This is a genomic window from Streptomyces sp. NBC_01214 (genome assembly GCF_026340975.1).
In the GTDB taxonomy this organism is placed as follows: Bacteria; Actinomycetota; Actinomycetes; order Streptomycetales; family Streptomycetaceae; genus Streptomyces.
The window spans coordinates 2,221,034-2,448,837 of sequence record NZ_JAPEOS010000001.1 but is presented as its reverse complement, the minus strand read 5'-3'; the positions used below and the strand labels follow the sequence as shown (position 1 = coordinate 2,448,837).

At 72.1% G+C, this 227,804-nt stretch carries 206 protein-coding genes, 1 tRNA gene and 3 pseudogenes (2 of these 210 running past the window's edge); 88 read left to right on the top strand and 122 right to left on the bottom strand.

All coding sequences use genetic code 11. The features are described 5' to 3' along the window. The 8 genes from gap to OG594_RS11695 all read right to left on the bottom strand — a co-directional run. Positions 1-82, bottom strand: partial view of a type I glyceraldehyde-3-phosphate dehydrogenase gene (gene gap, locus OG594_RS11730; protein ID WP_189973787.1) — the start only. It extends 926 nt beyond the left edge of the window; the window shows 82 of its 1,008 coding nt (coding positions 1-82); the start codon lies at positions 80-82; its stop codon lies off the left edge, out of view. Positions 83-314: 232 nt separating this feature from the next. Continuing rightward, positions 315-3,275: a M14 family metallopeptidase gene (locus OG594_RS11725; RefSeq protein WP_266597927.1), complete on the bottom strand. Its 2,961-nt coding sequence runs from the start codon at positions 3,273-3,275 to the stop codon at positions 315-317. Between the two features lie 196 nt (positions 3,276-3,471). After that, a complete protein-coding gene (gene whiA / locus OG594_RS11720) occupies positions 3,472-4,467 on the bottom strand; it encodes a DNA-binding protein WhiA (protein ID WP_266597925.1) in 996 nt (331 codons plus the stop codon). After that, positions 4,458-5,522, bottom strand: coding sequence for a uridine diphosphate-N-acetylglucosamine-binding protein YvcK (yvcK, locus tag OG594_RS11715; RefSeq protein ID WP_266597909.1), 1,065 nt, complete (start codon positions 5,520-5,522; stop codon positions 4,458-4,460). Before yvcK ends, whiA begins: the two co-directional genes overlap by 10 nt. Then, positions 5,519-6,466 carry an RNase adapter RapZ gene (rapZ, locus tag OG594_RS11710; RefSeq protein WP_030009073.1) on the bottom strand — a complete coding sequence of 316 codons (948 nt, stop codon included), beginning with the start codon at positions 6,464-6,466 and terminating at the stop codon, positions 5,519-5,521. Before rapZ ends, yvcK begins: the two co-directional genes overlap by 4 nt. Further along, a complete protein-coding gene (gene uvrC / locus OG594_RS11705) occupies positions 6,463-8,472 on the bottom strand; it encodes an excinuclease ABC subunit UvrC (protein ID WP_266597907.1) in 2,010 nt (669 codons plus the stop codon). Before uvrC ends, rapZ begins: the two co-directional genes overlap by 4 nt. A gap of 213 nt (positions 8,473-8,685) precedes the next feature. Continuing rightward, complete coding sequence (locus OG594_RS11700; protein WP_266602826.1) at positions 8,686-9,495, bottom strand: LPXTG cell wall anchor domain-containing protein; 810 nt, start codon at positions 9,493-9,495, stop codon at positions 8,686-8,688. Positions 9,496-9,500: 5 nt separating this feature from the next. Further along, the gene (locus tag OG594_RS11695; RefSeq protein WP_266597906.1) at positions 9,501-10,109 is read right to left on the bottom strand and encodes a papain-like cysteine protease family protein; all 609 of its coding nucleotides are present in this window, start codon (positions 10,107-10,109) and stop codon (positions 9,501-9,503) included. A 228-nt stretch (positions 10,110-10,337) separates the two neighbouring features. Here OG594_RS11695 and OG594_RS11690 point away from each other — a divergent pair, with 228 nt between their 5' ends. Next, positions 10,338-11,270, top strand: a complete 933-nt coding sequence (locus OG594_RS11690; RefSeq protein WP_266597905.1) for a hypothetical protein — start codon at positions 10,338-10,340, stop codon at positions 11,268-11,270. A gap of 62 nt (positions 11,271-11,332) precedes the next feature. Here OG594_RS11690 and OG594_RS11685 read toward each other — a convergent pair whose 3' ends face one another. After that, positions 11,333-11,764, bottom strand: a complete 432-nt coding sequence (locus OG594_RS11685; RefSeq protein ID WP_266597903.1) for a Rieske (2Fe-2S) protein — start codon at positions 11,762-11,764, stop codon at positions 11,333-11,335. A 118-nt stretch (positions 11,765-11,882) separates the two neighbouring features. Between OG594_RS11685 and OG594_RS11680 the strand changes: the two genes are divergently transcribed. Together OG594_RS11680 and OG594_RS11675 are read left to right on the top strand one after the other, a co-directional pair. Continuing rightward, positions 11,883-12,764: a carbohydrate kinase gene (locus OG594_RS11680; protein WP_266597901.1), complete on the top strand. Its 882-nt coding sequence runs from the start codon at positions 11,883-11,885 to the stop codon at positions 12,762-12,764. 423 nt (positions 12,765-13,187) lie between these two features. Further along, positions 13,188-13,388 carry an NAD(P)H-binding protein gene (locus OG594_RS11675; RefSeq protein ID WP_266602824.1) on the top strand — a complete coding sequence of 67 codons (201 nt, stop codon included), beginning with the start codon at positions 13,188-13,190 and terminating at the stop codon, positions 13,386-13,388. 112 nt (positions 13,389-13,500) lie between these two features. On the opposite strand, the gene uvrA is transcribed toward OG594_RS11675, so the two are convergent. Continuing rightward, positions 13,501-16,509: an excinuclease ABC subunit UvrA gene (gene uvrA / locus OG594_RS11670; RefSeq protein ID WP_266597898.1), complete on the bottom strand. Its 3,009-nt coding sequence runs from the start codon at positions 16,507-16,509 to the stop codon at positions 13,501-13,503. A 187-nt stretch (positions 16,510-16,696) separates the two neighbouring features. Here uvrA and OG594_RS11665 point away from each other — a divergent pair, with 187 nt between their 5' ends. The 3 genes from OG594_RS11665 (at position 16,697) to OG594_RS11655 (ending at position 19,624) form a co-directional block, all read left to right on the top strand. After that, positions 16,697-17,392 (top strand): maleylpyruvate isomerase family mycothiol-dependent enzyme, encoded by a 696-nt coding sequence (locus OG594_RS11665; protein ID WP_266597896.1) that lies wholly within the window; start codon positions 16,697-16,699, stop codon positions 17,390-17,392. Between the two features lie 9 nt (positions 17,393-17,401). Continuing rightward, entirely contained in the window at positions 17,402-18,058 is a 657-nt protein-coding gene (locus tag OG594_RS11660) for an MBL fold metallo-hydrolase (RefSeq protein WP_266597894.1), read from the top strand. A gap of 249 nt (positions 18,059-18,307) precedes the next feature. Beyond that, positions 18,308-19,624 carry an MFS transporter gene (locus tag OG594_RS11655; protein ID WP_266602822.1) on the top strand — a complete coding sequence of 439 codons (1,317 nt, stop codon included), beginning with the start codon at positions 18,308-18,310 and terminating at the stop codon, positions 19,622-19,624. Between the two features lie 14 nt (positions 19,625-19,638). On the opposite strand, the gene OG594_RS11650 is transcribed toward OG594_RS11655, so the two are convergent. The 4 genes from OG594_RS11650 to uvrB all read right to left on the bottom strand — a co-directional run bounded on the left by OG594_RS11650 (position 19,639) and on the right by uvrB (position 25,688). Beyond that, a complete protein-coding gene (locus tag OG594_RS11650; RefSeq protein WP_266597892.1) occupies positions 19,639-20,622 on the bottom strand; it encodes a TerC family protein in 984 nt (327 codons plus the stop codon). A 238-nt stretch (positions 20,623-20,860) separates the two neighbouring features. Further along, positions 20,861-22,822: a TerD family protein gene (locus OG594_RS11645; RefSeq protein ID WP_266597890.1), complete on the bottom strand. Its 1,962-nt coding sequence runs from the start codon at positions 22,820-22,822 to the stop codon at positions 20,861-20,863. A 43-nt stretch (positions 22,823-22,865) separates the two neighbouring features. Continuing rightward, complete coding sequence (locus OG594_RS11640) at positions 22,866-23,444, bottom strand: TerD family protein (protein ID WP_030762430.1); 579 nt, start codon at positions 23,442-23,444, stop codon at positions 22,866-22,868. Positions 23,445-23,531: 87 nt separating this feature from the next. Next, complete coding sequence (uvrB, locus tag OG594_RS11635; protein WP_266597887.1) at positions 23,532-25,688, bottom strand: excinuclease ABC subunit UvrB; 2,157 nt, start codon at positions 25,686-25,688, stop codon at positions 23,532-23,534. Between the two features lie 234 nt (positions 25,689-25,922). Here uvrB and OG594_RS11630 point away from each other — a divergent pair, with 234 nt between their 5' ends. The 3 genes from OG594_RS11630 (at position 25,923) to OG594_RS11620 (ending at position 29,135) form a co-directional block, all read left to right on the top strand. After that, the gene (locus OG594_RS11630; protein ID WP_266597885.1) at positions 25,923-26,855 is read left to right on the top strand and encodes a glycerophosphodiester phosphodiesterase family protein; all 933 of its coding nucleotides are present in this window, start codon (positions 25,923-25,925) and stop codon (positions 26,853-26,855) included. Positions 26,856-27,034: 179 nt separating this feature from the next. Further along, positions 27,035-27,598: a methylated-DNA--[protein]-cysteine S-methyltransferase gene (locus OG594_RS11625; protein WP_266597883.1), complete on the top strand. Its 564-nt coding sequence runs from the start codon at positions 27,035-27,037 to the stop codon at positions 27,596-27,598. 193 nt (positions 27,599-27,791) lie between these two features. After that, entirely contained in the window at positions 27,792-29,135 is a 1,344-nt protein-coding gene (locus tag OG594_RS11620) for an MFS transporter (protein WP_266597881.1), read from the top strand. Here OG594_RS11620 and OG594_RS11615 read toward each other — a convergent pair. Together OG594_RS11615 and OG594_RS11610 are read right to left on the bottom strand one after the other, a co-directional pair. Continuing rightward, on the bottom strand, positions 29,125-29,493 hold the full coding sequence (locus OG594_RS11615; protein ID WP_266597879.1) for a cupin domain-containing protein: 369 nt from the start codon (positions 29,491-29,493) through the stop codon (positions 29,125-29,127). The two genes, OG594_RS11620 and OG594_RS11615, sit on opposite strands and share 11 nt — an antisense overlap. Positions 29,494-29,590: 97 nt before the next feature. After that, entirely contained in the window at positions 29,591-30,361 is a 771-nt protein-coding gene (locus tag OG594_RS11610; RefSeq protein WP_266597877.1) for a class I SAM-dependent methyltransferase, read from the bottom strand. A gap of 82 nt (positions 30,362-30,443) precedes the next feature. On the opposite strand from OG594_RS11610, the gene OG594_RS11605 reads away from it, so the two are divergent. Both OG594_RS11605 and OG594_RS11600 read left to right on the top strand, forming a co-directional pair. Beyond that, positions 30,444-31,376 carry a pseudouridine-5'-phosphate glycosidase gene (locus tag OG594_RS11605; RefSeq protein WP_266597871.1) on the top strand — a complete coding sequence of 311 codons (933 nt, stop codon included), beginning with the start codon at positions 30,444-30,446 and terminating at the stop codon, positions 31,374-31,376. Further along, positions 31,373-32,272, top strand: a complete 900-nt coding sequence (locus tag OG594_RS11600; protein ID WP_266597869.1) for a carbohydrate kinase family protein — start codon at positions 31,373-31,375, stop codon at positions 32,270-32,272. Before OG594_RS11605 ends, OG594_RS11600 begins: the two co-directional genes overlap by 4 nt. 49 nt (positions 32,273-32,321) lie before the next feature. Here the strand turns inward: OG594_RS11600 and OG594_RS11595 are convergent, their stop codons facing one another. After that, complete coding sequence (locus OG594_RS11595) at positions 32,322-32,969, bottom strand: uridine kinase (protein ID WP_266597867.1); 648 nt, start codon at positions 32,967-32,969, stop codon at positions 32,322-32,324. Between the two features lie 93 nt (positions 32,970-33,062). Between OG594_RS11595 and OG594_RS11590 the strand changes: the two genes are divergently transcribed. Beyond that, positions 33,063-34,517 (top strand): WGR domain-containing protein, encoded by a 1,455-nt coding sequence (locus tag OG594_RS11590; protein ID WP_266597865.1) that lies wholly within the window; start codon positions 33,063-33,065, stop codon positions 34,515-34,517. Here the strand turns inward: OG594_RS11590 and OG594_RS11585 are convergent. Next, complete coding sequence (locus tag OG594_RS11585) at positions 34,470-34,907, bottom strand: cupin domain-containing protein (protein ID WP_266597863.1); 438 nt, start codon at positions 34,905-34,907, stop codon at positions 34,470-34,472. The genes OG594_RS11590 and OG594_RS11585 overlap by 48 nt on opposite strands. Before the next feature lie 106 nt (positions 34,908-35,013). On the opposite strand from OG594_RS11585, the gene OG594_RS11580 reads away from it, so the two are divergent. Continuing rightward, a complete protein-coding gene (locus tag OG594_RS11580) occupies positions 35,014-35,682 on the top strand; it encodes a DUF2293 domain-containing protein (RefSeq protein ID WP_266597861.1) in 669 nt (222 codons plus the stop codon). Here the strand turns inward: OG594_RS11580 and OG594_RS11575 are convergent. Continuing rightward, positions 35,675-36,355: a chaplin gene (locus tag OG594_RS11575; protein ID WP_323185193.1), complete on the bottom strand. Its 681-nt coding sequence runs from the start codon at positions 36,353-36,355 to the stop codon at positions 35,675-35,677. The genes OG594_RS11580 and OG594_RS11575 overlap by 8 nt on opposite strands. 163 nt (positions 36,356-36,518) lie before the next feature. On the opposite strand from OG594_RS11575, the gene OG594_RS11565 reads away from it, so the two are divergent. Beyond that, positions 36,519-37,058: a hypothetical protein gene (locus OG594_RS11565; protein WP_266597859.1), complete on the top strand. Its 540-nt coding sequence runs from the start codon at positions 36,519-36,521 to the stop codon at positions 37,056-37,058. Here OG594_RS11565 and OG594_RS11560 read toward each other — a convergent pair. The 4 genes from OG594_RS11560 to OG594_RS11545 form a co-directional block, all read right to left on the bottom strand. Beyond that, positions 37,048-41,985 carry a DUF3320 domain-containing protein gene (locus tag OG594_RS11560; protein ID WP_266597857.1) on the bottom strand — a complete coding sequence of 1,646 codons (4,938 nt, stop codon included), beginning with the start codon at positions 41,983-41,985 and terminating at the stop codon, positions 37,048-37,050. The two genes, OG594_RS11565 and OG594_RS11560, sit on opposite strands and share 11 nt — an antisense overlap. Positions 41,986-42,141: 156 nt before the next feature. Further along, positions 42,142-43,359, bottom strand: a complete 1,218-nt coding sequence (locus OG594_RS11555; RefSeq protein ID WP_266597855.1) for an SWIM zinc finger family protein — start codon at positions 43,357-43,359, stop codon at positions 42,142-42,144. After that, complete coding sequence (locus tag OG594_RS11550; RefSeq protein ID WP_266597853.1) at positions 43,356-46,238, bottom strand: DEAD/DEAH box helicase; 2,883 nt, start codon at positions 46,236-46,238, stop codon at positions 43,356-43,358. Before OG594_RS11550 ends, OG594_RS11555 begins: the two co-directional genes overlap by 4 nt. 98 nt (positions 46,239-46,336) lie before the next feature. Beyond that, the gene (locus OG594_RS11545; protein ID WP_266597851.1) at positions 46,337-47,638 is read right to left on the bottom strand and encodes a helix-turn-helix transcriptional regulator; all 1,302 of its coding nucleotides are present in this window, start codon (positions 47,636-47,638) and stop codon (positions 46,337-46,339) included. Between the two features lie 177 nt (positions 47,639-47,815). Between OG594_RS11545 and OG594_RS11540 the strand changes: the two genes are divergently transcribed. Then, on the top strand, positions 47,816-48,436 hold the full coding sequence (locus tag OG594_RS11540; protein ID WP_266597849.1) for a hypothetical protein: 621 nt from the start codon (positions 47,816-47,818) through the stop codon (positions 48,434-48,436). A gap of 40 nt (positions 48,437-48,476) precedes the next feature. Then, positions 48,477-48,737: a DUF6343 family protein gene (locus OG594_RS11535; RefSeq protein WP_266597847.1), complete on the top strand. Its 261-nt coding sequence runs from the start codon at positions 48,477-48,479 to the stop codon at positions 48,735-48,737. A 1-nt stretch (position 48,738) separates the two neighbouring features. On the opposite strand, the gene OG594_RS11530 is transcribed toward OG594_RS11535, so the two are convergent. The 4 genes from OG594_RS11530 to rpsA form a co-directional block, all read right to left on the bottom strand. Then, complete coding sequence (locus OG594_RS11530; RefSeq protein ID WP_266597845.1) at positions 48,739-49,170, bottom strand: tetratricopeptide repeat protein; 432 nt, start codon at positions 49,168-49,170, stop codon at positions 48,739-48,741. 116 nt (positions 49,171-49,286) lie between these two features. Next, positions 49,287-49,895, bottom strand: coding sequence for a dephospho-CoA kinase (gene coaE, locus OG594_RS11525; protein ID WP_266597843.1), 609 nt, complete (start codon positions 49,893-49,895; stop codon positions 49,287-49,289). Between the two features lie 31 nt (positions 49,896-49,926). Beyond that, on the bottom strand, positions 49,927-50,865 hold the full coding sequence (locus tag OG594_RS11520; RefSeq protein WP_266597841.1) for a PAC2 family protein: 939 nt from the start codon (positions 50,863-50,865) through the stop codon (positions 49,927-49,929). 209 nt (positions 50,866-51,074) lie between these two features. Beyond that, positions 51,075-52,583 carry a 30S ribosomal protein S1 gene (gene rpsA, locus OG594_RS11515; protein ID WP_030010959.1) on the bottom strand — a complete coding sequence of 503 codons (1,509 nt, stop codon included), beginning with the start codon at positions 52,581-52,583 and terminating at the stop codon, positions 51,075-51,077. 353 nt (positions 52,584-52,936) lie between these two features. Here rpsA and OG594_RS11510 point away from each other — a divergent pair, with 353 nt between their 5' ends. Continuing rightward, on the top strand, positions 52,937-53,785 hold the full coding sequence (locus OG594_RS11510; protein WP_266597839.1) for a class I SAM-dependent methyltransferase: 849 nt from the start codon (positions 52,937-52,939) through the stop codon (positions 53,783-53,785). A 1-nt stretch (position 53,786) separates the two neighbouring features. After that, positions 53,787-56,465, top strand: a complete 2,679-nt coding sequence (locus OG594_RS11505; protein WP_266597837.1) for an ATP-dependent RNA helicase — start codon at positions 53,787-53,789, stop codon at positions 56,463-56,465. On the opposite strand, the gene OG594_RS11500 is transcribed toward OG594_RS11505, so the two are convergent. From OG594_RS11500 to OG594_RS11485, 4 genes are all read right to left on the bottom strand, one after another. Further along, positions 56,455-57,414: a DUF3068 domain-containing protein gene (locus tag OG594_RS11500; RefSeq protein ID WP_266597835.1), complete on the bottom strand. Its 960-nt coding sequence runs from the start codon at positions 57,412-57,414 to the stop codon at positions 56,455-56,457. The two genes, OG594_RS11505 and OG594_RS11500, sit on opposite strands and share 11 nt — an antisense overlap. Before the next feature lie 14 nt (positions 57,415-57,428). Next, positions 57,429-57,569 carry an SPW_0924 family protein gene (locus OG594_RS11495; protein ID WP_150256957.1) on the bottom strand — a complete coding sequence of 47 codons (141 nt, stop codon included), beginning with the start codon at positions 57,567-57,569 and terminating at the stop codon, positions 57,429-57,431. Positions 57,570-57,670: 101 nt separating this feature from the next. Further along, a complete protein-coding gene (locus tag OG594_RS11490; protein WP_266597833.1) occupies positions 57,671-58,714 on the bottom strand; it encodes a hypothetical protein in 1,044 nt (347 codons plus the stop codon). Positions 58,715-58,784: 70 nt separating this feature from the next. After that, entirely contained in the window at positions 58,785-60,047 is a 1,263-nt protein-coding gene (locus OG594_RS11485; RefSeq protein WP_266597831.1) for a lytic transglycosylase domain-containing protein, read from the bottom strand. Positions 60,048-60,231: 184 nt separating this feature from the next. Between OG594_RS11485 and OG594_RS11480 the strand changes: the two genes are divergently transcribed. After that, positions 60,232-61,092, top strand: coding sequence for a DUF4184 family protein (locus tag OG594_RS11480; RefSeq protein WP_266597829.1), 861 nt, complete (start codon positions 60,232-60,234; stop codon positions 61,090-61,092). Between the two features lie 36 nt (positions 61,093-61,128). Here the strand turns inward: OG594_RS11480 and polA are convergent, their stop codons facing one another. Beyond that, complete coding sequence (polA, locus tag OG594_RS11475; protein ID WP_266597827.1) at positions 61,129-63,849, bottom strand: DNA polymerase I; 2,721 nt, start codon at positions 63,847-63,849, stop codon at positions 61,129-61,131. A 199-nt stretch (positions 63,850-64,048) separates the two neighbouring features. Between polA and OG594_RS11470 the strand changes: the two genes are divergently transcribed. Next, on the top strand, positions 64,049-66,334 hold the full coding sequence (locus OG594_RS11470) for an FdhF/YdeP family oxidoreductase (protein ID WP_266597825.1): 2,286 nt from the start codon (positions 64,049-64,051) through the stop codon (positions 66,332-66,334). A gap of 55 nt (positions 66,335-66,389) precedes the next feature. Continuing rightward, complete coding sequence (locus OG594_RS11465) at positions 66,390-66,863, top strand: PaaI family thioesterase (protein WP_266597823.1); 474 nt, start codon at positions 66,390-66,392, stop codon at positions 66,861-66,863. 50 nt (positions 66,864-66,913) lie between these two features. On the opposite strand, the gene OG594_RS11460 is transcribed toward OG594_RS11465, so the two are convergent. Next, positions 66,914-67,396 (bottom strand): hypothetical protein, encoded by a 483-nt coding sequence (locus OG594_RS11460; RefSeq protein WP_266597821.1) that lies wholly within the window; start codon positions 67,394-67,396, stop codon positions 66,914-66,916. Positions 67,397-67,542: 146 nt separating this feature from the next. On the opposite strand from OG594_RS11460, the gene OG594_RS11455 reads away from it, so the two are divergent. From OG594_RS11455 to OG594_RS11430, 6 genes are all read left to right on the top strand, one after another. After that, entirely contained in the window at positions 67,543-67,956 is a 414-nt protein-coding gene (locus tag OG594_RS11455) for a hypothetical protein (protein WP_266597819.1), read from the top strand. 542 nt (positions 67,957-68,498) lie between these two features. Next, on the top strand, positions 68,499-69,734 hold the full coding sequence (locus OG594_RS11450) for a branched-chain amino acid ABC transporter substrate-binding protein (protein WP_266597817.1): 1,236 nt from the start codon (positions 68,499-68,501) through the stop codon (positions 69,732-69,734). Positions 69,735-69,842: 108 nt separating this feature from the next. Beyond that, entirely contained in the window at positions 69,843-70,775 is a 933-nt protein-coding gene (locus tag OG594_RS11445; RefSeq protein ID WP_266597815.1) for a branched-chain amino acid ABC transporter permease, read from the top strand. A 5-nt stretch (positions 70,776-70,780) separates the two neighbouring features. Continuing rightward, positions 70,781-72,505: a branched-chain amino acid ABC transporter permease gene (locus OG594_RS11440; RefSeq protein WP_266597813.1), complete on the top strand. Its 1,725-nt coding sequence runs from the start codon at positions 70,781-70,783 to the stop codon at positions 72,503-72,505. 5 nt (positions 72,506-72,510) lie between these two features. After that, complete coding sequence (locus tag OG594_RS11435; protein ID WP_266602813.1) at positions 72,511-73,596, top strand: ABC transporter ATP-binding protein; 1,086 nt, start codon at positions 72,511-72,513, stop codon at positions 73,594-73,596. Beyond that, the gene (locus OG594_RS11430) at positions 73,593-74,309 is read left to right on the top strand and encodes an ABC transporter ATP-binding protein (protein WP_266597811.1); all 717 of its coding nucleotides are present in this window, start codon (positions 73,593-73,595) and stop codon (positions 74,307-74,309) included. Before OG594_RS11435 ends, OG594_RS11430 begins: the two co-directional genes overlap by 4 nt. A gap of 62 nt (positions 74,310-74,371) precedes the next feature. On the opposite strand, the gene OG594_RS11425 is transcribed toward OG594_RS11430, so the two are convergent. Continuing rightward, positions 74,372-75,025 (bottom strand): ANTAR domain-containing response regulator, encoded by a 654-nt coding sequence (locus OG594_RS11425; protein WP_030008501.1) that lies wholly within the window; start codon positions 75,023-75,025, stop codon positions 74,372-74,374. 92 nt (positions 75,026-75,117) lie between these two features. On the opposite strand from OG594_RS11425, the gene OG594_RS11420 reads away from it, so the two are divergent. From OG594_RS11420 to OG594_RS11405, 4 genes are all read left to right on the top strand, one after another. Next, positions 75,118-75,200 (top strand) — tRNA-Leu (locus OG594_RS11420). A gap of 86 nt (positions 75,201-75,286) precedes the next feature. Further along, the gene (locus OG594_RS11415; protein ID WP_266597809.1) at positions 75,287-76,066 is read left to right on the top strand and encodes a helix-turn-helix domain-containing protein; all 780 of its coding nucleotides are present in this window, start codon (positions 75,287-75,289) and stop codon (positions 76,064-76,066) included. Between the two features lie 74 nt (positions 76,067-76,140). Then, positions 76,141-76,647 carry a DinB family protein gene (locus OG594_RS11410; RefSeq protein ID WP_266597807.1) on the top strand — a complete coding sequence of 169 codons (507 nt, stop codon included), beginning with the start codon at positions 76,141-76,143 and terminating at the stop codon, positions 76,645-76,647. Positions 76,648-76,688: 41 nt separating this feature from the next. Beyond that, the gene (locus OG594_RS11405) at positions 76,689-77,792 is read left to right on the top strand and encodes a hypothetical protein (RefSeq protein WP_266597805.1); all 1,104 of its coding nucleotides are present in this window, start codon (positions 76,689-76,691) and stop codon (positions 77,790-77,792) included. Between the two features lie 10 nt (positions 77,793-77,802). On the opposite strand, the gene OG594_RS11400 is transcribed toward OG594_RS11405, so the two are convergent. Then, the gene (locus tag OG594_RS11400; RefSeq protein WP_266597803.1) at positions 77,803-78,267 is read right to left on the bottom strand and encodes a MarR family transcriptional regulator; all 465 of its coding nucleotides are present in this window, start codon (positions 78,265-78,267) and stop codon (positions 77,803-77,805) included. 72 nt (positions 78,268-78,339) lie between these two features. Between OG594_RS11400 and OG594_RS11395 the strand changes: the two genes are divergently transcribed. Next, positions 78,340-78,591: an EF-hand domain-containing protein gene (locus OG594_RS11395; RefSeq protein WP_266597801.1), complete on the top strand. Its 252-nt coding sequence runs from the start codon at positions 78,340-78,342 to the stop codon at positions 78,589-78,591. A gap of 49 nt (positions 78,592-78,640) precedes the next feature. On the opposite strand, the gene pyk is transcribed toward OG594_RS11395, so the two are convergent. Together pyk and OG594_RS11385 are read right to left on the bottom strand one after the other, a co-directional pair. Further along, positions 78,641-80,068 (bottom strand): pyruvate kinase, encoded by a 1,428-nt coding sequence (pyk, locus tag OG594_RS11390; protein ID WP_266597799.1) that lies wholly within the window; start codon positions 80,066-80,068, stop codon positions 78,641-78,643. Between the two features lie 166 nt (positions 80,069-80,234). Next, on the bottom strand, positions 80,235-80,936 hold the full coding sequence (locus tag OG594_RS11385) for an SIMPL domain-containing protein (RefSeq protein WP_266597797.1): 702 nt from the start codon (positions 80,934-80,936) through the stop codon (positions 80,235-80,237). 127 nt (positions 80,937-81,063) lie between these two features. Between OG594_RS11385 and OG594_RS11380 the strand changes: the two genes are divergently transcribed. Beyond that, positions 81,064-82,872, top strand: coding sequence for a bifunctional UDP-sugar hydrolase/5'-nucleotidase (locus OG594_RS11380; RefSeq protein WP_266602811.1), 1,809 nt, complete (start codon positions 81,064-81,066; stop codon positions 82,870-82,872). A 75-nt stretch (positions 82,873-82,947) separates the two neighbouring features. On the opposite strand, the gene OG594_RS11375 is transcribed toward OG594_RS11380, so the two are convergent. The 5 genes from OG594_RS11375 to OG594_RS11355 form a co-directional block, all read right to left on the bottom strand. Continuing rightward, complete coding sequence (locus tag OG594_RS11375; protein WP_266597795.1) at positions 82,948-84,117, bottom strand: ALF repeat-containing protein; 1,170 nt, start codon at positions 84,115-84,117, stop codon at positions 82,948-82,950. 166 nt (positions 84,118-84,283) lie between these two features. Then, complete coding sequence (locus tag OG594_RS11370; protein WP_266597792.1) at positions 84,284-85,693, bottom strand: lysine N(6)-hydroxylase/L-ornithine N(5)-oxygenase family protein; 1,410 nt, start codon at positions 85,691-85,693, stop codon at positions 84,284-84,286. Continuing rightward, on the bottom strand, positions 85,690-87,090 hold the full coding sequence (locus OG594_RS11365; RefSeq protein WP_266597790.1) for an aminotransferase class V-fold PLP-dependent enzyme: 1,401 nt from the start codon (positions 87,088-87,090) through the stop codon (positions 85,690-85,692). The genes OG594_RS11370 and OG594_RS11365 overlap by 4 nt, the downstream gene beginning before the upstream one ends. Positions 87,091-87,617: 527 nt before the next feature. Continuing rightward, positions 87,618-90,167, bottom strand: coding sequence for an aminopeptidase N (pepN, locus tag OG594_RS11360; protein WP_266597788.1), 2,550 nt, complete (start codon positions 90,165-90,167; stop codon positions 87,618-87,620). Positions 90,168-90,199: 32 nt separating this feature from the next. Further along, entirely contained in the window at positions 90,200-90,592 is a 393-nt protein-coding gene (locus tag OG594_RS11355; RefSeq protein ID WP_323185191.1) for a chorismate mutase, read from the bottom strand. Between the two features lie 146 nt (positions 90,593-90,738). Between OG594_RS11355 and OG594_RS11350 the strand changes: the two genes are divergently transcribed. From OG594_RS11350 to OG594_RS11340, 3 genes are all read left to right on the top strand, one after another. Beyond that, a complete protein-coding gene (locus OG594_RS11350; protein WP_266597786.1) occupies positions 90,739-91,158 on the top strand; it encodes a hypothetical protein in 420 nt (139 codons plus the stop codon). Further along, positions 91,155-91,493 (top strand): transcriptional regulator, encoded by a 339-nt coding sequence (locus tag OG594_RS11345; protein WP_266597784.1) that lies wholly within the window; start codon positions 91,155-91,157, stop codon positions 91,491-91,493. Before OG594_RS11350 ends, OG594_RS11345 begins: the two co-directional genes overlap by 4 nt. Before the next feature lie 475 nt (positions 91,494-91,968). Then, positions 91,969-92,544, top strand: a complete 576-nt coding sequence (locus tag OG594_RS11340; RefSeq protein WP_266597782.1) for a hypothetical protein — start codon at positions 91,969-91,971, stop codon at positions 92,542-92,544. A gap of 271 nt (positions 92,545-92,815) precedes the next feature. Here OG594_RS11340 and OG594_RS11335 read toward each other — a convergent pair whose 3' ends face one another. Continuing rightward, positions 92,816-93,589, bottom strand: coding sequence for a trypsin-like serine protease (locus tag OG594_RS11335; RefSeq protein ID WP_266597780.1), 774 nt, complete (start codon positions 93,587-93,589; stop codon positions 92,816-92,818). Positions 93,590-93,744: 155 nt separating this feature from the next. Between OG594_RS11335 and OG594_RS11330 the strand changes: the two genes are divergently transcribed. Next, positions 93,745-94,689 (top strand): hypothetical protein, encoded by a 945-nt coding sequence (locus tag OG594_RS11330; protein ID WP_266597778.1) that lies wholly within the window; start codon positions 93,745-93,747, stop codon positions 94,687-94,689. A gap of 110 nt (positions 94,690-94,799) precedes the next feature. Next, positions 94,800-95,483, top strand: a complete 684-nt coding sequence (locus OG594_RS11325) for an HAD family acid phosphatase (protein WP_266597776.1) — start codon at positions 94,800-94,802, stop codon at positions 95,481-95,483. A gap of 239 nt (positions 95,484-95,722) precedes the next feature. Here OG594_RS11325 and hsaD read toward each other — a convergent pair whose 3' ends face one another. From hsaD to OG594_RS11295, 6 genes are all read right to left on the bottom strand, one after another. Then, a complete protein-coding gene (hsaD, locus tag OG594_RS11320) occupies positions 95,723-96,583 on the bottom strand; it encodes a 4,5:9,10-diseco-3-hydroxy-5,9,17-trioxoandrosta-1(10),2-diene-4-oate hydrolase (protein WP_266597774.1) in 861 nt (286 codons plus the stop codon). Positions 96,584-96,895: 312 nt separating this feature from the next. Further along, positions 96,896-98,167, bottom strand: coding sequence for a Gfo/Idh/MocA family protein (locus tag OG594_RS11315; protein WP_266597772.1), 1,272 nt, complete (start codon positions 98,165-98,167; stop codon positions 96,896-96,898). Positions 98,168-98,317: 150 nt separating this feature from the next. Next, a complete protein-coding gene (locus OG594_RS11310; protein ID WP_266597770.1) occupies positions 98,318-98,560 on the bottom strand; it encodes a 2Fe-2S iron-sulfur cluster-binding protein in 243 nt (80 codons plus the stop codon). Further along, positions 98,557-99,003, bottom strand: coding sequence for a VOC family protein (locus OG594_RS11305; protein WP_266597768.1), 447 nt, complete (start codon positions 99,001-99,003; stop codon positions 98,557-98,559). The genes OG594_RS11310 and OG594_RS11305 overlap by 4 nt, the downstream gene beginning before the upstream one ends. Before the next feature lie 79 nt (positions 99,004-99,082). Beyond that, entirely contained in the window at positions 99,083-99,994 is a 912-nt protein-coding gene (locus tag OG594_RS11300) for an SDR family oxidoreductase (RefSeq protein ID WP_266597762.1), read from the bottom strand. 1 nt (position 99,995) lies between these two features. After that, entirely contained in the window at positions 99,996-100,760 is a 765-nt protein-coding gene (locus OG594_RS11295) for an SDR family oxidoreductase (RefSeq protein WP_266597760.1), read from the bottom strand. A 56-nt stretch (positions 100,761-100,816) separates the two neighbouring features. Here OG594_RS11295 and OG594_RS11290 point away from each other — a divergent pair, with 56 nt between their 5' ends. From OG594_RS11290 to OG594_RS11270, 5 genes are read left to right on the top strand one after another with little or no spacing between them, the layout of a single operon-like run. Further along, positions 100,817-101,566 (top strand): enoyl-CoA hydratase family protein, encoded by a 750-nt coding sequence (locus OG594_RS11290; protein WP_266597758.1) that lies wholly within the window; start codon positions 100,817-100,819, stop codon positions 101,564-101,566. Next, on the top strand, positions 101,563-102,435 hold the full coding sequence (locus tag OG594_RS11285; protein WP_266597756.1) for a CoA transferase subunit A: 873 nt from the start codon (positions 101,563-101,565) through the stop codon (positions 102,433-102,435). The genes OG594_RS11290 and OG594_RS11285 overlap by 4 nt, the downstream gene beginning before the upstream one ends. Next, entirely contained in the window at positions 102,432-103,178 is a 747-nt protein-coding gene (locus tag OG594_RS11280) for a CoA-transferase subunit beta (protein WP_266597754.1), read from the top strand. The genes OG594_RS11285 and OG594_RS11280 overlap by 4 nt, the downstream gene beginning before the upstream one ends. Before the next feature lie 4 nt (positions 103,179-103,182). Beyond that, complete coding sequence (locus OG594_RS11275) at positions 103,183-104,265, top strand: nitronate monooxygenase family protein (RefSeq protein WP_266597752.1); 1,083 nt, start codon at positions 103,183-103,185, stop codon at positions 104,263-104,265. A gap of 30 nt (positions 104,266-104,295) precedes the next feature. Further along, positions 104,296-105,231: a tyrosine-protein phosphatase gene (locus tag OG594_RS11270; protein WP_266597750.1), complete on the top strand. Its 936-nt coding sequence runs from the start codon at positions 104,296-104,298 to the stop codon at positions 105,229-105,231. 70 nt (positions 105,232-105,301) lie between these two features. On the opposite strand, the gene OG594_RS11265 is transcribed toward OG594_RS11270, so the two are convergent. Further along, positions 105,302-106,984, bottom strand: coding sequence for a DEAD/DEAH box helicase (locus tag OG594_RS11265; protein WP_266597748.1), 1,683 nt, complete (start codon positions 106,982-106,984; stop codon positions 105,302-105,304). A 101-nt stretch (positions 106,985-107,085) separates the two neighbouring features. Then, the gene (locus OG594_RS11260; protein WP_030010141.1) at positions 107,086-107,289 is read right to left on the bottom strand and encodes a cold-shock protein; all 204 of its coding nucleotides are present in this window, start codon (positions 107,287-107,289) and stop codon (positions 107,086-107,088) included. Positions 107,290-107,716: 427 nt separating this feature from the next. On the opposite strand from OG594_RS11260, the gene OG594_RS11255 reads away from it, so the two are divergent. Further along, positions 107,717-108,358 carry an SIMPL domain-containing protein gene (locus tag OG594_RS11255; protein WP_266597745.1) on the top strand — a complete coding sequence of 214 codons (642 nt, stop codon included), beginning with the start codon at positions 107,717-107,719 and terminating at the stop codon, positions 108,356-108,358. A gap of 51 nt (positions 108,359-108,409) precedes the next feature. Here the strand turns inward: OG594_RS11255 and OG594_RS11250 are convergent, their stop codons facing one another. From OG594_RS11250 to OG594_RS11235, 4 genes are read right to left on the bottom strand one after another with little or no spacing between them, the layout of a single operon-like run. Next, a complete protein-coding gene (locus tag OG594_RS11250; protein WP_266597740.1) occupies positions 108,410-109,567 on the bottom strand; it encodes an acetyl-CoA C-acetyltransferase in 1,158 nt (385 codons plus the stop codon). 27 nt (positions 109,568-109,594) lie between these two features. Beyond that, on the bottom strand, positions 109,595-110,212 hold the full coding sequence (locus OG594_RS11245) for a TetR/AcrR family transcriptional regulator (RefSeq protein WP_266602807.1): 618 nt from the start codon (positions 110,210-110,212) through the stop codon (positions 109,595-109,597). A gap of 47 nt (positions 110,213-110,259) precedes the next feature. Then, a complete protein-coding gene (locus OG594_RS11240) occupies positions 110,260-111,042 on the bottom strand; it encodes an SDR family oxidoreductase (RefSeq protein ID WP_266597738.1) in 783 nt (260 codons plus the stop codon). Further along, positions 111,039-112,187, bottom strand: coding sequence for an acyl-CoA dehydrogenase family protein (locus OG594_RS11235; protein WP_266597736.1), 1,149 nt, complete (start codon positions 112,185-112,187; stop codon positions 111,039-111,041). The genes OG594_RS11240 and OG594_RS11235 overlap by 4 nt, the downstream gene beginning before the upstream one ends. A gap of 63 nt (positions 112,188-112,250) precedes the next feature. Between OG594_RS11235 and OG594_RS11230 the strand changes: the two genes are divergently transcribed. Genes OG594_RS11230 through OG594_RS11220 form a run of 3 tightly spaced genes read left to right on the top strand, consistent with a single transcriptional unit; the run spans position 112,251 to position 115,296 of the window. Then, complete coding sequence (locus OG594_RS11230) at positions 112,251-113,147, top strand: enoyl-CoA hydratase (protein ID WP_266597734.1); 897 nt, start codon at positions 112,251-112,253, stop codon at positions 113,145-113,147. After that, positions 113,147-114,292 carry an acyl-CoA dehydrogenase family protein gene (locus tag OG594_RS11225; RefSeq protein WP_266597732.1) on the top strand — a complete coding sequence of 382 codons (1,146 nt, stop codon included), beginning with the start codon at positions 113,147-113,149 and terminating at the stop codon, positions 114,290-114,292. The genes OG594_RS11230 and OG594_RS11225 overlap by 1 nt, the downstream gene beginning before the upstream one ends. After that, positions 114,292-115,296 (top strand): acyl-CoA dehydrogenase family protein, encoded by a 1,005-nt coding sequence (locus OG594_RS11220; protein WP_266597730.1) that lies wholly within the window; start codon positions 114,292-114,294, stop codon positions 115,294-115,296. The genes OG594_RS11225 and OG594_RS11220 overlap by 1 nt, the downstream gene beginning before the upstream one ends. On the opposite strand, the gene OG594_RS11215 is transcribed toward OG594_RS11220, so the two are convergent. Further along, positions 115,277-116,002, bottom strand: a complete 726-nt coding sequence (locus tag OG594_RS11215) for a class I SAM-dependent methyltransferase (RefSeq protein WP_266597728.1) — start codon at positions 116,000-116,002, stop codon at positions 115,277-115,279. The genes OG594_RS11220 and OG594_RS11215 overlap by 20 nt on opposite strands. Before the next feature lie 46 nt (positions 116,003-116,048). Between OG594_RS11215 and OG594_RS11210 the strand changes: the two genes are divergently transcribed. Beyond that, the gene (locus OG594_RS11210) at positions 116,049-116,465 is read left to right on the top strand and encodes a hypothetical protein (protein WP_266597726.1); all 417 of its coding nucleotides are present in this window, start codon (positions 116,049-116,051) and stop codon (positions 116,463-116,465) included. Positions 116,466-116,481: 16 nt separating this feature from the next. On the opposite strand, the gene OG594_RS11205 is transcribed toward OG594_RS11210, so the two are convergent. The 4 genes from OG594_RS11205 to OG594_RS11190 are packed head-to-tail and all read right to left on the bottom strand — an operon-like array spanning position 116,482 to position 119,814. Next, entirely contained in the window at positions 116,482-117,030 is a 549-nt protein-coding gene (locus tag OG594_RS11205; RefSeq protein ID WP_266597724.1) for a hypothetical protein, read from the bottom strand. A gap of 7 nt (positions 117,031-117,037) precedes the next feature. Next, positions 117,038-117,961: an alpha/beta hydrolase gene (locus OG594_RS11200; RefSeq protein ID WP_266597722.1), complete on the bottom strand. Its 924-nt coding sequence runs from the start codon at positions 117,959-117,961 to the stop codon at positions 117,038-117,040. Then, positions 117,958-118,689: a glucose 1-dehydrogenase gene (locus OG594_RS11195; RefSeq protein ID WP_266597720.1), complete on the bottom strand. Its 732-nt coding sequence runs from the start codon at positions 118,687-118,689 to the stop codon at positions 117,958-117,960. The genes OG594_RS11200 and OG594_RS11195 overlap by 4 nt, the downstream gene beginning before the upstream one ends. A gap of 3 nt (positions 118,690-118,692) precedes the next feature. Continuing rightward, a complete protein-coding gene (locus tag OG594_RS11190; protein WP_266597718.1) occupies positions 118,693-119,814 on the bottom strand; it encodes an LLM class flavin-dependent oxidoreductase in 1,122 nt (373 codons plus the stop codon). A gap of 113 nt (positions 119,815-119,927) precedes the next feature. Here OG594_RS11190 and OG594_RS11185 point away from each other — a divergent pair, with 113 nt between their 5' ends. Then, entirely contained in the window at positions 119,928-120,521 is a 594-nt protein-coding gene (locus OG594_RS11185; protein WP_266597716.1) for a PadR family transcriptional regulator, read from the top strand. On the opposite strand, the gene OG594_RS11180 is transcribed toward OG594_RS11185, so the two are convergent. Next, entirely contained in the window at positions 120,434-120,793 is a 360-nt protein-coding gene (locus OG594_RS11180) for a flavin reductase family protein (protein ID WP_266602805.1), read from the bottom strand. The two genes, OG594_RS11185 and OG594_RS11180, sit on opposite strands and share 88 nt — an antisense overlap. 42 nt (positions 120,794-120,835) lie before the next feature. Here OG594_RS11180 and OG594_RS11175 point away from each other — a divergent pair. The 3 genes and pseudogenes from OG594_RS11175 to OG594_RS11165 all read left to right on the top strand — a co-directional run. Beyond that, positions 120,836-121,426, top strand: a pseudogene (locus tag OG594_RS11175) (acyl-CoA dehydrogenase family protein); the annotation flags it as partial. 30 nt (positions 121,427-121,456) lie between these two features. Further along, on the top strand, positions 121,457-122,185 hold the full coding sequence (locus OG594_RS11170; RefSeq protein WP_266597714.1) for a VWA domain-containing protein: 729 nt from the start codon (positions 121,457-121,459) through the stop codon (positions 122,183-122,185). 50 nt (positions 122,186-122,235) lie between these two features. Then, on the top strand, positions 122,236-122,736 hold the full coding sequence (locus OG594_RS11165) for a pyridoxamine 5'-phosphate oxidase family protein (RefSeq protein WP_266597712.1): 501 nt from the start codon (positions 122,236-122,238) through the stop codon (positions 122,734-122,736). Here OG594_RS11165 and OG594_RS11160 read toward each other — a convergent pair. Next, the gene (locus OG594_RS11160; RefSeq protein ID WP_266597710.1) at positions 122,733-124,046 is read right to left on the bottom strand and encodes a DUF1906 domain-containing protein; all 1,314 of its coding nucleotides are present in this window, start codon (positions 124,044-124,046) and stop codon (positions 122,733-122,735) included. The two genes, OG594_RS11165 and OG594_RS11160, sit on opposite strands and share 4 nt — an antisense overlap. Before the next feature lie 389 nt (positions 124,047-124,435). Continuing rightward, a complete protein-coding gene (locus tag OG594_RS11155; RefSeq protein ID WP_266597708.1) occupies positions 124,436-125,371 on the bottom strand; it encodes an NAD-dependent epimerase/dehydratase family protein in 936 nt (311 codons plus the stop codon). A 112-nt stretch (positions 125,372-125,483) separates the two neighbouring features. Between OG594_RS11155 and OG594_RS11150 the strand changes: the two genes are divergently transcribed. Next, positions 125,484-126,446 (top strand): GlxA family transcriptional regulator, encoded by a 963-nt coding sequence (locus OG594_RS11150; protein WP_266597706.1) that lies wholly within the window; start codon positions 125,484-125,486, stop codon positions 126,444-126,446. 63 nt (positions 126,447-126,509) lie between these two features. On the opposite strand, the gene OG594_RS11145 is transcribed toward OG594_RS11150, so the two are convergent. From OG594_RS11145 to OG594_RS11135, 3 genes are read right to left on the bottom strand one after another with little or no spacing between them, the layout of a single operon-like run. Beyond that, complete coding sequence (locus OG594_RS11145; protein ID WP_266597704.1) at positions 126,510-127,544, bottom strand: ABC transporter permease; 1,035 nt, start codon at positions 127,542-127,544, stop codon at positions 126,510-126,512. Beyond that, on the bottom strand, positions 127,541-128,434 hold the full coding sequence (locus OG594_RS11140) for an ABC transporter ATP-binding protein (protein ID WP_266602800.1): 894 nt from the start codon (positions 128,432-128,434) through the stop codon (positions 127,541-127,543). The genes OG594_RS11145 and OG594_RS11140 overlap by 4 nt, the downstream gene beginning before the upstream one ends. A 5-nt stretch (positions 128,435-128,439) precedes the next feature. Continuing rightward, on the bottom strand, positions 128,440-128,847 hold the full coding sequence (locus OG594_RS11135; RefSeq protein ID WP_266597702.1) for a GntR family transcriptional regulator: 408 nt from the start codon (positions 128,845-128,847) through the stop codon (positions 128,440-128,442). Between the two features lie 186 nt (positions 128,848-129,033). Here OG594_RS11135 and OG594_RS11130 point away from each other — a divergent pair, with 186 nt between their 5' ends. From OG594_RS11130 to OG594_RS47050, 5 genes and pseudogenes are all read left to right on the top strand, one after another. Beyond that, positions 129,034-129,363, top strand: a complete 330-nt coding sequence (locus OG594_RS11130) for a PadR family transcriptional regulator (RefSeq protein ID WP_266597700.1) — start codon at positions 129,034-129,036, stop codon at positions 129,361-129,363. 2 nt (positions 129,364-129,365) lie between these two features. After that, positions 129,366-129,764 (top strand): DUF1048 domain-containing protein, encoded by a 399-nt coding sequence (locus OG594_RS11125; protein ID WP_266597698.1) that lies wholly within the window; start codon positions 129,366-129,368, stop codon positions 129,762-129,764. Further along, positions 129,761-130,600 (top strand): alpha/beta fold hydrolase, encoded by an 840-nt coding sequence (locus tag OG594_RS11120; RefSeq protein WP_266597696.1) that lies wholly within the window; start codon positions 129,761-129,763, stop codon positions 130,598-130,600. Before OG594_RS11125 ends, OG594_RS11120 begins: the two co-directional genes overlap by 4 nt. Further along, positions 130,584-130,784: pseudogene (locus tag OG594_RS47055) on the top strand (UTRA domain-containing protein); the annotation flags it as partial. The gene OG594_RS11120 and the pseudogene OG594_RS47055, both read left to right, overlap by 17 nt. A 160-nt stretch (positions 130,785-130,944) precedes the next feature. Then, a complete protein-coding gene (locus tag OG594_RS47050; protein WP_323185190.1) occupies positions 130,945-131,124 on the top strand; it encodes a hypothetical protein in 180 nt (59 codons plus the stop codon). Here the strand turns inward: OG594_RS47050 and OG594_RS11110 are convergent. Both OG594_RS11110 and OG594_RS11105 read right to left on the bottom strand, forming a co-directional pair. After that, positions 131,096-131,296, bottom strand: coding sequence for a DUF397 domain-containing protein (locus tag OG594_RS11110; protein ID WP_266597694.1), 201 nt, complete (start codon positions 131,294-131,296; stop codon positions 131,096-131,098). The genes OG594_RS47050 and OG594_RS11110 overlap by 29 nt on opposite strands. Next, on the bottom strand, positions 131,281-132,117 hold the full coding sequence (locus OG594_RS11105) for a helix-turn-helix transcriptional regulator (RefSeq protein WP_266597692.1): 837 nt from the start codon (positions 132,115-132,117) through the stop codon (positions 131,281-131,283). The genes OG594_RS11110 and OG594_RS11105 overlap by 16 nt, the downstream gene beginning before the upstream one ends. A 172-nt stretch (positions 132,118-132,289) precedes the next feature. Between OG594_RS11105 and OG594_RS11100 the strand changes: the two genes are divergently transcribed. Further along, the gene (locus OG594_RS11100) at positions 132,290-132,721 is read left to right on the top strand and encodes a hypothetical protein (RefSeq protein WP_266597690.1); all 432 of its coding nucleotides are present in this window, start codon (positions 132,290-132,292) and stop codon (positions 132,719-132,721) included. A 428-nt stretch (positions 132,722-133,149) separates the two neighbouring features. Here OG594_RS11100 and OG594_RS11095 read toward each other — a convergent pair whose 3' ends face one another. The 3 genes from OG594_RS11095 to OG594_RS11085 form a co-directional block, all read right to left on the bottom strand. Continuing rightward, positions 133,150-134,610: a glutamate synthase subunit beta gene (locus tag OG594_RS11095; protein WP_266597688.1), complete on the bottom strand. Its 1,461-nt coding sequence runs from the start codon at positions 134,608-134,610 to the stop codon at positions 133,150-133,152. Then, entirely contained in the window at positions 134,603-139,144 is a 4,542-nt protein-coding gene (gene gltB, locus OG594_RS11090) for a glutamate synthase large subunit (protein ID WP_266602798.1), read from the bottom strand. The genes OG594_RS11095 and gltB overlap by 8 nt, the downstream gene beginning before the upstream one ends. 373 nt (positions 139,145-139,517) lie before the next feature. Beyond that, entirely contained in the window at positions 139,518-140,249 is a 732-nt protein-coding gene (locus OG594_RS11085; RefSeq protein WP_266597686.1) for a VIT1/CCC1 transporter family protein, read from the bottom strand. Between the two features lie 259 nt (positions 140,250-140,508). Between OG594_RS11085 and OG594_RS11080 the strand changes: the two genes are divergently transcribed. The 7 genes from OG594_RS11080 to OG594_RS11050 all read left to right on the top strand — a co-directional run bounded on the left by OG594_RS11080 (position 140,509) and on the right by OG594_RS11050 (position 149,096). Beyond that, positions 140,509-141,495 (top strand): ADP-ribosylglycohydrolase family protein, encoded by a 987-nt coding sequence (locus OG594_RS11080; RefSeq protein ID WP_266597684.1) that lies wholly within the window; start codon positions 140,509-140,511, stop codon positions 141,493-141,495. Then, complete coding sequence (locus OG594_RS11075; RefSeq protein ID WP_323185189.1) at positions 141,492-143,108, top strand: ADP-ribosylglycohydrolase family protein; 1,617 nt, start codon at positions 141,492-141,494, stop codon at positions 143,106-143,108. The genes OG594_RS11080 and OG594_RS11075 overlap by 4 nt, the downstream gene beginning before the upstream one ends. A gap of 7 nt (positions 143,109-143,115) precedes the next feature. Beyond that, entirely contained in the window at positions 143,116-144,261 is a 1,146-nt protein-coding gene (locus OG594_RS11070; protein WP_266597683.1) for an ADP-ribosylglycohydrolase family protein, read from the top strand. A gap of 494 nt (positions 144,262-144,755) precedes the next feature. Continuing rightward, on the top strand, positions 144,756-146,186 hold the full coding sequence (locus OG594_RS11065; protein WP_266602794.1) for an ADP-ribosylglycohydrolase family protein: 1,431 nt from the start codon (positions 144,756-144,758) through the stop codon (positions 146,184-146,186). Continuing rightward, complete coding sequence (gene rbsK, locus OG594_RS11060) at positions 146,183-147,094, top strand: ribokinase (protein WP_266597681.1); 912 nt, start codon at positions 146,183-146,185, stop codon at positions 147,092-147,094. Before OG594_RS11065 ends, rbsK begins: the two co-directional genes overlap by 4 nt. Then, positions 147,091-148,284, top strand: coding sequence for a CaiB/BaiF CoA-transferase family protein (locus tag OG594_RS11055; protein WP_266597679.1), 1,194 nt, complete (start codon positions 147,091-147,093; stop codon positions 148,282-148,284). Before rbsK ends, OG594_RS11055 begins: the two co-directional genes overlap by 4 nt. Beyond that, a complete protein-coding gene (locus OG594_RS11050; protein ID WP_266597678.1) occupies positions 148,281-149,096 on the top strand; it encodes a CoA ester lyase in 816 nt (271 codons plus the stop codon). Before OG594_RS11055 ends, OG594_RS11050 begins: the two co-directional genes overlap by 4 nt. A gap of 256 nt (positions 149,097-149,352) precedes the next feature. Here OG594_RS11050 and lgt read toward each other — a convergent pair whose 3' ends face one another. From lgt to hisI, 11 genes and pseudogenes are all read right to left on the bottom strand, one after another. Beyond that, a complete protein-coding gene (gene lgt / locus OG594_RS11045; RefSeq protein WP_266602792.1) occupies positions 149,353-150,321 on the bottom strand; it encodes a prolipoprotein diacylglyceryl transferase in 969 nt (322 codons plus the stop codon). A gap of 319 nt (positions 150,322-150,640) precedes the next feature. After that, positions 150,641-151,432: pseudogene (locus OG594_RS11040) on the bottom strand (DsbA family protein); the annotation flags it as partial. Positions 151,433-151,540: 108 nt separating this feature from the next. After that, positions 151,541-152,356: a tryptophan synthase subunit alpha gene (trpA, locus tag OG594_RS11035; protein ID WP_266597674.1), complete on the bottom strand. Its 816-nt coding sequence runs from the start codon at positions 152,354-152,356 to the stop codon at positions 151,541-151,543. Next, a complete protein-coding gene (gene trpB, locus OG594_RS11030) occupies positions 152,353-153,594 on the bottom strand; it encodes a tryptophan synthase subunit beta (RefSeq protein ID WP_266597672.1) in 1,242 nt (413 codons plus the stop codon). Before trpB ends, trpA begins: the two co-directional genes overlap by 4 nt. Positions 153,595-153,799: 205 nt before the next feature. Beyond that, entirely contained in the window at positions 153,800-154,009 is a 210-nt protein-coding gene (gene trpM / locus OG594_RS11025) for a tryptophan biosynthesis modulator TrpM (protein WP_266597670.1), read from the bottom strand. A 9-nt stretch (positions 154,010-154,018) separates the two neighbouring features. Next, entirely contained in the window at positions 154,019-154,828 is an 810-nt protein-coding gene (trpC, locus tag OG594_RS11020) for an indole-3-glycerol phosphate synthase TrpC (RefSeq protein WP_109782100.1), read from the bottom strand. Between the two features lie 172 nt (positions 154,829-155,000). Next, positions 155,001-155,507: a DUF2752 domain-containing protein gene (locus tag OG594_RS11015; RefSeq protein ID WP_266597666.1), complete on the bottom strand. Its 507-nt coding sequence runs from the start codon at positions 155,505-155,507 to the stop codon at positions 155,001-155,003. Between the two features lie 84 nt (positions 155,508-155,591). Then, positions 155,592-155,843, bottom strand: a complete 252-nt coding sequence (locus OG594_RS11010; RefSeq protein WP_266597664.1) for an HGxxPAAW family protein — start codon at positions 155,841-155,843, stop codon at positions 155,592-155,594. Between the two features lie 124 nt (positions 155,844-155,967). Continuing rightward, a complete protein-coding gene (locus OG594_RS11005; protein ID WP_266597662.1) occupies positions 155,968-156,648 on the bottom strand; it encodes a TIGR02234 family membrane protein in 681 nt (226 codons plus the stop codon). Positions 156,649-156,662: 14 nt separating this feature from the next. Then, a complete protein-coding gene (locus OG594_RS11000) occupies positions 156,663-158,153 on the bottom strand; it encodes an anthranilate synthase component I (protein ID WP_266597660.1) in 1,491 nt (496 codons plus the stop codon). Between the two features lie 14 nt (positions 158,154-158,167). Further along, positions 158,168-158,536, bottom strand: coding sequence for a phosphoribosyl-AMP cyclohydrolase (gene hisI, locus OG594_RS10995; protein ID WP_030012381.1), 369 nt, complete (start codon positions 158,534-158,536; stop codon positions 158,168-158,170). A gap of 91 nt (positions 158,537-158,627) precedes the next feature. Here hisI and OG594_RS10990 point away from each other — a divergent pair, with 91 nt between their 5' ends. Further along, positions 158,628-159,260, top strand: coding sequence for a TIGR03085 family metal-binding protein (locus OG594_RS10990; RefSeq protein ID WP_266597657.1), 633 nt, complete (start codon positions 158,628-158,630; stop codon positions 159,258-159,260). Between the two features lie 621 nt (positions 159,261-159,881). Here the strand turns inward: OG594_RS10990 and hisF are convergent. The 8 genes from hisF to hisD are packed head-to-tail and all read right to left on the bottom strand — an operon-like array spanning position 159,882 to position 165,577. Beyond that, entirely contained in the window at positions 159,882-160,637 is a 756-nt protein-coding gene (gene hisF, locus OG594_RS10985) for an imidazole glycerol phosphate synthase subunit HisF (protein ID WP_266597655.1), read from the bottom strand. Continuing rightward, positions 160,634-161,014 carry a RidA family protein gene (locus tag OG594_RS10980; RefSeq protein WP_266597653.1) on the bottom strand — a complete coding sequence of 127 codons (381 nt, stop codon included), beginning with the start codon at positions 161,012-161,014 and terminating at the stop codon, positions 160,634-160,636. The genes hisF and OG594_RS10980 overlap by 4 nt, the downstream gene beginning before the upstream one ends. Continuing rightward, positions 161,011-161,742 (bottom strand): bifunctional 1-(5-phosphoribosyl)-5-((5-phosphoribosylamino)methylideneamino)imidazole-4-carboxamide isomerase/phosphoribosylanthranilate isomerase PriA, encoded by a 732-nt coding sequence (gene priA / locus OG594_RS10975; RefSeq protein WP_266597651.1) that lies wholly within the window; start codon positions 161,740-161,742, stop codon positions 161,011-161,013. Before priA ends, OG594_RS10980 begins: the two co-directional genes overlap by 4 nt. Continuing rightward, positions 161,742-162,392 carry an imidazole glycerol phosphate synthase subunit HisH gene (gene hisH, locus OG594_RS10970; RefSeq protein WP_030009965.1) on the bottom strand — a complete coding sequence of 217 codons (651 nt, stop codon included), beginning with the start codon at positions 162,390-162,392 and terminating at the stop codon, positions 161,742-161,744. The genes priA and hisH overlap by 1 nt, the downstream gene beginning before the upstream one ends. Next, on the bottom strand, positions 162,389-162,556 hold the full coding sequence (locus tag OG594_RS10965) for a hypothetical protein (protein WP_030724515.1): 168 nt from the start codon (positions 162,554-162,556) through the stop codon (positions 162,389-162,391). The genes hisH and OG594_RS10965 overlap by 4 nt, the downstream gene beginning before the upstream one ends. Positions 162,557-162,558: 2 nt before the next feature. Continuing rightward, positions 162,559-163,152, bottom strand: a complete 594-nt coding sequence (hisB, locus tag OG594_RS10960; protein WP_030009963.1) for an imidazoleglycerol-phosphate dehydratase HisB — start codon at positions 163,150-163,152, stop codon at positions 162,559-162,561. After that, positions 163,149-164,258 (bottom strand): histidinol-phosphate transaminase, encoded by a 1,110-nt coding sequence (locus OG594_RS10955; RefSeq protein ID WP_266597646.1) that lies wholly within the window; start codon positions 164,256-164,258, stop codon positions 163,149-163,151. Before OG594_RS10955 ends, hisB begins: the two co-directional genes overlap by 4 nt. Beyond that, positions 164,255-165,577, bottom strand: coding sequence for a histidinol dehydrogenase (hisD, locus tag OG594_RS10950; RefSeq protein ID WP_266597644.1), 1,323 nt, complete (start codon positions 165,575-165,577; stop codon positions 164,255-164,257). The genes OG594_RS10955 and hisD overlap by 4 nt, the downstream gene beginning before the upstream one ends. 182 nt (positions 165,578-165,759) lie before the next feature. Here hisD and OG594_RS10945 point away from each other — a divergent pair, with 182 nt between their 5' ends. From OG594_RS10945 to ybaK, 3 genes are all read left to right on the top strand, one after another. Continuing rightward, a complete protein-coding gene (locus OG594_RS10945) occupies positions 165,760-167,298 on the top strand; it encodes an oxidoreductase (RefSeq protein WP_266602790.1) in 1,539 nt (512 codons plus the stop codon). Positions 167,299-167,394: 96 nt separating this feature from the next. Further along, on the top strand, positions 167,395-168,132 hold the full coding sequence (locus tag OG594_RS10940) for an LON peptidase substrate-binding domain-containing protein (protein WP_189736164.1): 738 nt from the start codon (positions 167,395-167,397) through the stop codon (positions 168,130-168,132). A gap of 10 nt (positions 168,133-168,142) precedes the next feature. Further along, positions 168,143-168,637, top strand: coding sequence for a Cys-tRNA(Pro) deacylase (gene ybaK, locus OG594_RS10935; RefSeq protein ID WP_266597641.1), 495 nt, complete (start codon positions 168,143-168,145; stop codon positions 168,635-168,637). A gap of 184 nt (positions 168,638-168,821) precedes the next feature. Here the strand turns inward: ybaK and OG594_RS10930 are convergent, their stop codons facing one another. From OG594_RS10930 to OG594_RS10915, 4 genes are all read right to left on the bottom strand, one after another. Beyond that, entirely contained in the window at positions 168,822-169,499 is a 678-nt protein-coding gene (locus tag OG594_RS10930; protein WP_266597639.1) for a hypothetical protein, read from the bottom strand. Positions 169,500-169,546: 47 nt separating this feature from the next. After that, positions 169,547-170,368 carry an ABC transporter permease gene (locus OG594_RS10925; RefSeq protein WP_266602788.1) on the bottom strand — a complete coding sequence of 274 codons (822 nt, stop codon included), beginning with the start codon at positions 170,366-170,368 and terminating at the stop codon, positions 169,547-169,549. Positions 170,369-170,415: 47 nt separating this feature from the next. Next, a complete protein-coding gene (locus OG594_RS10920; RefSeq protein WP_266602786.1) occupies positions 170,416-171,387 on the bottom strand; it encodes an ABC transporter ATP-binding protein in 972 nt (323 codons plus the stop codon). A 94-nt stretch (positions 171,388-171,481) separates the two neighbouring features. After that, positions 171,482-172,789: an NYN domain-containing protein gene (locus OG594_RS10915; RefSeq protein WP_266597637.1), complete on the bottom strand. Its 1,308-nt coding sequence runs from the start codon at positions 172,787-172,789 to the stop codon at positions 171,482-171,484. A gap of 220 nt (positions 172,790-173,009) precedes the next feature. Here OG594_RS10915 and OG594_RS10910 point away from each other — a divergent pair, with 220 nt between their 5' ends. Continuing rightward, the gene (locus OG594_RS10910) at positions 173,010-173,174 is read left to right on the top strand and encodes a hypothetical protein (protein WP_189736171.1); all 165 of its coding nucleotides are present in this window, start codon (positions 173,010-173,012) and stop codon (positions 173,172-173,174) included. Positions 173,175-173,248: 74 nt separating this feature from the next. Here the strand turns inward: OG594_RS10910 and dnaE are convergent, their stop codons facing one another. Further along, on the bottom strand, positions 173,249-176,794 hold the full coding sequence (gene dnaE, locus OG594_RS10905) for a DNA polymerase III subunit alpha (RefSeq protein ID WP_266597634.1): 3,546 nt from the start codon (positions 176,792-176,794) through the stop codon (positions 173,249-173,251). A gap of 173 nt (positions 176,795-176,967) precedes the next feature. Here dnaE and OG594_RS10900 point away from each other — a divergent pair, with 173 nt between their 5' ends. The 5 genes from OG594_RS10900 to OG594_RS10880 all read left to right on the top strand — a co-directional run bounded on the left by OG594_RS10900 (position 176,968) and on the right by OG594_RS10880 (position 182,845). Further along, positions 176,968-178,293, top strand: coding sequence for a DUF2252 domain-containing protein (locus tag OG594_RS10900; protein ID WP_266597632.1), 1,326 nt, complete (start codon positions 176,968-176,970; stop codon positions 178,291-178,293). Between the two features lie 39 nt (positions 178,294-178,332). Further along, on the top strand, positions 178,333-179,019 hold the full coding sequence (locus OG594_RS10895) for a hypothetical protein (protein WP_266597631.1): 687 nt from the start codon (positions 178,333-178,335) through the stop codon (positions 179,017-179,019). 48 nt (positions 179,020-179,067) lie between these two features. Continuing rightward, entirely contained in the window at positions 179,068-179,862 is a 795-nt protein-coding gene (locus tag OG594_RS10890) for a DsbA family protein (RefSeq protein WP_266597630.1), read from the top strand. Positions 179,863-179,992: 130 nt separating this feature from the next. Beyond that, entirely contained in the window at positions 179,993-181,654 is a 1,662-nt protein-coding gene (locus OG594_RS10885) for an alkaline phosphatase (protein WP_266597628.1), read from the top strand. A 237-nt stretch (positions 181,655-181,891) separates the two neighbouring features. After that, complete coding sequence (locus tag OG594_RS10880; protein ID WP_266602784.1) at positions 181,892-182,845, top strand: zinc metalloprotease; 954 nt, start codon at positions 181,892-181,894, stop codon at positions 182,843-182,845. A 67-nt stretch (positions 182,846-182,912) separates the two neighbouring features. On the opposite strand, the gene OG594_RS10875 is transcribed toward OG594_RS10880, so the two are convergent. Further along, entirely contained in the window at positions 182,913-183,482 is a 570-nt protein-coding gene (locus OG594_RS10875) for a dienelactone hydrolase family protein (RefSeq protein WP_266597626.1), read from the bottom strand. Between the two features lie 71 nt (positions 183,483-183,553). Here OG594_RS10875 and OG594_RS10870 point away from each other — a divergent pair, with 71 nt between their 5' ends. Next, a complete protein-coding gene (locus OG594_RS10870) occupies positions 183,554-184,609 on the top strand; it encodes a mechanosensitive ion channel family protein (protein WP_266602782.1) in 1,056 nt (351 codons plus the stop codon). Here OG594_RS10870 and OG594_RS10865 read toward each other — a convergent pair. Further along, positions 184,606-185,196 carry a TetR/AcrR family transcriptional regulator gene (locus tag OG594_RS10865; RefSeq protein ID WP_266597624.1) on the bottom strand — a complete coding sequence of 197 codons (591 nt, stop codon included), beginning with the start codon at positions 185,194-185,196 and terminating at the stop codon, positions 184,606-184,608. The two genes, OG594_RS10870 and OG594_RS10865, sit on opposite strands and share 4 nt — an antisense overlap. A 66-nt stretch (positions 185,197-185,262) precedes the next feature. Here OG594_RS10865 and OG594_RS10860 point away from each other — a divergent pair, with 66 nt between their 5' ends. Next, entirely contained in the window at positions 185,263-185,808 is a 546-nt protein-coding gene (locus OG594_RS10860) for an SRPBCC family protein (RefSeq protein ID WP_266597622.1), read from the top strand. 77 nt (positions 185,809-185,885) lie between these two features. On the opposite strand, the gene OG594_RS10855 is transcribed toward OG594_RS10860, so the two are convergent. The 5 genes from OG594_RS10855 to OG594_RS10835 form a co-directional block, all read right to left on the bottom strand. Beyond that, entirely contained in the window at positions 185,886-187,478 is a 1,593-nt protein-coding gene (locus OG594_RS10855) for a Na+/H+ antiporter (protein WP_266597620.1), read from the bottom strand. Positions 187,479-187,595: 117 nt separating this feature from the next. Continuing rightward, entirely contained in the window at positions 187,596-188,078 is a 483-nt protein-coding gene (locus OG594_RS10850) for a GNAT family N-acetyltransferase (protein WP_266597618.1), read from the bottom strand. Continuing rightward, on the bottom strand, positions 188,075-189,016 hold the full coding sequence (locus OG594_RS10845) for an RluA family pseudouridine synthase (RefSeq protein ID WP_030016867.1): 942 nt from the start codon (positions 189,014-189,016) through the stop codon (positions 188,075-188,077). The genes OG594_RS10850 and OG594_RS10845 overlap by 4 nt, the downstream gene beginning before the upstream one ends. Before the next feature lie 41 nt (positions 189,017-189,057). Continuing rightward, complete coding sequence (gene lspA, locus OG594_RS10840; protein WP_258309950.1) at positions 189,058-189,600, bottom strand: signal peptidase II; 543 nt, start codon at positions 189,598-189,600, stop codon at positions 189,058-189,060. A 181-nt stretch (positions 189,601-189,781) separates the two neighbouring features. Next, a complete protein-coding gene (locus tag OG594_RS10835) occupies positions 189,782-190,549 on the bottom strand; it encodes a TraR/DksA C4-type zinc finger protein (protein ID WP_266597613.1) in 768 nt (255 codons plus the stop codon). Positions 190,550-191,160: 611 nt separating this feature from the next. Here OG594_RS10835 and ileS point away from each other — a divergent pair. Further along, positions 191,161-194,307 carry an isoleucine--tRNA ligase gene (gene ileS / locus OG594_RS10830; RefSeq protein ID WP_266597611.1) on the top strand — a complete coding sequence of 1,049 codons (3,147 nt, stop codon included), beginning with the start codon at positions 191,161-191,163 and terminating at the stop codon, positions 194,305-194,307. Positions 194,308-194,769: 462 nt separating this feature from the next. On the opposite strand, the gene OG594_RS10825 is transcribed toward ileS, so the two are convergent. The 16 genes from OG594_RS10825 to rsmH all read right to left on the bottom strand — a co-directional run bounded on the left by OG594_RS10825 (position 194,770) and on the right by rsmH (position 213,180). After that, the gene (locus OG594_RS10825; RefSeq protein ID WP_266597609.1) at positions 194,770-196,014 is read right to left on the bottom strand and encodes a DivIVA domain-containing protein; all 1,245 of its coding nucleotides are present in this window, start codon (positions 196,012-196,014) and stop codon (positions 194,770-194,772) included. A gap of 82 nt (positions 196,015-196,096) precedes the next feature. Continuing rightward, positions 196,097-196,393, bottom strand: a complete 297-nt coding sequence (locus OG594_RS10820) for a YggT family protein (protein WP_030012625.1) — start codon at positions 196,391-196,393, stop codon at positions 196,097-196,099. 60 nt (positions 196,394-196,453) lie between these two features. Next, positions 196,454-197,071, bottom strand: coding sequence for a cell division protein SepF (locus OG594_RS10815; RefSeq protein WP_266597606.1), 618 nt, complete (start codon positions 197,069-197,071; stop codon positions 196,454-196,456). Positions 197,072-197,220: 149 nt separating this feature from the next. Continuing rightward, a complete protein-coding gene (locus OG594_RS10810; RefSeq protein ID WP_266597604.1) occupies positions 197,221-197,940 on the bottom strand; it encodes a YggS family pyridoxal phosphate-dependent enzyme in 720 nt (239 codons plus the stop codon). After that, positions 197,927-198,715: a peptidoglycan editing factor PgeF gene (gene pgeF, locus OG594_RS10805; protein ID WP_266597602.1), complete on the bottom strand. Its 789-nt coding sequence runs from the start codon at positions 198,713-198,715 to the stop codon at positions 197,927-197,929. Before pgeF ends, OG594_RS10810 begins: the two co-directional genes overlap by 14 nt. After that, positions 198,712-199,917, bottom strand: a complete 1,206-nt coding sequence (gene ftsZ / locus OG594_RS10800; protein ID WP_266597600.1) for a cell division protein FtsZ — start codon at positions 199,915-199,917, stop codon at positions 198,712-198,714. Before ftsZ ends, pgeF begins: the two co-directional genes overlap by 4 nt. A gap of 279 nt (positions 199,918-200,196) precedes the next feature. Further along, entirely contained in the window at positions 200,197-200,898 is a 702-nt protein-coding gene (locus OG594_RS10795) for a cell division protein FtsQ/DivIB (RefSeq protein WP_266602779.1), read from the bottom strand. A 201-nt stretch (positions 200,899-201,099) separates the two neighbouring features. Next, entirely contained in the window at positions 201,100-202,194 is a 1,095-nt protein-coding gene (gene murG / locus OG594_RS10790; RefSeq protein ID WP_266597598.1) for an undecaprenyldiphospho-muramoylpentapeptide beta-N-acetylglucosaminyltransferase, read from the bottom strand. 6 nt (positions 202,195-202,200) lie between these two features. Then, complete coding sequence (gene ftsW, locus OG594_RS10785; RefSeq protein ID WP_266597596.1) at positions 202,201-203,562, bottom strand: putative lipid II flippase FtsW; 1,362 nt, start codon at positions 203,560-203,562, stop codon at positions 202,201-202,203. Between the two features lie 70 nt (positions 203,563-203,632). Beyond that, a complete protein-coding gene (gene murD, locus OG594_RS10780) occupies positions 203,633-205,150 on the bottom strand; it encodes a UDP-N-acetylmuramoyl-L-alanine--D-glutamate ligase (protein WP_266597594.1) in 1,518 nt (505 codons plus the stop codon). After that, positions 205,132-206,202, bottom strand: a complete 1,071-nt coding sequence (mraY, locus tag OG594_RS10775; protein ID WP_030012327.1) for a phospho-N-acetylmuramoyl-pentapeptide-transferase — start codon at positions 206,200-206,202, stop codon at positions 205,132-205,134. The genes murD and mraY overlap by 19 nt, the downstream gene beginning before the upstream one ends. Beyond that, a complete protein-coding gene (murF, locus tag OG594_RS10770; protein WP_266597591.1) occupies positions 206,199-207,629 on the bottom strand; it encodes a UDP-N-acetylmuramoyl-tripeptide--D-alanyl-D-alanine ligase in 1,431 nt (476 codons plus the stop codon). The genes mraY and murF overlap by 4 nt, the downstream gene beginning before the upstream one ends. Continuing rightward, positions 207,626-209,350 (bottom strand): UDP-N-acetylmuramoyl-L-alanyl-D-glutamate--2,6-diaminopimelate ligase, encoded by a 1,725-nt coding sequence (locus OG594_RS10765; RefSeq protein WP_266597589.1) that lies wholly within the window; start codon positions 209,348-209,350, stop codon positions 207,626-207,628. The genes murF and OG594_RS10765 overlap by 4 nt, the downstream gene beginning before the upstream one ends. A 45-nt stretch (positions 209,351-209,395) precedes the next feature. Further along, positions 209,396-211,420 carry a penicillin-binding protein 2 gene (locus tag OG594_RS10760; RefSeq protein ID WP_266597587.1) on the bottom strand — a complete coding sequence of 675 codons (2,025 nt, stop codon included), beginning with the start codon at positions 211,418-211,420 and terminating at the stop codon, positions 209,396-209,398. Between the two features lie 285 nt (positions 211,421-211,705). Then, on the bottom strand, positions 211,706-212,143 hold the full coding sequence (locus tag OG594_RS10755) for a hypothetical protein (RefSeq protein ID WP_266602777.1): 438 nt from the start codon (positions 212,141-212,143) through the stop codon (positions 211,706-211,708). 107 nt (positions 212,144-212,250) lie between these two features. Continuing rightward, positions 212,251-213,180: a 16S rRNA (cytosine(1402)-N(4))-methyltransferase RsmH gene (rsmH, locus tag OG594_RS10750; protein ID WP_053702208.1), complete on the bottom strand. Its 930-nt coding sequence runs from the start codon at positions 213,178-213,180 to the stop codon at positions 212,251-212,253. A gap of 426 nt (positions 213,181-213,606) precedes the next feature. Between rsmH and OG594_RS10745 the strand changes: the two genes are divergently transcribed. The 4 genes from OG594_RS10745 to OG594_RS10730 all read left to right on the top strand — a co-directional run bounded on the left by OG594_RS10745 (position 213,607) and on the right by OG594_RS10730 (position 219,091). After that, complete coding sequence (locus OG594_RS10745) at positions 213,607-214,158, top strand: carbonic anhydrase (protein WP_266597585.1); 552 nt, start codon at positions 213,607-213,609, stop codon at positions 214,156-214,158. 138 nt (positions 214,159-214,296) lie between these two features. Next, positions 214,297-215,307, top strand: coding sequence for a MoxR family ATPase (locus OG594_RS10740; RefSeq protein WP_266597583.1), 1,011 nt, complete (start codon positions 214,297-214,299; stop codon positions 215,305-215,307). Then, a complete protein-coding gene (locus OG594_RS10735; RefSeq protein ID WP_266597581.1) occupies positions 215,307-216,683 on the top strand; it encodes a DUF58 domain-containing protein in 1,377 nt (458 codons plus the stop codon). The genes OG594_RS10740 and OG594_RS10735 overlap by 1 nt, the downstream gene beginning before the upstream one ends. Beyond that, positions 216,680-219,091, top strand: coding sequence for a transglutaminaseTgpA domain-containing protein (locus OG594_RS10730; protein WP_266597579.1), 2,412 nt, complete (start codon positions 216,680-216,682; stop codon positions 219,089-219,091). The genes OG594_RS10735 and OG594_RS10730 overlap by 4 nt, the downstream gene beginning before the upstream one ends. Positions 219,092-219,578: 487 nt before the next feature. On the opposite strand, the gene OG594_RS10725 is transcribed toward OG594_RS10730, so the two are convergent. Genes OG594_RS10725 through OG594_RS10715 form a run of 3 tightly spaced genes read right to left on the bottom strand, consistent with a single transcriptional unit; the run spans position 219,579 to position 223,175 of the window. Continuing rightward, entirely contained in the window at positions 219,579-220,211 is a 633-nt protein-coding gene (locus OG594_RS10725) for a TetR/AcrR family transcriptional regulator (RefSeq protein ID WP_266597577.1), read from the bottom strand. 29 nt (positions 220,212-220,240) lie between these two features. Next, positions 220,241-222,337 carry a YhgE/Pip domain-containing protein gene (locus tag OG594_RS10720; RefSeq protein WP_266597575.1) on the bottom strand — a complete coding sequence of 699 codons (2,097 nt, stop codon included), beginning with the start codon at positions 222,335-222,337 and terminating at the stop codon, positions 220,241-220,243. Beyond that, complete coding sequence (locus tag OG594_RS10715) at positions 222,309-223,175, bottom strand: ATP-binding cassette domain-containing protein (protein WP_266597573.1); 867 nt, start codon at positions 223,173-223,175, stop codon at positions 222,309-222,311. The genes OG594_RS10720 and OG594_RS10715 overlap by 29 nt, the downstream gene beginning before the upstream one ends. A gap of 180 nt (positions 223,176-223,355) precedes the next feature. On the opposite strand from OG594_RS10715, the gene OG594_RS10710 reads away from it, so the two are divergent. From OG594_RS10710 to OG594_RS10690, 5 genes are all read left to right on the top strand, one after another. Further along, entirely contained in the window at positions 223,356-223,850 is a 495-nt protein-coding gene (locus OG594_RS10710; protein ID WP_266597571.1) for an SAV_6107 family HEPN domain-containing protein, read from the top strand. Positions 223,851-223,923: 73 nt separating this feature from the next. Continuing rightward, on the top strand, positions 223,924-224,682 hold the full coding sequence (locus OG594_RS10705; RefSeq protein WP_266597569.1) for a methyltransferase: 759 nt from the start codon (positions 223,924-223,926) through the stop codon (positions 224,680-224,682). A gap of 291 nt (positions 224,683-224,973) precedes the next feature. Continuing rightward, positions 224,974-225,375: a DUF3040 domain-containing protein gene (locus OG594_RS10700; RefSeq protein WP_030012883.1), complete on the top strand. Its 402-nt coding sequence runs from the start codon at positions 224,974-224,976 to the stop codon at positions 225,373-225,375. Positions 225,376-225,457: 82 nt separating this feature from the next. After that, positions 225,458-226,084, top strand: a complete 627-nt coding sequence (locus OG594_RS10695) for a DUF4126 domain-containing protein (RefSeq protein WP_266597566.1) — start codon at positions 225,458-225,460, stop codon at positions 226,082-226,084. Between the two features lie 37 nt (positions 226,085-226,121). After that, positions 226,122-227,540, top strand: a complete 1,419-nt coding sequence (locus OG594_RS10690) for an NAD(P)/FAD-dependent oxidoreductase (protein ID WP_266597564.1) — start codon at positions 226,122-226,124, stop codon at positions 227,538-227,540. 4 nt (positions 227,541-227,544) lie between these two features. On the opposite strand, the gene OG594_RS10685 is transcribed toward OG594_RS10690, so the two are convergent. Beyond that, a protein-coding gene (locus tag OG594_RS10685; RefSeq protein WP_266597562.1) for a hypothetical protein crosses the window boundary here: on the bottom strand, positions 227,545-227,804 show its end. Its footprint extends 616 nt past the window's final position; the window shows 260 of its 876 coding nt (coding positions 617-876); its start codon lies beyond the right edge, outside the window — the gene reads right to left on this strand; its stop codon occupies positions 227,545-227,547.

Here is a 227,804-nt window from a genome sequence, read left to right as displayed (position 1 = left end):
TGTCCGCTCCCTGCTCCAGGAGCGCCCGGAAATAGTTACGGCCAATTCGGCCAAAACCGTTGATGCCTACGCGGATCGTCACGAACCGATCTCCTCGTTGGTGCGCCGGTAAGAGCGCCGGCGAGCTGTATGGGATGTCCCCGACCGCTTACGACCCTACCTCTCCGTGAGCTTTTGGGTGACATCGGTCGGGGCCTGACACTCCCCCTACTTCCCGGGGGTACTCCCGCGAGGGTCCCGTTCCGGACACTCCGGAACGGGACCTTCGAACTTCGGCCCCCGTCACTCAGGGTGAGTGACGACCGGGGCTCGGATCAGCGGTGCAGTGTGCGCAGTGCCTTACCGATGAGTAGGGCACGGTCCGCCGCGGCGGGCATGTGCTCCAGGCCGAAGCCCAGCAACACCGTGTCACGCGTGGTCACCGCAGCGTAGGACTTGAACAGTTCCCCGGACCGGGCCCATTCACCCGGAACCTCGGGGCTTCCGGCCGGCGCGGCCTGCGCCGTCCAGGCTCCGAGGGACGTCTCGAATCCCTCTACGGGCTGGTCCGCGCCCTTGACGGAGAGACGGGCCTCGTCCGCGAAGACGCCGCGGCCGCCCGACCCCGGGTCGGTGATGGAGGAGAGCGAGAGCTCAACGGTCTTGCCGGCGTAGGCGCTCAGGTCGAAGGAGACCTGCTTCCAGCCGCCGGAGGAACCGGTGAAGCTGTTCCACTTGCCGCTGGTGCCCTGCGGGGTGCAGCCGGCGGCGTCGAGCGTGAGGTAGCGGCGCAGGAACGGGTGTCCGTTGACGAAGAACCCGGCGGCGCACTCCTCGGGGACGGCGGAGCTGCTCAGGCCGCCCGCGTCCGGCAGGGTGGTCCAGTCGTCGCCGCCGGCGGTCCGGGCCTCCAGTGCGGCGTGGTCGTAGCCCTCCTCGACGTTCCAGTTGAGCGCCAGCTTCAGCTGCGGCTGGTCGGCCGCGGTGACCCCGGTGAGGTCGATCGTACGGACGAGGCGCTTCCAGTCGTCGTCGGCGTGCAGGGCCGCTGCCATGCCGGCGCCGGCGTAGGGGGCGTACGGGTTCACCACTCCGGTGAAGGCTCCCGCCTGAGCGCTCTTGAACTGCGGGAACTGTGCGGGCGCCAGGGTCTCGGAGGTCACGGTGTACCCGCCGGGGGCGTTCAGCGGGTTGCCCGCGGCGTCCCCGACGTTGCCCCGGGCGCCGTTCAGTGCGCCGGCGCCGGCGAAGCCGGTGGCTCCGGCGGTGCTCGTCCGGCTGTACGCACCGAGCCAGTACTGGCTGAAGTCGTTGGTCACGGCGCGGCCGACCTGGGCGTTGCCGCCCGCCAGCTCGCCGGCCTCGATCAACTTGCCGCCCTCGTTCAGGAAGTCGCGCACCGCCAACTGGGTTTCGCCGCCGGGGGTCTTGGCCCCCGTGTAGTGGACGGCCGTGCCGAAGTGGGACAGGACGCCGAGGTGGTGCGGGGCGCCCTGGACGGCGACGTCCCAGACCGCCGCGGACCTGCCGTTCGCGCGCAGGGCGTCGACGTAGGACTGGGCGTGCTGGGCCTTGGCCCCCTCTTCCGCGATCACCAGGACGTCCGCGCGCGGCCGCTCGGCCACCGTGTACGTGAAGTGCTCGCTGGAGACCTGCTTGCCGGAGCGGTCGCGGCCGGTGAACCAGACCTCGACCTTGTCGCCGGGCTTCGCGCCGTCGACCTCGGCGCGGTACTCGTCGAACCAGTTGTTGTCGTCGCCGCCGTAGACCTCGCCGCCCTTCCAGGGCCTCAGGTCCTCGTCGTGCGTGCGGCCGCCGTTGATCCGGAAGTTGAGTTCCTTGTCCTTCAGCGCCTTGCGGGCGGTGACGGAGACCCTCTGGTCCTCGCCGCGGGCGACGTAGGAGGTGGCGAAGGCGTCCACGGTGAAGTCGGCGGCGGTCAGGCCGAGCGAGGACTTCGGCCGGTCCGGGGTCGCGGCGCTCTCGCCGACGGAGAGGGCGAAGGGGACGTTCTTGGCGAACTCCGCCTGGATGAGCTTCTCGTCGTCCGGGAAGTTGAAGCCGGAGGCGCAGTCCTCGGGCTTCCACTGGTCGTTCGGGTCGCTCGCCGAGGCGGTCTGGCAGGTGGTCATCTCCGGCGTGAACATCATGATGCCGTTGACGTTGGAGGCGTGGCCGTCGGCCTCGCCGTTGGTGGTGTAGAGCTCGGAGGAGACCTGCGGGTAGTAGCCCGGGACGGCAGGGTTCTCCGGGGTGCCGGCGAGCGCCTCGTAGGCGACGTCGTCGGGGGTGGGGGTGGCGACCTGCCAGCCCACGCCGTAGAGGATCAGTTCGGCGGCGGAGTGGTAGTTGACGGCGTACTCGAAGCCGATGCGCTTCTCGAAGCGGTCGAGGGCGACGGTCTCGGGCTCGGAAGAGGCGCTCGGGCCGCGGTAGGTCTCGCTCGCCTGGTTCGGCGAGGAGCCCTCGTTGTCGTAGCCCCACTTGAAGGCGAAGTTCCGGTTGAGGTCGACCCCGTCGCCGGGGCCGGTCTTCCCGTCGCCGTTGTTGTCGCGCAGGTTCTTGCGCCACAGCCGCTGGCCGTCGGCCGCGTGCGTGTAGTCGTACCCGTCCGGGTTGGCGGAGAGCAGGAACCACAGCTCGCTGGAGTCCACCAGCTTGGTGATGCGCGGGTCCTTGCCGTAGTGGTCGAGGGTGTGGTGCATCAGCCGCCGGGTCATCTCGGGGGTGATCCACTCACGGGCGTGCTGGTTGGACATGTAGAGGACCGACGGCTTGTCACCGTCCTTGGTCTTCTTGGCGTTCTTGCTGACCTTCAGGGCGAGGATGTCCTTGCCCTGGACGGTCTTGCCGATGGAGACGACCTTGGTGAGCCCCGGGTTCTCCTGCGCGGTCCGCAGGATCTCCTCCTGGAGGCCGCCCTTGCCGCTGTACGGGCGGAACACCCCGTCCCCGGCGGCCTCGGCACGGGCCAGGCCCTGGGCGGGGACCTTGCGCTCGGCCAGCTTGACGCCCTGGGCCGCGAGTTCCTTGGCCTGCCCGCCGCTGAGGAAGAGCTCGACGTGGGCGGTACCGGTCTCCGGGGCCCGCTCGGTGAGCTCGTGCGCGTCCTGCCCCGCGGCGAGGACCAGCGGGACCTGCTCCCGGGTGATGTCGGCGTCGTAGACCCGTACCTCGTCGGCGCCGGATGCGGCGCCGGGTCCCGGCTGGGCCTGGGCCGCGGCGGGTAGCACGGCGAGCGTGGTTCCGAAGACGAGTGCGCTTGCGGCGAGGATCGATCTCGCGCGGTGACTCATGTGCCCCCCTGGGCGTCGTCTGCCACGAAAGCGTTCGGACGCCAGACTCAAGACCGGCCCATGCTCATGTCAATGGGGCGTGCGGCAAAGGGGCCCGCACGAGTGATCGCACGGGCCCCTTCAGCCGTACGGGACGACCTAGGAGGGTGTCTTGCCGATCAGGCCGGGCTCGCGGGCCTGATCGGCAAGACACCCCCTAACCGGCCATGTTGTCGGCCATCTCCTCGCTGAGGTCGAGGTTCGACTCGGTGCCCGGGACGCCGAGGTCCTGGGCCCGCTTGTCGGCCATCGCCAGCAGGCGGCGGATCCGGCCGGCGACCGCGTCCTTGGTCAGCGGCGGGTCGGCGAGCGCGCCCAGTTCCTCCAGGGAGGCCTGCTTGTGCTCCATGCGCAGCCGGCCCGCCGCGGCCAGGTGCTCGGGGACCTCCTCGCCGAGGATCTCCAGTGCGCGCTGCACGCGGGCTCCGGCGGCCACCGCGGCCCGCGCCGAGCGGCGCAGGTTGGCGTCGTCGAAGTTCGCCAGGCGGTTGGCGGTGGCGCGCACTTCGCGCCGCATCCGCCGCTCCTCCCAGGCCAGGACCGACTCGTGCGCGCCGAGCCGGGTCAGCAGCGCCCCGATCGCGTCGCCGTCGCGGACCACGACCCGGTCCACTCCGCGCACCTCGCGCGCCTTGGCGGCGATGGACAGCCTGCGGGCGGCGCCCACCAGGGCCAGGGCGGCCTCCGGGCCGGGGCAGGTGACCTCCAGGGAGGAGGACCGGCCCGGCTCGGTGAGCGAGCCGTGGGCCAGGAAGGCGCCGCGCCAGGCCGCCTCCGCGTCGCAGGTGGCCCCGGAGACCACCTGCGGGGGCAGACCCCGGATGGGGCGTCCGCGGCCGTCCACGAGGCCCGTCTGGCGTGCCAGCTGGTCGCCGCCGGCCACGACGCGGACGACGTAGCGGCTACCGCGGCGCAGTCCGCCGGGGGCCATCACCACGAGGTCCGAGGAATGGCCGAAGATCTCCAGGATGTCCTTGCGCAGGCGTCTGGCGGCGATGCCCGTGTCCAGCTCCGCCTCGATGACGATGCGGCCGCTCACCAGGTGCAGCCCGCCCGCGAACCGAAGGATCGCCGAGACCTCCGCCTTCCTGCAGCAGGTCCGGGTGACGGGCAGGCGGGAGATCTCATCCTTCACCGCAGGCGTCATCGCCATGGGCCGATCCTTCCATGCATCCGAAAAATACGGTCGTACGCGGCGGCCAGCAGCTCCGGGTCGTGCTTCGGAGAGCCGTCCTGCCTGGCCACGGGCGCCAGCTCGACCGCGGCACCGAACCGTTTCGCGGCATCGGCGAGGGACTCGCGGTCGGGCACGGCGGCCTCGTCGGCCAGCACCACGTCCAGGGCGAGTTTAGGGGCGTGTCGGGCCAAAACCTCCAAATGACGCTGCGGAGAGAAGCCCTCTGTTTCGCCGGGCTGCGGCGCGAGGTTCAGCGAGAGGACCCGCCGGGCCTTCGTCTCCATCAGCGCGTCCAGCAGTTCCGGCACCAGCAGGTGCGGAATGACCGAGGAGAACCAGGACCCCGGACCGAGCACCACCCAGTCGGCGTCCAGGACCGCGGCCACGGCCTCGGGCACGGCCGGCGGGTCGCTCGGCACCACCTGTACGGAGAGCACCTCGCCCGGGGTCAGCGCCACCGTGGCCTGCCCGCGGACGGTGTCCACGTCCTCGGGGCGGGCCGGGTCGTGCCCCCGGACCAGGGCTTGCAGCTCCAGCGGCACCGCCGACATCGGCAGGACGCGGCCGTGCGCCCCGAGCAGCTTGCCGACCAGGTCGAGGGCCTGGACGGGGTCGCCGAGCTGTTCCCACAGGGCGACGATCAGCAGGTTGCCGACCGCGTGCCCGTGCAGATCGCCCTCGGACTGGAAGCGGTGCTGGATGACCCGGGCCCAGGTCTGGCCCCAGTCGTCGTCGCCGCACAGCGCGGCCAGGGCCTTGCGCAGGTCGCCGGGCGGGAGCACGTCGAGCTCCTCCCGGAGCCGGCCGCTGGAACCGCCGTCGTCGGCCACGGTGACCACGGCCGTGAGGTCACCGGTGATCCGGCGCAGCGCGGCGAGGGAGGCCGACAGGCCCTGGCCGCCGCCGAGCGCCACCACCTTGGGCGTGGCGCCGCGCCGGCGGCCGGAACGGCCGGAACGGCCCGCGCCGTCCTCGCCCCGGCCCGGGGTGAGGCGGCGCAGGCGGCTCAGCCGCGGGGTCCGAGCAGTCACTCGCGCCCCATGTCCCGGTGGACTACGACGGTCTCGACTCCCTCGGAGGCGAGGCGGGCGGCGAGCTTCTCGGACATGGCCACGCTGCGGTGCTTGCCGCCCGTGCAGCCGACGGCGATGGTCACGTACCGCTTGCCCTCGCGGCGGTAGCCGGTGGCGATGAGCTGGAGCAGCTCGGTGTACCGGTCGAGGAACTCCTTGGCGCCGGGCTGGCTGAAGACGTACCCCGACACCTCCTCGTTGAGCCCGGTGAAGGGGCGCAGCTCCGGGACCCAGTGCGGGTTGGGGATGAAGCGGCAGTCGACGACGAGGTCGGCGTCGACGGGGAGGCCGTACTTGTAGCCGAAGGACATGACGGTGGCCCGCAGCTCGGGCTCCTCGTCCCCGGCGAACTGGGCGTCCATCTTCGCGCGCAGCTCGTGCACGTTCAGGCTGGAGGTGTCGATCACCAGGTCGGCGTCGCCGCGCAGCTCGCGCAGCAGGTCGCGCTCGGCGGCGATGCCGTCGGTGATGCGCCCGTCGCCCTGGAGCGGGTGCGGGCGGCGGACCGACTCGAAGCGGCGGACCAGCGCGTCGTCGGAGGACTCCAGGAAGACGATGCGGCGGGTGACGCCCTTGCTGTCGAGGTCGGCGAGGGACTCGCGCAGGGCGTCGAAGAACTGGCGGCCGCGGACGTCGACGACGACCGCGATGCGCGCCACGTTGCCCTGGGAGCGGGCGCCGAGCTCGACCATGGTCGGGATCAGGGCCGGCGGGAGGTTGTCGACGACGAACCAGCCGAGGTCCTCCAGACACTTCGCCGCCGTACTGCGGCCGGCCCCGGACATGCCGGAGATGATCACCAGCTCGGGGATGGCCGCCTCGGCGGTCTCGCCGGGCTCCACTGTCGTGCCCGTACTCACCTGTGCTCCGTCTCGGTCGTGCGCGGTCTCGTGCTCGGTCATTGCTCGGTCCCCCGTTCGGACGATGCTCCCGCGGGCGCGGGGGTCTCATCCTCAATGATCTCTCCTGTGGCCGTATTGACGGCAGGACCAGCGGGAACCGCCTGGGCGAGGGCCGCGGCCACGGTCTCGGCCGTCTTCCGACCTATGCCCGGGACCTCGCAGATCTGGTCGATTGTCGCCTGTTTCAGCTTCTTCACCGAACCGAAGTGCTTGACCAGGGCCTGCTTGCGGCTCTCGCCGAGTCCGGGCACCTCGTCCAGCGGGCCGGATTTCAGGCGCTTGCCGCGCTTGCTGCGCTGGTACTGGATGGCGAACCGGTGGGCTTCGTCACGTACCCGCTGGAGCAGGTAGAGGCCCTCGCTGGTGCGCGGCAGCACGACCGGGTCGTCCTCTCCGGGCAGCCAGACCTCCTCCAGCCGCTTGGCCAGGCCGCACACGGCGACGTCGTCGATCCCGAGCTCCTCCAGGGCCCGCTTGGCGGCGGCGACCTGCGGCTGCCCGCCGTCGACCACGACGAGCTGGGGCGGGTACGCGAACCGCTTGGGCCGCCCGTCGTCCTCGGGCAGCGCGCCCTCGCCCTCCTCCGCATCCCACTCGCCGGTCTTCAGCTTCTCCTGGAGGTAGCGGCGGAAGCGGCGGGAGACCACCTCGTGCATGGAGCGGACGTCGTCCTGCCCCAGATGCGATTTGATCTGGAAGCGCCGGTACTCGCTCTTGCGGGCCAGCCCGTCCTCGAAGACGACCATCGACGCGACGACGTCGTCACCCTGGAGGTGGGAGATGTCGAAGCACTCGATGCGCAGCGGGGCGCTGTCGAGCTCCAGTGCCTCGGCGATCTCCTCCAGGGCCCGGGAACGGGTGGTGAGGTCGCTGGCGCGCTTGGTCTTGTGCAGGGCGAGGGACTGGAGCGCGTTGCGGTGGACGGTCTCCATCAGGGCCTTCTTGTCGCCGCGCTGCGGTATCCGCAGGCTGACCTGGGACCCCCGGCGTTCGGCGAGCCACTGGTTCAGTGTCGGCGTGTCCTCGGGGAGGGCCGGCACCAGCACCTCCTTGGGCACGGCCTCGCCCTTCTCCTCGCCGTACAGCTGCTGGAGGGCGTGCTCGACGAGCCCGGCCGTGTCGACGGCCTCGACCTTGTCGGTGACCCAGCCGCGCTGGCCGCGGACGCGGCCGCCGCGGACGTGGAAGATCTGCACCGCGGCTTCGAGCTCGTCCTCGGCCACGGCGATCAGGTCGGCGTCGGTGGCGTCGGCGAGCACCACGGCGTTCTTCTCCATCGCCCGGCGCAGCGCCCCGATGTCGTCGCGCAACCGGGCGGCCTTCTCGTACTCCATCTCCTCCGCTGCCGCGTGCATCTCCTGCTCCAGCCGGGAGAGGTAGGTGCCGGTGCGGCCGGCCATGAAGTCGCAGAAGTCCTCGGCCAGTTCGCGGTGCTCCTCGGGGGTGACCTTGCCGACGCAGGGGGCGGAGCACTTGCCGATGTAGCCGAGCAGGCAGGGGCGGCCGATCTGGGCGGAGCGCTTGAACACGCCCGCCGAGCAGGTCCGCACCGGGAACACCCGGAGCATCAGGTCGACGGTCTCGCGGATCGCCCAGGCGTGCCCGTACGGACCGAAGTAGCGCACGCCCTTCTTCTTGGGCCCGCGCATGACCTGGACCCGCGGGTACTCCTCGCCCAGGGTGACGGCGAGGGAGGGGTAGCTCTTGTCGTCCCGGTACTTGACGTTGAACCGGGGGTCGAACTCCTTGATCCAGGAGTACTCCAGCTGGAGCGCCTCGACCTCGGTGGACACCACGGTCCACTCGACGGAGGCGGCCGTGGTCACCATGGTGGCGGTACGGGGGTGCAGGCCGGCGATGTCCTGGAAGTAGCTGGCCAGGCGCTGGCGCAGGCTCTTGGCCTTCCCTACGTAGATCACCCGGCGGTGCTCGTCGCGGAACTTGTAGACCCCGGGGGAGTCCGGGATCTGCCCCGGCTCGGGGCGGTAGCTGGAAGGGTCGGCCATGCCAACCACCCTACTTGCGCGCACCGACAACGAACCGTAAGCCTCCGGGCAGGAAATCCAGCCCGGCCAGGGGGCACCGCCCAGCGGTAGCTGGGGGAGCTTGAGGCGCGGGGTCCGGGGCGGAGCCCCGGGAAACGGCGAAAGGGCGGGGCGGGGAGAGCCGCCCGCAGGGCCCGGCCGCCGGCCGTAGCCGGACCCTGCGGGGTGCGGGGGCTACCCCGCTGCTACGGCCCGGCGCCGCCGCAGGGCGAGCAGGACACCGCCCCCGCCCAGCGCGAGCGCCCCGGCGACCGCCGCGACCGGAGCCCCGGCGTCCCCGGCCGCGGCCCGGGCCCCGGCTTCGGCGTAGCCGCCCGCCCCGCCCCGCGCGGCGTAGGCGGAGCCGGGGAGCTTGTCCCCGTAGGCGGCAGTCACGCGGGCCCGGTACCCGTCCACGCTGACGCCCCCGGCGCCGACGGCCCGCACGGCGTCCTCGTCCAGCGGCAGCACCCTGCCGTCCCCGGCCACGTACCAGGCGTCGATCTGCGGCTCCCGGAAGACCGTCCCCCCGGGGAGTTTCGCGGCGCCCAGCTGCGCGTAGCGGAACTCGTCGTCGCCGGTGGCGATGTTCACCACCTGCCAGCCGGCCTCCGTCCGCGCGGTCCACAGCGCGGCCTGCTGCCCGTCGGAGGAGACGGCCTTGCTGGCGAGGAATTCCAGGCGGGCGACGGGTGCGCCCGCTCTGCCCGCGACGAACTCCGGGGAGAGGTGGTTGACCGGTATCGCCTCTCCCTCGATCCGGGGCTGCGCGGCCGTGGCAGAGACCTTGCCGTCGCGGGCGAAGAAGCGGGAGAGGGTGGCCAGGGCATCAGGGGCGGTGGCCGCCCGCGCGGCGGCGGCCTTGTTCTCGGCGGTGGCGGTCCGGGGCTGCGGCACCGGGCCCCCGGGTGCCGCGGTGGCCTGCTGGGCGAGGCCGAGGAGGGCGGTGGCGGCGAGGACCGCGGCTGCAGCGGCGGTGGCGGTGGCGGTGGCGCGCAGGGTCATGGCGCTCACGCCCCGATCCGGTAGAGGGAGTGGGTCCAGGAGAAGGTGCTGTTGTTCACGTACCAGGCGTGCGAGGCCCAGTTGTAGCGGTCGCTGGAGGGCCAGGGGTCGCCCCAGTAGACCCAGCTGCTCGCGGTGTCGTAGCCGTAGACGACGTGCATGTGACCGCCGCCGTTCGACCACTGGATGCGGGTCTCGATCGGCCGGTCGGCGTTGATCTCGGTCTGGACCGTGGAGTACTGGAGCCAGCCGTTGACGTACGAGCCGGGGTTGATGCCGGCCCAGCGCAGTCCGGTCTGGACGTTGCCCAGGGTGGCCTGGTTGTTGGGGCATTCGCTGCCTTGCTGGCGGCCCAGGGCGGCGTTGCAGAACTGGTTCTGGCTGTAGTTCCGGCCGAACCAGGTGGCGATGGTGTTGCCGCCGGCGGCCCAGCACCAGTTGGTCTTCGCCTGGGCCTGCATGGTGATGTTCAGGCGCTTGGCGGCGAGGGCGGAATCGGTGCCGACCTCGGCAGCGGCGGCGGTGCCGGCGCCGAGGGGCAGGGTGAACAGCGCAGCAGTGAGCACGGCGGTGAAGCAGGCGGCTGGGGAATGCCGCCGGTTTCGGTTGCGCATCGCGTTCCTCCCGGTGTGGGGTGTGGGGGTGGAGGAGCGCGTCCGGACGCTGTTCAGGAGCATCAGGGAGTTGTCGCGATCAGGTCAACACGCTTCAATACGCGATGACATTGCTGTGTGAACGGTGGGGCTGCGGTGTGAACGGTTGCTGCCGTGTCACCTGGTCCCCCGGAGCCCCCGCCGCGAGACCCCGCGCCGGCCCGTGTGAACGTTCACGAAGGAGTCGCCGTGCGACCGACCGAGGACACGACGGAACTCGGCCAGTTGCTGCGCGGCGGCCCCTTCCACCTCGCCCTGCGCGCCGCCCTCGCCGCGCGCGGCCTGCCCCTGCACCGGGTCCAGCACCGGCTCGCGACCCAGGGCATCAAGGTCGGTGTCACCAGCCTCAGTTACTGGCAGCAGGGCGCGCGGCGGCCGCGTCACCCGGAGTCGCTGCGGGCGGTCAGCGCCCTGGAGCGGATCCTGGAGCTGCCCGACGGGGCCCTCCTGCGCCTGCTGGCCGCCCAGGATCCCGGGCCCGGGTCCGCGCGCCCGCCCACCCGCTCGTACCGGGCCCTGTTCAGCTTGGGCGGGACGGTGGAGCAGTTGCTGGACGGGATGGACCTTCCGCCGGACGGCGGGCTGCACTCGGTCGGCCACCACGAACGGGTCCGCATCGGACCGGCGGGTGAGCTACGGGTCCGCGAGTCGCAGCAGATCGTCCGGGCGCACCGCGACGGCGTCGACCGCTACCTGGCCGTCCACCACGGCGACCCCGGCTGCGACGTGTCCCGGATGCGCGTGACGGCGTACGAGAACTGCCGCACGGGCCGGGTGCGGTGCCATCCCGAGTCCGGGGTGGTGGTCGCCGAGCTGCTCTTCGACGCGCGGCTGCGGCGCGGGGACACCCACGTCTTCGGCTACGGGGTCGAGGACGGCACCGGCGCCCGCAGCGGCGAGTACGTGCGCGGGTTCAGCTACGCCGGCGGCCAGTACATGCTCCAGGTCAGCTTTGACGAGGCGGCCCTGCCGGTGCGCTGCCGACGTTTCGCCCGGGGCGGGCCCCAGGCCCCGCGCACCGGCCTCGTGGACCTGACGCCCAGCGGCCGGCACCGGGCGGTCCACCTGGTAGAGCAGTCGGTGCGGCGCGGGATCCTCGGGATCGCCTGGGACTGGGACTGAGGTCCGAGTGCGATCGCAGGTCCGGTCGCGGGTCCGGTCGCGAGTCCGGTCGCGGGCGCGGGTCAGCCCGCGACGAGCTTGCCGTTCTCGGCCCGGACCGGGACGGCGGGCAGCGGGGCGGCGGCCGGACCGCGCAGGACCTGGCCGGTCTTCACGTCGAAGCGGCTGCCGTGGCAGGGGCAGTTCCCCTCACCCTCGACGATCTTGTCCAGGACGCAGCCGGCGTGCGTGCACTGGGCGCTGAAGGCCTTGTACTGGCCCTCTGCCGGGCAGCTGACGATCAGCTTGTTCTCCCGGTACAGCTTCGCGCCGCCCACCGGGACATCGGCCGCGGCGCCCAGGTCCACCGGCGCGGTGGGCGTGGCGGGGGTGTTGCCGCCGCTGTTGGTTTCGGTGGAGCAGGCCGCGAGGGTCGCTCCGGCGCCCGCGGCCCCGGCGAGCGCGGCGGCGCCCTTGAGGACGGTACGGCGGGCGGGCGACTGCGGCGCGGGCATGCGGTTCTCCTGAGGTGCGGGCGCGGAGGAAGGGTGCGGGGCGGGGCGCGGGCCGGAACCCGGCCGGGGCACCGGCCCACCCGACGATACCTCCGTCGCATGAGGTAGCTTCCCCCGCGTGATCGTCGTCGGCGGAGAAGCCCTTATCGACCTGGTGCCCGTGGCGCAGCCGCCCGGGGCGCTGCTGCCCCGGCCGGGCGGCGGACCGTACAACACCGCACTCGCGCTCGGGCGGCTCGGCGCCGAGGTCGCCTTCTGCTCCCGGGTCTCCTCGGACGGCTTCGGGGAGGGCCTGCTGGCCGGGCTGCGGGCCGCCGGGGTGGACCTGTCGCTGGTCCAGCGCGGACCGGAGCCGACCACGCTCGCCGTGCCCTCGCTGGCCCCGGACGGCTCGGCCTCGTACGGCTTCTACGTCGAGGGCACGGCGGACCGGCTCTTCGCGCTGCCGCCCGCCCTCCCGGACGGGGTACGGGCCCTCGCGCTCGGCACCTGCTCGCTGGTCCTGGAACCGGGCGCGAGCGCGTACGAGGCCTTGCTGCGCCGGGAGTCGCGGCGCGGGGTGCTGACCCTGCTGGACCCGAACATCCGGCCGGCGCTGATCGCGGACCCGGCGGCGTACCGCGCCCGCTTCCTGGAGCGGCTGCTGCCGCACACGGGCGTCCTCAAACTGTCGGAGGAGGACGCGGCCTGGCTGGGCGGTCGGGTCGAGGACTGGCTGGCGGCCGGACCGTCGGCGGTGGTGCTGACCCGGGGTGCGGCGGGCCTGACGGCCTGGACGCGGGAGGGCGGAAAGTACTCGGCGGTGGCCCGCCCGGTGGCGGTGGTGGACACGATCGGTGCGGGCGACACCGTCAACGCCGCCCTGCTGCACCGGCTCGCCGCCCGGCCGGGCGGCCCGGTGGACTGGCCGGAGGTCCTGGCCCACGCCGCCCACGCGGCGGCCCTGACCTGCACGCGGGCGGGCGCGGAGCCCCCGTACGCGACGGAGCTCGGCGAATAGCCGCCCAGACGGTGCGGGCCACGGCCGGGACGAACTCCTCGACGGGCTGGACCCCGCGGGCCCCGGAGAAGTGCAGGAAGAAGGCCCGCTGGAAGCAGGCGCCGAGCAGCAGGGCCGCGGCGGCCCGCGGATCGGCACCGGGCCGCAGCCGTCCGGCGTCGAGCTCGCGCCCCAGCCGGCCGGCCAGCGCGTCGAGGACCAGGTGCGGTCCGGCCCCGATCTCCTGGACGCCCTCGCGACGGCGGGTGAGCAGGGCGGGCCCGGCGAAGAGCGAGGCGGCCATGGGCATGGCGTCGGCGTAGAAGAGCGAGGCGTGCCCCTCCTCGACCCCCTCCCCAGCCCCGGCCCCGTCCTCGGCTCCCCGCTCCCCGCTCCCCCGGACCGGCCTGCAGGGCGGCCAGGAGATCGGGGCCCGCGTTGGGGGTGCGCTCCAGCAGCACGCGGACGAGCGGCGTGGCCGCGAGCGGCACCCGGTGGACGGTCGTCCGGCCCCCGATGCGGCAGGACAAGCCGCACACCGGCACCTACCGCCGCGCGTTCGGCGCCAACGTGCGCGGCGGCCGGGTCATCCCGCGCGCGGACGTCGCGGACGCCCTCCTGGCCGTCCTGACGGACCCGGCCTGAACCGGCCGCGCGGTGGGCGTCGCCTCCTGAGCGGAGCCTGAACGGAGCCAACGCACGGGAGGGCCCGGCCAGGGGCCGGACCCTCCCGTGGGGCGTGGACGCGGCTCGGCGGCTACGCCTTGCGCGCCCGGGCCGTCGTCTTCTTGGCCGGAGCCGCCTTCTTCGCGGCGACGGCCTTGGTGGCCACCGCCTTCTTCGCCGGGGCCTTCTTCGCCGGGGCCTTCTTCGCCGGGGCCTTCTTGGCCACCGGCCGCGCCACGGGCGCCCCGTCCGACACCCGGTCCGCGCCCAGGATGTCCCGCAGGAACTTGCCCGTGTGACTGGCGCCCACCGAGGCCACCGCCTCCGGCGTGCCTTCGGCCACCACCAGACCGCCGCCGTAGCCGCCCTCCGGGCCCATGTCGATGACCCAGTCCGCGGTCTTGATGACGTCCAGGTTGTGCTCGATGACGATCACCGAGTTCCCCTTGTCGACCAGCCCCGACAGCACCTTGATCAGCTTCGAGATGTCCTCGAAGTGCAGACCCGTGGTCGGCTCGTCCAGCACGTAGACCGTCCGGCCCGTCGACCGCTTCTGGAGCTCGGAGGCCAGCTTCACGCGCTGCGCCTCACCGCCCGACAGGGTCGGCGCGGACTGGCCGAGGCGGACGTAGCCCAACCCGACCTCGTTGAGCGTCTTGAGGTGACGCGCGATCGTCGGCACCGCCTCGAAAAAGCCCAGCGCCTCCTCGATCGGCATGTTCAGGACTTCCGCGATGGACTTGCCCTTGTAGTGGACCTCCAGCGTCTCCCGGTTGTACCGGTCGCCGTGGCAGACCTCGCACGGGACGTAGACGTCCGGCAGGAAGTTCATCTCGATCTTGATCGTGCCGTCGCCGGAGCAGTTCTCGCACCGGCCGCCCTTCACGTTGAAGGAGAAGCGGCCCGGCAGGTAGCCGCGCACCTTCGCCTCCATCGTCTCCGCGAACAGCTTGCGGACGTGGTCGAAGACACCGGTGTAGGTGGCCGGGTTGGACCGCGGGGTGCGGCCGATCGGCGACTGGTCGACGTGCACGACCTTGTCGACGAGGTCGTCGCCGTCGACCCGCGTGTGCCGTCCCGGCACCGAGCGGGCACCGTTCAGCTCACGCGCCAGGTGGGTGTAGAGGATGTCGTTGACCAGCGTCGACTTGCCCGAACCCGAGACACCGGTCACGGCCGTCAGCACACCCAGCGGGAAGGACACGTCGATGTCCCGCAGGTTGTTCTCCTTGGCGCCGTGGACGGTCAGCTTGCGCTCCCCGTTGACGGGCCGGCGCACGTCCGGGATCTCGATGGCCCTCTTGCCCGACAGGTACTGCCCGGTCATCGACTCGGTGTTCTTCAGCAGGTCCTTCAGCGACCCGCTGTGCACCACCTTGCCGCCGTGCTCGCCCGCGCCCGGACCGATGTCCACGACCCAGTCGGCCACCTTGATGGTGTCCTCGTCGTGCTCGACCACGATGAGCGTGTTGCCCATGTCCCGCAGCCGCACCAGGGTCTCGATCAGCCGGTGGTTGTCCCGCTGGTGCAGACCGATGGACGGCTCGTCCAGCACGTAGAGCACGCCGACCAGACCGGAGCCGATCTGGGTGGCGAGCCGGATGCGCTGCGCCTCGCCGCCCGACAGCGTGCCGGCGGCCCGGTTGAGCGAGAGGTAGTCGAGACCGACGTCCACGAGGAAGCGGAGCCGCTCGTTGACCTCCTTGAGGACCCGCTCGGCGATCTTCTTGTCGCGGGCGTCGAGGCGCATCCGCCCCAGGAAGTCCGCGCACTCGCTGATCGACATGGCGGCGACCTCGGCGATGGACTTCTCCATCACCGTCACGGCGAGCACGATCGGCTTCAGGCGGGTGCCCTCACAGGTCGGGCAGGGCACCTCGCGCATGTAGCCCTCGAAGCGCTCGCGGCTGGCGTCGCTCTCCGACTCCGCGTGCCGCCGCTTGACGAACGGCACGGCGCCCTCGAAGGCCGTCGTGTACGCCCGCTCCCGCCCGTACCGGTTGCGGTAGCGGACCTCGATCTGCGTCTTGTGCCCGTACAGCAGGGCCTTCTTCGCGCGGGCCGGCAGCCCGGCCCACGCGATGTCGGTGCGGAAGCCCAGTTCCCCGGCGAGCGCGCCGATCAGCCGCTGGAAGTAGTCCTTGGTGTGGCCGAGCGACCACGGCGAGACCGCGCCCTCGTCCAGGGACTTGTCCTCGTCCGGAACGATGAGCTCCGGGTCCACCTCCATGCGCGTACCGATACCCGTGCACTCGGGACAGGCGCCGAAGGGCGAGTTGAAGGAGAAGGAGCGCGGCTCCAGCTCCTCGAAGGACAGGTCGTCGTAGGGGCAGTAGAGGTGCTCGGAGTACATCCGCTCACGCTCGGGGTCGTCCTCGGCAAGGTCGACGAAGTCCAGGATCACCATGCCGCCGGAGAGGCCGAGGGCCGTCTCCACGGAGTCGGTGAGCCGGCGCTTGGCGCTCTCCTTGACGGTGAGGCGGTCGATGACCACCTCGATGGTGTGTTTCTCCTGCTTCTTCAGCGTGGGCGGCTCGGAGAGCTGGATGGTCTCCCCGTCCACCCGCGCCCGGCTGTAGCCCTTGGTCTGGAGGTCGGAGAAGAGGTCGACGAACTCGCCCTTGCGCTCGCGCACCAGCGGCGAGAGCACCTGGAAACGGCTGCCCTCGGGGAGCGCGAGCACCTTGTCGACGATCGCCTGCGGCGACTGGCGCGAGATGGGACGGCGGCACTCGGGGCAGTGCGGCTTGCCGATGCGGGCGAAGAGGAGGCGGAGGTAGTCGTAGACCTCGGTGATGGTGCCCACGGTCGAGCGCGGGTTGCGCGAGGTCGACTTCTGGTCGATCGAGACGGCCGGGGAGAGGCCCTCGATGAAGTCGACGTCGGGCTTGTCCATCTGCCCGAGGAACTGGCGGGCGTACGACGAGAGCGACTCGACGTAGCGGCGCTGGCCCTCGGCGAAGATCGTGTCGAAGGCCAGGGACGACTTGCCCGACCCGGAGAGTCCGGTGAAGACGATGAGTGAGTCGCGGGGCAGGTCGAGCGAGACGTTCTTCAGGTTGTGCTCGCGAGCGCCACGAACGATGAGACGGTCGGTCACGCCGGTCCGCACCTTTCTTGAGAGAGCGGGGGCACGGGCCCCCGTCCCAGGGTATGGGGGGCGCCTCTGCGATGGACTTGGTCCTTGGACTTCCGAGCGTATAGCACGCACATTCGATTTACGGCACTCCGCAGACCGCTTCACCCAATCGTGTGGCGGTGCCCGGCGAGCCACTAGGCTCGCCGTCATGACTGATCATGTGCGCGACCTGCGATCTGTACGTGAAGCCACGGACCGGCTGCTGACCGCCGTCGCGAAACTGGACAACGCAGCCCTCGCCGAGGAGTCACACCTCCCGGGCTGGACCCGCGGCCACGTCCTGGCCCACCTCGCTCGCAACGCGGACGCGCTCGTCAACGTCTTCGAGGGACGCCCGATGTACGAGAGCGCCACCGCCCGCGACGCCGACATCGAGCGCGACGCCGGCCGCACCCTGGAAGAACACCTGACGGACCTCCGTGATTCCGCGGCCCGCTTCACGGCCACCACGGAGCCCGACCAGGACTGGTCGCGCACGGTCGAGCTGCGCAACGGCGTCACGGACCTCGCCGCCAACGTGCCCTTCCGGCGCTGGGTCGAGGTCGATCTACACCACGTCGACCTGAACATCGGCTACGAGCTCCACCACCTCCCGGAGGAGTTCACCGACCGCGAGATCGCCTTCCTCGCCGACCGCTGGTCCGGGCGTCCGGACGTCCCGCCGGTGACCCTGAACGCCTCCTACGGCGGCCAGGTCTGGCACACCGGCGGCACCGAGGGCACCCCCGTGGTCCTCGAGGGCCCCAAGAACGAACTGCTCGGCTGGCTGGCCGGGCGCGGTCTCCAGGGCGCCCACCTCGCCGTCATGGCCGGCGACGGCCTGCCCGAGCTCCCCCCGCTCTAGGATCAACACATGACGTACACCGGAGAGGTCAAGGTCGGCGGTCCGGCCGACGTGCACGAACTTGCGGACCTGATGATTTCCAAGGTCGCGGTGGGCCCCATGAACAACAACGCGTACCTGCTGCGCTGCCGCGCCACCGACGAGCAGCTGCTCATCGACGCGGCCGCCGAGGCGGGCACCCTGCTCAGCCTGATCGGCGACGACGGCATCGCGTCCGTGGTCACCACCCACCAGCACGGCGACCACTGGGGCGCCCTCGCGGAGGTCGTCGAGGCGACCGGCGCGCGCACCTACGCGGGCGCCCTCGACGCCGAGGGCATCCCGGTGGCGACGGACGTGCCGGTCGCCGACGGGGACACGATCACGGTCGGACGGGTCACGCTGACCGCCCGCCACCTGGTCGGACACACCCCCGGCTCGATCGCGCTGGTCTACGACGACCCGCACGGCCACCCGCACGTGTTCACCGGCGACTGCCTCTTCCCGGGCGGCGTCGGGAACACCCACGACGACCCGAAGGCCTTCGCCAGCCTGATCGACGACGTGCAGCACAAGATCTTCGAGCAGCTGCCGGACGAGACCTGGGTCTACCCGGGGCACGGCAACGACACCACCCTCGGCGCCGAGCGTCCGCACCTGGCCGAATGGCGCGAGCGCGGCTGGTAGGCACCGCAACGCGTCAACTTCCGGGCGCGACGCACTCCTTCCGGTCGCTTGCGGCCGAACCCACGCCCTGAGCGGCGGGGAACGGGTATCTGGTGCGGCATGCCACACGACCCGTCCCCGCCCCTGGCCTCCGCCGCCCCCGAGGCCTCCCCCGCCCCTTCGTCCGCACCTCCCTCCGCCGCACCGCCCGGCGACACCCCGCCCGCCGAGACCCCGCCCGCCGGGGCCGACGGCTCCGCCGGGCCCGGCATGCTGCGGCTGGCCACGGCCTCGCTCGCCGGAACGGCGATCGAGTTCTACGACTTCTTCGTGTACGGGACGGCCGCCGCCCTCGTGCTCGGCCCGCTCTTCTTCCCCTCCTTCTCCCCGCTCGCCGGAACCCTCGCCGCCTTCGGCACCTTCGGCGTCGGCTTCCTGGCCCGCCCGCTCGGCTCGGTGGTCTTCGGCCACATCGGCGACCGCTACGGCAGGCGCCCGGTGCTGCTCGCCTCCCTCCTGCTCACCGGCCTCGCCACGGTGGCCGTCGGCTGCGTGCCCTCGTACGGCTCGATCGGCATGGCCGCGCCCGTGCTCCTGCTCCTGCTGCGCTTCCTCCAGGGCCTCGGGCTGGGCGGGGAGTGGGGCGGCGCCGTCCTGCTGACCGCCGAGCACGCCCCCGAGCGGCGGCGCGGGCTGTGGTCGAGCTTCCCGCAGATGGGCCCGCCGGTGGGCTTCCTGCTCGCCAACGGCCTGATGCTGGGGCTGTCCGCATCGCTGACCGACGCCCAGTTCACCGCCTGGGGGTGGCGGGTGCCGTTCTGGGCGGCCGGGGTACTGGCGCTGGCCGGGCTGTGGCTGCGCCGCTCGGTGGAGGAGACCCCGCAGTTCCGGGCGCTCGCCGCGACGGACCGGCGCGCCGAGGCCCCGCTGGCCGAGGTCTTCCGGGGCCACTGGCGGCTGCTCCTGCTGACCGGCGGGGCGCTCGCGATCGGGTACGCCGTCTTCTACGCGGTCACCACCTGGTCCCTCTCCTACGCCACCGACCACCTCGCGGTGGGCCGCACGGCGATGCTGGCCTGCATCATGATCGCGGTCGCGGTCATGGGCCTGGTGACCCCGCTGGTCGCGGTGCTCGGCGACCGTTACGGGCGGCGGCCGCTGTGCCTGATCGGGTGCACGATCTGCGTGGTGTGGATGTTCCCGCTGGTGGCTCTGTTGCGCACGGCCGATCCGCTGCTGATGACGGTGGGCTTCGTCGGAGCGCTGGTGGGCATGGTGACGATGTTCTCGGTGGTGGCCGCGTACCTGCCCGAGCTGTACGCGCCGCGGATCCGCTGCACGGGCGCGGCCGTCGGCTACAACCTGGGCGGGGTGCTGGGCGGGGCGCTGACCCCGATCGTGGCGACGGCGCTGGCGGACGGTTCCGGTCCGCCGTGGGGCGTCGCGCTGTACCTGACCGGGATCGCCCTGGTCAGCCTGGTCTGTTTCGCGGTGCTGCCGGAGACCGGTCCGGCGGTCGTGTCGAAGCGGGCGGCCGCGGGCCGGTCGACGGAAACGGGGGCGGCCGAAACGGCCGCCCCCGCGTAGGTCCTTCGATCCGGTTACGCGTCGACGTTCTCCGGGCGGGCGGCGGCCTCGGCCGCCGCCTGCTTCTTGGAGGCGATCAGGCTGGTGATCGTGGTGATGACCAGGACACCGCAGATGACGCCGAGGGAGACCGGGATCGAGATCACCGGAACGTGGACGCCGTTCTCGTGCAGGGCGTGCAGCACCAGCTTGATGCCGATGAAGCCCAGGATGATGGAGAGGCCGTAGCTGAGGTGGACCAGCTTCTTCAGCAGGCCGCCGATGAGGAAGTACAGCTGGCGCAGGCCCATGAGGGCGAAGGCGTTGGCCGTGAAGACGATGTACGGGTCCTGGGTGAGGCCGAAGATCGCGGGGATGGAGTCCAGGGCGAACAGCACGTCGGTGGTGCCGATGGCGAGCATGACGACCATCAGGGGGGTCAGCACGCGCTTGCCGTTGTTGACGATGAAGAGCTTGGTGCCGTGGTACTGGTCGGCGACGCCGAACTTCTTCTCGACGGACTTGAGGAGACGGTTCTCCTCGAACTCCTCGTCGTCCTCGTCCTTGCGGGCCTCCTGGATCAGCTTCCACGCGGTGTAGATCAGGAACGCACCGAAGATGTAGAAGACCCAGGAGAAGCTGGCGATGATCGCGGCGCCGGCGGCGATGAAGACCGCGCGCAGGACCAGGGCGATCAGTACGCCGATGAGCAGCACGCGCTGCTGGAGGTGGGACGGCACCGCGAACTTCGCCATGATCAGGACGAAGACGAAGAGGTTGTCGACGCTCAGCGACTTCTCGGTGATGAAGCCCGCGAAGAACTCCTGGGACGCCTGGGGGGTGCCGAAGAACCACAGGCCGAGGCCGAAGAGTGCGGCGAGGACGATCCAGACGACCGTCCAGGTGCCGGCCTCCTTGATCGACACGTCGTGCGGCTTGCGGCCGATGAAGAAATCGGCACCGATGAGGAGGGACAGACCGAGAATGGTCGCGACCCAAAGGGCCCAGGAAACTTCCATGGTGAACACGCCTCCGGCGGATGGCTCAGCACTTCGTCAGCGTCATCGCTGCCGGAGGTCTCTTCCACCCGGACGGCCTGGAGGCCGTGGGCCGACGCCCCGGGACAGACTGCGCTCGTGTGACCGCAGTGGTCCGTATTGACGGGTACGTCGTAGCAGGAAAGCAGGAATACTCCCCTCCGCACGTACGAGCTTACCCGCCGAGGGCGGTAAAGGTAAAGGGAACACCAAAGGATGGTCACGGGCGGGTAGTGCGCCGGGCCTCCGCCACCCGGTCCAGTGCCTGGTCGAGGACCCTGCTGCCCTGCGGGGGCAGGTCCGGTTCGAAGGTCCAGGCGTGATGGACCCAGGGGTCGGCGAGGTGGTTGTCGGGCACCGGCGAGAGCCGCATCAGGGAGCGCCACAGCGGATCGAGCAGCGGCCCGTAGGCCGAGGCCTCGTCGCGGTCCGCGACCATCAGCAGGTGCACGCCGACCGCCGCGCCCTCGTCGGCGAGGTAGCGCAGCTGGGTGACGGCGCGGTCGTCGAAGCCGTGCGGGAAGTCGTGCACGATCAGCAGCTGGTCGGCCGTGTCCACGTCCGGCGGCAGGTCCTCGGGGGCGCCGGCCCGCAGCGCCATCTGTACGAGGTCCACCCGCCGGGTCAGCCGTGCCAGGGTCTGGGTGACCCCGATGGCCCCGGAGGCGGGCGGGCCGGCCAGCACCCCGGCGCGTACGAGGGGGGACAGGGAGGCGGATCCGGCCCCGGCCGCGTCGATGACGTGCACGGAGAACCGGTCGGCGGGGTGGACGGCGAGCAACCGGACCGCCAGGGCGACGGCCATGTCCATGGCGGCCCGGCGCAGCCGGTCGGTGTCCATGGTCATCGCGGCCTCGGAGCCGGTGCGGCCGTTGTCGATCCAGAGCCCGCGCTCCAGCGGGACCCGGGTCAGCATGGGGACGCGCAGATCGGGCCGCTCGGGCAGGTGCAGGTCCCCCAGGCGCAGGGCCAGCGGGCTCTCCTCGGGCGTGCGGTGACCGTGCCAGACGGGGTTGTCCCAGCGGGCGTACGCCGCCGGCAGCGCGGGCTCGACCACTTCCGACTCGGCGATCAGCTGGGCCAGGTCCCGGTCGAGGACGGCCTGGGCCTGGGCGACGAGCTCGTCGCGGCGGGCCCGCGCGGTGTCGCGGGCGGCGTTCCCGGAGCCGCCGAGGCGGTGGCGCGGGTCGGACAGGGCCTCGTCGAGCTCGCGGTCCATGCGGGAGTCGGCGAACTCGACGGCGCTGCGGTAGGCGGCGACCGTGCGGGCCAGGTCCTCGAAGATCCCCCAGACCTGGTTGTAGAGCCGCTCCTCCATGGACCAGCCGCTGGCGTCGCCTGCGACGGGCCGCGGGTGCTGTCCGGGTTCCTGCGGTGCGGCGGCCCGCGGCGCGGGCTCGGGCGGCTCGGTGCTGGTGCGGCGGCGCCGTGGGTGGGCGTAGTTGATGGTGGGCGGGGACGCCGCGGTGTCGCCACCGGACGCGGGTCCGGGCGTACCGGCGTACGGGTGTCCGGGGGCGGGGACCGGGTCCGGCGGTTCGGGGGCGGGCGCGGGGGCCTGCGCCGGGGTCTGCGGGGCGCGCAGGTCGCCGACGAGGGTGGGCATGGTCGCGAGGGTGGCGTCGGCCCCCGCGGTGCGCGGGGTCGTGCCGAGCGCGGCGGCGGCCAGCTCCGCGGCGGCCGCGGCGGGCAGCCCGCCGTCGGCGAGCAGGGCGCCGAGGCCCTCGGCGTAGCCCTGGCCCACGGCGCGGACCTTCCAGGCGCCCTGGCGCCGGTACAGCTCCAGGGCGACGACGGCCGTCTCGGCGTCGAGCCCCGTCAGGGTGTAACCGGCGAGCTCGGCCCCGTCCGGGTCGGCCACGGCCACGTAGGAGGCCGGTACCGCGCCGAAGCGGACCGGGCCGCCGGGCGGGAGGACGAGCAGTACGCCGAGCCGGTGGACGTCCGCCGCGACCTCGTCGAGGTCGACGGCGAAGGCGTGCCGCTCGGCGAGCTCGCCCGGAGACTCGACGCCGGGAAGGGACCTGGCGCCCGGGTGGGCGAGTATCCCGTTGCCGGCGAACCGGCCCTGTTCGTCGGCGAGCGAGGCCAGGGCGAGCACGGGCGTACCCGCCGAAACCCTGATCTCCACCCGGCTCTGGGACACGGGGTGGTTCTGCCCCCGGACCAGTTCGGCCGTCATCGTGCAGCCCCTCCCCCGTGCCTTCTTCTCTTGTCCGGTACTGCTACAGGTGCGGCAGGATCGCCGGCATGAGGTCCTGGAAGGTGCGGCCGTTGGCCGGGTTCCCGAGGGCCGTCATCTGCCAGCCGGCGCCCGCCCGGGACACCTTGGCCATGATCTGCGCGGTGTACTGACCGCCGCCGTCGAGGGTGTAGCGGGCCAGCTCCTGGCCGTTGGTCTCGTCGACGATGCGGCAGAACGCGTTCTGCACTTCCTGGAACGTCTGGCCGGTGAAGGAGTTCACCGTGAAGACGATCTGGTCGATGTGCACCGGCACGCGCTGGAGGTCGACGAGGATCGCCTCGTCGTCCCCGCCCTGGCCGACGCCGCCGACGAGGTTGTCACCGGTGTGGCGCACCGAACCGTCGTCGCTCTGCAGGTGCCGGAAGAAGACCACGTCGACGGGCTGCTTGTCGGCGAAGAGCACCGCCGAGGCGTCGAGGTCGATCTCCCGCGTCCGCGAGCCGAACAGTCCGCGGCGCTTCGCCGCCTGCCAGCCGAGGCCCATCCGGACCGCGGTCAGCGTGCCTCCGTCCGCCTTCTGCAGACTGATGGCCTGACCCTTGGTCATGTTGACCGTCACGTACTGTCCCCTCTCCCTGGCCCGCCCGATGACGGGCGTGCAGCATGTACCTGCGGCTGTGACCCAACCCTACTGACCGGCCCCCGGTCAGGCGAGGCCCGCTTCCTTCATCTGCCGCAACTCCTTCTTCAGCTCGCCCACCTCGTCCCGGATCCGGGCCGCGACCTCGAACTGGAGCTCGGCGGCCGCCCCGCGCATGCGTTCGGTCATCTGCTCGATGAGTGCGGCCAGTTCGGCTGCGGGCCGGTCGGTGAGCACCTCGGCACCCGCCGCCGCCTTCGCGCCCTTCGCACCCTTTCCGCCCGTCTTGCCCGTGGCCGCCCGGCCGCCGAGCGCCGGCACCGGGGCCTTGGCGCCCTTGCCGTCCTTCGCCTGCCGGTATCCGGTGCCGAGGAGCTCCTCGGTGTCCAGTTCCTCGCGGGCGATGGTGGCGACGATGTCGTTGATCTTCTTGCGCAGCGGCTGCGGATCGATCCCGTTCGCCGTGTTGTACGCGATCTGCTTCTCGCGGCGCCGGTTGGTCTCCTCGATGGCCTTCTCCATCGCCGGCGTCATCTTGTCCGCGTACATGTGGACCTGGCCGGACACGTTGCGCGCGGCGCGGCCGATGGTCTGGATCAGGGAGGTCCCGGAGCGCAGGAAGCCCTCCTTGTCGGCGTCGAGGATCGCCACCAGGGACACCTCGGGCAGGTCGAGGCCCTCGCGGAGCAGGTTGATGCCGACCAGGACGTCGTACTCGCCGGCCCGCAGCTCGCGCAGCAGCTCGATGCGGCGCAGGGTGTCCACGTCGCTGTGCAGGTACCGCACCTGGATGCCGAGCTCCAGGAAGTAGTCCGTGAGGTCCTCGGCCATCTTCTTGGTGAGGGTGGTGACCAGGATCCGCTCGTCCTTCTCGACCCGCTGCCGGATCTCGTGGACCAGGTCGTCGATCTGCCCCTCGGTGGGCTTGACCACGACCTCGGGGTCGATGAGGCCGGTGGGGCGGATGATCTGTTCGACGAAGCCGTCGCCCCGCGAGAGCTCGTACTTTCCGGGGGTGGCCGACAGGTAGACGGTCTGGCCGATGCGCTCCTGGAACTCCTCCCACTTCAGCGGCCGGTTGTCCAGGGCGGACGGCAGCCGGAACCCGTGGTCGACCAGGGTGCGCTTGCGGGAGGCGTCGCCCTCGTACATGGCGCCGATCTGCGGCACGGTGACGTGCGACTCGTCGATGACCAGGAGGAAGTCCTCCGGGAAGTAGTCGATGAGGGTGTTGGGCGCGGAGCCGCGCTCGCGGTCGTCCATGTGCAGCGAGTAGTTCTCGATGCCGGAGCAGGACCCGATCTGGCGCATCATCTCCAGGTCGTACGTGGTGCGCATGCGCAGGCGCTGCGCCTCCAGCATCTTGCCCTGCTTCTCCAGCTCGGCGAGGCGCTCGGCCAGCTCCGCCTCGATGCCGCGGACCGCCTTCTCCATGCGCTCGGGACCGGCGACGTAGTGGCTGGCGGGGAAGACGTACAGCTCGCGGTCCTCGCTGATGACCTCTCCGGTCAGCGGGTGCAGGGTGGAGAGGGCCTCGATCTCGTCGCCGAACATTTCGATGCGGACGGCCAGTTCCTCGTAGACCGGGAAGATCTCGATCGTGTCCCCGCGCACCCGGAAGGTGCCGCGGGTGAAGGCGACGTCGTTGCGCGTGTACTGGATGTCCACGAAGCGGCGCAGCAGCTGGTCCCGGTCGATCTCCTCGCCCACCTTGAGGGAGACCATCCGGTCGACGTACTCCTGCGGGGTACCGAGGCCGTAGATGCAGGACACGGAGGCGACGACGATCACGTCGCGCCGGGTCAGCAGCGAGTTGGTCGCGGAGTGGCGCAGCCGCTCCACCTCCTCGTTGATCGAGGAGTCCTTCTCGATGTACGTGTCCGACTGCGGTACGTAAGCCTCGGGCTGGTAGTAGTCGTAGTACGAGACGAAGTACTCGACGGCGTTGTTCGGCAGGAGCTCGCGGAACTCGTTCGCCAGCTGGGCGGCGAGCGTCTTGTTCGGCGCCATGACCAAGGTGGGGCGCTGGAGCTTCTCGATCATCCAGGCAGTCGTCGCCGACTTGCCCGTGCCGGTCGCACCCAGCAGGACGACATCCTTCTCACCTGCACGGATGCGCTTCTCCAGCTCGGCGATGGCCGCCGGCTGGTCGCCGCTGGGCTGGTAGGGGCTGACGACCTCGAAAGGCGCCACCGTGCGTTCGATCTTCGATACGGGCCGCATGGGTCAACCGTACGACCCCCCACTGACACTCACGCATCCCCGCGGGTCGGCGGCGCGCTCCGGCCGGCTCCGGCCGCCGGGGCGTTTGTCATTCGTTCTGGTCCGTTTGTCGTAGTTCGGTGGCGGCTCAGTGATCTTCAACCCCATGATCGCGGTGAAGTGCATCGCCACAACGTCTGCCGCTCCGCACCCGTCTGACGCAGGAACAGGGCTCACGACCCGAGGAGAACGCACATGTACGTCCGACCCGCCGCCGCGGCCGCCGCCGCATTCCTGGGCTTCACCCTCACCCTGTTGGGCGGGACGGCCTCGTACGCCGCCACCGGTCCCGGATCCACCACCGGCACCGACACCGGAATCGGCACCGGCGCCGGCCGGGCCGCTCTGGGGGGCCCGGTCGTGTACGCCCACCGGGGGGCCTCCGCATACGCCCCGGAGAACACCCTCGACGCGATCGACCTGGCGATGCAGATGGGCTTCGCCTGGGTCGAGAACGACGTGCAGCGCACCAAGGACGGCGTGCTGGTGGTGATCCACGACGACACCCTGGCCCGGACCACCGACGTCGAGGAGCGGTTCCCGGGCCGGGCGCCCTGGAAGGTCAAGGACTTCACCTGGGCCGAGATCTCCGTGCTGGACGCGGGCAGCTGGTTCGGCGGCGAGTACGCGGGCGCCTCCGTGCCGAGCCTGCGGCAGTACCTCGACCGGGTACAGCGCAACCGGCAGCGGCTGCTGCTGGAGATCAAGAAGCCGGAGCTGTACCCGGGGATCGAGGAGCAGACCCTGCAGGTGCTGGACGAGGCCGGCTGGCTCGACGCGCGCCACGTCGCGCAGCGCCTGGTGGTGCAGAGCTTCAGCGCGGACTCCGTGCGCATCGTGCACGGGCTGCGCCCGGACCTGGTGACGGCCTTCCTGGGCACCCCCACCGTGGCGGACCTGCCGCGCTACGCGGAGTTCACCGACCGCATCAACCCCTGGCACACGACGATCTCGGCCGACTGGGTCTCGGCCGTGCACGGCCTGCGCGGCGCCCACGGCAAGGCCATGGAGGTGGACACCTGGATCGTGGACGACGCGGCCACCGCCCGGAAGGTGCAGGCCATGGGGGTGGACGGGATCATCACCAACGCCCCGGACGTGGTCCAGGACGCGGTCGACGGGTTCTGACCCCAGGCCCCAGGCCCCGGTCCGGACGGGCGGACGGGCGGACGGGCGGACGGGCGGACGGGCGGACGGGCGGACGGGCGGACGGGCGGACGGGCGGACGAACAAGCGGGCGGGCGGGCGATGCGGCCAACATCCACAACCGTGACCGCCGTGTCGGTGGGTGGTCGTACCGTGGACGCGTGGACAGCACCGAGCGGCCCCGCGGGCCGCACCTCGAATGGACCGTCGTCGCCAGCGACATCGGGCCCCTGCTCCTGGCCGCGACCCCGGAAGGTCTGGTCCGGGTCGAGTTCCATGCCGAGCCGGACCGGGTCGACGGGATGATCCGCCCGCTCGTCTCCCGGCTCGGCGCCGACGCCCGACGTCCCGCGCCGGGCGAGGAAGCGCTGCTGGCCGAGCCGATACGCCAGCTCACCGCGTACTTCGGGGGATCGCTGCGCCGCTTCGAGCTGCCGCTGGACTGGCGTCTGAGCTCCGGCTTCAACCGGCAGGTGCTCCAGGAGCTGGACCGCTCCGTGCCCTACGGATCGGTCGTCGGGTACGGGGAGCTGGCCGCCCGCGTCGGACAGCCCGGCGCCGCCCAGGCCGTGGGCAACGCCATGGGCTCGAACCCGCTGCCCCTGGTGGTGGCCTGCCACCGGGTCGTGGAGAACGACGGGGGCATCGGTGGATTCGGCGGTGGGGTGGAGACCAAGCGGCAGCTGCTCGCGCTGGAGGGCGTGCTCCCCCAGCCGCTGTTCTGAAACAGGGCCCTGACCTGCGGACCTGTCCCCCAGATCGGACTGCGGACCGGACCGCGGACCGGCCGGGCTCCCGCACGGTTCCGCCGGGCGGTAAGGACTGGCACACTGCGGCGGTGACTACTCCTGCCGCCGCACCCGGCCTCCCCGCGTCCCCCGCGCCCCGTGTCACGCACCCGCGCAGCCGGTGTACGCCGTGACCGCCTCGCCCGGCACCGACCGGCCCGTGCGGCCCCTCGGCCCGCCCGAGCTGGCCCGGCTCCAGCGCCGCACCTCCCGGGTCCTCATGGCCGGCCAGGTCCTCGGCGGCCTCGGCGTGCCGATCAGCATCGCCCTGGCCCCCGTACTCGCCACCGAGGTCAGCGGTACCGAGGCCCTCTCCGGCGTCGCCTCCACGGCCGCGGTGATCGGCACCGCCCTCGTCTCGCTGCCGCTCGCCGCGCTGATGAACGCGCGCGGCCGTCGCCCCGGGCTGGTCCTGGCCTACGGGATCGGCGCCGCCGGAGCGGGCCTGGTCGTCCTCGCCGCCACCATCGGGAGCTTCCCGCTGCTGTTGCTCGGCATGGCCGCCTTCGGCGCCGCCTCCTCCGCCAACCTGCAGGCCCGGTTCGCCGCCGCGGACCTCGCGGCCCCGGACCACCGCGCCCGGGCCATCTCGGTCGTCGTCTGGGCCTCGACCGTCGGCGCGGTGCTCGGGCCCAACCTGTCCGCACCGGCCAGTCACAGCTTCGCCGGTACCGCGATACCCGAGACGGCCGGCCCGTTCGTATGGGCCGCCGTCGTCTTCCTGCTCACGGGCACGCTGATCGGCGTGCTCCTGCGCCCCGACCCGCTGCTGACGGCCCGGTCGCTCGCCCCGCCCGAGGAGCAGACCCGCGAAGGGCGCTCGCTGCGGGCCGGCTTCGCCGCCGTGAAGGCCTCGCCACGGGCCCGGCTCGCCCTGCTCACCGTCGCCGTGTCGCACACCACCATGGTCTCGATCATGGTGATGACCCCGATGGACCTGGGTCACCACGGGGCCGGCCTGGAACTCATCGGGCTGGTGATCAGCGGTCACATCGCGGGCATGTTCGCCTTCTCCCCCGTGATGGGCTGGCTCGCGGACCGGCTCGGGCGGCTCTCTGTGATCGGACTGGCCGCGGGGCTCCTGTCCGTCGCCGCACTGCTCGCCGGAACGGCCGGGCCCAGCCACGGCCGGAGCGCGCTCGGCCTCTTCCTGCTCGGCCTCGGCTGGTCCGCCGGGATGGTGTCCGGCTCGGCCCTGCTGACGGACTCGGTGCCGCAGCCCGCGCGGGCCGCCGTGCAGGGGCTGAGCGACCTCACGATGAACGCGGCCGCCGGCGTGGGCGGAGCAGCCGCCGGGCTCATCATGTCCGGGGCGGGCTACGGCTGGCTGAACGCCGTCGGCGCCGCGCTGCTGTTGCCGATGGCGGCGCTCGCGCTGTTCACCGCGCGCCGCCACCCCGTGCCCGGGGCCGCCCCCGCGCCCGCGCCGGCGTCCGCGACCGCGCCCGCGTCTGAGAAGGACGTCAGTAGCTGATGTGGTAGGCCTTGCGCAGCGTCTCGTGCACGGTCCAGGTGGTCCGGTCGCCCTCCCGGAGCACGCAGGCGGAGCCGGGGCCGACCTCCAGGGTCTCGCCGCCCTCGACCTCGACGGTGGCGCGGCCGCTGACCACCACGAAGAGCTCGTTCGCCTCGACGTCGGTGACGACACCGGGGGTGATCTGCCAGATCCCGCGCACCTGCTTGCCGTCCGCCGACTCCCACAGGACCTTGCCCGTCACGACGGGCTCGCCGGAGACGATCTGCCCGGGGTCGAGGTCGTCCGCCTCCAGTTCGACGTCCGCGACGGAGACGGAGAAGGAGGCGGGGGCGGTGGAGTGATCACTGGTGCTCATGCCGCGCCAGCCTAGTGCGGCCCGCCGCGCGAAGCGGTGACCACAGCGTCCAGGAACGGCCCGCCGGACGAGTCACCTTGTCCAGCGCCCGCCCCCGTCACGGCCCTGCCGGGCGCCTGGCGGCGAGTACCGGCTGGTGGAAGCCAGTGTTCCCCGGTGCGTGCCAGAGCGGGTCGGCAAACCCGGCCCGTCGGACGTACCCGGCCGTCTCCCCCTCCGGCAGCGCCCAGTACGTGGCGCTCGACGTCCGCGTGGTCCAGGTGCCGCCGGTCGGCAGCAGTTGGAAGAGCTCCACGTCGTACCGCTCCCCGTCGGCGTGCCAGTGCCACAGTTGGAAGGTGATGGTCCGCCCGTCGGGGCCGGTGCGGACGCGTGGGGCCTCGCTCTGCGGGCGGGCCCCGAGCAGTTCGCCGTACGGGCGGGTGGAGAGCAGCAGCAGTCCGCCGGGCCGCAGCACCCGCCGGGTTTCGGCCAGCGCGGCGCGCACGTCCTCGGCGGTGAGCAGGTGCGGCAGCGCGTTGTCGGCGCAGACCACGGCGTCGAAGGAGGCGTCCGCGAAGGGGAGGGCCCGCATGTCGGCGACGGCGACGGGGAGGGTGAGCGAGCGCTGTGCGGCCTCGCGGGCGGCGCGGGCGACGGAGGCGGGGCTGAGGTCGGTCCCGGTGACCCGGTGGCCCAGTGCCGCGAGGCCCAGCGACTGGGTTCCGATGCCGCAGGCGTTGTCGAGCACGGTGTGCGGTCCGGGGCCCAGCTCGGCGGTGAGGAGGGCGTCGAGGGCCCGGCCCTGGCGGGCGGTGCTCGCCTCCCAGTCGGCGTAGATGAGGTCGTAGCGGTCGGCCAGCTCGTCGTAGAAGCCGCGCGTGTCCATGGGGGAACGCTACTCGGACAGGTTGGGACGGGTGTGGCGGGAGAGCGTTTGGGGGCGCCGATCCCGTGCCATGGATGGGGACATGTCACAGCACAGAGCATCTGAGATCCCGGTCCTGTCGGCAGAGGTGCGCGAGGCGCTCGCCCTGGGGAAGCCCGTGGTGGCCCTGGAGTCGACGATCATCGCGCACGGTCTGCCCCGTCCCCGCAACCTGGCGGTGGGCCTCGAACTGGAGGCCCTGGTGCGCGCGGAGGACGCGGTTCCGGCGACGATCGCGGTCCTGGACGGGGTGGCGTACGCGGGCCTGGACAAGGCGCAGTTGGAGCGGATCGCGGGCGGCGAGGGCGTGCGCAAGCTCGGCCATCGGGATCTGGCTCCCGCGCTGGCGACGGGGGCGACCGGTGCCACGACGGTGTCCGCGACGGCCTTCCTCGCCGCCCGGGCGGGCCTGCGGGTCTTCGCCACCGGCGGGCTGGGCGGCGTGCACCGGGAGTGGGCGCAGACGCAGGACGAGTCGGCGGACCTGTCGCTGCTGGCGCGTACGCGGATCACCGTGGTGTGCGCGGGCGTGAAGTCGATCCTGGACGTGCCGGGCACGTTGCAGCGGCTGGAGACGCTGGGGGTGGGGGTGCTCGGCTACGGGACGGACCGCTTCCCCGGGTTCTATCTGGCCGACTCGGGCGAGCCGGTGGACTGGACGGTGCACGGGCCCGAGGAGGTCGCCGCGGTGATGGCCGCCCAGGACGCGCTGGGCGGTGCGGACGCGGCGCTGCTGGTGGCCAATCCGGTGGCGCGGGAGGAGCAGCTGGATCCCGAGCTGCACGACCGGGTACTGGCGCAGGCGCTCGCCGAGTGCCACGAGCGCGGGATCACCGGGCAGGCGGTGACGCCGTTCCTGTTGGGGTTCTTGGCACGGGCGACGGGCGGGGCCTCCCTGGAGGCGAACCTGGCGGCGGTGCGCGGCAACGTGCGGCTCGGCGCCCGGATCGCGGGGGCCTGGGCGGCACGGGCGTGACCGGGCCGGGGGCGCTGCTCGTCGTCGGGGACGTGGTGACGGACGTGGTGGCCATACATCCGGAGCCGCTTGCTCCGGCCACGGACACGGCTGCCCGCATCCGGACCCTGCCGGGCGGGGCCGGGGCCAACGCGGCCTGCTGGGCGGCCCGTACGGGGACCGCCGAGGTACGGCTCCTGGCGCGGGTGGGCGCCGAGTCGGCGCGCTGGCACGAGCGGGCACTGGTGGACGCGGGGGTGCGGCCGCGGCTGGTGGTCGACGCGCAGGAGCCGACCGGGACGGTGGTCGCGCTGGTCGGCAAGGACGCGGAGCGGACGTTCCTGACCGACAGCGGGGCCTCGCTGCGGCTGTGCCCGGCCGACTGGAACCCCTCCCTGCTGGACGGGGCGGCCCATCTCCACCTGTCCGGTTACCTGTTCTTCGCCGACAGCAGCCGGGAGCTGGCCGCGGTCGCGCTGCGGGCGGCCCGGACCCGGGGGGTGCAGGTGAGCGTGGACCCCGCCTCGGCCGGATTCCTGGCGGGCCTGGGGCCGCAGCGCTTCCTGGACGCCGTGGCGGGGGTGGACGTACTCCTGCCGAACGAGGACGAGGCCCGGCTGCTGGCCGGGCTGCCGGAGCCGACGGGGGTGGCCCGGGCGGCGGCGGAGCTCAGCCGGCGGGTGCCGCTGGTGGTGGTGACCCGCGGCGCGGCCGGGGCGCTGATCGCCGAACGCGGCCGGGTCACCGCCGAGGTCGAGGCGGAGCCGGCCCTGGCGGTGGACTCCACGGGCGCCGGGGACGCCTTCACCGGGGGCTTCCTCGCGGCCCGGCTGGAGGGCGCGGACCCGGCCGAGGCGGCCCGCGCCGGGTGCCGGGCCGCGGCGATGGCGGTGACCCGGCCGGGCGGTCGGCCGTAGGACACCCCCTGGGGGAGGTCCGTCGGTCGGGCCGGCCCTGCCCGGCCCGTCAGCGGCTGCGGATGCCGGTCCAGGCGGGGTGGCGGGGGTCGTCGGCCCGGACCACCGCGTCGGCGGTCGACCCCGGGTCGGTGTCGGCCTCGTAGCGCGCGAAGGCGGGCAGCGTCCAGCGGGCGGACTCCTCGGTGCGGCGGGCGAGCGCGCCGGCGGAGAGCCGGATGTGGACGCTCAGGTCGAAGGGGAACCAGTGGCCCAGCAGCAGCGGGCCGTGCACGAGCAGCACGCCGCCGGGCGGGAGTGCGACGTACGGGCTGCGGGTCGCCCGGTCGGTCACCGGGTCCCAGAGGTCCGGCAGCACCCGCCCGCTGCCGCCGGGGTCGGTCGGGCCGAAGACCTCCCGCCAGAGCGCGGCCGTGTCGTACCAGCCGCCGAGGTAGGAGTCCACGTCCTGGCGGCCGAACTCGAAGCGGAGGGAGGCGGGCCGTAGGAAACCGTCGGCCGGCACCACCAGGGACGGGCGGCCGCGCAGTCGCAGCGCTTCGGCGAGCCGACCGGCGAGCAGGCCGGTCTCGGCGGCGGGGGCGCCGTCGATGCCCACCCGCTGCCAACTGCCCGGCCCGGGGGCTCGGCCGGGGTCGTCGAGGTGACCGGCGAGCCGCTCGGCCATCCGCTGCCATGTGATCGCTTCCCACTGCACGGGCCCATTGTCAGTGGTGGGGCTTAGCGTTTTTCACGAGGGATCACCGGCCGAAAGGGAGCCGGCGGCGCTGCCTTTGGGGAGAGGTTTGTCATGGCTCGGGAGACGACGTATCTGGAGCTGTCGCAGGACGACGGCGCGGCACACAAGTTCTACGAGGTGACCGTCGACGGCGCGTCCGTGTCCGTGCGGTACGGGCGCATCGGCGCGGACGGCCAGCTGCAGACCTCCGCGTTCCCGAGCGCCGAGAAGGCCCGCGCGGCCGCCGCGAAGAAGATCGGGGAGAAGGTGCGCAAGGGGTACGCCCCGGCCGTGCAGGGGCAGCGCGCCGCCCGGTCGGTGACCCGCCGTCAGGTGACCTCCGCACCCTCGACGGCGCGCGCGGTGGCTCCGGTGCTGTGGCGCTTCCGGACCGGTTCGTCGGCCTTCGGCATCCATGTGGACGAGGACCGCTGCTGGGTCGGCAACCAGGCGGGCGATGTGTACACGCTGAGCCACGGCGGCGAGGTGCTCGCCCGGTATTCGCTGCCGGACGGGGTGAAGTGCCTGGTGGCGGACGAGTTCTGGATCTACGCGGGCTGTGACGACGGCACGGTGTACGACCTGTCGTCGAAGGTGCCCTTCGGGGCCTACGCGATCGCGGCGGACGTGGACATCTACTGGCTCGACATCCACGAGGGCGTGCTGAACGTCTCCGACGCGAACGGCGGCCTGACCGTCATCGACCACGAGGACGAGCACCAGTGGTCGCGGAAGTCCGGCGGGACGGGCGCCTGGATGGTCCGGGCGGACGAGCGGGCGGTCTTCCACGGGCACAGCGGTGGCGTGACGGCCTACGCGGCCGACGGCAGCGGGCAGTTGTGGCACACCAAGACCCCCGGCGGGGTGCTGTTCGGTTGGCAGGAGGACCAGGCGGTGTACGCGGGCACGGTCCGCAACACCGTGCAGCGGCTCTCGAAGGCGACGGGGGCGGTGGAGGCCTCCTACGCGTGCGATGCCGCGGTGTACTCGTGCGCGACCTCGCCCGACGGGCGGCACGTCTTCGCCGGCGACTCATCGTCCTCGGTCTACTGCTTCGACGCCGACGGCCGACGGCTGTGGAAGCTGGGGACGGGCGGCGGGTCGGCACTGTCCATGCAGTACTTGGACGAGCGGCTGTACCTCGTCACCACGGACGGGTCGCTGGTCTGCGTGGACGCGACCGAGCAGGCGATCGCGGCGGCCCAGCAGGGCTCGGTGCCCGCGCCGATGGACGTGAAGTCGGCGGCGGCGCTGCCGGTGTTCACCCCGGCCGCTTCGGCCTCGGCGGTGGCGACGGTTTCGATGGCCACGGTGGCCGCTTCACCGGCCGGCGGCGTGGTGGTGGAGTGCGTCCAGCAGGGCGGCCGGATGCGGGTCCAGGTGGTGTCGGAGGGCTTCGAGCCCTCGTGGAACGTCCAGTTCCCGCGCGGGATACGGGAGCCCGGCGCCCGGTACGTGGTCGAGGGGCTGCACGCCGCCTCAGGGGGCTTCTATCGGGTCCGCGGAGAGATACGTCGGCTTGTGTGAGCGACAGGCCGCCTGCGTGGCACCGGCCGGTGCCGGGGTGGGTATCGAGAAGGGCGTCCCCACCGGGAGCGCGGGGGTCACATGGAGCACCACCGGCTCGGTGCCGAGGTTGTGGCCCAGGTGGATGTGGCCTATGCCCGCGGGCTCCACGAAGGTGGTCCCGGTCGTGTGCACCACGACGGTGCGGTCGTGCAGGACCCGGGTCAGGGTCCCGGATATGACCACCGCCTCCAGTCTGACCCGGTGGAAGTGCCAGCCGGTGCAGCCGCCCGGCGGTATGACTATCTCCCGGCCAGTCGCGGCCGTGGCGACGCTCGCTCCGCCCGAACGTGCCGTCATCGTCAGCTGCCCGCCCATGTGCTCCTCCTCGACGGACCTCCTACGGTCCACCGCCCCACGGTAAGAGGGCCGAGGGGCATCCAGGAACACTCGACGAAACATCAACATGCCTTCTTCACCAGGTGATATGAGGGTCATACAGCGGTATCACCCCTCTATGAGCCTGGTGGTTTTTGAGTCGCTGAAGCAGATCCACTGCGCCGACTGCCGGCAGGGCCCGCTCCGGCACCTCGTCCGCGAGTCCGGCGTACCCCGCTGCCTGGACTGCACGGATCTCGGCCATCTCGTGTATCTCCCGCGGGGGGACACGGCGCTCACCCGCCGCTCCCGCGAGGCCAGTTCGCTCTGCGCCGTCGTCGTGCGCTTCAACAAGCGCCGGCACCGCTACGAGCGCCTGGGCCTCCTCGTCGAGGAGGCCGCGCTGGCGCGCGCGGAGCGCGCCTGCCTCGCGGACTCCGAGGCGCGGGCGCGCCGCCGGGAGCGCGACCGGCGGCGGCGTTCGGCCGAGGACACCCGCTTCACGGCGGCCTTCGCCGCCGAGATCGTGCGGCTGTTCCCCGGTTGTCCGGCCGATCGGGCCGTGGCGATCGCCACCCACGCCTCGCTGCGCGGCAGCGGCCGGGTGGGCCGTACGGCGGCCAGCCGCGCCCTCGACGAACTGGCGGTGTCCGTCGCCGTCCGGGCGGCGGTCCGGCACACCGACACCGAGTACGACGCCCTGCTGATGGCTGGGGTCCCCCGGTTCGCGGCCCGTGCCCGGCTGGCCCCGCGGATCGACGCCATCCTGGACGGATGGCGTACGCCGCCCTCGGGGGAGATCAGTTGAGGCGGAAGCGGCGGTAGAGGAGCACTCCACCGAGGAGGAGCGCGCCACCGCTGGGCAGCAGGTAGCCGACGCCGTCCGATCCGGTGTGGGCGAGCGCCTCGCTGTGCCTCGGCGGGGCGGGCGGCGCCGGGCGCGGGGGCACGGACGCGGGCGCGGGCGGGGAGACGACCGGCGTCACCGGCTTTTCGACGACGGGCGGCTGGACGGGCTTACCGCCCGTGGGCTGCTCGCCGTTGACGGACGTGTTGCCCAGCGAGGGGTTGCCGATCCCGACCACGTTCACGGAGTTGCCGCTGACGTTCAGCGGGAGGTCGACCGGAAGCTGGAGCCCGTTGCCGGAGAGCACTCCGGGAGAATCCTTTCCGCTTCCCTGGGCGTGCGCCCCGCCGCCGTTGGCGCCTGCCGGTTTCGAAGAATGCGTCGAGCTGGCGCCGGACTGGCGGCCACCACCGCCCCCCGACGACACGTTGCTACAGCGGTTTCCGGCGGCCGGGTTGAGCACGCCGACCACGCTCACGGTGTTCCCGCACACGTTCACCGGGAGGTGCACCGGCAGTTGTACGAGGTTTCCGGACAGCAGTCCCGGCGAGCGCTCGGCCCGACCACCCGCGTCCGCGTCGGCGTGGGCGAGTCCGCCCACACCCGCGACCGCCAGTCCGCCTCCCGCAACCACGGCCGCGATGAAGCCATTCCGACGACTGTGACGCATCAGTTTCCCTGCCTTCCGGACGAGTTCGCGGGTAATGTCCCCGCACCGGAAACAACGCTCTGACCCCATTCGGGTTATAGAGACGGTCAGCATTTCACTCAATCGTGTACTGGGTAGTGGTCACTTCATGACCGATCGCCCGCTGCTCCTCCTCGACGTGGACGGCCCCCTCAACCCGTTCCGCTCGCCCCTCGCCGGTTTGCGCGGATACCGGAGCCACCGGATGTGGCCCGACGTCTGGCTCTCCTACCGCGACCCGGAGTCCCGCAGGGCCCGGCGCGGCGCCCGGGTGCGCCTGCACCCGTCCCACGGCGCCCGGCTGCTGGCCCTGCCGTTCGAGCTCACCTGGGCCACCGCCTGGACGCACCAGGCCAACACGATGATCTCCCCGCACATCGGACTGCCGGGTGACCTCACCGTCGTCGAGTGGCCCGAACTCTTCGCCGACGACCCCGACGGCCTCTCGTGGAAGACCCGCCACCTCCGCGACTGGGCGGCCGGCCGCCCCTTCGCCTGGGTCGACGACATGATCACCTCGCGCGACCGCGCTTGGGTCGCCGAACACCATCCGGCTCCGGCCCTCCTGCTGCGCATCCACCCGCGCCACGGCCTGCGCGACCGGGACTTCACCACCTTGACCCGCTGGGCCGCCGGACTCAGCGCGTAGCGACCAGCCGGTCCGGCGTCCCGGTGAGCCCGCCCCGGGTGAGGAGGTCCCTGACGTCTGCTTCGAGCGCGCTGCGGATGTCGGACCCCATGCGCTTCCAGCCGAAGAGCTCCCGGGTCTGCTGGAGCAGTTCCTCCGTGGTCATCCCCGGGCATTCCAGGGCCAGCTCCCTCATCGCCAGCTGTCGCTCGGCCGGTGAAACATGGGCGATCTTGCGCGGCTGGTCCTCCAACGGCGTGCGGGCACCCCGCAGCGGCCGACCGGCAACGTCCGCGAAGCCGCTGTCGCACTGCGCGATCCCGGCACGCACCAGGGCGTGCAGCACCTGCTGGGCGTTCTCCACCATCCGCCGACCCGACTTGCCGAGCCCCCAGGCTTCCCGCGCACGCTGGACCAGGAGGTCCTGATGGATCGGCCCCTCCACCTCGATGATCTGCGCCAGCACCTTCCGCAGTACGGGACGCGCTTCCGGGGTGTGGAACTCCGGTACGGCCCAGGCGTCCACGCCGATCTCCGCGAGCACGTACCGCGTGCTCCAGTCGCGTACCGGCGCCCGGTCCACCAGGAAGACCCGCTCCGGCTCCGGGCGGGGTGTCGGGATCCGCGTCTCGGCGGTCTCCGTCTGCGCGCCGAGCGCGCTGCGGTCGGGCGACCGTACCGTCTCGGGTCGCGCGAAGGGGTCGGTCGCCACCGCTGCCTCGACCGCCTCCTTCAGCCGGCGCTCCGCCTCCGGACGGTTGCGGTACCAGTCGGTGCCCCAGATCCGGTGCAGGGTCCAGCCGAGTCCTTCCAGTACCTGCTGGCGCAGCCGGTCGCGGTCGCGGGCCGCTCGTGACGAGTGGTACATCGCCCCGTCGCATTCGATGCCGAGCGCGAACGAGCCCTGTGCCGCCGGGTGCCGCAGGCCGAGGTCGACCCGGTAGCCCGCGACGCCCACCTGCGGCTGCACTTCGTATCCCCAGTCGCGCAGGACGGCCAGCACCGACTCCTCGAAGGGGCTGTCCGGCTCTGCGTCCGCCTGCACGGTGTCCCTGGCGAGGACCGCGGGCCCGTTCTCCGCGTATTCGAGGTAGCGCTTGAGGTGCTGCACGCTCTCGTTGGGGCCGTCCTTGAGCTGGGATCCGTGGAACGAGGCGACCACCTCCACGCGGAACCGGGCCCGGGTGACGGCGACGTTGAGGCGTCGCCAGCCGCCTTCCCTGTTGATGGGGCCGAAGTTGAGCCCCAGTACCCCGCGTTCGTCCGGACCGTAACCGAGCGACATGATCATGACGTCGCGCTCGTCGCCCTGGACCGACTCCAGGTTCTTCACGAAGAACCCGTCGAGGCGGTCCTCGGTGAAGCAGTGGTCGAGGTCCGGGCGGGCCAGTCGGGCCTGCTGTACGGATTCGTCGATCGCAGTCGCCTGGGCCTGCGAGAGCGCCACCACGCCGAGGCTGCGGCCCGGCCGGGTGTCGAAGTGGTGCAGCACGCGCTGTGCCACGGCCTCCGCCTCACGCCGGTTGTCCCGGCGCCCGCCCCTGTCGTAGCAGCCGTCCACCTTGAAGAACTCCACACCGATGTCGGGGCCGCGTTCCAGCGCCCCCGGGAAGGTCACCATGGCGTTGCCGTAGAAGGACCGGTTGCTGAAGGTGATGAGGTCCTCGTGGCGGCTGCGGTAGTGCCAGCGCAGCGGAAGCTCGCGCATCGCTCCCGCCTTGCACGCATGGAGCAGCGATTCGAAGGCGTCGGGCAGCTCCTCGTCGTACTCATCGCCCTCGTCCCCGACGGCCGAGTCGAAGAACGAGGTGGGCGGCAGCTGCTTCTCGTCGCCCGCGACGACCAGGGAACGGCCCCGGTACACGCAGTTGACCGCGTCACCGGGCCTGACCTGCGAAGCTTCGTCGAAGATCACCACGTCGAAGCGGTAGTCGGCCGGAAGGTACTGGCTCACCGAGAGCGGGTTCATCATGAAACAGGGCTTGACCGCCTGGACCACCTCCCGCGCCTTGCCGAGGAGTTCCCGCACGGCCATGTGGCGGGTCTTCTTCTCCGCTTCGCGGCGGATCAGCGAGGCCCCGCCCGCACCGAAGGCCTTGGGCTTGCGACTGTTGCACGACTCGATGACGGCGCCGCTCGCCGCGGCCACCAGCATCCGGTCGGCCTCGCGGAAGCTCCGCACCCGGGCGTCGAGCTCCGCGGCACGGGCCGTACGCAGCCTGCCGTCGGCGGCGAGCAGCGTGTCGGCCCAGAGCTGGAGCAGGGCGCGCTCCACGACCTGGGGGAAGTCCTCCGCGCCGATGCCCCGCTCCGCGGCCCGGGAGACGAGGTCGTCGAGCCCGCGGCCCGTCAGCACCGAGAGTGCGCTGCGGTACGTCTGCCACTCCCCCGGGCCCGCGGGGTCCGCCGCCAGGACGGCGAGGGCGCGGGCGGCCTCCTCCAGCGTGCCGCCCAGGGCCGGCAACAGCTTGAGCCGGCGCCCGTCCTCGAACATCGCGGCGAGCCGCGCCGAGGTCTCGGTCCATCGTGCTGCACGCAGGTCCACGGCATCGCACCAGTCGGCGAGGGAACCGCGGACGGCCTGGACCTGTAGCCCGGCGTATCCGTGGTCCGTGTCCGCTCCGTGCGCGAGGCGGTCGGCCACGGCGCGCCGCTCGTTGCTTTCCGCCGTGAGCTCCGCGATCCGGGCGGCGTTGGCCAGAGCCTTGTCGAGCGCCGCGAATCCGTCGGCACCACCGGGCAGGTAGGGGCCCAGCAGCGCCCGGTGCTCCTCGGTCAGCCGCAGCACCCGGGCACGGGCCTGCTGCCAGGCGAGCGCCTGTGCCAGTCTGCCGGGCAGGTGCTTGTCCCAGGCCCCGGTCACGGTGAGGGCGCTCGCCGCCTCCCGGTCGGCGCGGTACTGGCCCTTGAAGCGGGCGGTGAGCCCGTGGTGGTCCTCGGCGAACCGGCGCACCAGATCGGCGAGGGCCTCGTAGGTCAGGACCTGCGGTCCGAACACGTCCTGCGCCGCGCCGCGCGCCGCGTCCTCCTCGCCGACGGCCTCCTTGAACTGCTCCGCCGCGGCCTGCGCCTGGCGCAGGTTCGCCACGTCGAACCAGTGCAGCGGGGGCCGGTGCTCGGCACCCTCCAGGTCGACGAGCTCGAACAGCGCGAGTACGGACCCGATGTCCCGCGGTTTGCCCAGGCCGAAGCCCTCGGCGAGCTGTGCGATGACGGGCGAGTGGTCCTCGAACGGCGCGTTCGCCCCGCCCGAGGTGCGTACGGGCAGCCCCGCGCGGAGGTCGTCCGCGATCCGCCGGACGTCCCGGACCGTCTTCGGCAGGGGTGTGTCGGCCGCCAGGGGCCTACGTTCCGCAGCCGCCCGGAGCGACTGCAGGGCATCGGCGGCATCGGCGAGCGCCGTGGTCGCCGAGCCTCCTCCCGTCGCCTCGGGGTCACGCAGCCCCCACCAAGGGAAGGAGTCGCCCTCCGCGACGGGCCGCCAGGACCGGGCGACCGAGCGGGCGGCCGTGAGCACCTCGTGCAGCGCGGCGGCGCTGAGCGTGTCGGTAACGGCGGCGGCCCCGGAGGTGAGCGTCAGCTGCGGAACCTCCTGCCGGCCGAGCAGTGCGAGCCGGCCCAACACATCGTGCAGCGTGCGGCCAAGCGGCTGCCGCTCCTCGTTCATCGCGGCGGCGTAGGCGGACAGTTCCTCGCGCAGCCGCCTTGCCTCGTCGAGCTCGTGCTCGGCGGCCCCGGAAGCCCGCACTTCGGTCGTCAGCGCACGGTCCAGTTCCTGGGCCACGGCCTTCTTGCTGGTGTCACTGCTGTGCAGGGCCAGGACGAAGTCCCCGAGGCCGACGTCGGTCAGTCGATTGCGTACGACGTCCAGCGCCGCGGCCTTCTCACTGACGAACAGGACGGTGCGGCCGGAGTGCATCAGCGCCGCGATCATGTTGGTGATCGTCTGGCTCTTGCCGGTGCCGGGCGGGCCGCTCATCACGAACGACCGGTTCGCCATGGCGGCCGCGATGCACTGGCGCTGCGAGGCGTCGGCGTCCAGGACCAGCGGGGTCCGCTCGGGCAGCTGGACCTCGTCGATCCGCTCGATCGCGGGCGGATCGAAACCGATGACGTCATCCGGGAGGCCCGAGTCCGGTCCCAGCCCGATCGCCCGGATGAGCGGGCTGGCGAGGATCGCCGCCTCGTTCTCCTTGAGGTCCTGGTACATGGCCTCCTTGTGAGCGGCGAACATGGCCAGGACGACGCCGTCACGGACCGCCCAGCCGGCCTGGCCCGCGACGGCCGCCCGGGCCCCGGCCAGCACGGCGGCCGCGTCGAGGCAGTCGGTGTCCGCCACGGGCGTCCAGTCGACGCCGAGCTGGGCGAGCTTCACGGCGAGCGCCGGATTGTGCACCGCGTCCTGCTCCTCGGCCCGGTGCAGCCGGATCTTTCCCGTCCGGTCCCGCACGAGCTGCACCGGGACCAGCACGAGGGGCGCCGAGCTGCTCTCGTGGGCTCCCTCCTCACACCAGTCGAGCATTCCGACGCCGACCCAGAGCACCCACAACCCGAAGTCGTTGAAGGTCTGGTTCGACTTCTGGCGCAGCTGCCGCAGGGCACTGTCGAGGGCCTGCTGGGTCTGCTTCTGCGTGAGGATCCCGTGGGCCGGCCGTGCTCGGGCCGCCCCCCGCGGTGCCTTGTCCAGGGTGACGCCGGACGGCTCTTCCTCGACCTCCTCGACGGGGGCGAAGTCCCACCCGCGGTCCAGCTGTTCCAGCAGGGGGCCGGCGCCGGGCGAGGTGATCTCCAACGTGGAGGACCTGGTGTGGCGGAAGTTCAGCAGCCGGTTGCGGCCGCCCAGGTCGATGAGCGACTCGCGCCAGCCACCCAGTACCGCCCTCAACCGCTCCGAGCCCGGGTCGGCACCTGCGTCGAAAGGCTCGGCATGCGCCGTCCGGCCGTGCATCTGAGGGTACCTCCGGGGCAGAAATCGACAGGACCGGGCAGAAGAGCCCGGCCCTTATCACGTTCTGGATCACCCAATCACACCCCGGCACGCCGAACGTCCGGATCTCACGGATCAGGACGTTCGGCCCGCAGGCCCGAACCGCCCCGGAGCCGCTCACGCATCTGCGCGCCGGGTGAGAGCGGCGACGGGATCCGTGGAGGGGCGGCCCACCGGCCACCAGTCCTGGTCGCCGTGGCGGTCCTCGTAGCCGTACCAGAGGCCGTCACGGCCGAGGCGCAGCTGGCTGGTGTGGATCGTCAGCCGATTGCGGTCGGGGCGGAAGGAACCCCGGCCGGCGGCGAGCAGGGCCGGGCGGGCCCGGTCGAAGGGGCCCGCCGGCGGGTCCCAGGGCTCTTCGAGGGCGTCGAGGGCCGGGCGCCCGCCCTGGCGCCAGGCCGCCGCGGCCCGGGCGAGATCGGTGGTGCTGCGGCCGGTGGCGCGGGCCAGGTCCCGGTACAGGGTGCGGGCCGCGCCCGTCAGCCCCGCCGTGGGGTGCGCGGACGCCAGCCGGACGGCGTCCTGCCACACGGTGAGCCCGGCGATCGGGTCCTCGCCGGTGACCAGCAGGGCCAGGGCGCGGGCGGCCGCGTCGGAAGCGAGCTGGTCGAGGGCCAGCGGGTCCGGCGCCGCCGGGTCGGCCGGGTAGGCGGGCGGAAGGCCCACGGCGGCGGGCGCAGGCAGCGGCGCGGGCAGCGGCGGCAGGCCGGTGCGGGCGAGCGCCGCCCGGGCCACAACCCCGGGGAAGCCGGGTGCCGTGTCCGGCTGTTCGCGCGCGGCGTGGGCGGCGTTGCGGCGGGAGAGCTCGTCGAGGAGCTCCCGCTCCCCCCGGCCACGCAGGAGCAGCAGGACGAAGGGGTCCTCGTCCAGGAGCCGGGCCGCCCGGTAGCAGAGGGCCGCCGCGTGCTTGCACGGCGGACGCCCGAAGTCCGGGCAGGAGCAGTGCGGGACCAGCTCGCCCGCGCCGGGCAGGACGGCTCCCGCGAGCGACTGCGGGACCTCCCGTTCCAGCAGGGCGGCGAGCGCCGTGGGGTCGGCCGCGACCGACTCCAGCAGTTCCTCCCACTCCGGGTCCGCGAAGGCGGGCAAGGTCAGCTCGGTGCGGTACGGGCGGGGCCGGCTGCCCCGGACGTACGCCACGATCCGACCGGGGGTGACGGTGACCGCGCTGACGCGTCCTCCGTCGGCGTAGGTACGCCCGCGGGCCAGGCGCGCCGGGTCGTGGGAGACCTCTTCCAGCGCCGACACCCAGGCCCGGCCCCACCAGCTCACCGCCTCGGCCCCGGCGGGCACGGTCTCGAAGGTGCGGCGGCGGTCGTCCCGCGCGGTGATCATCCGGGCCTCCGCAGGGAAACGAGGTCGGCCAGCTCGCGGTCGGTCAGCTCGGTCAGCGCCGACTCGCCGGATCCCAGGACGGCGTCGGCCAGCGCCCGTTTCGCCTCCAGCATCTCGGCGATCCGGTCCTCTACGGTGCCTTCGGCGATGATCCGGTGGACCTGTACGGGCTGGGTCTGGCCGATGCGGTAGGCGCGGTCGGTGGCCTGTTCCTCGACGGCCGGGTTCCACCAACGGTCGAAGTGGATGACGTGCCCGGCCCGGGTGAGGTTCAGCCCGGTGCCCGCCGCCTTCAGGGACAGCAGGAAGACGGGGACCTCGCCCGCCTGGAAGCGGTCGACGAGCTCCTCGCGGCGCGGCACCGGCGTCCCGCCGTGCAACAGCTGCGAGGCGATCCCGCGGGCCTGCAAGTGCCGTTCGACGATGCGGGCCATCGTCACGTACTGGGTGAAGACCAGCACCGAGCCGCCCTCGGCCAGGATCGTGTCCAGCAGCTCGTCCAGCAGGGCGAGCTTGCCCGAGCGGTGCGGGATCCGGGGCTGCTCCTCCTTCAAGTACTGCGCGGGGTGGTTGCAGATCTGCTTGAGCGAGGCCAGCAGCTTCATGATCATGCCGCGCCGTTCCATGCCCTCGCTCGACTCGATCACGGCCATCGCCTCGTCCACCGCCGCCTGGTAGAGCGAAGCCTGCTCCCGGGTGAGGGAGACCGGATGGTCGGTCTCCGTCTTCGGCGGCAGTTCGGGCGCGATGCCGGGGTCGGACTTCTTGCGGCGCAGCAGGAACGGCCGGACGAGCGCGGACAGCCGGGCGACCGCCGCCTCGTTGCCGCCGTCCTCCTCCTGCTGGTGCTCCACCGGGCGGGCGTGGCGGGCCCGGAAGGTGGTGAGCGGGCCCAGCAACCCCGGCGTGGTCCAGTCGAGCAGCGCCCACAACTCGGAGAGGTTGTTCTCCACCGGGGTTCCGGTCAGCGCCACCCGGGCCGGCGCGGGCACCGTGCGCAGTGCCTTCGCGGTCGCCGAATGCGGGTTCTTGACGTGCTGCGCCTCATCGGCGACGACCAGGCCCCAGCTCTGTTCGGCGAGCAGGGCGGCGCTGGCGCGCATCGTCCCGTACGTCGTGAGGACGAACCCGCCCGCGCAGGACGTCAGGTCCTCGATGCTGCGGCCGTTGCCGTGGAAGCGGCGCACGGGCGTGCCGGGGGCGAACTTCTCGATCTCCCGCTGCCAGTTGCCGAGGAGGGACGCGGGACACACCACGAGGGTGGGCTCCGGCCGGTCCCGGTGCAGGTGCAGCGCGATCAGCGTGACGGTCTTGCCCAGGCCCATGTCGTCGGCGAGGCACCCGCCGAGACCGAGCGAGGTCATCAGGTCCAGCCAGGCCAGGCCGCGCGCCTGGTAGTCGCGCAGGGTGGCCTTGAGGGCGGCGGGCTGCGGCAGCGGGGCCTGCTCCCCCGTCAGCCGGTCCCGCAGGGCGGCCAGCGCTCCCACCGGCACCGCCTCGACCGTCGACCCGTCGATCTCGGCCGTCCCCGACAGTACGGTGGCCAGCGCGTCGACCGGGTCCAGGACGCCCAGCTCGCGCTTGCGCGCCTTGCGCACCAGCTCCGGATCGACCCGCACCCACTGGTCGCGCAGCCGGACGACGGGCCGGTGCGCCTGGGCCAGCGCGTCCATCTCCCCCGGGGTGAGCCGGTCGCCGCCCAGCGCCAGTTCCCAGGAGAAGGCGAAGAGGTGCTCGGCGTCGAAGAAGGCGGTCCCGTCGGTCGCCGAACCGGGGGCGGTGGACCGTACGACGGCGGTCGCCGACAGCGTGCGGGCCAGCTCGCGCGGCCAGTGGACCAGCACCCCGGCGGCGGCCAGCCGGCTCCCGGCCACCCCCAACAGGTCCTCCAGCTCCGGGTCGGACAGGGCCAGGGCATCGGGCACGGGCTGGTCCAGCAGGCGCAGCAGCGGCGGCCAGACCCGGGCGGCCCGGCGCATGGCGAGCACGGCGTCGATCCGGGCGCGGGGGCCGAACCCGGCCGCCGCCGTGCCCGCCCACAGCTGCCCGGCGTCGGTGATCAGGGTCGGATCGGCGAGGCTGTGCACCTGGACGACGGCGGCTCCGGCGCGCCGGGCGTCGGCTTCCTCGGCCTCGTCGAAGAGCCGGAAGGAGGACAGGTCGAGCCGGAGCGAGATCCCGACGCCCGTGTCCGAGCCGGCCGCGACCTGCGCGGCCCAGTCCTGTATCCCCGGCACCGATTGCGGGTCCCGCGCGGCGAACGGCCGCCCGGCGGCCACGGCCGCGGCCGGGGTACGGGGCAGGCCGTCGGCGACGGCGTCGAGGAACGCCCGGACCAGTGCCTCCGGTTCGGGCAGCTGGAGCGGACGGCGGCCGGCCAGGGGCGTCGCGTACCCCTCGTGCGGCAGCGCGGCGGCGACCGCGCGGAGGTGATCGATGTCGGCGGCGTCGAGCGGTCCGGCCCGCCAGGCGTCGACGCCCTCGGGTGTGAGCCCGGGGAGGAGCCGACCCCGGGCGGCGAGGGCGAGCGCCTGCCGGGCGGCGGTGCCCCAGGCACGGGTGGCGGGATGCGCGGCGGGGCTGTGGGGCGCCTGCGCGAGCACGGGCAGGGCGGCGGTGACGGAGAAGGTCACCGCGGGCACGGTCCGGCTGCGGACCCCGTCGCCGTGCGGGCGTACGACGGTGAGCGCCGCCGCCGTTCCTGCCTCGGGCAGGGCGTCCCCGTCGGGCGCCCAGAAGGCGACCCGCCCCTCGCGGGGGACGGCGGCGGGCAGGAAGACCGCGGCGTGGCGGAGCAGCGCGGTGGCCTGCGGCGGCAACGGGCGCTGCGGCTGCGGCTGCGGCTGCGGCTGCGGCTGCGGCTGCGGCTGCGGTGTCATGGTGCGTCCCCCTCCCCGTCGGTGTCCCTGCACATCTGCCGGTCCCCTCTGCCGACGAGTCTAGGCGCGACCACCGACAACGCCCCCTGACCTGCGGTTCAGCGGGCCCAGCGGCCCTGCTCCAGCGCGTACCCGTACACGGGCCGACCGGGGGCGGCGCTCGTACGCAACGGCCGCCCGCCCTCGTCGATGCGGAGGGTGCCCGACCCGGACGGGCCGGTCCAGCGCAGGTCGAGGGACCAGTCGCAGTCGCATCCCGTGGTGGCCGCCACCACCCGCAGGACGGCCGGTTCGGCCGCCGAGACGCGCAGGGGGAAGGAGGGGGCGGGCAGCGTGTTGCCGCCGTCGTTCCCTGCCACGGGCCGGGCCAGCGGACGCGGCGCGTCCAGATTGACGGCGAACGCGGCAGGGGTGAGCCCGCCGCCGCAGCCCTGCGACATCTGGTAGACGTTCCACGCCGGCGGCTTGCGGCGGGCGGCCACCCGTACCTCGAGGTCCTCCAGGACCACGGCGCCCTCGCCCGTGCCGTGCAGGGTCACCTCCACGATCTGCGTCCCGGCGTGCACGGCGCGCTGCGCCGACGCCCAGGCGGGCGCGTCCGCCTCCACGGGCGGCGGGGGCACCGATCCCGGACCGCGCTCGGAGAGGTAGGCGTGATCGCAGCCGGCGGTCCACACGTGCGACCGCACCGCCGCCTTGAGGGGCGCGACCGGGTCCCGGCCCGGGGCCGACGCCGGCGGTGACGCGGAGGGCCGGACGGGCGCCGCGGCCGTCGCCCCGGCCGACCCGGTCGCCCCGGTCGGCGGTGTCGGTTCCGGTGCGCCCGTCGATGCCGGTGCCGAGGCGGACCCCGATCCCGCAAACGGCGGCGCACTCGTCCCCGCGCTCGTCCCCGCACCCGATCCCGTCCCCGCGCTCCCGCCCGCGTGCGGTGCGCCCGGCCCGGGGCCGGCCGCCGCCAGCAGCGCCACCGCCACCGCCCCGGCCGTCACCCCCACCGCGACGACCACGGCCGCCCGACGCCGGTACCGGGCCCCCCGGGCCACCGGCTCCGGCTCGGGGTCCGGCGTCACCACCACGGTGGGCTCCGACTTCGGCTCCGACTCCGCCTCCGGCACGGGCACGGAAGCGGGCACGGGCACCTCCGCTGCCCCCGCGCGCCGCCGCGCGTCCGCCAGCAGCCACGCCCGGTGCAGGTCCAGCGCCTCCTCCCGCGTTGCCCCGCAGGCCCGGGCGAAACGGTCCACCACCGCGAACTCCGCCGGCAGCGCCTCCCCCTTGCAGTACCGGTGCAGCGTCGACGTACTCGTGTGCAACCGGCGCGCCAAGGTGCCGTAACTGAGCCCGGCGCGCTCCTTCAGCTCCCGCATCAGCCGTGCGAAATCCTCGGCCTCGCTCACGCTCTCCCCCGTTCCGCGTCCCGCGACCGCGTTCCATGCATGAGGTGTTCCCCCAGGTGACGGCGCGTACGGCCGTTCCAACGTCCCGGTTTCGCCGCGATCCCTCGCCCGCCGCGCCGTCCGGGGAACAGGCTCGTCAGGCACGCACCACCACGACGCTCACGGGGAGAACCGACCATGTTCCGACGTTCCGGCACCGCCACCGCGCTCACCACCGCACTCGTCGCGGCGGCGGCCGCCCTCGTCCTGACCACCTCCGCCTCCACCTCCGCCGCGGCCGCCGCGCCCGGCTTCCTGGCCGGCACCGACCTCCCGCCGCACCCCACCTCGCCCTGGTACGCCGGCGCGGTCACCTCGGGGCTGCCCGAGTCCGCGCCGTTCTGCCTGGAGGGCGTGCTCCCGGCCGCGGGCAGCTGGCACCGCGTCTTCGGCACCGAGTACGACACCGGGGCCGTGCAGGTCTCCGTACGGTCCTCCTCGCCCTCCGCGGCGGCCAAGCTCGCCGGCGTCCTGGAGCGCAAGGTCGCCGCCTGCGCCGCCGACTGGCTGCGGGCGACCCCGGGCGGCACCGCCTCGTGGCAGGACTACGGCACCCTCCCCGTCGAGGAGGGCGCGCACGTCTACGGGGTCCACACCTCGATGCCCGAATCCGAGCCGGGCGTGCACCTGTACGGGATCGGGCGCGACGGCTCCACCGTGACCGTCGTGCAGTGGGGCGAGATGGGCGACCTGTCCCACGCCCCGGTCGCCGCCTTCAAGAAGACGACCGCCAAGGCCGTGAACAAGCTCAACCCCTGACCGGGCAGGGGTGGGACCATGGACAGGAGAGGCGATGGCCATGCGTTCCGGGAATGAGCCGGTGACCGCGCGCAGTCCGCTGCGGCTGCGGTTCTGGCTGGGTGTCTGGGGTCTGGTCTGGGCTGCCGCCGGCACGGCCTTGTTCTCGCTGGTGGGCCGTCCCGGTTGGGCGGCCGCCTGCGGGGCGCTGGCGGTGGTCGTGGTCGTGGACCTGTTCATGATCGTGCGCCACATCCACCAAGGTCCCCACTACCAGCCCGGCCCGGACATCCCTCCGTACGTGCCGCCCCGCAGCCGGTGAATCAGGCCGGGTCGGCTTCGGGCCGGCCCTCTGCGGACGGGCCCTCGGCGGTCGGGCCTTCGAAGCGGGCCGCCGCCAAGTATTCGGGCCGGGGGTCGAGGGCCGCGGCGAGGCGGAAGTGCTTGCGCGCCTGCTCGGGCCGGCCCGAGCGCTCGAACGTACGGGCCAGCGCGAAGTGGGCGAAGGCGTTGTCCGGCTCCCGCTCCAGCACCAGCTCGAACTCCAGCTCGGCCGGTCGCAGTTGCGCCGCCGCGAAGAAGGCCCGGGCGCGCAGCAGCCGCGCCGCCGTGTTCTCCGGGTGGGCGGCTATGACCGAGTCGAGCAGCTTGACCGCGCCGCGCGGGTCCCGGGCGGCGAGCAGCTGCTCGGCGGCCCGGTAGTCGATGACGTGGGTTTCCGGGCTGGACGGGGTGGGGCGCGTGGTTTCGGACACGTTCGAAATCCTTCCCTCTCCGGGCGCGTTCAACGCCCCCGCCCCACCCGCTATTCCATGCACACGTCAGCCGCGCACCGGCCGGGCGCACCGGCCGGACCCGTCGGGCGGACGCGTCAGGCGGCCCCGCCCGCCGCCCGCACCGTGAGCTCGTCCCACACCTTGCGCACCTGCGGCTCCAGCGCCTCCAGCGGCCCGTCGTTGTCGATCACCAGGGTCGCCACCGCGAGCCGCTGCTCCCGGGTCGCCTGTGCCGCCATCCGGGCCCGCGCCTCCTCCTCGGCCATCCCGCGCAGCGCGGTCAGCCGTGCCAGCTGGGTCGCCGGGGCCGCGTCCACGACCACGACCAGGTCGTAGAGGGGGGCCAGGCCGTTCTCGGCGAGCAGCGGTACGTCGTGCACCACGATCGCGTCGGCCCCCGCGGCGGCTTCCAGCTCCGCCGACCGGGCCCCCACCAGGGGGTGCACGATCGCGTTGAGGGTCTGGAGCTTCGCCGGATCCGCGAACACGATGGACCCCAGCTTCGGCCGGTCCAGCGTCCCCTCCGCCGTCAGCACCGACTCCCCGAAGGCCGCCACGACGGCCGCGAGCCCGGGCGTACCGGGCTCCACGACCTCGCGCGCGATCCGATCGGCGTCGACCACGATCGCCCCGTACCCCGCCAGCAGTCGCGAGACCTCGCTCTTGCCGGCACCGATTCCGCCCGTCAGGCCTACTTTCAGCATGCCCCGCAGCATAGGCGGCCCCGCCCGTACGTCAGTTCTCGCCCTCGCGCTCCGCCAGGAACCGCTCGAACTCACGGCCGATCTCGTCCGCCGACGGCAGCTCCGCCGGCTCGGCGATCATGTTGCCGCGGGTCTCGGCCCCGGCGGCCGCGTCGTACTGGTGCTCCAGCCCCTGCACCAGGCTGACCAGCTCCTCGTCGCCCTCCCGGATCTGCCGGTCGATCTCCGTCTGCGTGCGGTGCGCCTCGGTGCGCAGGGCGTGCGCCACGGCCGGGAGCACCAGCCCGGTCGCCGCCGTGATCGCCTCCAGCACCGTCAGCGCGGCGTCCGGGTACGCGGAGCGCGCCACGTAGTGCGGTACGTGCGCGGCGACGCCCAGCACGTCGTGCCCGGCCTGGGCCAGGCGGAACTCCACCAGGGACTCCGCGCTGCCCGGCACCTGGGCCTCGTCGAAGGGGCTGCGGTGGCCCGGCATGAGGTCGGTGCGGTTGCCGTGCGGGGTGATGCCCACGGGACGGGTGTGCGGGACGCCCATGGGGATGCCATGGAAGTTGACCGAGAGCCGCACGCCGAGCCGTTCGACGATCTGCCGGACGGCGACGGCGAAGCGCTCCCACTCCACGTCCGGCTCCGGGCCGGACAGCAGCAGGAAGGGTGCTCCGGTGGCGTCCTGGACGAGCCGGACCTCCAGCCGCGGCTCCTCGAACTCCGTCCAGTGGTCGCGCTGGAAGGTCAGCAGCGGCCGCCGGGCCCGGTAGTCCACCAGCCGGTCCGCGTCGAACCGGGCGACCACCTGGTGGGGCAGCGTGTCCAGCAGCCGCTCGACGATCTGCTCGCCGGCCTCACCCGCGTCGATGTACCCCTCGAAGTGGTACAGCATGACCAGCCCGGCCGAGTCCTGGGCGACCGCCAGGTCGGCCACCGCCAGGCCCTTGGCGTCCCATTCGTACAAACCCTGTGGATCAAGCACCGTCACCACTCCTCCTCGCCTCGTTCTCAGCCAAGAACGTCCAAGGCGGCCCGGCCATTCCCCAGTTGGCCGCATTCACAGGAACGCAACGGATCACGCGGGGAGGACCGGGCGGTGGAACGCGGTAAGGCCCGCCCCCCGAAGGGGACGGGCCTTACCGTTCAACTCAGTTCAGCTCTGCTCACACCGGAGTGTGATGCGCGCTGCGATCAGCTCTGGCCGCCGGCCAGCTTCTCGCGGAGCGCGGCCAGGGCCTCGTCCGACGCCAGGGCGCCAGAGGTCTCGTCCGACTCCGAGGAGTACGAACCACCCGAGATGCCCGCACCGGCGTTGCCACCGGCGGCCGGGGCGGCAGCGCCCTCGGCAGCAGCGGCCTCGTCGGCCTCGCGGCTCTTGATGACCTGAGCCTGGTGCTGCTCGAAGCGCTGCTGCGCCTCGGCGTACTGGGTCTCCCAGGCCTCGCGCTGCTTGTCGAAGCCCTCGAGCCAGTCGTTGGTCTCGGGGTCGAAGCCCTCGGGGTAGATGTAGTTGCCCTGGTCGTCGTAAGACGCGGCCATGCCGTACAGGGTCGGGTCGAACTCGACCGACGCCGGGTCGGCACCGAAGGACTCGTTGGCCTGCTTCAGGGACAGCGAGATCCGGCGACGCTCGAGGTCGATGTCGATGACCTTGACGAAGATCTCGTCGTTGACCTGGACGACCTGCTCCGGGATCTCCACGTGGCGCTCGGCCAGCTCGGAGATGTGGACCAGACCCTCGATGCCCTCGTCCACACGGACGAACGCACCGAACGGAACCAGCTTGGTGACCTTACCCGGGACGACCTGACCGATCTGGTGGGTCCGGGCGAACTGCTGCCACGGGTCCTCCTGCGTCGCCTTCAGCGACAGGGAGACGCGCTCGCGGTCCATGTCCACGTCGAGGACCTCGACGGTGACTTCCTGACCGACCTCGACGACCTCGGACGGGTGGTCGATGTGCTTCCAGGACAGCTCGGAAACGTGGACGAGACCGTCGACGCCACCCAGGTCCACGAAGGCACCGAAGTTGACGATCGAGGAAACGACGCCGGAGCGGACCTGACCCTTCTGCAGGGTGGTGAGGAACGTCTGGCGGACCTCGGACTGGGTCTGCTCCAGCCAGGCACGGCGGGACAGGACCACGTTGTTGCGGTTCTTGTCCAGCTCGATGATCTTCGCCTCGAGCTCCTTGCCCACGTAGGGCTGGAGGTCGCGGACACGACGCATCTCGACGAGAGAGGCCGGCAGGAAGCCGCGGAGGCCGATGTCGAGGATGAGACCACCCTTGACGACCTCGATGACGGTACCGGTGACGATGCCGTCTTCTTCCTTGATCTTCTCGATCGTGCCCCAGGCACGCTCGTACTGAGCGCGCTTCTTGGACAGGATCAGACGGCCTTCCTTGTCCTCCTTCTGGAGAACCAGGGCCTCGATCTCGTCGCCGACCTTGACGACCTCGTTCGGGTCGACGTCGTGCTTGATCGAGAGCTCACGGCTCGGGATCACGCCTTCGGTCTTGTAACCGATGTCGAGCAGGACCTCGTCCCGGTCGACCTTCACGATGACGCCGTCGACGATGTCGCCGTCGTTGAAGTACTTGATCGTCTCGTCGATCGCGGCGAGGAAGGCTTCCTCGTTACCGATGTCGTTGACCGCTACCTGCGGAGTGGTAGAGGTGGTCTCGGTGCTGCTCGTCATGTGGGAAAGGGCTCCGGTTACGGACAGAAAGTCGTAGGTACTGCTACGCCGGGAGCCCTTATCGGCATCTGCCGAAGAAGCCGGACAGCCAAGGAGACCCCCTTCCGCGAAGAGCGGCGGGGCCTCGAAAACCGAGGGGACATCAACAGATGCAAGCGCAGCCTGCTAGGTCTGAGGAGCACAGGCTCGCAGCGCAACTTGTAGCATACGGGGGCAGCCGGACAGGGTCAATGCGCGAAGGCGCACACCCCGGGCGGATCGCCGCACAACCGGCACAATTCATGGGCGGGAAGCCCCTCCTGGCGCTTCCTGCCACATTCAGAAGACATTCGCAGACTACGACGACGGGCCCCATGAACCAAGAGGACTACGCCTCCGAAGTAGCGTCCGAAGCCGATCCGGTCTCCGTGGAAGACCCCGAGGCCACACGGCGTGACGCGGGGGAAGCGGAGAGCAGCCGGGCGAGCCGCAGCTGGTGGGACCGCAACGCCGACGAGTACCAGAGCGACCACGGCGCCTTCCTCGGCGACGACCGCTTCGTGTGGGGACCCGAGGGGCTGGACGAGGCGGAGGCGGCCCTCCTCGGCCCCGCCGCCTCCCTCAGGGACAAGGACGTCCTGGAGATCGGCGCCGGCGCCGCCCAGTGCTCGCGCTGGCTGGCCGCCCAGGGCGCCCGCCCGGTCGCCCTCGACCTCTCCCACCGCCAGCTCCAGCACGCCCTGCGCATCGGCGACGACCTTCCCCTGGTCGAGGCCGACGCCGGACGGCTGCCCTTCCGCGCCGGCTCCTTCGACCTGGCCTGCTCCGCCTACGGCGCCGTGCCCTTCGTCGCCGACCCGGTCAACGTCATGCGCGAGGTGCACCGCGTACTGCGCCCCGGCGGCCGCTGGGTCTTCTCCGTGACCCACCCCGTCCGCTGGGCCTTCCCCGACGAGCCCGGACCCGAGGGGCTGTCCGTCGCCGCCTCCTACTTCGACCGCACCGCGTACGTGGAACAGGACGAGCAGGGCCGCGCCGTATACGTGGAGCACCACCGCACGATCGGCGACCGGGTGCGCGACGTGGTGGCGGGCGGCTTCCGCCTGCTCGACCTGGTCGAGCCCGAGTGGCCGGAGTGGAACAGCCAGGAGTGGGGCGGCTGGTCCCCGCTGCGCGGCAACCTGATCCCGGGCACCGCGATCTTCGTCTGCGAGCGCGACTGACGTGATCCGTACCGCCGCCCTCGACTCCCTGCCCGTACGGGAAGCCGTGCCCGCGCTCGTCTCGGCGCTGGACGGCCACGGCACTGCGGTGCTCTGCGCCCCGCCCGGCACCGGCAAGACCACGCTGGTGCCGCTGGTGCTGGCCGGACTGGTGGGCGGCGGCCCGCGGCGCCGGGTGGTCGTCGCCGAGCCCCGGCGGATCGCCGCCCGGGCCGCGGCGCGCCGGATGGCCTGGCTGCTGGGCGAACAGGTCGGCGGTGCGGTCGGCTTCACCGTGCGCGGGGAACGGGTGGCGGGTCCGGACACCGTGGTGGAGGTGGTGACCACCGGAGTGCTGCTCCAGCGCCTCCAGCGCGACCAGGAGCTGACCGGGGTGGACGTGGTGGTCCTGGACGAGTGCCACGAGCGGCACCTGGACGCCGACACGGTCGCCGCCTTCCTCCTCGACGTACGGGAGACCCTGCGCCCGGAGCTGCGGCTGGTGGCGGCCTCGGCGACGACGGACTCCGCCGGCTGGGCGCAGGTTCTCGGCCAGGGAGGCCCGGGCGGTGCGCCGGTGGTGGAGGCGGCGGGTGTCTCGTACCCCGTGGAGACGGTCTGGGCCCCGCCGGCCAAGCCGGTGCGGCCCCCGCACGGGATGCGGGTGGACCCGGCGCAGCTGACGCACGTGGCCTCGGTGGTGCGGCGGGCGCTGGCCGAGCGCGACGGCGACGTCCTGTGCTTCCTGCCCGGCGTCGGCGAGATCGCCCGGGTCGCCGGGCAGCTGGGCGGGGTGGACGCGGAGGTGCTCCAGATCCACGGCCGGGCCCCGGCGGCGGTCCAGGACGCGGCGCTCTCCGTCGCCGATCACCGCAGGAGGATCCTTTCCACCGCCGTGGCGGAGTCGAGCCTGACCGTCCCCGGGGTGCGCGTGGTGGTGGACTCCGGGCTGGCCCGCGAGCCCCGCGTGGACCACGCGCGGGGACTGGGCGCACTGGCGACCGTACGGGCGTCCCGCGCGGCCGGGCGGCAGCGGGCGGGCCGGGCCGGGCGCGAGGCGCCGGGCACGGTGTACCGCTGCTGGGCCGAGGCGGAGGACGGCCGGCTGGCCGCGTTCCCCTCGCCGGAGATCCGCATCGCCGACCTGGCGCAGTTCGCCCTGCAGGCCGCCTGCTGGGGCGACCCGGACGCGACCGGGCTGGCCCTGCTGGATCCGCCGCCGGCCGGGGCCATGGCCGCGGCGCGGGAGGTGCTGGTGGCCGTCGGCGCGGTGTCCCCGGCCGGTGCGGTCACCGCGCGCGGGCAGCGGATGGCCCGGCTCGGGCTGCACCCGCGGCTGGCCCGGGCCCTGCTGGACGGCTCCGCCGCGCTCGGTGCCCGCCGGGCGGCGGAGGTGGTGGCCCTGCTGAGCGAGGAGCCGCCGCGGGAGTACGGGGACGACCTGGCCGGCGCCTGGCGGCGGGCCCGCGCGGGCGGCGACGGCTACGCGGCCCGCTGGCGCGCGGAGGCCCGCCGCCTGGAGCGCGCCGTTTCCCCTGCGGGGCGCACCGCCGGAACCGGGGCCGGGGCTGCACCCCGCACCCCGCTCGGGTGCGGCACCGCTGCCGGGGGCCAGCCCCCGGACCCCCGCGCCTCAAACGCCGGCGAGGCTGCTTCTTCAGCCCCTCCGGCGTCCGAGCCGCGGGGTGCGGGGCGGAGTCCCGGCGGCGCAGCCGCACCCGATGACCTCGCCGCCGGGCTCATCGCCGCCCTCGGGTTCCCCGAGCGGGTGGCGAAAGCCAGGGGCGAGGGGGCCCTCCTCATGGCCAACGGCACCGCGGCCGAGCTCGGCGACGGCTCCCGGCTGCGCAGCGCGCCCTGGCTGGCCGTCGCCGTCGCCGACAGGCCCCCGCATGCCGCGTCCGCCCGGGTCCGGCTCGGCGCCGTCATCGACGAGGACACCGCCCGCGCCGCCGCCTCGCACCTGCTCACCGCGGGGGAAGAGGTCCGCTGGGAGGACGGCGACCTCATCGCCCGCGCCGCCGAGCGGCTCGGGGCGATCGAACTGTCCGCACGTCCGTTGCGCACCCCCGACCCCGCGCTCGTCCGGGCCGCTCTCCTCGACGGGCTGCGCGCCGAAGGGCTCGGCCTGCTGCGCTGGTCCCCGGACGCGCTGACCCTCCGGGCCCGCCTCGGCTTCCTGCACCGCACGCTCGGCGGAGCCTGGCCCGACGTGGCCGACGACCGGGCCCTGCTGGAGCGGGCCGACGACTGGTTGGAGCCGGAGCTGTCCCGGGCCCGGCGCCGCGCCGACCTCGGGCGGATCGACGCCGGGCAGGCCCTGAACCGGCTGCTGCCGTGGGCCACCGGGGAGGCCGTCCGACTGGACGAGCTGGCTCCGGAACGCCTGGAGGTGCCCAGCGGATCCCGGATCCGGGTGGACTACGCCGCCGAACACGGCCAGCCGGTGCTCGCGGTGAAGCTGCAGGAGCTGTTCGGGCTGGCCGAGACCCCGCGGGTGGCGGGCGTACCGGTGCTGGTGCACCTGCTGTCGCCGGCCGGCCGGCCCGCCGCGGTCACCGCCGACCTCGCCTCCTTCTGGCAGGGCGCCTACCGGGCCGTGCGCGCGGAACTGCGCGGGCGCTATCCCAAGCACCCCTGGCCCGAGGACCCGGCCACCGCCGAGCCCACCCGGCACACGAACGCCCGGCTCAGGCGCTGACGCGGCGGCCGCGGGCCTCCAGCCACAGCGCCACGCCGAGCAGTACGAGCCCGCCGGCGGCCAGGCCGATCGGCGCGTAGGTGTGCAGGGCGAGGACCTTCGTACGGTTCGACCTGACGAGGTCGACCGTGTAGTCGGAGTAGTCCTCGCGCATGGTGACGTGTCCGGCGAAGGCGGTCAGCTTGCCGTCGGGGCCGCCGGCCGCGATGCCGCCGCGCATCTCCTGCTGGATGTCCTGCTCGGCGTTGACGGGCGCGCCGGTCACCGGGTCGACCCAGAACCTCGCCTTGACCGTGTACCAGAGGGTGGTGCCGGTGGCCGCCTCGATCGTCGACGGGTCGATGCCCTCGATCGGCATCTTCTTGGGCATGGGGACCTTGGTCCACGGGACGGTCTGCTCGAAGTAGTAGACGTCCATGCCCTTGAACGTGCGCGGCCCGACGTAGTGGATCGGCGAGGAGGTGCGGGTCTGCGCGTCGAAGTAGAGGTAGTCGCGCGGCTCGGTGAAGAAGGGCCACTTGAACTCGATGCCCTCGCGCTTGACCGGGTCCCCGTCGACCATCTCCCCGGTGGCGTGGACCGGGTCCTGGGTGTGCGCGTCGAAGATGTAGCGCTCGGGGATCTGGGAGACCATCTTCCCGTCCGGGCCGATGATGTAGGACAGGGTGTCCCAGACGACGACGTCCTTGCCCGCGCTCGCCTCTATCTCCTTCGACGCCTCGACGTTGCCCTTGAGGGTTTGGACGATGGTGACCTTGTCGACCTTCTTCGGCTGCATGCCGCCGGTGTAGTCGAGGAGCGTGGCGTCCTTCGCCTCCAGGACCATCTCCTGGTACTGGTTCGGCGGGATCTTGGCGAGGCGGGGATACGCGTACCAGCGCAGCAGCGGCGCGAGGGCCGCGCAGAACACGGCGAGGGCCAGCAGGACAAGACTCGCTCTGCGTCGCACGGCCGGGCCCTCCTCTACTTTCCGGGCGCGGGGGGCGCGGTGGTGAGCAGGGGCTTGGGTGAGGTCTCGCCTTCGGGCACCCCGAACGCCGTGATGGCGAACACGAGGGCCAGCGCGGCCGCGAGGCCGATGGCGGCGGCGACGAATGCGCGCATGCCGGGGCTCCGAAATCTGATGAGGCGTCAGAGATGGGGCACCGTAGCAACGCGGGGGCGAGATGAGAACCGTTCGGCGTGATCCGCGGGACCGGGCCCTGCTACGAGGGGCGGTCGCTCAGGCGGTCGTGGATCGCGCGCAGCCAGGGTTCGCGGACGGCGGGCAGCCGGGACAGGGTGTGCAGGAGCACGCGCGCGTCGGGGCGGAGGACTCCCCAGGGGTGGTGGGGCAGCGGATCGTCGCGCAGGACTCCGTCGGGAAGCACGCCGGTCGCGGGGACCAGCCGCCGGTCGTCGTGGAAGGCCAGGTACGTCCAGACGTCGGCGGCGAGCGGCACGGCCCCGGCGGCGCCGGGCGGTGGCTCCCAGGCTTCGCCCGTCTGCGGGTGCTGCGGGACGAGGACGATGTCGGTGGCGGGAGCGGGCAGGCCCGGTCCGGCCAGGGCCAGGGTCTTCGCCGTCGGCCCGGCCGGGAGCAGCCCGTCGAGAGCGCGGCCGAAGGCGGTCGCGAGGGGGCCGGCGGGGACGCTGACGCGGTTGCCTCCCGAGGCGGCCAGGAGGTGGGCCAGGGCGACCGCCACGGCCGCCTGCCACTGCGGGCTCCAGCGGCCGGGCGGTTCGATCGGCGGTGCGGGCTCCCGGTCACGGATGATCTCGGCCCAGTCGGCGGTCGGGTCGGGGCCGCCGGAGGGGATCCGGTGCACGGCGGTCGGGTCGAGCCGCACCACCTGCCAGAACGTGCAGTCGTCCATGCGGGTGGCCACCGCCCGGCCGCACTGCGCGCAGGCCAGGTTCGGGCCGGCCCGCCCGTCCAGGCCCAGGCAGTAGCCGTCGCAGCGTTCGGGGATCAGGACGGTGCCGCGGGTGTCGCCCGGCGCGACGAGGATCGCGCCCGGCAGCCCGGAGGAGAGGGCGGGGACCGGGGCGAACACGCCGCGGGCGGCCGCCTCGTCGGCCCCGATCGCGTCCCACGGCCGCCAGGGCGGGCCGGAGGGCTCCGGGTCGACGGCGTAGGTGCCCTGTTCCATCAGGGCGGGCAGTAGATCGTGCCCGTAGCGCTGGTGCGTGCGGACGGGAAGCGCGACCCGCGTCAGGGAGGCCGTCAGCCCGGCTCCGCACCCCGCACATGCGAACACATCGGCCATGCACCCTCCCCCAGCCCCTGAACTGGGGAATTATCAAGGGGAGGGTCACCGGCCGCCAACTCCTTTTGCCCTAGGGGGTACCGGTCGCGCTCGCGCTCGCGCTCGAGGTGGGCGTCGGGGTCCGGCTCGGCGTCGGCGTGGGCGTCGGACGCTGGGTCGGCTTGGAGCTCGCCGTCGGGCTGGGCTTCGGCGACGGGGTCACGGTCGGACTGGGCTTCGGAGTGGGAGTCGGCGTAGGCGTAGGCGTGGGCGTGGGCGTCGGGGTGGGCTTCGGGTCCGGCGTCGGAGTCGGCGTCGGGGTGGGAGTCGGCGTAGGCGTAGGCGAGGGCTTCGGGGTGGGAGTCGGCGTGGGCTTCGGGGTGGGAGTCGGCGTCGGCTTCGGGGTGGGGCTCGGGGGCTGCGTCGTGGGGCTCGGGGGCTGCGTCGCGGGCGTGCCCGGTCCCGTAGCGGGCCGGTCCGGGACCTCGTGCGTCCCCTTCAGGTAGTACGTGAACCAGGACCGCACCGTGCGCAGGTACTCCGTGGAGCGGTTGTAGGAGAGCACGGCCCGGTCCAGGTCCGCGTCCACCCGCAGGTCGCGGCTGCCCGCGCACAGGTAACGGGCGGCCGCCAGGGCCGCGTCGTGCACGTTGTTCGGGTTGCGCCGGCCGTCGCCGTCCGCGTCCTGGCCCCACGCCGCCCACGTGGAGGGGATGAACTGCATCGGCCCGACCGCCCGGTCGTAGCGGGAGTCCCCGTCGTAGGCTCCGCCGTCCGTGTCCGAGATGTTCGCGAAGCCGTTGCCGTCGAGCACCGGCCCCAGGATCGGCCGCAGCGTGGTCCCGGCCGCGTCGACCTGCCCGCCGCGCGCCTGCCCGGACTCCACCTTGCCGATCGCCGCGAGGAGTTGCCAGCGCAGTCCGCAGCCCGGGTCGCTCCGCCCGACCTTCTGCTCCGCGCCCTGGTACGCCGCGAGCACGCTCGCCGGTATCCCCTGCGCCCCTTCCGCCGGCCCGGTCACGACCGACGCCGGTGCGGCCTGCGGGCCCGTCGGCACCTGCGCCTGCGGCTGTGGCTGCGGCGCCGCCCCCTCCTCCGGCAGCAGTACGTCCGGCGGCTGCGGGCTCACCAGCGGCGGGAGTTCGGTGAAGTACGCGGAGTCGCCGCCGGCCGTGTCCGCGGCCGGCGGCGACTGCGGCCTCGGCTGCGCGGCTGACTCCCCGGCGGCGGAGAGCCGGTCGGTGCTCCCGCCCGCCGGGCCCTGGGACGCCGTCACCGCGGCGACCACCAGAGCGGAGACCAAGGCGGCCGTCGTTCCCCTGCGCAGCCTGCGTCCGATTATTCGAGCCGACATGAGCCGGACCCCTCCCCCTCGACGTCCGCGTGACCCTACGTCAACTCCCTGCACACAGCACGCAAGGAGGGCGGGAATTCACCACATCCCCACGTTCCGAGGCAGGTCACGGATACTGTCTGGACCCTTCGGGAGCATTGGCCCGAAGTAAGGAACGTCCACAGCACGTCACAGGAGAAGTGTCATGCCGTTCACTCTCAGCCACGCGGCCGCCGTACTTCCGGCCATCCGTCGGACCGGGCGTGCGCGGGGTCCCCTCGTCGCCTCGGCGCTCGTCCTCGGGTCGTTCGCGCCGGACACCTTCTACTTCACGGACGCGGTCGTCGAAGGCGTCCTGACGTACGGGGCCTTCACGCACTCGCTGCCGGGCGTCCTCACGCTGGACGCCATGCTGACGGCCGTCCTGGTGGGGTTCTGGCTCCTGCTGCGCGAGCCGCTGATCGCGCTCCTGCCGCGCGCCTGGCGGGGCAGGGCGTACGCCTTCGTGCGGGGCGAGGCATGGCGCGAGCGTCCCCGGCCGGCCGCGCTCGTCGGCTGGTTCTACGTCTCGGCGGCCCTCGGGTCCCTCACCCACGTGCTCTGGGACAGCTTCACGCACCACGACCGCTGGGGCACGAACGCGCTGCCCGATCTCGCCGAGCCGCTCGCCTACGGCCTGCCGGGCTACTCCTTCCTCCAGTACGGCACTTCGGCCGTCGCCGCATGCGCCCTGCTCTGGTTCGCGGTGACCGCCCTGCGCCGGCTTCCCGCGCTCCCGGCCCCCGCGTCCGTGCCGGTGCTCTCCCGCGCGGAGCTCTGGGGTGCCCTCGCCCTGCTCGTGGTGTGCGTGGCGGCCGGGGTCACCCGGCGCGTGCTGCGCTTCTTCGACTTCTTCGACCGGATCCGTACGCCGCTCGACATCATCCCGACCATCTGCTTCGGCGCGGGCGCCGGACTGACCGTCGCGCTGCTGGTCTACGGGGTCCTCGTGCGGCTGCGGCAGCGCCGCGACCGGACCGGGCGCCCCGCGGACGAGGAAACGCGGACGCCCGTCCCCACCGCCTGAGCAGCGGGGACGGGCGCCGGGCGGGCCGTACGGCGATCAGTGCGCGGCGGACTCCCAGTCCGGGCCGACGCCCACCGACACGTCCAGCGGGGCCCGGAGCTCGACGGCGGCGCCCATCTCGCGCCGCACCAGCTCCTCGACCTGCTCGCGCTCGCCCGGGGCGATCTCCAGCACGATTTCGTCGTGGACCTGGAGCAGCATCCGCGAGCGCAGACCGGCTCCGGCGATCGCCTTGTCCACGCGCAGCATCGCGACCTTGACGATGTCGGCGGCGGTGCCCTGGATGGGGGCGTTGAGCGCCATCCGCTCGGCGGCCTCGCGGCGCTGGCGGTTGTCGCTGTTGAGGTCGGGCAGGTACCGGCGGCGGCCGAAGATCGTCGCCGTGTATCCGGTGGCGCGGGCCTCGTCGACGACCCGGCCGAGGTAGTCGCGGACCCCGCCGAACCGCTCGAAGAAGGTCTCCATCAGGCCGCGCGCCTCGGCGGGCTCGATGTTCAGCTGCTGGGCGAGGCCGAACGCGGAGAGCCCGTAGGCGAGTCCGTACGACATGGCCTTGATCTTGCGGCGCATCTCGGCGTCGACCTCGGACCGCTCCACCCCGAACACCTGGGAGGCGACGGTGGTGTGCAGGTCCTCGCCGGTCGCGAACGCCTTGATCAGGCCCTCGTCCTCGGAGAGGTGGGCCATGACGCGCAGCTCGATCTGGCTGTAGTCGGCCGTCATCAGGGACTCGAAGCCCTCGCCGACGACGAAGCCGCGGCGGATGGCACGGCCTTCGTCGGTGCGCACCGGCACGTTCTGCAGGTTGGGGTCGGTGGAGGACAGCCGGCCGGTCGCGGCGACGGTCTGGCTGAAGCTGGTGTGCACCCGGCCGTCGGCGGCGATGGTCTTGACCAGGCCCTCGACGGTGACGCGCAGCTTGGCCTGCTCCCGGTGCCGCAGCATGATCACCGGGAGTTCGTGGTCGGTCTGCGTGGCCAGCCAGGCCAGCGCGTCCGCGTCCGTGGTGTAGCCGGTCTTGGTCTTCTTCGTCTTCGGCAGGTCCAGCTCGCCGAAGAAGACCTCCTGGAGCTGCTTGGGCGAGCCGAGGTTGAACTCGTGGCCGACGGTGGCGTGCGCTTCCTTGACGGCCTGCTGCACGGCCCCGGCGAACTGCTGCTCCATGGCCTCCAGGTGGTCGCGGTCGGCGGCGATGCCGGCGCGCTCCATCCGGGCGAGGACTTCGGAGGTGGGCAGCTCCATGTCGTGGAGCAGCTCCGCGGCGCCGACCTCGGCGAGCTTGTCGGTGAAGGCGTCGCCCAGGTCCAGGACCGCGCGGGCCTGCGCCATCAGGGCCTCGGCCTCGGCGGTCTCGTCGGCGCCGAAGGCCAGCTGCCCGTCGGCGGCGGCGGGCGCCAGCTCACGGTGGAGGTACTCCATGGACAGGGCGTCCAGGGCGAAGGACCGGCGGCCCGGCTTGACCAGGTAGGCGGCGAGCGCGGTGTCCATGGAGACGCCGGCGAGCGTCCAGCCGTGCTCGGGGAAGACCCGCATCAGGCCCTTGGCGTTGTGCACGACCTTGGGCTTCGTCGCGTCGGCGGCCCAGGCCGCGAAGGCCCGCTCGTCCGCCTCGTCCAGCTCGGCGGGTGTGAACCAGGCGGCGGCTCCGCCGGCCGCGGCCAGCGCGATCTCGGTGACGTTGCCCTGGCCCAGCGCCCAGCTGTCGACGGTCGCGATGCCCAGCGGGTCGCCCGCGTGGCTCTCCAGCCACGGCGCCAGCTCGCCCGTGCCCAGCACGGACGCGTCCAGCTCCACGCCGGCCGCCGGAGCCGGGGCCTCCGGGGCGGCCGCGCCCGGGTCCACGGCGAGCAGCCGCTCGCGCAGCGAGGCGTTGCGGATCTCCAGCACGTCCAGCACGCCGAGCATGGCGGTCCGGTCGTAGGGGGCGCGGACCAGGTCGGCCGGGGCCTTGGGCAGCTCCACGTCCTTGACCATCTCGGTCAGGACCCGGTTGAGCTTGACGGCCTCCAGGTGGTCCCGGAAGTTCTGCCCGGCCTTGCCCTTGACCTCCTCGGCGCGCTCCACGAGCTCCGCGAACGACCCGAACTGGGTGATCCACTTGGCCGCGGTCTTCTCACCGACGCCCGGGATGCCCGGCAGGTTGTCGGACGGGTCGCCGCGCAGCGCCGCGAAGTCCGGGTACTGCTGCGGGGTGAGGCCGTACTTCTCCACGACCTTCTCCGGGGTGAACCGGGTGAGCTCGGAGACGCCCTTGGTCGGGTAGAGCACGGTGGTGTGCTCGGAGACGAGCTGGAAGGAGTCGCGGTCGCCGGTGACGATCAGCACGTCGAAGCCGGCCGCCTCCGCCTGCGTCGCCAGCGTCGCGATCACGTCGTCGGCCTCGAAGCCGTCGACCGCGAACCGCGGCACGTGCATCGTGTCGAGCAGCTCGCCGATCAGCTCGACCTGCCCCTTGAACTCGTCGGGGGTCTTGGAGCGGTTCGCCTTGTACTCGGGGAACTCCGTCGAACGCCACGTCTTGCGGGAGACGTCGAACGCCACCGCGAAGTGCGTAGGGGCCTCGTCGCGCAGCGTGTTCGCCAGCATCGACGCGAAACCGTAGATTGCGTTGGTCGGCTGCCCCGTCGCGGTCGTGAAGTTCTCCGCGGGCAGCGCGAAGAACGCCCGGTAGGCCAGGGAGTGCCCGTCCATGAGCATCAGGCGGGGGCGGTCCCCTGCGGTCGTCTGGTCCGTCTTCTTCGATGCTGAATCTGCCACGCACCGATCCTAGGCGCCCCCACCGACAATTCCGGCCCGTCGCCTCCCCCGGCGCATCCTCCCCACCGGACGCCCCCGGCGCACCCGACCGGGGTGCGGTGAGCACCGGACCGCCCTCCCCTGATTCCGTGGTCCGTGCAAGGATCGAAGGACGCGGCTACATGTGCTGCATACGTACGTACGCTCGAAGGGGAGCGCGATGGCGACCAAGCCGCCCACAGGCGATCCGGTACAGGACGCACCGCAGGTCACACCGCCCAAGCACGCGGCCGCAGGGCTGCCTGCGATCGGCCACACCCTGCGGATCGCCCAGCAGCAGATGGGCGTGGCCCGTACCGCCCGCACCCTCCTCAAGGTCAACCAGAAGGACGGCTTCGACTGCCCGGGCTGCGCCTGGCCCGAGGGCGACAAGCGGCACACGGCCGAGTTCTGCGAGAACGGCGCCAAGGCCGTCGCGGAGGAGGCCACGCTGCGCCGGGTCACCCCCGAGTTCTTCGCCGCGCACCCGCTGGCCGATCTGGCCACGCGTTCCGGCTACTGGCTGGGCCAGCAGGGCCGCATCACGCAACCCATGCTCCTGGAGACCGGGGCCGCGCCCGGCGGCGACGACCGGTACGAGCCGGTCAGCTGGGAAGGAGCCTTCGCGATCATCGCCGAAGAGCTGACCGCCCTCGACTCCCCCGACGAGGCCCTCTTCTACACCTCGGGCCGCACCAGCAACGAGGCCGCGTTCCTCTTCCAGCTCTTCGCCCGCGAGTTCGGCACCAACAACCTGCCCGACTGCTCCAACATGTGCCACGAGTCCTCGGGCTCCGCACTGACCGAGACCATCGGCATCGGCAAGGGAAGCGTCTCCCTCGAAGACCTCCACCAAGCCGACCTGATCATCGTCGCCGGACAGAACCCGGGCACCAACCACCCGCGCATGCTCTCCGCCCTGGAGAAGGCCAAGACGTCCGGCGCGAAGATCATCTCGGTGAACCCGCTGCCCGAGGCCGGCACGGAACGGTTCAAGAACCCGCAGACCCCCATCGGCATGTTCAAGGGCACCGCCCTCACCGACCTCTTCCTACAGATCCGCATCGGCGGCGACCAGGCCCTCTTCCGCCTCCTCAACAAGCTCGTCATCGAGACGGAGGGCGCCACCGACGAGGCCTTCATACGCGAGCACACCCACGGCTACGAGGAACTCGCGGCCGCCGCGAAGGAAGCCGACTGGGACGAGACCCTCACCGCGACGGGCCTGACCCGCCCCGAGATCGAGCAGGCCCTGGCCATGGTCCTGGCCTCCCAGCGCACCATCGTCTGCTGGGCCATGGGCCTCACCCAGCACAAGCACGCCGTCGCCACCATCCGCGAGGTCGTCAACCTCCTCCTGCTGCGCGGCAACATCGGCCGCCCCGGCGCCGGTGTCTGCCCCGTCCGCGGCCACTCCAACGTCCAGGGCGACCGCACCATGGGCATCTTCGAACGCCCCGCGCCCGCCTTCCTCGACGCACTCGACCGCGAATTCCAGATCACCTCGCCGCGCGGGCACGGCTACGACGTGGTCCGCTCCATCCAGGCCCTGCGCGACGGCAAGGCCAAGGTCCTCTTCGCGATGGGCGGCAACTTCGTCGGCGCCACCCCCGACACCGAGGTCACCGAGGCCGCCATCCGGAGGGCCTCCCTCACCGTGCACGTCTCCACCAAGCTCAACCGCTCCCACGCGGTCACCGGCCGGCGGGCCCTGATCCTGCCCACCCTCGGCCGTACCGACAAGGACGTACAGGCGAGCGGCAAGCAGTTCGTGACCGTCGAGGACTCCATGGGCATGGTCCACGCCTCCCGCGGCAACCTCGCCCCCGCCTCCCCGCACCTGCTGTCCGAACCCGCCATCGTGGCCCGCATGGCCCGCGCGGTCCTCGGAGCGGCCTCCGCCACCCCGTGGGAGGAGTTCGAGCGCGACTACGCCTCGATCCGCGAGCGGATCTCCCGCGTGATCCCCGGCTTCGAGGACTTCAACGCCCGCGTCGCCCACCCCGGCGGCTTCCAGCTCCCACACGCCCCGCGCGACGAGCGCCGCTTCCCGACGAAGACCGGCAAGGCCAATTTCACCGCCGCGCCCGTGGAGTACCCGCGGGTCCCGGCAGGACGGCTGCTCCTCCAGACCCTGCGCAGCCACGACCAGTACAACACCACGATCTACGGCCTCGACGACCGCTACCGCGGTATCACCGGCGGCCGCCGCGTGGTCATGGTGAACCCGGCCGACGCGGCCGAGCTGGGCCTGGCCGACGGTTCGTACACGGACCTGGTGAGCGAGTGGAAGGACGGCGTGGAGCGGCGCGCGCCCGGCTTCCGCGTCGTGCACTACCCCACCGCCCGCGGCTGCGCGGCCGCGTACTACCCGGAAACCAACGTGCTGGTCCCGCTGGACTCGACCGCGGACACCAGCAACACCCCAGCCAGCAAGTCCGTCGTCGTGCGCTTCGAACCGGCCTGATAGAACGACCTCAGGACAAGACGGTTAACGAGCGTTGACGAACGGAGCCTGACCCATGGGTGAGCAGCACGCAGTGAAGTTCCCGCAGGAGGTCCTCGACGAGTACGCGGCCCTGGGCATCGACCTGCCCGCGCTGTTCTCGGCCGGAGACCTCGGCGAGCGCATGGACATCCGCATCCTGGAGGCCTCGGCCGACCGCGTCGTCGGCACCATGCCCGTCAAGGGCAACACCCAGCCCTACGGACTGCTGCACGGCGGGGCCTCCGCCGTACTGGCCGAGACCCTCGGCTCGATCGGCGCCATGATGCACGGCGGCATCACCAAGATCGCCGTCGGCGTGGACCTGAACTGCACCCACCACCGGGGCGCCCGCTCCGGCATCGTCACCGGCGTCGCCACCCCGGTGCACCGCGGCCGCTCGACCACCACCTTCGAGATCGTCATCACCGACGAGCAGGACAAGCGGATCTGCACCGCCCGCCTGACCTGCCTGCTGCGCGACGCCGACCAGGTGGCCGCGGGGGCCTGACCCCCGACCGGTTTGGGTGCCGTGCCGCAGGACCGCCCGGGCCCCGGGGCTCAGGCGGTCCCTTCCCGGGCGGGATGCAGGCGCCAGCGCAGCTCCTTCACCGCGTCCGCCGCCGCCCGGCGCACCCCCGGATCGGGGTGGCGCAGGAAGCGCCCGACGGCCGGGAGCGCCGCCCGGTCGCCCGTGGCGCCGTGGACGCCCAGGACGTACTCCAGCAGGAGGGGTTCCATGCCGTCCGCCGCGGCGAGCGGCGCGACCACCCGTTGGGGGAGCTCGTAGGGCGCGGTGGCCGTGCAGAGGGCGTGCAGCGCGGACTCCCGCAGCTCGTAGCCCTCGTCGGAGAGCGCGACCGCGACGAGGCGTTCGACGACCCGTACCGCGTCGTTGCGTGCCGCGCCGTCCCGTGCCAGGAGGCCCGTCTCCAGGACGTCACTGACGACTTCGAGGCAGCTGTCGCGCCGCCCCGCATCGGGGGCGTCCAGCTCCTGCCGGGCCGATTCGATCCATGCCGTCGGGCTCTTGGGTCCGGTCACGGCCAGAGCATGGGAGACGACGGCCGGCCGCCCGGCCGACAAGCGCCGGACGGCACGGCACCCGCCAACCGCCCGGAATCCGCCAGTCCGCACGCTTCGCCGTGACATCTGTTGTGTCACCCGTGGTCACCGCCTACCGTCCCCCCATGGGGACCCTGCCACGCACGGCCCGGTACGCCGCCCACACCCTCCTCGCGGCGCTCGCCCTGACCGGATGCTCATCCTCCGCGCCACCCTCCGCGGCGGACTCCACGGCGGGTTCCACGAACCCCTCCAGCCCCGCTCCCCCCTCGCCCGTACAGGTGTGCACGAGCCTCGTGTCCTACTGGGCGAAGGAGACCCTCCTGGGCACGAAATGGTCCGGTCTCGACTGGGAACAGAAGGGCCTGTCCAACGACCAGTACGCGATCCACGAGGATGCGGTGGCCGCAGGGCGCGCCGAGGAGCGAACTGCCGGGCAGGACAAGGCACTTGAGCTGATCGACCGGTTCGTGGCGCAGCGCTGCGCCGACGAGGACGGCGCGATGCGCAGTTCGGAGAACTGGCGCCCGCCGACGTGACCGAGGTCACCGCATTCCCGAGCACGCTGTCCGGCTTCCGGGCACCTGCCCCCACAGGACCGAACCGCAGGTGAAGGGCCGTACCGCCACTCGAACAAGATCCATTCGGATTCGAAACTGCCCTCTTGACCGTTACTCTGCGTAATGCGCGCAAGGGTCGGAATCCGCCTTTTCCCTTAAGAAAGACCACTCGGAGGATTCCTTTGGGCACGCGCAGCCACATTCGGCCGAAAATGATCTAAGACAGGTGCATGAAGGCCTCAAGCCCCTTAGGGGAACAGGTATTTCTCAGGATGCGGACACCCCCCAAGGTAAGAAAACGTCCGATTTGTCCACACTCCCGCTACACATTCTTGGCCTTGGCATAACAAGAGCGTCACATCCTCCTTTCCCTGCTCCCCGTGCTCGCCACCTCGGGCCTAGAGTCACGGCCAGTCACCGCGCCGCAGGGCGCAATCAGCACGGCCGTGGACCTCCCAGTGCGGCCCGGCGACTTAACGGCACCTCTCCACGAGAGAGCCGCGCCAGGGAAAGGAAGAATCGTGCGACACCGTTCTTTGCTCGTCCTCACCACCGTGATCACCACGGGAGCACTGACCCTCACCGCTTGCGGATCGCGCGACGGCGGAGACTCCAAGGACAACGGCGGCGGCAAGAAGACCACCGTCGTCATCGGTGTGGACGCCCCGCTCACGGGCTCGCTCTCCGCGCTCGGCCAGGGCATCAAGAACTCCGTCGACCTCGCGGCCAAGACGGCCAACAAGAACAACGAGGTCCCGGGCATCGAGTTCAAGGTCGAGGCCCTCGACGACCAGGCGGTCCCCGCCTCCGGTCAGGCCAACGCCACCAAGCTCGTCGGCAACAAGGACGTCATCGGCGTCGTCGGCCCGCTGAACTCCGGCGTCGCCCAGCAGATGCAGGGCGTCTTCGGCACCGCCAACCTGGCGCAGGTCTCCCCCGCCAACACCAACCCCTCGCTCAGCCAGGGCGACAACTGGGGCAAGGGCGAGTTCAAGCGCGGCTTCAAGACCTACTTCCGCACCGCCGCCACCGACGTGGTCCAGGGCAAGTTCGCCGCCCAGTACCTCTTCAAGGACGCCGGCAAGAAGAAGGTCTTCATCGTCGACGACAAGCAGACCTACGGCGCCGGCCTCGCCGCGATCTTCGCCGACGAGTTCAAGAAGCTCGGCGGCGAGGTCGTCGGCACCGACCACGTCACCGTGAAGGAGACCGACTTCTCCTCCACCGCCGACAAGGTCAAGTCCTCCGGCGCCGACTCCGTCTACTTCGGCGGCCAGTACCCCGAGGGCGGCCTGCTCGCCGACCAGATCAAGAAGACCGGCGCCAACGTCCCCCTCATGGGCGGCGACGGCATCCAGGACCCGGCCTTCATCAGCGCCTCCGGTGAGGCCAACGAGGGCGACCTCGCCACCTCCATCGGCTACCCGGTCGAGAAGCTCCCCACCGCCAAGAAGTTCATCGAGGACTACAAGGCCGAGGGCTACAAGGACCCGTACGCCGCCTACGGTGGCTACTCCTACGACGCCGGCTGGGCCGTCATCCAGGCCGTCAAGGCCGTCGCCGCCGCCAACAGCGGCAAGCTGCCCACCGACGCCCGTGCCAAGGTCGTCGAGGCGCTCGGCAAGGTCTCCTTCGAGGGCGTGACCGGCAAGGTCGCCTTCGACGAGTACGGCGACACCACCAACAAGCAGCTCACCGTCTACAAGGTCGAGGGCGGCAAGTGGGTCGACGTCAAGAGCGACACCTTCAACCAGTAAGCCCGTAACCCCCAGCAACACCCGCACCACCTGAACCAACGCCGCGCGAGGGCGCAAACAGCGCCCTCGCGCGGAGTCTTATCCGACACGCTCATCGGAGGCCCTGCGGTGCACGAACTGCCGCAACAGCTGGCCAACGGCCTGGCCCTCGGTGCTCTCTATGGCCTCATCGCCATCGGGTACACCATGGTCTACGGCATCGTCCAGCTCATCAACTTCGCCCACGGCGAGATCTTCATGATCGGCGGCTTCGGCGCGCTCAGCGCCTACGCCATCCTCCCGACCGGCACCTCCCTGCTGATCGCGATACCCGTCATGATCGTTGGAGGTGCCGCCACCTCCGTCGCCGTGGCCTGCGCAGCCGAACGCTTCGCCTACCGCCCACTGCGCAGCGCCCCCCGGCTCGCACCCCTCATCACCGCAATCGGCCTCTCGATCGCGCTCCAGCAGCTCGTCTGGCAGTTCTACCCGGACGCCAAGAAGGCCGTCAGCTTCCCTGAGTTCAAGGGCGCAGCCTTCAAGATCACCGACAGCCTCGCCATCCAGCGCGCGGACCTCTTCGTCCTCATCCTCGCCCCGCTCTGCATGCTCGCCCTCGGCGTCTTCGTCCAGAAGAGCCGCAGCGGCCGCGCCATGCAGGCCACCGCGCAGGACCCGGACACCGCGAAGCTGATGGGCATCAACACCGACCGCATCATCGTCATGGCCTTCGCCATCGGTGCCGCGTTCGCCGCCGTCGCCGCCGTCGCCTACGGCCTCGACAAGGGCCAGATCAACTTCGAGATGGGCTTCATCCTCGGCCTCAAGGCGTTCACCGCAGCCGTCCTCGGCGGCATCGGCAACATCTACGGAGCCATGGTCGGCGGCGTCGTCCTCGGCCTCGCCGAGGCCCTGTCGATCGCCTACATCGAAGAAATCCCCGGCATGTCGCAGCTCGGCGGTGGCGCCTGGTCCAACGTCTGGGCCTTCGTACTCCTCATCGTCGTCCTCCTCGTGCGGCCACAAGGCCTGCTCGGTGAGCGCGTCGCGGATCGGGCGTGAGAACCATGACCACCAACACCACCCCGCAGACCGCCGACACGGTGAAGCAGGGCCCCGCGCCCACCACCCTCCTCTACGCGGTCATCGCCGGCAGCCTCCTCGCCATCGTCAGCGCCTTCCTCGCGTGGACCTGGACCGCCGAATTCCCCGGTGACCTGACCTACTACGGCAGCCCCGCCGACCTCCAGTACGTCACCCTCGCCGGATCCGCCCTCACCCTCGCCTACGCGCTCTCCGCGCTCGGCGTCAAGGGCTTCCGCTGGCTCGCCCCCAACGGCACCCGCAAGGCCCTCGGGTTCCTCGCCATCGGCAACTTCATCGCCACCAAGTTCACGGTCGTCTCCATCACCGTCGTCCTCGGCGGAGTCGTCAACCTGGAACCCGGCGCCTACGTCGCCCTCGTCGGCTCCCTCGTCGCGGCCCTCGCCGCGTACAAGCTCCCCGACGACACCCGCAAGGCGGCCCCCGCCAAGCAGCTGCCCTCCTGGGCCGAGATCCTCATCATCACCGGCGTCTTCGCCATCGGCCTCTTCGTCATCACCTTCGGCATCGACACCGATGACAAGGAACCGCAGCTCTTCGTCGCCTACCTGCTCACCGTCGGCTTCGCGGCCCTCGCCCTTCTCAAGGCCGGCCTCTTCGACCGCCTCGGGCTCCTCACCGCCAAGTACCGCCAGGTCACCCTGATCGGCACCGCGGCCGCCGCGATCGCCTTCCCGTTCATCCAGCAGAGCGGCGACACCTACACGCTCATCGCGGTCAACATCCTGATCTTCGCGACCGTCGCCCTCGGCCTCAACGTCGTCGTGGGCCTCGCCGGCCTCCTCGACCTCGGCTACGTCGCCTTCCTCGGCGTCGGCGCCTACGCGGCCGCCCTGGTCTCCGGAAGCACCGCATCCGCCTTCGGCATCCACCTGCCCTTCTGGGCAGCGGTCATCGTCGGCGCCCTCGCCTCGCTCATCTTCGGCGTGGTCATCGGAGCCCCGACCCTGCGCCTGCGCGGCGACTACCTCGCCATCGTCACCCTCGGCTTCGGAGAAATCTTCCGCATCGCCATGGGCAACCTCGACGGCACCTCCGGCCCGGACATCACCAACGGCCCCAACGGCATCCCCAACATCCCCCACCTCGAACTCTTCGGGTGGAACTTCGGGGAATCCCACGTGGTCGGCGGCATCACCCTCGGCGCCTACGCCAACTACTACTTCCTGATGCTGCTCGTCATGGCCCTGGTCGTCGTGGTCTTCGCCCGCGCCGGAAGCAGCCGCATCGGCCGCGCCTGGGTCGCCATCCGCGAGGACGAGACCGCCGCCGAAGCCATGGGCATCAACGGCTTCAAGGTCAAGCTCATCGCCTTCGCCCTCGGCGCCACCCTCGCCGGCCTCGCCGGCACCGTCCAGGCACACGTCAACAGCACGGTCGTCCCCGAGAACTACGTCTTCGCCGGGCCCGTCCCGCCGAACTCCGCGTTCCTCCTCGCCGCCGTCATCCTCGGCGGCATGGGCACCATCCGCGGCCCCATCCTCGGCGCCGCACTGCTCTTCCTGATCCCCGCGAAGCTGGCCTTCCTCCAGGACTACCAGCTCCTCGCGTTCGGCATCGCCCTCATCCTGCTCATGCGCTTCCGCCCCGAAGGCCTCATCGCCAACAAGCGCGCGCAGCTCGAGTTCCACGACGACACCGCTGACCAGGCCCCCACGGACCTGGCCACCGCCAAGGCGGGGGCGTGAACAACATGACGACCACCACGGACACCACCACCAAGACCACGGTTCTCGAAGCCAAGGGCGTCACCATGCGCTTCGGCGGCCTCACCGCCGTCAAGGGCGTCGACCTCCAGGTCAACTCGGGCGAGATCGTCGGACTCATCGGCCCCAACGGCGCCGGCAAGACCACCTTCTTCAACTGCCTCACCGGGCTGTACGTCCCCACCGAGGGATCCGTCAGCTACAAGGGCACCGTCCTGCCTCCCAAGCCCCACAAGGTCACCGAGGCCGGCATCGCCCGCACCTTCCAGAACATCCGGCTCTTCCACAACATGACCGTGCTGGAGAACGTCCTCGTCGGACGCCACACCCGCACCAAGGAAGGCCTCTGGTCCGCACTGCTGCGCGGCCCCGGCTTCAAGAAGGCCGAAGCCGCCAGCGAAGCGCGCGCCATGGAACTCCTCGAGTTCATCGGCCTGGAGAACAAGGCCCAGCACCTGGCCAAGAACCTCCCCTACGGCGAACAGCGCAAGCTGGAAATCGCCCGCGCCCTCGCCAGCGACCCCGGCCTCATCCTCCTGGACGAGCCCACCGCCGGCATGAACCCGCAGGAAACCCGCGCTGCCGAAGAACTCATCTTCGCCATCCGCGACATGGGCATCGCCGTCCTCGTCATCGAGCACGACATGCGCTTCATCTTCAACCTCTGCGACCGCGTCGCCTGCCTCGTCCAGGGCGAAAAGCTCATCGAAGGCACCGCGTCCGAGGTCCAGGGCGACGAGCGCGTCATCGCCGCCTACCTCGGCGAGCCCTTCGAGGGCGACCCGGGCGCCGCCGACGACGCCGCGGTCGAGGCGGCCGAAGCCGCCGCCGAAGCCGCAGCACCGGCCGAGGTTGAGGCCGAAGCCGAGGTTGAGGCCGAAGCCGAGGTTGAGGCCGAAGCCGAGACGGAGGCCGAAGCCGAGACGGAGGCCGTCGAAGCCGAAGCCGAAGCCACCGAGGCCGACGCCGCGCCCGAAGCGGAGGCGGACGCCGACGGCGACACCGACGCCCCGGCCGACACCGACTCGGACAGCACCACCAGCACCACCAGCACGGAAGGAGAGGCCAAGTGACCGCACTGCTCAAGGTCGAAGACCTCAAGGTCGCCTACGGCAAGATCGAAGCCGTCAAGGGAATCTCCTTCGAAGTCAACGAAGGCGAAATCGTCTGCCTCGTCGGCACCAACGGCGCCGGCAAGACGACCACCCTGCGCACCCTCTCCGGGCTCATCAAGCCCAAGAGCGGCAGCATCACCTTCGACGGCCAGCCCCTCGCCGCCGTCCCCGCCCACAAGATCGTCTCCCTGGGCCTCGCCCACTCCCCCGAGGGACGCCACATCTTCCCCCGGCTGACGATCGCCGAAAACCTCCAGCTCGGCGCCTTCCTGCGCACCGACAAGGAGGGCATCGAGCAGGACGTCCAGCGCGCCTACGAGATGTTCCCCATCCTGGGCGAGCGTCGCAAGCAGGCCGCCGGCACCCTCTCGGGCGGTGAGCAGCAGATGCTCGCCATGGGCCGCGCGCTCATGTCCCGTCCCAAGCTCCTGATGCTGGACGAGCCCTCCATGGGCCTGTCCCCGCTGATGATGCAGAAGATCATGGCGACCATCAAGGACCTCAAGGCTTCGGGCATGACCATCCTGCTCGTCGAGCAGAACGCCCAGGCGGCGCTCTCGCTCTCCGACAGCGCGCACGTGATGGAGATCGGCAAGATCGTTCTCTCGGGCACCGGCCGCGACCTCCTCCACAACGAGGACGTCCGCAAGGCCTACCTCGGCGAGGACTGACACAACGTGTGAGGCCCGCCTCCCCTCGGGGGGAGGCGGGCCTCACGCATGTCCGGGGGCGGCTACTTGCCGCTCTCCTTCTTCTTCGCCTCGGCGTCCTCGATGACCACCTCGGCGACCTGCTGCATGGACATCCGGCGGTCCATGGACGACTTCTGGATCCAACGGAAGGCGGCGGGCTCCGTGAGCCCGTACTGCGTCTGCAGGATGCTCTTCGCCCGGTCCACCAGCTTGCGGGTCTCCAGCCGCTGCGAGAGGTCGGCGACCTCCTGCTCCAGGGCGCGCAGCTCCGCGAAGCGGGAGACGGCCATCTCGATGGCCGGCACCACGTCGCTCTTGCTGAACGGCTTCACGAGGTACGCCATGGCCCCGGCGTCCCGGGCCCGCTCGACGAGGTCGCGCTGCGAGAACGCGGTGAGCATCAGGACGGGCGCGATGGACTCCTCCGCGATCTTCTCGGCCGCGGAGATCCCGTCCAGGACGGGCATCTTCACGTCGAGGATCACCAGGTCGGGACGGTGCTCGCGCGCGAGCTCGACGGCCGTCTGGCCGTCGCCGGCCTCGCCGACGACGGAATAGCCCTCTTCTTCGAGCATCTCTTTGAGATCGAGACGGATGAGCGCCTCGTCCTCGGCGATGACGACCCGGGTCGTCAGCGGCGGAACGTGCGACTGGTCGGCGTCGGGCGTGGGCGTCGACTCGTGCTCGGCGGTCACGGATGCTCCTCTTTGCGGGGCTCTGCTGCTTGGATGAGCCTACCTAGCAGCGCCGCCGCGTGGTCACCGGGTACACTCCGACATGCAACCCTGCCGGGTTGGTGGAATGGCATACACGGATGTCTCAAACACATCTGCCCGTGAGGGCTTGCGGGTTCGAGTCCCGCACCCGGCACAGTAACCCGAAAGCGGACGTTCACCATCGCGTGAACGTCCGCTTTTTGCTACGTGCGGCAACCCATGGTCACGCACAGTTGTTCCATGGAGTTCCACAGCCTCGAAGTACGTCGAACGGCCCTATCCCTCTTGCGCGGCGGCGCGAGAAACGCGGACGTTGCACGCCACCTCAATGTCCCGCTCGGAACCGTCAGCTATTGGAAGCACATAGACCGCTCCAAACGCGGAGAGCCGATTGCCATCCGCCCGTCACTCTTGTGCCCCCGCTGTGACGGACGACTTCTGGAGCACCCTGCCTACGCGTACCTCCTAGGCCTCTACCTCGGTGACGGACACATCAGCCACTACGCGAAACACCGGGTACCAAGCCTGATGATCACCTTGGACGATAAGTGGCCCGGCATCCAGGACGAGGCAGAAGCCGCACTGCACGCCGTCTTTCCGCACAACGCAACGTGCCGTGTGCGAACCGTGGGAGCACGCAACACCAAGGTGTACTTCAAGCACCTGCCGTGCCTGTTCCCGCAGCACGGGCCCGGGAAGAAGCACGAGCGGCGGATCATCCTTGAGGGCTGGCAGCAGGAGATCGTGGACGCCCATCCGTGGGACTTCCTGCGGGGGCTGATCCACTCCGACGGGTGTCGGATCACCAACTGGACGGTCCGCAACGGCAAGCGCTACGAGTACCCGCGGTACTTCTTCACCAACAAGTCCGACGACATCCGCAGGCTCTGTACCGACACCCTCACCAAGGTCGGGGTCCGGTGGACCGTGTTGGCCCGGGGCAGCGATCCGTTCAACGTGTCCGTCGCGCGGAAGGACTCCGTCGCCCTCATGGACGCCCACATCGGGCCGAAGTACTAGGGCCCGTCCGGCGGACCCCGCCGGATGGTAAAACGCCTCGACAGCGGTCGTGTTCATCGGGGACGCTTCGCGTGATGACCAGAATCGACGACACACCGCCCGCGTGGGACGAGCGCACCCAGCTCACCACGTTCCTCGACTATGCCCGTGACACCGCCCGCGCCAAGTGCGACGGCGTCTCCGCGGAGAACGCCCGCAGGGCGCTCCTGCCGGGCTCACCGCTGATGACGATGAGCGGTTTGATCAACCACCTCCGCTGGGTCGAGTACTACTGGTTCCAGGTGGTCTTCCTCGGTGAGGAGGACCGGGGACCCTGGACGGAGGAGGACCCCGACCGCGAGATGCGCGTGGCCGTCGACTTCCCGCTCGCGCAGTTGCTCGACGAATACGCCGAACAGAGCGCCGGGTACCGCGAGCTGGTCGCCGGGAGCGGCCTGGGCGACCGGGCGAAGCGGGCGGTCCGCGACGGCCTCCACGTCGACCTGCGCTGGATCCTCCTTCACCTCACGGAGGAGACGGCGCGCCACAACGGTCACCTGGACATCCTGCGCGAGATGCTCGACGGCACGACCGGCGACTAGGGCCGGACTGGCCCTGGGTGCCGGCTGGATAGGGTGGCCGCATGTCGCACATGCTTCCGCCCCTGGTCTCCGAGGCGGCGGCGCTGTCCGTCGCGGGGGCTCCTGTTCGGCGGTACGAGATGGGTCCGGCGCTGATCGGGGTGGGGCCGGAGGCGACCGTGGTCGTGGTCGCGCCCGGGGACGATCCCGGGGGCAGCGGGGTGCAGGATTCCGTCCAGGTGCTGCTCCGCGGGGACAGGGTTCCGGAGCTCCACTCGCGGTTCGACTTCCATGACTCCCCGCCCATCCATGTGTTCGCCCGTTTGGAGCAGGGCCACCTGCCGCTCGGGAGGGCGTGGTGCAGGGGGAGGAGCTGGGCCGCGGCCCACTTCGACCACGCCAAGTTGGAGCTGGACCGTCCGATGAGCCGCGTGATGCTGGATGCCGTACGGCCGGTTCCGGCGCCCGGGCCGGTGCCGGGGGTGGACTGGGTGGACGGCGTGGAGGGGGACCCGGTCCGGGCCCTGGAGTCGTTCGTCCTCGGCTGGTTCCCTGCCGAGGACGAGGCAGAGGCCGAGGCGGCGCGGTCGGCGGAGGAACCGGGTGACCTGCCGGAGGCGTTGGCTTCCTTCCACCGTCTGGCCCGCCGCCGTCCGGCGATCCACCGGTTCCACGATCCCGTGCTGAAGCGGCCCGAGCGTGCTGCCGGGCCGCTCGGCGACCGGCTGGTCTTCGCCGAGTGGAACGAGGGCTACATGGACTGGTCCGTCCCGTGGCCGCCGGGGGGTGGGGGTGCGGCGGATCCCCTCGTGTGGCACACCGAGGACCCCCGCGAGGCCCCGGAGACGATCGTCGAGCGTGAACCGCTGAGCCGTTTCCTCCTGCAGTTCACGCTGTTCGGGGCCTTGCTCGCCTCTCCCTACAAGGCGGCGACCTTCTGCATGCCGGTCGCGCGCCTCGACGGCTTGTGGAGCGTGTTGCGTCCGGTGCCCTTGAGTCCGTTCCTCCCGACGTACAACGCCGACAGGTTCTTCGTGGCGCCGGGATTGCTGGCCATGATCAGTGCTGATGAGGACGAGGCGACCGCGTGCTTCGGCGCTCTGCACCGTGCGACCCTCACACCGCTGCTGGCGCACGGGTTCCGCTGGTCCCACTTCGACGGGTGAGGTGCGTGTCCTAGGCGGGGAGGTCGCCGTTGCCGCCGAGGTTGGCGACCAGGCGGCGGAGGGTGTCGATCGTGGCGGCGTAGGTGGCGTCGTCGATGCCCTCGCGCATCCGGGTGTGGACCTTCGCGTTGCGGTCGTGGGCGCGGAGGCGGCCGGCCTCTCCGGCTTCGGTGAGGGTGAGGGTGAGGTGGTCGTCGGTTTCGGTGAGCCAGCCGCGGGTGGTGAGGTCGGCGTAGAGGGCCTCGAAGTCGGTGTGCTGGTCGTCGAAGGGGGCGAGCTTCGCGGTGAGGGCCTCGCGGGTCCATGTGCCGGGGGCGCCGGCTATGTGGTTCAGGGTCCACCAGTGGGGCTGGGTGAGGTGTTCCTCGGCGAGGGCGGTGCGGAGGCCGCCGATGACGAGGTGTGCGGCTTCGCGGGTCCAGTAGCCGATGGGCTGGGCGGCGAGCTGCTGCTGTGTGTATTCCTCGGTGGTCATGCGGCGACCGTATGACCTCAGGTTAGGTTGAGGTCAAGCGCTGGTTGTGCTGGTTCGACGAGGGAGTGCGCGATGAGCGAGAAGGCCCGGCAGTTGTTCGACGCGCTCGACCTGGATGAGGACGGGGAGCTGACGCGGGCGGAGGTGATCTCGGCCCTGCGGTCGAAGGGGCCGACCTTGGCGGCGCGGGGGGATCTGCCGTTCTGGGGTGTGGGGGATGCGCAGGCGTCGTCGGCGTTGTTCGATGAGGCTGATGCGGGCGGGGATGCGGTGTTGACGTTCGAGGAGTTCGCGGCCGTGGTGGATCGGCGGTTCGGCTGGTAGTGCGGGTGGCCGCGTCGGGCGCGGCGCCCGACGCGGTGTGGTGCGTGCGTCAGTGGACCGCGTCGCCGATGTGGTGGATGCGGACGAGGTTGGTGGAGCCGGTGACGCCGGGGGGTGAGCCGGCGGTGATGACGACGGTGTCGCCGGGTACGCAGCGGCCGATGCGCAGGAGTTCTTCTTCGACCTGGGCGACCATGGCGTCGGTGGAGCCGACGTGGGGGCCGAGGAAGGTTTCGACGCCCCAGGTGAGGTTGAGTTGGGAGCGGGTGGCGGGGTCGGGGGTGAAGGCGAGGAGGGGGATGGGTGAGCGGTAGCGGGAGAGTCGGCGGACGGTGTCGCCGCTCTGGGTGAAGGCGACGAGGAATTTGGCGTCGAGGAAGTCGCCCATTTCGGCGGCTGCGCGGGCGACGGCTCCGCCTTGGGTGCGGGGCTTGTTGCGGTCGGTGAGTGGGGGGAGGCCCTTGGCGAGGATGTCTTCTTCGGCGGCTTCGACGATGCGGGACATGGTGCGGACGGTTTCGATGGGGTATTTGCCGACGCTGGTTTCGCCGGAGAGCATGACGGCGTCGGTGCCGTCGATGATGGCGTTGGCGACGTCGCTGGCTTCGGCGCGGGTGGGGCGGGAGTTGTCGATCATCGAGTCGAGCATTTGGGTGGCGACGATGACGGGTTTGGCGTTGCGCTTGGCGAGTTTGATGGCGCGCTTTTGGACGATGGGGACTTGTTCGAGGGGCATTTCGACGCCGAGGTCGCCGCGGGCGACCATGATGCCGTCGAAGGCGGCGACGATGTCGTCGATGTTTTCGACGGCTTGAGGCTTTTCGATCTTGGCGATGACGGGGAGGCGTCGGCCTTCTTCGTCCATGATGCGGTGGACGTCTTCGATGTCGCGGCCGCTGCGGACGAAGGAGAGGGCGATGACGTCGGCGCCGGTGCGCAGGGCCCAGCGGAGGTCTTCGATGTCCTTTTCGGAGAGGGCGGGGACGGAGACGGCTACGCCGGGGAGGTTGAGGCCTTTGTGGTCGGAGACCATGCCGCCTTCGATGACGCGGGTGTGGACGCGGGGGCCGTCGACTGCGGTGACTTCGAGGGTGACGCGGCCGTCGTCGACGAGGATGAGTTCGCCGGTGGTGACGTCGGTGGCGAGGCCTTTGTAGGTGGTGCCGCAGGTGTGGCGGTCGCCTTGGTGGTCTTCGACGGTGATGGTGAATGCGTCGCCGCGTTCAAGGAGTACGGGGCCTTCGTGGAAGCGGCCGAGTCGGATCTTCGGGCCTTGAAGGTCGGCGAGGATGCCGACGCTGCGGCCGGTCTCGTCGGAGGCCTTGCGTACGCGCTGGTAGCGCTCCTCGTGTTCGGCGGTGGTGCCGTGGCTGAGGTTGAGTCGGGCGATGTCCATTCCGGCCTCGACCAGTGCTTTGATCTGGTCGTATGAGTCGGTTGCGGGGCCCAGGGTACATACGATTTTCGCTCGGCGCATGAGGCGAGCGTATTCCCCTACCTGCGGGTAGGTAATCGCTTCCGGGTGTCCAATCAACAACCGTTGGGCAAAAGGTTGTTGACAAGTGTTGAATGTGCATGGGGGTGCTCTGATGAGCACCCCCGGGGGTGGCATTCGTGGGTTCTTCAGAGTTGTTCAGAGTTGTTCAGAGTTGTGGCGGGGTCATGGTGAAGCGGGCGTTCACCTGTGCGTAGACGGTCTGGCGCTGGGGTTCGAGGTCGAGGGGCGGGGGGCCGGCGTCTTCGGTGGCGCTGAAGGCCATGGTGCGCATGCCGGCGCCGGGGGCGGCGGCGAAGGGGGCGGCGTTCTCGGCGCCGAGGTCGGCGAGTTCGACGAGGGCGGCGAGGTTCGCGCCGAGGGCTTCGGCGTATTCGCGGGCGCGTTGGACGGCTTCGAGGACGGCTTGGCGGCGGGCTTGGCCGTGGGCGGGTGAGGTGGGGCGCAGGGCCCACCAGGGTCCGTCGATCTGGGTGAGTTCGAGGTCGGCGAGGCGGGTGGTGAGTTCGCCGAGGGTGGTGAAGTCGCTGAGTTCGGCGGTGATGTGGACGCGGCCGTGGTAGGCGCGGATGCGTTCGGCGCGGCCGTGGCGGGTGAGTTCGGGGGTGATGGAGAAGGCGCCGGTTTCGAGTTTTTCGACGGGGTCGCCGTAGCTCTTGATGAGGTCGAGGGCGGCGTTGTTGCGGCGGGTGAGGTCTTCGAGTGCGGTGCGGCGGTCGGTGCCGCGGGCGCTGACGGTGATTCCGATGCGGGCGATCTCGGGGTCGACTTCGATGCGGGCTTCGCCGCGGACCGCTACGCGGGGTACTTCGGGGGTTCCGTAGGGCTGGTGCGATGCGTCCTGGGTCATGGTTTCACTGTCGCACTGTCGCTCGTTCGGGTGCGGTCATCGGATCGAAACCTGGTGGGGGTGTTGCGGCTTGTTACTGGTGGGTCAGAATCTACGCGCGTTGTTCAGGCCTCGAAAGGGAGATGGCATGGCGTTCGACCGTAGGACTTTCCTGGGTAGCACGGCGGCGACGGGTGCGGCCGTGGCGTTGGCGGGGGCCACGAGCTCCCCGGCCGCGGCGGCCGTGCAGGAGGTGAAGGGGTCCGGGTCCGGTGCGCGGACGTACGCGTTCACGGTGATGGGTACGACCGATTTGCACGGGAACGTCTTCAACTGGGACTACTTCACGGACAAGGAGTTCGACGACAAGGCGCACAACGACGTCGGTCTGGCGAAGATTTCGACGTTGGTGGAGCAGGTGCGGGCGGAGAAGGGGCGGCGCAACACGCTGCTGATCGACGCGGGTGACACGATCCAGGGGACGCAGCTTTCGTACTACTACGCGAAGGTGGATCCGATCACGGCGCGGCGTGGTCCGGTGCACCCGATGGCGCAGGCGATGAACGCGATCGGTTATGACGCGGCGGCGCTGGGGAACCACGAGTTCAATTACGGCATACCGGTGCTGCGGAAGTTCGAGGAGCAGTGTCGTTTCCCGCTGTTGGGGGCGAACGCGCTGGATGCGAAGACGCTGCGGCCGGCGTTCGCGCCGTACAGCATGCACACGTTGCGCACGCCCTGCGGGCGGGGCGTGAAGGTGGCGGTGCTGGGGCTGACGAACCCGGGGATCGCGTTGTGGGACAAGGCGAACGTGCAGGGGAAGATGACGTTCCCGGGGCTGGAGGAGCAGGCGGCGAAGTACGTGCCGAAGCTGCGGTCGATGGGCGCGGACGTGGTGATCGTGTCGGCGCACTCGGGGTCGAGCGGTACGTCCTCGTACGGTGACCAGCTGCCGTACGTCGAGAACGCGGCGGCGCTGGTGGCGGAGCAGGTGCCGGGGATCGACGCGATCCTGGTGGGGCACGCGCACACGGAGATTCCCGAGTACCGGGTGAAGAACAAGGCGACCGGCAAGGACGTGGTGCTGTCGGAGCCGCTGAAGTGGGGGCAGCGGCTGACGTTGTTCGACTTCGAGCTGACGTGGGCGAAGGGCCGTTGGTCGGTGGCGAAGGTCGCGGCGAAGGTGCTGAACTCGAACACGGTGGCGGAGGACCCGAAGATCACGGGGTTGCTGTCGGACGAACACCGCAAGGTCGTGGCGTACGTGAACCAGGTGATCGGTACGTCGACGCAGGCGATGTCGTCGGCGGAGGGGCCGGTCAAGGACGTGGCGATCATCGATCTGATCAACCACGTGCAGGCGGAGACGGTGAAGGGGGCGCTGGCCGGTTCGGAGTGGGCGGCGCTGCCGGTGTTGTCGCAGGCGTCGTGCTTCTCGCGGACGGCGGCGATCCCGTCGGGCCAGGTGACGATCAAGGATGCGGCGGGTCTGTATCCGTTCGAGAACACGATGGAGGCGCGGCTGCTGACGGGTGCGCAGCTGAAGGACTATCTGGAGTACTCGGCGCGGTACTACGTGCAGACGGCGCCGGGTGCTCCGGTGGATCCGGCGAAGCTGACGAACGCGGAGGGCGTGCCGGACTACAACTACGACGCGGTGTACGGGCTGGTGTACGACATCGACATCGCGCAGCCGGTGGGTTCGCGGATCACGGGGTTGTCGTTCCGGGGGAAGCCGGTGGATCCGGCGGCGCAGTTCGTGCTGGCGGTGAACAACTACCGGGCTTCGGGTGGCGGTAACTTCCCGCACGTTCCGCAGGCGAAGCAGGTGTGGGCGAACTCGGACGAGATCCGCAACACGATCATCCAGTGGGTGAAGGCGAAGGGGACCGTCGATCCGGCGCAGTTCGCGTCGGTGGACTGGCGTCTGACGCGGGCCGGGGTCGCGGTGTTCTAGGCGGGCCTGGGCGGGGCGGGGTGGCCGGCCGTGGTGTGTTGCGGCCGGCCACCCCTTCTTTGGGTGGGGCTCCGGTCAGCCTTCTGCGCCGGCGCGGCGCATCCGGGCGGCGAGGAGCAGTCCTGCGCCGGCGACGAGCGCGGTGCCCGCGCCGCCGGCGATCAGGGTGGTGTGGTCGCCCGTGCCGGTGATGGCGAGGGGGGCGCCGGTGTGGCCCTGGGCGGTGACGGTGGTGTTGGCGGAGAGGGTGGTCGTGCCTCCGGTGCCCGTGCCGGTGGCGTTGGCGTTGGCCTGGTCGCCGCCGTCCTTGTTGTCGCCGTTGTTGTCCTTGCCGGGGGCGGGCTTCTCCTTGTCCTTGGCGGCCTGGTCCTTGGTGCGGGCCTCGTGCTGGCCCGTCTTGAGGAACTCGGTCCGGTCGGCGGGGGTGCCGGCGAGTGCGGCGCGGCCCGCCTTGGTGAGTTCGGGACCGCCACCGTCGATGATCCGGGCGATGGTGACGCGGTTGTCCTGGTCGCGCAGCTCGTGCTGGGTGACTTTCAGGAAGTGGCGCAGCTCGGACGGGGTGGGCGATCCGTTCATCAGCTTGCTGATGGCCCCGCTGAGGATCGGGCCGTCCCAGCCTTCGTCGATGCGGGCCAGTTCGACCAGGTCGTCCTGGGCCTGGGCGAGGTGGCGGCCGGTCTTCAGGAACTCCGCGCGGTCGGCGGGGGTGCCCTGCAGGGCCTTCTTGCCGGCTTCCTTCACGGCGGTGCCGCCGGTGTCGATCAGCCGGGAGATTTCGATCGTGTTGTTGTCGTCGCCGCGCAGTTCGTGCTGGGTGACGTCGTAGAAGTGGCGCAGCTTTTCGATGTCGTCGCCGCCGCTGAGGACCTTGTTGATGCCTGCCTTCAGGCCGGGTCCGGCGTCCGGGAGGAGGCGGAGGATCGCGATGCGGTAGTCGTCCACGCGGATGTTGTGCTGGTCGACTTCGATGAACTTGCGCATGGCCTTCGGGCCGTCGGCGATGGCCTTGCGGCCGGCTTCCTTCATGAACTCGCTGGCCATCGGGTGGGCGATGATCGCGAGGATGGTCTTGCGGTCCTCTTCGGCCTGGTTGGGCACGGTCCGGTCGGGCACGGCTTGGTCGGGCACGGCCTGGTCGGGCGTGGTCGGTGCCGGCTGGTTGCCGACGGCCGGGGCGTCGGGGCCGGCGGCGAACGCCGGTGACGCGATGAGGACGGCCGGAGCAAGGGCAGCAGTGGTCACGGCTGCGGCGATCCGGGAAAACTTCACAGACAAAACCCCCTGGAAACGTTTCTTCGACAGAAGAGACGTTCGACCGGTGGGGATAGTTGTACCGGTAATGTTCCCGCCCCTCGTGGTGGCCCCGGGGCGTCGGGGCGGGGTCTCGATCACCGGACGGCAGCACTTCTCAGGGGTGGTCGACGAGGGGGCGGAGTTCGCCCGCCGGGCGGGGGCGGGTGTGTTCGCGCTGTTCGAGGCCGAAGGTGGTGAAGGCGGTGCGGGCCGGCTGGGGGTAGGGCTCCTTGCCGGTGAGGGTGTTGAGGATGGCGGCGCTGCGCCAGGCGGCGAGGCCGAGGTCGGGGGCGCCGACGCCGTGGGAGTGGCGTTCGCCGTTCTGGACGAAGATGCTGCCGGTGACGGTGGGGTCGAGGATCATCCGGTAGCGGTCGTCGATGCGGGGGCGGCCGGAGGAGTCCTTGCGCAGGTACGGGTCGAGGCCTGCGAGGAGGCTGCCGAGCGGTCGCTCCTGGTATCCGGTGGCGAGGACGACGGCGTCGGTGGTGAAGCGGGAGCGGGTGCCCTGCTCGATGTGTTCGAGGTGGAGTTCGACCTTGGTGGTGGCGACGCGGCCGGCGGTGCGGACGCTGACTCCGGGGGTGAGGACGGTGTCGGGCCAGCCTCCGTGGAGGGTGCGGCGGTAGAGCTCCGCGTGGATGGCGGCGATGGTGTCGGCGTCGATGCCCTTGTGGAGTTGCCACTGGGTGGGGACGAGCTGGTCGCGTACGGCTTCGGGGAGGGAGTGGAAGTAGCGGGTGTAGTCGGGGGTGAAGTGTTCGAGGCCGAGCTTGGAGTACTCCATGGGGGCGAACGAGGGGGTGCGGGCGAGCCAGGTGAGGCGTTCGCGGCCGGCGGGGCGGGCGCGGAGGAGGTCGAGGAAGACTTCGGCGCCGGACTGGCCCGATCCGATGACGGTGACGTGTTCGGCGCCGAGGATGCGCTGGCGGTTGTCGAGGTAGTCGGCGGAGTGGATGACGGGGACGGTGGGGGCGTCGGCGAGGGGGCGCAGGGGTTCGGGGACGTAGGGGGCGGTGCCGATGCCGAGGGCGAGGTTGCGGGTGTGGGTGCGGCCGAGGGCTTCGGCTTCGCCGGTGGCGTCGAGTTGGGTGAAGTCGACTTCGAAGAGGTCGCGTTCGGGGTTCCAGCGGACGGCGTCGACCTGGTGGCCGAAGTGGAGTCCGGGGATGCGGCCGGCGACCCAGCGGCAGTAGGCGTCGTATTCGGCGCGGTGGATGTGGAACTGCTCGGCGAAGTAGAACGGGAAGAGCCGTTCCTTGTGCTTGAGGTAGCTGAGGAAGCTCCAGGGGCTGGCCGGGTCGGCGAGGGTGACCAGGTCGGCGAGGAAGGGGACCTGGAGGGTGGCTCCTTCGATGAGGAGTCCGGGGTGCCAGCGGAAGTCGCGGCGCTGGTCGTAGAAGGCGGTGGCGAGTTCGCCGATTCCTTGTTGGGGCAGGCCGTGGGCGAGGGCTGCGAGGGACAGGTTGAAGGGGCCGATCCCGATTCCGACGAGGTCGTGGGGGGCGTCGAGCTGGGCGGTCATCGGTGGGTGCTGCCTTCCAGGAGGGAAATGAGGGTGTCCAGGTCCCCCGCTGTGGTGTGCGGGTTGAGCAGGGTGGCTTTGAGCCAGAGGCGGCCGTCGGCGTGGGTGCGGCCGAGGACGGCGCGGCCTTGGTGCAGGAGGGTGCGGCGCAGGGTGGCGAGGTGGTCGTCGTCGGCGTGGGTGGGCCGGAAGAGGACGGTGGTGAGGGTGGGGGGTGCGTGGAGTTCGAAGCCGGGGTGGGCGTCGAGGAGTCGGGCGAGGTGGTGCGCGGTGTCGATGGTGCGGTCGATGAGTGCGGCGAGGCCGTCGCGGCCGAGGGCGCGGAGGGTGGTGGCGATCTTGAGGGCGTCGGGGCGGCGGGTGGTGCGCAGGGAGCGGCCGAGGAGGTCGGGCAGGCCCGCTTCGGTGTCGTCGGTGGCGTTGAGGTAGTCGGCCTGGTGGGCGAGGGGGGCCAGGAGGGCGGTGTCGGGGACGGCGAGGAGGCCTGCGGCGACGGGCTGCCAGCCGAGTTTGTGCAGGTCGATGGTGAGGGAGTGGGCGCGGCCGAGTCCGGCGAGTTGGTCGCGGTGACGGGGGCTGAGGGTGAGGAGGCCGCCGTAGGCGGCGTCGATGTGGAGGTCGGCGCCGTAGCGGTCGCAGAGGTCGGCGATGGGGTGGATCGGGTCGATGAGGCCTGCGTCGGTGGTGCCGGCGGTGGCGGTGACGAGGGTGGGGCCGGGGGTGGTGGCGAGGGCTTCGGCGAGGCGGGCGGGGTCGAGGGTGCCGGTGGGGGTGGGGAGTTCGGTGGCCGGGGGCAGGCCGAGGAGCCAGGCGGCGCGGGGGACGGAGTGGTGGGCGTTGGCTCCGTGGAGGACGGTGAGGGCGGGGCCGTGGCGTTCGCGGGCGAGGAGGACGGCGAGTTGGTTGGCTTCGGTGCCGCCGGTGGTGACGAGGGCGTCGGCGTGGGGGGTGTCGTAGAACTCGGCGGCGAGCGCGCGGGTCAGGAGGGCTTCGACGGCGGAGGCGGCGGGGGCCTGGTCCCAGGAGTCGAGGGAGGGGTTCAGGGCGGAGGCGGCGAGGTCGGCGGCGGCCGCGACGGCGAGCGGGGGGCAGTGCAGGTGGGCTGCGCAGAGGGGGTCGGCGGGGTCGGCGGCGCCGGCGGCGAGGGCGTGGACGAGGGTGCGGAGGGCTTCGTGGGCGCCGGTGCCGTGGGCGGGGAGTACGCCGGTGTCGCCGAGGGCGGCGTGGACGCGGGCGGTGACGGTGTCGGGGCCGCCGGCGGGGAGGGGGCCGCCGCGGTCGTGGGCGCCGGCGGTGAGGGCGTCGAGGACGGTGTCGAGGAGGGGGCGCAGGGCGGCGGGCCCGTCGGGGCCTCCGGCGAGCGGGGGTGTTGCGCGGTGGCCGGGCGGCGCGGTCATCGGGGTCCTCCGGGGCTGGCCGGGTGCGGGTCGGTCGGGGCGGGCACCGCACCCGGCCGCACCGCACCCGGCCGGTACAACGATCAGACCCGAATGGGGTAACCGCCGGGGTTTGTCCGGAGCAGGCAGCCGGGGGCCCGGGGGGCCAGGGCCAGCCGAGAGAGCCAGGCCGGGCACGGCCGGGAGGGCAGTGCCGGCACGGCCAAGAGCCGGGCCCGGAGCCGGGTCGGGGGCCGGGGGCCAGGGACAGGCCCGGCCGGGGACCAGCGGCCCGGCGTGACCGGGAGGGTAGGGCCGGCGCAGCCAAGGACAAGGCCGGCGCAACCAAAGACCGGGTCGGGGGCCGGGCGCGGCCGAGGGGCCGGGCACGGCCGGGGGGGGCAAGGCCGGGCGCAGCCGGGAGCCGGGGCCGGGTAACCGGTTCGGCCAGCACCGCCGGGGGCCGGGGGTGGCGTAGCCGGGAGCGGGGCGGGGTCGGGGCATCGGTTCGCCGGCTTCCGGACCCGCCCCGGTCCCCCGGCTAGCGGCTAGCTCTCGGCAGAGGGCCGGCGGACCTTGAGGGCGCGGGCGAGGTCGTCGAGTTGGTCGACCAGCTTGCGGCGCAGGAGGGGGATGATGTCCGGGTTCGTGAGGCAGGTGTGGCCGGCCTGGAGGTTGGACTCGTCGATGGCGTACACGGGGAACGCCCAGCGGCCGGCGGCCTCGCCGATGGCCGGGCCGCGGCGGGCGCCGAGGGCGACGGCCTCCGGGTAGTAGCGGGTGACGTACGGCGTGAGCAGTTCGGCCTGTTCGGGCTGCCAGAAGCCCTGGGCGGTGGCGCTGAAGAGGTAGTTGGACAGGCTGTCGTCGCGGAAGAGGCGGTCCCAGGCGGCGGCCTTGGCCTCGGCGGTGGGGAGGGCGGCGCGGCAGCGGGCGGCGCCTTCCTGGCCGGTGGCGCTGGTGTCGGCGTCGAGGGCGGCGTCGATCTCGTCCTCCCCGACGGCGCCGAGGACGGCGAGGCGGCCGAGGATGCGCCAGCGCAGTTCGGGGTCGAGCGCGGGGCCGCCGGGGACGGTGTCGTCGGCGAGCCAGGCGGCGATGGTGTCGGGCTGGGTGGCGCTGTCGACGAGGGTGCGTACGGCGGTCAGCCGCATGCCGGGCTCGGAGCCGTCCTCGGTGCGCCGCAGCAGGTCGCGGGCGATGGTGGTGAGGGTGGCGAGCGCGGCGGTCCGTTCCTCGGGGGCGACGTAGCGTACGGCGACCTGGGTGCGGGCGAAGGCGAGGACGCCCTGGACGATGGCCAGGTCGTCCTCCTCCGGCAGGTGGGCCGAGGCGGTCGCGAGGTAGTCGTGCGGGTCGAGTTCCCCGTCGCGGACCATGTCGCGCAGGGAGTTCCAGACGACGGCGCGGGTGAGAGCCTCGGGGATGCCGGAGAGGCCGCGCAGGACCGTTTCGACGGAGGTTTCGTCGAGGCGGACCTTGGCATAGGTGAGGTCGACGTCGTTGAGGAGGAGCAGGGCGGGGCGGGGTCCGGCCGCGGAGATGACCTCGTCGGAGGGGATGTCGAGGTCGAGGAGTTCGCGCAGTTCGAGGAAGCGGCCGTCGACGGGGTCGCGGTCGTAGACGCCGACGGCGATGTGGTGGGGGCGGCTGCCGCGGCGGTCGACGGCGAGGGTCCAGCCGGCGGCGGTGTCGGGGCGGCCTTCGGACTCCTCGATGCGGGGGGTAAGGGTGTCGATGCCGGTGGTGCGCAGCCAGATGTCGGCCCAGGCGCGGACGTCGCGTTCGGTGTGGGCGGCGAGGGAGTCGATGAAGTCGGCAAGGGAGGCGTTGGCGAACTTGTGGCGGGCGAAGTGGGTGTTGATGCCGGCCAGGAAGTCCTTCTCGCCGAGCCAGGCGACGAGTTGGCGCAGGGCGGAGGCGCCCTTGGCGTAGGAGATGCCGTCGAAGTTGAGGAGGGCGGAGGCGGTGTCGGGGACGTCTTCGGGGGCGGGGGCGACGGGGTGGGTGGAGGGGCGCTGGTCCGCGTCGTAGCCCCAGGGCTTGCGGGTGACGCCGAAGTCGGTCCAGGTGTCGGTGAAGCGGGTGGCTTCGGTGAGGGTCTGGTAGCCCATGTACTCGGCGAAGGATTCGTTGAGCCAGATGTCGTCGAACCAGGCGAGGGTGACGAGGTCGCCGAACCACATGTGGGCCATCTCGTGGGCGATGACCATGGCGCGGGACTGGCGTTCGGTGTCGGTGACGGCAGAGCGGAAGATGAACTCGTCGCGGAAGGTGACGAGTCCGGGGTTCTCCATGGCGCCGGCGTTGAACTCGGGTACGAAGGCCTGGTCGTAGGAGTCGAACGGGTAGGGCTCGGTGAACTTCTCCTGGTACCGGTCGAAGCAGGCCTTGGTGATGGAAAGGATTTCTTCGGCGTCGACGTCCATGTGGGGTGCGAGGGACTGGCGGCAGTGGATGCCGAAGGGCAGTCCGGCGTGTGCGGTGCGGATGCTGTGCCAGGGGCCGGCGGCGACGGCGGCGAGGTAGGTGGAGATGAGGGGGGTGGGGGCGGACTGCCAGATGGCTGCGCCGCTGTTGTCGGGGGCGGCGGCGGTGCGGGTGGTGATGCCGTTGGCGAGGACGGTCCAGTGGGCGGGGGCGGTGACGGTGAATTCGAAGACGGCCTTGAGGTCGGGCTGGTCGAAGGCCGGGAAGACCCGCTGGACGTCGTCCAGGAACATCTGGCTGTAGACGTACGTCTGGTCGTCGGCGGGGTCGGTGAAGCGGTGCAGGCCCTCGCCGGTGCGCGAGTAGCGCATGCGGGTGTCGAGGCGCAGCTCGTGTGCGCCTTCGCCGAGGCCGTTGAGCGGGAGGCGGTCGTCGGCGAGGGTGGCCGGGTCGAGGGGGTTGCCGTCGAGGGTGGCCGAGCGCAGCTCGACGGGCTTCAGCTCGATGAAGGTGTCCCCGGCGGTGCGTGCCGTGAACCGGACGACGGTGGTGGAGTCGAAGGTCTCGTCGTCGCCGGTCAGGTCGAGCGTGACGGCGTAGTGGTGGACGTCGAGGAGCTGGGCTCGGAGCTGCGCTTCGTTGCGCGTCAGTGCGGACATGGGGCCCATGCTGCCCCAGTGGGCGGCCGGACCCCCTGCTTCTACTCTTCGCCCGCAGCGATCGTCTCGTGGTGGCGGATGACCTCGGCGATGATGAAGTTGAGGAGCTTCTCGGCGAAGGCGGGGTCGAGTTTGGCGTTCTCGGCGAGCTGGCGCAGGCGGGCGATCTGGCTGGCTTCGCGGCTCGGGTCGGCGGGGGGCAGTTGGTGCCTGGCCTTGAGGTGGCCGACCTGCTGGGTGCACTTGAAGCGTTCGGCGAGCATGTGGACGACGGCGGCGTCGATGTTGTCGATGCTGTCGCGCAGGCGGGCGAGTTCGGCGGTGACGCTCTCGTCGATGCCTGCGGCGTCGTCGGCCGCGCCCGCGCCGGTGCCCGCGCCGGTGCCCGCGCCGGTGCCCGTGCCGGTGCCGTTGTCGAGGTCGCTGATGTTCATGGTTCCCGAGAATACGTGGCGGCGGCCGTCGGTTCCTCGGGCAATCGGCCTGTGAGACGACAGCCAAATACTTGCCAGAGTGGAAAGTACTCGCCATAGTGGAAATCGACTAGGGACGATCATCCGTGTGCGAGCGAGGGGGAACCATGCAGGAGACGGAGAAGGCGGTCGGGGCGTTGGGCCGGGCGGCTGGTCTGGAGCGGGCGGCGCGGCAGCGCAGCGGCTGGTACGCGCGCTACCTGTGGGTGTTCGCGGCCGGGCAGCTGGTCCTCGTACCGATGGCCGTGATGTGGCACGGGCCGGTCTCGGCGGTGGTGTTCGCGGTGACCAATGGGCTGCTGGTGACCGGGCTGAGCGTGTACGCGGTGCGGCAGCGCGTGATGCGGCGGGGGTTCGGTGTGAAGCACGGGATGATGATGGCGGCCTGGACGGTGGTGTTCTGCCTGACGATCACGGTCGGCACGGCCGCGTTCGGCCACGGCGCGCCGTTCGCGGCGCTGGCCGCGCTGGCGTGCGCGCTGCCGGCGGCCGTCGGGGCCTGGACCGAGACGCGGGGTGCGGCATGACGGACGAGCCGGTCGTGGACACCGGGGCGGACGTGAAGCGGGGCGGGCATCCGCGGCACGACCTCGCGCCGCTGCTCAACGCCCCCGTACGGTTTTCGGTGGTGGCGGCGCTGGCTCCGCTGGACAAGGCCGAGTTCGCTTTCGTACGGGACCTGGTCGAGGTATCGGACTCGGTGCTGTCGAAACAGGTGGCGGCGCTGGAGGAGGCGGGCTGGGTGAAGGTCCAGAAGGGCCGGGTCGGGCGGCGTCCGCGCACCTGGGTCTCGCTGACCACCGAGGGTCGGGCGGTCTACCAGCGGCACCTGGCCGCGCTGCGGGCCATCGCGCTGGGCTAGGCCGTGCCGTCGAAGTCCCGTCTGGCCCGCGACGCCCGGCACCGCACCTCATCCCCCAGACTCGGTCCGGGGGGACCCCCGGGTCGTCGGGGCGCCCGAGTACGTCCCGTATACGGGCGCCCCTCCGCCTTGTCATGCAGGCACCGGACGCCGCGGGCTCGGCGAACGCCACTTTGACGACAGGACCTAAGCCGTCTCTTTCGTCTCTTGCCGGCAAGAGACGACCGAGGCCGGCAGATCACGGGCGGAGCCGGAGACGGAGACGGACCGGGGCGCGGATGGCGGGGCCGTGGGCCGTCGGGGCGTGCGCCTTTCCCCGGCACTCGTGGCAGGCCCTTCCGCGCACGGCCCACCCCTCGTTCGTCGGGTCCCCCGCCCCATGATCACGCCGACGGGCCGACCTTGAACCAGTCTCATGATCCGCCGGGCAGGGCCCGGCGGCTGGCCGGCCGGCAGGACGATCTAGGGTGTGCCGATGCAGCCCTCCGCGCCGCCACAGACATCGGCGAACGACCTCCGGCCCGGCCGTCACTGGTACGCCGTAGCGGCCTCGATCGCCGTCGTACTGATCCTGCTGGGTGTGGCCATCGGTGCGTACCGGTTCAACACCGCGATCGACTCGGTGGACACCGACCATCCGTTCGCCAACGGCGACACCGTCACCCTCCGGCTCGAGCCGGGGAGCGGGAAGACGATCTGGATCAGGGACGAGGAATTCGGCCCGTCGGCCGCCCCGGAGTGCAGCATCACCGGGCCGGGCGACCCCCGTCTCACGGATCCGGGAATCGACGTGTTCCTCACCCGTGACGAGACCTGGAATCCGCTCCACACCACCGACGTGCCGCGAGCGGGCGACTACGAGGTCACGTGTTCGTCCCCCGCACCCTCCGCGTACGCCATCGGGGACTCCGGAGGCATGTTCGCGTTCGCCGGCTGGCTGATGTTGGCCGCCCTCCTCCCGATGCTCGGAATCGGGATCTGCGCCGTCATCGTCCTCGTCACCGCCTTGCGCCGCAGGGGCCACCGCAGGCGGCTGCTCGCCGAAGGCTAGGCCGCCCCTTTTGGATCTTGTCGGCCGAGCCCGCGGTGTCCGGTGCCACGGGGTCTCCCCAGGCCCGCCAGAGCCAAGGCGAAGCAGGGCGAGGCGGCGGGGCGCCCGCGCATTGGACGTACTCGGGCTCCCCGACCACACGGCCAGGTGCGGTGCCGGGCGTCGCGGGCCCGGCACGATCCGAAAGAAACGACCTCGCCCTTCCGGCCGGTGCGTGACCGGCCGGAAGGGCGGGCGGGACGATCTGGAGGAGCTGGAGGAGCCGGAGGAGCTACATGCTTGCCGCGGCGCTCTTGATCGCTGCGGCGAAGGTGGAGACCTCGGTGTAGACGCCGGGGTAGTTCGGCCGGGCGCAGCCTTCGCCCCAGCTGACGATGCCGACCTGGATCCAGGCGTTGTTGTTGTCGCGGCGGAACATGGGGCCGCCCGAGTCGCCCTGGCAGGTGTCGACGCCGCCCTGGGGCAGGCCGGCGCAGATCTCCTCGCCGGGGACGAGGTCGCTGCCGTACGAGCTCTTGCAGCTGGCGTCGGAGACGAACGGGACGTTGGCCTTCAGGAGGTAGCGCTGCTGGCCGCCGCCTTCGCGGGCGGCTCCCCAGCCGGCGACGGTGAAGGTGCCGCTGTCGTAGGCCTTCGTGTCGGCGATCTTGAGGGTGGGCAGGTTGATGGGCTTGGCGAGCTTGATGAGGGCCCAGTCCTTGCCCTTGCCGTTGTAGCCGGGGGCCTGGAGGACCTTGGTGGACTTGACCTTGATGGCGCTGGAGCTGTTGAGGTCGACGACTCCGGCGGTGGCGGTGATGGAGGTGTTGTTGCCGGAGCCGCTCACACAGTGGGCGGCGGTGAGGACGATCTGCTGGGTGTAGAGGGCTCCACCGCAGCCCATGGAGAGGCGCACCATGAAGGGGAACTCTCCCTGGGCGGCGCGGGTGCCGCCGACGACGGGTGCCGGGCCGGCGGTGGCGGTGCCGGGCTGGAGGCTGACGGCGGCGAGGGCGACCGCGCCGACGGCGAGGGTGCGCTTCATCAACTGCACAAGGGTGGTCACAGTCAACACACTGCCTTTCGTGGGGGGTTGGGCTGTGCGTGCGCGTCATCGGGTGAATGACGGGTCCATGACACATCAGGCGTGTGGCGGACATCAAGAAGGCAATTTCGGCCAACTACCGTCCCAGCGGCAGAGATTGCGGTAAAGGAGGCTCGATGACGAAGAACAGGGGGCCGGGCAGCCCCGTCGAGCACGGATTTCCGCATCTGGCGACCGTGCGCGCCTCGATCACCGCGCTCTTCCGCCGGCTGTCGGCCGACGGAATCCGGGCCTACGACACGAGCTTCGCCCCCGCCGACGCCGCCTTCGACGCCACCGACGACCTCCACCTGGGCGCGCAGCGGGTGGCCGCCGCGACGGTGCGCGCGCTCCGGCTGCCCGACGCGCGCATGGTGGTCTCCTTCCGGGCGATGGAGCAGGCCGCCGCCGTGGAACTGGCCGCGGGTCCGGAGTACTTCGTCGAGGTCAACGACCGCTTCCGCACCCACCGCCGCGACCTGGCGGCCGCCCTCGCGCACGAGGTGGCCCACGTCCTCCTGCACCGCTTGGACCTGCGCTTTCCCGGCACCACGGAGAACGAGATCCTCACCGACACCGCCGCCGCGTACCTGGGGGCGGGCTGGCTGCTCCTGGACGCGTACCGCGAGGACGCGCTGACCCACCAGAGGTTCGGCTACCTCACGCCGGAGGAGTTCGGCTACGTCCTCGCCAAGCGCGCCGCCCTGTTCGGCGAGGACCCCGCCCCCTGGTTCACCAGCCCCCAGGCGTACGAGGCCTACGTGCGCGGGCGCGCGCTGGCCGAGCGCGACCACCGCCGGGCCCCGCTGACGGCCGCCGGGCCGCTGGCGCGGCGGCGGTACGCGAAGGCGCGGCGCGCCGGGGCCGGTCCCGCCGACGGCCCCACCGGCGGCCCCACCGACAGCTCCACCGGCGACCATGCCGGCGGCTCCGCGTACCGCTTCGAACCGGAGGCCGCCGGCGCCGGGTTGCGGGTGAGCTTCCCGTGTCCGGTGTGCGCGCAGCGGCTGCGGGTGCCGGTGCGCGGGCGGCTTCGGGCCCGGTGCGGGTTGTGCCTGACCGTGCTCGACTGCACCACGTAGATCATTCACCGCGCGGCCACAAAAAGTTTCCTACCGGCCAGTAGACATGGGGTCAGTTCTCGCCAACCCTGGTCACGTACATGCCAACTCGTGACCGAGGAGCGCCCCCCATGCGCAGCACCCGCCGCACTCGTATGCCCCGTACCGCCGCCGCCGGCGTGGCCGCGGCCGCCGCCGTCCTGACGCTGGTTCCGGCCACCGCCGCACAGGCCGCACCCGTCCCGGCACCGGCTCCCGCGTCCGCGTCCGCGGCTCCGGCCGCCTCCGCGCCCGGCGGCAACGCCGCGATCCTCGGCATCGACTACGCCACCTGGCAGCGGGACGTCGCCGCCGTGATCGACGCGGCCCGGCCCGCGATCGAGGCGCGCATCGCCGCCTCGCCCGCCGGTGAGAAGCCCGCCCTCGTCCTCGACATCGACAACACCTCGCTGGAGACGGACTTCCACTGGTTCTGGACCTTCCCGACCCCCGCGATCACCAAGGTCCGCGCGCTGACCCAGTACGCGCACGCGCGCGGCGTCGCGATCTTCTTCGTCACCGCCCGCCCCGGGATCATCCACTCCCTCACCGACCGCAACCTCAAGGCCGTGGGCTACCCGGTCTCGGGGCTCTACGTCCGTGACCTGCCCGACCTGTTCGAGGAGGTCAGCGCCTACAAGACGGGCAAGCGGGCGGAGATCGAGGCGCGCGGCTACACGATCATCGCCAACATCGGCAACAGCCCGACCGACCTCGTCGGCGGTCACGCCGAGCGCACCGTCAAGCTGCCCGACTACAACGGCAAGCTCTCCTGACCTGACCTGACCGAGCCGACCGAGCCGACCCGGCGGCGGACCGTGCGAGCCCTTGGATCGGCCCGCCGTCCTCGCGGAGCACCCGGCCGTCCCCGTCCGTGACCGGGCCGCCCTTGGTGCCGATGTCCCCCGGGGACGATGCCGGGCGGCAGCGCCCCGGGGCAGAGGCCGAGGCCGTAGTGGCGGCGCCATGGGTGTCCGCAGCTCTGAAGGAGCTCCGGAGAGCTCCGGAGGCGGTTTCAGTGTGCGAAGAAGTCCGCGGCGAGGCGGTTGAAGTCGTCGAAGGCCTCGGTCTGCGCCCAGTGGCCGCAGCGCGGGAAGACGTGCAGGCGGGCGTCGGGGATGGCCTTGAGGGCGAGCAGCGCGCCGTCGAGGGGGTTGACCCGGTCCTCACGGCCCCAGGTGAGCAGGGTGGGGTGGCTGATGCGGTGGGCCTCGCGCCACAGCAGGGTGTCCTGCTGCCAGGCGGGGTTGGCGAAGGAGGCGCCCATGCGGGCGCCTCCGATCCGGGCGTCCGGATCCATGGCCTGCGTGTAGCGCTCCTCGACGAGTGCGTCGGTGACGAGCGAGGGGTCGTGGACGAGCGTGGTGAGGAAGGCGCGCATCTGCTCGCGGGTGGGTTCGGCGGCCGCGGCGAACGCGAAGAGGCGCCGGATGCCTTCGGTGGGGTCGGCCGAGAAGAGATTGAACGAAATGCCACCGGGGCTCATGAGCAGCAGCTTGTCCACCTTGTCCGGGTGGTTCAGCGACATCCGGACGGCGGCGCCTCCGCCGAGGGAGTTGCCGATGAAGTGGGCTTTCCCGATGCCGAGTTCGTCCATGAGGGCGGCGGTCGCGGCGGCGCTGAAGCTGAAGTAGTCACGGTCGGGTTCGGGCTTGTCGGAGCGGCCGTAGCAGGGCTGGTCGATGAGCAGGGTACGGAACCGCTCGGCGAGGAAGGGCAGGTTGGGGCCGAAGTTGGACCAGGCGGAGGCGCCGGGTCCGCCGCCGTGGAGCAGGATGAGGACGGGGGCGTCGGGGTGGTCCGGGCCCGCCTCGTGGAAGTGGAGGTTGAGGTTTCCGGCCTTGGCCGTGCGCGAGGTGCTCTCGTAAGTGATCATCACAACATCGTGTCCTGGATGTCGAGGCCGAGCGCACCCTGGCAAAAAGGGACCAGGGCCCGCTGGGGCCACGACCGGGAGGAGAGCTTCCGCGGCATCTGCTGCGTGGCGGCGTCCCTGCGCGGCGCGGGCCGGGCCGTCCGGGCGTCGGCCGCTCGGCCCCGGGAACCGCGGCCGGGTCCCCGAACAGGAAATGGACAACATGATGGGCTGATTGCGGTTCAGCGGGTGGATGTAGCGGGTAGTCATATCCCACCGCAAGAAACGAAGACCCGGTCCCGACCCCTCGCCAGGGGGCCGGGCCCGCTTCGTTTACGGGTCCAGGACGGGTGGCCCCACCGGCTCCACCGTGCCGGAGCAGCGGGCCCGTTCGGCGGCCAGGACCGTCAGGTGGCTGGTGAGCGACTCCCGCGGGCCGGACCTGACCAGGCCGGGGTCACCGGTGGCGATGGCGGCGACGAAGGCGTCCATGAGGCCGGCGTCGCCGCCGCCGTGGCCGCCCGCGGCGTCCATCGGCCCGCCCGCGCCGATGGCCACCTGCTCCTCGGTGCGGGTCAGGAAGTCGTAGACCGTGATGGTGCGGCCGTCGCCCCGCAGTTCGCCGCGGGTTCCGAAGATCCGGGTGTGGCGGTCCGCCTGCTCGGTGAAGGCGGTCATGGTGAAGGTGGCCGTCGCCCCCGAGTCGAACTCCATGGCCACCACCTGGTGGTCGACGACGTCGTTGTCGCAGGCGTACACGCACCGCCCGTAGGGCCCCTCCCGCAGCGCGGTCTCCAGGGCCCGCGGGGTGAACTCGTCGATCAGCACGCTCAGCGGCCAGCGGTGGCGGCCGTCGGCCAGCCTGTCGCCGTACTCGCGTGCCGCGGAGTACGGACAGTCCGGCTCGACCGCGCAGTCCAGGCAGCGGTCCGCCGCACCCGGCGGCCTGTTCTCGGGCCGGAAGTGCGAGAGGCGGCCGAAGCTGGAGACCCGTACGGGAGGGCGCCCCAGCACGTACTGGAGCCAGTCCAGGTCGTGGCAGGACTTGGCCATCAGCATGGTCGTCGCCTCGTCGGCGCGCCGCCAGTTGCCCCGTACGAACGAGTGGGCCTGGTGCCAGAAGCCGACCGGCTCCAGGTGCTGGACGCTCACGATGTCGCCGATGCGGCCGGAGTCGACGACGTCCTTGAGGGTCCGCGTGTAGGGCGTGTAGCGCAGGACGTGCCCGACGGAGAGGATGACGCCGGCCCGCTCGACGGCGTCGACGATGCGCCGGCACTCGTCTTCCGTGAGGGCCATCGGCTTCTCCAGCATGATGTGGTAGCCAAGCGCGGCGAATGCGAGGACCGGCTCCAGGTGGTCGCGGTCCAGGGTGCAGACGAGCACCGCGTCCGCGATCCGGCCGAGGGCGGCCAGCTCCCGCCAGTCGCCGAGCACGTGGCGGGGGGCGATGCGGTGGGCGGCGGCGAGCCGCTCCCGCCGGGGCGCGCGCGGTTCGGCGACCGCGACCACCCGGGCCCGGTCCGGATGGGCCAGGGCCCATCCGGCGTGGCCACTCCCCCGGTCGCCCGCCCCGACGACGGCGAGCGTGATGGTGTCGGACATGGGCCCAGCCCCGCTTCCCGAACCGATTGCCGTGCGCAGCAAGCGCTTCCCCCGGAGAAGCTAGCCGCCCCGCGTCCTGCCGGACACCCCCCTTCACCCGTACGTGATCCGCACGGTGGGGCCGAGCGGGAGGGCTTGGCAGGCCGGGACCTAGCCCTCGGCCAGGTCCGTCTCGTCGAGGACCTCGTTACGGGTCATCTCCGCCTCGCCCTCGACGACCCGGCAGCAGCAGGCACTGCAGGCGCCCTCCCGGCAGGAGTGCGGGGCCAGCAGGCCCGCGGCGAGCAGCGCGTCGAGCAGCGGGGTGCCGGGGCGGTGTCCGCGAAGACGTCGACGCCCAGCGAGAAGTACCGCTCGCGGTAGATCGCGCGTGGCGCGGCCCCGGACCGTCACCCGCCCGCGCTGGGCGGGGCCGCGACGTTCAGCTGCCAGGAGACGCCGAAGCGGTCGTTCACCCAGCCGAACCGGTGGCTGAACCCGTACGAGCCCAGGGGCATCAGCTCGGTGCCCTGCTCGGCGAGGGCCCCGTAGAGGCGTTCGATCTCGGCTTCGTCCTCGCACTGGACGTACAGCGACACCGCGGGCGTGAAGCCGAACGCGTGCTGGGCCGGGCTGTCGATGCACATGAACTGCTGTCCGGCCAGGGAGAAGGTCGCATGGCGCACGGTTCCCTCGGGCCCGGCTCCGGGTCCGGTCTCGTCGGGGCCGTAGCGGCTGATGGCGACCACCTCCGCGTCGTCGAACAGCGAGAGGTAGAAGGTCATCGCCTCCTCCGCCCGCCCCTCGAACATCAGGAACGTGGTGATCTTCTGCGGGGTCGGCGTGACGGCCATCATCGGTTCGTGTCCCTTCGGCTCTTGTCCCGGACCAGGAACCTTAGCCCCCGACCCCGCCGCCCGGGCCGGACCGGAGCCGCTACCGCGCGCCGTACACCGGCAGCGGGGCCTGCGCCGCCGCGAGGAGTTCCAAGGCGGCCTCGCCCGCCTCCGCCGGGGTCCAGCGCGCGCCCCGGTCCGCCGTGGGTCCCGGCCGCCAGCCCTCCATCACCGTGATCCGGCCGCCCTCCGTCTCGAAGACCCGGCCCGTGACCCCCGCCGAAGCGTCCGCCCCCAGCCACACCACCAGCGGGGAGACGTTCTCCGGGGCCATGGCGTCGAAGCCGCCCGCCTCGGGGGCGGCCATGGTCTCGGCGAAGGTCCGCTCCGTCATCCGGGTCCGCGCCGCCGGGGCGATCGCGTTGACCTGGACCCCGTAGGGGCCCATCTCCTGCGCCGCGACCGCCGTGAGGGCGAGGATCCCCGCCTTGGCCGCGCTGTAGTTGCCCTGGCCGACCGAGCCCAGCAGTCCGGCCCCGGAGGAGGTGTTGACCACCCGGGCGACCACGGGCCGGCCCGCCTTCGCCTCCGCCCGCCACCACGCGGCCGCCGACCGCAGCGGCAGGAAGTGGCCCTTGAGGTGGACCCGCATGACCGCGTCCCAGTCGTCCTCGTCCAGGTTGACCAGCATCCGGTCCCGTAGGAAGCCCGCGTTGTTGACGAGGGTGTCCAGGCGCCCGAAGGTGTCCACTGCCGTCGCCACCAGCGAGGCCGCGCCCTTCGACGTGGCGATGTCCCCGCCGTGCGCGACCGCCTCGCCGCCCAGCGCCTCGATCTCGGCGACCACCCGGGCCGCCGGGCCGTCCGGCCCCGGCAACCCGTCGAGCCCGACCCCGAGGTCGTTGACGACGACCTTCGCCCCTTCCGCCGCGAAGGCCAGCGCATGGGCGCGCCCCAGCCCCCGCCCCGCGCCCGTCACGATCACGACCCGGCCTTCACACAGTCCCGCCATCTCAGTTCTCCTTGTTGACAGTTGCCGCATCCAAGAACGCCGGGCGCTCGCCGCCCCCGTGCACCAGCAGGCTCGCCCCGCTCACGTACGCCGCCCGGTCCGAGGCCAGGAACACCGCGGCCGCCCCCACGTCCGAGGGGTCCGCGAGGCGCCCCAGCGGGACGGTGGCGCCGACCGCGGCGATGCCGGTCTCGTCGCCGTAGTGCAGGTGGGCCAGTTCGGTCCGCACCATGCCGAGGACCAGGGAGTTGACCCGCACTTCGGGGGCCCATTCGACGGCCATGGACCGGGCCAGGTTCTCCAGCCCCGCCTTGGCGGCGCCGTACGCGGCCGTCCCCGGCGAGGGGCGGGTCCCGCTGACGCTGCCGATCATGACCACCGAGCCCCGCGCCTCCCGCAGCCAGGGGTACGCCGCGAGCGAGGCGGTCATCGGCGCGAGCAGGTTGAGCTCGACGACGCGCGTGTGACGCTGGGCCTCGCCCTCGCCCAGCAGCCGGTACGGGGTGCCGCCCGCGTTGTTGACCAGGCAGTCGAGTCGCCCGTACCGGCCCGCGACCGCTCCGAAGAACTCCTGGACGGCGGCGGGATCGCGCAGGTCGACCGGGGTGAAGGCGGCCGTCCGGCCGTCCGCCGCCACCGCCTCCTGCGGGGGCCGCCGGGCGCAGACGACCACGTCCGCGCCGGCCGCGAGGAACGACCGGGCGATCCCGGCGCCGACGCCCCGGGTTCCCCCGGTGACGACGACGACCCTCCCGTCGAGCTCCATAGGCTGCTACCTTCCTCACCTAACAAATGTTTGGTGGAAAGGTAGCTGATCCGCTCATGGGTGTCTCCACCTCAAGCCCCGACAAGGGCATCGCGCTCGTCACAGTCGACTTCCCACCCGTCAACGCGCTCCCGGTGCAGGGCTGGTACGACCTCGCCGACGCCCTGCGGGCGGCCGGCCGCGACCCCGAGGTCCGGTGCGTCGTCCTCGCCGCCGAGGGCCGCGGCTTCAACGCCGGCGTCGACATCAAGGAGATGCAGCGCGACACCGGGCACGCCGCGCTCATCGGCGCCAACCGCGGCTGTTACGAGGCCTTCGCCGCCGTGTACGAGTGCGAGGTGCCGGTCGTCGCGGCCGTGCACGGGTTCTGTCTGGGCGGCGGCATCGGGCTCGTCGGCAACGCCGACGCGATCGTCGCCTCCGAGGACGCCACCTTCGGACTGCCCGAGCTGGACCGGGGCGCGCTCGGCGCCGCCACCCACCTGGCGCGGCTGGTCCCGCAGCACCTGATGCGCGCGCTGTACTACACCTCGCGCACCGCGACCGCCGCCGAACTGCACGCCCACGGCTCGGTCTGGAAGGTGGTCCCGCGCCCGGAGCTGCGCGCCGCCGCCCTGGAACTGGCCGCCGAGATCGCGAAGAAGGACGGCCATCTGATCCGGCTCGCCAAGGCGGCCATCAACGGGATCGACCCGGTGGACGTGCGCCGCAGCTACCGCTTCGAGCAGGGCTTCACCTTCGAGGCCAACCTCAGCGGGGTGGCCGACCGGGTCCGCGACACCTTCGGGAAGGGAGAACGCGCATGACCGACAGGACGGACGGGGCAGACAAGGTACTGACCCCCGAGGAGGTGGTCGGGCAGCTGCGCAGCGGGATGACCATCGGCATCGGCGGCTGGGGGTCCCGGCGCAAGCCCATGGCCCTGGTGCGCGCACTGCTCCGGTCCGAGATCACCGATCTCACCGTGATCTCCTACGGGGGCCCCGACGTCGGCCTGCTGGCCGCCGCCGGCCGGATCCGCAGACTGGTCGCCCCCTTCGCCACCCTCGACTCCGTCCCGCTGGAGCCGCACTTCCGGGCCGCCCGCGAGCGCGCCGCCTTCACCCTCACCGAGCTCGACGAAGCCATGTTCATGTGGGGCCTGCACGCCGCCGCCAACCGGCTCCCCTTCCTCCCCGTCCGCGCGGGCCTCGGCTCCGACGTGATGCGGGTCAACCCGGAGCTGCGCACGGTCACCTCCCCCTACGACGACGGCGAGGAGCTCGTCGCCGTCCCCGCCCTGCGCATGGACGCCGCCCTGGTCCACCTCAACCGCGCCGACCGCCTCGGCAATGCCCAGTACCTGGGTCCGGACCCGTACTTCGACGACCTCTTCTGCGAGGCCGCCGACGCCGCCTACGTCTCCTGCGAGCAGCTCGTCGAGACCGCCGAGCTCGCCAAAGCCGGCCCCCCGCAGTCCCTCCTCGTCAGCCGGCACTCCGTGACCGGGGTCGTGGAGACCCCGAACGGCGCGCACTTCACCTCCTGCGTCCCCGACTACGTCCGCGACGAGCCCTTCCAGAAGCTCTACGCGACCACCCCCTGGCCCGAGTTCTCGGCCCGCTTCCTCTCCGGGGCGGGCGAGCACGACTACCAGTCCGCCGTACGGACCTGGCACGAGGAGCAGCAGCCGTGACCACCACGCCGACCACCGCGACCGTCACCCGCGCCGAACACTGCGTGATCGCCTGCGCCGAGGCCTGGCGCGACAACGGCGAGGTGCTCGCCAGCCCGATGGGCCTGATCCCCTCCTTCGGGGCCCGGCTCGCGAAGCGGACCTTCTCCCCCGACCTGTTGCTGACCGACGGCGAGGCGATGCTCGTCGGGCTCGACGGCACGGCCGAGGGCTGGCTCCCGTACCGGCGCCACCTGACCATGGTCACCGGCGGCCGGCGGCACGTGATGATGGGCGCCAGCCAGATCGACCGCTTCGGCAACCAGAACATCTCCTGCATCGGCGACTGGCAGCGGCCGACGCGCCAGCTCCTCGGGGTGCGCGGGGCGCCCGTCAACACGCTGAACAATCCGGTGAGCTACTGGATCCCCAAGCACTCCACCCGGGTCTTCGTCGAGCGCGTGGACATGGTCAGCGGCGTCGGCTACGACCGGGCGGAGGCGGCCGGGGTGACCCGCTTCCACCACCTCCCCCGGGTGGTCAGCGATCTCGGGGTCTTCGACTTCGGCGGCCCCGGCCACGCGATGCGGCTGGTCTCCGTGCACCCCGGGGTCACCGTCGGGGAGGTCCGGGCGGCCACCGGGTTCGAGCTGACCGTCGCCGAGGAGGTCCCGTACACGCGGGAGCCGACGCCCGACGAGCTGCGGCTGATCCGCGAGGTGATCGACCCCGAGGGGTTGCGCGAGCGCGAAGTGCGGGGCTGATCCGATGGAGACGGCATTCACCGAGCTGGTCGGCGTGGAGCACCCCGTCGTGCAGACGGGCATGGGCTGGGTGGCCGGCCCCCGTCTGGTGTCGGGCGCGGCCAACGCGGGGGCGCTGGGCATCCTGGCCTCGGCCACGATGACGCTGGACCAGCTGCGTTCGGCGGTCCGCGAGGTCAAGTCCCGCACCCCGGACGGGACCCCCTTCGGGGTCAACCTGCGGGCGGACGCCGGGGACGCGGCCGAGCGCGCCCAACTGATCATCGACGAGGGGGTGCGGGTCGCCTCGTTCGCACTGGCGCCCTCCAAGGAGCTGATCGCGCGGCTGGGGGACGCGGGCGTGATCGTCATCCCGTCGATCGGGGCCCGGCGGCACGCCGAGAAGGTGGCCGCGTGGGGCGCCGACGCGGTGATCGTGCAGGGTGGCGAGGGCGGCGGTCACACGGGGGACGTGGCCACGACGGTGCTGTTGCCGCAGGTCGTGGACGCCGTGGACATCCCGGTGATCGCGGCGGGCGGCTTCAGCGACGGGCGCGGCCTGGTCGCGGCGCTGTCGTACGGGGCCGCGGGCATCGCCATGGGCACCCGGTTCCTGCTGACCTCAGACTCGACCGTTCCGGACGCCGTGAAGGCCGCGTACCTGAAGGCCACGGTCAAGGACGTCACCGTCACCACGGCCGTCGACGGGCTGCCGCACCGCATGCTCCGTACGGAACTGGTCGATTCCCTGGAGCGGGCGGGCCGCACCCGGGCGCTGGTCCGGGCGGTCCGGCACGCGGCCGCCTTCCGGAAGCTGTCCGGGCTGAGCTGGCCGCAGATGGTCCGCGACGGCCTCGCGATGAAACACGGCAAGGACCTGTCCTGGAGCCAGGTCCTGCTCGCCGCGAACACCCCGATGCTCCTCAAGGCGTCCATGGTCGAGGGCCGTACGGACCTCGGCGTCATGGCATCGGGCCAGGTCGCGGGGGTGATCGACGACCTGCCGTCCTGTGCGGAGCTCGTCTCCCGCGTCATGGCCGAAGCACAACAGGCACTGGAATCACTCGAAGCACTGCACTCGCTCCGCACCCTGCCACCACCAGGGTGATCCCCCTTCTCCGTCACAGGAGTCGCCCCCATGAGCCGTGCCCGCATCCGCCTGGTGACCGCGGCGACCGCCGCCGCCCTCGCCATCGGGACCCTGCCCGCCGCCGCGTACGCGGCGGCGGCGCCCGGAGCCGGGGTCAGCGCCCGGCACCACCAGCAACAGCAGCAGGCCGAAACGATTCGCCAGATCCCCCTCCAGGGCGCCGTCAACCTCCGGGACATCGGCGGCTACCGCACCTGGACCGGCGGCCAGGTCCGCCAGGGGCTGGTCTACCGCTCCGACGCACTGAGCAAGCTGACCGACGCCGACGTCACCACCGTCTCCGGTCTCGGCCTCACGAAGGTCGTCGATTTCCGCATTCCGATGGAGCTCCAGTACGACGGCGCCGACCGGCTGCCCACCGGGCTCTCCCCCACCTCGCGCCCCGTCAGTGACCTCGGCCTCTACGGAACCCTCGTCGGGGCGATCGGCAGCGGCGATCCCGTCGTCCAGGAGCAGATGCTCGGCGGCGGCCGCGCCGAGGCCTACATGCGCGACATCTACCGCACCTTCGTGAGCAGCCCCGAGAACCGGGCGCAGTTCGCGGCGACCCTGCGGGAGATCGCCGACGGCCGGCAGGGCCCGGTCCTGTACCACTGCACGTCCGGCAAGGACCGGACCGGCTGGATGAGTTACGTCCTGCTGCGCGCCCTCGCCGTCCCCGAGGACACCGCGGAGCGCGACTACCTGGCGTCGAACACCTTCCGCGCCGCCTACGACGCCCGGGTGCGGGCGGGCCTCAAGCAGTCCGGCCGGATGCAGAACCCGGACCTGCTGATCCCGCTCCAGGAGGTCCGACAGGACTACCTGGACTCGGCGACGGCGCAGCTGGAGGCCGACTACGGGAGCTTCTACGGCTACCTGACCCAGGGCCTCGGCCTGGACCTGCGGACGCTGGCGAAGCTGCAGGCCAAGATGGTCCGGTAGCGGATACGGCTACGCCGGGCAGCGCGCGGTGCGCTGCCCGGCGTAGCCGTGCGTACGTGTGCCCTGGGGGTCAGACCGCCCGGCGGCGGCCCTGGCCTCCGGAGCCGACCCGGCTGCGTGCGGAAGCCGCGGCCGCGCCACCACCGGCGCCGCCCGTCCCGCGCCGGCTGCGCTCGCCGGAGCCACCGGCCGCAGCGCCGCCGCCCTGGCCGCCGCGCCGGGCCTGGCCCGAACCGGAGGCCGCCGGGGCCTGCCCGGAGGCGCCCCCGCCGGAACGACGGCTACGACCGCCGGCCGCCGGAGCGCCGCCCGTGGCGGCACCGGTGCGCGGCCCGCCGCCCGAGCGGCGGCGCGAGCCGGAGCCCGAACCGGAGCCGGAACGCGGCTTGGGCGCGGTCGGCTGCGGAACCTCCAGCACGACCGGGATGCCCGAGGGCTCCTTGGCGCCGGTCAGCCGGGCCAGTTCCTCGTCGGAGGACTTGATCTGCGCGGTGCGCGGGGAGATCCCGGCGTCCGACATCAGCCGGGTCATGTCCCGCTTCTGGTCGGGGAGGACCAGGGTGACGACGCTGCCGGACTCACCGGCACGGGCGGTACGGCCGCCGCGGTGCAGGTAGTCCTTGTGGTCGGTGGGCGGGTCCACGTTGACGACGAGGTCGAGGTCGTCGATGTGGATGCCGCGGGCCGCGACGTTGGTGGCGACCAGCGCGGTGACCTCGCCCGTCTTGAACCAGTCGAGGGTGCGGTTGCGCTGCGGCTGGGAGCGGCCGCCGTGCAGGCCGGAGGCGCGCACTCCGTCGGCGAGGAGCTTCTTGACCATGCGGTCGACCCCGCGCTTGGTGTCGACGAACATGATCACCCGGCCGTCGCGAGCGGCTATGCGCGTCGCCACGGCCTTCTTGTCGGTCTCGTCCATGACGTACAGGACGTGGTGCTCCATGGTGGTGACCGCACCGGCCGACGGGTCGACGGAGTGGCCGACCGGGTCGGTCAGGAACATCTTGACGAGCTTGTCGATGTTCTTGTCCAGCGTCGCCGAGAACAGCATCCGCTGGCCGCCCGGCTCGACCTGCTTGAGCAGCGCCGTGACCTGCGGCATGAAGCCCATGTCGGTCATCTGGTCGGCCTCGTCGAGGACGGTGATGGAGACCTGCGAGAGGTCGGCGTCACCGCGGTCGATGAGGTCCTTCAGGCGGCCGGGGGTGGCGACGAGCACCTCGGCACCGCGGCGCAGGGCGCCCGACTGCCGGTTGATCGACATGCCGCCGACGACGGTCGCGATGCGCAGGTTGACGGCCGTGGCGTACGGGGCCAGGGCGTCGGTGACCTGCTGCGCGAGCTCGCGGGTCGGTACGAGGACCAGCGCGAGCGGCGCCTTCGGCTGCGCGCGGCGGCCGGCGGTACGGGCCAGCAGCGCCAGGCCGAAGGCCAGCGTCTTGCCGGAGCCGGTGCGGCCGCGGCCGAGCAGGTCACGGCCGGCGAGGGAGTTCGGCAGCGTCGCGGCCTGGATCGGGAACGGCTCGGTGACGCCCTGGGCGGCGAGGGTCTTCAGCAGCGCCTCGGGCATGTCCATGTCCCCGAACGACTCGACCGGCGGCAGCGCCGGGGCGATCGGCTCGGGCATGGTGAATTCCTGGGGCCGGGCGACGGGCGCGGACTTCTGCCGTCCCGCGCCAGACTTCGGACGCCCCTGGGCCGCACCTCGACCCCGGGTGGGGCGGCGGCTGGGTCGTGCGGAGCTGGAGCTGGTCATGCGAGAAAGCCCTCCTGAAACCGGCAGGTAAAACAAAGGTCGAGACAGCAGACAAGCCGGGGCCCGCACCTCGCGGTGCGGACCCCGGCATGCTGAAGAACTTAGGCGGGGATGATGTTCTCCGCCTGGGGGCCCTTCTGGCCCTGCGTGACGTCGAAGGACACGCGCTGGCCCTCCTGGAGCTCACGGAAGCCCTGGGTGGCGATGTTCGAGTAGTGGGCGAAGACGTCCGGGCCGCCACCGTCCTGCTCGATGAAGCCGAAGCCCTTTTCCGAGTTGAACCACTTCACGGTGCCAAGTGCCATTTTAAATCTCCTGAATAGGCGGCAAAGGGCCCCATCCGGAGATTCCGGCAAAACAATAAAAGCGCCTGAGGAACATTCCCGTCAGGCGCACATAAAGTTCATGGGTACCACAACTGCAACGAGCTCTAAGCTAGCACACCTCGCTGCGGGGAGTCCCGGGCCGAGGAGTGTGACCTGCGCCCTCCACCCCGCCGACCTGCGGTGTACCGACCGGCCCGGTGGGCCGGCCAGCGAGCCGGAACCCCCGTCCCCCTTGGGTCGTGGCCGGTCCCGGGCCTTCCGGACGCCCGCCCCCGCCCACCGGCCCGGCTCCGCCCTCGGCGAAAAAGATTCATCCGCACGGGTCGGACCGGGCGGGCGGTACGCACGGGCCGGTACGGGGCGGAAGTACCTGGCGGCTGCCCGCCCCGGCTGGTTTGATCATGGGATGGCAGCGATCAAAGAGCCCTGGGGGCTCAGTGTGCTCGGCGCGGGCAGCGTGTCCGCCGAACCCCGTCTCGCCCACGTGGACCTGGCGGTCGACCTCATCGCCCCGACGCCGAAGGCGGCCTTCGCCGAGGCGGGCGCGGCGGTCACCCGGCTGCGGGAGGTCCTGCGCGAGCACGGCATACCGGACTCGGACGTGTCCGGGTCGCGGCTCCAGCTCACCTCGCAGTACAACGGCTACGGCGCGGACAAGACCTTCCTCGGCTACGGCTGCGTGGCCACGTACACCGTGCGGACGGAGGCGCTGGCCCAGTTGGAGCTCCTGATCGAGGACGCGGTCACGGCCGGTGCGAACCGGGTCGACTCCGTGCGGTTCGAGGTGGAGGACAAGCCCGCCATGCGGGACGAGGCCCGGTGTCGGGCGGTGGCGGCCGCCCGGCGCAAGGCCGAGGTGTACGCGCAGGCGTGCGGGGTGCGGCTGGGGCCGGTCATCCACATCGAGGACGTCGACCCGGAGTCGATGGGCGGCTACAGCCACGGCCGCCGCAGGGGCGGGGATCCGGAAGACGACGGCGCCCTCACCCCGGGCTCGGTACGCGTCGAGGCGGCCGTCCTCCTCGGCTTCGCCCTGCTCCCGGAGTGACCGCACCCCGGGCCGGGACCCGGGCGGGGACCGGCGCCGTGCCCGGGAGGCCTACAGCCGCTCGATGATCGTCACGTTGGCCTGGCCGCCGCCCTCGCACATGGTTTGGAGGCCGAAGCGGCCGCCGGTGCGTTCCAGTTCGTGCAGGAGGGTGGTCATCAGCTTCACCCCGGTCGCCCCCAGCGGGTGGCCGAGCGCGATCGCGCCGCCGTTGACGTTGACCCGCTCCGGGTCGGCCCCGGTCTCCTTCAGCCAGGCCAACACCACCGGGGCGAACGCCTCGTTGATCTCCACCAGGTCGATGTCGGCCAGCGACATGCTGGTCTTCTTCAGTGCGTACGCCGTGGCGGGGATCGGCGCGGACAGCATGCGGATGGGGTCCTCGCCCCGTACCGAGAGGTGGTGGATGCGGGCGCGCGGTCGCAGGCCGTGTTCCCGCACCGCCCGCTCGGAGGCGATCAACATGGCCGCCGCCCCGTCGGAGACCTGGGAGGAGACGGCCGCCGTGATGGTGCCGCCCTCGACCACCGGCTTCAGGGTGGCCATCTTCTCCAGGGTCGTGTCCCGGCGCGGGCCCTCGTCCACGCGCACCTCCCCGTACGCCACCGTCTCGCGCGCGAAGCGGCCCTCGTCGATGGCCCGGACCGCCCGCCGGTGGGAACGCAGGGCGAACTCCTCCATGTCCTGCCGGGTGATCCCCCACTTCTGCGCGATCAGCTGGGCGCCGTGGAACTGGTTCACGGGGGCGTCCCCGTACCGGGCCCGCCAGCCCGCCGAGCCCGCGTAGGGCCCCTCGGTGAGGCCGAGCGGCTCCGCCGCCTGCCGCGAGGCGAAGGCGATCGGGATCATCGACATGTTCTGGGTGCCGCCCGCGACCACCAGGTCCTGGGTGCCCGACAGGACGCCCTGCGCCGCGAAGTGCACGGCCTGCTGCGAGGACCCGCACTGGCGGTCGACGGTGACCCCGGGCACCTCCTCGGGCAGGCCGGCCGCCAGCCAGGCCGTCCGGGCAATGTCCCCGGCCTGCGGCCCCACCGTGTCGAGGCAGCCGAACACCACGTCCTCCACGGCGGCCGGGTCCACCCCGGACCGCTCGATCAGTGCCTTCAGGACGTGTGCGCCCAGGTCGGCCGGGTGGACGGCGGACAGGCCGCCGTTCCGCCGCCCCACGGGGGTGCGTACCGCATCGACGATGTAGGCCTCGGGCATCGGGTCTCCTCGGACGGTCGGGTCGGGTCAGGTGGGGCGCAGTGCGATCCCGTCCAGCACCATCGACAGGTACTGGCGGGCGATCTCCTCGGGGCTGTGCTGTCCGCCCGGCCGGTACCAGGAGGCCGCCACCCACACCGTGTCGCGCACGAAGCGGTAGGTGAGGCGGATGTCGAGGTCGGCGCGGAAGACCTTGGCCGCGACCCCGCGCTCCAGGGTCCCGAGCCAGGCCTTCTCGAACTTCTGCTGCGAGTCGGACAGGTAGTGGAAGCGGGGCTGTGCGGAGAGGGTGCGGGATTCCTTCTGGTAGATGGCGACGGCGGCGCGGTGCCGGTCGATCTCCCGGAAGGACTCGGTGACGAGGGCCTCGATGGTCTGCCTGGGGTCGAGACCTGCGGCGAGGACGGTGTCGTAGCCGTCCCACAGTTCGGTCAGGAAGGCCGAGAGGATCTCGTCGAGCATCGATTCCTTGGAATCGAAGTGGTAGTAGAGGCTGCCGGCGAGCATGCCGGCGGCGTCGGCGATCTTGCGGACGGTGGTGGCGTTGTAGCCCTGCGCGGCGAAGACCTCGGCGGCGGTGTCGAGGAGTTCGCGACGCCGCTCGGGGGAGGCCGTCACCTGCGGCTTCTTCTTGGTCGTCGGCACTGTCGGCTTGTTCGTTGGCACGCGTCCATTCTCGGCCAAGACACCCCCTAGGCGTGCTGGCTGCTGACGGACACCGTTTCGCCGGTCATGTACGACGAGTAGGCGCTGGCCAGGAAGACGATGACGTTGGCGACCTCCCAGGGTTCGGCGTACCGGCCGAAGGCCTCGCGGGCGGTGAGTTCGGCCAGGAGCTCCTCGCTGGTGACCTTCACCAGGTGCGGGTGCATGGCCAGGCTCGGGGCGACCGCGTTGACGCGTACGCCGAACTCCGCGGCCTCCAGGGCCGCGCAGCGGGTCAGGGCCATCACCCCGGCCTTGGCGGCGGCGTAGTGGGCCTGGCCGGTCTGGGCGCGCCAGCCGATGACGGAGGCGTTGTTGACGATCACTCCGCCGCCGCCCGAGGCCTTGAGTGCGCGCAGGGCGGCGCGGGTGCAGCGGAAGGTTCCGTTCAGGGTGACGTCGAGGACGCGGGACCACTGGGTGTCGGTCATGTCGACGAGGGCGGCGGTGCCGCCGAGGCCGGCGTTGTTGACGACGACGTCGAGGCGGCCGTGGGTGTGCTCGGCGAGGTCGAAGAGGGCCCGGACCTGGTCCTCGTCGGTGACGTCGCAGGGCAGGGAGGTGATGCGGTCCGCGCCGAACTCGGCGGCGAGCGCCTCCTCGGTCTCCTTCAGGCGGCGGGCGTGGGCGTCGCCGATGACGATGCGGGCGCCCTCCTCCAGGAGGCGGCGGGCGGTGGCGCCGCCGATCCCTGCCCCGGCGGCGGCGGTGACGACGGCGGTGCGGTCCTTCAACAGTCCGTGCCCGGCGACGTAGTCGGGGGTGGTCACGCCCGTACCTCCTTGGGAAGGCCGAGGATCCGCTCGGCGATGAGGGTGTGCTGGATCTCGTCCGAGCCCGCGTAGAGGGTGTCGGCGCGGGAGAAGAGGAAGAGCCGCTGCCAGTCGTCGAGTTCGTACGGGTCCCCGTGCGCGCCGTCGGCGAGGAGCGAGGGGGCGGCGCAGACGTCCATGGCGAGTTCGCCGAGGTCGCGGTGCCAGCGGGACCAGTACAGCTCGGCGGTGGAGGGCGCGGTGGCGGGGTTCAGGGCGGTGGCGCGCATGGTCTCCAGGCCGATCCAGGCCTGGACGAGGCGGTCGCGGATCAGTGGGTCGGCGAGGGCGCCGTTGGTGCGGGCGAGGGCGACGAGGGCTTCGAGCTCGCGGCGGAAGCCGACCTGCCGGCCGAGGGTGGAGACGCCGCGCTCGTAGCCGAGGGTGGCCATGGCGATGCGCCAGCCGTCGCCGGGGGCGCCGACGACGTGGGCGGCGTCGGTGCGGGCGCCGTCGAAGAAGACCTCGTTGAACTCGGAGGTGCCGGTGAGCTGCACGATCGGGCGGACCTCGACCCCGGGCTGGTCCATGGGGACCAGGAGGTAGGAGAGGCCGGCGTGGCGGCGCGAGCCGGGTTCGGTGCGGGCGAGGACGAAGCACCACTGGGCGGCGCGGGCGAGCGAGGTCCAGGTCTTCTGGCCGTCGACGGTCCACTGCCCGTCCCGGAGGGTGGCGCGGGTGCGGACGGCGGCGAGGTCGGAGCCGGCTCCGGGTTCGCTGTAGCCCTGGCACCACAGCTCCTCCACGGCCCGGATGGGCGGCAGGAAGCGGCGCTTCTGCGCCTCGGTGCCGTGGTCGATGAGGGTCGGTCCGAGGAGCTGTTCGCCGATGTGGCCCACGTGGGCGGGGGCGCCGGCGAGGGCGTACTCCTCGTGGAAGGCGATCTGCTCGGCGGCGGACGCGCCGCGGCCGCCGTGCTCAACGGGCCAGCCGAGGCAGGTCCAGCCGTGGGCCGCCGTGTGGCGCTCCCAGGCGAGGCGTTCCGCGAAGGCCTCGTGCTCCCGGCCGGGGCCGCCGCGGCCCTTGAGGTCGGCGAACTCGCCGGTGAGGTGGGCCCGTAGCCACCCCCGGACCTCGGTGCGGAACTCCTCGACGCTGCTCATGGCCGTACGTTAACCTACCAAACACTTGTTAGGGAAGCTTCGCTCGTGAAGGATGGACGCCGCATGCCCGACGACCGCAGGCCCGACGACGGCTCGCCCGACGACGGCTCGCCCGACGATCCCGACGACGCACCCGTGCTGTACGAGCGCCGCGGCCCGGTCGCGTACGTGACCATGAACCGCCCCCGCTACCGCAACGCGCAGAACAGCGCGATGACGTACGCGCTGGACGACGCCTTCTACCGGGCCGCCGAGGACCCCGAGGTGCGGGTGGTCGTCCTCGCCGGGGCCGGCGAGCACTTCTCCGCCGGCCACGACATCGGCACCCCCGGGCGCGACGCCCACCTGCCCTTCGAGCGGCGGGCCGGTCTGTGGTGGGACCACACCGGGCGGCCGGGCGCCGAGTCCCGCTTCGCGCGCGAGTCGGAGGTGTACCTGGGGATGTGCCGGCGCTGGCGGGAGCTGCCGAAGCCGGTGATCGCCTCGGTGCACGGGGCCTGCGTGGCGGGCGGGCTGATGCTGGCCTGGGTCTGCGACCTGATCGTGGCGAGCGAGGACGCCTTCTTCGCGGACCCGGTCGTACGGATGGGCATCCCCGGGGTCGAGTACTTCGCGCACCCGTGGGCGATGCCGCCGCGGATCGCGAAGGAGTTCCTCTACACCGGCGACCGGATGCCCGCCCGGCGCGCGTACGAGGTCGGCATGGTCAACCGGGTCGTGGAAGCGGCTGAGCTGGGCGCCGAGACCGAGCGGCTGGCGCTGCGGATCGCCGGGATGCCCGCCTTCGGACTGGCGCTGACCAAGCGGGCCGTCAACCAGGCCGAGGACCTCCAGGGCCTGCACACCGGCATGGACTCGGTGTTCGGCCTGCACCACCTCGCCCACGCGCACAACGCGGAGACGGCGGCGGACTCGCTCGGCGGCGTGAACATGGCCGCCCTGAAGGAGGCGAACACCTGATGGAACTCGCGCACACGGCGGACGTGGAGTCCTTCCGGGCCGAGGCCCGCACCTGGCTCCGCGCCCACGTCCCGGCCCGGCCCCTGCCCTCCCTGGAGACGGCAGAGGGCTTCGCGGCGCACCGGGAGTGGGAGGCGGTGCTGCACGCGGACCGCTGGTCGGTGGTCTCGTGGCCCGAGGAGTACGGGGGCCGGGGCGTGGACATCGTCAAGTGGCTGGTCTTCGAGGAGGAGTACTGGGCCGCGGGCGCTCCCGGCCGGGTCTCGCAGAACGGCATCAACCTCCTCGCCCCCACCCTCTTCGACCACGCGGACGCGCAGCAGCGGGCGCGGGTGCTGCCGTCGATGGCGAGCGGCGAGGTGATCTGGGCGCAGGCCTGGTCGGAGCCCGAGTCGGGGTCCGACCTGGCGTCGCTGACGTCGCGGGCGGTCCGCGCGGAGGGCGGCTGGCTGCTGACGGGGCAGAAGACCTGGTCCTCGCGGGCGGCCTTCGCAGACCGCGCCTTCGGGATCTTCCGCACCGACCCGGACGCCCCCAAACCCCACCAGGGGCTGACGTACCTGATGTTCGACCTGCGGGCGCCGGGGGTGACGGTGCGGCCCATCGGCCGGCTCGACGGGAAGCCCGCCTTCGCGGAGCTCTTCCTGGACCAGGTGTTCGTACCGGACGAGGACGTGATCGGGGAGCCGGGGCAGGGCTGGCGGATCGCCATGTCGACGACCGGCAACGAGCGCGGGCTGACCCTGCGCTCCCCGGGCCGTTTCCTGGCCGCGGCCAACCGGCTGGTCGGGCTGTGGCGCGGGCACGGGGATCCGTCCGACACCGCGCTGCGCGACCGGGTGGCGGACGCGGTGGTGGGGGCGCGCGCGTACGAGCTGTTCACCTGGGCGAACGCCTCCCGCTTCGCGGCGGGCGCCGCGATCGGCGCCGAGTCCAGCCTGAACAAGGTGTTCTGGTCGCAGTACGACATCGCCCTGCACGAGACGGCGCTGGACCTGCTGGGCGCGGACGCGGAGCTCGCGGAGGGCGAGTGGGCCGAGCCGTGGGTCTTCTCGCTGGCCGGGCCGATCTACGCAGGGACGAACGAGATCCAGCGCGACATCATCGCCGAGCGGCTGCTCGGCCTGCCGAAGGGCCGCCGCTGATGCGCTTCCTGCTGACCGACGAGCAGTCGGACTTCGCCCGTACGCTGCGCTCCCTGCTGGGCTCGGCACGGGTCCCGGCGGCGGTACGGGCCTGGGCGGACGGCGACGCCGCCCCCGGGCGGGCCCTGTGGTCCCGGCTCGCGGGGACGGGCCTGTTCGCGCTGGCCGTCCCGGAGGCGTACGAGGGGGCGGGCCTGCTCCCGCTGGAGCTGTCGCTCGGCTTCGTGGAGCTGGGCCGGGCCGGGGTGCCGGGGCCGGTGGTGGAGAGCGCCGCGGTGTCGGTGCTGCTGGCGGAACTGGCGGACGAGGCGCTCGCCAAGCGGTTCCTGCCGGGGCTGGCGCAGGGCGAGGCCTCGGCCACGCTGACCCTGCCGGACGGGAGCCCGTACGCGCTGGACGCGGACGCGGCGACGTACTGCTTCACGGTGTCGCGGGCGGGCGAACTGCGATTGCGGGGCGGTCCGCACGAACCGGTCCGGTCGACGGACCCCGCGCGCCGGTTGTCCCTCCCGCCGGCCGGCGGGGATGACGGGGGCGAACTGCTGGCGGCGGGCCCGGCGGTGGCCCGGGCGGCCGAGGCGGCCGGCCGCTGGGCCCGGCTGCTGACGGCCGCCCAGTGCCTGGGCGTCGGCGAGGCGCTGCTGGCCAGGACGGTGGAGTACGCGAAGCAGCGCACGCAGTTCGGGACGCCGATCGGCGGCTTCCAGGCGGTGAAGCACCGGCTGGCGGACACCCTGCTCGACCTGGAGTTCGCCCGCCCGCTGGTGTGGGCGGCGGCGCTGTCGCCGGGCCCGGGCGAGGTGGCGGCGGCGAAACTGGCGGCCGGCGAGGCGTCCTACCGGGCGGCCATGACGGCGCTCCAGCTCCACGGTGCGGTGGGCTACACCGAGGAGTTGGACCTGTCCCTGTGGCTGCGCAAGGCCCGACCGCTGCGGGACGCCTGGGGAACGCCGTCGGCCTGCCGGGCCGAGGTCCTGCGGTCCCTCACACCACCGCGACGCTGAGGTTCACGACGTACTGCTCCTCGACGGTGCCGTCCGGGAAGAGCGGGGCCAGCAGTTCCCGCTCCTGCGCGAAGTACGCGCGGGTGCGTTCCTCGCCGAGGACCAGGAAGGCGGAGTGGCTGGCTAGGTTGGCGAGGTGGTCGTCCAGCGTGATGCGCCGGGTCCACGTCACCGACCGGCCGGTGAACTCGCCGAGCCCTTCGGGCAGGGTGCGGTGGGTCTCCCCCTTGGCCTCGAAGAAGACCCGGAGCCGCTCCTCCTGTTCGGCGATCCACGGGACGGTGGCGTCCGCGTCGTTCCACCAGATCGCGAGCGCGCCGCCGGGCCGCAGCACCCGGCGGGCCTCGGGCACGGAGCGGGCCGGGTCGGTCCAGTGCCAGGCCTGGGCGTAGGTGATCAGGTCGAGGGAGCCGGTGGCCAGCGGCAGCCGGTCCCCGTCGCCGCGCACGATCGGGATCCCGGGGTACGTGCGGCGGAACTCGGCGGCCATTCCGTCCCCGGGCTCCACGGCGAGGACCTCGGCCCCGCGCTCGTGCAGGAGCGCGGTGGCGATTCCGGTCCCGGCTCCTACGTCGGCCACCCGGGCCCCGGCGAGCGGCCGCCCGGTGAGGGACTCGACGGCGTCGAAGAGGGCCGGGGGGTAGCTGGGGCGGTGGGCCGCGTACGAAGCGGCCGCTGCGTCGAAGGAACGGGCACGTGTGGTCATGCGTCCATTGTTTTCGATCACACAATCGGTAACAAGATCGGAGTACTTGCACCATGCGAAGGACGACGGCCGCAGTGACCGCGTGCGCAGCGGCGGCGGCACTGCTCACCGGCTGCGGGAGCGCGGATCCGAAGCCGAAGCCGGCCGGGGAGAGCGCGCGGCCGGCGGCGCCACCCACGAGGTGACGCTGGAGGTCGGCGGCACCGGAGAGACGGCCGTCATGTACAGCGGCATCGGCAGCGGCTTCGAGCAGCAGACCCTGCCGTGGTCGAAGAGCGGCACCGCGGAACTCACCGCCGCGGAACAGAAGGTGGGCTACCTCGTGAACGTGGTCCCGGGCACGATCACGGGCGCCGACGGCAAGCTGCAACAGGCCCCGTGCGCCATCAAGGTCGACGGGAAGAAGGTCGCGGAGAGCGACGGCGTCACGACCGTGAAGGGCTGCTCCTACACGATCGAGTAGGCACCTCCCGTCGCCTTCAGGATCGGGGGCGCAGGGACAGTCGTCCGACGAGGGCGGTCTGGAGGAGGAGCAGGGCCCCGGTGGCGGCCGCCGGCCAGAGCGGGCGGTCCGGGCGGCCGCCCACGGTCCAGGCCGGGCCGTCGGGGTCCACCGTCACGGTGAGCCGGGCGCCGACCGGGAGGTCCTCCTCCACCGGGCCGTGCAGGTCCCGGCCGGCCTCCGTGCGCAGCCGCAGCGACGGGGTGGAGGTCGAGCCGTCCTGCGCCGCGGTCCGCTCGAGGACGACCGCCCGTTCCTCCCGGCCGCGGTCGTGGAGGGTGTGCCGGTCCCAGGTGGTCCCGCCGGCCACCGCGATGCCGACGGCGAGGAGCGCGACGCTGGTACGGGCGACGAACTCCGCGCCGGTGCCGTGCGGTACGGCCGCGCCGACGACGAAGACGGCCAGCAGGACCGGGATCCAGGCTTCCCCGGGTCCCCTGAGCAGCCAGATCGCACCGGACTCCACCGCCAGGAGGAGGCCGACGCGCAAGGCCGCGCCGGGCACTCTCCGTATCAGTTCAGTCATGGACACATCATGCCTGGGAGGTCGGCAGCCCCGTCCTTCCCACCCCCGCCACCCAGGCCGCGGCCGCCCGGAGCGCAGCGGCGCCCGCCGGCAGCGGCAGGCCCAGGAAGCCGTGGAAGACCCCCGGGTGGAGCTGGAGCGTGCAGTCGACGCCGGCCGCCGCCAGCCGGCGGGCGTACGCGAGGCCCTCGTCGCGCAGCACGTCGCAGTCGGCGAGGACGATCAGGGCGGGCGGCAGGCCCGACAGGTCGGGGGCGCGCAGCGGCGAGACGTGCGGGTGCTCCGGGTCGCCGCCGTAGCTGTCCCAGTACCAGGCCATGTGGGCGGCGGTGTGGAAGTAGCCCTCCGCGTACGTCTCCACGGAGGCGGAGTCCATCCGGGCGTCCAGCGGCGGATAGAACAGCACCTGTCCCGCGACGAGTTCGGGCGCGCGCAGCGCCGTCACGGCCGCGAGGTTGCCGCCGCTGGAGTCTCCCGCCAGCACCACCCGGCCGGGGTCGCAGCCGAGCGCGCGGGCCCGCTCCCGCGCCCAGAGCAAGACCGTCAGCGCATCGTCCGGCGCCGCCGGCCAGGGGTGTTCCGGGGCCAGTCGGTAGTCGGCCGCGACGACCACCGCGCCCGCGGCCACGGCCAGGGAGCGGCAGGTCGCGTCGTGGGTGTCCGGGCCGCACATCACCCAGCCGCCGCCGTGCAGGAAGAGCACCAGGGGGCGGTCGGACCGGCCGGGCGCGGGGTCGTAGACGCGGACCGGGACCCCGCCCGCGACGGCGTCGGACACCGAAGCCACGGCCGGGCCCTCGCGGCCGGACCCGGACGCCGCGGCCGCCCGGAGGGCGCGGACGTCGCCCGGCCCCGGGAAGCCGGCGGTCATCGCGTCGCACAGCCGCCGGGCCTGCGGTGAGAGGGGGTCGGGCGCACGGAGGTCGCTCATGCCGTCGTCATCCCCCCGTCCACGGTGAACTCGCTGCCCGTCACGTACGAGGACGCGTCCGAGCAGAGGAAGAGGACCAGCTGCCCGACCTCCTCCGGGCGGCCGATGCGACCCAGCGGTACGTGCGACCAGTCCCGGCCCGCCACCGCCCCGGCCACCATCGGGGTGTCGATGGCCCCCGGGTGCACCGAGTTGACCCGGATCCGGTCCCCGGCGAGGTCGAGCGCCGCCGACCGGGTCAGTCCGCGCAGTGCGAACTTGGTGGATCCGTAGGCGGCGTGGCCCGGTATCCCGACCAGTCCGGCGGTGGAGGAGATGTTGACGATCGAGCCGCCGCCGCCCGCCCGCAGCACCGGCGCGACCGCCTGGATGCCGAGGAACGGGCCGAGCAGGTTGACCCGCAGGAGCGCTTCGAAGTCCTCCAGCCGTTGCCGTTCCACGTGGGCGGTGCGCCACAGGGCCGCGTTGTTGACCAGTGCCGAAACCGTGCCGAAGGCGCGGACCGACCGTTCCATCACCCTCGCCCAGCTCGCCGCGTCGGCCACGTCGTGGCGGACGTACAGTCCTTGGTCGCCGAGTTCGGCGGCCACCGCCCGGCCCTCGTCCTCCCGTACGTCGGTGACGACGACCCGGGCCCCCGCCTCCGCGCACAGCCGGGCCTCGGCGGCGCCCTGGCCGCGCCCGGCGCCGGTGATCACGACGACCTTCCCGTCGAGCTGCTCCCCCACGGCTCAGCCCTCCAGCGCGCGGAAGTGCGGGATGACCTTCTCGCCCCACTGGCGGATGGTCTCCATGCACGCTTCCTGGGGGACGGTGCCCATCTGGATCAGGCACATCACCTCGTCGACGCCGATCTCGCGGAGCTGCTCGACGTAGGCGATGGCGGTCTCGGCGCTGCCGTACGCGTGCTCGGCGTTGTAGGTGCCGGTGTCGACGGGGCGGGCGGGGACGTTCGCCCCGTGCAGCTTGGCGACGAGCTCCTCCCGGCCCTTGGCCAGGGCCGCCACGTGGTCCTCTTCCTCCGCGTACCCGGTCGGCTCGGGGCCGTTCCCGTACCAGTGCGCGATGGATTCGGCGAAGAAGCGCTGCCCGCGCGTACCCAGCCGTAGGGCCCGCTCGGCGTCGTCGAGGACGATGGTCGGGCAGAGGGCGGAGAGGTGGTCGTTGACCTCGGTGGAGACCAGGCGCTCGCCGCTGCGCGTGGCGATGGCCTCGTCGTAGACCTTGCGCATGGCGCGGACGTCGTCGGCGCCGGCGAAGCCCATCACCAGGGCCCCGATGCCGAGCTCGGCGGCCAGCTTGAGGGTGTCGTGCTGGGAGCAGGCCATGAACAGCGGCGGGTGCGGGTCCTGGACCGGGCGGGGCAAGATCGCGCCGGGGCCGATGTCGAGGGAGCCGTGCCATTCGAAGGTCTCCTCCTTCCAGGCCGAGGAGAAGATCCGCAGGGCTTCCTCCATCTGCGGGTAGGTGTCCTCGGGCCGGACCCCGTACATGGACATCTCCTGGCGGGTGGCGCCGCGCCCGGCGCCGATGTCGACGCGGCCGCCGCAGAGCACGTCGAGCATGGCGGCGCGCTCGGCGACGCGCACCGGGTGCTGGTAGCCGAACGGCATGGTGACGACTCCGTGGCCGATGCGGATCCGGCGCGTGCGGGCGGCCACCCAGGTCAGGAAGATCTCGGAGGCGCTCATGTGCGCGTACTGGGTCAGGGAGTGGTGCTCGACGGCCCAGATCCGGTCGAAGCCCATCTCCTCGGCGTGGACGGCCTGTTCGACGCAGTCGTGGATGACCTGGCGTTCGCGTTCGGGGGTGGGGTCGACGAGCTGCGCCTCGAAGATCATCGAGAACTTCACGGTGAGGTCCCTCCGTGCAGTGTTTCGAACAGTTATTTCTAATCGGAATACTTCTAGCAGGCGTATCTCTGAGGGGGAAGGGTGCCGTGAGGACCGGTCGTAGACTGCGCTGCGTGGCAGACGAGACGAACAAGCGCGCGCTCCCCGCGACCAGCTGGGCGGTGCTCGGACTGCTCTCCTTCGGAGAGGAGCTCTCCGGTTACGACCTGAAGAAGTGGTCGGACTGGTCGCTGCGGTTCTTCTACTGGAGCCCGTCGTTCAGCCAGATCTACAGCGAGCTCAAGCGCCTGGAGAAGGCGGGCTACGCGTCCTCGCGGATGGTCGCCCAAGACACCGGGACGCGCGACAAGCGGGTCTACCGGATCACGGACGAGGGCATGACGGCCGTACGGGAGTGGGCCCGCGAGGCCCCCGTCGACCCGCCCGTCCTCAAGCACGGGCCGATGCTCCGCCTGTGGCTGGGCCACCTGCTGGAGCCCGAGCAGATGCGCGAAGTCCTCGTCCAACACCAGGAGTTCGCGGAGAAGATGCACCGTCGCGCGGCGGCCGACGCGGAGGGCTCGAAGGACGAGAGCGCCTGGGCGTACCCGACGCTCACCCTCAAGTGGGCCGAGCGGTACTACGCCTCCGAGCGCGACCTCGCGGCACGGATGCTCGAAGACATCGACGCGCTCGACGAGCGCGCGGGGCGCGGCAAACTGCCGTAGGAGCGCCGGAAGTACAGCAGCGGCGGCCCGTCGCGGTGCGCGGCCAGGCCGGTGACCCGACCGAGCGCGATGACGTGGTCACCGCCGTCCAGCACGCCCTCCAGATCGCATTCGACGCTCGCGAGGACCCCGTCGAGCAGGGGCGCTCCGTTGCCGCCCGCACGCCGGGGCGCGCCGGCGAACTTGTCCCCGCCCGTGACGGCGAACCGGCGGCACAGCTCCTCCTGGTCGGCGGCCAGGATGTTGACGGCGAAGGCCCCGGCGGCCTCGATCCGCGGCCAGGTGGCCGAGGTGCGGGCGGGGCAGAAGCAGACGGGGACATCGGCGTGCTGGACGCGCGCGGCTACCTCTCGATCACCGACCGGCTGAAGGACATGTACGTGGTCGGCGGCTTCAGCGCCTATCCGGCGGAGGTGGAGAACGTCCTGCTGACCCACCCCGCCATCACCGACGCGGCCGTCGTCGGCGCCCCCGACGAGCGGCTCGGCGAGGTCGGCGTGGCCTACGTGGTCACCTCCGCCCCCGTCACGGCCGCGGAACTGACCGCCTGGACCCGGGAACGGCTGGCCAACTTCAAGGTGCCGCGGCGCTTCACCCGGCTGCCGGAGCTCCCGCGCAACGCGGGCGGCAAGCTGCTGAAGACCGAACTGCGGCGCGCGGCCCGAGGGGAGTCTGCCGCCGGGGCCCCGCCGCGCCTCGCGGCCGCCGCGAAGTCGGCCTGCTCGCAGGCGTTCTCGTACGTGGCCGGGGAGATGATCCAGCTGCACGGCGGCATCGGCATCACCTGGGAGCACGAGGCGCACGAGTTCTTCAAGCGCGCCCACGGCTCCGCCCTCCTGCTCGGCGCGCCGGCCGCCCACCGGGCGCGGCTGGCGGCCGACCTCGGTTTCACGGAGACGGGCTGACGGGCCCACGCACTCCCGTACCCTCGCCCCATGACGGGCAGTGCGATCAACCTCCGCAAGGTCGAGGAGACGGCTCCGGCGCTCGTGAGCCTCTACAAGAGCGCCGGGGTCTCCCTGCGCAAGTACGGCCTGGAGGGCGGCCGGGCCGCGGTCTACCTGGTGCTGGACTACTCCGGGTCGATGAAGCCGTACTACGCGGACGGCAGCGTGCAGGCCCTCGCGGACCGGGTGCTGGGGCTCTCCGCGCACCTGGACGACGACGCCCGGGTGCCGGTGGTCTTCTTCTCCACCGAGGTCGACGCGGTGGAGGAGATCTCCCTGGCCGAACACGAGGGCCGGGTCACCGAGATCGCCTCCCGGCTGGGCCACATGGGCAAGACGGCCTACCACGCGGCGATGGACGCGGTCATCGACCACTACCTGGACTCGGGGGCGACGGCCCCCGCCCTGGTCGTCTTCCAGACCGACGGCGGGCCGATCAACAAGCTCGCGGCCGAACGGTACCTGTGCAAGGCGGCCCGGCTGCCGCTCTTCTGGCAGTTCGTCGGCTTCGGCAACACCCGCAGCACGCAGTTCGACTTCCTGCGCCGGCTGGACGAGCTGCCCGTCCCGGCGCAGCGGGCCGTGGACAACGCGGGCTACTTCCATGCGGGGCAGGACCCGCGCAGGGTGCCGGACGGCGACCTGTACGACCGCCTGGTCGGGGACTTCCCGGCCTGGCTGGCGGCGGCGCGCAGTGCGGGCATCGTGCGCGCCTGACCTGTGCGCGCCTGACCTGTGCCCGCAGGTGCCCGCGCTTTGATGGACGCATGACGCATACCAGCTGGGCAGTCTTCGAGAAGGCGGAGCCGGAGTTCGCTGCGGCCGTCCAGGCCCGCTTCGCGCAGTACCCCCACCACGTCCTGGCCACCCTCCGCAAGGACGGCTCGCCCCGGGCGACCGGGCTGAACGTCGACATCCGGGGCGGGGAGCTGTGGCTCGGCATGATGTTCGGCTCGATGAAGGCCCGGGACCTCCAGCACGACCCGCGCTTCGCCCTGCACAGCAACCCGGGCGCGGGCGAGGAGATGCCCCACGGGGACGTACGGATCTCCGGGCGCGCGGTGGAGCTCGTGGACCCGCCCGAACTGCACCGGTACGCGGAGGAGACCGAGACCCCGCACCCGTTCCACCTCTTCCACGCCGATCTGACGGAGGTCGTCCACGTCCGTGTGCAGGGCGAGGAGCTGGTGGTGCGGTCGTGGACCCCGGAGCACGGCCTGCGCACCCTGCGCCGGGGCGACGACGACGAACCACCGCGCGAGGACTAGCTCAGCCGGGGCAGGCCGCCGATCGGGCCGAGGGCGGCGGGGTTCACGTCCAGCCAGCTGCGGTCGATGGTGAGGGTGATCCCGCCGTAGGTGGCGTCGTGGTCGCCGCGGAACTGGTGGGCCCGGCGCGGGCCGGCCCACTTCGCGGTGCCCTTCTTCAGGCCCATGTCGGTGTCGGAGACGGAGGCCGAGAGGTTCCAGCGGGCGGCCCAGAGCACGTCCGGCATGGCCCGGGGGGCCTGGTGGTAGTGGGCGCTCAGCGCCTTGACCCCGGAGCTCACGGCGACGTAGGCGCCGGCGCGGAAGCCCAGCTCGTGCAGCCGGTCGGTCCAGGCGGTCAGGTAGGCCACGACCGGGGCGTCCCAAGTGGCGCGGTCCGTGTAGTTCTCCAGGTCGTTGTAGAGCACCGTGCCCCCGGCCAGGCCCAGCGAGCGGGCCGCCTCCACCGCGCCCTCGGCGGCCTCCCGGCCCTGCCCGTTGGCCTCGGAGGGGTCGGTGGACAGCCCGGTGGCGGCGTTGTGCCAGGGCTGCGGGCCCACCCAGATCGGCATCAGGTGCCAGCCCGCGGCGGCCTGCCGCTCCACCCAGCGGGCCGTGAGCCGCGGCTGGGCGCAGGCCCGGGCCCGGCCCCCGATGTAGACGCCGATCGCACCGAAGGGGGAATCGGCCCGCCAGGTGTCCATGGCCTTCTGGGTGGGGGCGGTACAGGTGTCGAAGCCCTCGCCCTTGAAGGGCTCCTGGGTGCCACGGGGCCCCGCGCCGCCGGCGGCCGGCACGGGCGGGGTGGGGGCCGGAGTGGGGGCCGGGGCGGGAGCCGGGGCGGGCGGCGGCGCCACGGCGCGGGCCTGCGCCAGGACCGTGCGCACGGCGTCGGGCGCGGCCCCGTAGGAGACGGTGGCCATGACGGCGGAGCGGCGCAGGGCGTACCGCAGCTCGTTGCTGTCGGAGCGGGGCGGGACCTCGCGCAGCACGTTCCAGGAGTCGACGGCGACGGTCGGGATGTCGGCGCGCTCCGGGGCCCCGTCGAGGGGTTCGAGGTGCAGGGTGTCGGCCCGGTCGGCGACGGCCCGGCCGGTGCACTCGGTCTGGGTGCCGGCGTGGCCGAGGTACAGGGTGGGCAGGTCGAGGCGCAGGCACGCGTCGGGGTTCCGGTCGAGGTCGACGACCCGCCAGTCGGCCGGGAGGGCGACGCGCAGGCCGCGGTAGTCGACGGTCCGGGTACGGCCGTCGTCGGCGCCGGCGTAGGACTGGACGGGGAGCAGCAGCGCGGCGCCGAGCAGGCCGCTCAGCAGCATTCGGATGGGGGCCATGATCCAGATGGGTACCAGACGGGGGGCTCCTCAACTGTGCGCAGAGGCCGCGCAGATGCTCCGTCCGGCCCAGGGGGTGTCTTGTCCCCGGTCGTCGATGCTCCGCATGGACTCCCTCGTCCGTCGTGCGATGCCGGCGCCAGACCCCGCTCCCCGATCCGACCCAATCGACGAGACACCCCCCAGGGCCCGGCCGGTCCTCACGGGCCCGGCCGGGTCGGTTGCGAGGATTCGTTCCTTCCCTCCGTGCGCCCGGCACGCCCGTCAGGAGCGTCCCCCGCCCTCCCCCGCGGTCCCCCGCCCTCCCCCGTCGGGTCACCCGCACGAGCGAATCGGGCCCGGCCCGTCGGTCGGTACGCCACCGGCCCGGGAAGCCGCGCCCGCCGCTCTCAGCTCCCCGTCCGCACCGACGGCCCGGTGGAGGTCAACTCCTTGAGCACACGGTCCAGTTCGGTGGCCCGTACGCCGAGCAGGCGCTCGGTGTCGGAGGCGTCGAGGCGCAGCTCGCCGTCGTACTGGTAGGCCATCTCCGGCATCTCGGCCATCACCGGGTCCGCCGCGGCCGCCGCGTCGAGTTCCTCCGGCGTCATGGTCCTGAGCCTCGGGCTCGGCGCGCCGGCGGCCTCGGCCAGCCGCCCCATCAGCTGCCTCGGGGACAGCTCGGAGGTGGAGGGCACGTGCCAGGCGCGGCCCCAGCCGTCGTCCCGCCCGCCGACCGCGATCAGGGTCCGCGCGACGTCGTCCGCGTAGGACCAGGCGTGCGGCGCGTCGAGGCCGACCGGCAGGACGGCCTCCTCGCCGGCCAGTACGGCGGGCACGGCCAGGAGGGGGACGAGTCCGAGGACGTTCGCCCCGAGGAAGTCGCCGGCGCGCACCTCGGCGACCCGGACCCGGCCGGCCCGGTGCGCGGCCAGCGCCTCTTCCCACATGGCGGCGCGCACCCGGCCCTTGTCGGAGTTGGGCCTCATGGGCAGGTCGGGCGTGAGGGGGCCTTCGACGGCTCCGTACCCGTACACGTTGCCCAGCATCACGTAGTCGGTGCCGGTCCGCTCGGCGGCGGCGAGCAGCGAGGCGGCGAGGGGCGGAAAGGCGGTCCGCCAGTCCTGGTAGGCGGGCGCGGCGGCGTTGTAGAGGGTCCGGGCGCCGTGCAGCAGTTCGGCGAGCCGGTCGGTGTCGGTGCTGTCGGCGGCGACCCGCTCGACGAGCGGAAGATCGGGCCCGCCGCCGCTGCGGGTGATGACGCGGACCTGCTCACCGGATGCGGCGAGCAGACGTGCGGTGGCGGTGCCGATCGCACCGGCGCCCGTGATGACGTGCAGGGCCATGACTGTACTCCTGTGCTGGGACTGCGAGTTGGTGTCGTTGACGGGTCAACCCTCGTTCCGGGCGCGGCCGTACAGTAGTGGCTGGAATGCCAGCAATCCGGAGATTCGAGCCATGACGATCACTCGCCCGCACCGCGTCGCGGTCATCGCGTGCCCGCCGGTCACCACCTTCGACCTGTCGATCCCGGGGGTGGTGTTCGGCGCGACGACCCTCGGCGGGCAGCCTGCGTACGAGGTGACGGTCTGCACGCTCGTCCCCGGCGTGGTGCAGGCGCGGTACGGCACGGACGTCGTGGTGCCGGACGGCCTGGAGGCGGTGGAGCGGGCCGACACGGTGATGATCACGGGGACGGCCGACCGCGAAGGCCCCGACCCCCGGGTGCTCGACGCCCTGCGGGCAGCCGCCGCTCGGGGCGCTCGCATCGCCTCCATCTGCACGGGCGCCTTCGTCCTCGCGCAGGCGGGTCTCCTGGAAGGCCGCCGCGCCACGACCTTCTGGTCGGCGTCCGCGGAGTTCGGGCGGCTCTTCCCCGAGGTCGAGCTCGTGCCCGCCGTGCTGTTCGTCGAGGACGGCAGGGTGCTGACGTCGGCGGGCATGTCGGCCGGGATCGACCTGTGCCTGCACCTGGTGCGCCGCGACTACGGCGCCGCCGTCGCGAACGCCACGGCCCGTCTGGTCGTGGCGGCCCCCGTGCGGCCGGGCGGCCAGGCCCAGTTCATCGAGACCCCGCTGCCGCCGGAGCGCGGCACTTCCCTGGTGGCCACCCGCGCCTGGGCGCTGGCCCGCCTGCACGAGCCGACGACCCTGGCCGAGCTGGCCCGCCATGCGGGCACGAGCACCCGCACCCTGACCCGCCGCTTCCGCGCCGAAACGGGCCTCAGCCCCCTCCAGTGGCTGCTGCACCAGCGTCTGGACCGCGCCTGCGAGATCCTGGAGACCACCACCCTCCCGATGGACCAGGTGGCCGCCCGCAGCGACCTCGGCACGGCGGACTCCCTCCGCACCCACCTGACCCGCCACACGGGCCTGACCCCGAGCACGTACCGTGCCGCGGCGCGGGCCCGACGGCCGTAGAGTCGAGGGAGCGGCCGAAGCCAGTTGCGTTGGCTTCGGCCGCCCCTCATCCCCTCATCCCGGTCAGGCCGCCCGACGGCGCAGCCACCAGGAGCAGAACCCGGCCAGCAGTCCGGAGAGCGCGAGGAAGATCCCGGTCTCGATCCACTGGAAGGTCCAGTAGCGGTCGGCGGGCTGGTAGTCGACCTCCATGTGGTGCTTCGAGGTGGCGAAGCACTCGAAGGGTTCCGCCTTGGGCTCCGCGCAGCCCTCGGCACCGCGGATCTCCTTGCCGGCTGCGTCGAGGACCGCACCGAGGTCGGACACGACCCAGACGCCGGGCTTGAGCACCCCAATCCGCAGGTGGGCGTCGTTTCCGGAACCCTTCAGCTGGATGTGGTTCGCGTTCCAGCCGTCCTTCATCGCACCGGACTCCTCGCCGCCACCGACCGGTGCCATGACGAGGGAGCTGAGCGCGACGTCGGTGTGCTCCGGTGCCACGAAGTGCGGGCGGATCGCGAAGGGCACGAAGATCTGCACCGCGAGGAAGGTGGCGAGGGTCGCGGCCATCGCGGGTACGGTGCGCCGGATCAGCAGTCCGGCCGAGGCGCCGAGGGTGAAGGCGAACGCCGCGTAGCCGAGGGGGACGACCCCGCGGCCGCTGAACATGAGGGCGGTGAACCGGTCCAGGTTGACCCGGTCGATGGGACCGGCCCACCAGGTCACCAGGAGGCTGAGCACCCCGGTAACGGCGACGGCGATCAGGCCGACGGCCCCGAGCTTGACCAGGAGCCAGCGGCCCCGGGAGATGCTCTGGTTCCAGATGAGCCGGTGGGTGCCGGTCTCCAGTTCACGGGCGATCAGCGGGGCGCCCCAGAAGATCCCGATGATGCCGGGTGTGGCGAGCAGCAGGCTCGTGACGTAGTAGGTCAGGGTCTGGTACTCGACGACGAGGGCGTTCTTCGCCGATTCGCAGTCGGTGCCGCAGCCGGCGACGGTGCTGTCGTAGACCTCGCGCATCTGGAGGCCGGTGACCACGAGGAACACGGCGATCGCGACCAGGACGGCGAGCGCGGCGAGGGTCTGGACGCGGTACTGGCGCCAGGTCAGCCAGATCATCGCTGGTTCTCCCGGGTGGGTCGGGGGCCGGGCCCGGCCGCGGCCCGGCTCATGTAGGTGAGGACGAGGTCCTCCAGGTTGAGCGGCTCCAGGACCCAGGAGGGGTCCTGGATCGCCTTGTCGGAGCGCACGATGAAGGTGCTCTGCCGCTCGGTGCGGGTCTCCTGGATGACCTGCATGCCTTGGGGCAGGGTGGCCGCGTCGCGGCGGGCGGTGGTGAGCCGGAAGTGGGTGGCGAGCAGGTCGTCGACGTCGCCCGCGACCTGGACCCGGGAGGCGACCAGCGAGATCAGGTGGTCGCAGACCCGTTCCAGGTCGGACACCAGGTGCGAGGAGAGCACGACGGTGGTCCCGTGTTCGGCGACGACCTCCATCAGGCCCTGCAGGAACTCCCGGCGGGCCAGCGGGTCCAGGGCGGCGACGGGCTCGTCGAGGATCAGCAGCTCGGGCCGTTTGGCGACGGCGAGGGTCAGCGCCACCTGGGCGCGCTGGCCGCCGGAGAGCTTGCCCGCCTTCTGGGCGGGGTCCAGGCCGAGCTGCCGGATCCGGTCTCCCGCCAGCTGTGCGTCCCAGCCCGGGTTGAGCCGGGCGCCCAGCTTCAGGTGGTCGGCGATGGACAGCCCGGCGTACGTGGGCGTGTCCTGGGCGACGAACCCGACCTTGGCGAGCTGCTCGGGCCCGGATGCGGGCCGGCCGCCGAGCACCTCGATGGTGCCGGAGGTCGGGCCGATCAGCCCGCAGGCCAGCTGCAACAGGGTCGACTTGCCGGCCCCGTTGGGCCCGACCAGGCCGACGACCCGCCCGGACGGCACGCTCAGGGTGCAGTCGCTCAGCGCTTCCTTGCGGCCGTACCGCTTGCCCAGCGCGCGGGCTTCCACTATTGCGGGTATTGCGGTCATTTCTCCTCTTCGGTGTGCGGGTCCGTACCGGTGCGGGCGCGGAAGGTGCTCAGGAACAGGGCCTCGATGCTCTCCTCGCCCAGCCCGGCGGCCCGCGCCTTGTCGAGCCACAGCTGCAACTCCCGGCGCAGCGGCTCGTGTTCGGAGAGCGAGGCGTCGCTGAGCGTGCCGGAGATGAAGGTGCCGACCCCGGGCTTCTTCGCGACCAGGCCCTCGTACTCGAGCTCCCGGTAGGCCTTGAGCACGGTGTTCGGATTGATCGCCACGCCGGCCGCGACGTCCTTGACGGTCGGCAGCCGGTCCCCCTCGGACAGCAGCCCGAGCCGTAGGGCCTGTCGCACCTGGTGGACGAGCTGCATGTACGGAGCGACGCCGGACCGGGCATCGAGGTGAAACTCGATCACTGTCCTCCTCTATTCATCTAGCTTCCTAGCACTATAGGACTCTACGTATACGACGACTGTCAACCACCCTCCGAGGGATCGGAGTTGTCCACCTCCTGAGCTATTCAGTCTTGCTAGATACCGGTAGTCAGCGTTACGGTGTACCGGTATTCAGCAACACCGAATAGCTCAGGGAGGAGGTGTTCCATGCCCAAGCTGCTGACCGAAATGCTCAAGGGCACGCTGGAGGGCATCGTCCTCGCGACCCTGTCCGGCCGGCCCGCGTACGGCTACGAGATCACGGCATGGCTGCGGGAGCAGGGGTTCTCCGACATCGCCGAAGGGACCGTCTACGCCCTGCTCATCAGGGTCGAGAAGCGCGGTCTCGTCGACGTGGAGAAGGTCCCTTCCGAGAAGGGGCCGCCGCGCAAGGTGTACTCCCTCAACGCCGAAGGGCGGGAGTACCTCGAAGAGTTCTGGAGGACCTGGAGCTTCCTCACGGAACGACTGGACCAGCTCCGCGAAGGGGGCAAGTAACCATGTCCGAGGACGAGCAGAGCGGTTTCATCGCGAAGGTGATCGGACCGAAGAAGCGCTGGAGGGCGTACAAGGCGCGCGTCAAGGAGTTCCCCCCGAGCCGGCGCACGGCGGTCGAGGCGATCGAGCGGTACCTGATGCACTTCGTGCCGACCGACGGCGACAGCAACGCGTCGATGTTCGAAGACCTCGCCGACCTCTTCGAGCAGGCCGCGGCGGACGGCACGCCGATCCGCGAGATCGTCGGGGAGGACCCGGTGGAGTTCGCCGACGCGTTCGCCCGGAACTACTCGGAGGGCGGCTACGTCCCCGCCCGCGCGAAGAAGCAGCTGACGGAAGCCCTCGCCCGCGCGGAGGAGGCCGAAGACACGGCCGGGGGCACGGCCGGGGGCACGGCATGACGGCGTTATGGACCGGCATGGTGCCGGTCGACGACACGGCCCTGGCCGCCACCGACACCGGCGGCCCCGGCACACCCGTGGTCTACCTCAACGGCCACTTCGCCACCCAGGGGTACTGGCGGCGCGTCATCGCCGACCTGGGTCCCCGGTGGCGGCACATCACCTACGACGAGCGGGCCCGCGGCAGGAAGTCGAAGCGCTCGGCCGACTACTCCTTCGAGGCGGCCGTCCGGGACGTCGACGCCGTGCTCGCGGCCAGGAAGGTGGACCGGGCGCTGGTGGTGGGCTGGTCCTACGGGGCGTTCGTCGGGGCCCACTGGGCGAGCCGCAATCCGGACCGCGCCCTGGGCGCGGTCCTGGTGGACGGCGCCCAGCCGTACGACTGGCTCACCGAGGAGATGGAGCAGGGGATCCGCAGGTTCTTCAAGCGGATGGGCTGGCTGATGCCACTGCTGCGCCCGACGGGCCTGACCCCGCGGATGACCGCCGAAGAGATGGCGACCAGCAACATCGAGGTCGGCCGGCTCGCCCGCGAGCGCGAACTGGGCCCCGTACTGGACGCCATCACCGTCCCGGTGCGGTATGTACTGGCTTCGGGAACGTCCTTCGGGAGCAAGGGCGACGAGCAGGAACGCATCCGCGCGGGCCTCGACCCGGTGTTCGCGCGCAAGCCGAACATCCAGCTCAGCGCGAAGGTCCCCAGCAACCACGGCGCGATCCTGAGGAAGGACGCCCGGGCCGTCGCCACAGCCGCCCGCGAGGTCGCCGCCCTGGCCGCGAGCGCGCCGTACGGCCCGGAACGCACATGCCGTGGCGGCCATGGAGTGGACCAGTAAGTCGCTGCCGTACCTGACCGCGCGCCCGCCCGGCGCGGCGGACGCCTGGACGGAAGAGGCCCTGGGGGCCGGGCGGCGGGGCAGTCAGCGCATCCTGCACGCGGGAGGAACTGCAGCCCCCGCCGCCGTCGCCGCCATGCTCGGCCTGACGGCCGGCAGCACGGTCGTGGTACGCCGCAGGATCATCGAACTCGATGGCGAGCCGACCGAGTTGACGGTCACCTACCCCCCGGACATGGCCGCGGGAACCCCCCTGGCCGGCACGGCGAAGATCCGCGGCGGCGCGGTGACGCTGCTGGCCGCCCTCGGGCACATCGGGGTCCGGGTCGTCGAGGACGGCGCTGATGCCGCTCGATGGGGAGCGCGAGCAACTGTGCCTCGGAGCGGCCGAACCGGTGCTCCGCCTGGCCCGCACCACCAACGACGCGGCGGACAGCCCCGTCCAGGCGGACGTGATGCTCAGGCCGACCGGGCGCCAGCAGCTGCGCTACAAAATCAGCCTCGCCCCTTCACGGCCCGGATGAACGGAGCCCACGCGGCGACCGGGAACAGCAGGACAGGACCGGCACCCGCGAGCTTGGTGTCGCGGACGGGGACGACGCCGGGGAAGTCGTCAGAGATCTCGACGCAGCTGGCGCTGTCGGAGTTGCTGTACGAGGACTTCCGCCAGGACAGCCCCTCTACGTTTGTACACACTTCGCGTATTCCTCCGCCACTGACTCGATCAAGGTCAGGGACACTTCCGGCGACAGCGCAGCGGCCCTGGCGAGATCGTAGAGTTTCCAGTGGCGCCGTACCAGCGCCGGATAGTCGACCAGCTGCCCCACGCAGGGCCCCTCCGTGTACACCACGTCCGGCGCGTCGGCGAACTGCATGATAGTCACCAAAGAGCCAAGGGCCCCTTGGGATCCAGCCGAGAAAGGCACCACCTGCACGGTGATCCGATGGGCACGGACGTAGGCAGAGATGTGCCGCAACTGAGCGGCCATCACGCCGGGCCCCCCAACTGCGGTCCGCAGTACCGCTTCGTGCAGGACGACCCACATTTCGGGGGTTACTGGGTCATCAAGAAGCCGTGCGCGCTCCCGACGAAACGCGACCAGACCATCAACGTACTCGGCAAGCGCGGTGGGGTTTCCGCCCCACATCACGGCTCGGGCGTAGTCGGCCGTCTGGAGCAACCCGGGAACCAGGGTGGAGGCGTACTCGTAGATGGCCGTCGCCAGACGTTCCAGCTCGGCCGCTTCGGCGAAGTACTCCTCGTACTTCGACTTGAACGCCTTGGCCAGGCGGGTGAAGTAGTCCCCGGTGCCGAAGACCTTGTCGATGAGCTCCGCGATCTCCGGCCGCAGCCGCCGCGTGCCGCACTCCATCTGGCCGACGTACGCGCCACTCGTGAAGATCCGCTCGCCCAGGCCCTCCTGGGTCAGCCCGGCCGCTTCCCGGTGGCGCCGCAGTTCCTCGCGGGCGAACTCCTCCGGTGTCTGCGCCCCGCTCAGATCCTTCTGCTTGGCCACGAGCCAACTCCCCGCTTCCACAGTGCCCTTACTCCGCGAAAGCGTAGTCCTGACCAGGTCGGCGAAACATCGGAACGGATTGATACGACTACCCAACGCCACAGGCCGCTGTCAGTGCCGCTGGTTAGCGTGATCGGTGTCAGTCGGAACCGGAGACACCATGGGGGAACACATGAAGCAGGCACACGGGCGCGGCAAGGCCGCCGCGTTCACCACACTGACCGCGGCGCTCATGCTCACGCTCGCCGCCGGCACGGCACACGCCTCGGCGGGGGACGAGATCGTCGGCTATCCGGGGCCCGACGGGCTGATCTGGATCCCCGAGCTGACCGGCTCCAGCGGCTTCGTCTCGGGCGGCCTCTCGCCCCGGCTGGACACGTTCATCACCTTCGGCTGCGCGGGCGGCGGCACGATAGAGGTGGCCTTCCACCTCAACGAGCACCCGGACCGCGACCCGGCCCCCTTCACGGTCGACTGCCCCGAAGGCGACCCGGCGCGCGTCACCGTTCCCCTCGGCACCGGCCTCCAGGGCGGCTTCGGGGCCTCGGTGACGGCCTCGGCCCCGTCCATCCGCTGGGGCGCCACGGTCGTCCAGCCCGAGTAGCCCCGAACACGCCACAGCGCCCGCCACCCCTGGTCGGGGACGTGGCGGGCGCCGTGTCGGGAGTTCCGTACGCCGTTGTACGGACCGTATGAGGGGTCCCGCCCCTTTCGCAGAAGCGGGGGCGGGGTACTGCGCGTGGCCCCGCACCGACGGTCGGAGGCCGGCACAGCCGGGCGAAGCCCGAAAGGCCGCCCGCGGCCGAACGGTGCGAGCACGGCATCCAGAAGGAGTCGTGGCGGGCGCCGTGTCGGGAGTTCCGTACGCCGTTGTACGGACCGTATGAGGGGTCCCGCCCCTTTCGCGGGGGCGGGGGCCGGGGGTACTGCGCGTAGCCCCGGCCCCGCACCGACGGTCGGAGGCCGGCGCAGCCGGGCGAAGCCCGGGAGGCCGCCCGCGGCCGAGCGGTGCGAGCACGGCGTTGAGAAGGGCTACACGGTCAGCGAGCGGTCCGTCGGCTTGACCGGGTACGGGAGGGCGCTGCTGCCGGTCAGGAAGCGGTCCACGCCGCGGGCGGCCGAGCGGCCCTCCGCGATGGCCCAGACGATGAGCGACTGGCCGCGGCCCGCGTCGCCGGCGACGAAGACGCCGTCCACGTTGGTCGCGTAGGAGGCGTCGCGGTCGATGTTGCCGCGGGCGTCCATCTCCAGGCCGAACTGCTGGGTCAGGCCGTTCGCCTGGTCGGTGCCCGTGAAGCCCATCGCCAGGGTGACCAGCTGCGCGGGGAGGACGCGCTCGGTGCCGGGCTTCTGGACGAGCTTGCCGTCCTCGAAGGCGACCTCGACCAGGTGGAGGGCCTGGACGTTGCCGTCCTCGTCGCCCTCGAAGTGGGTGGTGGAGACGGAGTAGACCCGCTCGCCGCCCTCCTCGTGGGCCGAGGTGACCTTGTAGAGCATCGGGAAGGTCGGCCAGGGCTGGTTGGCGTTGCGGTCCTCGCCCGGCTTGGGCATGATCTCCAGCTGCGTGACCGAGGCCGCGCCCTGGCGGTGGGCGGTGCCCACGCAGTCCGCGCCGGTGTCGCCGCCGCCGATGACGACCACGTGCTTGCCCTCGGCCGTGATGGGGGGCGCCATGAAGTCGCCCTCCTGGACCTTGTTGGCGAGCGGCAGGTACTCCATCGCGAAGTGGATGCCGTTCAGCTCGCGGCCCGGGACCGGCAGGTCGCGGGAGACGGTCGCGCCCGCCGCGATGACCACCGCGTCGAACCGCTTGCGCAGGTCGGTGGCGGTGATGTCGCGGCCGACCTCGATGCCGGTGCGGAACTTGGTGCCCTCCGCGCGCATCTGCTCGATGCGGCGGTTGATGTGCACCTTCTCCATCTTGAACTCGGGGATTCCGTAGCGCAGCAGGCCGCCGATGCGGTCCGCGCGCTCGTACACGACTACGGTGTGGCCGGCCCGGGTCAGCTGCTGGGCGGCGGCGAGACCCGCCGGGCCCGAGCCGATGACGGCGGCCGTCTTGCCGGACAGCCGCTCCGGCGGCTGCGGGGTGACGTCGCCGTTGTCCCACGCCTTGTCGATGATCGAGACTTCGACGTTCTTGATGGTCACGGCGGGCTGGTTGATGCCGAGCACGCACGCCGACTCGCAGGGGGCCGGGCACAGCCGCCCGGTGAACTCCGGGAAGTTGTTCGTCGCGTGCAGGCGCTCCGACGCGGCGGTCCAGTCCTCGCGGTACGAGAAGTCGTTCCACTCCGGGATCAGGTTCCCGAGCGGGCACCCGTTATGGCAGAACGGGATGCCGCAGTCCATGCAGCGGCCGGCCTGCTTGCTGATGATCGGCAGCAGCGAGCCCGGGACGTAGACCTCGTTCCAGTCCTTCAGCCGGTCGGCGACGGGACGGGTACAGGCGGTCTCGCGGGGGGTGGTGAGGAAGCCCTTCGGGTCAGCCATGGGTCGCCGCCTCCATCATCTTCTCCGTGGTCTCGGATTCCGAGAGTCCGGCGAGCTCAGCGGCGTCCTTGGCGGCGAGCACTGCCTTGTACGTGGTGGGGATGATCTTGCTGAAGCGGTCCACCGCGACGGACCAGTCAGCCAGGAGCTTCGCGGCCACGGTCGAGCCGGTCTCCTCCTCGTGGCGGCGCACCACATCGTGCAGCCACTGCTTGTCGCTGTCGGACAGGACGGTCTCGACCGCGCCCGCGTTGCCGACGTTGACGTTGTGCGGGTCGAGGTCGATGACGTACGCGACGCCGCCCGACATGCCGGCCGCGAAGTTGCGGCCCGTCTCGCCCAGGACGACCGCCCGGCCACCGGTCATGTACTCGCAGCCGTGGTCGCCCACGCCCTCCGAGACGACCAGCGCGCCGGAGTTGCGGACGCAGAAGCGCTCGCCGGTGCGGCCGCGCAGGAACATCTCGCCGCCGGTGGCTCCGTAGCCGATCGTGTTGCCCGCGATCGTGGAGTACTCGGCCAGGTGGTCGGCGCCGCGGTCCGGGCGGACCACGATGCGGCCGCCGGAGAGGCCCTTGCCGACGTAGTCGTTGGCGTCGCCCTCCAGGCGGAGGGTGACGCCCTTGGGCACGAACGCGCCGAAGGACTGACCGGCGCTGCCGGTGAACGTCAAGTCGATGGTGTTGTCGGGCAGGCCCGCGCCACCGAACTTCTTGGTGACGTGGTGGCCGAGCATGGTGCCGACGGTCCGGTTGATGTTGCGGATCGCGACCTGGGCGCGGACCGGCTGGGCCGCCTCGGCGGTCTCGGCGTTCAGCGCGTCGGCGGCGAGCTCGATCAGCTCGTTGTCGAGGGCCTTCTCCAGACCGTGGTCCTGCTCGATCAGGGCGTGGCGGACCGCGCCCTCGGGCAGCTCCGGCACGTAGAAGAGCGGCTCCAGGTCGAGACCCTGCGCCTTCCAGTGCGTGACGGCCTGGGTGGTGTCGAGGACCTCGGCGTGGCCGACGGCCTCCTCGATCGTGCGGAAGCCCAGCTCGGCGAGGATCTCGCGCACCTCCTCCGCGATGTACTCGAAGAAGTTGACGACGAACTCGGGCTTGCCGGAGAAGCGGTCGCGCAGGACCGGGTTCTGGGTGGCGATGCCGACCGGGCAGGTGTCCAGGTGGCAGACGCGCATCATGACGCAGCCGGAGACGACGAGCGGCGCGGTCGCGAAACCGAACTCCTCGGCGCCGAGCAGCGCGGCGATGACCACGTCGCGGCCGGTCTTGAGCTGGCCGTCGGTCTGGACGACGATCCGGTCGCGCAGCCCGTTGAGCAGCAGGGTCTGCTGGGTCTCGGCGAGGCCGAGCTCCCAGGGGCCGCCCGCGTGCTTGAGCGAGGTGAGCGGGGAAGCGCCCGTTCCGCCGTCGTGGCCGGAGATGAGGACGACGTCCGCGTGGGCCTTGGAGACACCGGCGGCGACCGTACCCACGCCGACCTCGGAGACCAGCTTCACGTGGATGCGGGCGACCGGGTTGGCGTTCTTGAGGTCGTGGATCAGCTGGGCCAGGTCCTCGATGGAGTAGATGTCGTGGTGCGGCGGCGGGGAGATCAGACCGACGCCCGGGGTGGAGTGGCGGGTCTTGGCCACCCACGGGTACACCTTGTGGCCGGGCAGCTGGCCGCCCTCGCCGGGCTTGGCGCCCTGCGCCATCTTGATCTGGATGTCGTCCGCGTTGACCAGGTACTCGCTCGTCACACCGAAGCGGCCGGAGGCGACCTGCTTGATGGACGAGCGGCGCGCCGGGTCGTACAGGCGGTCCGGGTCCTCGCCGCCCTCACCGGTGTTGGACTTGGCGCCCAGCTGGTTCATGGCGATGGCGAGGGTCTCGTGCGCCTCCTTGGAGATGGAGCCGTACGACATGGCGCCGGTGGAGAAGCGCTTGACGATGTCGGCGACCGACTCGACCTCGTCGATGGAGATGGCTTCGCGGTCGGAGCTGAAGCCGAACAGGCCGCGGAGCGTCATCAGGCGCTCGGACTGCTCGTTCACCCGGGCCGTGTACTGCTTGAAGATGTCGTACCGGCGGCTGCGGGTGGCGTGCTGGAGGCGGAAGACCGTCTCCGGGTCGAACAGGTGCGGCTCGCCCTCGCGGCGCCACTGGTACTCGCCGCCGATCTCCAGCGCGCGGTGCGTGGCCGCGATGCCGGAGACGGGGTACGCCTTGGCGTGGCGCGCGGCCACCTCCTGGGCGATGACGTCCAGGCCGGCGCCGCCGATCTTGGTGGCGGTGCCGTTGAAGTAGGTCTCGACGAACCCGTCGTTCAGGCCGACGGCCTCGAAGACCTGGGCGCCGCGGTAGGAGGCGACGGTGGAGATGCCCATCTTGGACATGACCTTCAGGACGCCCTTGCCGAGCGCGTAGATCAGGTTCTTGATGGCCTGCTCCGGCTCCAGGCCGGACAGGAAGGTACCGGCGCGCAGCAGGTCCTCGACGGACTCCATGGCGAGGTACGGGTTGACCGCGGCGGCGCCGTAGCCGATGAGCAGGGCGACGTGGTGGACCTCGCGGACGTCACCGGCCTCGACCAGCAGACCCACCTGGGTGCGCTGCTTGGTGGCGATGAGGTGGTGGTGCACGGCGGAGGTGAGCAGCAGCGACGGGATCGGCGCGTGCTCGGCGTCCGAGTGGCGGTCCGAGAGGACGATGAGGCGGGCGCCGTTGGCGATGGCCGCGTCGGCCTCGGCACGGATCTCCTCGATGCGGGCGGCCAGGGCCTCGCCGCCGCCGGAGACCCGGTAGAGGCCGGAGAGCGTGGCGGCCTTCATGCCGGGCATGTCGCCGTCGGCGTTGATGTGGATGAGCTTGGCCAGCTCGTCGTTGTCGATCACCGGGAACGTCAGGGTGACGCTGCGACAGGACGCGGCGGTCGGCTCCAGCAGGTTGGACTGCGGGCCGATCGAGGACAGCAGCGAGGTGACGAGCTCCTCGCGGATGGCGTCCAGCGGCGGGTTGGTGACCTGCGCGAACAGCTGGGTGAAGTAGTCGAAGAGCAGCCGGGGGCGCTCGGACAGGGCCGCGATCGGGGAGTCGGTACCCATGGAGCCGAGCGGCTCGCCGCCGGTACGGGCCATGGGCGCGAGGATGACGCGCAGCTCTTCCTCGGTGTAGCCGAAGGTCTGCTGGCGGCGGGTGACCGAAGCGTGGGTGTGCACGATGTGCTCGCGCTCGGGCAGGTCCGACAGCTCGATCTCGCCGGTCTCCAGCCACTCCGCGTAGGGCGCGGCGGCGGCCAGCTCGTTCTTGATCTCGTCGTCCTCGATGATCCGCTTCTGGGCGGTGTCGACGAGGAACATCTTGCCGGGCTGGAGGCGGCCCTTGCGGACGACCTTGGCCGGGTCGATGTCGAGCACGCCGACCTCGGAGCCGAGCACGACGAGGCCGTCGTCGGTGACCCAGTAGCGGCCGGGGCGCAGGCCGTTGCGGTCCAGGACCGCGCCGACCTGGGTGCCGTCGGTGAAGGTGACGCAGGCCGGGCCGTCCCAGGGCTCCATCATCGTGGAGTGGTACTGGTAGAACGCGCGGCGGGCCGGGTCCATGGAGGTGTGGTTCTCCCACGCCTCCGGGATCATCATCAGCACGCTGTGCGGGAGGGAGCGGCCGCCGAGGTGGAGCAGCTCCAGGACCTCGTCGAAGGAGGCCGAGTCGGAGGCGTCCGGGGTGCAGATCGGGAAGATCCGGTCCAGCACGCCGTCGCCGAAGGCCTCGGAGGCCAGCTGGGACTCGCGGGCCTTCATCCAGTTGCGGTTGCCCTTGACCGTGTTGATCTCGCCGTTGTGCGCGACGAAGCGGTACGGGTGGGCGAGCGGCCACGACGGGAAGGTGTTCGTGGAGAAGCGCGAGTGGACCAGGGCGACGGCCGAGGCGAAGCGGCGGTCGGAGAGGTCCGGGAAGAAGGGCTCCAGCTGGCCGGTGGTCAGCATGCCCTTGTAGACGATGGTGCGGGCGGAGAGCGACGGGAAGTAGACGCCGGCCTCGCGCTCGGCGCGCTTGCGCAGCACGAAGGCCTTGCGGTCCAGCTCGATGCCCGTGCTGCCGTTGGAGACGAACAGCTGGGAGAAGGCCGGCATGGTGGCGCGGGCGCCGTTGCCGAGGAGGTCCGGGGTGACCGGGACCTCGCGCCAGCCGAGGACCGTGAGGTTCTCTTCGGCGGCGATGGCCTCGATCTGCTCCACGGCGACGGCCTGTGCGGTGCCGTCGGCGGGGAGGAAGGCGATGCCGACGGCGTAGCCGCCGGCCTCGGGGAGCTCGAAGCCGGCCACCTCGCGCAGGAACGCGTCGGGGACCTGGCTGAGGATTCCGGCGCCGTCGCCCGAGTCCGGCTCGGAGCCGGTCGCGCCGCGGTGCTCGAGGTTCCGCAATACGGTCAGGGCCTGCTCAACGAGCGTGTGGGTGGCCTCGCCGGTGAGGTTCGCCACGAATCCGACGCCACAGGCGTCCTTCTCGTTGCGCGGGTCGTACATGCCCTGCTGGGCGGGGCGACCGTCCATGGGCGACCAGGCGGTGGTGCTGGAGCCGGTCGCGGAGTGCGTGGATGCGGAACGCATCGGCTCTCCCGTCGTCGTCGTGGCATATGTGCATAGCCGAGGGACGACGTTGGCCCTCTGCGAAATTTCGTGCAGATTACATGATGACGACAATCCCGAGAAGCGGATACGCCATTCCAGCATGCGGACTGCACGAGGCAGAAAGAGGGGACTTTCGCGGCGCTCTACGGAGGTGTCGCGCGAGGCGGAGGTCCCGGTGCAGGGCGGGCATCGTTGCCCGGAGCCCTGGTCTGATTCCCGGCGGACACGGATTCGAAACCGCCGAGTAACGGACTACTTATGTTGCGTACTGCATAGTGTCTCACTCCAGCCGCGGTCAGCCTATGGCTCCACCGATCCAGGTTCCCAGGATGTACGTCACACCTGCGGCCGCGCCACCCAGGGCCAGCTGGCGCACGCCGCTGTACCACCAGGACCGGGCGGTGACCCGGGAGACGACCGCACCGCAGGCGAAGAGCCCGGCCAGCGCGAGCAGCACCGCGGGCCACAGGGCCGTGGCGCCGAGCAGGTACGGCAGGACGGGGAGCAGCGCGCCCAGCGCGAAGGAACCGAACGACGAGACCGCGGCGACCAGCGGCGAGGGCAGGTCGTCGGGGTCGATCCCGAGCTCCTCGCGGGCGTGGATCTCCAGCGCCTGCTCGGGGTCGCGCGACAGCTGCATGGCGACCTCGCGGGCGAGCGGCGGCTCGACGCCGCGGGAGACGTAGAGCTCGGCGAGCTCCTCCATCTCGTCTATTGGGTGCTTGCGCAACTGCTGGCGCTCCACGTCCAGTTCGGCGAGGACCAGTTCGCGCTGCGAGGCGACGGAGGTGTATTCGCCGGCCGCCATCGAGAAGGCGCCGGCCGCCAAACCCGCCAGTCCGGTGATGACGACGGTCTGCGGAGCGACGGCGCCGCCGGCCACACCGGTCATCAGGGCGAGGTTCGAGACGAGCCCGTCCATGGCACCGAAGACGGCCGGCCGCAGCCATCCACCGTTGACGTCGCGGTGGGTGTGGTTGTCGCGGTGCGCGGTGTGCAGCGGCGCTTCGATGTCGATGATGGACATGCGTGGAATCTCCCCAAATGTGCGAACAGGCGCCATGACGCGCCCCACTCCCCCTGAACACCTCGAAACTACGCACGATTTCTGTGGCCCGCCAGCAAGGAAGGCCGTACTTACCTGGGCTTTTGTGGGTCGGCGACCGGGTGACGGGGGTGTTCGCGGGGTGTTTCGCGACGAGCGACAAACCACATGCCATGGCACAAATCCCCCAAGGGCTCATGATGAGCCCCATCCGATGTGGGAGAGGCGCGCCATGGAGCCGATGAAGCTGATTGCATGCAATCCGCAGGTCCTCCTCGAACGGGCCAGGGGCGCTCTCCTCGGACTCGCCGTGGGCGATGCGCTGGGCGCCCCCGCGGAGAACATGAAGCCGTCGCAGATCCGGGCGAAGTGGGGCCGCATCGAAGGTTTCGTGTCGGAGGACCCGGCGGGCACGGACGACACCGAGTACGCGATCTTCTCGGGGCTGTTGCTGGCCCGCCACGGCTCGGCGCTCACCGTCTCCCACGTGGAGCGGGCCTGGCACCACTGGATCGCCGACCTCGACGAAGGCCCTTTCCGGGGCGCCGGGTTCTCCGAGCGCGGCACCCTGGAGAACCTCCGCCGGGGCCTGGCCGCGCCCATCTCCGCCCAGCACCGGCACGCGTGGTCGGACGGCCTGGCCATGCGGGCCGCGCCGTTCGGCGTCTTCGCCGCGGGCCGGCCCGCGGAAGCGGCCCGGCTCGTCGCCATCGACGGCTCGGTCAGCCACGACGGGGAGGGCATCTACGGCGGCCAGGCGGTCGCGGCGGGCGTGGCCGCGGCCATGGCCGGCGGCTCCCCCGCCTCGGCGATCTCCGCGGCGCTGTCCGTCATCCCGTCCGACTCCTGGACGGCCCGCTCCCTGCGCCGGGCGGTCACCGCCGCCCCGCGCGGCGAACGGGCGGTGCGCTCGGCGGTGGTCATCGGCGGCTACCCGTGGACCGACCTGGCCCCGGAAGCGGTGGGCCTGGCCTTCGGGGCCTTCGCCGCCTGCCGCGGGGACTTCCCGTCCTCCGTCCTCACCGCCGTGAACATGGGCCGCGACGCCGACACCACCGCGGCGGTGGCGGGCGCCCTGGCCGGCGCGCTGTCGGGCGCCGGCGCGATCCCCGCCGCCTGGTCCTCGGCCATCGGGCCGGTCCGCGGCAGCTGCCTCCCCTCGATGCGGGGCTACCACGTCCTGGACATCGCGGACCTCCTCACCCCGGAATGCGAGGCCGTCCGATGACCCCCTCCCCGGACGACCAGACGCTGGCGCTCCCCCCGGCGAACCCGACCCCGGCCCCGGCCCCGGGTCCGGGTCCGGCGGAGCGGGGGCTCGGACACCTGGCCCGGGCCGAGGCACCACCCCTCCGCCTGCCGGTGCCGCCCCCGGTGACCCCGTCGGGGCAGGGACCCGAGGCCCTGCCCGCGCCCCCGACGGAGCGCAAGCACGTCCCCCCGGGCGGGCGGGACCCCGTAGGCCTGCCCCCGGCCGAACCGCGGCCCGGAATCGCGCCACCGGGCGAGCGGGGGCCCGTAGGCCTGCCACCGGGCGGGTTGGCCCCGCAGACCCTGCCGACGCTGCCCCCGGCACCGGCACCGGCCGAAGCTCGGTCCGGGGTCGTGTCCCCGGGCGGGCGGGAGCTCGTGGGGGCGGGGGCACGGGTCGTGGTGCGGGCCGGGCAGACGGCCCCGGTGCGTCCCGCCGAGCTCCCCGCAGGGGCCCGGCCGATCGAGGGCCTCCTCCTCGGGCTCGCCGCAGGCGACGCGGCCGGGTGGCCCGCCGCCCGCCACCGCGCCAGCCGGATGCCCGAGTGGACCCGCCGCCTGACCCGCGAGCTCGACACCTTCGCCGAGCAGAACGCCACCACCACCCTCCCCGTCCCCATCGCCCTCAACCAGCCCCCCGAACCCCTCCGCCTCGGCCCCTCCGACGACGCCGAATGGGCCGCCTTCGTCGCCGAGTCCGTGCTCACCGCCGCCGGTGTCCTCCTCAGCGACCTCAGCAGGTCGAGGAGGATGCGCGCGGCCATCGACCTCGCGTGGAACGCCCTGGCCTCCGAGGTCGCCGCGGCAGCGGAACGCGCGCCCGAGGTCGAGTCCGCCGTCCTGCCCCTCCGCGCCCGGATCTCCGTCCGCGCCGGCCTCGGCAACCTCGCCACCGGCCTGCGCCCGCCCGCCACCGGCCACGACAACCCGCACTACTTCGACGACGCCGCCTGCATCCGCGCCTGCGTCCTCGCCGTCGTGCATCCCGGCGACGCCCGCGCCGCGGCCGACCTCGCCGAGTTCGACGCCCGCTACACCCAGGACGGCGACGGGGTGCACGGCGCCCGTGCCATGGCCGCGGCCATCGCCACCGCCTTGAGCGCCACCGGTGCCACCGGTGCCGACGACGCCGTCGACGCCGCCGTGGACGCCGCCCTCGCCCAGCTCCCCGAAGCCACCGAGATCGGCCGCAACGCCCGGCACGCCGTCCGCCTCGCCCGTACCCACAAGGACGGCGGCGCCTTCGGCATCGTCCCCACCCTCGAACACGAGATCGTCGACCACGTCTACAGCTACGGGATCGCCGCCGCCGAGACCGTCCCCGTGGCCCTCGCCCTCGCCACCGCCGCCCGCGGCAGGATGACCGAGGCCGTCCCGGCCGCCGCCTGCCTGTCCCGCGTCGCGGACTCCGCCCCCGCTCTGGCCGGCGCGCTGACCGGCGTCATCGGCGGCGGCGACTCGATCCCCGCCGCCTGGCGCGAGGCCTGCCGCACCCTCTCCGGCTGCGCCCTCCCCCGCCTCGCCGGCACCGACCTCGTGGAACTCGCCGCGCTCCTCGCGGCCACGGAACTCACCTCACCCAAGGGATGATTCGGACATGACGCTCACGTTGGAGGACCGGGCCCGCGGCGCTCTCGTCGGAGCCGCCGTCGGCGACGCGCTCGGCGGCCCGGTGGAGGGCTGGACCCCGGACCAGATCGTGGAACGGCACGGCGGCCGCGTGCACGGCATCGTCGGCCCCTGGCACGAGGACTGGCGCACGGCCCGCCCCATCGCCCCGTACCACAAGGGCGACGGGCACGTCACGGACGACACCCTGATGACGCACGCGCTGGTACGGGTCTACGAAGCCGTACGGGACCACCTCGACGCCTACGCGATCGCCGAGCACCTGGTCCCCGACCTGATGTCCACGCCCCGCTGGATCCCGGAACTGGAGGCCGAGGCCCTGCCGTTGCAGCGGATCTTCCTCGCCGAGAAGTGGATCGTGACCCGACTGCACTACGCGCACGTCGACCCCCGCGAGGCCGGCAGCGGCAACATCGTCAACTGCGGCGCGGCGATGTACATGGCCCCGGTGGGCATCGCCAACGCGGGCAATCCGGCGGGCGCGTACGCGGAGGCGCTGGACATCGCCGGTGCGCACCAGTCCTCGTACGGGCGGGAGGCGGCGGGCGTGTTCGCGGCGGCGGTGGCGGCCGCGTGCGTGCCGGGGGCGACGGCCGCCTCGGTGGTGGACACGGCCCTGTCCCTGGCCAAGGACGGCACGCGCGAGGCGATCGCGGCCGTCCGCGAAGTGGCCGCCGGCCACCGGGACTTCGAGTCGGCGCTGGCCCCGCTGCGGGCGGCGGTGACCCCCTACGACTCGGTCGGGCCGGACTACCGCAGCCCGTCTCTCGACGCCCGTCGTCCCTCCCGCCTCCATGCCATCGAGGAACTCCCGGTCGCGCTCGGGATGCTGCTCGTCGCGGACGGACGGTACGAGACCGCGGTCCTGGGCGCGGTCAACTACGGCCGGGACTGCGACTCCATCGCCACCATGGCGGGGGCGATCGCCGGGGCCCTGGGCGGCGAAGCCGCGGTCCCGGCCGCCTGGGCCAAGCAGGTCGCCGAGGCCAGCCGACTCGACCTGCACGCCCCGGCCGACGCGCTGGCCGCCGTGGCCCGGGAGGTCTTCGCCCTCGACCGCTCCCGCCGCCGCTCCCACGAGGCGGCCTTCACCGCGATCGCGGACCCGCGATGACGACCTGCGACCGCAGCCCCGCCGACCGGCCCGTCCGGCTGACCTGGGCTCAGCCCGAAGACCTGGTCGGGCACGAGCTGCGCCAGGCCGCGGAGGACGGCCGGAACCCGGCCGCCGCCCTCCGCGCCTGGCTCGCGGCGGGCGGCCACCCCGCCCCCGACCGCGCCGGCGCCTCCCCCACCCCGGCCGCACCGGAACTGCGCGCCCTGGCCTGCCGCCTCCTCGACGACCTGGCGCAGCTCCCGCTCCGCTCCGCAGCCGACGAGCCCGGGTCCTGGCCGGCCATCCGGGCCAGCTGCCCACCGGCCGCATACGCCCCACCGGAACCCCCGCCCACCAAAGCCCCAACCCCATCGACACAACCACACCCCGCCCCCGACGCCCGACCCACCGACCCGCCGGACCCCGTGCCCCACCCGGGCGGAGCCCCGACCCCGAGACCGGGCATCCCAGGCACCGCCCCGGCCCCCGCACCGCCCCGCGCGACGAGGGCCATGCCCCCATCGGCACAGCCACACCCCGCCCTCGACGCCCGACCCACCGACCTGCCGGACCCCGTGGCAAGTCCGGATGGGCAGGGCACCGTCCTGGACCCCGGACCGTCTCCCGGCGCTCCCGACCCCGCGCCGCCGCCCGCAGCGGGGCGGCCGTGGCTCGCGGGCCGCGCCCACGTCCGGTCCCACCCGGAGCAGGCGCCCACGAGCACGGGGACGGCCCCCGGCCGCATCCCACCCCACGCCGCAAGGACGCCGCCCGCAGGGCGGGAACACGGGCGGACCGCCGCGCCCGCATCCGCACCGCCCCGCGCGGCGCAACCGCCGGGCGCGGGGCCGGAACCCCTACTGCGGACCGGGCCGGAGGCCGACCCGCCGGAGGCCGCCCGGCTGGAGGCCGCCTGGCTCGGGCGGGCCGTCGGGTGCCTGCTCGGGAAGCCCGTCGAGAAGCTGCCCCTGGAGGGGATCCGGGCGCTCGCCCGCGCCGCCGGCAACTGGCCGCTGGACGACTGGTTCAGCGAACGCGGCGTCCCGCCGGAGGTCCTGGCCGCCTACCCCTGGAACCGCCGCTCCGCCCCCACCTCCCTCGCCGAGAACATCGACGGCATGCCCGAGGACGACGACCTCAACTACCCCCTCCTCGGCCTGCTCCTGCTCCAGCGCCACGGCAAGGGCTTCACCACCGCCGACGTGGCCCGCCTCTGGCTCGACGAGCTGCCGGCCGGACGGACCTTCACCGCCGAGCGCATCGCCTACCGCAACCTCCTCCTCGGCCTGGAGCCGCCCGTCACCGCCACCCACCACAACCCCTTCCGCGAGTGGATCGGCGCCCTCATCCGCGCCGACGTCCACGGCTGGACCAATCCGGGCGATCCGGCCGCCGCCGCGGCCCAGGCCTACCGGGACGCCGCCCTGACCCACACCGGCAACGGCGTCTACGCCGCCCTCTTCGTCGCGGCCGCCACCGCCACCGCCGCCACCGGCCGCTCGGACGTCCACACCGCGCTCCGGACCGGGCTGGCCTTCGTACCGCCCCGCTCGCGCCTCGCCGAGGCCGTCCGCTTCGGGATCCGGGCAGCCGGTCAGGAGGCGGACTTCGACCTCGTCGTCGACCGGCTGCACGCCCGCTACGGGCACTACCACTGGGTCCACGCCGTCCCCAACACCGCGCTGATCGCCGCCGCCCTCACCCACGCCGACGGGGACTTCTCCCGCTCCGTCTGCCGCGCCGTGTCCGGCGGCTGGGACACCGACTCCAACGGCGCCACCGCCGGCGCCCTCGCCGGGCTGCTCGCCGGATCCCCGGACGCGCTCCCGCACCGCTGGACCGCACCCCTCAAGAACCGCCTCGCCACCACCGTCCCCGGCTTCGACGGCATCGGCTTCGACGCCCTCGCCCACCTCACCGCACAGGAGGCAGCACGCTCATGACGGCCATCGCCGTGCTCGGCAGTACGAACATGGACCTCGTCGCCTACGTCCCCAAGGCCCCCCGCCTCGGGGAGACCGTCACCGGCCGGGCCTTCCGCACGGTCCCCGGCGGCAAGGGAGCCAACCAGGCCGTCGCCGCCGCCCGCTCCGGCGGGGAGGTGGTGATGATCGGCGCGGTCGGGGCCGACGAGTTCGGCGTACGGCTGCGCTCCGCGCTCACCGCGGCCCGGGTCGACACGGCGGCCCTGCGCACCGTCGAGGGCGCCAGCGGCACCGCCCACATCACGGTGGACGACGAGGGCGGCAACAGCATCGTCGTCATCCCCGGCGCGAACGCCGCCGTCACCGGCCTGGAGACGGGCGACGAGGCCAGGATCGCCGCCGCCGGCTCCCTGCTCCTCCAGCTCGAACTGCCCCTCTCCGCCGTCCTCGCCGGGGCCCGCGCCGCCCGCGCGCACGGCGTCCGTACGGTGCTCACCCCGGCCCCCGTCCAGCCGCTGCCCGCCGACCTGCTCGCCGCCACCGACCTCCTCGTCCCGAACGAGCACGAGGCGGCCGCCCTCACCGGGCTCACCGACCCGCTCCAGGCCGCCGAGGCCCTACTGGCCGAGGTGCCCGAGGTGGTGATCACCCTCGGGGCGGCCGGGGCGCTGTACGCCGCCCGCGGCAAGGAGCCGCTGACCGTGCCCGCGCCCCGGGTACGGGCCATGGACACGACCGCCGCCGGGGACACCTTCGTCGGCGCCCTCGCCGTGGCCCTGGGCGAGCGCCGGCCGATGTCCGAGGCCCTGCGCTGGGCTTCGGCGGCGGCCGCGCTCTCCGTCCAGCGCCCGGGAGCCCAGGACTCGATGCCGACCCGCGCCGAGACCGACGCCTTCGCCGCGGCCCAGCGCGGAGCCTCCTCGTGACCACCACCGGGCCGCTGGCGGGGCTCCGCGTGCTCGACCTGGCCACCCTCTTCGCCGGGCCGCTGACCGCCACCCTGCTCGGCGACTTCGGCGCCGAGGTCGTCAAGGTCGAACACCCCGACCGCCCCGACCCCTCGCGCGGCCACGGCCCCGCCAAGAACGGGATCGGCCTGTGGTGGAAGCTCCTCGGCCGGAACAAGCGGACCATGACCCTCGACCTGTCGACCCCGGGCGGCCGGGACACCCTGCTGCGCCTCGCCGCCACCGCCGACGTGGTCATCGAGAACTTCCGCCCCGGCACCCTGGAGAAGTGGGGGCTGGGCTGGCCCGAGCTGTCCGCCGCCAACCCGCGCCTGGTCCTGGCGCGCGTCACGGCCTTCGGCCAGCACGGCCCGTACGCCCACCGTCCGGGCTTCGGCACGCTCGCCGAGGCGATGAGCGGTTTCGCCGCGATCACCGGGGAGCCGGAAGGACCGCCGACCCTGCCGCCCTTCGGACTCGCCGACTCGATCGCCGCGCTGACCTGCGCGTACGCCGTGATGACCGCCCTCGCCGGGCGGGAGCGCACCGGGCACGGTCAGGTCGTGGACCTGGCGATCGTCGAGCCGATCCTCACCGTGCTCGGCCCGCACCCCCTCTGGTACGACCAGCTCGGCTACGTCCAGCCGCGCACCGGCAACCGCTCCGCGAACAACGCCCCCCGCAACACCTACCGCAGTGCCGACGGGCGCTGGCTGGCCGTCTCCGCCTCCGCGCAGTCCATCGCCGAGCGGGTCGTGCGGCTGGTCGGCCGGCCCGAGCTGATCGCCGAGCCCTGGTTCGCGACCGGGGCCGGGCGGGCCCGGCACGCGGACGTGCTGGACGATGCCGTGGGCGGCTGGATCGCCCGGCACAAGGCCGAGGAGGTGGTCGCCGCGTTCGAGGACGCCGAGGCGGCCGTCGCCCAGGTCTACGACGTGCGGGACGTGATGGCCGACCCGCAGTTCGCGGCCCTGGACACGGTCACCGAGGTCGAGGACCCGGAGCTGGGCCCGCTCCGCATGCAGAACATCCTCTTCCGGCTGTCCGGGACCCCCGGCGGGATCCGCTGGGCGGGCCGCCCGCACGGCGCGGACACCGACGAGGTCCTGACCGAGCTCGGGCTGACCGAGGCCGAGATCACCGCACTGCGGACCGAGGGAGCCCTGTGATCCTGACCTGGCTGTACGCGCCCGGCGACCGCCCGGAGGTGGTCGCCAAGGCCCTCGGTTGCGGGGCGGACGCCGTGATCGTCGACCTGGAGGACGCGGTACCGGCCTCGCGCAAGGAGTACGCCCGCGCCGCGACCGCCGATCTGCTCGCCGAGCGGCCCCCGCTCCCCGTCCACGTCCGCGTCAACGCCCTGGACTCCCCCTGGGGCGGCGCCGACCTGAGTGCGCTGGGCGGGCTGCACGGCCTCGCGGGGCTGCGGCTGCCCAAGATCAGCGCCCCCGGGCAGATCACGGCCGTCGCCGACCGCACCGGCGGGGTGAGCCTGTACGCCCTGCTCGAATCGGCCGTGGGGGTGGAGCGCGCGTACGACATCGCCCGCGCGCACCCCGCCCTGCGCGGGCTCTCCCTGGGCGAGGCGGACCTGCGGGCCGATCTGGCCGTCAGCGCGGAGCCGGGCCTGGACTGGTGCCGCTCCCGGGTGGTGGTCGCGGCCCGGGCCGCGGGGCTCGCGCCCCCGGCGCAGTCGGTGTTCCCGGACATCCGGGACCTGGAGTCGCTGGCGGTCTCGTGCGCCCGAGGGCGCGCCCTGGGCTTCCTCGGCCGGGCGGCGATCCATCCGCGCCAGCTGCCGGTGATCGAGCGGGCCTACCTCCCGGCGCCCGAGGAGGTCAGCGCCGCCGCGGAGGTGCTGAGCGCGGCCCGTGCCGCCCCGGGGGCGCTGGCCCTGCCGGACGGGCGGTTCGTGGATCCGGCGGTCGTGGCGGCGGCGCACCGCACCCTTGCGCTCGCCGCGCGGGAGGCCGCCCGCTGACTCCGCCCGCCGCCTCCCGGGCTGCGCCCGTGCCCCGCGTGGCACCCGCCGATACCGCGCGCGGCGCCGTGTCCCGGGGCTCCGCCCCAGACCCCGCGCCTCAATCGCCGGCGGGGCTGGGTTCGGCGTGGCGCCATCCCTTGGGACTCCGCCCCGGCCCCCGCGGCTCAAACGCCGGCGGGTTGGATGGGGCGGCCGGGAACGCGAAGGGGGGTGCCGCGGTGTACGCCGCCCCCCCCTTCGCGGACCGGGCAGGTCAGTGCTTGCCCGCCTCCGGGGCCTTGGCCTTGGCTTTGGCCTTGGCGGGGGCGTCCTTCGTGAGCACGGGCGTCTTGGCCTTGGCCTTGGGCTTCGCCGCGTCGGCGGCATCCGCGTCGGCGGCGTCCGCGTCGTCGCCGTCCTTGCCGCCGGAGGTGTCCGGCTCGACGACCGACTCGCGGCCCGGCCGCAGCTTCGCCGACAGCACCAGGTAGACGACCGCCAGGACGAAGACGACGATCGAGGTCCAGACGTTCAGCCGGACGCCCAGGATGTGGTGCGCCTCGTCGACCCGCATGTACTCGATCCAGCCGCGGCCGACGCAGTACGCGGCGACGTACAGGGCGAAGGCCCGTCCGTGGCCGAGCGTGAAGCGGCGGTCGGCCCACAGGACCAGCAGCGCGACGCCGATGCACCACAGCGACTCGTACAGGAAGGTCGGGTGGTAGGTCCCGGCGTCCCGGTTCGGGCCCGCGCTGATTTCCACGGCCCACGGGAGGTCGGTGGCCCGGCCGTACAGCTCCTGGTTGAACCAGTTGCCCCAGCGTCCGCAGGCCTGGGCCAGCGCGATACCGGGAGCCAGGGCGTCGGCCCAGGCCGGCAGCGGGATCCCGCGCAGGCGACAGCCGATCCAGGCGCCCACCGCGCCGAGCGCGATGGCGCCCCAGATGCCGAGTCCGCCTTCCCAGATCTTGAAGGCGTCGACCCAGTTGCGACCCTCGCCGAAGTAGAGCTGGTAGTCGGTGATCACGTGGTAGAGGCGCCCACCGACCAGGCCGAAGGGCACGGCCCACACGGCGATGTCCGCGACCGTGCCGGGCTTTCCGCCGCGCGCGATCCATCGCTTGTTGCCGAGCCAGACGGCGACGAAGACGCCGATGATGATGCAGAACGCGTAGCCGCGGAGCGGGATCGGTCCGAGATGGATCACGCCGGTCGACGGACTGGGGATGTAAGCAAGGTCCATGGCAGACATGACGCTACCTTGCCGGGCGGTGCGCACCGCAACCCGCCCGGCAAGACGAAACCAAATCCAGACCTGGAACGGGCCGGGTTCAGTCCTGTGGGGATCCGCTGGAGGAGCCGTTGGAGGTCCCACCGGTGGACCGGTTCGAGGACCCGTCGGACGACCCGCCCGATCCCGTACCCGATCCCGTGCGCGAGGCCGACGGCGATGTCTTCGACCCGGCCTTCGACCCGGATCCGGGGGTCGCGCTGCCCGACGGTGAGGCCTTCCCGGCCCCGGCCCCGGCCCCGGCCCCGGCCCCGGCGTCCGCGCCTCCCGAGCCCTTGGCGGCGGCTTCCACCTGTTCCTTCAGCTTCTGCGGGGTCACCTGGTTGGCCTGGTCGGACAGGATGTCCTTGCCGTTGAGCAGCACGGTCGGGGTGCCCCGGAACTGTCCGGCGGTGAAGGCGGCGTCCGACTTGGCCACCCAGCTGTTGTGCGTGCCGCCCTCGACGCACGAGCGGAACTCGGGGGTGTCCAGCCCGTCGACCTTGCCCGCCAGTTCCAGCAGCTTGGCGTTCTTGCCGAAGGCGTCGTCGATCTCCTGCGGCTGGTTCTGGAAGAGGAGGTCGTGGTACTCGGTGAACTTGCCGGCGTCCTGCGCGCAGGCCGCCGCGTTGGCCGCCTTCAGCGAGCCGCTGCCGCCCATCCTCCGGTCGATGAGCGTCACCAGGTGGTAGTCGACCTTGAGCAGCCCCTTGGCCTCCAGGTCATGGATGACGTCGCGGTAGTTGTCCTCGAAGAACTTGCAGGAGGGGCAGCGGAAGTCCTCCCACACGGTGAGGGAGGACTTCGCCTCCGGCTTGCCCGCCTGGATGGCGAGGGCGTCCTTCCCGGTGGCGCCGGAGGGGGCGACCACCGGGCCCGCCTTGGCGGAGCCGTCCTTGCCGGTGTTGGCCGCGATCACGCCGACGACGGTCGCCAAGGCGAGGACGCCGACCACCGCCGCCGCCACGACGAGGGTCCGCCGGCGCTTGTCCCGGGTCTTCTGCCGCTCGCGCTCCACGAGGAGTCGTTCCCGGGCCGATCGTTTCGTCGCATCGCGGTTCGCACCGTCGTTCTTCTCGCTCACGTTCCGCCAAACGAAGCAGGGAGGCACTCGCGTGCCTCCCTGCCCGTACTTCCACCCGATCGGACTACAGAACCCGATCAGACATCCGTGGCCGTCATCGAACGCGCGTCAGCGCCGGCGCACGCCTTCCGCGAGCTCGCCGGCGAGCGCCCGTACGGCGTCCAGTCCGGCCGGCAGGTCCGGCGCGTCCAGGAGCAGCTTCACGAAGGCCGAGCCGACGATGACGCCGTCGGCGAAGCCCGCGACCTCCTTGGCCTGTACGGCGTTGGAGACACCGAGTCCCACGCAGACCGGGAGCTCGGTGGTGGCGCGGGTGCGCCGGACCAGGTCCTGGGCCTGGTTGCCGACGGACTCGCGGGTGCCGGTGACTCCCATGAGGGAGGCGGCGTAGACGAAGCCGGAGCCGGCCGCCGTGATGGTGGCCAGGCGCGCGTCCTTGCTGCTGGGGGCCACGACGAAGACGGTCGCCAGGCCGTGCTTGTCCGCGTGCTCGCGCCACAGCGCGGACTCCTGCACCGGCAGGTCGGGCAGGATGCAGCCGGCGCCGCCGGCCGCTGCCAGTTCGGCCGTGAACCGCTCGACGCCGTAGCGGTCGATGGGGTTCCAGTAGGTCATCACCAGGACCGGTGCCCCGGTCGCCTCGTGCGCCTCGCGGACCGTGCGGATCACGTCGGCGATCTTGACGCCGCCGCGCAGGGCGATGTCGTCGGCGGTCTGGATGATCGCGCCGTCGAGCACCGGGTCGCTGTGCGGGAGGCCGATCTCGACCACGTCCGCGCCGCCCTCGATGACGGCCTTGACCGCCTCGATGGCGCCGTCGACGGTCGGGAAGCCCGCCGGCAGGTAGGCGACGAGGGCCGCGCGGTCCTCGGACTTCGCCTTGGCGAGGGTGTCGCTCAGCAGCTGGAGGTTTCCGGTGCTCACTTGTTCTCCCCCTCGCCGTCGTACAGCCCGAAGTAGCGGGCCGCCGTGTCCATGTCCTTGTCGCCGCGACCGGACAGGTTGACGACCAGCAGGCCGTCCTTGCCCAACTCCTTGCCCAGGTCGAGGGCGCCCGCGAGGGCGTGCGCCGACTCGATCGCCGGGATGATCCCCTCGGTGCGCGAGAGCAGGCGCAGGGCCTGCATGGCCGCGTCGTCGGTGACCGCGCGGTACTCGCCGCGGCCGGAGTCCTTGAGGTAGGAGTGCTCCGGGCCGATGCCCGGGTAGTCCAGGCCGGCCGAGATGGAGTACGGCTCGGTGATCTGGCCCTCCTCGTCCTGGAGGACGTAGGAGCGGGAGCCGTGCAGGATCCCGGGCTCGCCGGCGGTCAGCGTGGCCGCGTGCTCGCCGGTCTCGACGCCGTGCCCGGCGGGCTCGAAGCCGACCAGGCGGACGTCGGCGTCCGGGATGAAGGCGTGGAAGAGGCCGATGGCGTTGGAGCCGCCGCCGACGCAGGCTGCGACGGCGTCCGGCAGGCGGCCGGCGCGCTCCAGGATCTGGCGGCGGGCCTCGACGCCGATGACCCGGTGGAAGTCGCGGACCATGGCCGGGAAGGGGTGGGGGCCGGCGACCGTGCCGAAGAGGTAGTGGGTCCGGTCCACGTTGGCGACCCAGTCGCGGAACGCCTCGTTGATCGCGTCCTTGAGCGTCCGGGAACCGGACTTCACGGCGATGACCTCGGCGCCCAGCATGCGCATGCGGGCCACGTTGAGGGCCTGGCGCTGGGTGTCGATCTCGCCCATGTAGATGGTGCAGTCGAGGCCGAAGAGCGCGCAGGCGGTGGCGGTGGCCACGCCGTGCTGCCCGGCGCCGGTCTCGGCGATGACGCGGGTCTTGCCCATGCGCTTGGTCAGGAGCGCCTGGCCCAGCACGTTGTTGATCTTGTGCGAGCCGGTGTGGTTCAGGTCCTCGCGCTTGAGGAAGATCCGGGCGCCGCCGGCGTGCTCGGCGAAGCGCGGCACCTCGGTGAGGGCGCTCGGGCGGCCGGTGTAGTTGACCATGAGGTCGTTGAGCTCGGCCGCGAAGGACGGGTCGTCCTTGGCCTTCTCGTACTCGACGGCGACCTCGTCCACGGCGGCGACGAGCGCCTCCGGGATGAACTTGCCGCCGAAGTCGCCGAAGTAGCCCTCGGCGTTGGGAACGTGACCCTCCGGGTCCGGAATGAAGAACTCGCTGGACATGTCCAGTGCTCCTACGGGTGCGAGATGCGGCGGGGTGGATTCACCGTATTGCGCCGCCCGCCCGTGTCGCGGACACCCCGCTGGGGGATGTGGTGCGTACGGTGCGGGGCGGCCCGCGTCCGGAGCCGGCGGCCCGGGACGGCAGGCCGTACGGAAGCTGCGCGCGGCGCGGTACGTCTCGCGTACCGGGCCGCGGCGGCCCTCGTTACAGCGCGCCTCCGCGGCGCCATCGCATGCCGTTGACCTGGCCGGGCTCGGAGCCGATCACGTACCGGACCCGCCGCCCGTGCACGCGCCGGGCCGGGGCGCGGCAGCCGCGGGGGCGGCAGCCGCGCGCCAGGGGCGCGTGCGCCGTCGGCACGGCGACCGGGCGGGAGCCCGGCCGGGTGCGGACGCAGGAGCGGTCGTGGGTCATGGGTACGGGTCAGCTCCGCCCGTGGCGCAGGGCGGGGTGGGCGCCGGCGGCGACGAGGTCGGCCACGGCCGCCTTCGGGTCGCGGCCGGTCACCAAGGACTCCCCGACGAGGACGGCGTCGGCGCCCTCGTTGGCGTAGGCGATCAGGTCGTGCGGGCCACGGATGCCGGACTCGGCGATCTTGACGATGTGGTCCGGGATCTCTCCGACGACGCGCTCGAAGGTGGAGCGGTCGACCTTGAGGTCCTTGAGGTTGCGGGCGTTGACGCCGATGATCTTGGCACCGGCGGCGACCGCGCGCTCCACTTCCTCCTCGTCGTGGACCTCGACGAGCGGGGTGAGACCGATGGACTCGGCCCGCTCGATGAGGGAGACGAGGGCCTCCTGTTCCAGGGCCGCGACGATCAGCAGGGCGAGGTCGGCGCCGTAGGCGCGGGCCTCCCAGAGCTGGTACGCCGTGACGATGAAGTCCTTGCGCAGGATCGGGATGTCCACGCGGGCGCGGACGGCCTCCAGGTCGGCCAGCGAGCCGCCGAACCGGCGCTGCTCGGTGAGGACGGAGATGACCGCCGCACCGCCAGCCTCGTAGTCAGCGGCGAGCCCGGCCGGATCGGCGATGGCGGCCAGCGCACCCTTGGAGGGGCTGGAGCGCTTGACCTCGCAGATCACCTTGACGCTGTCGCCGCGCAGGGCAGCGACGCCGTCCTTGGCCTGGGGCGCCTTGGCGGCACGCTCCTTGAGCTCGTCGAGGCTCACGCGGGCCTGCCGTTCGGCAAGGTCTTCGCGGACCCCTTCGATGATCTCGTCGAGCACACTCACGCGAGCGGCCCCCTTCCGGGTCGATGACGGTCGGCCGCCTTGCAGACGAGTACAACAGCAAGGTCGGCATTCAAATGGTATCCGTAGGAGGCGTTGCCCTCCGCACCCGGTTGACGTCGTCCCAGTAACTGGACATTCGGAATCTGTGCTTCATAGGGCCTGGCCAGGGGGCTCAGGGCGCCAGTGCGGAGCCGAAGGAGAAATTTCGAACAAGGGCGAAGACCAGCGCCAGTGCACCGAGCGCCCACCAGTACCTCGGACGCAGCACGATCCTCGGGGTCGGCCTGCCGCGGAACGCGCGGACCAGCCACAGGGCCATGAAGGCGGCGAAGACGAAGTAGCCCGCGACCGCGAGCGCGTTCGCCCCGAGCGCGGTGACCAGATCGCCGTTCGCGAAGGCGTGCGCGCTGCGCAGGCCGCCGCAGCCCGGGCACAGGACGCCCGTCAGCCGGAACAGCGGGCACACCGGGTAGTGACCGGGCTCGTTGGGGTCCACGGCGCCCACGTACACGAACGCGGCGGTGACCCCGGCCAGGTAGGACACCGGGACGGCGAGCCGCCGGCCCCGGGACGGGGACGGCCGCCCGGCGGGCAGCCCCGGCTCCGCGGGCACGGGCGCCGGCGACGGCGGGGCATCGGGGGTACGAGAGGCGTCCACCTGCTGATTCTCTCCGCTCATGACAAAAGGCGCAGCCCGGCGGGGCCGCGCCTTTCGGCTGCGTTGCTTCGAACCGCGTCGCTACGGACCGGGTCGCTCGCGCGCTCAGACCTTGGCGGGAACCTTGGACGCGGCGATGACCTCGGCGAGGTCCTTGTGCGCGGCCTTCGGCGCGCCCAGGCCCGCGGCCTTCATCCCCAGGCCGACGACACCGCCGAGCGCGACGACGACGAGTCCGGCCCAGAAGCCGAGCGGGTTCGCGAGCACCATGAAGGCGCCGGAGATGCAGAAACCGATGAAGGCGATGGTGACACCGGTCCAGGCGGCCGGGGTGTGTCCGTGGCTAGTGCCCGCCATGAGTTGCTCCTCGTTGCTCTGTCGCGCTGCTGTGTCGAACGTGCGGTCTGTGTCGGACGCTCGGCGACCATTGTCCCGCACCGGGCGGCTTCGCCGTCCAGGGGGGTCGGGTCTGTGGGCCCGGTCAGCGGGCCCGGTCGCCGCCCGGGTCGGTGGTCGGGTCCTCGCCGCGGTCCAGAGCCTTCCACAGATCTTCCGGCCGGTCCGGATCAACCGCCGCGACAGTCCGGGCGCGCGGGCTGCCGTCACGCTCGTAGCGGCCTCCCATGGAGGGCCAGCTCCGGCCGAAGCGAAGGGCCAGCAGACCGGCCGCCAGGATCAGGACCGCGCCGGCGGCCGTGACGTAGGGCCAGGTCGTCTGGGTCAGCCCGGCCACGTGCGCGGCGCTGTCGGCGGTCGTACGGGCGGCCTGCGCGTCCAGGGCGCTGCGGCCGTCGCCGCCGAGGGCCGCGGACAGTGCCGCCCCGAGGCCGCTGAGCGCGAGCAGCCCCGACACCAGCAGCCGGCTCCTGCCGCGCACGGCGAAGACGGCGACCAGTGCGGCGAGGCCCACGATGGCGAGCGCCGCCGGGAGGCCGGTGACGGCCCGCCCGTCGGCGGCCAGCTGGAGCGAGTCGCTGCCGATGGCGGCGGTGCCCCGGGCCCAGGTCCGGCCGGAGGCGAGCAGGACGACGGTGGCGCCGAGGGCGCCGAGCAGCAGGGCGACGGCCACGCTGCGGCGGCCGCCGCGGCTGTCGGGAGCCTCGGGCTCGGACGGGGCGTCGGCGTCGTTTCGGGGCGGGGGTACGGCACTCACGTACCCCACTATCCCCTACGCCCTCAAGAGCCGTGGAGGCGGTTCGCCGCTCCCACCGCGCGCAGCACGGCGGCCGCCTTGTTGCGGCACTCGTTGTCCTCCAGCTCGGGCACCGAGTCCGCGACGACACCTGCTCCGGCCTGCACGTACGCCGTGCCGTCGCGCAGCAGCGCGGTACGGATGGCGATGGCCGTGTCGGAGTCCCCGGCGAAGTCCAGGTAGCCCACGCAGCCGCCGTAGAGGCCGCGGCGGGAGGGCTCCAGCTCCTCGATGATCTGCATGGCGCGCGGCTTGGGCGCGCCGGAGAGGGTGCCGGCCGGGAAGCAGGCGGTGAGCACGTCGAAGGCGGTCTTCCCCTCGGCTACGCGTCCCGTCACGGTGGAGACGATGTGCATGACGTGGGAGTAGCGCTCGATCGACATGAAGTCGACGACCTCCACCGATCCCGGCTCGCAGACCCGGCCGAGGTCGTTGCGGCCCAGGTCGACGAGCATCAGGTGCTCGGCCCGCTCCTTGGGGTCGGCCATCAGCTCGTCGGCGAGGTCGTTGTCCTCCTGCGGAGTCGCGCCCCGGTGGCGGGTGCCGGCGATGGGGTGGACCATGGCCCGCCCGTCCTCGACCTTGACCAGCGCCTCGGGGCTGGAGCCGACCACGTCGAAGCCGTTCTCGAAGCGGAAGAGGTACATGTACGGGGACGGGTTGGTGGCCCGCAGCACCCGGTAGACGTCCAGGGCGGAGGCCCGGCACTCGGTCTCGAACCGCTGCGAGGGCACCACCTGGAAGGCTTCGCCGGCCCGGATGCGTTCCTTGATGTCCTCGACGGCCGCCTGGTACTTCTCGCCGCCCCACAGGGCGGAGAACTCGGGCAGCGCGGAGGCGGGCAGCGCGGCCGGCACGTAGGGGGCGGGCCGCGCGAGGTCGGCCTCCATCGCGTCGAGGCGGGCCACGGCGTCCGCGTACGCCTCGTCGACCCCGGAATCGAGGTCGTTGTGGTTGATGGCGTTGGCGATGAGCTGGACGGTGCCGTCCCAGTGGTCCAGCACCGCCAGGTCGGAGGTGAGGAGCATGGTCAGCTCGGGCAGCTCCAGGTCGTCGGCGGTGTGCTCGCCGATGCGCTCCAGGCGGCGCACGATGTCGTAGCCGAGGTAGCCGACCATGCCGCCGGTGAAGGGGGGCATGGCGCCCGCGAGGTCGCGGGGGGTGTGCAGGGCCTCGACGGTGGCGCGCAGGGCGTCGAGGGGGTCGCCGTCGGTGGGGACGCCGACGGGCGGGGTGCCGATCCAGTGCGCCCGGCCGTCCCGGGCGGTCAGGGTGGCGTCGCTGCGGACCCCGATGAAGGAGTAGCGGGACCAGGAGCGGCCGTTCTCGGCGGACTCCAGGAGGAAGGTGCCGGGGCGTTCGGCTGCCAGCTTGCGGTAGAGCCCGACGGGGGTGTCCCCGTCGGCCAGCAGCTTGCGGCTCACGGGGATGACGCGGCGGTCGGCCGCGAGCTTGCGGAACGTCTCAAGATCCATTTCGGGGACCCTACCTAGTCGGCTGCGCGGAGGAGGACATCTTCGTCGAAACAGGTGCGCGCCCCGGTGTGGCAGGCCGCTCCGACCTGGTCGACCTGGACGAGCACGGTGTCGGCGTCGCAGTCGAGCGCGACGGATTTCACGTGCTGGAAGTGGCCGGAAGTATCCCCCTTCACCCAGTACTCCTGGCGGCTGCGGGACCAGTAGGTGCAGCGTCCGGTGGTCAGGGTGCGGTGCAGGGCCTCGTCGTCCATCCAGCCGAGCATGAGCACCTCACCGGTGTCGTACTGCTGGGCGATGGCCGGGACCAGCCCGTCCGCGGAACGCTTGAGGCGTGCGGCGATGGCGGGGTCGAGGTTGCCGGGGCGGGGGGACGTACTCATGTGGACATTGTGCCGGGCCGGGGCGGGGGCAATGATCCGCGTCCGCCTGATGAACGGGTGCCGGGCGGGTTCCCGCCGTAGGCTGACCCGCATGTCTACCCATGCGAAGCGTGAACGCCTGCTCCTGGCGGACCTGTTGGAGGCGGCCGGTCCGGAGGCCCCCACGCTGTGCGCCGGCTGGACCTGTCGGGACCTGGCCGCGCACGTGGTGGTCCGCGAGCGGCGGCCCGACGCGGCGGGCGGTCTGCTGCTGAACGTGCTGAAGGCCCGCCTGGACAAGGCGATGGAGGAGTACACGGCCAAGCCGTACGAGGAACTGATCCAGTTGATCAGGACCGGGCCGCCGAGGATGTCGGTGTACGCGCTGAAGCAGATCGACGAGGCGGCGAACGCGGTCGAGTTCTACGTCCACGCGGAGGACGTCCGCCGGGCGCAGCCGGACTGGTCCCCGCGGGAACTGGACCCGGTCTTCTCCGACGCGCTGTGGTCCCGGCTGGAGAAGCTGGCGCGCCTGACGGGCCGCCGCTCGCCGGTGGGCCTGGTGCTGAGGCGTCCCGACGGGCGGACGGTGGTGGCGCACAGGGGTGCGCCGGTGGTGACGGTGACCGGCGAGCCGGGGGAACTGACGCTGTTCTGCTTCGGCCGGCAGGCGTCTGCGTCGGTGGCGCTGGACGGCGAGAAGGAGGCCGTGGCCAAGCTGACGGTGGCCGAACTGGGCCTCTGACCCGGGAACCCGGGCCCCCGCCTCAAACGCCGGCGGGGCTGGGTCATGCTCCGGCTGCCCCTTGCCCTGGCCGGGCGGGTGCGGGTCCCGTCCCGGGTGCGGTTCCTGTCCGGGGGCGGCCCGGTGGCCGCGCCGTTGCCCTGGCCGGGCGGCGTTTCCGGGTGCGGGTCCCGTCCCGGGTGGGGTTCCTGTCCGGGTGCGGGCCGGTGGTCCCGTCGTTGCCCTGGCTGGGCGGCGTTTCCGGGTGCGGGCCGGTGGCCGCGCCTCAAGCGCCGGCGGGGCTGGGTTTGGTGTCCCCGGCCGGGGGTGTGGTCCGTCGGGTGGGGCGGCACGGCCGGGGGCGGGGACGGCGGGGGGTGTCCCCGCAGGCGACGCGGATCCGCCACCGCCCCGCATTTCCACACCGCGCCGCTCCGCAAGCCGAGGAGATACCCGCCGCCGGGACCGCACCCCCATCCCAATCCCGCCCAGGCGACACACCCCAGCCCCGCCGGCGTTTGAGGCGCGGCCACCGGGCCGCACCCGGAGTAGAACCCGCACCCGCCCGGCCAGGGCAAGGGCCGCACCCGGAGTAGAACCCGCACCCGCCCGGCCAGGGCAAAGGCCCGGCCAGGGCAAGGGTCAGCGGACCGGGTGGCCCGCTTCGCGGAGGGCGGACTTGACCTCCGCGATGCGCAGGTCGCCGAAGTGGAAGACCGACGCCGCGAGGACCGCATCGGCACCCGCCTCGATCGCCGGGGCGAAATCGGCGAGGCGGCCCGCGCCGCCCGAGGCGATCACCGGGACCGTGACGTGCTTGCGCACCGCCGCGATCATCTCGATGTCGTAGCCGTCCTTGGTGCCGTCCGCGTCCATCGAGTTGAGCAGGATCTCGCCCGCGCCCAGTTCGGCCGCCCGGTGCGCCCACTCGACCGCGTCGATGCCGGTGCCCTGCCGGCCGCCGTGCGTGGTGACCTCGAAGGTCCCGGCGGCGGTGCGGCGCGCGTCCACGGACAGGACGAGGACCTGCCGGCCGAAGCGCTCCGCGATCTCCTGGATCAGCTCGGGGCGGACGATGGCGGCGGTGTTCACGCCGACCTTGTCCGCTCCCGCCCGCAGCAGCTTGTCGACGTCGTCGGCCGTGCGGACGCCGCCGCCGACCGTGAGCGGGATGAAGACCTGCTCGGCGGTGCGGCGCACCACGTCGTACGTGGTCTCGCGGTTCCCGGAGGACGCGGTGATGTCGAGGAAGGTCAGCTCGTCGGCGCCCTCGGCGTCGTACAGCTTGGCCATTTCCACCGGGTCACCCGCGTCGCGCAGGTTCTGGAAGTTGACGCCCTTGACGACCCGGCCGTTGTCCACGTCCAGGCAGGGGATCACGCGTACGGCGAGGGTCATGCGGACGCCTCCTTGTACGCCTCGACCTCCACCTCGACGACCATGCTGGGGTCGACGAAGCCGGAGACGATGATCATGGATGCGGCGGGGCGGACCTCGTCGAACAGTTCCTTGTGGGCGCGGCCCACCTCGTCCACGTCGCGGGCGTGGGTGAGGTACATCCGGGTGCGCACCACGTGCTCCGGGCCGAGACCGGCCTGCGCGAGGGCCTTGAAGGCCACCCCGAACGCGGTGATCGCCTGGTCGTACGGGCCGCCGCCGTCGGCCGCGGTGCAGCCGGAGACGAGCACGAGCCCGTTCGGGAGCTGCACGGCGCGGGAGTAGCCGATGACGTCCTCGTACGGACCGCCGGAAGAAATACGACGTACGTCGCTCATGCGGAGACCACCTTCAGGGCTTCTTCCAGGGTGAAGGCCTTGGCGTACAGGGCCTTGCCGACGATCGCGCCCTCGACGCCCAGCGGGACCAGTTCGGACAGCGCCCGCAGGTCGTCGAGCGAGGAGATGCCGCCGGAGGCGACGACGGGCCGGTCGGTGGCGGCGCAGACGTTCTTCAGCAGCTCCAGGTTGGGGCCGGTCAGCGTGCCGTCCTTGCCGATGTCGGTGACGACGTACCGGGCGCAGCCTTCGGAGTCCAGGCGGGCGAGGGTCTCGTAGAGGTCGCCGCCCTCGCTGGTCCAGCCGCGGCCCTTGAGGGTGGTGCCGCGTACGTCGAGGCCGATCGCGATCCTGTCGCCGTGCTCGGCGATGGCCCGGGCGGCCCACTCGGGGGTCTCCAGGGCGGCGGTGCCCAGGTTGACGCGGGTGCAGCCGGTGGCGAGGGCCGCGGCGAGCGAGGCGTCGTCGCGGATGCCGCCGGAGAGCTCGACCTTGATGTCCATGGCGCGGGTGATCTCGGCGACCAGGGCGCGGTTGTCGCCGGTGCCGAAGGCGGCGTCCAGGTCGACCAGGTGCAGCCATTCGGCGCCGGAGCGCTGCCAGGCGAGGGCCGCGTCCAGCGGGGAGCCGTAGGAGGTCTCGCTGCCGGAGACCCCGTGCACGAGGCGGACGGCCTGTCCGTCGCGGACGTCGACCGCGGGCAGGAGTTCGAGCGTGGGTGCGGTCATCACAGGGTCTCGATCCAGTTGGTGAGGAGCTGGGCGCCGGCGTCGCCGGACTTCTCGGGGTGGAACTGCGTGGCCCACAGGGCCCGGTTCTCCACCGCCGCCACGAAGCGCTCGCCGTGGGTGGCCCAGGTGACCTTGGGGGCGCGGATCAGCGGGTTGGTGATTTCGAGGGTCCAGTCGCGCGCCGCGTAGGAGTGCACGAAGTAGAACCGGGCGTCGGCGTCCAGGCCCTTGAAGGCCTGGCTGTCGGCGGGGGCCTCGACGGTGTTCCAGCCCATGTGGGGGACGATCGGGGCCTTGAGCGGGCCGACCGTGCCGGGCCACTCGTCGAGGCCCTCGGTCTCGACGCCGTGCTCGATGCCGCGCTCGAAGAGGATCTGCATGCCGACGCAAATGCCCATGACCGGGCGGCCGCCGGAGAGCCGGCGGCCGATGATCCAGTCACCGCGGGCGTCCTTGAGGCCCTGCATGCAGGCGGAGAAGGCGCCGACGCCGGGGACGAGGAGTCCGTCGGCGTCCATGGCCTTGTCGTAGTCGCGGGTGATCTCGACGTTCGCGCCGACGCGGGCGAGGGCCCGCTCGGCGGAGCGGACGTTTCCGAAGCCGTAGTCGAAGACGACGACGTTCTTGGTGGGGCGTACTGCGCTCATTCCCAAATTCCCTGGATTCGCAGGACTCCGGCGGCCAGACACATCGCGGAGGCCAGAGCGAGCAGAATGACGACCGACTTGGGCATCTTCTGCTTCTGGAAGGAGTAGACGCCACCGGCCAGGAAGAGGCCGAGGACGATCAGGATGGTGTTCAGGCCGTTCACGGCTAGAGGGCGCCCTTCGTGGAGGGCAGGATGCCGGCCGCGCGCGGGTCGAACTCGGCGGCGTAGCGCAGCGCCCGGGCGAGGGCCTTGAACTGGCACTCCACGATGTGGTGGGCGTTGCGGCCGTACGGGACGTGGATGTGCAGGGCGATCTGGGCCTGCGCGACGAAGGACTCGAAGATGTGCCGGGTCATCGTCGTGTCGTACGTGCCGATCATCGGCGCCATGTTCTCGGGCTCGGTGTGCACGAGGTAGGGGCGGCCGGACAGGTCGACGGTCACCTGGGCGAGGGACTCGTCGAGCGGCACGGTGCAGTTGCCGAAGCGGTAGATGCCGACCTTGTCGCCGAGGGCCTGCTTGAAGGCGGCGCCCAGCGCGAGCGCGCTGTCCTCGATGGTGTGGTGGCTGTCGATGTGCAGGTCGCCCTCGGTCTTGACGGTGAGGTCGAAGAGGCCGTGGCGGCCGAGCTGGTCGAGCATGTGGTCGTAGAAGCCCACGCCCGTCGAGACGTCGACCTGGCCGGTGCCGTCGAGGTTTATCTCGACGACGACCGAGGTCTCCTTGGTGGTCCGTTCGACCCGTCCGATGCGGCTCATGCGTGCTGCTCCTTCTTCAGTGCGCGAACCGCTTCCAGGAACGCGTCGTTCTCCGCCGGGGTGCCCGCGGTGACCCGCAGCCATCCCGGTACGCCGTTGTCCCGGACCAGGACGCCCTGGTCGAGGATCTTCTGCCAGGCGGTGTGCGAGTCCTCGAACTTCCCGAACTGGATGAAGTTCGCGTCGGAATCGGTGACCTCGAAGCCGATGGCCCGCAGTTCGGTGACCAGGCGGTCGCGCTCGGCCTTGAGCTGCTCGACGTAGCCGAGCAGGGTGTCGGTGTGTTCCAGGGCGGCCAGTGCGGTGGCCTGGGTGACGGCCGACAGGTGGTACGGCAGGCGCACCAGCTGGACGGCGTCGACGACGGCGGGGTGCGCCGCCAGGTAGCCCAGGCGCAGACCGGCCGCGCCGAAGGCCTTGGACATGGTCCGGGAGACCACCAGGTTCGGGCGGCCCTCGATGAGGGGCAGCAGCGAGTCCCGGTGGCTGAACTCCACGTACGCCTCGTCGACGATCACCAGGGAAGGCTTGGCCGCCTGCGCCGCCTCGTAGAGGGCGAGGACCGTCTCGGCCTCGACCGCGGTGCCCGTGGGGTTGTTGGGCGAGGTGATGAAGACGACGTCGGGGGCGTTCTCGGTGATCGCCTGCTCCGCCGCCTCCACGTCGATGGTGAAGTCCTCGCGGCGCGGCCCGGAGATCCAGCCGGTGCCGGTGCCGCGGGAGATCAGCGCGTGCATCGAGTAGGAGGGCTCGAAGCCGAGCGCGGTGCGGCCGGGTCCGCCGAAGGTCTGCAGCAGCTGCTGGATGACCTCGTTGGAGCCGTTGGCGGCCCAGACGTTCTCCCGCGCGACCGGGTGCTTGCCGGTGCGGGTGAGGTAGGCGGCCAGCTCGGTGCGCAGCTCGACCGCGTCCCGGTCGGGGTAGCGGTTGAGGGTGCGGGCCGCCTCGGAGACGCGCTCGGCGATGCGCCGTACGAGCTCCTCGGGCAGCTCGTACGGGTTCTCGTTGGTGTTCAGCTGGACGGGTACGTCGAGCTGCGGGGCGCCGTACGGGCTCTTGCCGCGCAGCTCGTCCCGGATGGGCAGGTCGTCGATGCCGAAGCTCACGGGGTGGGGACCTTCCATCCGAAGCGCGCCTTCAGGGCGGCGCCGTGCGCGGGCAGGTCCTCTGCTTCGGCCAGCGTCACCACGTGGTGGGTGACCTCGGCGAGGGCGTCCCGCGTGTAGTCGACGATGTGGATGCCGCGCAGGAAGGACTGCACGGACAGGCCGGAGGAGTGGCAGGCGCAGCCGCCGGTGGGCAGCACGTGGTTCGAGCCGGCGCAGTAGTCGCCGAGGGAGACCGGGGCCCACGGGCCGACGAAGATCGCGCCGGCGTTGCGGACGCGGGCGGCCCAGGCGGCGGCGTCGGCGGTCTGGATCTCCAGGTGCTCGGCGCCGTACGCGTCGACGACCTTGAGGCCGTCCTCCAGGCTGTCGACCAGCACGATCGCGGACTGCTTGCCGGCCAGCGCCGGCTTGATCCGGTCCTCGACGTGCTTGGTCGCGGCGACCTGCGGCGCCAGCTCCTGCTCGACGGCGTCCGCGAGCTCCGCGGAGTCCGTGACGAGCACGGCGGCAGCCAGCGGGTCGTGCTCGGCCTGGCTGATCAGGTCGGCGGCGACGTGCACCGGGTCGGCCGTGGAGTCGGCGAGGACGGCGATCTCGGTCGGGCCGGCCTCGGTGTCGATGCCGATCTTCCCGGTGAAGTAGCGCTTGGCGGCGGCGACCCAGATGTTGCCGGGGCCGGTCACCATGTTGGAGGGAAGGCAGTCCTCGGTCCCGTACGCGAACATCGCGACGGCCTGCGCACCGCCCACCGCGTACACCTCGTCCACGCCGAGCAGCGCGCACGCGGCGAGGATCGTCGGGTGCGGCAGACCCCCGAACTCCTTCTGCGGCGGGGACGCGAGCGCGATCGATTCGACGCCCGCCTCCTGGGCCGGCACGACGTTCATGACGACGGAGGACGGGTACACCGAGCGGCCGCCCGGGGCGTACAGCCCCACGCGCTCCACCGGAACCCACTTCTCGGTCACGGTGCCGCCGGGGACCACCTGGGTGGTGTGCTCGGTGCGGCGCTGGTTTCGGTGCACGATCCGGGCGCGCCGGATCGACTCCTCCAGGGCGGCGCGGACGGCCGGGTCCAGCTGTTCCAGGGCGGCCTTGATGGCCTCCGCGGGTACCCGGACCTGCGAGAGCTCGACCCCGTCGAACTTCTGCGCGTACTCGATCAGCGCCGCCGTGCCACGATGATGGACGTCCTCGCAGATGGGCCGCACCTTCTCCAGGGCGGCCGCTACGTCGAACTCGGCACGGGGCAGCAGGGAGCGCAGGGCGCCGCCCTCGGGGAGGGCGTCACCGCGCAGGTCGATACGAGAGATCACCTCACAATTCTCTCAGACCGCTTCGCGCCACCGTTCGCCCGTATCACTGGCTGATACGGGCCACGGATGTCACAGGCGCCCGATAGCGTTCCCCTACACGTAGCTGACAGCGGAGGGGGGCCGCCGTGACCGAGGCGCGCACGGACGAGGAACCGGCGGATCTCACCGCTTCCGAACGCCGCATGTGGGACGCGTTCCGCACGGGCAGCGTCTGCGATCTCAGCGCCCGCGCCGCCGACCGCGACGATCCGCACGCCGAGCACGTCTGGGGGCCCGAGCGCAGTGTCCGCGCCCGGGTGGTCGCCCGGCTGCTGCTGCACGGTCCGCCGCCCGTTCCGGGCCGGGTGGCCTCCCTCAAGCTGCGCGGGGTGCGGATCAGCGGGCGGCTGGAACTGTCCGGTGGCGCGGTCGCCCCGTACGTGGAGCTCCAGTCCTGCCGCTTCGACAGCGAGATCCAGCTGTCCGAGGCCCGCTTCGGCACGCTGCGCCTGATCAACTGCGCGATACCGCGGCTGGAGGCGGCCCGGCTGCACACCGAGGGCGATCTACACCTGCCGCGGTGCCGGGTGGCGCGCGGGATCCGGCTGACCGACGCGCAGATCGGCACCGACCTGCTGATCAGCCAGGCCGTGGTGCAGCGGGACAACAAGGGCCGGGCGATCGCCGCGGACGGGATGTCGGTGGCGCAGGACTTACAGGGGGAGCTGCTGGAGACGTACGGGGAGGTGAGCCTGCGCGGCGCCAAGGTCGGCGTGTCGATGAACCTGCGCGGGGCGCGCCTGCGCAACCCGCAGGGGCGGTTCGCCCTGAACGCCCCGCAGCTGACCGTCGAGCGGACCCTGTACCTGACCTCCATCGCGCTGGACTACGCGGCGTACGGGGGCTCCTCCACTCCCCCGTACGGGCTGGGGCCGACGCCCACCCGGGGCCGGCGGGCCCGGCACTTCGAGTGCCGGGGCGGGCTGCGGCTGGACGACGGCCGCTTCGGCGACGCCATCGACTTCTACGGGGCGCGGTTCACGCTCACCCCGGAGCAGGAGATATCCCTGCGCCGGATCCAGACCCCCGAGTTCCGGTTCGTCGGCGAGCGGCCGGAGCAGGGCCGGGTGGTCGTGTCCGGGGCCAAGGTGGTCAAGCTGGTCGACACCTCCACGAGCTGGCCCGGCCCGGGCTCTCTGTCCATCGAGGGGTTCGTCTACGAGAACCTCGCGCCCCGGGGGCACTTCCCGCTCTCCCGCCGCCTGGAGTGGGTGGCGGCGGCCACTCCCGAGTACTCGCCGGAGCCGTACGAGCGGCTGGCCGCCGTACTGCGGGCGAGCGGCGAGGACCAGGACGCCCGCGAGGTGCTGCTGGCCAAGCAGCGGCGGCGCCGGGCCACGCTGCCGCTCGGGCCGAAGGCCTGGGGGTACCTCCAGGACTGGACGGTGGTCTACGGCTACCGGCCGGGCCGGGCCGCGCTGTGGATGGCGGTGCTGTGGGCGGCGGGGGCGCTGCTGTTCTCGCAGCTCCACCCGCCGGCGATCAAGGAGGACGAGCATCCCCAGTGGAGCGCCGCCCTGTACGCGCTGGACCTGCTGCTCCCGGTGATCGACCTCGGTCAGCAGGGTCAGTGGAAGCTGCAGGGCGGCTGGCAGTGGGGGGCGGCGGGCCTGGTCGTCATGGGCTGGATCCTGGCCACGACGGTGGCGGCGGGGGCTTCGCGGCTCCTGCGGCGGGGGTGACGGCGGCGGGGGTCGTCCGGCGGATGGGGCACGTGACGCCGTCCGCCCCTCAAACGCCGGACACCCTAGGTGGCCCGGGCGATTACCCTGTGCGTCGTGACCACCGTTCGCCTGCCCCTCTTTCCGCTGAATTCGGTGCTGTTCCCGGGACTCGTCCTCCCGCTGAACATCTTCGAGGAGCGTTATCGCGCCATGATGCGCGAGCTGCTGAAGACGGGCGAGGACGAGCCGCGCCGTTTCGCGGTCGTCGCGATCCGCGACGGCCGGGAGGTCGCGCCGACCGCGCCCGGTCTGCCGGACCAGACGTCCCTGCCCGAGCGGGGCCCGGCGGCGGGCTTCGGCCCCGACCCGATCCAGGCCTTCCACCGGGTGGGCTGCATCGCCGACGCGGCGACCGTCCGGGAGCGGGAGGACGGCAGCTTCGAGGTCCTGGCGACCGGTACGACGCGGGTCCGGCTGATCTCGGTCGACGCCTCGGGCCCCTTCCTGACGGCGGAGCTGGAAGAGCTCCCGGAGGACGCGGGCGACGGCGCGGGCGTCCTGGCCGAGGGCGTGCTGCGGGCCTTCCGCAACTACCAGAAGCGGCTGGCCGGGGCCCGCGAGCGGTCCCTGACGGGCGCGGAGCTCCCCGACGAGCCCTCGGTGGTCTCCTACCTGGTGGCAGCGGCGGCGGTGCTGGACATCCCGGCGAAGCAGCGGCTGCTCCAGGCCCCGGACACCGCGACCCGGCTGGCGGAGGAGCTGAAGCTGCTGCGTACGGAGACGGCGGTGATCCGTCACCTGCCGTCCCTGCCGGCGGTGGACCTGACCCGTGCCCCGACGAGCCCGAATTGAGTACGCACCGATGGCGAAGAAGTCCAAGCAGGCGGCGGGCACCCCGGCGATCGTCGCCCTGACGGCGGCGGGCGTGCCGTTCACCACGCACGCGTACGAGCACGACCCGGCCCATCCCTCGTACGGGGAGGAGGCGGCGCAGGCGCTCGGCGTCTCGCCCGCCCAGGTCTTCAAGACGCTGGTCGCGGACGTGGACGGCGTCCTGACGGTGGCGGTGGTCCCGGTCTCGGGGTCACTGGACCTGAAGGCGCTGGCGGCGGCGGTCGGCGGCAAGCGTGCGGCGATGGCCGACCCGGCCCTGGCGGAGCGCACCACGGGCTACGTCCTGGGCGGCATCTCCCCGCTGGGGCAGCGCAAGCGGCTGCGCACGGTGATCGACGCCTCGGCGTCGGCGCACCCCACGATCTGCTGCTCGGCGGGCCGCCGCGGCCTGGAGATCGAACTCTCCCCGTCGGACCTGACCACCCTCACCTCAGCCACCCTGGCCCCGATCGCCCGGGCGTAGCCTGCGGCGCCACCGAACGAGGGGTACGTCAAGCCCCGCCGGCGTTTGAGGCGCTGGTCCGGGCAGCGCCCGGCAAGGTCCCGGCAGCGCCCGGCGGGGTCCGGGGGCGGAGCCCCGGGAAACGGGGAAAGGGCGGGGCGGGGAGCAGCCCCGCGCAGCGGCGCACCGGCACCCCCGGAGGGGATCAGGCCCGCGGGGCCTCCGGCGCCGACGGAGCGGCATCGGCAGGCGTCGTCGACGTCGACGACGTCGGCGCCTGGTAGAACCCCGACCAGCCGAACACGGGCTCGGGATCCGGATCCCGCGGCGTCCACAACGCGGTCAGCCCCAGGTGCAGCAGCACGGCGGTCATCGGCCAGGCCAACAGCGCCCCGTGCGCGAGCAGCTCCAGCGGCGCGTCGAACGGAACGCCCTTGCCCGCCTGCTTCGCGGCCACGACCAGGTCCGACGACGGTCCCAGCCACAGCCCGAACCGCCACCCCACCAGCGCTCCGAAGCAGGACCCGACCGCCAGCCCGATCACCAGCGGCACACCGCCGGCCCGGCGCCACAGGAAGGTGCCGACGGCGGTGAGCGCGCCCAGCCCCAGCGACAGCAGGAAGAAGGTGCCGTCGGAGGCGATCCGCGCCTCGCTCTCGCTGTTGCGCAGGAACACGGCCTCCCCGTTGGAGACGTACTGCACCCGGGGGGCGAGCCACAGCCACAGCAGGCCGAGGAGCAGTCCGGCCGCCCCGACGAGCAGGGCGACGACGGCCCCGTCCCGGACGTCCTCCGGGGTGATCGCCCCGGAGGCGGCTCCCGGCTTCTCGGTCGGGGGCGACGGCGGGTCGAGGGGGGACTGCGGGGTCACGGCTTCGGTCACCCCCACATCGTGCCAGGTGCGCGCGGCAGCGGCGTCGGCGGACCGTGTCAGCGGACGGCGGCCCGGCGGTACGCCCAGGTCGCGACGGTGAGCGAGAGGACCCCGACGGCCCCGCACACGCTCAGGTCGAAGGCGACGGCGGCCCAGTCCGGTTCCGGGGCGAAGGTACGGGCGAACGCCTCGACGCCGTACGTGGACGGCAGCAGGTCGCGGGCCCACACGATCACGTCCGGCATCCGCTCCGGCGGCAGCACCCCGAGCAGCAGCGCCGCCGACATGCCGAGCTGCCCCGCGAGGGTGGCCAGCTCCTGCCGCGGTGCCAGCAGTCCGAGCGCCGCGCCGAGCCCGGCCAGCGCGGCCCCGGCCAGCGGCACCACCGCGGCCAGGATCCACAGTCCGCTCATCGGCAGCCCGAACAGCAGGCATCCGAAGACGGCGGTGACCAGGGTCCCCGGCAGCGTGAAGGAGGCGTACGCGGCGGCCGCGCCCAGCACCACCGACGCGGGCGGCACGGGCAGGGTGGCGTAGTGGTCGAGCCCGCCGCCGGCCCGCAGCTGCCCGAAGTACTGGGCGAGCAGGTTCAGGGCGACGAAGGCGACGACGAGCACCGAGGAGCCGGCGACGACGGCGCGGGCCTCCGAACCCCCGTCGACCACGCCCCGCATCAGGATCATGATCCCGACGGACTGGAAGGTGGCGACGAACAGCAGCGGGATCCGGGCCACTCGGGCCCGGGAGAGCTGGGCCCGGTAGACGGCGGCCAGGGCGGGGAAGAACCGCGCGCCGGGCGCCAGCGGCGCGGGCTCCGGCGCCTGGGCAAGGCCGTCGGCGGCGCCCTCGGGCGCGGCGCCCGCAGGGGGTGCCGGCACGGCTTCGGGCGCGAGCACGGCCCGGCCGGCCCCCGTGGAACGGTCGCTCACGACTTCACCAGCCCCTTCGTCTTGCCGCCGAGGGCCAGGTACACGTCTTCCAGGCTGGGGGTGGCCAGGGTGAAGTCGTCGAGCGCGGCGAAGGCCGGGCCCCCGGTGACCGAGGCCACCGCCGCCCTCGCTTCGTCCGGCGCCAGCCGGAGCACCCAGCGGCGCCCGGACTCGATGGCCCGGGTGCGCAGCCGGGCGACCTCCGGGACCTCCAGCGGAGCGCCCTCGCGCCAGACCAGCTCCAGCCGGACCTCGCCCGAGACGGTGGCCTTCAGGCCGGCCGGGGTGTCGCAGGCGATGACCTTGCCCTGGTCGATGACGGCGACCCGGTCGAGGACGGTCTCGGCCTCGATGACGTTGTGGGTGACGAGCAGGACCGTCGCGCCGTGCTGCGCGCGCCGCCGGTCGACGGCGGACCACACGGCCCGCCGGGCGACCGGGTCCATGCCGGTGGTGGGCTCGTCGAGGACCAGTACGGGCCGCTCCCCCACCAGCGCGGTGGCGAAGCAGGCGAGGCGGCGCTGGCCGCCGGAAAGTTTCTTCAGGGGCCGTCCGGCGATCGGGGTCAGCCCGAGCTCCTCCAGTACGGCGTCGCGCGCGGCCCGGGCGGCGCGCAGGCCCTGCCCGCGCAGCCGCGCGGTGGTCTCGGCGGCCAGCCCCACCGTGAGCTCGTCCAGGGCGGTCGACTCCTGCCCCAGGTAGGCGAGCAGCCGGGAGGCCCGGCCGGGGTGGCCCACGAGGTCGTGGCCGAGCAGGGTCACCGAGCCGGAGTCCGGCCGCATCAGGCCGGTGAGCTGGCGGACCAGCGTGGACTTGCCGGCGCCGTTGGGGCCGAGCAGGCCGAAGATCTCGCCGCGCCGGACGTCCAGGGAGATCCCGTCGTTGGCGCGGGTCTCGGGCAGGGCGGGAGCCCCGCGCCGGCCGCGTACCGCGGGATACGTCTTGACCAGGTCACGCACCGCGAAGATGACGTCGGGCGCCGCTCCCGCGGCCGCCGCCGTGCCTTCTCGCGCCTGTGCTGTGCCCGTACTCACGAGGGAGCAGCCTACGGGGTTCCCGGCCCTACTCGGCCGTCGGGGTCAGCGGGGCCGTCAGCTCGCCGGGGCCGGCTCCGGGCTCGGAGGCCGGTCCGGCGGCCACGTGTTCGGCGGCGGCGCGGACGTCGATCTCCCGCCAGAACCCGGCGCGGATGGCGTACCGGTCGTGTTCGTCGATCTGGTCGTCCTTGTGGGCGAGCAGCCCGAACCGGGCTGCGTAGCGCAGCAGTTCGCCGTCGATCCGGTGCGGGATCCGCGGGTACATCGTGGCCAGCTTCTGTAGGTGCACGGTCTCCGGGAGCCGCTCCATCCAGCGCCGGGCGAACACCTGTCCCACCTCGAACGGGTCCCCGCCGACGGTGGTGATGTCCTCCTCGCGGTCCGCCCAGCGCTGTTCGGCGCTGGTGAGCTGGGCGAGGGTGGGCAGCGAGGCGGTCTCGGCGGGCTCGCCCAGGGGTCCGGCCCGGTCGATCCAGCCCTTGTCGGAGGACCAGCGCAGGGCGCTGGCGGGGGCGTGGGCGCCGCTCGGCCCGGTCTGCGGGTGGCCCTGCTGGCCGGTGGCGCGCAGGGCACCGGCCAGGTCTTTGGGGGTGGGCACCGGCTTGCCCCCGGGGGTGGTGGGCGCCGGTACGGGGGTCCCGTCGCGGTCCTCCGACCCGGTGGCGGCGGCGCCGTTGCGGGCGGCCTCCGCGAGGGCCGCCTCGGGCAGCGGGGCCGAGAGGATGGCGGCGATGTCGGGGCGCGGCGCGGGCGGCGGGGAGCACAGTCCGGTGAGGTCCTTGGCGCGGACGGCCCGGGTGATCCAGGCCCGGTCCAGGACCCGGCGTTCGTCGGCCTCGGCGACGAGGTCCTCGGACTGGTTGTAGTCCCCGTCGGCGGCCTGGACGGCCCACAGGTGGACGGCGACCCCGTGCTCCTTGGCGGACATCAGGCCGGGCAGCAGGTCTCCGTCGCCGGTGACCAGGACCACGTCGGAGCAGGCCCGGTTGCGGGCGAGCTCGGTGAGTTCGGCGTGCATGGCGGCGTCGACGCCCTTTTGGGCCCAGCGGCCGTCGCTGCGGGTCAGGGCGCCGAGCCGGACGGTGACGCGCGGCATGACGCGCAGCCGCCGGTGTTCGGGCTGGGGCACCCGGTCGGGCGCTCCGTCGAACCAGTAGATGCGCAGCAGGGGCTGTTCGGTGTCGGCCTCGGCCCGCTCGCGCAGGCCCTGGATGAGGGCGGCATGGTCGATGGTGATCCGGGAGCGGGAGGGCTCCCCGGCGAGAAGGCTGGCGGCGGCACCCAGCAGGTAGCCGGCATCCACCAGGACGACGCAGCGGTCCACGCGTTCCACCCTCTTCCCTGGGGGTCCTCTGTGCTTTGCGGCGGTTCCCCGAGTCTGCCCGACCCCAAGGGTGTTGAAGGCCGGAACTCGATCATCGGCGTGGCGGATCTCACGGTCGACGGTGCGGGAAGCCTCGGCTACGCGCAGTAATGATCCAAAATGCGCGGTTTCGGGCGTTGTGTGAGTGTGAAGGCGGTCCTGGCCCCTAGACCCTCACGGAGGCTCCACCATGGCCAAGAACAAGAACCAGAAGCAGCCCGCCAAGCAGCAGCCCCGGTCGGGGCAGGATCCGACCAAGGGCACCTCGGAGACCGAGTCGATGCCCTCCTCCTCGGCGCCGAGCCCGATGGACATGGCGCACAAGCGCAAGGAGAAGAAGTTCGGCCACAACTGACGGCCGTACGCGCACGCGGAAGGGCCCGCCCGGTGACACCGGGCGGGCCCTTCCGCACGTACCGCCGGGGGGCGCTATCCGGCCAGGCAGGACGGTCCGAGGAGCACCTTGAGGTCGCCGAAGAGCGCCGGGTCGGGCTGGACGCGGTGCTTGTCGAGGCGCAGCACGGTGGTGGTCCGCGGCCCCTGGAGCTTGATCCGCACCTCGGTGTTGCCCTTGTGGTGGCGCAGGATCTCGCCCAGACGGGTCACCATCGGCGGTGTGACCTTGACGGTGGGGATGGTGAGGACCACCGGGGCGTTGGTGCCGGCCGAGGTGAGGTCGGGGACCATCATCTCCATGGCGACCAGGCGGGGGACGTCCTCGCGCTTGTCGAGGCGGCCCTTGACGAAGACCACGGTGTCCTCGACCAGCTGGGTGGAGACGAGCTGGTAGGTCGCGGGGAAGAACATGCATTCGATGGAGCCGGCCAGGTCCTCGACGGTGGCGATGGCCCAGGCGTTGCCCTGCTTGGTCATCTTGCGCTGGAGGCCCGAGATGATGCCGCCGATGGTGACGACGGCGCCGTCGGAGTGCTCGCCGCCGGTCAGCTGGGAGATGCCGGCGTCCGTCTTGTCGGAGAGCACGTGTTCCAGGCCGAAGAGCGGGTGGTCGGAGACGTAGAGGCCGAGCATCTCGCGCTCCTGGGCGAGCAGGTAGGACTTCTCCCACTCGACGTCGGAGAACTCCACGTCGAGGCCGAAGCCGGGCTCGTCGCTCGCGTTCTCGTCACCCATCCCGCCGAACAGGTCGAACTGTCCCTCGGCCTCCTTGCGCTTGACCGCGACCACGTTGTCGATCATCGACTCGTGGTGCGCGACCAGGCCCTTGCGGGTGTGGCCCATCTCGTCGAAGGCGCCGGCCTTGATCAGCGACTCGACGGTGCGCTTGTTGCAGACGACGGCCTCGACCTTGTCCAGGAAGTCGGGGAAGGTGGAGTACTTCCCCTTGGCCTTCCTGCTCTTGATGATCGACTCGACGACGTTCTGGCCGACGTTGCGCACCGCGGTGAGCCCGAAGAGGATCACGTCGTCGCCCTGGGCGGCGAAGTTCGACTCCGACTCGTTGACGTTCGGCGGCAGCACCTTGATGCCCATGCGCCGGCACTCGTTCAGGTAGATCGCGGACTTGTCCTTGTCGTCCTTGACCGAGGTGAGGAGCCCCGCCATGTACTCGGCCGGGTAGTTCGCCTTGAGGTAGGCGGTCCAGTACGTGACCAGGCCGTACGCGGAGGAGTGCGCCTTGTTGAAGGCGTAGCCGGCGAACGGCACCAGCACGTCCCACAGGGCCTGGATGGCCTTGTCGCTGAAGCCGTTCCCGCGTGCGCCCTCCTGGAAGATGGTGAAGTTCTTCGCCAGCTCGTCGGGCTTCTTCTTGCCCATCACACGGCGCAGGATGTCGGCCTCGCCGAGCGAGTACCCGGCGACGATCTGGGCGGCCTTCTGCACCTGCTCCTGGTACACGATGAGGCCGTAGGTGATGTCGAGGACCTCCCTGAGGGGCTCCTCCAGCTCCGGGTGGATCGGAGTGATCTCCTGCTGCTTGTTCTTGCGCAGGGCGTAGTTGGTGTGCGAGTTCATGCCCATCGGGCCCGGCCGGTACAGGGCCGAGACGGCGGAGATGTCCTCGAAGTTGTCGGGCTTCATCAGGCGCAGCAGCGAGCGCATGGGGCCGCCGTCGAACTGGAAGACGCCGAGCGTGTCACCGCGGCAGAGCAGCTCGTACGTCTTGGGGTCGTCCAGCGGGAGGGCGAGGAGGTCGAGCTCGATGCCCTTGTTGGCCTTCACCATCTTGACGGCGTCGTCCATGATGGTCAGGTTGCGCAGGCCCAGGAAGTCCATCTTGATCAGGCCGAGCGACTCGCACTGGGGGTAGTCCCACTGCGTGATCGTCACGCCGTCGGTGTGCCGCACCCAGACCGGGGCGTGGTCGACGATCGGCTCGCTGGACATGATCACGCCGGCCGCGTGCACGCCCATCTGCCGGACCAGGCCCTCCACACCCCTGGCGGTGTCGATGACCTTCTTCACGTCCGGCTCGTTCTCGTACATCGCCCGGATCTCGCCCGCCTCGCTGTAGCGCGGGTGCGAGGGGTCGGTGATGCCGTTGAGGTCGATGCCCTTGCCGAGGACGTCGGCGGGCATCGCCTTGGTGAGGCGGTCGCCCATGGCGTACGGGTAGCCGAGGACGCGCGCGGAGTCCTTGATGGCGTTCTTCGCCTTGATCTTGCCGTACGTGCCGATCATGGCGACCTTGTCCTCGCCGTACTTCTCGGTCACGTACCGGATCACTTCGACGCGCCGGCGCTCGTCGAAGTCGATGTCGACGTCGGGCATGGAGACGCGCTCGGGGTTCAGGAACCGCTCGAAGATCAGCCCGTGCTCGATCGGGTCGAGGTCGGTGATGCCCATGGCGTACGCGACGATCGAGCCGGCCGCGGAGCCTCGGCCGGGGCCCACCGCGATGCCGTTGTTCTTCGCCCACATGATGAAGTCGGCGACGACGAGGAAGTAGCCCGGGAACCCCATCTGGATGATGACGTCCAGCTCGTACTCGGCCTGCTTCTGGCGGTCGTCGGGTACCCCTCCGGGGTAGCGGCGGGCCATGCCGCGCCGCACTTCCTCCTTGAACCAGGTGATCTCGGTGTAGCCCTCTTCGGGGATCTCGAACCTCGGCATGAGGTTCTTGGCCTCGAACATGCCGGTCGTGTCGATCTGCTCGGCGACGAGGAGGGTGTTGGCGCAGCCCTCCTGCCAGGCGTCCGAGGAGTCGACCGCGTACATCTCGTCGGTGGACTTCAGGTAGTAGCCGGTGCCGTCGAAGCGGAAGCGGTCCGGGTCCGAGAGGTTCTTGCCGGTCTGGATGCAGAGCAGGGCGTCGTGGGCGCCGGCCTCGTGCGCGTAGGTGTAGTGCGAGTCGTTGGTGACCAGCGGCGGGATGCCGAGCTTCTTGCCGATCTCCAGCAGCCCGTCGCGGACCCGGCGCTCGATCTCGATGCCGTGATCCATCAGCTCCAGGAAGTAGCGGCCCTTGCCGAAGATGTCCTGGTAGTCGGAGGCGGCCTTGAGGGCCTCGTCGAACTGGCCGAGGCGCAGCCGGGTCTGGACCTCGCCGGAGGGGCAGCCGGTGGAGGCGATCAGCCCCTCGGACCACTGGCTGATGGTCTCCTTGTCCATGCGCGGCCACTTGGTGAGCCAGCCCTCGGCGTACGCGTCGGAGGACAGCCGGAAGAGGTTGTGCAGGCCGGTGGAGTTCGCCGCCCAGATCGTCTTGTGGGTGTAACCGCCGGAACCGGAGACGTCGTCGCGCTTCTGGTGGGGCTGGCCCCACTGGATGCGCCGCTTGTTGCGCCGGGACTCGGGGGCGACGTACGCCTCGATGCCGATGATCGGGGTGACCCCGGCCTTCTTCGCCGTGTGGAAGAAGTCGTAGGCGCCGTGCAGGTTGCCGTGGTCGGACATGGCGATGTGCGTCATGCCCATCTCGTTGCACGCGTTGAACATGTCCTTCAGCCGCGCGGCACCGTCCAGCAGCGAGTACTGGGTGTGGACGTGCAGGTGCGTGAACGGCGGCTTTGTCACGGCGCGGGTCCTCCGGGGGCGGGGGGTGAGGGGGCAGCTTCGAATCCTACGTCGGCCGGGTGACAGATCACGGGCACTGACCGGTACGGTCGGGCGTTGCAGAACCAGGAGGGCCGATCCGGCGTCCAGTCGGTCGGAACCTGAAACAGCCCGTGCACCAGGAGGAACCCGCCATGGCGGTCCCCGAGACGACCGACGAGCAGCGCGCCGAGCAGATCCTCGACGTGTTCGACACTGCGTTCGGTGAGCTGCTCGTCGCCGACCCCGCTGCCTTCCAGGTCAAATTCCGCAAGATGGCGGCTTCGGCCTTCGCCTTCTACCGGGGTACCGCCTGCCTCTTCTACTCCGACCTGGAGCGGGACCGGCACGGCGGCCCTTACCTGGACGAGCGGACGGGCCGGGTGTGGATCCACGGAGACCTGCACGCCGAGAACTTCGGCACGTACATGGACTCCAACGGTCGGCTGGTCTTCAACGTCAACGACTTCGACGAGGCCTACGTCGGCCCCTTCACCTGGGACCTGAAGCGGTTCGCCGCCTCCGTCGCCCTGATCGGCTACACCAAGGCGCTCAGCGACGACCAGATAAGCGAACTGATGCGGATCTACGCCGGCGCCTACCGGGAGCGGATCCACCGGCTGGCGGCGGGGGCGAAGGATGAGGAGGTGCCCTCCTTCACCCTGGACACCGCCGAGGGCCCGCTGCTGGACGCGCTGCGCTCGGCACGCTCCCGGACCCGCTTCTCCCTGCTGGACTCCATGACGGAGATACGGGACTACGAGCGCCGCTTCACCTCCGGCGGGGGCTCCATCGAGCTGGACGCCGCCACCCGGTACAAGGTGCTGGCCGCCTTCGACGGGTACCTGGAGACCCTCCCCGACGAGTCCCTCGTGCGCCCGGACTCCTACCGGGTCAAGGACGTGGTGGGGCGCCGGGGCGTCGGCATCGGGTCGGCGGGCCTGCCCTCCTACAACATCCTGCTGGAGGGGCACAGCGACGCCCTGGAGAACGACGTCGTGATCTACCTCAAGCAGGCGCAGACCCCTGCGGTCTCCCGCCACATCACGGACCGGGCGGTGCGGGAGTACTTCCAGCACGAGGGGCACCGCACGGTCATCTCGCAGCGCGCCCTGCAGGCGCACGCCGACCCGTGGCTGGGCTGGACGGAGCTGGACGGGGCCGGGCAGCTGGTGGCGGAGGTCTCCCCGTACGCGGTGGACCTGGACTGGTCGGACCTGGACGACCCGGAGGAGATCGCGGCCGTCGTCGCCGATCTCGGCCGGGCGACCGCGACCATGCACGCGTCGGCCGACGAGGCCGAGAGCGGGCAGTCCCTGGTGCCCTTCTCCACCGAGCGGGCCATCGACGCGGCGATCGCCGCCGACGAGGAGGGCTTCGCGGAGCTGCTCGTGGACTTCGCCCACGCGTACGGGGCCCGGGCGCGCGCCGACCACCAGATCTTCGTGGACCTCTTCCGTAACGGGCGTCTCACTCCCTGAGCCGCTCGCTCCACAGGAACGCATGGCACACTCGCGAGGATGGACATTTCCGGGACGGGACTCAGGGGGCTGCGGGCCGCGCTGTTCAGCGCGCTCGTCGTACTGCTCTCCTCGGGCTCGCACGTCCTGATGTCCCAGGTCCCGCTGCCGCGCACGCTGGTGGCCGGGGCCTTCGCGGGTGTGTTCGCGATCGCCTACGCGCTCGCGGGCCGCGAACGGGGCTTCGGCCCCATCGCCGGGCTGCTCGTACCGCTGGAGTTGGCCGCCGACACCGTCTTCACCACCGGACAGCACCTCTGTTACGGCCCGGCCGGCGGACCCGTCGCGGGCCCGCTGCGCGCCATGGGCCTGGACGCCCTGTGCGGCGGCACGCCGGTGGGCGGGCCGCTGGCCGAGGTGACCGGGCCGGCCGACGCGGCCGCGCTGCTGTCCTCGCCGGGGCCGTACACGCCCTGGCTGCTGCTCGGCGCCCATGTCTCGGTCGGACTGCTGGCCGCCGCCTGGCTGCGCCACGGCGAGCGGGCCCTGGGCCGGCTGCTGCGGGCCGTGGCCGCCTTCGCGTTCCGGCCGCTGCTGCTGGCGGCGGCTTCGGTCGCGGCGGCCCGCCGGCCGGTTCGGGCGCTGCTGCGGTCGGTCCGCCCGGCCGCCGGAGCCCGTACCCGCTTCCCGGCACATTCCGTGGGACGGCGGGGACCCCCCGTGCTCGGCGCGCTCGCCCGCGCCTGACGCACGTACGGCAGTCCCTTCCACACGTCACACCCCACGGAGATCATGATGAGTTCACGCAACAGCCAGGCGAACAAGGCAGCGGCCCGCGAGCGCCTGCGCGCCGAGCGCGAGGCCCAGGCCAAGAAGGACAAGGTGCGCCGCCAGGTGATCGTGGCGGGCGCGGTGGTCGCGGCCCTCGGCCTGGTCGGCGCCATCGGCTACGCGATCGTGCAGTCGAACCAGCCCGGCCACTGGGAGAAGGCCGCCAAGGCCGAGCTGGTCAAGCCGAAGAACACCGAGGGCGAGGACGGCACCACGGTCGTCATCGGCAAGCCCGAAGCCAAGAAGACCCTGGAGCTGTACGAGGACTCGCGCTGCCCGGCCTGCGCCGCCTTCGAGCAGGCGGCCGGCGAGCAGATCAAGAAGGACGTGGACGCGGGCAAGTACAAGCTCCAGTACATCGGCGCCACCTTCATCGACAACGCCGTCAAGGGCGAGGGCTCGAAGAACGCGCTGAGCGCCCTGGGCGCGGCGCTGAACGTCAGCCCGCAGGCCTTCCTCGACTACAAGGCCGCGCTGTACTCCAAGGACCTGCACCCCGAGGAGAGCGTCGACAGCTTCGCCAAGGACGACTACCTGCTGAAGGTCGCGGACACGGTCCCGGCGCTCAAGGGCAACGCCGAGTTCAAGAAGGCCGTCGAGGACGGTACGTACGACCGGTGGGCGCTGGAGATGTCGAAGTCGTTCGACAAGTCCGGGGTGAAGGGCACGCCGACCCTGAAGATGGACGGCAAGAAGATCGAGACCCCGCAGACGGCGGAGCTGTTCACGGCGGCGATCGACAAGGCCCTGCAGGGCTGATCCCGGGGCAATCCGGAAATCACCGTCCGGATGGGCCGCTTCGAAGGGCGGGCGAACTCCCAGAGTTCGCCCGCCCTTTGCATGCACGCACCTGTTCGAGCGGGTGTACCCGTCGGTAATATGATCATCCGTGACCAGTCATCTCACCTCCTCCCAGTCCGCGGCAACTCCCCGCCGCCGCACGGTCGTTCTGGCCGCCGCGGCCACCGCCGCGCTGGCCCCCCTCACCTCGCTGGGCGCCTCGGTCGCCCACGCGGCGGGCACCGCGCCCGCCTTCCTCCACGGCGTCGCCTCGGGCGACCCGCTGCCCGACGGGGTCCTGCTGTGGACCCGCGTCACCCCGACCCCCGAGGCCGTCCCCGGCTCCGGGCTGGGCCCGGCCACCCAGGTGAACTGGGAAGTCGCGGCCGACAAGGGCTTCTCCCACATCGTCGCCTCCGGCGCCGTCACCGCGAGCGCCGCCACCGACCACACGGTCAAGGTGGACGTGCGCGGGCTGCAGCCGCAGACGCCGTACTGGTACCGGTTCACCGCCGGCGGCACCTCCTCCCCCGTCGGGCGCACCCTGACCACTCCGGCCCACGAGGCGACGACCGAGGGGGTCCGCTTCGGCGTGGTCTCCTGCGCCAACTGGGAGTCCGGCTACTTCTCCGCCTACCGCCACCTGGCGGCCCGCACGGACCTGCACGCGATCCTGCACCTGGGCGACTACATCTACGAGTACCAGTCCGGGGGATATCCGGAGGCGAAGTACGTCGTACGCCCGCACGAGCCGAAGCACGAGATCGTCTCGCTCGCCGACTACCGCACGCGCCACGGCAAGTACAAGACGGACGCCGACCTCCAGGCCCTGCACCACGCGCACCCGATCATCGCCATCTGGGACGACCACGAGTTCGCCAACGACGCCTGGGCCGGCGGCGCCGAGAACCACACCGCGGGGGCCGAGGGCGAGTGGGCGGCCCGCGCCGCCGCCGCCAAGCAGGCGTACTTCGAGTGGATGCCCGTGCGCGCCTCCATCGCGGGCACCGTCTACCGCCGACTGCGCTTCGGCACCCTCGCCGACCTGCACCTGTTGGACCTGCGCTCCTTCCGCTCGCAGCAGACCAAGGTCGGCAGCGGCTCGGTGGACGACCCGGAGCGCACCCTCACCGGGCGCGCCCAGCTGGACTGGCTCAAGTCGGGCCTCGCGGGCTCGGAGGCGACCTGGAAGCTGGTCGGCACCTCGGTGATGATCTCGCCGGTGGCCTTCGGCTCGCTCCCCGCGCACCTGCTGGGGCCGCTGACCAAGCTGCTCGGCCTGCCCGAGGGCGGCCTCGCGATCAACGTGGACCAGTGGGACGGCTACACGGACGACCGCAAGGAGCTGCTGGGTCACCTGAAGGACCGGGGCGTCAAGAACACCGTGTTCCTGACCGGCGACATCCACATGGCCTGGGCGAACGAGGTCCCGACGAACATGGCCACGTACCCGGGCTCGGGCACGGCGGCGACCGAGTTCGTGGTCACCTCGGTGACCTCCGACAACCTCGACGACATGCTGCACGTCCTGCCGGACACCCTCTCGCTGGTCGCCGAGTCGGCCATCAAGGCCGCCAACTGGCACGTGAAGTGGCTCGACATGGACGCGCACGGCTACGGCGTGCTGGACGTGACGGCGGCGCGCTCGCAGATGGACTACTACGTGGTGTCCGACAAGCGGCAGCCGGGCGCCACGTCCGCGTGGAGCCGGTCGTACCGGACGCTGAACGGGACCCAGAAGGTGGAACGGGTGCACCAGCCCGTCCGCTGATCGACCGTCAATTCTCCTGCCACATGGGGGCGTCTGGTGCATACCAGGCGCCCCCTGTGCGTGAGAAGCAACAAATCTTTTACGTAAGCCACTTGACCTGAATATGTCATGCACACATAAGCTTCGCGCCAGCTGAAGAAGATCTTCAGGCCACCACCACCCCCCACCGCACCCCCCACGCGAGGAGCACACGTGCGCGCAGTTGCCCGCATATCCCCCCTTCTCCGCCGCCGCCTGATGGGCACGGCGGTTCTGGCCGGAACCCTGGCCTTCACCCCGCTCGCGGCCCCCACCACGCTCGCGGCCTCCACGTCCCCCACCGAGGTCTGCGCCGACCAGCCCGCCGCCTCCGGAGCCGCGAACGCCCGCGTCGCCCGCGCCCACGACGAGCACGCGGACGAGCCCAACGCGATCAGCGACGCGCAGGCGAAGGCCATGGACACCGACCTCCAGGCGAAGCTGGACAAGGCCCTCAAGAACCAGCCGCAGCGCAGCCTGGCGGCCGCCGAGGCCGTCGTGAACATCCCCGTGTACTTCCACGTCGTGCACTCCGGCACCACCGGAAAGCTGACGGCCACGGACGTCAGCAAGCAGCTCGCGGTCCTCAACGCGGCCTACGGCGGCCAGGGCACCGGCAACGTCAACACGAACTTCCAGTTCACCCTGGCGGCCACCGACTACACGGACAACGCCACCTGGTACAACCTGGCTTCCGGCTCCCAGGCCGAGAAGGACATGAAGAACACCCTGCGCAAGGGCGGCCCGGGCGCGCTCAACTTCTACACCGCCAAGCTCTCCGGCGGCCTGCTCGGCTGGGCGACCTTCCCGACGTCCTACGCCTCCAGCCCCAAGATGGACGGCGTGGTCGTGCTCGACAGCTCGCTGCCGGGCGGCTCCTCGGCCAACTACAACGAGGGTGACACCGCCACCCACGAGGTCGGCCACTGGCTGGGGCTCTACCACACCTTCCAGGGCGGCTGCAGCGGCAACGGCGACTACGTCTCCGACACCCCGGCCGAGAAGAGCGCCGCGTACGAGTGCCCGACCGGGCGCGACAGCTGCGCGAACAAGCCGGGCGCGGACCCGATCCGCAACTTCATGGACTACACGTACGACTCCTGCATGTACCAGTTCACCGCGGGCCAGGTCGCTCGCATGTCGAGCAGCTGGACCGCGTACCGCGCGGGCTGACCCACCGACGACGAGGGCCCGGTCCGGCATCCGCCGGGCCGGGCCCTTGCGTCTTCGCGCTCCGTGCCTACAGGCTGTCCAGGAAGCCGATGGCGACCTTCCACAGCTGCTCGGCGGCCTCGGCGTCGTAGTCGTCCAGCTCCGGGTCGGTGAACAGGTGCCCGGCACCCGGGTAGCTGTGGACCTCCACGTCGGCCCCCGCGCGCTGCATCCGCAGGTACCAGGCCGTCAGCCAGTCGTGCGGCTCGAAGGGATCCGGATCCGCGATGTGCAGCTGCACGGGCAGCTCGTCCACCGAGGCGTCGCCCTCCAGGTCCGCGGTCCCGTGCAGGAGCAGCAGCCCGCGCGCCTTCTCGTCGGCCATCGCCAGGTGCTGGGCGAGCGAACCGCCGAAGGAGAAGCCCGCGTAGACCAGTCCCTGGTCCGAGTGGGGGGCGGAGGCCAACACCGCGCGCTTCAGCAGTTCGTCACGGCCGATCTCGTCCTGGTGGGCCATGCCCTCCTCGACGGTCTCGAAGGTGCGCCCCTCGAAGAGGTCCGGCACCTGGACCTGGTGACCGGCCGCGCGCAGCCGGTCGGCCGCCGCGTGCACCGCGGGCCGCAGCCCGTACGTCGAATGGAAAAGCATGATGTTCATGCCTCCATCGTGCCAGCCGCCGAGGACACGGGGCCCGCGGACCGCTTCCCGCTACGTTCATCCCCATGGAGATGGAGAACGTCCTGCGCCCCGTCACGGTCATCGGCGGCGCACTGGTCGCCACCCTGATCGCGGGCTGGCTGCTGGACCTGCTGCTGCGCCGGGCCGACGCCCGGCACACCGAGACCCCCCTGTGGGGCCTTCTGCGCCGCTGCCGGCTGCCCTTCCAGGTCGTCCTGTGCACCTCGCTGCTCAGGGCCTCCTACCGGTGGGCCGGAATCCTGCCCGACCACGCCTTCGGCGTCGGCCGGTTCCTCACCCTGGTCCTGATCGCCTCCGCGGCCTGGCTCGCGGTGCGCATCGCGACGGCCGTGGTCGACTCGACGTACGCGCGCTACGCGGCGGTGACCGAGGACGAGGCCCGGGTGCGCCGGGTCCGCACCCAGGTCACGCTGATCCATCGGGTGGTCACGGCGGTGCTGGTCGTGGTCGCCGCGGCGGCGATGCTGCTGACCTTCCCCCCGATGCGTGCGCTCGGCGCCTCGCTGCTGGCTTCCGCGGGCGTCCTCGGCATCGTGGCGGGCATCGCCGCCCAAGCCTCGTTGAGCAACCTCTTCGCCGGCCTCCAGATCGCCTTCGGCGACACCGTCCGCATCGGCGACACCGTGGTGGTCGACGAGGAGTGGGGCCGGGTCGAGGAGATCACCCTGACCTTCCTGACGGTCCGCACCTGGGACGAGCGGCGCATCACGATGCCCGTGTCCTACTTCACGAGCAAGCCCTACGAGAACTGGTCGCGCGGCGGCGCGCAGATGACCGGCACGGTCTTCTGGTACCTGGACCACGGCGCGCCGATCGATCTGATGCGGGAGCGGCTCCAGCACGTCCTGACGGAGATCCCGGAGTGGGACGGCCGCGGCGGCGCCCTGGCCGTGACGGACACCACACCGCACACCGTCCAGGTCCGCGCCGCGGTCACGGCGAAGGACGCCGACGACCTCTGGACGCTGCGCTGCGCGGTCCGCGAACGCCTGATCACCTGGCTGGTGGCCGAGCACCCGTACGCCCTCCCCCGCATCGCCACGACCCCGGCCGCGGAGGCGTCCCCAGGACCCCGGGAACCCTAGGGCGCGGCGGGGAGGAGCGCGGCCGCGCACTCCTCGGCGAGGTCCTCGGCGTGCGGCGGCAGCGCGCCGCCGGCACGCAGGTGCCGGCGGACGACCGAGAGCGGGAGGTCCATCAGGGCCAGGACGACACGGTCCCGGTCCTGGGGCTCGGTCGCGCCGAGGGCGGCGGCGACGGTACCGATGGCCGCGAACACCCGCTCGTTGCCCGAGTCGGCCCGGCCGATGTGCTCCTGCGACCAGCCGGCGCGACCGAACTCCCACGGGCCGTACAGCAGGAGGGCGGCCTCCTCGGGATGGGCGCGGCTCCACCCCACCACGTGCCGGGCGGCCGCGCGAGCGGCCCGGCGGGGGTCGGCATCGCCGTGGAGGCGGGCGACGTAGCCCTCCTGGAACCGCTCGACGCTGCGCAGCCACACCTCGGCGAGCAGGGCGCTGCGCCCGGCGAAGCGGTGGTACATGGAGCCGCTGGGCGCGCCGATCGCCTGGGCGACGGCGGACACGGTCACGCCGCCCGGCCCGGCGGAGGCGGCGAGCCGGACGGCGGCGTCGAGGATCTGGTCGATGTCGAAGCGGGGCGGTCTCGCCATGAATCAGAGAGTACCCTCCAGATTATTAGAGAGAAATCTCTAATAATGCGAAGGGGAGGACCGTCCATGGGCGTCTACAACTTGCACGAACGCGTGATCGCGGCGAAGAAGAGCGAGGTCGGCGCACTCATCGACACGCTGTCCGGCGGGGAGGACGACCGGCTGTGGCCCCGCCACCTGTGGGAGGACATGGAGCTCGACCGCCCCCTCGGGGTCGGGGCGGCGGGCGGACACGGACCGGTGCGCTACACGGTGGCCGCCTACGTGCCGGGGACCTGGGTGCGGTTCGCCTTCACCGGACCCCGGGGATTCCACGGCTTCCACGAGTACACCGCGCTGCCCGTCGACGCCGGGCGCACCGTGCTGCGGCACACCATCGCGATGAACCTCAGCGGCCTCAGCCGCATCACCTGGCCGTTGGCCATCCGCGCGGTGCACGACGCGGTCCTGGAGGACAGCCTGGACCGCGCCGAACTGGCCTGCACGGGCACCATCGCCCGCCCGGCCCGCTGGTCCCCGTACGTCCGCTTCCTCCGCGGCCTGGAACGCCTCGTGACCCGTCCGGCCCCGCGGGCACGTGAGGAGCATCACCCCAGCCCCGCCGGCGATTGAGGCGCGGGGTCCGGGGCCGAGCCCGGTCCTGGAGCCGCGCCGGCGTCCGGGGCCCGGTGTTCACGGCGGGGCCCCGCTCAAGGGGCCCGCAGGCTGCGTACGTCGAGGTGCCGCAGCACCCGGTCCACGATCTCCGGGTCGGAGCCGGGTTCGCTGCGGGCGGCCAGGACCTCGTGGCGGGCGGCCGACATCATCTCCCGCTGGATCCGCTGGACGTGGTGGAGCCGCTCCACGCGCTTGGCGTACGCCTCGCGCCGTTCCTCGTCCACCATGTCGGGGCTGATCCGGGCCCCCACGTCGTAGGCGCGCCGGTACAGCTGCTCGACCAGGTCCTCCGGAAGCTCCTCCACCTCCTCGATCTCCTTCAGCCGACGCTTCGCGGCCTTGGCCGCGCGGATCGCCAGCTGCCGCTCCGCGTCCCGCTCGGCGTCCGTGTCCGCCTCCACCCCGAGCCGCCGCACCAGCCACGGCAGGGTCAGCCCCTGGCACACCAGGGTCGTCATGATCACCGCGAAGGCGATGAAGATGATCTGGTCCCGCCCGGGAAAGGGCTCACCGGCGTCCGTCCGCAGCGGAATGGCCAGCGCCAGGGCCACCGAGGCCACCCCGCGCATCCCGGCCCACCACATCACCACGCTCTCCCGCCAGCTCAGCGGGATCTCCTCGTCGTAGTCGCGCCGCTGGTGCAGCCGCTGGGCGAGCCAGCCGGCCGGCAACAGCCACACCAGCCGCACGCCGACCACCACCGCGACCACGATCGCCGCCCACCCGGCCATCTCCCACACCCGGTCCTCGGCCGTGCCGAACACGTTGTGCAGCTCCAGCCCGATCAGCCCGAAGGCCACGCCGGTGACCAGCATGTCGACGACCTCCCAGAAGGTGTGCCCGGCGAGGCGCCCCAGCACGTCGTCGGCGTCGCTCGCGTACTCGGCGAGGAACAGGGCCGTCGTCAGCACGGCCAGTACCCCCGAGCCCTGGAGTTCCTCGGCCACCACGTACGCGACGAACGGCACCAGCAGCGTCAGCCCGATCTGCAGGGTGGCGTCGCCGAGGCCCCCCATGAGCCGGTTGGTGATCCAGCCGAGCGCGAGCCCGACGGCCACGGCCACCACGGCGGAGAGCACGAACTCCCCGAGCGCCTGGGGCCAGGAGAAACTGCCGCTCACGACGGCGGCGACGGCCACGTGGTACAGCACGATCGCCGTCACGTCGTTGAAGAGACCCTCGCCCTCCAGGATCGACACCATCCGGCGGGGCAGCCCGAGCGATCCGGCGACGGCCGTGGCGGCCACCGGGTCGGGCGGGGCGACGAGCGCGCCGAGGGCCAGGGCGGCGGCGATCGGCAGCCCGGGCACGACGGCGTTGGCGACGGCGGCCACGGCCCCGGTGGTGACGAACACGAGGGCCACGGCCAGCAGCAGGATGGGCCGGACGTTGGCGGCGAACTGCCGCCAGGACGTCCGCTGCACGGAGGCGTAGAGCAGCGGCGGCAGCACCAGGGGCAGGATGAACTCGGGCGGGATCTCGACGTTCGGTACGGCGGGCACCAGTGCGAGGACCACCCCGCCGATGGTCATCAGGATGGGCGCGGGCAGTCCGAGCCGGTCCCCGAGCGGGACCGTGACCACGGCCCCGAGCAGGAGCACGAACAGCAGAGCAAGCTGATCCACTCCCCCACCCTGCCAGTCCGCTGCGCTTGGCTCGTGCGGTAGCGGGGCCGCGGCTCCGTGTCGGGCTCCGCCCGAACCCCTACGGCGCTCCGCGCCCGCGCGGAGCCCCGGTTCCGGCTACGGAAGGGGGCGGCGCATCGCGCGGTGCGGGATGCCCGCGTCCGAGAACTCCGGGCCGTAGGCCACGTAGCCGAGCCGCTCGTAGAAGCCCAGCGCATGCGTCTGCGCGCCCAGGTCGACCGCCGCCAGGCCCCGACGGACCGCTTCCGCCTCGATCGCACGGACCAGCGCCACACCGACGCCCAGCCCGCGCGCGGTCTTCCGGACGGCCAGCCGTCCCAGCGAGCCCACGCCCTGCGCGCCGCCGGTCTTCGCCAGCGCCGCGTCCCCGTGCAGCAGCCGACCGGTGCCCAGCGGCACCCCGTCCGCGCCCACGGCCAGGACGTGCACCGCGTCCGCGTCGTACGCGTCGTACTCGATCGACTCCGGGACCGACTGCTCGACCACGAAGACCTCGGACCGCACCGCGAAGCAGGACTTCAGGTCCTCCTCCGAGGCGGCGACCCGCACCTCGACCGCGCCCTCGACCGGCGAGGTCACTCGCTCTCCGCCCGGATCACGTCCAGTGCGTGCTGCAGGTCCGCCGGGTAGGTGCTCTCGAACTCGACCCACTGCCCGTCCGACGGGTGCTCGAAGCCGAGGCGCACCGCGTGCAGCCACTGCCGGGTGAGGCCGAGGCGCTTGGCGACGGTCGGGTCGGCGCCGTACGTCAGGTCGCCGACGCAGGGGTGCCGGTGCGCGGACATGTGCACGCGGATCTGGTGCGTGCGCCCGGTCTCCAGCTTGATGTCGAGCAGCGAGGCGGCGCGGAAGGCCTCGATCAGGTCGTAGTGGGTGACGGACGCCTTGCCGTCCTGGATCACCGCCCACTTGTAGTCCGCGCTGGGGTGGCGGCCGATCGGCGCGTCGATCGTGCCGCTCATCGGGTCCGGGTGGCCCTGCACCAGCGCGTGGTAGCGCTTGTCCACGATCCGCTCGCGGAACTGGTTCTTGAGCGAGGTGTACGCGCGCTCCGACTTCGCGACGGCCATCAGGCCGGACGTGCCGACGTCGAGGCGGTGCACGATGCCCTGGCGCTCGGACGCACCGGAGGTGGAGATGCGGTAGCCGGCCGCGGCGAGGCCACCGATGACGGTGGTGCCGGTCCAGCCGGGGCTCGGGTGGGCGGCGACGCCCACCGGCTTCATGATGACGACGATGTCGTCGTCATCGTGGATGATCTCCATGCCGGGGACCGGCTCGGCCACGACCTCGACGGGCCGCGGCGGCGCGGGCATCTCGACTTCGAGCCAGGCGCCACCGTGCACGCGCTCGGACTTCCCGACGACGCTGCCGTCGACCGTCACCTTTCCCGCAGCCGCGATTTCGGCCGCCTTCGTCCGGGAGAAACCGAACATACGGGCGATGGCGGCGTCGACGCGCTCGCCCTCGAGGCCATCGGGAACGGGCAGGGTGCGGATCTCGGGAATCGTACTCACCCGTCGAGTATGCAGGACGGGGCGGACGAGCCGTCCCGCGATCAGTCCTTGTGGACGGTCCCGTCCGGGTCCAGACCCTTGAAGGACAGCAGGACGATCAGGATGCCGCCGCACACGATCGCCGAGTCCGCGAGGTTGAAGACGGCGAAATGGGCGGGCGCGATGAAGTCGACGACCGCGCCCCGGAACACACCCGGCGAACGGAAGATCCGGTCGGTCAGGTTGCCCAGTGCGCCGCCCAGCAGCAGGCCCAGGGCGATCGCCCACGGCAGGCTGTAGAGCTTGCGGGCCAGCCGCACGATCACCACGATCACCGAGGCCGCGATGCAGGTGAAGATGATGGTGAAGGCCTCGCCGAAGCCGAAGGCGGCGCCCGGGTTGCGGACCGCCTCGAACTTCAGCAGGTCACCGATGATCTCGATCGGCGGCTGGTGCTCCAGCTTCGCCACGACCAGCATCTTGCTGCCGAGGTCGAGCAGGTAGGCGAGCACCGCCACGACGAGCAGAGCCGTGATCCGACGGCGCCCCTTGGGCCCGGCGGACTCCGGCTGGGTGTCGTCCCCGACCTCCGGCGTACCGATGATGCGCTCCGCCTCTGCCACGTGAGTCCCTCGAACTAGCTCGAACCAGGTTCCTCCTGGACCCTGACGAAACACGAGGGTACGTCAGGGCCCCCGCGCGCCGCCCGCCCCACCTCTCCCCCCGGGCCGTCTCTTTCGGATCTTGCCGGGCCCGCGACGCCCGACAAGGCCCGAAAGGGACGACCTAGTGCCGCCGTTCCTGCTTCTGCTTGCAGTCCACGCACAGCGTGGCCCGCGGGAAGGCCTGCATCCTGGCCTTGCCGATGGGCTGCCCGCAGTTCTCGCAGAGGCCGTACGTGCCCGCCTCCAGCCGTTCCAGGGCCCGCTCGGTCTGCTCCAGCATCGAGGTGGCGTTCGCCGCGAGGGCCAGCTCCGACTCGCGGGTGATGTTCTTGGTGCCCGTGTCGGCCTGGTCGTCGCCCGCGCCGTCCCCGGAGTCCCGCATCAGGCCGGAGATGGCCGCCTCCGAGGCGTCCAGCTCGGCCCGTAGCCGCAGGACCTCCGACAGGAGCTCCGCACGGGCGTCCTCGACCTCCTTGGGGGTCCAGGGGTCCTCCCCGGGCCGTACGGCGAGCTCGCCGGGGGCCAAGGCCGCCGTGGCCCGTGCCTTGGGGAGCCCGCTGGTGGCGGCCGCGGCCGTCTTCCTCGCCGTACCTGCGCTCTTCTTGGCAACCACTTTCCGGACTCCCGTCTTCTTCGCGGCATGTGCCGCCCCCTCGGCCGCGGCCTTCTTGGCCGTGGCCGTCCGCTTCTCGACGGCGGTCGTCTTCTTGACAGCGTTCGTCTTCTCGACGGCGGTCGCCTTCCCGTCCGCAGCGAGCGCGCCGGCAGCGGTCTTTCGGGCAGCGGTCGCCTTCTTGGCGGGAGCCGCGTCCGCGGGGACCGCCGCCTTCCCGGCGGCCTTCCCGACGGCCTTCTTGGCAGTACTCCCGGCGGTCTTCTTCGCCACCATGGCCGCGGCCCCTTCACATACTGTGATCTTTGCTCGCGAATCGTGCCGGAACGATAAATCGACACCGGCCCCGCGGCAACGGGGCACGCATCCATCGAGGTCAACCTGCATCCGTTGTGCCCATCAGGAGCCCCGGTAATCCGCCACTCCCGCCCCACCCGCGTCGCAAGCGGCAGCGCAGGCCCATTCGGGTCACTCCGGGGTCACTCCGGGGGCGCGCCGGGATCGCTCGCGGACCCGTCCAGGGGCCCCGCCACGCCGGGCCGGCGGCCCCCGCACGGGGCCCCGTAAACCGGTCGGCCGTGCGCCCCCCTGGCCCGTACACTGGGCCCAGCGAAAGGCATGGACGGGGACGAGTAGCGTCGTACGCAGCCAGGAGCGACCCGGGGACGGTGAGAGCCCGGGGGCGAGCGCGATGTGAAGGATCACCCCTGAGCCGCCGGAAGAAAGCCCGCACGGAATCCCCGTACGGCGAGTAGAACCGGCTTCGCACCCCAATGAGGGGGCCACCGGATCCGTTCGGCGGCCAAGGAGGGTGGTACCGCGGGAGCAGCAGTGCTCTCGTCCCTCCGGACGGAATTGACACCCCGCCGGAGGAAGAGTTCAGCCTCATGACCACACCGCCGCAGTACCGCCCGGTACCCGCCCAGGTCGACCTGCCTGCCCTTGAGCACGCCGTCCTCGACTTCTGGCGCGAGAGCAAGACCTTCGCCAAGACCTTGGAGCAGTCCGAGGGCCGCCCCGAATGGGTCTTCTACGAGGGCCCGCCCACCGCGAACGGCATGCCCGGCGCGCACCACATCGAGGCCCGCGTCTTCAAGGACGTCTTCCCCCGCTTCCGCACCATGCGCGGCTACCACGTGGCCCGCAAGGCCGGCTGGGACTGCCACGGCCTGCCCGTCGAGCTCGCCGTCGAGAAGGAGCTGGGCTTCAACGGCAAGCAGGACATCGAGGCGTACGGCATCGCCGAGTTCAACGCCAAGTGCCGCGAGTCCGTGACCCGCCACACCGACGCGTTCACCGAGCTCACGACCCGGATGGGCTACTGGGTCGACCTGGACGACGCCTACCGGACCATGGACCCCGAGTACGTCGAGTCCGTGTGGTGGTCGCTGAAGGAGATCTTCAACAAGGGCCTGCTCACCCAGGACCACCGCGTCGCCCCCTGGTGCCCCCGCTGCGGCACCGGCCTCTCGGACCACGAGCTGGCCCAGGGCTACGAGACGGTCGTGGACCCCTCGGTCTACGTCCGCTTCCCGCTGACCTCCGGCCCGCTCGCGGGCGAGGCGGCGCTGCTGGTCTGGACGACCACCCCGTGGACCCTGGTGTCGAACACCGCGGTGGCCGCGCACCCCGAGGTCACGTACGTCGTGGCCACGGACGGCAACGAAAAGCTCGTCGTCGCCCAGCCGCTGCTGGAGAAGTCCCTCGGCGAGGGCTGGGAGGCCACCGGCCAGACCTTCACGGGCAAGGAGATGGAGCGCTGGACGTACGAGCGTCCGTTCTCCCTGGTGGAGTTCCCGGAGCCCGCCCACTACGTCGTGAACGCCGAGTACGTCACGACCGAGGACGGCACCGGTCTGGTCCACCAGTCCCCGGCCTTCGGCGCCGACGACCTCGCGGTCTGCCGCGCGTACGGCCTGCCCGTCGTGAACCCGGTCCGCCCCGACGGCACCTTCGAGGAGGAGGTCCCGCTGGTCGGCGGCGTCTTCTTCAAGAAGGCCGACGAGAAGCTGACCGCCGACCTCGACGCGCGCGGCCTGCTCTTCAAGCACATCGCCTACGAGCACAGCTACCCGCACTGCTGGCGCTGCCACACGGCCCTGCTCTACTACGCGCAGCCGTCCTGGTACATCCGCACCACCGCGGTCAAGGACGCGATGCTGCGGGAGAACGAAAAGACGAACTGGTTCCCCGACTCGGTCAAGCAGGGCCGCTTCGGCGACTGGCTGAACAACAACATCGACTGGGCGCTGTCCCGCAACCGGTACTGGGGCACCCCGCTGCCGATCTGGCGCTGTGAGGAGAACCACCTCACCTGCGTCGGCTCCCGCGCCGAGCTGTCCGAGCTCTCGGGCCGGGACCACTCGAACCTGGACCCGCACCGCCCGTACATCGACGAGGTCACCTTCCCCTGCACCGCGGAAGGCTGCTCGCTGGAGGCCGTCCGCGTGCCGGAGGTCATCGACGCCTGGTACGACTCGGGCTCGATGCCGTTCGCGCAGTGGGGCTACCCGTACAAGAACAAGGAGATCTTCGAGAAGCGCTACCCGGCGCAGTTCATCTCGGAGGCCATCGACCAGACGCGCGGCTGGTTCTACACGCTGATGGCGGTCGGCACCCTCGTCTTCGACAAGTCCTCCTACGAGAACGTGGTCTGCCTGGGCCACATCCTCGCCGAGGACGGCCGCAAGATGTCCAAGCACCTGGGCAACATCCTCCAGCCCATCCCGCTCATGGACCAGCACGGCGCGGACGCGGTGCGCTGGTTCATGGCGGCCGGCGGCTCCCCGTGGGCGGCGCGGCGCGTGGGCCACGGCACGATCCAGGAGGTCGTCCGCAAGACCCTCCTCACGTACTGGAACACGGTCGCCTTCCAGGCCCTGTACGCCCGTACGTCGAACTGGGCGCCGTCCGCCGCCGACCCGGCCCCGGCCGACCGCACGGTCCTCGACCGCTGGCTGCTCTCGGAGCTGCACGCGCTCGTCGCCGAGGTCACCGAGGCGATGGAGTCGTACGACACCCAGCGCGCGGGCAAGCTCCTCTCCGCGTTCGTGGACGACCTGTCCAACTGGTACGTCCGCCGCTCGCGCCGCCGCTTCTGGCAGGGCGACGCGGCCGCGCTGCGGACCCTCCACGACGTGGTCGAGACGGTGACGCGCCTGCTCGCCCCGCTGACCCCGTTCATCACGGAGCGGGTCTGGCAGGACATGGTCGTCCCGGTGACCCCGGACGCCCCGGAGTCGGTCCACCTCTCCACCTGGCCGGTCGCGGACACCACGGCGATCGACCCGGCGCTGTCCCAGCAGATGCAGCTGGTCCGCCGCCTGGTGGAGCTGGGGCGGGCGACGCGTGCCGAGTCGGGCGTCAAGACCCGCCAGCCCCTGTCCCGGGCCCTGGTCGGAGCGGTGGGCTTCGACGCGCTCTCCCCCGAGCTGCAGTCCCAGATCACCGAAGAGCTGAACGTCTCCTCCCTGGCCTCCCTGTCGGAGGTCGGCGGGTCGCTCGTCGACACGACGGCGAAGGCGAACTTCCGGGCGCTGGGCAAGCGCTTCGGCAAGGGCGTCCAGGACGTCGCCAAGGCCGTGGCCGCGGCCGATGCGGCGGCGTTGTCCCTGGCCCTGCGGGCCGGCTCGGCGGTGATCTCGCTGAACGGTGAGGAGATCTCCCTCTCGCCGGAGGAGGTCATCATCACGGAGACCCCGCGCGAGGGCTGGTCGGTGGCGTCCGACTCGGGCGCGACGGTCGCCCTGGACCTGGAGATCACCCCGGAGCTGCGGCTGGCGGGCCTGGCCCGTGACGCGATCCGCCTGATCCAGGAGGCCCGGAAGAACTCCGGCCTCGACGTGGCGGACCGCATCGCGCTGCGGTGGTCCTCCGCGGAGCCGGAGGTCGTGACGGCCCTGACGGACCACGCCGGCCTCATCGCGGACGAGGTGCTCGCCACGGACTTCGCGTCCGGCGAGGCCGACGCCACGTACGGTGACCCGTTCACGGACGAGCCCCTCGGCCTGACGTTCCGCCTCCGCAAGGCGTAGCCCCGCCCCGAGCGGCCCGTTCCCTCCCGGGGGGACGGGCCGCTTTCGTCTGCCCCGCCGTGCCCTGGGGCTCCGCCCCAGACCCCGCTCCTCAAACGCCGGAGGGGCTGATTTTCCCAGCCCCGGATGTTTCAGCCCCGCCGGCGAATGAGGCGCGGGGGCTCGGGCGGCGGAGCCCCGGATCTTTCAGCCCCGCCAGCAATTGAGACGCGGGAGCTCGCGCCGGAGCCCCAGATGTTTCAGCCCCGCCGGCGAATGAGGCGCGGGGGCTCGGGGGGGCTCGGGGGGGGCGGAGCCCCGGATCTTTCAGCCTCGCCGGCGATTGAGGCGCGGGGGGTCGGGGGCGGAGCCCCCGCAACGGTGCCGCGCGCGGGCAGCGAAACGGGCCGGGCCCGGTGCCCCCGAAGGGGAACCGGGCCCGGCCCGTAGAGCGCGGCTGCCGACCGCAGAACGCGGCGGCGCCTAGTTGTCGTCCTCGTCGATCAGGAAGCCCCGCATCGGCGACGGCGCCTGCATCGGCTGCGGCGCAGCCGGCCGCACCGGAGCCATCGGCTGGGTCATCGCCGGGGACATCTGCTGCTGGTTGCCGCCGTAGGACGGGGCACCCATCGGGGAGGGACCGCCCATGGGGGACGGGCCACCCATCGAGGGACCGCCCATGGAGTGGCCCATCGCACCGGCCGGAGCCATCGAGGGCGACGGCGACGGCGGCAGCGCGGGACCCGCCGGGTTCCGCGGCGGGGCCAGCGAGTCGTCCGCCTGGGTCTCCAGCTGGCGCAGCTGCGACTCCAGGTAGGACTTCAGACGCGTACGGTACTCGCGCTCGAAGCCCCGCAGGTCCTCGACCTTGCGCTCCAGCGTGGCGCGGGCGGACTCCAGGGAGCCCATCGCGACGCGGTGCTTCTCCTGCGCGTCCCGCTCCAGCGCGTCGGCCTTGGCGCGGGCGTCCCGCTCCAGGCCCTCGGCGCGCGACCGGGCCTCGCCGACGATCTTGTTGGCCTCGGAGCGGGCCTCCGCGATCGCCTGGTCGGCGGTCTGCTGCGCCAGCGACAGGACACGTGCGGCGCTGTCGCCACCGGGGCCCTGCTGCGGGAGCTGCGGCTGCTGCATCTGCTGCATGGGCTGACCCATGGGCTGCATCTGCTGCCCCATCGGCTGCATCTGCTGGCCCATGGGCTGCATCTGCTGGCCGAGCGGGTTCTGGCCGCCCATCGACTGCTGCTGCATGCCCTGGGGGCCGCCCATGGGCTGCTGCTGCATGCCCTGGGGTCCACCCATGGGGTGCTGCTGCATGGGACCGCCCATGGGGCCGCCCATCGGACCGGGGCCCTGCTGGCCCTGGCCGCCGGGGCCCGGCGGAAGCTGCGGCTGGCCACCCGGAAGCTGCGGCGGGCCGCCCTGGAGCTGCGGCGGGCCCATCTGCGGCTGCTGCTGCGGCGGGCCGGATATGGCCGCGGGCACGGGGGCGCCGGGGCCGCGCTGGTCCTGGGGTTCGGCCTTGCGCATGCCCTGCTGCTGCTGGTTCTGCGCGGCGGCACGCGTGGCGGCGGCCAGCTTGGCGCGCAGGTCCTCGTTCTCGCGCAGCAGGCGCGTCAGTTCGGACTCGACCTCGTCGAGGAAGGCATCGACCTCGTCCTCGTCATAGCCTTCTCGGAGGCGGACGGTCGTGAACTGCTTGTTCCGCACGTCCTCGGGAGTCAGCGGCATGTCTTCTTCACCTCTACGTAGTCGTCGGCAGTCGGCAAGACCGTATCGGGACTGTCCCCGCGCCCGCGGGGAAGCACATCGTTCACAAGCCGCTCGCAGCGGTGCGCACGAAACTGATGAGGATGTAAACGATGATCATCAGAACGAAGAAGGACAGGTCGAGTGCCACGCCCCCGAGACGCAACGGCGGAATGACCCGCCGAAGAAGCTTGAGCGGTGGATCGGTGACGCTGTAGGTGGCCTCCAGTACGACCACCATCGCCTTGCCGGGTGTCCAGGAACGTGCGAACTGGAACACGTAGTCCATGACCAGGCGGAAGATCAGCACGACGAGGAAGCACCCCAAGGCGAAGTAGATCACTTGCAGTGCGACACCCATTCCGCGCTTCCCTCTCCCCTGCTCCCGCTGTGTTCCCGGCCCCGTGTCTGACGGATCGGTCTAGCTTTGGTTGAAGAACCCGCCCTCCGCGATGCGGGCCTTGTCCTCCGCCGTGACATCGACGTTAGCAGGCGACAGCAGGAACACCTTCTGTGTCACGCGTTCAATGCTGCCGTGCAGACCGAAGACGAGTCCGGCGGCGAAGTCCACGAGACGCTTCGCATCCGTGTCGTCCATCTCCGTGAGATTCATGATCACCGGAGTGCCCTCACGGAAGTGTTCCCCGATGGTACGGGCCTCGTTGTAGGTCCGGGGGTGCAGCGTCGTGATGCGGTACGGCTCCCGCTCGGAGACGACCTTGGGCATGATCACGGGGGCGTTCTTCTCCAGGTTCGTACGATCAGGTGTGATGGATGCCACGGGGGCGATTCGCGCAGGACGTCCGCTTTCCACCGGAATTGGGATAGGTTCGCGCTGCGCCGGAGGCTGTGCCACTCGTACCGGTTCGTCCGATACGGGCGCTTGGTGCACGGGCTGCTGTCGGCGATCCCGCTCCCGAGCCCGCTCCATCTCCGGCTCGGGCTCGAACTCGTCGTCGGGGTCGTACCCCGGGTTGTCGTACCGGTCGTCCTCCACGAGGCCGAGGTAGACCGCCATCTTGCGCATCGCGCCGGCCATTCTCCGAGTCCTCCGCTCTGTGGTGGATCGCCCTGTCGCAGGTGCCGCCGTGTCACGAATGTCACCAACTGCCCGCGATCCACTAGGTCTGCCCGCTCATCAGCGGGAATGACCATATTTTCTGCTGTGGTCCGACTTTCTTCGCGACGTTACCCGAGCCGGGGTCTCGCGCCGAGTACCGCAGTGCCGACGCGTACATGTGTCGCACCGGCCGCCACGGCCTGTTCCAGGTCTGCGCTCATCCCGGCCGACACCATCGTGGCAGCCGGATGGTCCACGCGCATGCGGGATGACAATTCCATCAGCCGCTCGAAAGCGGCCCGTTCGCGCCCCGCGTACTGGCCGGACAGCGGAGCGACCGTCATCAGGCCGTCGATGCGCAGTCCCGGAGCCCCGGCGACGAGGTCAGCCAACTCGGCGAGCTGCTCCGGCGCCGCGCCGCCGCGGGCCCCGCGCTCCCCCGACTCCGCGTCGAGGGCGATCTGCACGAGGCACCCGAGCTCCCGGCCGGCGTTCACCGCGGCCGCCGAGAGGGCGGTCACGAGCTTCGACCGGTCGACCGACTGCACGACGTGCGCGTATCCGGCCACGGAACGGACTTTGTTCGTCTGCAACTGACCGACGAAGTGCCAGCTGAGCGGCAGATCCGCGCAGGCCGCGGCCTTGGGGGCGGCGTCCTGGTCACGATTTTCCGCAACATGACGGACACCCAGGTCCGCCAGCAGTCGTACGTCGCTCGCGGGGTAGGTCTTGGTGACCACGATGAGCGTCACCTCGTCCCGCCCCCGCCCCGCCGCCGCGCAGGCGGACGCGATGCGTTCCTCCACCCGCGCCAGGTTCTCGGCGAGCTCAGACTTACGATCCGTCATTCTTCTTTTCCCCCGGCGGTCCGGGGGTCGTCCCCCCGGAAAGCTCCGTCAACCAGACATATCCGGCCAGGCGTCCGGTCACCCGGTCGCGGCGGTACGAGAAGTGGTCCCGCGACTCCAGTGTGCAGACCGGGGAGCGGCCGGTGTTCACCACCCCCGCCTCCGCGAGCTGGGCGTGCACTCCGGCGACCACGTCGACGGCCGGTGTCCCCCAGCTCGTCTCGGCCCGGGCGGCGGGGACGACCTCCGCCACCGCCTCCCGCATTTCGGCCGGAACCTCGTAGCAGTGTCCGCAGACGGCGGGTCCGGTCCGGGCGACGATCCGCCCGGGATCGGCCCCGAGGTCGACCATCGCCCCGACGGTGGCGGGCACCACCCCGGCGACCAGTCCCGGCCGCCCGGCGTGGGCGGCCCCCACGACCCCGGCGACGGGGTCCGCCAGCAGGACCGGCGTGCAGTCGGCGGTGAGCACCGCGAGGGCGAGCCCCCGACGGGCGGTCACCACCGCGTCCACCGCCGGGACCTCGACGTCCGCCCCCCAGGGGCCGTCCACCACGGCCACGTCCCGGCCGTGCACCTGGTTCATCCAGACCACCCGGTCCGGCGCCAGGCCCAGGGACTGCGCCGCCCGTGCCCGGTTCGCGAGAACGGCGGCCGGGTCGTCTCCGACCGCGCCGCCGAGATTGAGCTCCTCGTACGGAACGGCGCTCACTCCGCCCCACCGGTCGGTGAAGGCGAAGTGGGCGCCGCCCACGTGATGCTGCTCTGGTGTCACTTCAAGAAGTCCGGAACATCCAGCTCTTCGGCCGGGCTGTCCTGGTACGGCCGGGCCGTGGGGACCTGCGGCGCGGGGGCCTGGACCTCGACCGGGGCCGGCTCGACCGGAGCCGGGGGCTCCTCACGCGGGGTGACCGAGCCGAGTCCGCCGAAGGCCGGGCGGACCGGCTCGGGGGCGCGGACCGGAGCCGGGGCCGGCTCCTCGCGCTTGGTGGACGCGGCACCGATGACGTTGTCCCGGCGGGCCGGGGGCTGTCCGCCGTCGAACCCGGCCGCGATGACGGTGACCCGTACCTCGTCGCCGAGCGCGTCGTCGATGACGGCGCCGAAGATGATGTTCGCCTCGGGGTGCGCGGCCTCGCTGACCAGCTGCGCGGCCTCGTTGATCTCGAAGAGACCGAGGTCCGAGCCACCGGAGATGGAGAGCAGCACGCCACGGGCGCCGTCGATGGACGCCTCCAGGAGCGGCGAGGAGATCGCCATCTCGGCGGCGGCCACGGCGCGGTCGTCGCCGCGCGCCGAGCCGATGCCCATCAGGGCCGAGCCGGCCTCGGACATCACGGACTTGACGTCGGCGAAGTCGAGGTTGATCAGACCCGGGGTGGTGATGAGGTCGGTGATGCCCTGGACGCCCGAGAGCAGGACCTGGTCGGCCGACTTGAAGGCGTCGAGCACGCTGACCTGGCGGTCCGAGATGGACAGCAGTCGGTCGTTGGGGATGACGATGAGGGTGTCGACCTCTTCGCGGAGCTCGGCGATGCCGTCCTCCGCCTGGTTCGCGCGGCGCCGGCCCTCGAAGGTGAACGGTCGGGTGACCACACCGATCGTCAGGGCGCCCAGCGAGCGCGCGATGTTGGCGACGACAGGTGCGCCGCCGGTGCCGGTGCCGCCGCCCTCACCGGCGGTGACGAAGACCATGTCGGCCCCCTTGAGGACCTCCTCGATCTCCTCGCGGTGGTCCTCTGCCGCCTTGCGACCGACGGCCGGGTTGGCGCCGGCGCCGAGGCCACGGGTGAGTTCCCGGCCGACGTCGAGCTTGACGTCGGCGTCGCTCATCAACAGCGCCTGGGCGTCCGTGTTGATGGCGATGAACTCGACGCCCTTGAGACCGACCTCGATCATTCGGTTGATGGCATTGACACCACCGCCGCCGACACCGATGACCTTGATGACTGCGAGGTAGTTCTGCGGTGCTGCCACGTCGAAGGCCTCTCGCCTCGAGTTACGTGTCGCCGCCTCGCGGGCCTGCGTTGCGACGACTGATGCCGAAATAGGGACGGTCCGAACGCGCCGACCCGAACCCTCACCCTGAAGTTTAGGGTTAGGGGTGTGCCTGTTCCTCGGACTCTTCCGAACAGGACACTAAGTCGACAAGTAGCGCGTGTTCAACGAACACGCCGAACCTCCCGTTTTTCTTTTCACCCTATGTGATCACCCGTATCGCTGGCCAACCAGGGTGCGCCGCTGTTGGACCGGACGTCAACTCCCGGACGCAGCAGGGGCGGTGGGGACGCTCACGTCGAAGTGGGCGGCCTTGGGAGCGGCTTTCAACAAAGCGTTCAATGCGCGTCCCTTCGCATCGCTCTGTTCACCGCTCCCCCACGTCACGGACCGGCCCCCGGTGAGCTCCAGCGCGACCGAATCGTAGGAACCCACCTTGACCTGCACGGTTTCCTTGGCGATCGGCTCCGGGAGGGCGCCCGCGACGAGTACGGCCTCGTGCAGCAGCCGTTCCTCGTCGAAGCGGCGGGCGCTCGGCGATCGACCGGCGTTCAATTCGAGGACCGGAACACCCGCGGGTGCTTTCGGAACCGTGTCGAATCGCACACCCGATGCGTCCACTTCCACGAAGTTGGCGTCCTTTTTGATGAGCAGGACGGGTTTGCGTTCCGTCACTTTCAGACCGATGCCGTGCGGCCAGGCCCGCACCACGTCGACCGAGTCGATGCGGGGCAGCCGGCCGCGGACCCGACCCTCGATCTCCTCGGTGTCGACGCTCACCAGGGGCGCGCCGACCGGGACGGCCGCGGCACCGAGGACCTGCTCGGAGGTGAGCACGTCCATGCCGGTGGCGGCGACCTTCTCCACGCGGAGCCAGGACGAGCCGTAGAGCACCCAGGTGCCGCCCGCGGCGAGGACCACCGCGGCGGCCAGGGAGGCCAGCACGGGGCCCCGGCGCAGGCGTGCGCCGGAACCCTGTGGGCCGGCCCCCGGGGCCGACTTCGGGGCCTTGGGGGCCTTGGGGGCCTTGGGGGGCTTCGGCGGCTTGGGAGCGCCGGTGCCCTTGCGGGCAGCCGGGCCGGACCGATCAGAAAACGGTGTTCCGCGCCGCGCGGTCGTCCCTCCGGCCACTCCCTGCCTCCTGCGTCTGCGCTACCCGCCTCAGCGGGACCTGTGGGCCGCGATCGCCTCGTAGACCATGCCGACCAGGAGCTCGTCGGCGTCCCGGCGGCCGAACTCACCGGCGGCCCGGGACATCTCGTACAGGCGGTGCGGGTCGGACAGCACCGGGAGGACCTGGCTCAGCACCCAGTCGGGCGTCAGCTCCGCGTCGTCCACGAGCAGGCCGCCACCGGCCTTCACCACCGGCTGGGCGTTGAGCCGCTGTTCACCGTTGCCGATCGGCAACGGGACGTAGGCGGCGGGGAGCCCGACGGCGGAGAGTTCGGCGACGGTCATCGCTCCCGCGCGGCACAGCATCATGTCGGCGGCGGCGTACGCGAGATCCATCCGGTCCACGTACGGTACCGGCACATACGGCGGCATCCCGGGCATGTTGTCGACACGCGGCAGTTCGTTCTTCGGCCCGACGGCGTGCAGGATCTGGATCCCGGAGCGCTGGAGGGTCGACGCGACCTGCTGGATCGTCTCGTTGAGGCGACGGGCGCCCTGCGAACCGCCGGAGACCAGCAGCGTGGGCAGGTTGGGGTCCAGGCCGAAGGCGGCGCGCGCCTCCGGGCGGACCGCGGCCCGGTCGAGGGTGGAGATGGAGCGGCGCAGCGGGATGCCCACGTAGCGGGCGCCGCGCAGCTTGCTGTCGGGGGTGGAGACCGCGACGGCGTGCGCGTACCGGGAGCCGATCTTATTGGCCAGTCCGGGCCTGGCGTTGGCCTCGTGCACGATGATGGGCACCCCGAGGCGCTTGGCCGCGAGATAGCCGGGCAGGGCCACGTAGCCGCCGAAGCCGACGACGCAGTCGGCCTTGGTGCGGATCAGGATCTCCTCCGCCGCCTTGATGGTGCCGCGCAGCCGTCCCGGGACGGTGATCAGTTCCGGGGTCGGCTTGCGGGGCAACGGAACGGCGGGGATCAGACCCAGCTCGTAGCCGCGTTCCGGCACCAGGCGGGTTTCCAGTCCGCGCTCCGTGCCGAGGGCGGTGATGCCCACTGAAGGGTCCTGCCTGCGCAGGGCGTCCGCGAGGGCGAGCGCCGGCTCGATGTGGCCGGCGGTCCCCCCACCGGCGAGTACGACATGCACCGAATTTCACCGCTCTCCGGACGGACGCTTCTTGACGCGCCGTCTCATCGACTTCCATCTCACCCCGGTCCGCCACCAGCCGGTCTTCGGCTGTCGCATCGCGAGGGCCGCGCGCGCCGCCGGCTCCTCACGCGCGAAGGCGATGAGCAGTCCGACCGCGAACATGGTCGGCAGCAGGGCTGACCCTCCGTAGGAGAACAGCGGGAGCGGGACTCCGGCGATCGGCAGCAGGCCGAGCACCGCACCGATGTTGATCACGGCCTGGGCCGTGATCCAGGTGGTCACGCCTCCCGCGGCAAACCGTACGAAGGAATCCTCCGTGCGTCCGGCCACGCGGATACCCGCATAGCCTAGAGCCGCGAACAGGGCGAGCACCGACAGCGTCCCCGCCAGACCCAGTTCCTCCCCGGTGATGGCGAAGATGAAGTCGGTGTGGGCTTCGGGTAGTTGCCCCCATTTTTCCACACTTGCACCCAGGCCGGAACCGAACCATCCACCTGAGGCGAGGGCGTAGATTCCGTGAACGGCCTGCCAGCAAAGGTCGTTCTTGCCCGGTTCTGTCGCCCCCAGGCATTCCAGCCGGTCCATCCGGTGCGGGCTCGTCTTGATGAGCAGTGCGACGATCGCACCCGCGAAGGCGAGCACCCCGACGAACATCCGGGTCGGGGCCCCGGCCAGCCAGAGCAGACCGAACAGGATGGCGCCGAGGATCATCGCGGTGCCCATGTCCCCGCCCAGCATGATCAGGCCGAGCAGTAGGAAGGCCACCGGGACCAGCGGCACCAACAGGTGCTTCCACTGGCTCAGCAGCCCCTTGTCGCCCTTGCGCGCCAGCAGGTCGGCGCCCCACAGGATCAGCGCCAGTTTGCCGAACTCGCTGGGCTGGAGCATGAACGGACCGCCAAGGGAGATCCAATTCTGGTTGCCGTTGATCGAGACGCCTATCCCCGGGACCTGGACCAGGACCATCAGGAAGAGCGTGCCGGCGAGCACCGGGTACGAGAGCGCCCGGTGCAGTTTGACCGGCATCCGGGAGGCGACCATCAGGAGCGCGCCACCGATGAGGGCGGCCAGGAACTGCTTCTTGAAGAAGTACGCGTCGCCGAGGCCGAGCTGGAGGGCCTTGATCATCGAGGCCGAGTACACCATCACCAGGCCGAGCACGGTGATGAGCAGGGAACTGCCGAAAATCAGGTAGTAGGCGGTGAGCGGGCGGTCCCAGGCCTTCTGCAACTGCCGCTGCGTACGCCGCAGCCGGGCCAGCGGCCCGCGCCCGGCGGGCCGCTTCGAACGCACCGCAGGGCGTTTGCGGCCCTGCGCCTTCACGGCGGACGGCCGCCGCCCCGGCAGCATCTGCTTGGCCGGCATCTGTGATCTTCCCCTCCACTCGTACGAGGCGAGCTGCCGGCCGGAGGGAACCTGTCCCGGAGCCCCCGGCCTAGGCCGTGTCCGCAGCGTTCTCGGCGGCCAGTTCGCGCACCGCGTCGGCGAATGCGTCCCCACGCTTGTTGTAGTTCGCGAACATGTCCATCGAGGCGCAGGCAGGTGCCAGCAGGACCGTGTCGCCGGGCTCGGCGAGCGCGGCGGCTTCCCGGACCGCTGCGAGCATCGCCCCAGTGTCGGTCCGGTCGAGGTCGACGACCGGGACCTCGGGGGCGTGTCGCGCCAGCGCCTCGGCGATGAGCGCCCGGTCGGCGCCGATCAGTACGGCGCCGCGCAGCCGCTTCGCGGCGTTCTGCACGAGCTCGTCGAAGGTCGCGCCCTTGGCGAGGCCGCCGGCGATCCAGACGACCGGCTCGAAGGCCGCGAGCGAGGCCTCCGCCGCGTGCGTGTTGGTGGCCTTGGAGTCGTCGATGTAGGTGACCGAGTCGACCTCGTCCACGTACGCGACGCGGTGGGCGTCCGGGCGGAAGTCGCGCAGCCCGTCGCGGACGGCGCGCGGCTCCACGCCGAAGGCGCGGGCCAGGGCCGCGGCGGCGAGCGCGTTGGCGATGTTGTGCGGGGCCGGCGGGTTGACGTCCGTGACCTCGGCGAGCTCCTGGGCGTTCTTCTGCCGGTTCTCCACGAAGGCCCGGTCGACGAGGATGCCGTCGACGACGCCGAGCATGGAGGGGCCGGGGGCGCCGAGGGTGAAGCCGATCGCGCGGCAGCCCTCTTCGACGTCTGCCTCCACGACCAGGTCCTCGGTGGCCGGGTCGGCGACGTTGTAGACGCAGGCGACCGTGTTGCCCTCGTAGATCCGGCCCTTGTCGGCGGCGTACGCCTGCATCGAGCCGTGCCAGTCGAGGTGGTCGGGGGCCAGGTTCAGCACGGCCGCCGAGTGGACGCGCAACGAGGGCGCCCAGTGCAGCTGGTAGCTGGAGAGTTCGACGGCGAGCACGTCGTACTCCTGCTCGCCGAGCACCACGTCGATGATCGGGGTGCCGATGTTGCCGACGGCGGCGGTGCGCAGGCCCGCGGCCTTCAGGATCGACGCCAGCATCTGGGTGGTGGTGGTCTTGCCGTTGGTGCCGGTGATCGCGAGCCAGGGGGCCGGGGCCCTGCGGGGGGCTGCGGCCGCGTCCTCGCCGGACCGCAGGGCACGCCGCTCCTGGCCGACCTCGCGCAGCAGCCAGGCGATCTCCACGTCCCCGACCACGTCCACGCCGGCCTTGGCGGCGGCCTCGAACAGCGGGCTGTCGGGCTTCCAGCCGGGCGAGGTGACGACCAGCTCGGTGCCCTCGGGCAGGACCTCGCCCGCGTGCCCGCCGTCCGCGAGGCGGCCGAGGCGGACGGTGATGCCCTCCGCCGCGAGCTCGGCGGCCCGGGCGCGGTGCGCGTCACCGTCACCGTTGTCGACCACGGTCACCACTGCGCCGAGGCCGGCCAGGGCGCGGGCGGCACTGATGCCGCTCACGCCGAGACCGGCGACGGTGATGTTCTTGTCCTGCCAGGACGTCACTTGTCGGCTGCCCATCCCGCGTAGAAGAGACCGAGACCAACGATCACGCACATGCCCTGGATGATCCAGAAGCGGACCACGACCAGTACCTCGGACCAGCCCTTGAGCTCGAAGTGGTGCTGCAGTGGTGCCATCCGGAAGACCCGCTTGCCGGTCATCTTGAAGGAACCGACCTGGATGACGACCGACATCGTGATGAGCACGAAGAGGCCGCCGAGGAGCGCCATCAGGAACTCCGTGCGGGAGCAGATGGCGAGGCCCGCGAGCGCGCCGCCGAGGGCGAGCGAGCCGGTGTCACCCATGAAGATCTTGGCGGGCGAGGTGTTCCACCACAGGAAGCCGAAGCAGGCGCCCATGAGGGCGGAGGCGACGACCGCGAGGTCGAGCGGGTCGCGCACCTCGAAGCATGCGTTCGGGTTGGTGAGGTCACCGGCCCTGGCGCAGGACTCCTGGAACTGCCAGACACCGATGAAGGTGTAGGCGCCGAAGACCATCACCGCGGCGCCGGTCGCGAGACCGTCCAGACCGTCGGTGAGGTTCACGCCGTTGGACATCGCCAAGATCATGAACAGCGCCCACACCACGAACAGCACCGGACCTATCGACCAGCCGAAGTCCGTGACGAACGACAGCTTGGTGGAGGCCGGGGTCAGCCCGCGCGAGTCCTTGAACTGGAGGGCCAGCACCGCGAAGGCGATGCCGACGATCAGCTGGCCGGACATCTTCGCCTTGGCCCGCAGGCCCAGCGAACGCCGCTTGACGATCTTGATGTAGTCGTCCAGGTACCCGACGAGGCCCATGCCGGCCATCAGGAACAGCACGAGCAGGCCCGAGAAGCTCGGCTCCTCACCGGTGAGGACCTTCGTCAGGGCGTACGCGATGAGCGTCGCCAGGATGAAGGAGATGCCGCCCATGGTGGGCGTGCCCTTCTTCCCGGCGTGGCCGCGGGGGCCGTCGTCGCGGATGAACTGGCCGTAGCCCTTGCGGGCGAGCAGCTTGATCAGCAGCGGGGTGCCGGTGACGGTGAGGAACATGCCGATGACACCGGCGAACAGGATCTGCCTCATCGGTCGGCGACCTCGCCCTCGACAGTGCTGTCGAGAAGGCCCTGGGCCACCCGCTCCAGACCGGCCGACCTGGAAGCCTTCACCAGCACGACGTCACCCGGGCGCAGTTCACTGCGCAACAGGTCGACCGCCGCCTGCGCGTCGGACACGAGCACCGACTCCTCACCCCACGAACCCTCGTTATATGCGCCCAGTTGCAGCCAGGAGGCTTCCCTGCCCCCGACTGCGACGAGCTTGCTCACGTTGAGCCGGACGACAAGTCGTCCGACCGCGTCGTGCTCGGCGAGAGCGTCGTCTCCGAGCTCGGCCATCGGGCCGAGCACCGCCCACGTGCGTCCCCCGTTCGCCTTGCCGGCCCCGCCCATCGCGGCGAGCGCGCGGAGTGCGGCCCGCATGGACTCGGGGTTCGCGTTGTAGGCGTCGTTGACGATCGTCACACCGTCCGCCCGCTCGGTGACCTCCATCCGCCACCGGGACAGCGTGCCCGCACCGGAGAGCGCGGTGGCGATCTCCTGTACGGACATGCCCAGTACATGGGCGACGGCGGCCGCGGCGAGCGCGTTCGACACGTGGTGCTCACCGTACAGCCGCAAGGTCACGTCGCTGCACCCGGTCGGTGTGTGCAGTGTGAAGGAAGCCGTCCCCCTGTCCGTCATGCGGACTTCGGTGGCCCGGATTTCGGCGTCCTCGGCCTCACCGAACAGCACCGTACGGGCCTTCGTGCGCCCGGCCATTTCACGAACCAGCAGGTCATCGGCGTTGAGGACGGCGACGCCGCCCTCCGCCTCGGCCGGGAGGGCCTCGACCAGCTCCCCCTTGGCCTGCGCGATCTGTTCGCGGCCGCCGAACTCGCCGATGTGGGCGGTGCCGACGTTGAGGACCAGACCGATCCGCGGGGGCGTCAGTCCGGTGAGGTAGCGGATGTGGCCGATGCCGCGGGCGCCCATCTCCAGGACCAGGTGCTGGGTGTCCTCGGTGACGCGCAGCGTCGTGATCGGCAGGCCGATCTCGTTGTTGAGGTTCCCGGGGGTCCACACGGTCGGCGCGTGGTGCTGCAGCACCTGCGCGATCAGGTCCTTGGTGGAGGTCTTGCCGGCGGAGCCGGTGAGGGCCACGACATCGGTGCCCAGGCGGGTGACCACGGCCCGGGCGAGTGCTCCGAGGGCGGCCACCACGTCGGGGACCACGATGGCCGGTACGCCGACGGGCCGGGTCGCGAGGACGGCCACGGCGCCCGCGGACACCGCGCGCTGCGCGTAGTCGTGGCCGTCGACCCGCTCGCCGACGAAGGCGGCGAACAGGCTGCCCGGCGCGACCTCGCGGGAGTCGTAGACCACGGGACCGGTGACCTGGACGGACGGATCCGGTATGTCGTGGGGACGCCCGCCGGTGATGTCGGCGATCTCGGCGAGGGAAAGGGCGATCACTGGTTCACCTCGGCCTGTCGGACCTGGGTCGTTTCATCGAGCACGGTCGTCCGGTCGAGCACGGCTTGGTGCTCGATCGCGGCGCGGAGCACCGTGCGGTCGTCGAAGGGGCGGACGACACCGGCGGTGTCCTGGCCCTGCTCGTGGCCCTTGCCGGCCACCAGCACGGTGTCGCCGGGTCGGGCGCGGGCGACGGCGGCCGCGATGGCCGCGGCCCGGTCGGCGTCGACCAGGACGGTGCCCCGCTCGGCGGGCGGCACGGACACGGCGCCCTCGAACATCGCGGCGAGGATCGCGAGCGGGTCCTCGGAGCGCGGATTGTCGGAGGTCAGGACGGCGACGTCGGCGAACCGGGCGGCCGCGGCCCCCATCGGGCCGCGCTTGGTGGTGTCGCGGTCCCCGCCGCAGCCGAGGACGATGTGCAGCTCGCCGGTGGTGACCTCGCGCAGCGCGCGCAGGACCGACTCCACGGCGTCCGTCTTGTGCGCGTAGTCGACGACGGCGAGGTACGGCTGTCCCGCGTCCACCCGCTCCAGCCGGCCGGGGACCCCCGGGACCGCGGCGACGCCGTCGGCGGCGGTCTGCGGGTCGAGGCCGGCGGCGGCGAGCGTGACGATCGCGGCGACGGTGTTGGCGACGTTGAACGGGCCGGGCAGCGGGGCCTTGGCGCGCACGCGCTGCCCCTCGGGACCGACCAGCGTGAGCGTGGAGTCCATGTGGCCGGTGACGACGTCCTCGGCGCGCCAGTCGGCGGCCGGGTCGCCCGTGGCGGAGAAGGTGACGACCGGGACGGTGGCCTCCTTGGCCAGGCGGCGGCCGTACTCGTCGTCGAGGTTGACCACGCCCAGGCGGGCCCGGCGGGCCGTGAAGAGCCCCGCCTTGGCCTGGAAGTAGTCCTCCATGTCGGAGTGGAACTCCATGTGCTCCGGGCTCAGGTTGTTGAAGACGGCGACGTCGAAGACGCAGCCGTCGACCCGGCCGAGCACCAGGGCGTGGCTGGAAACCTCCATGGCCACGGCCTCGACCCCGCGCTCGCGCATGACCGCGAAGAGGGCCTGGAGGTCGGTGGCCTCGGGGGTGGTCCGCTCGGACTTGATGCGTTCGTCGCCGATGCGCATCTCGACGGTGCCGACCAGTCCGGTGCTACGGCCCGCCGCGCGCAGGCCGCCTTCGACGAGGTACGCCGTGGTGGTCTTGCCGGAGGTGCCGGTGATCCCGATCTGGAGCAGGCCCTCACCGGGGCGCCCGTAGATCGCGGCGGCGAGCTCTCCCATCCGGCCGCGCGGGTCGTCGACGGTCAGGACCGGCAGGCCGGTCGCCGCGGCGCGCTCCGCCCCCGCGGGGTCGGTCAGCACGGCGGCGGCACCGAGGCCGGCCGCCTGGGCGGCGAAGTCGGCGCCGTGCGTCCTGGCTCCCGGCAGGGCGGCGTACAGGTCACCGGGGCGGACCGCACGGGAGTCGTGCGTGATGCCGGTGATCTGCGCCGCGCCGGGCGCCGGGATGCCCAGCAGGGCGGCCAGCTCGCCCAGCGGGCTCGGGCTGGCGGACGCGGGCCGGGGCGCTCCCGGCGGCGTTGCCGGGGCCTTCTCGGTCTTTCTGGGCTGATCAGCGTGGGACACGGCGGTGAGCGTACCGGGCGCACCGGGCCGCCCGCGAAATGAGGCCCCGGCTTCGGCTTCGGCGGTCGTCGGGTTCCCGGGTTTCGGGGTGATGGTTGTCACTGATGGTGCCTCACGCTTTTCTGGCGGGCCTGGCCTGGCTGTGGGTCACTGACCGGGCTGCGGACTGGGCTGCGGGGCGGGCTGCGCGGCGGGCGGAGGAGCGGCGTCGTAGGTGACGGGGAGCCCGGCGGGCGCGGTTCCCGTGGGGGCCACCTGAAGGGTCTTGAGCGCGAACTCCATGACCTTCTTGTAGATGGGGCCGCAGATCTGGCCGCCGAAGTAGCTGCCCTTCGTGGGGTTCTGGATGGCGCAGTAGACGGTGATGCGCGGGTTGTCCGCGGGGGCGAATCCGGCGAAGGACGCGGTGTAGCCCTTGTAGCGGCCGGTGGCCGGATCCACCCGGTTGGAGGTGCCGGTCTTGCCGCCGACCCGGTAGCCGGGGATCTTCGCCTTGGTGCCGGTGCCCTCCTGGTCGTCGACCACGGATTCGAGCATCTCGGCGAGGGTCTTGGCGGTCTCCTGGCTGATCACGCGGTCCTGCTCGGGGGCCGGGGCCGGGGTGAAGCGGCCGTCGGGGCCCTTGGTGCCGCGCACCAGGGTCGGCTCGATGCGGACGCCGCCGTTGGCGATGGTCGAGTACACGGAGGCCGCCTGCATGGCGTTGAGCGAGAGGCCCTGGCCGAAGGGGATCGTGTACTGCTGGGAGGTGGACCAGTCCTTGGGGGCGGCGAGGATGCCGCGGGACTCTCCGGGGTAGTTCAGGCCGGTGGGCCGGCCGATGCCGAACTTGGTCAGGTACGAGTACAGGACCTCGTTGGCCTCGGGCTGGGTGGGTCCGAGCTGGCCGGTGGCCAGGATGGTGCCGATGTTGGAGGACTTGGCGAGGACCCCGTTGAGGGTCAGGTACCAGGTCGGGTGGTCGATGTCGTCCTTGAAGAGCCGGTCGCCGCGGTGGAGCCGGTTGGGGACCTCGACACGGGTCTCCGGGGTGGCCTTCTTCTCCTCCAGCACGGCGGCCATCGACATGACCTTGGCCGTGGAGCCGGGTTCGTACACGTCCTGGAGCGCGGCGTTGCCCATGGCGGCGGAGCGGGCCCGGGTCAGGTCGTTGGGGTCGAAGCCCGGGGCGTTGGCCATGGCCAGGACCTCGCCGGTGCGGGTGTCCTGGACGATGACGTAGCCGCGGTCGGCCTCGGACTTCTGGACCTGTTCGGCGATGGCGCTCTGCGCCGCCCACTGGATGTCCCGGTCGATGGTCAGCTGGATGTCCTCGCCGGGGACGGCGGGCTTCTCGTTGGAGTCGGCGGTGGGGACCTGGCGGCCGCCGGACTGGGCGTAGGTGATCTCGCCGTCCTTGCCGGACAGCTTCTTGTCGAGGGAGGACTCCAGGCCGCCGGCGCCCTTGCCCTCGGCGTTGACGTAACCCAGTATCCCGGCGGCGAGGTCGCCGTTCGGGTACACGCGCTTGCTGCTGGTCTCCTTGAACACGCCGGCCAGGACGTTGGCGCCGGGGCCGTTGGCCCGCTTGTCGGCCGCCGCCTTGTCCGCGAAGACCCGCTTGAGGTCCTTGATCTGGTTCCAGACCTGGGGGGTCTGGCGCTGGGCGAGGACGACGTACCGGGAGTTCTTGCTGCTCAGCCGCTCGGTGAGCTCCTTGGCGTCCTTGCCGAGGATGGGTGCGAGGAGGGCGGCGGCCTGCTGCGGGGCGTCCGGGGCTTTGCTGTCCTGCGGGGTGAACATCTTCGGGTCGGCGGTGATGTCGTACGCGTCGACGCTGGTGGCGAGGGCCACGCCCCGGCGGTCGGTGATCTCGCCGCGCTCGGCGGCCAGCTTGACGCTGGTGTAGCGGTTCTTGGAGGCCTCGGCGGAGAACGTCGCGGCGTCGACGGCCTGGACCTGGAGCAGGCGGACCACGAAGGCCAGCATGACGAGGGTCAGGCCGACGCCGACCAGGCGCAGCCGGGGCCGCGGGCTGCCGAGCCGGATCGTGTGCGGGGTACGGGGGCCCGTCGGCCGCCGGGTCGCCGGGCGCGAGGCCGGGCGGGCGCCGGCCCTGGCCCGGTCGCCGGCGGCACGGGGCGGCCTGGCCGGTCCGGGCACCCGCCGCCGGGGCGGCTCCTGCGGGCTCACGCGGTCACCGCCGGGGCGGTGCCGGTGAGGCTGCCGGGGTGCTGGGCCGCGTACCCGCCGGTGCGGCGCCGCTGCGCGAGCATCCCCCGGCTCCGCCCGGGCTTCCTGGGGCTCCGCCCCAGACCCCGCGCCTCGAACGCCGGCGAGGCTGAATCTTCAGCCCGTCCGGAGATTGAGGACCGGGTCCGGGCGGAGTCCGGGGAACGGAGGAAGGGCGGGGTGGGGGAAGGCCCCGCAGGGCTGCCCCCCGGCACCGCGAAACCGCCTGCCATCGGGGTCACGACGTCACCTGCCTGGGTTGGGGGTGGGCTGCTGCCGCGAAGGCTGGGCCGGGGACGCGGCTGCCGGGCTCTGCGAGGCCGGGGGCGACGCCGCGGGTGCGGCCGGGGAGGCGCCCTGGGCCGCCGGCGGAGCCGGGGTCGGGGTCGGCGACGGCGGGGCCTCGGCGGGCGCGGCGCTGCCCTCGACCTTGCCGTCCGGGCCGATGAAGACCGGGCTGCCGCCGGGGACCAGGCCCAGCTCGTGCGCCCGGCGCTGGAGCGCGTCGGGCGCGGAGTAGGCGTCGACGTCGCGCTGCAGCGCCTGCTCCTCGTCGGTGAGGGCGGTGGTCTCCTTCCTCAGCTTGCTGAGCTGGAAGGAGCCTTCGTTCAGTGCCGAGTTCAGCAGCAGCAGGCTGATCAGGCCGCCGCCGAGCAGGGCCACGACCAGCAGGACGAACGGCATCCGGGCCGCCTGCCCGCCGGGACGCGGGCGGGCCGGGCGACCGCCGAGCGCCCGGCCGAGGCGGGCCGCCTGCCCGCGGGTCAGCGTGGCGACCTTCCCGGCCTTGGTCACAGTCGCGCCTCCCGGATGCGTTCGACGCCGCGGAACCTGGCCGGGGCGGCCCGCCGGTTCTCGGCGATCTCCTCCTCGGTGGGCAGCTCGGCGCCGCGCGTGAGCAGTTTCAGCTTCGGCTGGTACTTCTCCGGCACCACCGGCAGGCCGGGCGGGGCCGTCGAGGTCGCGCCGGCCGCGAAGACCTGCTTGACCAGTCGGTCCTCCAGCGAGTGGTACGAGAGCACCGCGATCCGGCCGCCGACCGCGATCCGGTCCACCGCCGCCGGAATGGCACGCTCCAGCCCGGAGAGCTCCCCGTTGACCTCGATCCGCAGCGCCTGGAAGGTCCGCTTCGCCGGGTTGCCGCCGGTCCGCTTGGCGGCCTGCGGAAGGGAGTCGCGGATCAGTTCGACCAGCCGGGCGCTGTTGGTGAAGGGCTCCTTCTCGCGCTCCCGGACGATCGCCGAGACGATCCGCTTGGCCTGCTTCTCCTCGCCGTACTGGCGCAGGATCCGCACCAGCTCGCCCGGCGCGTAGCTGTTGAGCACCTCGGCGGCGCTGATGCCGGTCGTCTGGTCCATGCGCATGTCCAGCGGCGCGTCCTGGGCGTACGCGAAACCGCGGTCGGCCTCGTCCAGTTGCATGGAGGAGACGCCCAGGTCGAAGAGGATGCCCTGGACGGCCGGGATGCCCAGTCCGTCCAGTACCTCGGCGAGGTCCGCGTAGATCGCGTGGACGAGGGTGGCCCGGTCGCCGAAGGGCGCGAGCCGCTCGCCGGAGAGCCGCAGGGCCTCCTTGTCGCGGTCGAGGCCGATGAGGTGGGCCTCGGGGAACCGGGTCAGCAGGGCCTCGCTGTGGCCGCCGAGGCCGAGGGTGCAGTCGACGACGACGGCCCCGGGCCTCTCCAGTGCCGGGGCCAACAGGTCCAGGCACCGCTGGAGCATCACCGGGACGTGTCGGGACTCGCTAGTCAAAGCGCCCTCTCAGATAACGGCGCGGCAGGCGTACGCACCACCGGGTCCCCGCATCCGCGACCGGCGCCGGGGAAGGTGGCGCCGGCCGGCCGGAGAGCGGGAGAGGGCCGGGCCGTACGTACGCGCCGCGCACGCGGAGTGTTCATCGGGGGCCGGGCGGCCGGTCAGGGCCGGGCTCCGGCCGGTTCGCGTCACTTTAGTGCAACGGTCGCCGCGGTCAACGAACCGCCCCGCGCGGCGTGCACGGCTCTCGACACGAACCGGCAAATGCGGCGAATCACCTGAACAGCCGCCTCGCGCCCACCCCTGTGGGTTAGCTCACAACAAGCCTCGTTGGCGTTCTTTGTCCGCTCTCACGCGGGGCGACGACCCGCCGTGACCACTACCGTCGTACCCATGACGACTTCCGCATCCCTGCCTGCCGAGTCCCCGTCCGAGGCATCCGTCGGCGGATCCGTCACCGACCGGCTGGTCGAGGCGAACCACCGGTACGCCGCGCAGTTCTCCGACCCAGGCATGGACGCCCGCCCCGTGCTCAAGGTCGCCGTCGTGGCCTGCATGGACGCCCGCCTCGACCTGCACAAGGCCCTCGGGCTGGAACTCGGCGACTGTCACACGATCCGCAACGCGGGCGGTGTGGTCACCGACGACACGATCCGCTCCCTCACCATCAGCCAGCGGGCCCTGGGCACCCGCGCGGTCATACTCATCCACCACACCGGCTGCGGTCTCGAGAACCTGACCGAGGACTTCCGGCACGAGCTGGAGGACGAGGTCGGCCAGCGTCCCGCGTGGGCCGTCGAGGCCTTCCGGGACGTCGACCAGGACGTTCGCCAGTCCATGCAGCGGGTCCGCACGAACCCCTTCCTGCCCCACAAGGACGATGTGCGAGGCTTCGTCTTCGATGTGCACACCGGGCTCCTGCGGGAGATCGATCCCAGCTCTTGAGTGACACGAGGCCGTAACGCCGTCAAGAATGCGGGATGGCACCACCCGGGTTCCCCCGGACCGGTGTCCGTGTTTCGGGGTGGGCCGGTTCAAGCGCCAAGGGCGTCGGCCCTGGAAAAAGGGCCGAGGAGAACCAAGGTGACGACGTACGACGACCGAGCGAGCCTCGCGGATCTGACCAGCACGGCGGAGCGGGTGCGCCAGTCGGTCGAGAGCGTGATCGAAGGCAAGCCCGAGGTCGTCCGCCTCGCGCTGACCGTGCTCCTCGCCGAGGGCCACCTGCTGATCGAGGACGTGCCGGGCGTCGGCAAGACGATGCTCGCCAAGACGCTCGCCAAGTCCATCGACTGCTCGGTCCAGCGCATCCAGTTCACGCCGGACCTGCTGCCCTCCGACATCACCGGCGTCAGCATCTACGACCAGCAGCGCCGCGAGTTCGAGTTCAAGCCGGGCGCGATCTTCGCACAGATCGTCATCGGTGACGAGATCAACCGCGCCTCGCCGAAGACCCAGTCCGCGCTGCTGGAGTCGATGGAGGAGCGCCAGGTCACCATCGACGGCACGACCTACACGCTGCCCAGCCCCTTCATGGTCGTCGCCACCCAGAACCCGGTGGAGATGGAGGGCACCTACCCGCTGCCCGAAGCCCAGCGCGACCGCTTCATGGCCCGCGTCTCCGTCGGCTACCCCAGCCCCGAGGCCGAGCTCCAGATGCTCGACGTGCACGGCGGGGTCTCCCCGCTCGACGACCTGACGTCCGTCGCGCACGCCCACGAGATCGTCAAGCTGATCGAAGCGGTCCGCGAGGTGTACGTGGCCGAGCCCGTCCGGCGCTACGTCGTCGACCTGGTCTCCGCCACCCGCACCCACCCCGACCTGCGACTCGGCGCCTCGCCCCGGGCCACCCTGCACCTGCTGCGCGCCGTGAAGGCCTCCGCCGCGCTCGCCGGCCGGGACTACGTCCTGCCCGACGACGTCCAGGCCCTGGCCGCCCCGGTCCTCGCGCACCGGCTGCTGCCCACCGCGCAGGCCCAGCTCAACCGCCGCAGCGCCGAGCAGGTCGTCGGCGAGATCCTCCAGCGCACCCCCGTCCCGGCCGCGCACGCCCGCGGCGAGATGCCGCCCGGCGCGGGCATCCGGGGCTTCTGATGAGCGCCGGTGCCCCGCGCGGCGCCGGCGGCCCGGGGGACGGTGGCGGACTGCGCGCGTCGCTGTCCGGGCTGACCACCCGCGGCCGCTCGTTCCTGGCCGCCGGGATAGCCGCCGCCGCCTGTGCGTACGTCCTGGGCCAGGGCGAACTGCTGCGGGTCGGCATGCTGCTCGCCCTCCTGCCGCTGATCTGCGTCTACGCCCTCCACCGCACCCGCTTCCGGGTCTCCGGCAGCCGCCGGCTCAGCCCGGGGCGGGTCCCCGCGGGCGGCGAGGCCCGCGTACAGCTGCGCATGGACAACGTCTCCCGGCTGCCTACCGGCCTGCTGATGCTCCAGGACCGGGTGCCCTACGTACTGGGTCCGCGCCCGCGGTTCGTCCTGGACCGGGTCGAGCCCGGCGGCCGCCGCGAGGTGTCCTACCGGGTCCGCTCCGACCTGCGCGGCCGCTATCCGCTCGGCCCGCTCCAGCTGCGCCTGTCCGACCCCTTCGGGCTGGTCGAGCTGACCCGTTCCTTCAGCACCTACGACACCCTCACCGTCATCCCGCGCACCGAGCCCCTGCCGCCCATCCGCCTGGCCGGCGAATCCAACGGCTACGGCGACGGCACCCGCCGCTCCCTCGCGCTGGCCGGCGACGACGACGTGATCCCCCGCGGCTACCGGCGCGGCGACGACCTGCGCCGGGTGCACTGGCGCTCGACCGCCCGCTACGGCGAGCTGATGGTCCGCCGCGAGGAGCAGCCGCAGCGCAGCCGGGCCACCGTCCTGCTGGACACCCGGCGCCTGGCCTTCGACGGCGCCGGCCCCGACTCCGCTTTCGAGTGGGCCGTCTCGGCGGCCGCCTCCAGCCTGGTGCACGTCCTGGAACAGGGCTTCTCCGCACGACTGCTCACCGACACCGGCGACTCGGTGCCCGGTGAGGGCGGCGGCGGATTCTCCTCCGGCGGGCAGGAGTCCGCGGAGGCCGCCGGGCTGATGATGGACACCCTCGCGGTCGTCGGGCACTCCGACGGCGCCGGGCTCTCCCGCGCCTACGACGCGGTGCGCGCCGGTGGCAGCGGCGGCTTCGGCGGAGCCGGCGGCGACGGGCTCCTCATCGCCTTCTTCGGCGACCTGGACGACGTACAGACAGAACTGGCCGCCCGGATGCGCCAGCGCACCTCGGGTGCGGTGGCCTTCGTACTGGACTCCGCGAGCTGGGGCGGACAGCCCGCTCCGGGGCACGCCGTGCTCCCGCTGGAGGGGCGGCTGCGCAGGCTGCGCGACGCGGGCTGGACGGCACTGGCCGCCCCGCCCGGGGTCGCCTTCGGCGAACTGTGGCGCCAGGCCGGCACCGAGCGCGTCGGTACGGGAACCTCCGGAGGTCGGGAATGAGCGGGCGGGCGAAACTGACGCTGTTCGCAGCACTGGCGACGCTGCTCACCTCGTGGTCGCTGAACCCGCTGGTGGACTCGCAGGCCTGGCTGTTGCAGGCGGCGCTGCTGCTCGCCCTACAGAGCGCGGTGGGCGCCGGAGCCCGGCGGCTGCCGCTGGCCCGGACGCTGACCGTCGCCGCGCAGGCGCTGGTGTCGCTGCTGGTGCTCGCGTTCCTCTACGCCGGCAAGGGCGAGTCCCACGGGGACGGGCCGCTGGCCTACCTGGTGACGGACTTCGGCGCGCTGTTCGGTCAGGGCGTCCGGGACGTGGGCGAGTTCGCGATCCCGGCTCCGCTGACGGACGGCATCAAGCTGCTGCTGGTGTCGGGCGTGCTGCTGATCGGGCTGCTGGTGGACACCCTGGCGGTGACCCTGCGCACGGCCGCCGCGGCCGGGCTGCCGCTGCTGGCGCTGTACTCGGTGGCCTCGGGCCTGGCGGGCGGCGGGGACGCCTCCTGGTTCTCCTTCCTGCTCGCGGGCTGCGGCTACCTGTTGTTGCTGCTGTCCGAGGGCCGTGACCGGCTCGCCCAGTGGGGCCGCGTCTTCGGCGCGACCCCGCGCCGGGGCGCCGCCGACTCCGGCCTCGGCAACGGGGCGGGCGGGCAGGCGACGGCACCCGTGAAGTTCGGCCGGCGGATCGGCGCGGTGACCCTGGGCCTGGCGCTGGCGGTGCCGGCCGTACTGCCCTCGCTCGGCGGCGGGCTGCTGGGCGGCGCGCAGGAGGCCGAGGACGGCGGCGGCTCGGGCGGGACGATCTCGGCGGTCAACCCGCTGGTCTCCCTGCAGAGCAACCTGAACGCGCAGGACAACCGCGTGCTCCTCAAGTACCGGACGAACAGCCCGCAGCAGGGCGACCAGTACCTGCGGATCGTGGCCCTGGACGAGTTCAACGGCGTCAAGTGGGAGGCCTCCGGGCGGGCCCTGATCGACGTGCCGGAGGAGCTGCCGGCACCGCCGGGGCTCCGCGCCCCGGTCAGCGGCACCGCGGTCGAGGTCACCACCAGCCTCACGGCGGCGGACTACTTCACCCAGCGCTACCTCCCCATGCCGTATCCGGCGACGTCGGTGAACATCGGCGGCAAGTGGCGGTTCGAGCCGGTCGGCCGGACCCTGGTCGGCGACCAGCTGGGCCGGGACCGGTTCCAGAACGTCCAGGGCGCCCAGTACACGGTGCGCAGCCTGCTGCTGAAGCCGACGGCCCAGCAGCTCCAGAAGGCCCCGGAGCCAGACCCGGCGATCCGGCAGGAGTACACGAAGCTCCCGGACAACCTGCCGCCGGTGGTCGCCGAGAGGGCCCGTCAGGTGACGCAGGGGGCGAAGGACGACTACACGCGGGCCGTGAAGCTACAGGACTACTTCGCTGTGAACGGCGGGTTCCGCTACAACACGAAGACGGCCTCGGGCACGGGTCCGCAGGCGGTCGCCCGGTTCCTCGAAGACAAGGAGGGCTTCTGCGTCCACTTCGCCTTCTCGATGGCGGCGATGTCCCGCTCGCTGGGCATCCCGGCCCGCGTCGCGGTGGGCTTCACGCCCGGCGAGAAGCAGTCGGACGGCAACGTGACCGTGTCGATGCGCGATGCGCACGCCTGGCCCGAGCTGTACTTCGAGGGCGTGGGCTGGACCCGTTTCGAGCCGACGCCCCGCTCCGGCATCAACATTCCGGACTACTCCCGGGCGCAGACGCCGGCCACCCAGCCGTCGGCGCCGGCGCCGCTGCCGTCGCAGAGCTCGGCGGCTCCGTCGACGGCACCTTCGGCGACCCCCGAGTGCCCGCCGGCCCTGAAGAAGCTCGGCGAGTGCGACACGGCTGCGCCCGCGCAGAAGGCGGGTGACGGCGGCGGGCCGTCGGTGACGACGGTCCTCGGCTGGGCGGCGGTCGCCGTGGCGGTGCTGGGCCTGCCCCTGCTCCCGCTGCTGTGGCGGACCCGGCTGCGGGCCCGACGCCTGGCGACCGGGGAGGTCCTGACGGCCTGGCGGGAACTGGGCGACACCGCCTGGGACGCGGGTGTGGTCCCGGACGGGGCACTGTCCCCGCGCCGCACGGCGAGCCGGATCGTGGACCTGGGCCGTCTGGAGCCGGAACCCGCGGCGGCGGTGCACCGGGTCGCCGGTGCGGTGGAACGGACCTTGTACGCGCCCCCGGGCGCGGAGGTGTCGTACCCGGAGCTGGCGGACGACGTACTGCTGGCCCGTACGGGCCTGCTGGCGTCCGCGGACCGGCTTCCCCGGCTGCGCGCCCTGCTGCTGCCGCGCTCGGCGGCCCGCATCTCCTGGGCCCTCTCGGCCCGTTGGTCCGCGGTCACCTCGGCGGCATCGACCCGCCTGACGGCCGCCCGCCTCCGGCTCCCCCTGAGGAGCCGCGGCTGAGGCCGCTCGCCTCAAACGCCGGCGGGGCTGGATATTCCAGCCCCGCCAGGGGGCACCTCCCAGCGGTAGCTGGGGGAGTTTGAGGCGCGGGGTCCGGGGCGGAGCCCCGGGAACGGCGGCGCGGGCCACCGCATGAACCGCCGAACCCGCGGACGCGAAACGGCGGACGTGAAACGGCGAGGCTCGATCCCCCCGAGCCCCGCCGCTTCACGTATCACTTCACCGGGCCGCCGATCCCCCGTCGTCCCCCGTCCCGGTCACGGAAGGAGGCACCCGGTCCGCTCCGCAGCCCCGTGTCGGCGGTGCGGACCGGGTCTCCTGTCCGTTGCTCCCAGTCTGGCGTCCGCGCAGGTGGGAGCCCATCCGCGCCCGTACTCATTTCCGCGCCTAGGTACGGATACTCAGCCGTCGCGGCCGGCCCCACCAGTTCTACGGGGCGGCGCGCCCGCGCGGCACCGCCGACTGGGGGGTGGTGCCGCGCCGGAACTCAGCGGTTGCCGCTGACCCGGCCCCGCAGCAGCAGCGACAGCGCCGAGTGCACGTCGTCCAGGGACCGCTCGCTCTGGAAGGACTGCCAGTCCAGGGCGGCCACCAGCACCATCCCGACCATCGCGGCCGCCGTGAGCGGCACGTCGATCTCGGCGCTCAACTCACCGCGTTCGACGCCCTCGCGCAGCACCTTCTCCACGACGGCCACCGCCTCCTGCCGGACCACCATCAGCGTGGACTGCCACGCGCGGTTGGTGCGCCACAGCTCGGCGACGTACAGCTGGGTGAAGGCCGGGTACCGGTCGATGAAGACGAGTCCGGCGCGGATCATGGCGTCGAGCGCCTCGACACGGCTGCCGCCGCTGGCCTCCGTCTCCTCCGCCGCGGTCCGCAGGGAGGCCGTCAGCAGGCCGACGCCGTGCCGCAGCAGCTCCTCGAACAGCTCGTTCTTGCTGGCGAAGTTGTAGTAGACGGTGCCCTTCGCGACGCCCGCCCGCTCGGCGATCTCATCGACCGTGGTCGCGGAGAAGCCCTGTTCGGCGATCAGGGTGACGGCTGCTTCGTAGAGCTTCTGCCGGGTGATCGCACGACGGCCCCCGCCGGTGCCCGTACTGGTGCTGCTGCTTTCCATGGCGCTGATTGTCACAGGTCAACACGTCCCTACAGGCTCAGTTCCGGGTGCAGTCGGTCCATGGTCCACACCTGCTTGCCGCGGGCGGCGAGCGCGGTGAGGGCCAGGGCGCCGGCGGTGAAGGCCAGCAGCACCGCGCCGCCCTGCCAGACCGGGGCGAGGTCGCCACCGGTGATGAGGCGGCGCAGGCTCTCGACGATGTACGACATCGGCAGGTACGGGTGGATCCAGTTGAAGAAGTCCGGGCTGGTCTGGACGGGGTAGGTGCCGCCCGCCGAGGTCAGCTGGAGCATCAGGACGGCCAGCACCAGGATGCGGCCGGCGGCGCCGAACTTGGCGTTGAGCCACTGGACGATCGCGGCGAAGCAGCCGGTGACCAGCATCAGGAAGCCGATGGTGAGGGCCGGGTGGGCCATCTTCAGGCCGAGGCCGGGCGCCCAGTGCAGTACGGACATCAGCAGGGCCACCTGCGCGGTGCCGAGGCCCGCCACGGGCAGCCAGCCGGCGAGGGCGACCCGCCAGGGCGAGGCGCCGGCGGCCAGGGCCCGCCGGTTCAGCGGGGCGATCAGCATGTAGGCGACCATCGCGCCGACCCAGAGGGAGAGCGGGATGAAGTAGGGGGCGAAGCCGGTGCCGTAGTTGGGCGCCTTGTGCAGGGACTGGTTGGCGAGCTGGATCGGGTCGGCCATGACCTGGGTGCGCTGGTCGCGCTGCTGCTGGTCGTAGTCGGGGATCTTCCCGGCCCCCTCGTGCAGGCCGCCGGCGAGCTCGCCGGTGCCGTCGACGAGCTTGTACATGCCGCCGTCGAGCTGGTGGGCGCCGTCGCCGAGCTTGCCGACGCCGTCGGTGAGGGCGCCGGATCCGGTGGTGGCGGAGCCGATGCCGGTGTGCAGCTGGGCCATGCCGGCGGACACCTTGTGGGCACCGTCGTTGAGGGCGTTGACCTTGGCGACGGCCGCGTCGAGGTCGCCCTCGAGCTGCGGGGCCTTGTCGACGAGGACGCGGGCCTTGTTCTCCAGGTCGGTGAGCTGGGTGCGGAGCTTGGTGACGTCACCGCTGGCGTTCTTGGCCAGGACGCTGACGTCCCCGCTGAGCTCGGCGGCCTGGGCCGTGCTGTCCCTGACCGCCTTCAGGTCGGGGCAGGAGGCCAGGTGCGGTTCGCCGCCGGGGGTCACGCAGTGCTTGGTGTAGTAGGTGTCGGCGCCGGTGGCCGCCTTCTTGGCGGCAGCGGCGGCGGCCGGGGCCTTCTCGACGAACTTGTCGAGGTGGTTGCGGACGACCTTCGCGCTGTCGGCGACCAGCTCGGCGGTGTCGGCCAGGTTCTTGGGGTCCTTGACGAAGGGACGGGCCTTGTCCGCGGCCCCGTTGACCTTGTTGGCCAGCGCCTGGGTGCCGTCCGCTATGTCCTTGGAGCCGGTCTCCAGCTTGCCGGCCGCCGTGTTCAGCTTCTGCAGACCGCTGTTGAGCTCGCCGGACTTCTCCTGCGCCGTGTCGAGGCCGTCGGCGAGCTCCTTGGCGCCCTCCTGGGCCTTGCCCGCACCGTCCTTGAGCTTGTCGGCGCCGTCGGCCGCCTCGGCGGTCTTGTCGTGCAGGTCGGAGAAGTTGACGAAGATCTTGTCGAGGAAGCCGCGGGAGGCGTTGGCGGACGCCGCGGAGCGGACCTCGGCGAAGACGGAGCGCGAGATCGAGCCGACGATGTAGTTGTTGGCGTCGTTCGTGCGGACCTGGAGCGCCCCGGTGGTGGGGTCGTCGCCGGAGCTGGAGGCGATCTTCGCGCTGAAGTCCTCGGGCAGGGTCAGGGTCAGGTAGTACGTACCGTCCTCCAGGCCCTTGGCCGCCTCTTCGGCGCTCGCGTAGCGCCAGTCGAAGGACTTCTTGCTGGCGTGCAGCTTCTCGGCGATCTCCGTGCCGACGTCGAGGCGCTTGCCGTCGACGGTCGTGCCCTTGTCGTCGTTGACGATGGCGACGGGCACCTGGTCGAGCCGCTTGTACGGGTCCCAGAAGGACCACAGGTACAGGGCTCCGTAGAGCAGCGGGAGCAGGAGCAGCGCGACGAGGGCGGCCCGGGGCAGCTTCCCCCGCCCGAACCGCTTCAGCTCAAGCGCGGCCAGCTTCGGCGAGCGCATCGTCCGCCCCCTTCGTGTCGTCGTTCTCGGAGTCGTTCTTGCTGTCGTTCGTGCTGTCGTTCTTGCTGTCGTTCTCGCCGTCGTCCCCGGTGGGGCCGCCGGCGTCGGCGGCACTCTCCGCGACGGCCGGCGCGTCCGGCTCCTTCGGGGAGGTCCGCAGGACGAGCGCGTCGGCGGGCGCCTCGCTGCACACCGCGAGGACGGTGGTCCCGCGGGCGGCGACCGAGCGGAGCAGGTCCCAGGCCTCGGCGCGTTCCGTGTCCGACAGCTTGAGGTCGAGGTCGTCGAGGGCCAGCAGCCCCGGGGAGCCCAGCAGCGCGATGGCGACGGACAGCCGTACGGACTCCAGGCGTTCCAGGTCCCGTACGGAGGTGCGCCCGCCCTTGGGCAGCGTGGCGAGGTCCAGTCCGGCGGCCTCCAGGGCGGAGGCGATCCGTGCCTCGGCGGCGGCGCGGCGCTCGGCCCGGGGCCGCAGCATGGCGCGGACCGGAGCACCGTAGTGGCGCTGGAGCAGGGCGCCCTCGCGCAGCTGTTCCGCGACGGTGAGGGCCTGGTCGAGCTCGTTGACCCCGGAGACCGGGCCGAGCGCGGCGATCCGGCGGACCGCCGTCATCCGCTTCGGCAGCCGGTGGCCGCCGACCTCGGCGTGGCCCCGGGTGGGCTTCATCCGCCCGGTGAGGGCGAGGAGCAGGCAGGTGCGACCGCTGCCGGAGGGGCCTTCGACCGCGATGAGGGAGCCTGGCGCCGCGTCGATGCCGACTCCCTGGAAGGCCCAGCCCCGCGGGCCCTTGAGTCCGAAGTCCTCGGCCTTGACGGCCGCGCCGTGCGGGCTGTCCACGCCGTCCCCCTTCTTTTTGAACTGACCGGTCAGTTCAAAAACTAGCATCCTTCTTCGCACCGGGTGTGCAGGAGGGGGTAGTTGCCCGGTTCGTGACCGTAAAAGCCCAGGTCAGCGCAATTGTCAGTGGGGCCCGTCACGATGGTGGTAACGCATCGACAGATCGACAGGAGGTTCGTCATGGCCACACCGTCCCCGTCCCCTGTCCACCCCGTCCTTCGGAAGTCGACGGCCCCACCGGCCGCCCTCGACCTGCTCGCCAAGGCCCACACCGGCCTGGCCGAGGCCGCCCGGCTGGCCCGCCCCAACGAGCGCTACGCCACCGCCCACCTCGCCGCGCTGCGCACCGCCGCGGCCGTGCTCGCCGCGCGCGCCCGGCCCGAACCGGTGAACCCGCGGCGGCGGCCCCGGATCCGCAGCGCGTGGGAGGTGCTGCCCGAGATAGCGCCGGAGCTGGCCGAGTGGAGCGCGCTCTTCGCCTCCGGCGCCGCGCGCCGGGCCAGGGCCGAGGCGGGGATAGCGGACGCGGCGAGCTGCCGGGACGCGGACGATCTGGTACGGGCGGCCTCGATGTTCCTTCGCCTGGTGGAGCGGATGCTCACCGTCCGGGCAGCGCCCCAGCCCCTGGAGAAGACCCTGCCGCAACCACGTCCGGAGCATCCGGACGCGGGATGAGCTGCCCGGCGACGGAAGGGAATAGGGTGGGCCAGGACCGCTCACCCTTTACCGCGCCGAGGAGCCATCAGCCGTGTCGGACACTTCCCGCCCCCGTGCCTCCCTCCGCACCGCCGTGGTGTGGGAGGTCCTCAAGGAGGCGCTCGACCGCCGGGTGAAGGCGACCGGTCGGGATGTCCTGGACGTGCTCGACACCGGCGGCGGCACCGGCAAGTTCGCCGTGCCGGTGGCCCGGCTGGGCCACCGGGTCACCGTGGTGGACCCCAGCCCGAACGCACTGTTCGGGCTGGAGCGCCGGGTGGCCGAGGCCGGAGTCGCGGACCTCGTGCGCGGCGTCCAGGGCGACGCCCAGGGTCTGTTGGACGTCGTCGAGCAGGACGCCTACGACGTGGTGCTCTGCCACGGCGTGCTGGAGTACGTGGACGACCCCGCTGAGGGCGTGGCCAACACGGTGGCCGCGCTGCGGGCCGGCGGCACGCTCAGCCTGCTGGCCGCCGGTCTCGGCGGGGCCGTGCTGGCCCGCGCCCTGGCCGGGCACTTCACGGAGGCCCGCACCGCCCTCACGGACCCGGCCGGCCGCTGGGGCTCCGGCGACCCGGTCCCGCGCCGCTTCACCGCCGAGCAGCTCTCCGAGCTGGTCGGCGGCGCCGGCCTCGCGGTCGGCGCGGTGCACGGCGTGCGGATCTTCGCCGACCTCGTGCCCGGGGTCCTGGTGGACACCGAGCCCGGCGCCGTGGAGGCGCTGCTGCGCCTCGAGGAGGCCGCGGCCGAGCTGCCCGCCTTCCACGCGGTCGCCACACAGCTGCACGTCCTGGGTGAGAAGCCGGCCTGAACTGCGATCTTCCGCGCAGAGTGGCCACACACCCTCCGATCGGCCGGTCGGCCCCGTATGATCAGGTGCAAGACCGGCATGGTGGACGGACCATTGGGGAATAAGGGCCTCAGTGACCGCCCCCGCGGCGGTACGGTTTTCACGCAGTGCTTTGACCGGCTGCGTCATTTCTGGGCCGTGTCCAATTGGAACGTGGCGCAGAGGGCGGGTGTCACGGGGGCGATTCCCCGCCTATCCTGAAGGGGACCCCTGGTCGCTACCCCCCGCGACCGACGGATGAGGAGGACTCCCGTGCCGCTCTCGGAGCACGAGCAGCGAATGCTCGAGCAGATGGAGCGAGCGCTGTACGCCGAAGACCCCAAGTTCGCGACAGCGCTTGAGGGAAGCGGACTGCGTACGTATACCCGGCGACGGGTCTACCAAGCAGTCGCAGGCATTGTGGTGGGTATCGCGCTCCTCATGACCGGTGTGATCATTCCGAACGTGCTCTGGATCAGCGTGGTGGGCTTCCTCGTCATGCTGGGATGTACGGTCCTGGTGGTCACCGGTTGGCGCAAGGCACCCAAGCCCGGCGAGCAGCCCGTCTCCGGAAGTGCTGGTGGTTCGGCCCATGGCCGGAACCGGCAGCGTCGGTCGATGATGACCCGCATCGAGGAACGGTGGCAGCGCCGCCGTGACGAGCAGGGGCACTAGCCCCCGACAACGTGGGTGAGGGGATGGCCGCCGTGCGGCCGTCCCCTCACTTTTCTGCGTTCCCGTACGGCATGATGATCCGATGAGTGTGCTCCCCCTGGTCTTCACCAGCGGCTGGGCCAGTGGGATCAACGCTTACGCCGTGGTCCTCCTGCTCGGCATCTTCGGCCGCACCGGCCTGACCGACGACGTTCCCGCCGCCCTACAGCGCACGGACGTGCTGGTCGTCGCGGCAGTGCTGTTCCTGTGCGAGGCGATCGCCGACAAGGTCCCGTACATGGACTCGATATGGGACACCGTCCACACCTTGATCCGCCCGCTGTCCGGCGCGGTGATCGGTGCGCTGCTGGCCGGGCAGACCGGTTCGCTCCCCGAGGTCACCGCCGCCGCGGTCGGCGGCTCCACGGCTCTGGCCAGCCATTTCGTCAAGGCCGGCACCCGGATGGCGATCAACACCTCGCCCGAGCCCTTCACCAACGTGGGGATGAGCATCGCCGAGGACCTCGGCGTGGCCGGGCTCATCACCTTCGCGATGTTCAATCCCGAGGCCGCCGCGATCATCGCTGCCGTGCTGCTGGCCGTCGGACTGGCGATACTGGTCTTCCTATGGAGCCGGATCCGCCGCTTCCTGCGTCGTCGTGCCCAGCGCCGCGAGGAGAAGCGGCTGGCCGCCGGGGCCCGCGAGACCACCGGGGCCCCACCCCGCTGACCACGGGGTCACCAGAGGGGTCGATAGGCTCGGCAGCATGGCACGCATTGCAGTGATCGGCGCCGGCATGGGCGCGATGGCCACGGCGGCCCGGCTGGCCGTGGCGGGGCACCAGGTGACGGTGTACGAACGCGGGACGACCTACGGCGGAGCCGTGGGCCGGTACGAGCGCGAGGGCTTCGCCTTCGACACCGGGCCCGGGCTGCTGCACCTGCCGGCCGTCTACCGCGACCTCTTCGTGAAGACCGGCAAGCGGCCGCTGGAGGCCTGCGTCGACATGGTCCAGGTGGACCCGGCCGTCCGGCACGTCCTCCCCCACCACGGCATCGACGTCACCCTCCCCGGCGCCTCCCACGGCGGTGTCGCCGCCGCCCTGGAATCCGCCTTCGGCCAGGGCGCCGGCGAGCGCTGGAACGCCGTCCTGGGCCGTGCCCGCGACGCCTGGGACGCCACCCGGCGCCCGCTGCTGGAGGAGCCGCTGCGGCCCGGCGCCCGGCAGGCCCTGGGCGGCGACCCGTACCCGGCCCTGCGCCGCAGCGGCCTGCTGCGCCGCCGTACGCCGACCCTCGCCGAGGTGGCCGACCGGGAGCTGGGCGGCGCCCTCGCGGAGCTGCTGACCGGCCTGGTGCGCTCGTACGGGATCGACCCCGCCACCGCCCCCGCCTCCGCGGCCGTGCTCCCGTACATGGAGCAGACCTTCGGCAGCTGGTACGTGCGCGGCGGGATGCGGGCCCTGGCCACCGCCGTCTACGAGCGCTGCCTGGAGCGTAAGGTCGCCTTCGTCTTCGGGGCGGAGGTCCGGGAGGTCCTGGTCACGGACGGCCGGGCGGCCGGTCTGCGGCTGGCCGACGGCAGTGAGGCGGCCGCCGACACCGTCGTGTGCGGGATCGACCCCCGGCAGCTGCCGGCCGGTTCGCTGCCGTGGCCGCCGGAGGCGGTTCCCGCCCGCGGGGACGGCGTACCGGGGCGGATCACGCTCCTGCTCGCGCTGCGCGGCTCCCGCCCCGCCACCGCCGTGCACCGCACCCTGGTCCACGCCTCCGGGGCGCAGGTCACCGTCATGCGCCCGGACGACCCGGCCACCCGGCCCGACGAGGAGCACGAGGCGGTCACCGTGAGCGCCGTGCCCGGGCCTGGGACCTCGGACCCCGCCGAGCTGCTGGACCTCGCGGAGACGGCCGTACAGGGGTTGCGGGAGCGGCTGTTGTGGCACGAGGTGCGCACTCCGGCCGACATCGAGGCGGCGACGGGGGCGCTGGGCGGCGCGGTGCCCCCGCCCGCCCTCGCGGGGGCCGGGGGTCGGCTGCTCCAGCCGGCCAACACCACGGCCGTGCCCGGGCTGTACCTGGCGGGCGGCTGGGCCCACCCCGGCGGCGGGCTGGCGCACGCCGGGATGACCGGGGCCCTGGTGGCCGGACTGATCGTGGAGGGCGCGGAGTTCCGCGGCTCCCAGTGAGCCGTCAGTAGCGGTACTGCTCGTATCCGCCCTGCTGGGGGTACGGGTACTGCTGCGGCGGCTCGCCCTGGTCCTCCATCGGGTAAGACTGGCCTGCCCCGTCGGTGGACCGCTGCTGCGGGACCCAGACCCCGCCGGGCGGGGTGTCCGTGGAGTACTGCTGCTGGCCCTGGCCGTAGTCGGCGTACGCGGTGTAGTCGTACGGCTGGGGCGGGGCCATGCCGCCGCCGGTGCCGATGTACGGGTCCGAGTAGGCGGCGTAGA

Bases quoted from the DNA above. Each gene is read 5' to 3' on its own strand.
- rpsA (WP_030010959.1), bottom strand. From the start codon at position 52,583: ATGACGAGCAGCACCGAGACCACCTCTACCACTCCGCAGGTAGCGGTC.
- OG594_RS11700 (WP_266602826.1), bottom strand. From the start codon at position 9,495: ATGACCCTGCGCGCCACCGCCACCGCCACCGCCGCTGCAGCCGCGGTC.
- OG594_RS11170 (WP_266597714.1), top strand. From the start codon at position 121,457: ATGACGGGCAGTGCGATCAACCTCCGCAAGGTCGAGGAGACGGCTCCG.
- OG594_RS11065 (WP_266602794.1), top strand. From the start codon at position 144,756: ATGCCCCCATCGGCACAGCCACACCCCGCCCTCGACGCCCGACCCACC.
- OG594_RS11510 (WP_266597839.1), top strand. From the start codon at position 52,937: ATGAACCAAGAGGACTACGCCTCCGAAGTAGCGTCCGAAGCCGATCCG.
- OG594_RS11385 (WP_266597797.1), bottom strand. From the start codon at position 80,936: ATGACCCAGGACGCATCGCACCAGCCCTACGGAACCCCCGAAGTACCC.
- OG594_RS10730 (WP_266597579.1), top strand. From the start codon at position 216,680: ATGAGCGGGCGGGCGAAACTGACGCTGTTCGCAGCACTGGCGACGCTG.
- ftsW (WP_266597596.1), bottom strand. From the start codon at position 203,562: ATGCCGGCCAAGCAGATGCTGCCGGGGCGGCGGCCGTCCGCCGTGAAG.
- hsaD (WP_266597774.1), bottom strand. From the start codon at position 96,583: ATGATCACTTACGAGAGCACCTCGCGCACGGCCAAGGCCGGAAACCTC.
- OG594_RS11145 (WP_266597704.1), bottom strand. From the start codon at position 127,544: ATGATCTGGCTGACCTGGCGCCAGTACCGCGTCCAGACCCTCGCCGCG.
- OG594_RS10860 (WP_266597622.1), top strand. From the start codon at position 185,263: ATGGGCGTCTACAACTTGCACGAACGCGTGATCGCGGCGAAGAAGAGC.
- OG594_RS11535 (WP_266597847.1), top strand. From the start codon at position 48,477: ATGCGTTCCGGGAATGAGCCGGTGACCGCGCGCAGTCCGCTGCGGCTG.
- OG594_RS11275 (WP_266597752.1), top strand. From the start codon at position 103,183: ATGGAGACGGCATTCACCGAGCTGGTCGGCGTGGAGCACCCCGTCGTG.
- OG594_RS11130 (WP_266597700.1), top strand. From the start codon at position 129,034: ATGCCCAAGCTGCTGACCGAAATGCTCAAGGGCACGCTGGAGGGCATC.
- OG594_RS11235 (WP_266597736.1), bottom strand. From the start codon at position 112,187: ATGAGCAGCGTCGAGGAGTTCCGCACCGAGGTCCGGGGGTGGCTACGG.
- OG594_RS11415 (WP_266597809.1), top strand. From the start codon at position 75,287: ATGGAGTTCCACAGCCTCGAAGTACGTCGAACGGCCCTATCCCTCTTG.
- OG594_RS11590 (WP_266597865.1), top strand. From the start codon at position 33,063: ATGGCTCGGGAGACGACGTATCTGGAGCTGTCGCAGGACGACGGCGCG.
- OG594_RS10890 (WP_266597630.1), top strand. From the start codon at position 179,068: ATGAGTTCACGCAACAGCCAGGCGAACAAGGCAGCGGCCCGCGAGCGC.
- OG594_RS11325 (WP_266597776.1), top strand. From the start codon at position 94,800: ATGCGCAGCACCCGCCGCACTCGTATGCCCCGTACCGCCGCCGCCGGC.
- OG594_RS10900 (WP_266597632.1), top strand. From the start codon at position 176,968: ATGGCGGTCCCCGAGACGACCGACGAGCAGCGCGCCGAGCAGATCCTC.
- OG594_RS11250 (WP_266597740.1), bottom strand. From the start codon at position 109,567: ATGCCCGAGGCCTACATCGTCGATGCGGTACGCACCCCCGTGGGGCGG.
- OG594_RS11380 (WP_266602811.1), top strand. From the start codon at position 81,064: ATGGCGTTCGACCGTAGGACTTTCCTGGGTAGCACGGCGGCGACGGGT.
- OG594_RS11480 (WP_266597829.1), top strand. From the start codon at position 60,232: ATGCCGTTCACTCTCAGCCACGCGGCCGCCGTACTTCCGGCCATCCGT.
- OG594_RS11630 (WP_266597885.1), top strand. From the start codon at position 25,923: ATGTACGTCCGACCCGCCGCCGCGGCCGCCGCCGCATTCCTGGGCTTC.
- OG594_RS11660 (WP_266597894.1), top strand. From the start codon at position 17,402: ATGACGTACACCGGAGAGGTCAAGGTCGGCGGTCCGGCCGACGTGCAC.
- OG594_RS10810 (WP_266597604.1), bottom strand. From the start codon at position 197,940: ATGACGGATCGTAAGTCTGAGCTCGCCGAGAACCTGGCGCGGGTGGAG.
- rsmH (WP_053702208.1), bottom strand. From the start codon at position 213,180: ATGCTCCAGCGGTGCCTGGACCTGTTGGCCCCGGCACTGGAGAGGCCC.
- OG594_RS10895 (WP_266597631.1), top strand. From the start codon at position 178,333: ATGGACATTTCCGGGACGGGACTCAGGGGGCTGCGGGCCGCGCTGTTC.
- OG594_RS10825 (WP_266597609.1), bottom strand. From the start codon at position 196,014: ATGCCGCTGACTCCCGAGGACGTGCGGAACAAGCAGTTCACGACCGTC.
- trpM (WP_266597670.1), bottom strand. From the start codon at position 154,009: ATGACCCACGACCGCTCCTGCGTCCGCACCCGGCCGGGCTCCCGCCCG.
- OG594_RS11370 (WP_266597792.1), bottom strand. From the start codon at position 85,693: ATGACCGCCCAGCTCGACGCCCCCCACGACCTCGTCGGAATCGGGATC.
- OG594_RS11215 (WP_266597728.1), bottom strand. From the start codon at position 116,002: ATGACCACACGTGCCCGTTCCTTCGACGCAGCGGCCGCTTCGTACGCG.
- uvrB (WP_266597887.1), bottom strand. From the start codon at position 25,688: ATGCGGCCCGTATCGAAGATCGAACGCACGGTGGCGCCTTTCGAGGTC.
- ybaK (WP_266597641.1), top strand. From the start codon at position 168,143: ATGGCGAAGAAGTCCAAGCAGGCGGCGGGCACCCCGGCGATCGTCGCC.
- OG594_RS10745 (WP_266597585.1), top strand. From the start codon at position 213,607: ATGACGACTTCCGCATCCCTGCCTGCCGAGTCCCCGTCCGAGGCATCC.
- rbsK (WP_266597681.1), top strand. From the start codon at position 146,183: ATGACGGCCATCGCCGTGCTCGGCAGTACGAACATGGACCTCGTCGCC.
- OG594_RS11125 (WP_266597698.1), top strand. From the start codon at position 129,366: ATGTCCGAGGACGAGCAGAGCGGTTTCATCGCGAAGGTGATCGGACCG.
- OG594_RS11260 (WP_030010141.1), bottom strand. From the start codon at position 107,289: ATGGCACTTGGCACCGTGAAGTGGTTCAACTCGGAAAAGGGCTTCGGC.
- OG594_RS11290 (WP_266597758.1), top strand. From the start codon at position 100,817: ATGGGTGTCTCCACCTCAAGCCCCGACAAGGGCATCGCGCTCGTCACA.
- OG594_RS11485 (WP_266597831.1), bottom strand. From the start codon at position 60,047: ATGTCGGCTCGAATAATCGGACGCAGGCTGCGCAGGGGAACGACGGCC.
- lgt (WP_266602792.1), bottom strand. From the start codon at position 150,321: ATGGACCTTGCTTACATCCCCAGTCCGTCGACCGGCGTGATCCATCTC.
- OG594_RS11000 (WP_266597660.1), bottom strand. From the start codon at position 158,153: ATGGATCTTGAGACGTTCCGCAAGCTCGCGGCCGACCGCCGCGTCATC.
- gltB (WP_266602798.1), bottom strand. From the start codon at position 139,144: ATGGACGGTCGCCCCGCCCAGCAGGGCATGTACGACCCGCGCAACGAG.
- OG594_RS10990 (WP_266597657.1), top strand. From the start codon at position 158,628: ATGTCTACCCATGCGAAGCGTGAACGCCTGCTCCTGGCGGACCTGTTG.
- OG594_RS10720 (WP_266597575.1), bottom strand. From the start codon at position 222,337: ATGCGCTCGCCGAAGCTGGCCGCGCTTGAGCTGAAGCGGTTCGGGCGG.
- OG594_RS11725 (WP_266597927.1), bottom strand. From the start codon at position 3,275: ATGAGTCACCGCGCGAGATCGATCCTCGCCGCAAGCGCACTCGTCTTC.
- ileS (WP_266597611.1), top strand. From the start codon at position 191,161: ATGACCACACCGCCGCAGTACCGCCCGGTACCCGCCCAGGTCGACCTG.
- OG594_RS11580 (WP_266597861.1), top strand. From the start codon at position 35,014: ATGAGCCTGGTGGTTTTTGAGTCGCTGAAGCAGATCCACTGCGCCGAC.
- OG594_RS10735 (WP_266597581.1), top strand. From the start codon at position 215,307: ATGAGCGCCGGTGCCCCGCGCGGCGCCGGCGGCCCGGGGGACGGTGGC.
- OG594_RS11560 (WP_266597857.1), bottom strand. From the start codon at position 41,985: ATGCACGGCCGGACGGCGCATGCCGAGCCTTTCGACGCAGGTGCCGAC.
- OG594_RS11230 (WP_266597734.1), top strand. From the start codon at position 112,251: ATGCCCGACGACCGCAGGCCCGACGACGGCTCGCCCGACGACGGCTCG.
- OG594_RS11085 (WP_266597686.1), bottom strand. From the start codon at position 140,249: ATGTCCATCATCGACATCGAAGCGCCGCTGCACACCGCGCACCGCGAC.
- OG594_RS11695 (WP_266597906.1), bottom strand. From the start codon at position 10,109: ATGCGCAACCGAAACCGGCGGCATTCCCCAGCCGCCTGCTTCACCGCC.
- rapZ (WP_030009073.1), bottom strand. From the start codon at position 6,466: ATGACCGAGCACGAGACCGCGCACGACCGAGACGGAGCACAGGTGAGT.
- OG594_RS11015 (WP_266597666.1), bottom strand. From the start codon at position 155,507: ATGAGCGGAGAGAATCAGCAGGTGGACGCCTCTCGTACCCCCGATGCC.
- OG594_RS10815 (WP_266597606.1), bottom strand. From the start codon at position 197,071: ATGGCCGGCGCGATGCGCAAGATGGCGGTCTACCTCGGCCTCGTGGAG.
- OG594_RS11440 (WP_266597813.1), top strand. From the start codon at position 70,781: ATGACCACCAACACCACCCCGCAGACCGCCGACACGGTGAAGCAGGGC.
- OG594_RS10835 (WP_266597613.1), bottom strand. From the start codon at position 190,549: ATGGTGGCGAAGAAGACCGCCGGGAGTACTGCCAAGAAGGCCGTCGGG.
- hisI (WP_030012381.1), bottom strand. From the start codon at position 158,536: ATGAGTACGTCCCCCCGCCCCGGCAACCTCGACCCCGCCATCGCCGCA.
- OG594_RS11565 (WP_266597859.1), top strand. From the start codon at position 36,519: ATGACCGATCGCCCGCTGCTCCTCCTCGACGTGGACGGCCCCCTCAAC.
- murD (WP_266597594.1), bottom strand. From the start codon at position 205,150: ATGGGCAGCCGACAAGTGACGTCCTGGCAGGACAAGAACATCACCGTC.
- OG594_RS10875 (WP_266597626.1), bottom strand. From the start codon at position 183,482: ATGAACATCATGCTTTTCCATTCGACGTACGGGCTGCGGCCCGCGGTG.
- OG594_RS11400 (WP_266597803.1), bottom strand. From the start codon at position 78,267: ATGACCACCGAGGAATACACACAGCAGCAGCTCGCCGCCCAGCCCATC.
- OG594_RS11255 (WP_266597745.1), top strand. From the start codon at position 107,717: ATGGCAGCGATCAAAGAGCCCTGGGGGCTCAGTGTGCTCGGCGCGGGC.
- OG594_RS11410 (WP_266597807.1), top strand. From the start codon at position 76,141: ATGACCAGAATCGACGACACACCGCCCGCGTGGGACGAGCGCACCCAG.
- OG594_RS11220 (WP_266597730.1), top strand. From the start codon at position 114,292: ATGCGCTTCCTGCTGACCGACGAGCAGTCGGACTTCGCCCGTACGCTG.
- OG594_RS11540 (WP_266597849.1), top strand. From the start codon at position 47,816: ATGTTCCGACGTTCCGGCACCGCCACCGCGCTCACCACCGCACTCGTC.
- OG594_RS11160 (WP_266597710.1), bottom strand. From the start codon at position 124,046: ATGGCCCCCATCCGAATGCTGCTGAGCGGCCTGCTCGGCGCCGCGCTG.
- OG594_RS11495 (WP_150256957.1), bottom strand. From the start codon at position 57,569: ATGCGCGCATTCGTCGCCGCCGCCATCGGCCTCGCGGCCGCGCTGGCC.
- OG594_RS11350 (WP_266597786.1), top strand. From the start codon at position 90,739: ATGCAGGAGACGGAGAAGGCGGTCGGGGCGTTGGGCCGGGCGGCTGGT.
- coaE (WP_266597843.1), bottom strand. From the start codon at position 49,895: ATGCTGAAAGTAGGCCTGACGGGCGGAATCGGTGCCGGCAAGAGCGAG.
- OG594_RS11555 (WP_266597855.1), bottom strand. From the start codon at position 43,359: ATGATCACCGCGCGGGACGACCGCCGCCGCACCTTCGAGACCGTGCCC.
- uvrC (WP_266597907.1), bottom strand. From the start codon at position 8,472: ATGGCCGACCCTTCCAGCTACCGCCCCGAGCCGGGGCAGATCCCGGAC.
- OG594_RS11665 (WP_266597896.1), top strand. From the start codon at position 16,697: ATGACTGATCATGTGCGCGACCTGCGATCTGTACGTGAAGCCACGGAC.
- OG594_RS11435 (WP_266602813.1), top strand. From the start codon at position 72,511: ATGACGACCACCACGGACACCACCACCAAGACCACGGTTCTCGAAGCC.
- OG594_RS11155 (WP_266597708.1), bottom strand. From the start codon at position 125,371: ATGGCCCTGCACGTCATCACGGGCGCCGGTGCGATCGGCACCGCCACC.
- OG594_RS11300 (WP_266597762.1), bottom strand. From the start codon at position 99,994: ATGGCGGGACTGTGTGAAGGCCGGGTCGTGATCGTGACGGGCGCGGGG.
- OG594_RS11070 (WP_266597683.1), top strand. From the start codon at position 143,116: ATGACGCTCACGTTGGAGGACCGGGCCCGCGGCGCTCTCGTCGGAGCC.
- OG594_RS11365 (WP_266597790.1), bottom strand. From the start codon at position 87,090: ATGACCGCGCCGCCCGGCCACCGCGCAACACCCCCGCTCGCCGGAGGC.
- OG594_RS11330 (WP_266597778.1), top strand. From the start codon at position 93,745: ATGACGAAGAACAGGGGGCCGGGCAGCCCCGTCGAGCACGGATTTCCG.
- OG594_RS11345 (WP_266597784.1), top strand. From the start codon at position 91,155: ATGACGGACGAGCCGGTCGTGGACACCGGGGCGGACGTGAAGCGGGGC.
- OG594_RS11165 (WP_266597712.1), top strand. From the start codon at position 122,236: ATGACGCATACCAGCTGGGCAGTCTTCGAGAAGGCGGAGCCGGAGTTC.
- OG594_RS11285 (WP_266597756.1), top strand. From the start codon at position 101,563: ATGACCGACAGGACGGACGGGGCAGACAAGGTACTGACCCCCGAGGAG.
- OG594_RS11075 (WP_323185189.1), top strand. From the start codon at position 141,492: ATGACCCCCTCCCCGGACGACCAGACGCTGGCGCTCCCCCCGGCGAAC.
- OG594_RS11270 (WP_266597750.1), top strand. From the start codon at position 104,296: ATGAGCCGTGCCCGCATCCGCCTGGTGACCGCGGCGACCGCCGCCGCC.
- OG594_RS10980 (WP_266597653.1), bottom strand. From the start codon at position 161,014: ATGAGCGACGTACGTCGTATTTCTTCCGGCGGTCCGTACGAGGACGTC.
- OG594_RS10755 (WP_266602777.1), bottom strand. From the start codon at position 212,143: ATGCCGTTCGTCCTGCTGGTCGTGGCCCTGCTCGGCGGCGGCCTGATC.
- OG594_RS11455 (WP_266597819.1), top strand. From the start codon at position 67,543: ATGGGGACCCTGCCACGCACGGCCCGGTACGCCGCCCACACCCTCCTC.
- OG594_RS11405 (WP_266597805.1), top strand. From the start codon at position 76,689: ATGTCGCACATGCTTCCGCCCCTGGTCTCCGAGGCGGCGGCGCTGTCC.
- OG594_RS11655 (WP_266602822.1), top strand. From the start codon at position 18,308: ATGCTGCGGCTGGCCACGGCCTCGCTCGCCGGAACGGCGATCGAGTTC.
- OG594_RS11315 (WP_266597772.1), bottom strand. From the start codon at position 98,167: ATGTCCGACACCATCACGCTCGCCGTCGTCGGGGCGGGCGACCGGGGG.
- OG594_RS11200 (WP_266597722.1), bottom strand. From the start codon at position 117,961: ATGAGCGACCTCCGTGCGCCCGACCCCCTCTCACCGCAGGCCCGGCGG.
- OG594_RS11645 (WP_266597890.1), bottom strand. From the start codon at position 22,822: ATGACGGCCGAACTGGTCCGGGGGCAGAACCACCCCGTGTCCCAGAGC.
- OG594_RS11225 (WP_266597732.1), top strand. From the start codon at position 113,147: ATGGAACTCGCGCACACGGCGGACGTGGAGTCCTTCCGGGCCGAGGCC.
- OG594_RS11610 (WP_266597877.1), bottom strand. From the start codon at position 30,361: ATGGACACGCGCGGCTTCTACGACGAGCTGGCCGACCGCTACGACCTC.
- OG594_RS11550 (WP_266597853.1), bottom strand. From the start codon at position 46,238: ATGACACCGCAGCCGCAGCCGCAGCCGCAGCCGCAGCCGCAGCCGCAG.
- OG594_RS11295 (WP_266597760.1), bottom strand. From the start codon at position 100,760: ATGGAGCTCGACGGGAGGGTCGTCGTCGTCACCGGGGGAACCCGGGGC.
- OG594_RS11355 (WP_323185191.1), bottom strand. From the start codon at position 90,592: ATGAACATCAGCGACCTCGACAACGGCACCGGCACGGGCACCGGCGCG.
- OG594_RS10695 (WP_266597566.1), top strand. From the start codon at position 225,458: ATGAGTGTGCTCCCCCTGGTCTTCACCAGCGGCTGGGCCAGTGGGATC.
- OG594_RS11395 (WP_266597801.1), top strand. From the start codon at position 78,340: ATGAGCGAGAAGGCCCGGCAGTTGTTCGACGCGCTCGACCTGGATGAG.
- OG594_RS11340 (WP_266597782.1), top strand. From the start codon at position 91,969: ATGCAGCCCTCCGCGCCGCCACAGACATCGGCGAACGACCTCCGGCCC.
- OG594_RS11100 (WP_266597690.1), top strand. From the start codon at position 132,290: ATGAAGCAGGCACACGGGCGCGGCAAGGCCGCCGCGTTCACCACACTG.
- priA (WP_266597651.1), bottom strand. From the start codon at position 161,742: ATGACCGCACCCACGCTCGAACTCCTGCCCGCGGTCGACGTCCGCGAC.
- OG594_RS11305 (WP_266597768.1), bottom strand. From the start codon at position 99,003: ATGATGGCCGTCACGCCGACCCCGCAGAAGATCACCACGTTCCTGATG.
- OG594_RS11615 (WP_266597879.1), bottom strand. From the start codon at position 29,493: ATGAGCACCAGTGATCACTCCACCGCCCCCGCCTCCTTCTCCGTCTCC.
- OG594_RS11150 (WP_266597706.1), top strand. From the start codon at position 125,484: ATGACGATCACTCGCCCGCACCGCGTCGCGGTCATCGCGTGCCCGCCG.
- trpB (WP_266597672.1), bottom strand. From the start codon at position 153,594: ATGTCCAGCGAGTTCTTCATTCCGGACCCGGAGGGTCACGTTCCCAAC.
- OG594_RS11490 (WP_266597833.1), bottom strand. From the start codon at position 58,714: ATGGCCGATGTGTTCGCATGTGCGGGGTGCGGAGCCGGGCTGACGGCC.
- OG594_RS10865 (WP_266597624.1), bottom strand. From the start codon at position 185,196: ATGGCGAGACCGCCCCGCTTCGACATCGACCAGATCCTCGACGCCGCC.
- OG594_RS10690 (WP_266597564.1), top strand. From the start codon at position 226,122: ATGGCACGCATTGCAGTGATCGGCGCCGGCATGGGCGCGATGGCCACG.
- hisB (WP_030009963.1), bottom strand. From the start codon at position 163,152: ATGAGCCGCATCGGACGGGTCGAACGGACCACCAAGGAGACCTCGGTC.
- OG594_RS11205 (WP_266597724.1), bottom strand. From the start codon at position 117,030: ATGACTGAACTGATACGGAGAGTGCCCGGCGCGGCCTTGCGCGTCGGC.
- OG594_RS11265 (WP_266597748.1), bottom strand. From the start codon at position 106,984: ATGACCAGCTCCAGCTCCGCACGACCCAGCCGCCGCCCCACCCGGGGT.
- OG594_RS10725 (WP_266597577.1), bottom strand. From the start codon at position 220,211: ATGGAAAGCAGCAGCACCAGTACGGGCACCGGCGGGGGCCGTCGTGCG.
- OG594_RS11605 (WP_266597871.1), top strand. From the start codon at position 30,444: ATGTCACAGCACAGAGCATCTGAGATCCCGGTCCTGTCGGCAGAGGTG.
- hisF (WP_266597655.1), bottom strand. From the start codon at position 160,637: ATGACCCTCGCCGTACGCGTGATCCCCTGCCTGGACGTGGACAACGGC.
- pyk (WP_266597799.1), bottom strand. From the start codon at position 80,068: ATGCGCCGAGCGAAAATCGTATGTACCCTGGGCCCCGCAACCGACTCA.
- hisH (WP_030009965.1), bottom strand. From the start codon at position 162,392: ATGAGCGCAGTACGCCCCACCAAGAACGTCGTCGTCTTCGACTACGGC.
- whiA (WP_266597925.1), bottom strand. From the start codon at position 4,467: ATGGCGATGACGCCTGCGGTGAAGGATGAGATCTCCCGCCTGCCCGTC.
- OG594_RS11650 (WP_266597892.1), bottom strand. From the start codon at position 20,622: ATGGAAGTTTCCTGGGCCCTTTGGGTCGCGACCATTCTCGGTCTGTCC.
- OG594_RS10870 (WP_266602782.1), top strand. From the start codon at position 183,554: ATGGAGAACGTCCTGCGCCCCGTCACGGTCATCGGCGGCGCACTGGTC.
- mraY (WP_030012327.1), bottom strand. From the start codon at position 206,202: ATGAGGCAGATCCTGTTCGCCGGTGTCATCGGCATGTTCCTCACCGTC.
- OG594_RS11095 (WP_266597688.1), bottom strand. From the start codon at position 134,610: ATGGCTGACCCGAAGGGCTTCCTCACCACCCCCCGCGAGACCGCCTGT.
- OG594_RS10910 (WP_189736171.1), top strand. From the start codon at position 173,010: ATGGCCAAGAACAAGAACCAGAAGCAGCCCGCCAAGCAGCAGCCCCGG.
- OG594_RS11010 (WP_266597664.1), bottom strand. From the start codon at position 155,843: ATGGCGGGCACTAGCCACGGACACACCCCGGCCGCCTGGACCGGTGTC.
- OG594_RS10710 (WP_266597571.1), top strand. From the start codon at position 223,356: ATGGCCACACCGTCCCCGTCCCCTGTCCACCCCGTCCTTCGGAAGTCG.
- OG594_RS47050 (WP_323185190.1), top strand. From the start codon at position 130,945: ATGCCGCTCGATGGGGAGCGCGAGCAACTGTGCCTCGGAGCGGCCGAA.
- OG594_RS11685 (WP_266597903.1), bottom strand. From the start codon at position 11,764: ATGCCCGCGCCGCAGTCGCCCGCCCGCCGTACCGTCCTCAAGGGCGCC.
- OG594_RS11470 (WP_266597825.1), top strand. From the start codon at position 64,049: ATGGCGACCAAGCCGCCCACAGGCGATCCGGTACAGGACGCACCGCAG.
- OG594_RS10880 (WP_266602784.1), top strand. From the start codon at position 181,892: ATGGGCACGGCGGTTCTGGCCGGAACCCTGGCCTTCACCCCGCTCGCG.
- pepN (WP_266597788.1), bottom strand. From the start codon at position 90,167: ATGGGCCCCATGTCCGCACTGACGCGCAACGAAGCGCAGCTCCGAGCC.
- OG594_RS11080 (WP_266597684.1), top strand. From the start codon at position 140,509: ATGAAGCTGATTGCATGCAATCCGCAGGTCCTCCTCGAACGGGCCAGG.
- OG594_RS11465 (WP_266597823.1), top strand. From the start codon at position 66,390: ATGGGTGAGCAGCACGCAGTGAAGTTCCCGCAGGAGGTCCTCGACGAG.
- OG594_RS11120 (WP_266597696.1), top strand. From the start codon at position 129,761: ATGACGGCGTTATGGACCGGCATGGTGCCGGTCGACGACACGGCCCTG.
- OG594_RS10820 (WP_030012625.1), bottom strand. From the start codon at position 196,393: ATGGGTGTCGCACTGCAAGTGATCTACTTCGCCTTGGGGTGCTTCCTC.
- OG594_RS10945 (WP_266602790.1), top strand. From the start codon at position 165,760: ATGTGGGACGCGTTCCGCACGGGCAGCGTCTGCGATCTCAGCGCCCGC.